General features: G+C 65.6%; 205 protein-coding genes, 6 tRNA genes and 2 pseudogenes (1 of these 213 running past the window's edge). 87 read left to right on the top strand and 126 right to left on the bottom strand.

Translation table 11 applies throughout. The features are described from left to right. On the top strand, positions 1-313 hold the 3' portion of the coding sequence (dnaE, locus tag B146_RS0104865; protein ID WP_026358334.1) for a DNA polymerase III subunit alpha. It extends 3,158 nt beyond the left edge of the window; 313 of the gene's 3,471 nt are visible here — the last part of the coding sequence; the start codon falls outside the window, past its left edge; the stop codon is at positions 311-313. A 42-nt stretch (positions 314-355) separates the two neighbouring features. On the opposite strand, the gene B146_RS0104860 is transcribed toward dnaE, so the two are convergent. Both B146_RS0104860 and B146_RS0104855 read right to left on the bottom strand, forming a co-directional pair. Further along, on the bottom strand, positions 356-1,015 hold the full coding sequence (locus B146_RS0104860; RefSeq protein WP_019995297.1) for an HAD family hydrolase: 660 nt from the start codon (positions 1,013-1,015) through the stop codon (positions 356-358). Beyond that, positions 1,015-1,341, bottom strand: a complete 327-nt coding sequence (locus B146_RS0104855) for a DUF3572 domain-containing protein (protein WP_244498161.1) — start codon at positions 1,339-1,341, stop codon at positions 1,015-1,017. The genes B146_RS0104860 and B146_RS0104855 overlap by 1 nt, the downstream gene beginning before the upstream one ends. A 103-nt stretch (positions 1,342-1,444) precedes the next feature. On the opposite strand from B146_RS0104855, the gene B146_RS0104850 reads away from it, so the two are divergent. Continuing rightward, positions 1,445-1,816, top strand: coding sequence for a response regulator (locus B146_RS0104850; RefSeq protein ID WP_019995295.1), 372 nt, complete (start codon positions 1,445-1,447; stop codon positions 1,814-1,816). Between the two features lie 3 nt (positions 1,817-1,819). Further along, on the top strand, positions 1,820-3,190 hold the full coding sequence (locus B146_RS0104845; RefSeq protein ID WP_019995294.1) for a PleD family two-component system response regulator: 1,371 nt from the start codon (positions 1,820-1,822) through the stop codon (positions 3,188-3,190). Positions 3,191-3,653: 463 nt separating this feature from the next. On the opposite strand, the gene rpmG is transcribed toward B146_RS0104845, so the two are convergent. The 8 genes from rpmG to B146_RS0104805 form a co-directional block, all read right to left on the bottom strand. After that, on the bottom strand, positions 3,654-3,821 hold the full coding sequence (gene rpmG / locus B146_RS0104840; protein WP_019995293.1) for a 50S ribosomal protein L33: 168 nt from the start codon (positions 3,819-3,821) through the stop codon (positions 3,654-3,656). 212 nt (positions 3,822-4,033) lie between these two features. Next, positions 4,034-4,477, bottom strand: coding sequence for a DUF983 domain-containing protein (locus B146_RS25055; RefSeq protein WP_081630912.1), 444 nt, complete (start codon positions 4,475-4,477; stop codon positions 4,034-4,036). After that, positions 4,477-6,771 carry a ribonuclease R gene (rnr, locus tag B146_RS25050; protein WP_019995291.1) on the bottom strand — a complete coding sequence of 765 codons (2,295 nt, stop codon included), beginning with the start codon at positions 6,769-6,771 and terminating at the stop codon, positions 4,477-4,479. The genes B146_RS25055 and rnr overlap by 1 nt, the downstream gene beginning before the upstream one ends. Before the next feature lie 8 nt (positions 6,772-6,779). Further along, complete coding sequence (gene topA / locus B146_RS0104825) at positions 6,780-9,521, bottom strand: type I DNA topoisomerase (protein ID WP_019995290.1); 2,742 nt, start codon at positions 9,519-9,521, stop codon at positions 6,780-6,782. A gap of 115 nt (positions 9,522-9,636) precedes the next feature. Then, a complete protein-coding gene (gene dprA / locus B146_RS0104820) occupies positions 9,637-10,767 on the bottom strand; it encodes a DNA-processing protein DprA (protein ID WP_019995289.1) in 1,131 nt (376 codons plus the stop codon). Beyond that, positions 10,764-11,369: a glycerol-3-phosphate 1-O-acyltransferase PlsY gene (gene plsY, locus B146_RS0104815; protein WP_019995288.1), complete on the bottom strand. Its 606-nt coding sequence runs from the start codon at positions 11,367-11,369 to the stop codon at positions 10,764-10,766. The genes dprA and plsY overlap by 4 nt, the downstream gene beginning before the upstream one ends. A gap of 9 nt (positions 11,370-11,378) precedes the next feature. Next, positions 11,379-12,692: a dihydroorotase gene (locus B146_RS0104810; protein ID WP_019995287.1), complete on the bottom strand. Its 1,314-nt coding sequence runs from the start codon at positions 12,690-12,692 to the stop codon at positions 11,379-11,381. Continuing rightward, positions 12,692-13,645 (bottom strand): aspartate carbamoyltransferase catalytic subunit, encoded by a 954-nt coding sequence (locus B146_RS0104805; RefSeq protein ID WP_019995286.1) that lies wholly within the window; start codon positions 13,643-13,645, stop codon positions 12,692-12,694. The genes B146_RS0104810 and B146_RS0104805 overlap by 1 nt, the downstream gene beginning before the upstream one ends. A gap of 153 nt (positions 13,646-13,798) precedes the next feature. Between B146_RS0104805 and B146_RS0104800 the strand changes: the two genes are divergently transcribed. Together B146_RS0104800 and B146_RS0104795 are read left to right on the top strand one after the other, a co-directional pair. Then, on the top strand, positions 13,799-14,326 hold the full coding sequence (locus tag B146_RS0104800) for a hypothetical protein (RefSeq protein WP_019995285.1): 528 nt from the start codon (positions 13,799-13,801) through the stop codon (positions 14,324-14,326). Then, positions 14,326-14,655 carry a DUF6105 family protein gene (locus B146_RS0104795; protein WP_019995284.1) on the top strand — a complete coding sequence of 110 codons (330 nt, stop codon included), beginning with the start codon at positions 14,326-14,328 and terminating at the stop codon, positions 14,653-14,655. Before B146_RS0104800 ends, B146_RS0104795 begins: the two co-directional genes overlap by 1 nt. On the opposite strand, the gene ruvX is transcribed toward B146_RS0104795, so the two are convergent. Then, entirely contained in the window at positions 14,595-15,086 is a 492-nt protein-coding gene (gene ruvX / locus B146_RS0104790; protein WP_026358333.1) for a Holliday junction resolvase RuvX, read from the bottom strand. The two genes, B146_RS0104795 and ruvX, sit on opposite strands and share 61 nt — an antisense overlap. A 99-nt stretch (positions 15,087-15,185) precedes the next feature. On the opposite strand from ruvX, the gene B146_RS0104785 reads away from it, so the two are divergent. The 7 genes from B146_RS0104785 to B146_RS0104755 all read left to right on the top strand — a co-directional run bounded on the left by B146_RS0104785 (position 15,186) and on the right by B146_RS0104755 (position 20,719). After that, a complete protein-coding gene (locus B146_RS0104785; RefSeq protein ID WP_019995282.1) occupies positions 15,186-15,887 on the top strand; it encodes a metal-dependent hydrolase in 702 nt (233 codons plus the stop codon). A gap of 83 nt (positions 15,888-15,970) precedes the next feature. Continuing rightward, a complete protein-coding gene (gatC, locus tag B146_RS0104780; protein ID WP_019995281.1) occupies positions 15,971-16,258 on the top strand; it encodes an Asp-tRNA(Asn)/Glu-tRNA(Gln) amidotransferase subunit GatC in 288 nt (95 codons plus the stop codon). Between the two features lies 1 nt (position 16,259). Then, a complete protein-coding gene (locus B146_RS0104775; protein WP_019995280.1) occupies positions 16,260-16,757 on the top strand; it encodes a GNAT family N-acetyltransferase in 498 nt (165 codons plus the stop codon). A 28-nt stretch (positions 16,758-16,785) separates the two neighbouring features. Further along, complete coding sequence (gene gatA, locus B146_RS0104770; protein WP_019995279.1) at positions 16,786-18,267, top strand: Asp-tRNA(Asn)/Glu-tRNA(Gln) amidotransferase subunit GatA; 1,482 nt, start codon at positions 16,786-16,788, stop codon at positions 18,265-18,267. Between the two features lie 67 nt (positions 18,268-18,334). Next, the gene (gatB, locus tag B146_RS0104765; RefSeq protein ID WP_019995278.1) at positions 18,335-19,834 is read left to right on the top strand and encodes an Asp-tRNA(Asn)/Glu-tRNA(Gln) amidotransferase subunit GatB; all 1,500 of its coding nucleotides are present in this window, start codon (positions 18,335-18,337) and stop codon (positions 19,832-19,834) included. A gap of 68 nt (positions 19,835-19,902) precedes the next feature. Continuing rightward, positions 19,903-20,292 (top strand): NADH:ubiquinone oxidoreductase subunit NDUFA12, encoded by a 390-nt coding sequence (locus B146_RS0104760; RefSeq protein ID WP_019995277.1) that lies wholly within the window; start codon positions 19,903-19,905, stop codon positions 20,290-20,292. Positions 20,293-20,308: 16 nt separating this feature from the next. Then, positions 20,309-20,719 (top strand): DUF2155 domain-containing protein, encoded by a 411-nt coding sequence (locus B146_RS0104755; RefSeq protein ID WP_026358332.1) that lies wholly within the window; start codon positions 20,309-20,311, stop codon positions 20,717-20,719. Here the strand turns inward: B146_RS0104755 and aat are convergent. From aat to B146_RS25045, 5 genes are all read right to left on the bottom strand, one after another. After that, a complete protein-coding gene (gene aat, locus B146_RS0104750) occupies positions 20,659-21,330 on the bottom strand; it encodes a leucyl/phenylalanyl-tRNA--protein transferase (RefSeq protein ID WP_019995275.1) in 672 nt (223 codons plus the stop codon). The two genes, B146_RS0104755 and aat, sit on opposite strands and share 61 nt — an antisense overlap. Positions 21,331-21,336: 6 nt before the next feature. Continuing rightward, entirely contained in the window at positions 21,337-22,689 is a 1,353-nt protein-coding gene (gene accC, locus B146_RS0104745) for an acetyl-CoA carboxylase biotin carboxylase subunit (protein ID WP_019995274.1), read from the bottom strand. A 52-nt stretch (positions 22,690-22,741) separates the two neighbouring features. After that, a complete protein-coding gene (gene accB / locus B146_RS0104740; RefSeq protein ID WP_019995273.1) occupies positions 22,742-23,227 on the bottom strand; it encodes an acetyl-CoA carboxylase biotin carboxyl carrier protein in 486 nt (161 codons plus the stop codon). Between the two features lie 237 nt (positions 23,228-23,464). Further along, positions 23,465-24,235: a DsbA family protein gene (locus B146_RS0104735; RefSeq protein ID WP_019995272.1), complete on the bottom strand. Its 771-nt coding sequence runs from the start codon at positions 24,233-24,235 to the stop codon at positions 23,465-23,467. Beyond that, positions 24,232-25,602: a M48 family metalloprotease gene (locus B146_RS25045; RefSeq protein ID WP_019995271.1), complete on the bottom strand. Its 1,371-nt coding sequence runs from the start codon at positions 25,600-25,602 to the stop codon at positions 24,232-24,234. The genes B146_RS0104735 and B146_RS25045 overlap by 4 nt, the downstream gene beginning before the upstream one ends. 130 nt (positions 25,603-25,732) lie before the next feature. Between B146_RS25045 and B146_RS0104725 the strand changes: the two genes are divergently transcribed. Beyond that, positions 25,733-26,902, top strand: a complete 1,170-nt coding sequence (locus tag B146_RS0104725) for a pyridoxal phosphate-dependent aminotransferase (RefSeq protein WP_019995270.1) — start codon at positions 25,733-25,735, stop codon at positions 26,900-26,902. A gap of 55 nt (positions 26,903-26,957) precedes the next feature. On the opposite strand, the gene B146_RS0104720 is transcribed toward B146_RS0104725, so the two are convergent. Continuing rightward, positions 26,958-29,864 (bottom strand): Rne/Rng family ribonuclease, encoded by a 2,907-nt coding sequence (locus tag B146_RS0104720; RefSeq protein ID WP_026358330.1) that lies wholly within the window; start codon positions 29,862-29,864, stop codon positions 26,958-26,960. Between the two features lie 547 nt (positions 29,865-30,411). Here B146_RS0104720 and B146_RS0104715 point away from each other — a divergent pair. From B146_RS0104715 to prfB, 3 genes are all read left to right on the top strand, one after another. Further along, positions 30,412-31,593 carry an N-acetylmuramoyl-L-alanine amidase gene (locus B146_RS0104715; protein ID WP_019995268.1) on the top strand — a complete coding sequence of 394 codons (1,182 nt, stop codon included), beginning with the start codon at positions 30,412-30,414 and terminating at the stop codon, positions 31,591-31,593. Positions 31,594-31,783: 190 nt separating this feature from the next. Beyond that, the gene (locus tag B146_RS0104710; protein ID WP_019995267.1) at positions 31,784-34,228 is read left to right on the top strand and encodes a penicillin-binding protein 1A; all 2,445 of its coding nucleotides are present in this window, start codon (positions 31,784-31,786) and stop codon (positions 34,226-34,228) included. Between the two features lie 84 nt (positions 34,229-34,312). Beyond that, positions 34,313-35,441, top strand: a protein-coding gene (gene prfB / locus B146_RS0104705) for a peptide chain release factor 2 (protein ID WP_155897365.1) whose coding sequence is annotated in 2 segments (ribosomal slippage) — positions 34,313-34,378 and positions 34,380-35,441 — 1,128 coding nt in all. Because the reading frame shifts where the segments join, the coding sequence is not laid out codon by codon here. 63 nt (positions 35,442-35,504) lie between these two features. Here the strand turns inward: prfB and B146_RS0104700 are convergent. From B146_RS0104700 to B146_RS0104690, 3 genes are all read right to left on the bottom strand, one after another. Then, positions 35,505-36,749 carry a M23 family metallopeptidase gene (locus B146_RS0104700; RefSeq protein ID WP_019995265.1) on the bottom strand — a complete coding sequence of 415 codons (1,245 nt, stop codon included), beginning with the start codon at positions 36,747-36,749 and terminating at the stop codon, positions 35,505-35,507. 91 nt (positions 36,750-36,840) lie between these two features. Beyond that, positions 36,841-37,662 carry a ferritin-like domain-containing protein gene (locus tag B146_RS0104695; protein WP_019995264.1) on the bottom strand — a complete coding sequence of 274 codons (822 nt, stop codon included), beginning with the start codon at positions 37,660-37,662 and terminating at the stop codon, positions 36,841-36,843. Next, the gene (locus B146_RS0104690) at positions 37,659-38,141 is read right to left on the bottom strand and encodes a peroxiredoxin (RefSeq protein WP_026358329.1); all 483 of its coding nucleotides are present in this window, start codon (positions 38,139-38,141) and stop codon (positions 37,659-37,661) included. Before B146_RS0104690 ends, B146_RS0104695 begins: the two co-directional genes overlap by 4 nt. Positions 38,142-38,386: 245 nt before the next feature. Between B146_RS0104690 and B146_RS0104685 the strand changes: the two genes are divergently transcribed. Then, positions 38,387-41,764: an AsmA-like C-terminal region-containing protein gene (locus B146_RS0104685; protein ID WP_019995262.1), complete on the top strand. Its 3,378-nt coding sequence runs from the start codon at positions 38,387-38,389 to the stop codon at positions 41,762-41,764. Between the two features lie 51 nt (positions 41,765-41,815). Here the strand turns inward: B146_RS0104685 and tyrS are convergent, their stop codons facing one another. Together tyrS and B146_RS0104675 are read right to left on the bottom strand one after the other, a co-directional pair. Next, on the bottom strand, positions 41,816-43,066 hold the full coding sequence (gene tyrS, locus B146_RS0104680; protein ID WP_019995261.1) for a tyrosine--tRNA ligase: 1,251 nt from the start codon (positions 43,064-43,066) through the stop codon (positions 41,816-41,818). Positions 43,067-43,119: 53 nt separating this feature from the next. Continuing rightward, on the bottom strand, positions 43,120-43,794 hold the full coding sequence (locus tag B146_RS0104675; RefSeq protein ID WP_019995260.1) for an alpha/beta hydrolase: 675 nt from the start codon (positions 43,792-43,794) through the stop codon (positions 43,120-43,122). 196 nt (positions 43,795-43,990) lie between these two features. Between B146_RS0104675 and B146_RS0104670 the strand changes: the two genes are divergently transcribed. The 7 genes from B146_RS0104670 to sufA all read left to right on the top strand — a co-directional run bounded on the left by B146_RS0104670 (position 43,991) and on the right by sufA (position 51,122). Further along, positions 43,991-45,163 (top strand): cysteine desulfurase family protein, encoded by a 1,173-nt coding sequence (locus B146_RS0104670; protein ID WP_019995259.1) that lies wholly within the window; start codon positions 43,991-43,993, stop codon positions 45,161-45,163. A 140-nt stretch (positions 45,164-45,303) separates the two neighbouring features. Continuing rightward, on the top strand, positions 45,304-46,842 hold the full coding sequence (gene sufB, locus B146_RS0104665) for a Fe-S cluster assembly protein SufB (protein ID WP_026358328.1): 1,539 nt from the start codon (positions 45,304-45,306) through the stop codon (positions 46,840-46,842). Between the two features lie 83 nt (positions 46,843-46,925). Further along, positions 46,926-47,681 (top strand): Fe-S cluster assembly ATPase SufC, encoded by a 756-nt coding sequence (sufC, locus tag B146_RS0104660; RefSeq protein WP_019995257.1) that lies wholly within the window; start codon positions 46,926-46,928, stop codon positions 47,679-47,681. Continuing rightward, positions 47,681-48,925, top strand: coding sequence for a Fe-S cluster assembly protein SufD (sufD, locus tag B146_RS0104655; RefSeq protein WP_019995256.1), 1,245 nt, complete (start codon positions 47,681-47,683; stop codon positions 48,923-48,925). The genes sufC and sufD overlap by 1 nt, the downstream gene beginning before the upstream one ends. A 56-nt stretch (positions 48,926-48,981) precedes the next feature. Then, the gene (locus tag B146_RS0104650; protein WP_040408290.1) at positions 48,982-50,235 is read left to right on the top strand and encodes a cysteine desulfurase; all 1,254 of its coding nucleotides are present in this window, start codon (positions 48,982-48,984) and stop codon (positions 50,233-50,235) included. Positions 50,236-50,246: 11 nt separating this feature from the next. Beyond that, positions 50,247-50,672 carry an SUF system Fe-S cluster assembly protein gene (locus tag B146_RS0104645; RefSeq protein ID WP_019995254.1) on the top strand — a complete coding sequence of 142 codons (426 nt, stop codon included), beginning with the start codon at positions 50,247-50,249 and terminating at the stop codon, positions 50,670-50,672. Positions 50,673-50,744: 72 nt separating this feature from the next. Continuing rightward, positions 50,745-51,122 (top strand): Fe-S cluster assembly scaffold SufA, encoded by a 378-nt coding sequence (sufA, locus tag B146_RS0104640; RefSeq protein ID WP_026358326.1) that lies wholly within the window; start codon positions 50,745-50,747, stop codon positions 51,120-51,122. A 141-nt stretch (positions 51,123-51,263) separates the two neighbouring features. Here sufA and B146_RS0104635 read toward each other — a convergent pair whose 3' ends face one another. From B146_RS0104635 to parE, 3 genes are all read right to left on the bottom strand, one after another. Next, positions 51,264-52,829: a DEAD/DEAH box helicase gene (locus B146_RS0104635; protein WP_026358325.1), complete on the bottom strand. Its 1,566-nt coding sequence runs from the start codon at positions 52,827-52,829 to the stop codon at positions 51,264-51,266. A gap of 164 nt (positions 52,830-52,993) precedes the next feature. Continuing rightward, a complete protein-coding gene (locus B146_RS29540; RefSeq protein WP_019995251.1) occupies positions 52,994-53,587 on the bottom strand; it encodes a hypothetical protein in 594 nt (197 codons plus the stop codon). 11 nt (positions 53,588-53,598) lie between these two features. Further along, on the bottom strand, positions 53,599-55,632 hold the full coding sequence (parE, locus tag B146_RS0104625) for a DNA topoisomerase IV subunit B (protein ID WP_019995250.1): 2,034 nt from the start codon (positions 55,630-55,632) through the stop codon (positions 53,599-53,601). Between the two features lie 184 nt (positions 55,633-55,816). Here parE and B146_RS0104620 point away from each other — a divergent pair, with 184 nt between their 5' ends. Beyond that, the gene (locus B146_RS0104620) at positions 55,817-56,725 is read left to right on the top strand and encodes an alpha/beta hydrolase (protein ID WP_155897364.1); all 909 of its coding nucleotides are present in this window, start codon (positions 55,817-55,819) and stop codon (positions 56,723-56,725) included. A gap of 53 nt (positions 56,726-56,778) precedes the next feature. Here B146_RS0104620 and glnA read toward each other — a convergent pair whose 3' ends face one another. Together glnA and B146_RS0104610 are read right to left on the bottom strand one after the other, a co-directional pair. Next, entirely contained in the window at positions 56,779-58,188 is a 1,410-nt protein-coding gene (gene glnA / locus B146_RS0104615; protein ID WP_019995248.1) for a type I glutamate--ammonia ligase, read from the bottom strand. Between the two features lie 56 nt (positions 58,189-58,244). Further along, a complete protein-coding gene (locus B146_RS0104610; RefSeq protein WP_019995247.1) occupies positions 58,245-58,583 on the bottom strand; it encodes a P-II family nitrogen regulator in 339 nt (112 codons plus the stop codon). Between the two features lie 324 nt (positions 58,584-58,907). On the opposite strand from B146_RS0104610, the gene B146_RS0104605 reads away from it, so the two are divergent. Beyond that, positions 58,908-60,308: an NAD(P)H-hydrate dehydratase gene (locus B146_RS0104605; protein ID WP_019995246.1), complete on the top strand. Its 1,401-nt coding sequence runs from the start codon at positions 58,908-58,910 to the stop codon at positions 60,306-60,308. Here the strand turns inward: B146_RS0104605 and uvrA are convergent. Next, complete coding sequence (gene uvrA, locus B146_RS0104600; protein ID WP_019995245.1) at positions 60,286-63,162, bottom strand: excinuclease ABC subunit UvrA; 2,877 nt, start codon at positions 63,160-63,162, stop codon at positions 60,286-60,288. The genes B146_RS0104605 and uvrA overlap by 23 nt on opposite strands. Positions 63,163-63,427: 265 nt before the next feature. Here uvrA and ssb point away from each other — a divergent pair, with 265 nt between their 5' ends. Beyond that, positions 63,428-63,997 carry a single-stranded DNA-binding protein gene (gene ssb, locus B146_RS0104595; protein ID WP_019995244.1) on the top strand — a complete coding sequence of 190 codons (570 nt, stop codon included), beginning with the start codon at positions 63,428-63,430 and terminating at the stop codon, positions 63,995-63,997. 16 nt (positions 63,998-64,013) lie between these two features. Here ssb and B146_RS0104590 read toward each other — a convergent pair whose 3' ends face one another. Further along, positions 64,014-64,652: a MarC family protein gene (locus tag B146_RS0104590; protein ID WP_019995243.1), complete on the bottom strand. Its 639-nt coding sequence runs from the start codon at positions 64,650-64,652 to the stop codon at positions 64,014-64,016. A 388-nt stretch (positions 64,653-65,040) separates the two neighbouring features. Between B146_RS0104590 and gyrA the strand changes: the two genes are divergently transcribed. Then, positions 65,041-67,743 (top strand): DNA gyrase subunit A, encoded by a 2,703-nt coding sequence (gyrA, locus tag B146_RS25035; protein ID WP_019995242.1) that lies wholly within the window; start codon positions 65,041-65,043, stop codon positions 67,741-67,743. A 33-nt stretch (positions 67,744-67,776) separates the two neighbouring features. Here gyrA and B146_RS28895 read toward each other — a convergent pair whose 3' ends face one another. Further along, positions 67,777-67,992, bottom strand: a complete 216-nt coding sequence (locus tag B146_RS28895) for a hypothetical protein (protein WP_155897362.1) — start codon at positions 67,990-67,992, stop codon at positions 67,777-67,779. Positions 67,993-68,106: 114 nt separating this feature from the next. On the opposite strand from B146_RS28895, the gene coaD reads away from it, so the two are divergent. The 13 genes from coaD (at position 68,107) to mazG (ending at position 80,786) form a co-directional block, all read left to right on the top strand. Next, the gene (gene coaD, locus B146_RS0104575; RefSeq protein WP_019995240.1) at positions 68,107-68,601 is read left to right on the top strand and encodes a pantetheine-phosphate adenylyltransferase; all 495 of its coding nucleotides are present in this window, start codon (positions 68,107-68,109) and stop codon (positions 68,599-68,601) included. Positions 68,602-68,620: 19 nt separating this feature from the next. After that, positions 68,621-69,163, top strand: coding sequence for a peptidylprolyl isomerase (locus tag B146_RS0104570; protein WP_019995239.1), 543 nt, complete (start codon positions 68,621-68,623; stop codon positions 69,161-69,163). A 100-nt stretch (positions 69,164-69,263) separates the two neighbouring features. Further along, positions 69,264-69,734 (top strand): peptidylprolyl isomerase, encoded by a 471-nt coding sequence (locus B146_RS0104565; RefSeq protein ID WP_019995238.1) that lies wholly within the window; start codon positions 69,264-69,266, stop codon positions 69,732-69,734. Positions 69,735-69,747: 13 nt separating this feature from the next. Next, positions 69,748-70,830 carry a tRNA preQ1(34) S-adenosylmethionine ribosyltransferase-isomerase QueA gene (gene queA, locus B146_RS0104560; RefSeq protein WP_019995237.1) on the top strand — a complete coding sequence of 361 codons (1,083 nt, stop codon included), beginning with the start codon at positions 69,748-69,750 and terminating at the stop codon, positions 70,828-70,830. Beyond that, complete coding sequence (tgt, locus tag B146_RS0104555; protein WP_019995236.1) at positions 70,827-71,966, top strand: tRNA guanosine(34) transglycosylase Tgt; 1,140 nt, start codon at positions 70,827-70,829, stop codon at positions 71,964-71,966. Before queA ends, tgt begins: the two co-directional genes overlap by 4 nt. Positions 71,967-72,183: 217 nt before the next feature. Continuing rightward, entirely contained in the window at positions 72,184-73,410 is a 1,227-nt protein-coding gene (locus B146_RS27555; RefSeq protein ID WP_019995235.1) for a septal ring lytic transglycosylase RlpA family protein, read from the top strand. A 70-nt stretch (positions 73,411-73,480) separates the two neighbouring features. After that, positions 73,481-74,650, top strand: a complete 1,170-nt coding sequence (locus tag B146_RS0104545) for a D-alanyl-D-alanine carboxypeptidase family protein (RefSeq protein ID WP_019995234.1) — start codon at positions 73,481-73,483, stop codon at positions 74,648-74,650. Beyond that, positions 74,647-75,348: a dTMP kinase gene (gene tmk, locus B146_RS0104540; RefSeq protein WP_019995233.1), complete on the top strand. Its 702-nt coding sequence runs from the start codon at positions 74,647-74,649 to the stop codon at positions 75,346-75,348. Before B146_RS0104545 ends, tmk begins: the two co-directional genes overlap by 4 nt. After that, entirely contained in the window at positions 75,345-76,394 is a 1,050-nt protein-coding gene (locus B146_RS0104535; protein WP_019995232.1) for a DNA polymerase III subunit delta', read from the top strand. Before tmk ends, B146_RS0104535 begins: the two co-directional genes overlap by 4 nt. Positions 76,395-76,480: 86 nt before the next feature. Continuing rightward, positions 76,481-78,028, top strand: coding sequence for a methionine--tRNA ligase (metG, locus tag B146_RS0104530; protein ID WP_019995231.1), 1,548 nt, complete (start codon positions 76,481-76,483; stop codon positions 78,026-78,028). Continuing rightward, positions 78,028-78,825: a TatD family hydrolase gene (locus B146_RS0104525; protein ID WP_019995230.1), complete on the top strand. Its 798-nt coding sequence runs from the start codon at positions 78,028-78,030 to the stop codon at positions 78,823-78,825. Before metG ends, B146_RS0104525 begins: the two co-directional genes overlap by 1 nt. Positions 78,826-78,835: 10 nt before the next feature. After that, positions 78,836-79,645: an MBL fold metallo-hydrolase gene (locus tag B146_RS0104520; RefSeq protein WP_019995229.1), complete on the top strand. Its 810-nt coding sequence runs from the start codon at positions 78,836-78,838 to the stop codon at positions 79,643-79,645. A gap of 271 nt (positions 79,646-79,916) precedes the next feature. Beyond that, positions 79,917-80,786, top strand: a complete 870-nt coding sequence (gene mazG / locus B146_RS0104515; protein WP_019995228.1) for a nucleoside triphosphate pyrophosphohydrolase — start codon at positions 79,917-79,919, stop codon at positions 80,784-80,786. 60 nt (positions 80,787-80,846) lie between these two features. On the opposite strand, the gene hflX is transcribed toward mazG, so the two are convergent. The 8 genes from hflX to B146_RS0104475 form a co-directional block, all read right to left on the bottom strand. Beyond that, positions 80,847-82,187 (bottom strand): GTPase HflX, encoded by a 1,341-nt coding sequence (hflX, locus tag B146_RS0104510; RefSeq protein WP_040408285.1) that lies wholly within the window; start codon positions 82,185-82,187, stop codon positions 80,847-80,849. Between the two features lie 39 nt (positions 82,188-82,226). Then, positions 82,227-82,472, bottom strand: a complete 246-nt coding sequence (hfq, locus tag B146_RS0104505) for an RNA chaperone Hfq (protein WP_019995226.1) — start codon at positions 82,470-82,472, stop codon at positions 82,227-82,229. A gap of 180 nt (positions 82,473-82,652) precedes the next feature. After that, complete coding sequence (trkA, locus tag B146_RS0104500) at positions 82,653-84,029, bottom strand: Trk system potassium transporter TrkA (protein ID WP_019995225.1); 1,377 nt, start codon at positions 84,027-84,029, stop codon at positions 82,653-82,655. A 21-nt stretch (positions 84,030-84,050) separates the two neighbouring features. Then, entirely contained in the window at positions 84,051-85,412 is a 1,362-nt protein-coding gene (gene ntrX / locus B146_RS0104495; protein WP_019995224.1) for a nitrogen assimilation response regulator NtrX, read from the bottom strand. Next, a complete protein-coding gene (locus B146_RS0104490; protein WP_019995223.1) occupies positions 85,412-87,664 on the bottom strand; it encodes a HAMP domain-containing histidine kinase in 2,253 nt (750 codons plus the stop codon). Before B146_RS0104490 ends, ntrX begins: the two co-directional genes overlap by 1 nt. 72 nt (positions 87,665-87,736) lie before the next feature. Continuing rightward, entirely contained in the window at positions 87,737-89,185 is a 1,449-nt protein-coding gene (ntrC, locus tag B146_RS0104485; RefSeq protein WP_019995222.1) for a nitrogen regulation protein NR(I), read from the bottom strand. Further along, entirely contained in the window at positions 89,185-90,330 is a 1,146-nt protein-coding gene (locus tag B146_RS0104480) for a two-component system sensor histidine kinase NtrB (RefSeq protein WP_019995221.1), read from the bottom strand. Before B146_RS0104480 ends, ntrC begins: the two co-directional genes overlap by 1 nt. Positions 90,331-90,333: 3 nt before the next feature. Further along, positions 90,334-91,401, bottom strand: coding sequence for a tRNA dihydrouridine synthase (locus B146_RS0104475; protein WP_019995220.1), 1,068 nt, complete (start codon positions 91,399-91,401; stop codon positions 90,334-90,336). A gap of 150 nt (positions 91,402-91,551) precedes the next feature. Here B146_RS0104475 and B146_RS0104470 point away from each other — a divergent pair, with 150 nt between their 5' ends. Together B146_RS0104470 and B146_RS0104465 are read left to right on the top strand one after the other, a co-directional pair. Then, the gene (locus B146_RS0104470; RefSeq protein WP_019995219.1) at positions 91,552-92,754 is read left to right on the top strand and encodes a bifunctional 2-C-methyl-D-erythritol 4-phosphate cytidylyltransferase/2-C-methyl-D-erythritol 2,4-cyclodiphosphate synthase; all 1,203 of its coding nucleotides are present in this window, start codon (positions 91,552-91,554) and stop codon (positions 92,752-92,754) included. Further along, a complete protein-coding gene (locus tag B146_RS0104465; RefSeq protein ID WP_019995218.1) occupies positions 92,751-93,254 on the top strand; it encodes a CinA family protein in 504 nt (167 codons plus the stop codon). Before B146_RS0104470 ends, B146_RS0104465 begins: the two co-directional genes overlap by 4 nt. Here the strand turns inward: B146_RS0104465 and B146_RS0104460 are convergent. The 14 genes and pseudogenes from B146_RS0104460 to tpiA form a co-directional block, all read right to left on the bottom strand. Beyond that, positions 93,251-93,721 carry a type II toxin-antitoxin system RatA family toxin gene (locus B146_RS0104460; protein ID WP_019995217.1) on the bottom strand — a complete coding sequence of 157 codons (471 nt, stop codon included), beginning with the start codon at positions 93,719-93,721 and terminating at the stop codon, positions 93,251-93,253. The genes B146_RS0104465 and B146_RS0104460 overlap by 4 nt on opposite strands. 4 nt (positions 93,722-93,725) lie before the next feature. After that, positions 93,726-94,697, bottom strand: a complete 972-nt coding sequence (gene lipA, locus B146_RS0104455; RefSeq protein ID WP_026358322.1) for a lipoyl synthase — start codon at positions 94,695-94,697, stop codon at positions 93,726-93,728. A 42-nt stretch (positions 94,698-94,739) separates the two neighbouring features. Next, complete coding sequence (locus B146_RS0104450) at positions 94,740-94,994, bottom strand: GlsB/YeaQ/YmgE family stress response membrane protein (protein WP_019995215.1); 255 nt, start codon at positions 94,992-94,994, stop codon at positions 94,740-94,742. Positions 94,995-95,113: 119 nt separating this feature from the next. After that, positions 95,114-96,565: a dihydrolipoyl dehydrogenase gene (gene lpdA / locus B146_RS0104445; protein WP_019995214.1), complete on the bottom strand. Its 1,452-nt coding sequence runs from the start codon at positions 96,563-96,565 to the stop codon at positions 95,114-95,116. A gap of 49 nt (positions 96,566-96,614) precedes the next feature. Next, positions 96,615-97,250 (bottom strand): SGNH/GDSL hydrolase family protein, encoded by a 636-nt coding sequence (locus B146_RS0104440; protein WP_019995213.1) that lies wholly within the window; start codon positions 97,248-97,250, stop codon positions 96,615-96,617. Positions 97,251-97,282: 32 nt separating this feature from the next. Continuing rightward, entirely contained in the window at positions 97,283-98,695 is a 1,413-nt protein-coding gene (locus tag B146_RS0104435) for a pyruvate dehydrogenase complex dihydrolipoamide acetyltransferase (RefSeq protein WP_019995212.1), read from the bottom strand. Positions 98,696-98,870: 175 nt separating this feature from the next. Beyond that, the gene (locus B146_RS0104430) at positions 98,871-100,292 is read right to left on the bottom strand and encodes a pyruvate dehydrogenase complex E1 component subunit beta (RefSeq protein WP_019995211.1); all 1,422 of its coding nucleotides are present in this window, start codon (positions 100,290-100,292) and stop codon (positions 98,871-98,873) included. A gap of 9 nt (positions 100,293-100,301) precedes the next feature. Continuing rightward, positions 100,302-101,396 (bottom strand): pyruvate dehydrogenase (acetyl-transferring) E1 component subunit alpha, encoded by a 1,095-nt coding sequence (gene pdhA / locus B146_RS0104425; protein WP_019995210.1) that lies wholly within the window; start codon positions 101,394-101,396, stop codon positions 100,302-100,304. A gap of 145 nt (positions 101,397-101,541) precedes the next feature. Beyond that, positions 101,542-101,862 (bottom strand): FtsB family cell division protein, encoded by a 321-nt coding sequence (locus B146_RS0104420; RefSeq protein WP_026358321.1) that lies wholly within the window; start codon positions 101,860-101,862, stop codon positions 101,542-101,544. Between the two features lie 141 nt (positions 101,863-102,003). After that, positions 102,004-103,284 (bottom strand): phosphopyruvate hydratase, encoded by a 1,281-nt coding sequence (eno, locus tag B146_RS0104415; protein ID WP_019995208.1) that lies wholly within the window; start codon positions 103,282-103,284, stop codon positions 102,004-102,006. 78 nt (positions 103,285-103,362) lie between these two features. Further along, complete coding sequence (gene kdsA / locus B146_RS0104410) at positions 103,363-104,196, bottom strand: 3-deoxy-8-phosphooctulonate synthase (RefSeq protein WP_019995207.1); 834 nt, start codon at positions 104,194-104,196, stop codon at positions 103,363-103,365. Between the two features lie 22 nt (positions 104,197-104,218). Continuing rightward, positions 104,219-105,847 carry a CTP synthase gene (locus tag B146_RS0104405; RefSeq protein WP_019995206.1) on the bottom strand — a complete coding sequence of 543 codons (1,629 nt, stop codon included), beginning with the start codon at positions 105,845-105,847 and terminating at the stop codon, positions 104,219-104,221. A gap of 222 nt (positions 105,848-106,069) precedes the next feature. Next, a pseudogene (secG, locus tag B146_RS0104400) lies at positions 106,070-106,555 on the bottom strand (preprotein translocase subunit SecG); the annotation flags it as partial. Between the two features lie 80 nt (positions 106,556-106,635). Next, positions 106,636-107,400 carry a triose-phosphate isomerase gene (tpiA, locus tag B146_RS0104395; RefSeq protein WP_019995204.1) on the bottom strand — a complete coding sequence of 255 codons (765 nt, stop codon included), beginning with the start codon at positions 107,398-107,400 and terminating at the stop codon, positions 106,636-106,638. 165 nt (positions 107,401-107,565) lie between these two features. Between tpiA and B146_RS0104390 the strand changes: the two genes are divergently transcribed. From B146_RS0104390 to lexA, 6 genes are all read left to right on the top strand, one after another. Continuing rightward, positions 107,566-109,452, top strand: coding sequence for a peptidylprolyl isomerase (locus B146_RS0104390; protein ID WP_019995203.1), 1,887 nt, complete (start codon positions 107,566-107,568; stop codon positions 109,450-109,452). A gap of 8 nt (positions 109,453-109,460) precedes the next feature. Next, complete coding sequence (trpD, locus tag B146_RS0104385; protein WP_019995202.1) at positions 109,461-110,480, top strand: anthranilate phosphoribosyltransferase; 1,020 nt, start codon at positions 109,461-109,463, stop codon at positions 110,478-110,480. Then, complete coding sequence (gene trpC / locus B146_RS0104380; RefSeq protein ID WP_019995201.1) at positions 110,477-111,286, top strand: indole-3-glycerol phosphate synthase TrpC; 810 nt, start codon at positions 110,477-110,479, stop codon at positions 111,284-111,286. The genes trpD and trpC overlap by 4 nt, the downstream gene beginning before the upstream one ends. Beyond that, a complete protein-coding gene (gene moaC, locus B146_RS0104375; RefSeq protein ID WP_019995200.1) occupies positions 111,283-111,765 on the top strand; it encodes a cyclic pyranopterin monophosphate synthase MoaC in 483 nt (160 codons plus the stop codon). Before trpC ends, moaC begins: the two co-directional genes overlap by 4 nt. After that, complete coding sequence (locus B146_RS0104370; protein ID WP_026358319.1) at positions 111,762-112,973, top strand: molybdopterin molybdotransferase MoeA; 1,212 nt, start codon at positions 111,762-111,764, stop codon at positions 112,971-112,973. The genes moaC and B146_RS0104370 overlap by 4 nt, the downstream gene beginning before the upstream one ends. Before the next feature lie 71 nt (positions 112,974-113,044). Next, a complete protein-coding gene (gene lexA / locus B146_RS0104365; protein ID WP_019995198.1) occupies positions 113,045-113,776 on the top strand; it encodes a transcriptional repressor LexA in 732 nt (243 codons plus the stop codon). On the opposite strand, the gene B146_RS25025 is transcribed toward lexA, so the two are convergent. Next, a complete protein-coding gene (locus B146_RS25025) occupies positions 113,730-116,012 on the bottom strand; it encodes a ComEC/Rec2 family competence protein (protein ID WP_081630909.1) in 2,283 nt (760 codons plus the stop codon). The two genes, lexA and B146_RS25025, sit on opposite strands and share 47 nt — an antisense overlap. A 135-nt stretch (positions 116,013-116,147) precedes the next feature. Here B146_RS25025 and gltX point away from each other — a divergent pair, with 135 nt between their 5' ends. Together gltX and gltA are read left to right on the top strand one after the other, a co-directional pair. Beyond that, positions 116,148-117,572, top strand: a complete 1,425-nt coding sequence (gltX, locus tag B146_RS0104355) for a glutamate--tRNA ligase (RefSeq protein WP_019995196.1) — start codon at positions 116,148-116,150, stop codon at positions 117,570-117,572. Between the two features lie 321 nt (positions 117,573-117,893). After that, the gene (gene gltA / locus B146_RS0104350) at positions 117,894-119,180 is read left to right on the top strand and encodes a citrate synthase (RefSeq protein WP_019995195.1); all 1,287 of its coding nucleotides are present in this window, start codon (positions 117,894-117,896) and stop codon (positions 119,178-119,180) included. A 26-nt stretch (positions 119,181-119,206) separates the two neighbouring features. On the opposite strand, the gene B146_RS0104345 is transcribed toward gltA, so the two are convergent. The 14 genes and pseudogenes from B146_RS0104345 to B146_RS0104280 all read right to left on the bottom strand — a co-directional run bounded on the left by B146_RS0104345 (position 119,207) and on the right by B146_RS0104280 (position 133,329). Continuing rightward, complete coding sequence (locus B146_RS0104345) at positions 119,207-120,382, bottom strand: lipid-A-disaccharide synthase (protein ID WP_019995194.1); 1,176 nt, start codon at positions 120,380-120,382, stop codon at positions 119,207-119,209. After that, positions 120,379-121,290 (bottom strand): LpxI family protein, encoded by a 912-nt coding sequence (locus B146_RS0104340; RefSeq protein ID WP_019995193.1) that lies wholly within the window; start codon positions 121,288-121,290, stop codon positions 120,379-120,381. Before B146_RS0104340 ends, B146_RS0104345 begins: the two co-directional genes overlap by 4 nt. Further along, the gene (gene lpxA, locus B146_RS0104335; RefSeq protein WP_019995192.1) at positions 121,260-122,069 is read right to left on the bottom strand and encodes an acyl-ACP--UDP-N-acetylglucosamine O-acyltransferase; all 810 of its coding nucleotides are present in this window, start codon (positions 122,067-122,069) and stop codon (positions 121,260-121,262) included. Before lpxA ends, B146_RS0104340 begins: the two co-directional genes overlap by 31 nt. Positions 122,070-122,072: 3 nt before the next feature. Next, entirely contained in the window at positions 122,073-122,546 is a 474-nt protein-coding gene (gene fabZ, locus B146_RS0104330; RefSeq protein WP_019995191.1) for a 3-hydroxyacyl-ACP dehydratase FabZ, read from the bottom strand. Next, the gene (lpxD, locus tag B146_RS0104325; protein WP_019995190.1) at positions 122,533-123,591 is read right to left on the bottom strand and encodes a UDP-3-O-(3-hydroxymyristoyl)glucosamine N-acyltransferase; all 1,059 of its coding nucleotides are present in this window, start codon (positions 123,589-123,591) and stop codon (positions 122,533-122,535) included. Before lpxD ends, fabZ begins: the two co-directional genes overlap by 14 nt. Positions 123,592-123,612: 21 nt before the next feature. Next, complete coding sequence (gene bamA, locus B146_RS0104320) at positions 123,613-126,030, bottom strand: outer membrane protein assembly factor BamA (RefSeq protein ID WP_026358317.1); 2,418 nt, start codon at positions 126,028-126,030, stop codon at positions 123,613-123,615. 199 nt (positions 126,031-126,229) lie between these two features. After that, the gene (gene rseP, locus B146_RS0104315; RefSeq protein WP_019995188.1) at positions 126,230-127,369 is read right to left on the bottom strand and encodes an RIP metalloprotease RseP; all 1,140 of its coding nucleotides are present in this window, start codon (positions 127,367-127,369) and stop codon (positions 126,230-126,232) included. An 84-nt stretch (positions 127,370-127,453) separates the two neighbouring features. Next, the gene (locus B146_RS0104310) at positions 127,454-128,305 is read right to left on the bottom strand and encodes a phosphatidate cytidylyltransferase (RefSeq protein ID WP_019995187.1); all 852 of its coding nucleotides are present in this window, start codon (positions 128,303-128,305) and stop codon (positions 127,454-127,456) included. Between the two features lie 3 nt (positions 128,306-128,308). Beyond that, positions 128,309-129,055, bottom strand: a pseudogene (locus B146_RS0104305) (isoprenyl transferase); the annotation flags it as partial. 24 nt (positions 129,056-129,079) lie between these two features. Next, positions 129,080-129,637, bottom strand: a complete 558-nt coding sequence (gene frr / locus B146_RS0104300; RefSeq protein ID WP_019995185.1) for a ribosome recycling factor — start codon at positions 129,635-129,637, stop codon at positions 129,080-129,082. Between the two features lie 39 nt (positions 129,638-129,676). Then, positions 129,677-130,390 (bottom strand): UMP kinase, encoded by a 714-nt coding sequence (gene pyrH, locus B146_RS0104295; RefSeq protein WP_019995184.1) that lies wholly within the window; start codon positions 130,388-130,390, stop codon positions 129,677-129,679. 105 nt (positions 130,391-130,495) lie between these two features. Beyond that, positions 130,496-131,422 carry a translation elongation factor Ts gene (gene tsf / locus B146_RS0104290; RefSeq protein ID WP_019995183.1) on the bottom strand — a complete coding sequence of 309 codons (927 nt, stop codon included), beginning with the start codon at positions 131,420-131,422 and terminating at the stop codon, positions 130,496-130,498. A 110-nt stretch (positions 131,423-131,532) separates the two neighbouring features. Continuing rightward, entirely contained in the window at positions 131,533-132,324 is a 792-nt protein-coding gene (gene rpsB, locus B146_RS0104285) for a 30S ribosomal protein S2 (protein ID WP_019995182.1), read from the bottom strand. 198 nt (positions 132,325-132,522) lie between these two features. Further along, positions 132,523-133,329 carry an EipB family protein gene (locus B146_RS0104280; RefSeq protein WP_019995181.1) on the bottom strand — a complete coding sequence of 269 codons (807 nt, stop codon included), beginning with the start codon at positions 133,327-133,329 and terminating at the stop codon, positions 132,523-132,525. Positions 133,330-133,427: 98 nt separating this feature from the next. On the opposite strand from B146_RS0104280, the gene B146_RS0104275 reads away from it, so the two are divergent. Genes B146_RS0104275 through B146_RS0104260 form a run of 4 tightly spaced genes read left to right on the top strand, consistent with a single transcriptional unit; the run spans position 133,428 to position 136,329 of the window. After that, a complete protein-coding gene (locus tag B146_RS0104275; protein WP_026358315.1) occupies positions 133,428-133,892 on the top strand; it encodes a RidA family protein in 465 nt (154 codons plus the stop codon). Between the two features lie 13 nt (positions 133,893-133,905). After that, on the top strand, positions 133,906-134,622 hold the full coding sequence (locus B146_RS0104270; protein WP_019995179.1) for a glycerophosphodiester phosphodiesterase family protein: 717 nt from the start codon (positions 133,906-133,908) through the stop codon (positions 134,620-134,622). 21 nt (positions 134,623-134,643) lie between these two features. Then, positions 134,644-135,846, top strand: a complete 1,203-nt coding sequence (locus B146_RS0104265; RefSeq protein WP_051091512.1) for a GNAT family N-acetyltransferase — start codon at positions 134,644-134,646, stop codon at positions 135,844-135,846. Positions 135,847-135,903: 57 nt separating this feature from the next. Continuing rightward, positions 135,904-136,329 carry an HIT family protein gene (locus B146_RS0104260; protein ID WP_019995177.1) on the top strand — a complete coding sequence of 142 codons (426 nt, stop codon included), beginning with the start codon at positions 135,904-135,906 and terminating at the stop codon, positions 136,327-136,329. Between the two features lie 54 nt (positions 136,330-136,383). On the opposite strand, the gene B146_RS0104255 is transcribed toward B146_RS0104260, so the two are convergent. The 5 genes from B146_RS0104255 to B146_RS0104235 form a co-directional block, all read right to left on the bottom strand. After that, positions 136,384-136,752 (bottom strand): AzlD domain-containing protein, encoded by a 369-nt coding sequence (locus B146_RS0104255; protein WP_019995176.1) that lies wholly within the window; start codon positions 136,750-136,752, stop codon positions 136,384-136,386. Continuing rightward, a complete protein-coding gene (locus B146_RS0104250) occupies positions 136,752-137,486 on the bottom strand; it encodes an AzlC family ABC transporter permease (protein WP_019995175.1) in 735 nt (244 codons plus the stop codon). Before B146_RS0104250 ends, B146_RS0104255 begins: the two co-directional genes overlap by 1 nt. A gap of 71 nt (positions 137,487-137,557) precedes the next feature. Beyond that, entirely contained in the window at positions 137,558-140,071 is a 2,514-nt protein-coding gene (gene clpA, locus B146_RS0104245; RefSeq protein ID WP_019995174.1) for an ATP-dependent Clp protease ATP-binding subunit ClpA, read from the bottom strand. A gap of 8 nt (positions 140,072-140,079) precedes the next feature. After that, complete coding sequence (clpS, locus tag B146_RS0104240) at positions 140,080-140,442, bottom strand: ATP-dependent Clp protease adapter ClpS (protein ID WP_040408281.1); 363 nt, start codon at positions 140,440-140,442, stop codon at positions 140,080-140,082. Between the two features lie 239 nt (positions 140,443-140,681). Continuing rightward, positions 140,682-141,041 (bottom strand): phasin family protein, encoded by a 360-nt coding sequence (locus tag B146_RS0104235; protein ID WP_019995172.1) that lies wholly within the window; start codon positions 141,039-141,041, stop codon positions 140,682-140,684. A 310-nt stretch (positions 141,042-141,351) separates the two neighbouring features. On the opposite strand from B146_RS0104235, the gene B146_RS0104230 reads away from it, so the two are divergent. Together B146_RS0104230 and B146_RS0104225 are read left to right on the top strand one after the other, a co-directional pair. Next, the gene (locus B146_RS0104230; RefSeq protein WP_019995171.1) at positions 141,352-142,797 is read left to right on the top strand and encodes a D-alanyl-D-alanine carboxypeptidase; all 1,446 of its coding nucleotides are present in this window, start codon (positions 141,352-141,354) and stop codon (positions 142,795-142,797) included. An 85-nt stretch (positions 142,798-142,882) separates the two neighbouring features. After that, a complete protein-coding gene (locus B146_RS0104225) occupies positions 142,883-143,167 on the top strand; it encodes a hypothetical protein (protein WP_026358311.1) in 285 nt (94 codons plus the stop codon). 4 nt (positions 143,168-143,171) lie between these two features. Here B146_RS0104225 and B146_RS0104220 read toward each other — a convergent pair whose 3' ends face one another. Further along, complete coding sequence (locus B146_RS0104220; protein WP_019995169.1) at positions 143,172-143,603, bottom strand: DUF1489 family protein; 432 nt, start codon at positions 143,601-143,603, stop codon at positions 143,172-143,174. 116 nt (positions 143,604-143,719) lie between these two features. Here B146_RS0104220 and B146_RS0104215 point away from each other — a divergent pair, with 116 nt between their 5' ends. Both B146_RS0104215 and B146_RS28225 read left to right on the top strand, forming a co-directional pair. Further along, the gene (locus B146_RS0104215) at positions 143,720-144,436 is read left to right on the top strand and encodes a DUF599 domain-containing protein (protein WP_019995168.1); all 717 of its coding nucleotides are present in this window, start codon (positions 143,720-143,722) and stop codon (positions 144,434-144,436) included. Next, a complete protein-coding gene (locus B146_RS28225; protein WP_060577658.1) occupies positions 144,433-144,738 on the top strand; it encodes a DUF3253 domain-containing protein in 306 nt (101 codons plus the stop codon). Before B146_RS0104215 ends, B146_RS28225 begins: the two co-directional genes overlap by 4 nt. Here B146_RS28225 and B146_RS0104210 read toward each other — a convergent pair. Then, complete coding sequence (locus B146_RS0104210; protein WP_019995167.1) at positions 144,666-145,484, bottom strand: YdcF family protein; 819 nt, start codon at positions 145,482-145,484, stop codon at positions 144,666-144,668. The two genes, B146_RS28225 and B146_RS0104210, sit on opposite strands and share 73 nt — an antisense overlap. 82 nt (positions 145,485-145,566) lie before the next feature. Then, positions 145,567-146,433 carry an aldo/keto reductase gene (locus B146_RS0104205; protein WP_019995166.1) on the bottom strand — a complete coding sequence of 289 codons (867 nt, stop codon included), beginning with the start codon at positions 146,431-146,433 and terminating at the stop codon, positions 145,567-145,569. A 67-nt stretch (positions 146,434-146,500) separates the two neighbouring features. Between B146_RS0104205 and B146_RS0104200 the strand changes: the two genes are divergently transcribed. After that, complete coding sequence (locus tag B146_RS0104200; RefSeq protein ID WP_019995165.1) at positions 146,501-147,460, top strand: DUF1624 domain-containing protein; 960 nt, start codon at positions 146,501-146,503, stop codon at positions 147,458-147,460. A 15-nt stretch (positions 147,461-147,475) separates the two neighbouring features. Here the strand turns inward: B146_RS0104200 and B146_RS0104195 are convergent, their stop codons facing one another. From B146_RS0104195 to pcsA, 14 genes are all read right to left on the bottom strand, one after another. Beyond that, on the bottom strand, positions 147,476-147,868 hold the full coding sequence (locus tag B146_RS0104195) for a MerR family transcriptional regulator (RefSeq protein WP_019995164.1): 393 nt from the start codon (positions 147,866-147,868) through the stop codon (positions 147,476-147,478). A gap of 108 nt (positions 147,869-147,976) precedes the next feature. Continuing rightward, positions 147,977-148,531, bottom strand: coding sequence for a Crp/Fnr family transcriptional regulator (locus B146_RS0104190; protein ID WP_155897360.1), 555 nt, complete (start codon positions 148,529-148,531; stop codon positions 147,977-147,979). Positions 148,532-148,972: 441 nt separating this feature from the next. After that, positions 148,973-149,062: transfer RNA gene (locus B146_RS0104185), tRNA-Ser, on the bottom strand. A 210-nt stretch (positions 149,063-149,272) separates the two neighbouring features. Continuing rightward, positions 149,273-150,217, bottom strand: coding sequence for an endo alpha-1,4 polygalactosaminidase (locus tag B146_RS0104180; RefSeq protein WP_019995162.1), 945 nt, complete (start codon positions 150,215-150,217; stop codon positions 149,273-149,275). Beyond that, positions 150,214-151,512 (bottom strand): polysaccharide biosynthesis/export family protein, encoded by a 1,299-nt coding sequence (locus B146_RS0104175; RefSeq protein WP_019995161.1) that lies wholly within the window; start codon positions 151,510-151,512, stop codon positions 150,214-150,216. Before B146_RS0104175 ends, B146_RS0104180 begins: the two co-directional genes overlap by 4 nt. After that, on the bottom strand, positions 151,509-153,008 hold the full coding sequence (gene pelG, locus B146_RS0104170) for an exopolysaccharide Pel transporter PelG (protein ID WP_019995160.1): 1,500 nt from the start codon (positions 153,006-153,008) through the stop codon (positions 151,509-151,511). The genes B146_RS0104175 and pelG overlap by 4 nt, the downstream gene beginning before the upstream one ends. Positions 153,009-153,011: 3 nt before the next feature. Next, positions 153,012-154,529, bottom strand: coding sequence for a GT4 family glycosyltransferase PelF (gene pelF / locus B146_RS25020; protein WP_019995159.1), 1,518 nt, complete (start codon positions 154,527-154,529; stop codon positions 153,012-153,014). Then, positions 154,526-155,134 carry a hypothetical protein gene (locus B146_RS0104160; RefSeq protein WP_019995158.1) on the bottom strand — a complete coding sequence of 203 codons (609 nt, stop codon included), beginning with the start codon at positions 155,132-155,134 and terminating at the stop codon, positions 154,526-154,528. The genes pelF and B146_RS0104160 overlap by 4 nt, the downstream gene beginning before the upstream one ends. Positions 155,135-155,178: 44 nt before the next feature. Further along, positions 155,179-155,766 carry a hypothetical protein gene (locus B146_RS0104155; protein WP_019995157.1) on the bottom strand — a complete coding sequence of 196 codons (588 nt, stop codon included), beginning with the start codon at positions 155,764-155,766 and terminating at the stop codon, positions 155,179-155,181. Further along, positions 155,763-157,136 carry a tetratricopeptide repeat protein gene (locus B146_RS0104150; protein WP_019995156.1) on the bottom strand — a complete coding sequence of 458 codons (1,374 nt, stop codon included), beginning with the start codon at positions 157,134-157,136 and terminating at the stop codon, positions 155,763-155,765. Before B146_RS0104150 ends, B146_RS0104155 begins: the two co-directional genes overlap by 4 nt. After that, the gene (locus tag B146_RS0104145) at positions 157,133-159,391 is read right to left on the bottom strand and encodes a polysaccharide deacetylase family protein (protein WP_019995155.1); all 2,259 of its coding nucleotides are present in this window, start codon (positions 159,389-159,391) and stop codon (positions 157,133-157,135) included. Before B146_RS0104145 ends, B146_RS0104150 begins: the two co-directional genes overlap by 4 nt. A gap of 270 nt (positions 159,392-159,661) precedes the next feature. Continuing rightward, the gene (locus B146_RS25015; protein ID WP_019995154.1) at positions 159,662-160,912 is read right to left on the bottom strand and encodes an acyltransferase family protein; all 1,251 of its coding nucleotides are present in this window, start codon (positions 160,910-160,912) and stop codon (positions 159,662-159,664) included. Positions 160,913-160,937: 25 nt separating this feature from the next. Further along, positions 160,938-161,912, bottom strand: a complete 975-nt coding sequence (locus B146_RS0104135) for a quinone oxidoreductase family protein (RefSeq protein ID WP_019995153.1) — start codon at positions 161,910-161,912, stop codon at positions 160,938-160,940. Beyond that, positions 161,912-162,661 carry a phosphatidylcholine synthase gene (pcsA, locus tag B146_RS0104130; protein ID WP_051091502.1) on the bottom strand — a complete coding sequence of 250 codons (750 nt, stop codon included), beginning with the start codon at positions 162,659-162,661 and terminating at the stop codon, positions 161,912-161,914. Before pcsA ends, B146_RS0104135 begins: the two co-directional genes overlap by 1 nt. A gap of 134 nt (positions 162,662-162,795) precedes the next feature. Here pcsA and B146_RS0104125 point away from each other — a divergent pair, with 134 nt between their 5' ends. Together B146_RS0104125 and hspQ are read left to right on the top strand one after the other, a co-directional pair. After that, a complete protein-coding gene (locus B146_RS0104125) occupies positions 162,796-164,013 on the top strand; it encodes a UbiH/UbiF family hydroxylase (protein WP_051091501.1) in 1,218 nt (405 codons plus the stop codon). Between the two features lie 60 nt (positions 164,014-164,073). After that, entirely contained in the window at positions 164,074-164,412 is a 339-nt protein-coding gene (gene hspQ, locus B146_RS0104120; RefSeq protein ID WP_019995150.1) for a heat shock protein HspQ, read from the top strand. 98 nt (positions 164,413-164,510) lie between these two features. Here the strand turns inward: hspQ and B146_RS0104115 are convergent, their stop codons facing one another. Next, on the bottom strand, positions 164,511-165,065 hold the full coding sequence (locus B146_RS0104115) for an invasion associated locus B family protein (RefSeq protein ID WP_407638543.1): 555 nt from the start codon (positions 165,063-165,065) through the stop codon (positions 164,511-164,513). 260 nt (positions 165,066-165,325) lie between these two features. Between B146_RS0104115 and B146_RS0104110 the strand changes: the two genes are divergently transcribed. Continuing rightward, positions 165,326-167,188, top strand: coding sequence for an extracellular solute-binding protein (locus tag B146_RS0104110; protein WP_051091500.1), 1,863 nt, complete (start codon positions 165,326-165,328; stop codon positions 167,186-167,188). Positions 167,189-167,203: 15 nt separating this feature from the next. On the opposite strand, the gene mfd is transcribed toward B146_RS0104110, so the two are convergent. After that, a complete protein-coding gene (mfd, locus tag B146_RS0104105; RefSeq protein ID WP_019995147.1) occupies positions 167,204-170,716 on the bottom strand; it encodes a transcription-repair coupling factor in 3,513 nt (1,170 codons plus the stop codon). Then, on the bottom strand, positions 170,713-171,009 hold the full coding sequence (locus B146_RS0104100; RefSeq protein WP_019995146.1) for an FAD assembly factor SdhE: 297 nt from the start codon (positions 171,007-171,009) through the stop codon (positions 170,713-170,715). Before B146_RS0104100 ends, mfd begins: the two co-directional genes overlap by 4 nt. A 153-nt stretch (positions 171,010-171,162) precedes the next feature. On the opposite strand from B146_RS0104100, the gene recG reads away from it, so the two are divergent. Continuing rightward, positions 171,163-173,271, top strand: a complete 2,109-nt coding sequence (recG, locus tag B146_RS0104095) for an ATP-dependent DNA helicase RecG (RefSeq protein WP_019995145.1) — start codon at positions 171,163-171,165, stop codon at positions 173,269-173,271. 3 nt (positions 173,272-173,274) lie between these two features. Here recG and glmS read toward each other — a convergent pair whose 3' ends face one another. From glmS to B146_RS0104080, 3 genes are all read right to left on the bottom strand, one after another. Continuing rightward, a complete protein-coding gene (gene glmS / locus B146_RS0104090) occupies positions 173,275-175,101 on the bottom strand; it encodes a glutamine--fructose-6-phosphate transaminase (isomerizing) (RefSeq protein WP_019995144.1) in 1,827 nt (608 codons plus the stop codon). Between the two features lie 117 nt (positions 175,102-175,218). Next, on the bottom strand, positions 175,219-176,571 hold the full coding sequence (gene glmU, locus B146_RS0104085) for a bifunctional UDP-N-acetylglucosamine diphosphorylase/glucosamine-1-phosphate N-acetyltransferase GlmU (protein ID WP_026358304.1): 1,353 nt from the start codon (positions 176,569-176,571) through the stop codon (positions 175,219-175,221). A gap of 59 nt (positions 176,572-176,630) precedes the next feature. Next, on the bottom strand, positions 176,631-177,371 hold the full coding sequence (locus B146_RS0104080) for a cytochrome c biogenesis CcdA family protein (RefSeq protein WP_019995142.1): 741 nt from the start codon (positions 177,369-177,371) through the stop codon (positions 176,631-176,633). 165 nt (positions 177,372-177,536) lie between these two features. Here B146_RS0104080 and B146_RS0104075 point away from each other — a divergent pair. Both B146_RS0104075 and B146_RS0104070 read left to right on the top strand, forming a co-directional pair. Then, positions 177,537-177,612, top strand: a tRNA-Lys gene (locus tag B146_RS0104075). A gap of 165 nt (positions 177,613-177,777) precedes the next feature. After that, positions 177,778-178,890 carry a GGDEF domain-containing protein gene (locus B146_RS0104070; RefSeq protein ID WP_040408277.1) on the top strand — a complete coding sequence of 371 codons (1,113 nt, stop codon included), beginning with the start codon at positions 177,778-177,780 and terminating at the stop codon, positions 178,888-178,890. A 36-nt stretch (positions 178,891-178,926) separates the two neighbouring features. On the opposite strand, the gene B146_RS0104065 is transcribed toward B146_RS0104070, so the two are convergent. Continuing rightward, complete coding sequence (locus B146_RS0104065) at positions 178,927-180,999, bottom strand: NAD(+) synthase (protein WP_019995140.1); 2,073 nt, start codon at positions 180,997-180,999, stop codon at positions 178,927-178,929. A gap of 188 nt (positions 181,000-181,187) precedes the next feature. On the opposite strand from B146_RS0104065, the gene B146_RS0104060 reads away from it, so the two are divergent. After that, a complete protein-coding gene (locus tag B146_RS0104060) occupies positions 181,188-181,799 on the top strand; it encodes a cysteine hydrolase family protein (protein WP_026358302.1) in 612 nt (203 codons plus the stop codon). Between the two features lie 242 nt (positions 181,800-182,041). Continuing rightward, complete coding sequence (locus B146_RS0104055; RefSeq protein WP_244498163.1) at positions 182,042-183,268, top strand: flavin monoamine oxidase family protein; 1,227 nt, start codon at positions 182,042-182,044, stop codon at positions 183,266-183,268. Positions 183,269-183,293: 25 nt separating this feature from the next. Here the strand turns inward: B146_RS0104055 and nagA are convergent, their stop codons facing one another. Then, entirely contained in the window at positions 183,294-184,478 is a 1,185-nt protein-coding gene (gene nagA / locus B146_RS0104050; protein WP_155897358.1) for an N-acetylglucosamine-6-phosphate deacetylase, read from the bottom strand. A 205-nt stretch (positions 184,479-184,683) separates the two neighbouring features. Here nagA and B146_RS0104045 point away from each other — a divergent pair, with 205 nt between their 5' ends. Next, positions 184,684-185,457 (top strand): NAD kinase, encoded by a 774-nt coding sequence (locus tag B146_RS0104045; RefSeq protein WP_019995136.1) that lies wholly within the window; start codon positions 184,684-184,686, stop codon positions 185,455-185,457. A 12-nt stretch (positions 185,458-185,469) separates the two neighbouring features. On the opposite strand, the gene B146_RS0104040 is transcribed toward B146_RS0104045, so the two are convergent. The 3 genes from B146_RS0104040 to B146_RS0104030 all read right to left on the bottom strand — a co-directional run bounded on the left by B146_RS0104040 (position 185,470) and on the right by B146_RS0104030 (position 187,916). Next, the gene (locus B146_RS0104040) at positions 185,470-186,543 is read right to left on the bottom strand and encodes a DUF2336 domain-containing protein (protein WP_026358300.1); all 1,074 of its coding nucleotides are present in this window, start codon (positions 186,541-186,543) and stop codon (positions 185,470-185,472) included. 150 nt (positions 186,544-186,693) lie between these two features. Continuing rightward, positions 186,694-187,332 carry a flavin reductase family protein gene (locus tag B146_RS0104035; RefSeq protein WP_019995134.1) on the bottom strand — a complete coding sequence of 213 codons (639 nt, stop codon included), beginning with the start codon at positions 187,330-187,332 and terminating at the stop codon, positions 186,694-186,696. Beyond that, positions 187,332-187,916 (bottom strand): nitroreductase family protein, encoded by a 585-nt coding sequence (locus tag B146_RS0104030; protein WP_019995133.1) that lies wholly within the window; start codon positions 187,914-187,916, stop codon positions 187,332-187,334. Before B146_RS0104030 ends, B146_RS0104035 begins: the two co-directional genes overlap by 1 nt. A 159-nt stretch (positions 187,917-188,075) precedes the next feature. Between B146_RS0104030 and B146_RS0104025 the strand changes: the two genes are divergently transcribed. Then, positions 188,076-189,188: a hypothetical protein gene (locus B146_RS0104025; protein WP_244498164.1), complete on the top strand. Its 1,113-nt coding sequence runs from the start codon at positions 188,076-188,078 to the stop codon at positions 189,186-189,188. A 37-nt stretch (positions 189,189-189,225) separates the two neighbouring features. Here the strand turns inward: B146_RS0104025 and thrS are convergent, their stop codons facing one another. From thrS to B146_RS29715, 3 genes are all read right to left on the bottom strand, one after another. Continuing rightward, positions 189,226-191,199, bottom strand: coding sequence for a threonine--tRNA ligase (thrS, locus tag B146_RS0104020; RefSeq protein WP_019995131.1), 1,974 nt, complete (start codon positions 191,197-191,199; stop codon positions 189,226-189,228). A 158-nt stretch (positions 191,200-191,357) separates the two neighbouring features. Then, positions 191,358-191,618 (bottom strand): membrane protein insertion efficiency factor YidD, encoded by a 261-nt coding sequence (gene yidD / locus B146_RS29720; RefSeq protein WP_019995130.1) that lies wholly within the window; start codon positions 191,616-191,618, stop codon positions 191,358-191,360. Beyond that, the gene (locus tag B146_RS29715; RefSeq protein WP_019995129.1) at positions 191,615-192,061 is read right to left on the bottom strand and encodes an iron-sulfur cluster assembly scaffold protein; all 447 of its coding nucleotides are present in this window, start codon (positions 192,059-192,061) and stop codon (positions 191,615-191,617) included. The genes yidD and B146_RS29715 overlap by 4 nt, the downstream gene beginning before the upstream one ends. Positions 192,062-192,289: 228 nt before the next feature. On the opposite strand from B146_RS29715, the gene folE reads away from it, so the two are divergent. The 3 genes from folE to B146_RS0103995 all read left to right on the top strand — a co-directional run bounded on the left by folE (position 192,290) and on the right by B146_RS0103995 (position 194,427). Continuing rightward, a complete protein-coding gene (gene folE / locus B146_RS0104005) occupies positions 192,290-192,913 on the top strand; it encodes a GTP cyclohydrolase I FolE (protein WP_019995128.1) in 624 nt (207 codons plus the stop codon). Beyond that, positions 192,910-193,347 (top strand): phosphoribosyl-AMP cyclohydrolase, encoded by a 438-nt coding sequence (hisI, locus tag B146_RS0104000; protein ID WP_019995127.1) that lies wholly within the window; start codon positions 192,910-192,912, stop codon positions 193,345-193,347. The genes folE and hisI overlap by 4 nt, the downstream gene beginning before the upstream one ends. A gap of 90 nt (positions 193,348-193,437) precedes the next feature. Continuing rightward, positions 193,438-194,427, top strand: a complete 990-nt coding sequence (locus B146_RS0103995) for a patatin-like phospholipase family protein (protein ID WP_019995126.1) — start codon at positions 193,438-193,440, stop codon at positions 194,425-194,427. Between the two features lie 12 nt (positions 194,428-194,439). Here the strand turns inward: B146_RS0103995 and B146_RS0103990 are convergent, their stop codons facing one another. Together B146_RS0103990 and B146_RS0103985 are read right to left on the bottom strand one after the other, a co-directional pair. Beyond that, entirely contained in the window at positions 194,440-194,874 is a 435-nt protein-coding gene (locus B146_RS0103990) for a CBS domain-containing protein (RefSeq protein ID WP_019995125.1), read from the bottom strand. A 75-nt stretch (positions 194,875-194,949) separates the two neighbouring features. Next, complete coding sequence (locus tag B146_RS0103985; protein WP_019995124.1) at positions 194,950-195,702, bottom strand: rhomboid family intramembrane serine protease; 753 nt, start codon at positions 195,700-195,702, stop codon at positions 194,950-194,952. A 179-nt stretch (positions 195,703-195,881) separates the two neighbouring features. Between B146_RS0103985 and B146_RS0103980 the strand changes: the two genes are divergently transcribed. Together B146_RS0103980 and B146_RS0103975 are read left to right on the top strand one after the other, a co-directional pair. Then, the gene (locus tag B146_RS0103980; RefSeq protein ID WP_019995123.1) at positions 195,882-196,487 is read left to right on the top strand and encodes a PilZ domain-containing protein; all 606 of its coding nucleotides are present in this window, start codon (positions 195,882-195,884) and stop codon (positions 196,485-196,487) included. Positions 196,488-196,948: 461 nt separating this feature from the next. Next, positions 196,949-197,545 (top strand): transglutaminase-like cysteine peptidase, encoded by a 597-nt coding sequence (locus tag B146_RS0103975; RefSeq protein ID WP_019995122.1) that lies wholly within the window; start codon positions 196,949-196,951, stop codon positions 197,543-197,545. Positions 197,546-197,583: 38 nt separating this feature from the next. On the opposite strand, the gene B146_RS0103970 is transcribed toward B146_RS0103975, so the two are convergent. The 3 genes from B146_RS0103970 to B146_RS0103960 form a co-directional block, all read right to left on the bottom strand. Beyond that, positions 197,584-197,793, bottom strand: coding sequence for a DUF3126 family protein (locus B146_RS0103970; RefSeq protein ID WP_019995121.1), 210 nt, complete (start codon positions 197,791-197,793; stop codon positions 197,584-197,586). A gap of 73 nt (positions 197,794-197,866) precedes the next feature. After that, a complete protein-coding gene (cysE, locus tag B146_RS0103965) occupies positions 197,867-198,688 on the bottom strand; it encodes a serine O-acetyltransferase (protein ID WP_019995120.1) in 822 nt (273 codons plus the stop codon). Between the two features lie 122 nt (positions 198,689-198,810). Further along, positions 198,811-199,584, bottom strand: a complete 774-nt coding sequence (locus tag B146_RS0103960; protein ID WP_019995119.1) for an alpha/beta fold hydrolase — start codon at positions 199,582-199,584, stop codon at positions 198,811-198,813. A gap of 128 nt (positions 199,585-199,712) precedes the next feature. Between B146_RS0103960 and B146_RS0103955 the strand changes: the two genes are divergently transcribed. The 3 genes from B146_RS0103955 to B146_RS30060 all read left to right on the top strand — a co-directional run bounded on the left by B146_RS0103955 (position 199,713) and on the right by B146_RS30060 (position 203,362). Beyond that, complete coding sequence (locus B146_RS0103955; protein WP_019995118.1) at positions 199,713-199,958, top strand: zinc-finger domain-containing protein; 246 nt, start codon at positions 199,713-199,715, stop codon at positions 199,956-199,958. Between the two features lie 10 nt (positions 199,959-199,968). Continuing rightward, a complete protein-coding gene (locus B146_RS25010) occupies positions 199,969-201,129 on the top strand; it encodes an FAD-dependent monooxygenase (RefSeq protein ID WP_019995117.1) in 1,161 nt (386 codons plus the stop codon). A gap of 187 nt (positions 201,130-201,316) precedes the next feature. Beyond that, the gene (locus tag B146_RS30060; protein WP_274532740.1) at positions 201,317-203,362 is read left to right on the top strand and encodes an OmpA family protein; all 2,046 of its coding nucleotides are present in this window, start codon (positions 201,317-201,319) and stop codon (positions 203,360-203,362) included. Between the two features lie 71 nt (positions 203,363-203,433). On the opposite strand, the gene B146_RS0103940 is transcribed toward B146_RS30060, so the two are convergent. The 5 genes from B146_RS0103940 to B146_RS0103920 all read right to left on the bottom strand — a co-directional run bounded on the left by B146_RS0103940 (position 203,434) and on the right by B146_RS0103920 (position 209,340). Continuing rightward, the gene (locus B146_RS0103940) at positions 203,434-204,600 is read right to left on the bottom strand and encodes an AI-2E family transporter (protein ID WP_019995115.1); all 1,167 of its coding nucleotides are present in this window, start codon (positions 204,598-204,600) and stop codon (positions 203,434-203,436) included. Positions 204,601-204,695: 95 nt separating this feature from the next. After that, positions 204,696-205,478, bottom strand: a complete 783-nt coding sequence (locus tag B146_RS0103935) for an amino acid ABC transporter ATP-binding protein (RefSeq protein WP_019995114.1) — start codon at positions 205,476-205,478, stop codon at positions 204,696-204,698. 76 nt (positions 205,479-205,554) lie between these two features. Next, positions 205,555-207,045, bottom strand: coding sequence for an amino acid ABC transporter permease (locus tag B146_RS0103930; RefSeq protein WP_019995113.1), 1,491 nt, complete (start codon positions 207,043-207,045; stop codon positions 205,555-205,557). 10 nt (positions 207,046-207,055) lie between these two features. Beyond that, on the bottom strand, positions 207,056-208,246 hold the full coding sequence (locus B146_RS0103925) for an amino acid ABC transporter permease (protein WP_019995112.1): 1,191 nt from the start codon (positions 208,244-208,246) through the stop codon (positions 207,056-207,058). 74 nt (positions 208,247-208,320) lie between these two features. Continuing rightward, positions 208,321-209,340 (bottom strand): amino acid ABC transporter substrate-binding protein, encoded by a 1,020-nt coding sequence (locus B146_RS0103920; protein WP_019995111.1) that lies wholly within the window; start codon positions 209,338-209,340, stop codon positions 208,321-208,323. A gap of 193 nt (positions 209,341-209,533) precedes the next feature. Here B146_RS0103920 and metC point away from each other — a divergent pair, with 193 nt between their 5' ends. Next, complete coding sequence (metC, locus tag B146_RS0103915; RefSeq protein WP_051091499.1) at positions 209,534-210,715, top strand: cystathionine beta-lyase; 1,182 nt, start codon at positions 209,534-209,536, stop codon at positions 210,713-210,715. 4 nt (positions 210,716-210,719) lie between these two features. Here the strand turns inward: metC and B146_RS24995 are convergent, their stop codons facing one another. Beyond that, entirely contained in the window at positions 210,720-211,304 is a 585-nt protein-coding gene (locus B146_RS24995) for a pyridoxamine 5'-phosphate oxidase family protein (RefSeq protein WP_162141926.1), read from the bottom strand. 119 nt (positions 211,305-211,423) lie between these two features. Here B146_RS24995 and B146_RS28890 point away from each other — a divergent pair, with 119 nt between their 5' ends. Continuing rightward, on the top strand, positions 211,424-211,579 hold the full coding sequence (locus tag B146_RS28890; protein ID WP_019995108.1) for a hypothetical protein: 156 nt from the start codon (positions 211,424-211,426) through the stop codon (positions 211,577-211,579). Positions 211,580-211,761: 182 nt separating this feature from the next. Here the strand turns inward: B146_RS28890 and B146_RS0103900 are convergent. The 5 genes from B146_RS0103900 to B146_RS0103880 form a co-directional block, all read right to left on the bottom strand. Next, positions 211,762-211,837: transfer RNA gene (locus tag B146_RS0103900), tRNA-Arg, on the bottom strand. Positions 211,838-211,870: 33 nt separating this feature from the next. Then, a complete protein-coding gene (locus B146_RS0103895; protein ID WP_026358297.1) occupies positions 211,871-212,176 on the bottom strand; it encodes an ETC complex I subunit in 306 nt (101 codons plus the stop codon). A 43-nt stretch (positions 212,177-212,219) separates the two neighbouring features. Then, positions 212,220-212,296, bottom strand: a tRNA-Pro gene (locus tag B146_RS0103890). A 118-nt stretch (positions 212,297-212,414) separates the two neighbouring features. After that, entirely contained in the window at positions 212,415-212,888 is a 474-nt protein-coding gene (locus B146_RS0103885; RefSeq protein WP_019995106.1) for a DUF192 domain-containing protein, read from the bottom strand. Further along, positions 212,888-213,463, bottom strand: coding sequence for a cold-shock protein (locus B146_RS0103880; protein ID WP_019995105.1), 576 nt, complete (start codon positions 213,461-213,463; stop codon positions 212,888-212,890). The genes B146_RS0103885 and B146_RS0103880 overlap by 1 nt, the downstream gene beginning before the upstream one ends. 307 nt (positions 213,464-213,770) lie before the next feature. Between B146_RS0103880 and B146_RS0103875 the strand changes: the two genes are divergently transcribed. The 4 genes from B146_RS0103875 to B146_RS0103860 all read left to right on the top strand — a co-directional run bounded on the left by B146_RS0103875 (position 213,771) and on the right by B146_RS0103860 (position 215,846). Further along, positions 213,771-214,211: a VOC family protein gene (locus tag B146_RS0103875; protein ID WP_019995104.1), complete on the top strand. Its 441-nt coding sequence runs from the start codon at positions 213,771-213,773 to the stop codon at positions 214,209-214,211. 186 nt (positions 214,212-214,397) lie between these two features. Then, a complete protein-coding gene (locus tag B146_RS24990; RefSeq protein ID WP_155897357.1) occupies positions 214,398-215,486 on the top strand; it encodes a D-Ala-D-Ala carboxypeptidase family metallohydrolase in 1,089 nt (362 codons plus the stop codon). 69 nt (positions 215,487-215,555) lie between these two features. Next, positions 215,556-215,630, top strand: a tRNA-Glu gene (locus B146_RS0103865). A 141-nt stretch (positions 215,631-215,771) separates the two neighbouring features. Beyond that, positions 215,772-215,846 (top strand) — tRNA-Glu (locus B146_RS0103860). A gap of 92 nt (positions 215,847-215,938) precedes the next feature. Here the strand turns inward: B146_RS0103860 and recJ are convergent. The 5 genes from recJ to B146_RS0103835 all read right to left on the bottom strand — a co-directional run bounded on the left by recJ (position 215,939) and on the right by B146_RS0103835 (position 221,997). Further along, on the bottom strand, positions 215,939-217,735 hold the full coding sequence (gene recJ, locus B146_RS0103855; protein WP_019995102.1) for a single-stranded-DNA-specific exonuclease RecJ: 1,797 nt from the start codon (positions 217,733-217,735) through the stop codon (positions 215,939-215,941). Positions 217,736-217,815: 80 nt separating this feature from the next. Continuing rightward, on the bottom strand, positions 217,816-218,808 hold the full coding sequence (gene glpX, locus B146_RS0103850) for a class II fructose-bisphosphatase (protein ID WP_019995101.1): 993 nt from the start codon (positions 218,806-218,808) through the stop codon (positions 217,816-217,818). 82 nt (positions 218,809-218,890) lie between these two features. Then, positions 218,891-220,195 (bottom strand): homoserine dehydrogenase, encoded by a 1,305-nt coding sequence (locus B146_RS0103845; RefSeq protein WP_019995100.1) that lies wholly within the window; start codon positions 220,193-220,195, stop codon positions 218,891-218,893. A gap of 46 nt (positions 220,196-220,241) precedes the next feature. After that, positions 220,242-221,459 carry an LL-diaminopimelate aminotransferase gene (locus B146_RS24985; RefSeq protein ID WP_019995099.1) on the bottom strand — a complete coding sequence of 406 codons (1,218 nt, stop codon included), beginning with the start codon at positions 221,457-221,459 and terminating at the stop codon, positions 220,242-220,244. Positions 221,460-221,589: 130 nt separating this feature from the next. Further along, the gene (locus B146_RS0103835; protein WP_155897356.1) at positions 221,590-221,997 is read right to left on the bottom strand and encodes a hypothetical protein; all 408 of its coding nucleotides are present in this window, start codon (positions 221,995-221,997) and stop codon (positions 221,590-221,592) included. Between the two features lie 171 nt (positions 221,998-222,168). On the opposite strand from B146_RS0103835, the gene phaC reads away from it, so the two are divergent. The 3 genes from phaC (at position 222,169) to radC (ending at position 225,729) form a co-directional block, all read left to right on the top strand. Beyond that, positions 222,169-223,977 carry a class I poly(R)-hydroxyalkanoic acid synthase gene (phaC, locus tag B146_RS0103830; RefSeq protein WP_019995097.1) on the top strand — a complete coding sequence of 603 codons (1,809 nt, stop codon included), beginning with the start codon at positions 222,169-222,171 and terminating at the stop codon, positions 223,975-223,977. A gap of 99 nt (positions 223,978-224,076) precedes the next feature. Further along, a complete protein-coding gene (map, locus tag B146_RS0103825) occupies positions 224,077-224,928 on the top strand; it encodes a type I methionyl aminopeptidase (RefSeq protein ID WP_019995096.1) in 852 nt (283 codons plus the stop codon). Between the two features lie 12 nt (positions 224,929-224,940). After that, positions 224,941-225,729, top strand: coding sequence for a RadC family protein (radC, locus tag B146_RS0103820; RefSeq protein ID WP_019995095.1), 789 nt, complete (start codon positions 224,941-224,943; stop codon positions 225,727-225,729). Here radC and B146_RS0103815 read toward each other — a convergent pair whose 3' ends face one another. Next, the gene (locus tag B146_RS0103815) at positions 225,730-226,014 is read right to left on the bottom strand and encodes an usg protein (protein WP_019995094.1); all 285 of its coding nucleotides are present in this window, start codon (positions 226,012-226,014) and stop codon (positions 225,730-225,732) included. A 145-nt stretch (positions 226,015-226,159) separates the two neighbouring features. Next, a partial coding sequence (locus B146_RS0103810) for a transposase (RefSeq protein WP_019995093.1) occupies positions 226,160-226,448 on the bottom strand: 289 nt, incomplete at its 5' end.

Raw genomic sequence — 226,448 nt, 5'->3', positions numbered from 1 at the left:
GGTGATCGTGACCGTCTCGGCCGAGGATCGCCCCGAGGGCATCTCGCTGCGCGCCTCCGGCGTGCAATCGCTGGAAAGCGAGGCGGAGAAGATGCAGAAGGCGCTGCGCATCATCCTGCGCGATGCCAAGCCCTTCTCGCTGTTCCAGAGCCAGTTGAGGGCCGGGGGGGACAGCGACATCTCCCTGATCCTTCGCCCGGCCGACGGCGAGCGGGAGGTGGAGATCGCGCTTCCCGGCAAGTTCCGGGTCTCGCCGCAGATCGCGAGCGCGATTAAGGCGGCGCCGGGCGTCGTGGACGTCGAACTCACCTGACGCCGAAAAGGCCGATCACCGGCCTTTCCGGATCGCGAACCGCTACGAAGCTGGCGCGGCTTCCGCAAGCACTCCCGCGATCTGCCGCGCGGCATCCGGCCAGTCTTCGGCGCGAATCGTGCCGCTCGGCATAGCGGGCAGATGGGCCCGGAATTCGCGATTGGCCATGAGATGGACAAGGCGGATATCCGGCACGCTGCGGCGTGCGCCCTCGAGATTGGGCGGCAGATCGTCCACGAAGACGATCGGGCCGCGCCAGCGCTCGCGCATTTCGGCGAGAACGCCGCCCTTGGAGCGCTCGGTCGCGATCAGCGGATCATGAAGACCGTGGAGGTCCAGAAGGGCTCGCCGTTCGGCATGGTAGCTCGGGGTCATGGCCGTGAGGAAAACCACGTCGGCCTTTTCGCGCAGCGCGGCCAGCGCCTCCCTCGCACCGTCGACGGGCTGTTGCAGGTCGATCTGCCGGGCATAGAGAAGCTCGGTGATGCGATCGAGCTCATGCCCGGATACGGCCGCGCCGGTCGAAAGGGACCGCACGTTCCCGGTCAGGCGAAAGCTCTCGAAATGCAGCCGGGCGCCATGCTCGGCCAGAAGATCGCAGAACGGGGCAATGAAGTGGAGAATCACCTCGTCCACATCGCATACGACGAGCGAATCGTGATGCTTCGGCAATTCGGAGATCGCCGGGCCGACGGTCGCCATCAGGAATAGGACTCCGCGTAAGGCCCCGCCATCACGCGCCGGGCGGCCGCGACTCGCTCCGGCGGCACGTCGATATGCGCCGCGAACTCGGTCAGCGTGCGGTCGTCCGACAGGAGAAAGTCGAGCACACCGGCCAGAAAAGCTGGTTCGTCGGCCGCTTGGCGCAGATTTTCGAGCTCGAGACCCGTCAGGCGGAGGAAGCGGCTGAACAAGGTTCCGTCGCTGGCGATGAAGGACAGCGCCTCGATCGCCAGACCCGTCGCGGTTTGTTGGGCGTCGTCATTTCCGCTGCGGAAGGTGTCGTTAATCATAACCGGATCCTTCAACCTCCCGAAGATGGGATTGCCGAATTGTTAAATCAAATTGCCCTAACTTTGCCTATTGAAGGTCGAAAAACCGGACGCGACCGCGTCTGGCAGAGGGATGCGTATGACCAAGACCGTCATGATCGTCGAGGACAACGAGCTGAATATGAAGCTCTTCCGCGATTTGATCGAGGCCCATGGCTATCGCACGGTTCAGACCCGGTCGGGTCTGACGGCGGTCGATCTCGCGCGTGAGCATCATCCGGACTTGATTCTCATGGATATCCAGCTCCCCGAGGTGTCCGGCCTCGACGTGACGCGCGACTTGAAGGCCGATCCCGAGCTGCGTTCGATTCCCGTGATCGCCGTCACCGCCTTCGCGATGAAGGGGGATGAGGAGCGAATCCGCAAGGGCGGCTGCGAAGCCTATATTTCCAAGCCGATTTCCGTCCTCAAGTTCATCGAGACCATCAAGTCCTTTCTCGGCGACGCCTGAGCCATGTCCGCTCGCGTCCTTGTCGTCGACGATATGCCGGTCAATCTGCGCCTGATGCAGGCGCTCTTGGCCGAGGAGTATTACGACGTACTGCTGGCGTCGTCCGGCCAGGAAGCGCTGGAGATCTGCCATCGCGAGATGGTGGACCTCGTTCTCCTCGACGTGATGATGCCGGGCCTAGACGGGTACGAGGTCTGCCGGCGGCTGAAGGCCGATCCGGCCACGCTCCACATTCCCGTGGTTCTCGTGACGGCGCTCGACCAGCAGGAGGACCGGGTGCGCGGTCTCGAATCGGGCGCCGATGATTTCCTCACCAAGCCCGTGCGCGCCCTGCCACTGTTTTCGCGCATCCGAAGCCTGACGCGGCTGAAGATCCTGACCGACGAACTGCGCGTGCGTGCCGAAACGACGGCGCGGGTCATGATCGAGCCCTGGCAGCAGGCGATGGAGGTCGCGGACCGAAAAGGGCGCATCTGCGCGGTTCTGGAAAGCCGGGAAGAGGCCGTCCGCCTCATCAGGTTGATCGGCTCGGATCACGACTTCTCGCCGACCAACGATCCCGACTCCGCGGTTCATGCGGCCGACCCGTTCGATCTCTATATCGTCGATCTTCAGGCCGCGAGCTTCGACCCGCTCCGCCTTTGCTCGCGTCTGCGCTCCAACGAGACGACGCGGCAGACGCCGATCCTCCTCATCGCGTCGCCCGAGGACGAGCCGCGCGTGGTTCGCGGACTGGAACTCGGCGCCAACGATTACTGCCAACGCCCGCTCGACAAGAACGAGCTGATGGCCCGCATCCGCACGCAGCTGAAGCGCAAGCGCTACGACGAGAGCTTGCGGCGCAGCCTGCTCTCGACGATCGAGCTCGCGACGATCGATCCGCTGACCGGCCTCTACAACCGGCGCTTTCTCGACGGGCATCTGACGCAGGCAATCGAACATGCGGAGCGTAACAATCGCTCGCTCTGCGTCCTGATGCTCGACATCGACCATTTCAAGCGGATCAACGACACCTACGGGCATGATGCGGGCGATGAGGTGCTACGCCAATTCGCCGAACATCTGAAGCGGGGTTTGCGCGCCAGCGACCTGGCCGCGCGAATCGGCGGCGAGGAGTTCGCGATCATCATGCCGGACGCGGAGATCGCCGCGGCGCTGAGCGCGGCGGAGCGTCTTCGTCGCGGTATCGAGGCCGAGCCCCTTCGCGTTCAGGACCATACGATCGCGCTGACCACCAGTATCGGCGTCGGCAGCCTGGCCGCCGACGGCCAGCGAGGCCTGATGAAGCGGGCCGACATGGCGCTCTACAAGGCCAAGCGGGACGGCCGGAACAAGGTCGAGGTCGCTGAGCTCGGGCCGACCGTGGGTGCTTAACCATTCCTGAAGGGAGTGGTGGCATTTTGCATTATCGGAATTGATTCCCCCTCGATTCTCGGCAAGTCTGAGGGGCAAGGGTTACGGTGTCGACAGGCAAGGGCCTGTCCCCCAGTTTCCCCATGGAATGCTCAGGTCCGCCGCATCTCCTGGGTCCCGTGGGGCGGTCGGCCGGCAGCTGGTCACAGGCGGTATCCTCGTACCGCGATCGGCACGCCGGCCGACCACTCAAACCAAACTCACCATTCGTCTTGACCTTGCTCGCTTCGCCCGGCCTCAGCTGCCGCGAAGGAGCGGGACTTCGGCTTGTCGGCATTCCATTCGCTCGCCGGCTTTCCCACGTGCCATCGGGGCGATCCTGCGCGCATGACGGCTCAAATCGGCGCGAGCGGCACACATCCCTGAAACGAAAAACGCCGCCCCCGAGGGAGCGGCGTTCGCATTCGTTCGAACGAAAACCAGATTACTTGATCTTGGTCTCGCGGAACTCGACGTGCTTGCGCGCGACCGGATCGTACTTTGTCTTGACCATCTTGTCGGTCATCGTGCGGCTGTTCTTGGTGGTGACGTAGAAGAAGCCCGTGTCAGCGGTGCTGAGCAGCTTGATCTTGATCGTGGTAGCCTTGGCCATTGCGTGCGTCCATCCTGGCGAAACATGGCCCTGCGTCTGACGGCGGGCCGGACAGGCGTCGCACGGGGAAGGCAGGACATTCTAGATTGGTTCGAGCCCGTTCCGCCGAGCGGCACAGGCCGAGAGGGCCCACGAAGCCGTTTGCCCTTATCGTCGCGGACACTACTCAAGGCCGCGCCGAAGTCAAGGTCCTGGCCCGAAGGGCCGAGGTGTCAGACGTCGCTTTCCTCCGCGCGACCGCCGAACCCGTGCATCCGCATCGCCCATTGCAGGCCGATCGTGGTGCCCTTGAGCGGGCGAAGAAGAGCGAGGGAAAGCAGGATCGTGACGGGAATCCAGATTGCCAGATGCGCCCAGAGCGGCAGGACCGTCACCTGTTCCACACCCATGAACAGCGCGACCACGAGATGGCCGACGATGAAGATCGTGAGATAGGGCGGCAGATCGTCGGCGCGGTGGTGGTGGAAGGTCTCGCCGCAGCTCTCGCACCGATCGACGCTGCGCAGATAGCCGGAGAACAGGCGCCCCCGGCCGCAATGCGGGCATTTCATCGCAAAGCCACGCGCCATGGCTCGCATTGTGTCGCGCGGCGCGGCGCTATCCCCGTCCTGCCACTCCGTCTCTGTCGCGTCGCGGGGGTGATCCAGGGCCCTCATCATTTTCTCCTGCCTCGGCCGACCGCCTTCGGACCCTTGCCGGAGCCCTTCGTCGGACGGCCCGGGCGATGCAGCCGATGGCTGCGCCGCGCCGCCTTGTGGAAGGACCCCGTCGTCGCGGGGAGGTCCCTCGGCTCCGACAGCATCTCGAAGCGCATGGAGCCGGCGAGCGGCACGGCCTCGACGAGCTTCACCTCGACCGTATCGCCCAGCCGGAAGCCCCGCTTGGAGCGTTCGCCGACGAGCGCATGGCCGACTTCGTCATAATGGTAATAGTCCGCCCCGAGTGTCGAGATCGGAATGAAGCCGTCGGCTCCGAATGTCGGCAGCTGGACGAACAAACCGGACTTCGTGACGCCCTGAATCTTGCCCTCGAACTCCTCGCCCAGCCGGTCCGCGAGGTGATGCGCGATCAGGCGGTCCACCGTGTCGCGCTCGGCCGCCATGGCGCGCCGTTCGGCCTGGCTGATGGCCTCAGCGATCTCTTCGAGATGCTCTTCTTCCTCGCGGACGAGACCGCCGGCGCCCAGACCCAGCGCCTTCACCAGCGCGCGATGAACGATGAGGTCGGCATAGCGGCGGATCGGCGAGGTGAAATGCGCATAGCGCATCAGGTTCAGGCCGAAATGCCCGATATTCTCGGGCGAATAGATCGCCTGACTTTGCGAGCGCAGCACCACCTCGTTGACGAGACTTTCGTGGTCGGTGTCCTTCACGGCCTGGAGAATGCCGTTGAAGTTCGCGGGGCGCAGCGCCCCGGTCTTGGCGAGCGGCAGGTCGAGCGTGCGCAGGAAGTCGCGCAGCGTTTCCAGACGCGCCAGCGAGGGCGCGTCATGGACGCGGTAGATCAGCGCCTGGCCCTTCTGTTCCAGCCCCTCGGCCGCCGCGACATTGGCCTGGATCATGAACTCTTCGATGAGCTTGTGCGCGTCCAGGCGGTCGGGGATGATCACCCGGTCCACCCGGCCGGCCGCATCGAGCACGATCTTGCGCTCAGGCAGATCGAGATCGAGCGGCGCGCGCCGGTCTCGCCCGCGCTTCAGCACGGCATAGGCGTCCCAGAGCGGGCGCAGGACGTCCGCGACGATCTTCGGATCGACCAGACCCTCCGCGCCGTCGATCGCGCCCTGCGCGTCCTGATAGGCGATCTTGGCGTGGCTGCGCATCATGATGCGATGGAAGCGATGCGAACGCTTGTCGCCGTCGCGGTCGAAGATCATGCGAACCGCGAGGGCCGGCCGGTCGACGCCGTCGCGCAGCGAGCAGAGATCGTTGGAGATCCGCTCCGGCAGCATCGGCACGACGCGGTCGGGGAAATAGACCGAATTGCCGCGCAGCCGGGCTTCGGCATCGAGCTTCGAACCCGGCCGGACATACCAGGAGACGTCGGCGATCGCGACGGTGACGACGAAGCCGCCGGGATTGGCCGGGTCGCCGTCCGGCGCGGCGTGAACCGCGTCGTCGTGGTCCTTGGCGTCGCGCGGGTCGATCGTCACCAGCGGCAGGTCGCGCCAGTCCTCGCGGTCCTGCATCGTGGCCGGGCCGGCGGCTTCTGCCTCGTCCAGCACCGATTTCGGGAAGACATGCGGAATCGAATGCGCGTGAAGCGCGATGGTGGAGATCGCCTTCTCGGTGTGAAGCGAGCCGATCACCTCGGCAATGGAGCCAAGCGGCAGGCCTGAGCGAACGCGGGAAGAGGGCTCGACTTCCACGAGGTCGCCGTCCTTGGCACCGCGCGTGTCGCCGGGGCCGACGACGAATTCGAGCTGCCGCCGCTCCACGGGCTCGACGCGGCCGCCGCCCCCTTGGGTCGCGCGGAAGACGCCGAGCGCGCGCGCCGTCTTGCGCTCGAGCACACGGATCACCTCGGCGACCGGGCCTTCCGGCGCGTCGTGGTCGAGCTGCGCGAGAATGCGGTCGCCAATGCCCGCGATCGCGGCCTGGTCCCGCTTCTGGCGAACCGCGAAGCGGGGCCGGGGGCCGAGATCGGTCTCGTCCCAGCCCACGGGATCGGCGAGAAGACCGCCTTCGTCGTCGCGGTCCCGAATCTCGAGAACCGTGATGGCGGGCGGTGCGCCGGGCCGCGTGTATTGCTTGCGACCGCCGCCGAGCAGCCCTTCGGACTGGAGGTCGGCGATGATGTCCTTCAGCGCGACGCGGGCCGCGCCCTTCACGCCGAAAGCCTTGGCGAGGTCGCGCTTGGTCGCCCGCTGCGGGTTGTCGGCAATGAACCGCAGAACCGCTTCCCGGCTCAGCGAGCGTTCGTCGGTGGTCGGGATCGCTCGCTTGGCCATGGAACTCCTTACTTCGCCTTCGCGGCCTTGATCAGTTCGGTCTTGGGCGCCGCAGGCTTCGGCGGGGCTTCGGCGGCCGCCGCACTCTTGCGCGCGGGGGCCTTGCGCGGTGCCGCCTTTTTCGGCTTCTCCGCGCCGTCGCCGGCCGCATCGTCCGTCTTCTTCTTGGCCGCCGTCTTCTTCGGCGCGGCCTTCTTGGGGGCCTTGCCGGACTTCTCGGCGCGCTCGTTCAGAAGCTGGATGGCTTCTTCCAGCGTCACCGAGGCCGGGTCCTTGGATTTCGGCAGCGTCGCGTTGATCTTGCCGACATTCACGTACGGACCGAAGCGCCCTTCGCGAACGGTGATCTCGCCGCCGAAATCGGGGTGCTCGCCGAGCGTCGCGAGCGCGGCGGGCGTCGAGCGGGCGCGCGGACCCTTTTCCTTCTTCTCCGCGATGACGGTCACGGCCCGGTTGAGGCCGATCTCGAACACGTCGTCGATCGTCTCCAGATTGGCGTAGCCGCCGTCATGCTGGAGGAAGGGGCCATAGCGGCCGAGGCCCGCCAGGATCGGCTTGCCGCTCTCGGGGTGAAGCCCCACTTCGCGCGGAAGGCCGAGCAGCTTTCGCGCCTTCTCGAAATCGATCTCTGCCACCTGCCAGCCCTTCGGCAGGGAGGAGCGCTTGGCTTCCTTGCCGTCGCCGCGCTGGACATAGGGGCCGAAGCGGCCCGAACGCAGCGTGATCGGCTCGCCCGTGTCGGGATCGCTGCCGAGATCCTTCGGCTCGTTCAAGCCGCCGTCGCCATCCACGGCCTCGGCCGAGAGATTGGAGCCGAGCTGGCGCGTGAAGCCGCAGTCCGGATAGTTCGAGCAGCCGACGAAGGCGCCGAACTTGCCGAGCTTGAGGCTGAGCTTGCCCTGGCCGCAGCGCGGGCAGGCGCGCGGATCGGTGCCGTCGCCGCGATCCGGGAAGACCAGCGGCGCCAATTCCTCGTTCAGCGCGTCGAGAACGTCGGTGACGCGCAGTTCCTTCGTGCCGTCAACCTGGGCGGAGAAGTCCTTCCAGAACTCCCGCAGCACGTCCTTCCAGGACAGCTCACCTGCCGAGATGCGGTCGAGCTGGCCTTCGAGATCGGCCGTGAAATCGTACTCGACATATTTCTCGAAGAAATTGTGCAGGAAGGCCGTGACGAGGCGACCCTTGGAGTCGGGTAGGAGCTTGCGCTTGTCCTGCACGATATATTCGCGGTCCTGCAGCGTCTGGAGCGTCGCGGCATAGGTCGACGGGCGACCGATGCCGAGCTCTTCCATGCGCTTGATCAGCGAGGCTTCCGAGAAGCGCGGCGGCGGTTCGGTGAAATGCTGGGTCGGATTGACAGCGAGCTTCTTCAGCCCGTCCTGCGCCTTGATCTCGGGCAGGCGGGCGGAATCGTCTTCCTCCGCCTCCTGCTCGGCCGGCGTCTTGGAATCGTCCCGGTGGTCCTGATAGGCGCCGATAAAGCCCTCGAAGCGGATCACCGAGCCCGTGGCACGAAGCTGCGCTTTCTGTGGCCCGTTTTCGGCTGATATCTCGACCGTCGTGCGCTCGATCTCGGCCGATGCCATCTGGCTGGCGATGGCGCGCTTCCAGATCAGATCGTAGAGCCGGGCCTGATCCTTGTCGAGAAAGCGCTCCATGTCCTTCGGATGGCGCATGAAGCTCGTCGGGCGGATGGCCTCGTGGGCTTCCTGCGCGTTCTTGGCCTTGGTGGAATAGACGCGGGGCTTCTCCGGCACGTAGCGCGCACCGAAGGTCTCGCCGATCGCGGCGCGCGCGGCGTCGATGGCTTCCGGGGCCATCTGAACGCCGTCGGTACGCATATAGGTGATGAGACCGACCGTCTCGCCGCCGATATCCATGCCCTCGTAGAGACGCTGCGCGATCTGCATCGTGCGCGAAGCGCCGAAGCCGAGCTTGGCGGACGCCGCCTGCTGCAGGCTGGAGGTCGTGAAGGGCGGCGAGGGATTGCGCTTGGTGGGCTTGGCCTCGACGCTGACGGCGCGGAACGAAGCGCCGTTCAGCATGTCGCGAATGGCGAAGGCGCGCGTCTCGTTGTTGATCGACAGGCGCTGGAGCCGCTCGCCTTCGAAGCTCGTCAGACGCGCCTCGAAATCCTCGCCGCGCGGCGTCGCAAGCTTGGCGGCGATCTGCCAATATTCCTCGGTCTTGAAGCGCTCGATCTCGCCTTCGCGATCACACACGAGGCGCAACGCGACGGACTGGACGCGACCGGCCGAGCGCGCGCCCGGCAGCTTGCGCCAGAGAACGGGGGAGAGCGTGAAGCCGACGAGATAGTCGAGCGCGCGGCGCGCCAGATAGGCGTCCACCAGCGGCACGTCGATCTCGCGCGGATTGGCCATCGCGTCGAGCACGGCCTTCTTGGTGATGGCGTTGAAGACGACGCGGCTGACGGGCTTGTCCTTCAGCACCTTCTTCTGCCTGAGAACCTCCAGAACATGCCAGGAAATCGCCTCGCCCTCGCGATCCGGGTCGGTCGCCAGGATCAGGGCGTCGGCGTTCTTCAGGGCGGCGGCGATGTCGCTGAGGCGCTTCTGGGACGGCTTGTCGACTTCCCAGTCCATGGAAAAGTCATCGTCGGGACGCACGGAGCCGTCCTTCGCCGGGAGATCCCGAACGTGACCGAAGGAGGCGAGCACCGTATAGTTGCTGCCGAGATACTTGTTGATCGTCTTCGCTTTGGCGGGCGATTCGACGATGACCACTTCCATTTGCACGTCCCGGAATAGGCGGTCGATCGCTGCCGACGCGCCGGAATATCGCTTCGTTCACATGGACAGCCGAGGCGCGTGGGTCAACCCGTCCCTTGCAACAGGGCGGAATCGATCAAGGCAGAAGCAAGACGCGCCCGCCGGGCTGGCGTTCCAAGCGGCCGGCCAATTCCAGTTCCAGAAGCGTCAGATGCACCGCCGAGGGCTCGACCCCGCTATGGGCCGCCACATCCTCGATCGAGACGGGCGCAACGCCGAGCGCGCGGATGATGCGCTCGCGCTCGCCCGCATCCGCCTCCCGATCCATCTCCAACACCGGCAGGTCGGCCGCCGATGCCGCAGCCGAGCGGGGGCGATGCGCCATCGGGTCGAGCGCCTGGATCAGATCGGCGGTTTCGGTGGCGAGATGCGCGCCGTCCTTCAGGAGGGCATTGGTGCCGGCAGAACGAGCTTCCAGCGGCGAGCCCGGCACCGCGAAGACGAGGCGCCCGAGTTCGCCTCCGAGCCGCGCGCTGATGAGCGAGCCCGAGCGCAAGGAAGCCTCGACCACGAGCACGGCGAGCGACAGGCCGACGACGATGCGGTTGCGGCGCGGGAAATCCACGGCGCGCGGCTCCCAGCCGAAGGGCATTTCGGTGACGAGGCATCCGCCCTCGTCGACGATCCGGCGCATCAGCGGCTTGTTCTGCGGCGGATAGGGCCGGTCGAGGCCGCCCGCGAAGACGCCGACCGTGCCGCTGCCGAGCGCTGCCTCGTGCGCCGCCGTGTCGATCCCGCGCGCGAGGCCCGACACCACGACATAGCCGGCGGCTCCGAGTTCGCCCGCGAACATGCGCGTGAGGCGATGGCCGGCGGCCGAGGCGTTGCGCGAGCCGACGATGGCGACGCCCGGCTTCGTCAGGCAAGCCGGCTCGCCCATGACGGAAAGGAGCGGCGGCGCGCCGTCTGCCGCGCGCAGCGCCTGCGGGTAGCCGGGCTCGTCGTGGCAGAGGAGCCGTGCGCCGAAGCGCTCGAGGCGCGTCAGTTCGGCTTCGGCCGCTTCGCTCGGGCAGATCGTGATGCGGCGGCGCGTTCCGCCCTTGGCAGCCAGATAGGGAAGATGGAGAAGTGCGTCGGACGCCGTTCCGAACCGCTTCAGCAGGGCATGGAAGGTCGCGGGCCCGACATTCTCGCTGCGGATCAGCCGGAGCCGCGCGAGGCGCTCGGCGCCGGAAAGCGGAATGCGCTCTCCCGGCGAGACGCTCACCCCTTGGACCCGATCCGGCCTTCCGTCCCGTTCAGGAGACGGCGGATGTTCGGGATGTGCTTGAGATAGACGAGCACGGTCAGCGCGGCGGTCAGCGCCGCGGCCATCTGGTTGCCCAGCAGAAGATAGGCGATCGGAACCACCAGAGTCGCGGTCAGCGCCGCGAGCGAGGAATAGCGGAAGAGCTTGGCCATGCCGAGCCAGACCGCCGCGAAGACGAGCACGCCGACCGGCGCGAAGCCCAGCAGCACGCCGATATAGGTCGCGACGCCCTTGCCGCCGCGAAAGCCGAGCCAGACCGGAAAGAGATGGCCGAGAAAGGCGCCGAAGCCTGCCGCCGCCGCCGCCGGCGCACCCCAGCGCCACGCGATCAGAATCGGGATCGTGGCCTTGAGGAGGTCGCCCGCCAGCGTCATCGCGGCGGCCTTCTTGTTGCCGGTGCGCAGGACGTTGGTCGCGCCGATATTGCCCGAGCCGATCGACCGCAAATCGCCGAGGCCGAACAGCTTCGTCAGGATCAGGCCGAAGGCGATCGTGCCGCAGAGATAGCCGAACGCGAGAAACACGAGAACGGCGGTCGGATCGCTATCGGTCCAGGTCATGGCAAGTCCTCAGAGCGTTCCGTTGGCATGATCGAACACGGTCCGCCCGGCGACCACCGTGCGCACGACTTCGCCCTGGAAGCGGGCATTCTCGAAGGCGGAGTTCTTGGAGCGGGAGCGGATGCGACTCTTGCCGAACACATAGGGCGCGTCGAGATCCACCAGCGCGAAATCGGCCGGCCGGCCGGGCTGCAACGTGCCCCGGTCGAGCTTCAGAAGCTTGGCCGGCGCGCTCGTCAGGCATTCGATCAGGCGCATCAGCGGCACGCGGTCGGAGTGATGGAGGCGCAGCGAGGCCGAGAGGAGGGTTTCGAGACCGATCGAGCCGGCTTCGGCCTCGGCGAAGGGACGACGCTTGCCGTCGGCATCCTGCGGATCGTGCGAGGACACGATGATGTCGAGCGTGCCGTCCGCGATGCCCTCTATCATCGCCTGCCGGTCGTCCTCGGAGCGCAGCGGCGGCGAAAGGCGGAAGAAGGTGCGATATTCACCGATGTCGTTCTCGTTCAGCGACAGATGGTTGATCGAGACGCCGGCGGAGATGGGCGCTCGCTCGCGCTTGGCGCGCCGCACGACATCCAGCGAGGCGGCGGTGGAGAGCTTGGCCGCATGATAGCGGCAGCGGGTGAGGGCGGCGAGCCGCAGATCGCGCTCCAGCGGAATGATCTCCGCCTCGCGCGGAATGCCGGGCAGGCCGAGCCAGGAGGCGAGGAGCCCTTCGTTCATGACGCCGGCGCCGACGAGCTCGGCATCCTGCGTCTCGTGCATGAAGAGCGCGTCGAAATCGCGCGCATAGGTCATGATGCGGCGGATCAGCGCCGGATCGCGCAGTGTGTGGCGCCCTTCCGTAAAGGCGGGAACGCCGGCCTGAGCGAGAAGGCCGATCTCGGTCATCTCCTTGCCCTTCAGACCCTTCGTCAGGGCCGCCGAAGGGAAGACGTTGACGATGGCCGTTTCGCGCGCCGTGCGCGTCACGAACTGCGCCAGCGCCACGTCGTCGATCACCGGATCGGTGTCGGGCATGGTAAGGATCGAGGTCACGCCGCCGGCCGCGGCGGCGCGTGACACGGAGCGGATCGTCTCGCGATGCTCGCCGCCGGGCTCGCCCATGAAGACCCGCGCGTCGACGAGCCCGGGAATCAGGAGAAGCCCGCGCGCGTCGATCACCTCCGCGCTTTCGGCCGCGCCCTGGTTCTGCGCGTCGGCTCCGGCGGCGGCGATGATCCCGTCCTGGACGACGAGAGTTCCGACCTCGTCCAGCCTGCGCGAGGGGTCGAGAATGCGGGCATTGGCGACGACGAGGGGGCGGGTGCTGCTGGTCATCACGCGTGCTCCCCGGAATGGTCGCCGACCAGCCATTCCATGACGGCCATGCGCACCGCGACGCCCATTTCCACCTGTTCCTCGATCACGCTCTGCGGCCCGTCCGCGATGTCGGAGGCGATCTCGACGCCGCGATTCATCGGGCCGGGATGCATCACCAAGGCGTCCGGCTTGGCGCGCGAGAGCTTCTGCCCGTCGAGGCCGAAGAAGCGGAAATATTCGCGCACCGAGGGGACGAAGGAGCCTTCCATGCGCTCGCGCTGGAGGCGCAGCATCATGACGACGTCGGCGTTGCGCAACCCGTCTTCCATGTTGCGATAGACCGTGACGCCCATGTCCTCGATGCCCGACGGCAGGAGCGTCGAGGGCGCGACGACCCGGACGTCGGCGCCGAGCGCGTTGAGAAGGAGAATGTTGGAGCGCGCCACGCGGCTGTGCAGGACGTCGCCGCAGATGGCGACGACGAGCCGGGCGACGCGGCCCTTGTGGCGGCGGATGGTGAGCGCGTCGAGCAGCGCCTGGGTCGGGTGTTCGTGCGCGCCGTCGCCGGCATTCACGACCGAACAGCCGACCTTCTGCGCCAGAAGCGCGACGGCGCCGGCGGCGTGATGGCGCACGACGAGAAGATCGGGGCGCATCGCGTTCAGCGTCATCGCCGTGTCGATCAGCGTTTCGCCCTTCTTCACCGACGAGTTCGCCACCGACATGTTCATCACGTCGGCGCCGAGCCGCTTGCCGGCGAGTTCGAAGGACGCCTGCGTGCGCGTCGAGGCTTCGAAGAAGAGGTTGATCTGCGTCCGCCCCCGAAGGGCGGACTTCTTCTTGTCCCGACCCAGACTCACCGCGATCTCGCTTTCCGCGAGGTCCATGAGCTGATGGATATCGGGCAGCGACAATCCGGCGATGCCGAGAAGGTGCCGACGGGCGAGCGGAGTGGGCGAGGGCGCTGACATGTCGAGGTCCGCCTATAGGAGAAACCCCCCTTCTTCACAAGCGGAAGCCGTCTTCCGGTCCGCGCGTTAACCCTAATCGGGTGTTTCGTTTGCGTCCCACAACGGAAGGGGTGAGTTTTGCGTTAAGAATTCATTAACGATGGAGGAAGCGCCATGACGAGAGTCGCCACAAGCTTCGCCTTGAGCCTTTGGCTCGGCTTTCATGCGGTTACGGGCCTGTCGGAACTCGCCCATCTCGCTGGCGTCACCGAGGTCGCCGGCCAGCCTCTTGAGCCGGCGGCGGGCACGACTGTCGCCGCGTCGATCTTCCTCGCGGTGCTGACGCTCGGTACGGCTGGCCTCATCGCGGTGGCGCTGCGCTCGCTCCACGGCGCGACGGACCGTCTGCGCCGCCATGGCGAGCATCTCGCTTTCGCGGGAATCGGCGTCTCCTCCGCCATGGTGCTGGCAGCCTTCCTGTTCGGGCCACCGCTCGCCCAGGTGTTCGACCGGGTGGACCTCGCCTTCTGGTCGATCGGCCTCAGCCTCGTCGCGCTGGCCTTCGACCACGCCGTGTTCACGGCCGACGACCCGGACGACGAGCTGACGTTCCGCAAGACGCTGGCGGCGATCGAGCGCTCGGTGCCGGACGCCTCGCGCCGACACGATCCGATGCGGGCGGGCGACGAGGAGCGTCGCTGATGCGCTGGCTTCTCGGTCTCTGGTTCGCCCCGATTTCGGTTCTGGTCGGCTGGCTCGGCTTCGCCTCGCACGACCTGAGCTTCGGGCTCTTCTTCCTGACGCGTGACTTCTACGATCAGGTCTTCGGCATCTATGCCCAAACGCTAGGGGTCGCCCCCGAGACGCTGCCGCCGCTCGTCTATCGCGCGCTCGTTCTCGACAGCGCGATCGTGCTCGGCCTGTTCGCCCTGCGTCGGCGCAAGAGCATCGTCGCCTTCGCGCGGCGCTGCTACAGGGGCATGATGTCGCCGCGTTCGGCCAGCGCCGAGAGCCTGTCCAGCGCGCCCTGAAGAATGAAGGACGCGGCGGCCGAGTCGATTCGCTCGGCCCGCTTGGCGCGGGAGACATCCATTTCCAGCATGCCCCTCTCGGCCGCGACGGTCGAGAGGCGCTCGTCCCAGAAGGTGATCGGGCGAGGATCGAGCCGGATATAATTGCGCACGAAGGCGCGGGTCGATTGCGCCCTCGGGCCTTCGCTGCCGTCCATGTTGAGCGGCAGGCCGATCACCACGCCGCCGCACCGGACGCCATCCAGAAACGCCTGGAGCGCGGCGGCGTCGATGCCGAACTTCACGCGGCGCAGAACAGGCCGGGGGGTGGCGAAGCGCCAGCCGAGATCGGAAACGGCGAGCCCGATCGTCTTGGTGCCCAGGTCGAGGCCGGCGAGGGTCTGGCCCTCGGGCACGAGAGCGCCCAGTTCTTCGATCGAAACCACTGCCACCCGCGTCTCCTTGACCCTTTCGGACGGGCGCTAGCTAATCGCGCGCAGTCCCGGCACTCTCGCCTCCAGCCCATCGGCGAGGCGACGGAGATCCTTAGCATGAAGATGACCTATTTCGGCCACTCGGCCTTTCGCCTCGAAACCAGCGAGTCCGTCATCCTGATCGACCCGTTCCTTTCGGGGAACCCGCATTTCAAGGGCGATCTGGCGGCGGCCACCGAAGGCGTGACTCATATCCTTCTGACGCACGGCCATTCCGACCATGTGGGCGACACGGTCGAGATCGCCAAGCGCACCGGTGCCAAGGTGGTCGGCACGTTCGAGCTCGTCCAATGGCTGAAGTCGAAGGGCGTCGAGTCGATCGAGCCGGCCAACACGGGCGGAACCGTGAAGTTCGGCGATTTCTCGGTCACGCTGACCCAGGCCTTCCATTCCTCCGCCTCGATCGAGGAGGGGGGCCGCATCACCTATCTGGGGATGCCGAACGGTCTCGTTCTGCATTTCGGCGATGGGATGAGCGTCTATCACATGGGCGACACCGACATTTTCGGCGACATGGCGCTGATCGAGGAACTGCATCATCCCCGGATCGGCCTCGTGCCGATTGGTGATCGCCTCACCATGGGCGCGGCCGTCGCGGCGCTCGCCTGCCGTCGCTACTTCAACTTCGAGACGATCATCCCGCTTCATTGGGGCACGATGCCGATTCTTGACGCCAATCCCGACAAGTTCATCGAGGCGATGGAGGACGAATCGAATCGCGTCCGCCTGCCGGCCATCGGCGAGGCCTTCGACATCTGAGCCATCGCGGGGCCGGTTCGCATTGCGTCATGCCGGCCCCATGGCTATAGCGTTGGCCGAGAGCTGTCCGCTTCCGAGGTCCAATGTCTGTCGATACCGCCACCGTTCGCCGTGTCGCGCGCCTTGCGCGCATCGCCGTCAGCGATGAAGAAGTCGCGACGATGGAAGGCGAGCTGAACGCCATTCTCGGCTTCGTCGAGCAGTTGGGCGAAGTGGACGTGACCGGCGTCGAGCCGATGACGTCCGTCATCCCCATGCAGATGAAGAAGCGTCAGGATGCCGTGACCGACGGCCACAAGGCCGCCGACATCGTCGCCAACGCTCCCGCCACGGAAGACAATTACTTCCTCGTGCCGAAGGTGGTGGAGTAAGGTGAGCGCGAGCGAGCACGCGATCGTAATCCGCGAGGAAACGCCGTTGCAGGACGACGTGCGCGCGCTGATCGCCGAGCTCAACGACGCCATCGCCGAGATGGAACCGGAAACGCCCGACGCCTTCAACTTCTGCCTGAGCGTGGAAGACATGGCGACGCCGGACACCACGCTCTGGGTCGCCCGGCGCGATGATGCGGCGGTCGGCTGCGGCGCGCTGTGCCGTCACGCCGACGGCACGGGCGAGGTGAAGCGCATGTATGTGCGCGCCGACCTGCGCGGCGCGGGTGTCGCGGCCCTGATCCTCCAGCGGATCGAGAGCCGCGCCCGCAAGGAGGGCCTCGGCCGCCTCGCGCTCGAAACCGGCCATCTCTACCAGGCCGCGCACCGTCTCTACGAGCGCGCCGGCTTCCAGCGCACCGGTGCGTTCGGGACCTATCCCGACAATCCCTATTCGATTTTCTACGCGAAGGCGCTCGGCGAACCCGCCCTGCTCTGACGCCGCCCGATCCGGACCCAGCGAACCCATGACCGATCTGACCGCCCTGACCATCGCCGAAGCCCGAGACGCGCTGAAGGCCAAGCAGTTCTCGGCCGTGGAACTGACCGACAGCTATCTCACCGCCATCGATCAGGCGAACGCCTCGCTCAACGCCTATGTCGCCGTGACGCCGGACAAGGCGCGCAAGATGGCGCAGGCCTCCGACGCGCGCCTCGGTGCGGGCGAGGGCGGTGCGCTGGAGGGCATTCCGCTCGGCGTGAAGGACCTGTTCGCGACCGAGGGCGTCCACACCCAGGCCTGCTCGCATATTCTCGACGGCTTCCGGCCGCGCTACGAATCCACCGTCACCAGCAATCTCTGGCGCGACGGCGCTGTCATGCTCGGCAAGCTGAACATGGACGAGTTCGCCATGGGCTCCTCCAACGAGAGCAGCCATTACGGCGCGGTGGTGAACCCCTGGCGCCGCACGGATTCCGACACGCCGCTCGTGCCGGGCGGCTCGTCCGGCGGTTCGTCGGCGGCGGTCGCGGCGCGGCTTTGCGCCGGCGCGACGGCGACGGACACGGGCGGCTCCATCCGCCAGCCGGCCGCCTTCACCGCGACGGTCGGCATCAAGCCGACCTATGGCCGCTGCTCGCGCTGGGGCGTCGTCGCCTATGCGTCCTCGCTCGATCAGGCCGGCCCCGTGGCGCGCGACGTGCGCGACGCGGCGATCCTTCTGCGCTCGATGGCCTCGGTCGATCCGAAGGACACGACCTCGGTCGATCTGCCCGTGCCGGACTACGAGGCGGCGGTCGGCGGCTCGCTGCGCGGCAAGCGCATCGGCATTCCGCGCGAATATCGCGTCGATGGAATGCCCGCCGAGATCGAGGCGCTCTGGAGCCAGGGCATCGAATGGGCCAAGGACGCGGGCGCCGAGATCGTGGAGGTCTCGCTGCCGCATACGAAATACGCGCTGCCGGCCTATTACATCGTGGCCATGGCCGAGGCCTCGTCCAATCTCGCGCGCTATGACGGCGTGCGCTACGGCCTGCGCGTGCCCGGCCGCGATATCGCCGACATGTACGAGCAGACCCGCGCGAGCGGTTTCGGCCGCGAGGTGAAGCGCCGCGTCATGATCGGCACCTATGTCCTGTCGGCCGGCTACTACGACGCCTATTACCTTCAGGCGCAGAAGGTCCGCACCCTCATCAAGCGCGACTTCGAGCAGGTGTTCGAGGCGGGCGTGGATGCGCTCCTGACGCCGGCGACGCCGTCCGCCGCCTTCGCGATCAACGATCAGACGCTCAAGGACGATCCGGTCGCCATGTATCTGAACGACGTCTTCACCGTGACGGTCAATCTCGCCGGCCTTCCGGCGATTTCCGTCCCGGCCGGCCTGTCCAGCGAGGGGACGCCGCTCGGCCTCCAACTGATCGGCCGCCCGTTCGGCGAGGAAACGCTGTTCACGGCGGCGTCCGCCATCGAGAAGGCGGCCGGCCGTTTCGCGCCGAAACGCTGGTGGTGAGCCTCCCCGCCTTCGCATCCCGTTCCATGGCCGCCGCCACCGACCCGATCCTGATCCGAGTTCGTCCATGACCCTCGTCGATACCCGCACACCCGATCCGCGCAAGTTCATCTCCGGCCTGACCGGGGACTGGGAAATCGTGATCGGCATGGAAGTTCACGCCCAGGTCCTGTCGGAGGCCAAGCTCTTCTCCGGCGCCTCGACCGAGTTCGGCTCGGAGCCGAACGACAACGTCTCCCTGGTGGACGCGGCCATGCCCGGCATGCTCCCGGTGATCAACGAGGAATGCGTGCGTCAGGCCGTGCGCACGGGCCTCGGGCTCAAGGCGGCGATCAACAATCGCTCGGTCTTCGACCGCAAGAACTATTTCTACCCGGATCTGCCCCAGGGCTATCAGATCTCGCAGTTCAAGGACCCGATCGTCGGCGAGGGCATCGTGCTCGTCTCGGTCGGCCCCGACTCCAAGGGCCAGTTCGACGAGATCGAAGTGGGCGTCGAGCGCCTGCATCTGGAGCAGGACGCCGGCAAGTCGCTGCACGACCAGCACCCGACCATGTCCTTCGTGGACCTGAACCGCTCGGGCGTGGCGCTGATGGAGATCGTCTCCAAGCCCGACATGCGCTCGGCGGACGAGGCCAAGGCCTATCTCACCAAGCTGCGCACCATCCTGCGCTATCTCGGCACCTGCGACGGCAACATGGACGAGGGTTCCATGCGCGCCGACGTCAACGTTTCCGTGCGTCGCCCGGGCGGCGCCTTCGGCACGCGCTGCGAGATCAAGAACGTCAATTCGATTCGCTTCGTGGGCCAAGCCATCGAGTCGGAAGCGCGCCGCCAGATCGCGCTGATCGAGGATGGCGGCACGGTCGATCAGGAAACGCGGCTCTTCGATCCGGTGAAGGGCGAGACCCGTGCCATGCGCTCCAAGGAAGACGCGCACGACTACCGCTACTTCCCGGACCCGGACCTTCTGCCGCTCGAGTTCGACGACGCCTTCGTCGATTCGCTGCGCTCCGCCCTGCCGGAACTCCCCGACGACAAGCGTCAGCGCCTGATGGAGACCGCCGGCCTTTCGGCCTATGACGCCTCGATCCTCGTTTCGGAAAAGGCGATCGCCGATTTCTTCGAGAAGACGGCGGCCGGTCGCGACGCCAAGCAGGCGGCGAACTGGGTGATCAACGATCTCCTCGGCGCGCTCAACAAGTCCGGCAAGTCGATCGAGGAGACGCCTGTTTCCGCCGATCAGCTCGGCGCGATCCTCGATCTCATCCGCGCGGAGACGATCTCCGGCAAGATCGCCAAGGATCTCTTCGAGATCGTCTGGAGCGAAGGCGGTGACCCGCGCGAGCTGGTCGAGACGCGCGGCATGAAGCAGGTGACCGACACCGGCGCGATCGAAAAGGCGGTGGACGAGATCATCGCGGCCAACCCCGACAAGGTCGCCCAGGCTCAGGCGAAGCCCACGCTGGCCGGCTGGTTCGTCGGACAGGTCATGCGCGCCATGGGCGGCAAGGCCAATCCGCAGGCGGTGAACGACATCGTCAAGGCCAAGCTCGGCCTCGAGTAAGGCCGGTTTGCGATGGACTTTCGCCCTGCACAAGACCATAACCCTTGCCGACGCGAGGAAAGAGCCCGATGAGCAAAGTGAGCCCTTGGCTTATTCAGATTTTCACTTGGTGGAACGGCCAGACGATCGGCACACGCTTCTACACGTGGCGCTTCGGCCAGCCCGTGGGCGAGGATGAGCGCGGCAACAAGTACTACCAGACCGCCGACGGCAAGCGCCGCTGGGTGATCTACAACGGTCCGGCCGAAGCGACCGCGATCGGACCCGGCTGGCACGGCTGGATGCATCACCGCGTCGACACGCCGCCGCCGAAGGAAGACTATCGCGCCCGCGAGTGGGAAAAGCCGCATCAGGTGAACCTGACCGGAACGGGGCAGGCCTATCGCCCGAAGGGCTCGCTGCTCAACACCGCCGAGCGCCCGCGCGTGTCCGGCGACTACGACGCGTGGCAGCCCTGATCGGGGCCCTCGGTCGATGACATCTTTCTCGCTTCGCCGGCTCCTGGGAGCCGGCTTGCTGGCGTTGGCGCTCTCGCCCGCGCCGGCCTCCGCCGAGCGCATCGCCAACAAGGTCGCGGTCTTCTCCGGTCTCGACAAGATCACCGGGCGGACCACCACGTTCGACGTGACGGTGGACGAGACGGTGCAGTTCGGCACGCTGCGGGTGACGCCGCGCGCCTGCTACACGCGCTCGCAGAGCGAAGCGCCCAAGACCGACAGTTTCGTGGAAGTGGACGAGATCACGCTGGACCGGCAGATCCGTCGCATCTTCTCGGGCTGGATGTTCGCCGATTCACCCGGCCTCAACGCCGTCGAGCACCCCGTCTACGACGTGTGGCTCAAGGACTGCAAAAGCGAGTCCAGCGATCCGGCGTCGGCCGGGTAGAAGGTCGCCGGCTCGGCCAGCGCCGCTTCCAGGCGCTGGCGATAGGTCTCGCGCGGAATCTCGATCGCGCCGAAGCGCGACAGGTGGCCCGTGATGAACTGCGTGTCGAGAAGCGTATAGCCGCCGCGCCGCAGCCGATCCCATAGATAGACGAGCGGGATTTTCGAGGCGTCCGTGCGCCGCGAGAACATGCTCTCGCCGAAAAACGCACCGCCCAGGCTCACGCCGTAAAGGCCGCCGACGAGCTGATCGCCGTCCCAGGCCTCGACGCAATGCGCGTATCCCATCGCGTGCAGCGAGAGGTAGAGGCTGCGGATCTGCTGATTGATCCAGGTGTGCTCGCGCCCGGGCGCGGGCTCGGCGCAGCCGTCGAGAACGGCGGAAAAGGCCGTATCGACACGGATCTCATAGGGCTGCCGCCGGATCGTCTTGACGAGACTGCGCGGAACGTGGAACGCATCCAGCGGGAGAATGCCGCGCAGGATCGGATCGACCCAATAGATCGAGTCGTCCTCGGCATCCTCCGCCATCGGAAAGATGCCCGCCGCGTAGGCTTTCAGCAGGAGCTCCGGCGTCAGCCGGAACTCCTCGTCGTTGCGCCTCGGGGCCATGGGCGCTCAGGCCGCCTTGGCCAACCCCGCCAGATATTGTTCCAGCCAGTGAATATCATACTGGCCGGCCTGGATATCCGGGTTGTCCACGAGGTCCTGGAACAGGGGGAGCGTCGTCTTCACGCCGTCCACCACGATCTCGTCCAGCGCGCGGCGGAGGCGCATCAGGCATTCGTTGCGCGTGCGGCCATGCACGATCAGCTTGCCGATCAGGCTGTCGTAGAAGGGCGGGATCGAATAGCCCTGATAGACGCCGGAATCGACACGAATACCGAGGCCGCCGGGAGCATGGTAGTAGGTGATCTGGCCGGGCGAGGGCGCGAAGGTGCGCGGGTCCTCGGCGTTGATGCGGCATTCGATGGCATGGCCGAGAAAGTTGATGTCGGACTGCTTCACCGACAGGCCGAGGCCCGCCGCCACGCGAATCTGCTCGTGGACGAGGTCGAGACCCGTGATCGCCTCCGTCACCGGATGCTCGACCTGCAGGCGCGTGTTCATCTCGATGAAATAGAACTCGCCGTCCTCGTAGAGGAACTCGATCGTGCCCGCGCCGCGATAGCGCAGCTCCGACATGGCGTTGGCGCAGATTTCGCCGATGCGCAGGCGCTGCGCGTCGTCGAGCGCGGGCGAGCGCGCCTCTTCCCATACCTTTTGGTGGCGGCGCTGGAGCGAGCAGTCGCGCTCGCCGAGATGGATCGCGTTGCCCATCCCGTCGCCGAAAACCTGCACCTCGATATGGCGCGGCTTGGCGAGATACTTCTCGATATAGACCGCGTCGTCACCGAAGGCCGCGCCGGCTTCCGAGCGGGCCGTCGCCAGAGCCACCGGCAGGTCGGCCGCGCTCTTGGCGACCTTCATGCCGCGTCCGCCACCGCCGGCCGAGGCCTTGATGATGACGGGAAAGCCGATCTCGGCCGCGATGCGCGCGGCCTCGCCATCGTCGGTGACGGCGCCGGCCGAGCCGGGAACCACGGGAATGCCCAGGCGCTTGGCCGTGCGCTTGGCTTCGATCTTGTCGCCCATCACCCGGATATGGTCGGCGGTCGGGCCGATGAAGGTGATGTTGTGGGCGTCGAGAATATCGGCGAAGCGCGCGTTCTCGGACAGGAAGCCGTAGCCCGGATGCACGGCATCGGCGCCGGAAATCTCGCAGGCGGCGAGAATCTGCGGAATGTTCAGGTAGCTGTCGCGGGCCGGGGGCGGGCCGATGCAGACGCTCTCGTCGGCGAGGCGAACATGCATCGCCGCGTTGTCGGCGGTAGAATGAACCGCCACGGTGGCGATTCCGAGTTCCTTGCACGCGCGCAGGACGCGGAGCGCGATCTCGCCGCGATTGGCGATCAGAACCTTGTTGAACATGACGGGCCTTTCATCGATCGACGGGGGCGCTGAAACGGGACGCGGGATCGGCTCAGCCGATCACCACCAGCGCTTCGCCGTATTCGACGGGCTGCCCGTTATCGACGCAGATCCGCTTGATCGTTCCCGAGCGCGGCGCGGGAATCTGGTTCATGGTCTTCATCGCTTCGATGATGAGAAGCGTGTCGCCTTCGTTGACCGACTGGCCGATCTCGATGAAGGCCTTGGCGCCGGGTGCCGGCGAGAGATAGGCCGTGCCGACCATGGGCGAGGGGACCGAACCGACTTCCGGACCGGCGGCCGCCGCAGGCGCCATGGGGGACGCGGGCATGGGCGCAGCCTGCGCGGGCGCCGGGGCCGGCGCGGCATAGGGCACGCTCGCGGCATAGCCGCCGGCCGCCACATATTCCTTCTTGCGCGAGACGCGGATGCGAAGCTCGCCCTGTTCGATCTCGATTTCCGTCAGGTCGGTGTCGTTCAGAATGTCCGCGAGCTCACGAACAAGAGAGCGATCGACTTTCGTTTCCGAGTTCTGCATGGGAATCCTTCGACATCAATTGGGTTGGGCCGCGCGCCGTTGCGACCGAGGGTTCGGTTTCGATCGCACCGCTCGCCTCGAAACGGCGAATGGGCTTCTGCGGGACACGAAAGTTCAGGTGACAAAACCTGTTCCCTCGCGTCTCGACGCCGGCCGGGTCACGATCCGTTTGGTGTGGCGTATAGACCGGCGCAAGGTTTGGGAAAAGCTCCCATTTTGCGCCGATGCCACGGAATCTCAGCAGGTGGCCTTCCCGCATTGGCGCACATTGCCGATTTTGGCGGCGAGGGCATCCGCGCCGACCGCGCCGGCCACCAGTTCGTCGCCCACGACATAACTCGGCGTGCCGTTGATACCGAGCGCCATGGCGAGCGCGCCGGTCTCCTGCAACTCGGACTGAACGGCCTGACCCTGCAGAAGCGGCTTCAGCACCTCCGGCTTGACGCCGAAGCTCTCGGCCACCTGAAGCGCACGGGCTTCGTCCACCTGCGTCTTGGAGGCGAGGAGCTTGCGCTGGAACGCGCCGTAGCTTTCGGGCTTCACGGAGCGGAACGCCAGGCTCACGCGGCTCGCCGCTTCCGAAGCGGGCCCGAGCACCGGGATTTCCTTGAGCACGACCCGCAGCTTCGGGTCGCTGTCCATGAGCACGTCCATGTCGCTGGCGGCACGTTTGCAGTAGCCGCAATTGTAGTCGAAGAACTCCACGAGCGTGACATCGCCGCTGGCGGCGCCGAGCGCCGTGCCCTCGGGCGTCGCGGTCAGGGTCTTGCGCGAGGACTCGATCGTCTCGCGGCGCGCGGCGTCCTCCTGCGCGGTGCGCTTGGATTCCAGCGCCTGCATCGCCTCTATCAGCACTTCGGGATGCGTGACGAGATAGTTGCGCACGATCCCCTCGATGTCGCGGGTCTGTGCGTCGTCGAAGGCGAGCGCCGGGCTGGCCGCGCCGATCGCGAGAGCGCCGGCCAAGGCGAGAAGACCGGAGCGGGCCGCCAGTCGGGAGAATGTCATGAACGCTTGACCTTGGTCACGAGGATATCCTGCGCTCGCCGCCATTGCGGCGAGTCGGGACGGAATTTCTGCTGCGCGCGCGCCGCGAAGATCTTGGCCTGGGTGAAGTTGCCGCCCTCCCAATAGCCCTCGGCGGTGGCGAGCTCGGCGTCACCGATCTGACCGAGATTGCCGTAGGCCATGGCGAGAAACCGGTAGGCCGAGGCATTGCCGGGATCGGCTTCCAGTCCGCGCTGGATCTGGGCGATCGCGTCCTTCATCTTCTCGCGCTTGCCGCCGGTGACGATCGCCTGACCGATCGACGCCTGGATGAGGCCGGACCGCGACTTGTCGAGTTTGGCGGCCTTGGCGAAGGCGAGTTCGGCGTCGCCCGCGCGGCCTGCCGTCATCAGGATTTCGCCCCGGAATTCCTGGAACCAGGGATTGTTCGGCTGCTTGGCGATCAGGGCGTCGATCTTGTCGAGCGCGGCTTTCGGCGAGCCGGCCAGATGCGTGGCGATGGCGTCGCCATAGAGGGCGGGGAGCGACAGGAGATCGCGGCCGAAGGTGCGACGAACCTGCGTCGCGCCGCCATTGTAGGCCGCGATCTTGGCACGGGCGAAGTCGTGCCGCATCTGCTGCTCGGGCGAATCCTTCTTGTCGAAGAACGGGCTCTCGCGGGCGGCGGTCTGGAGGAAGCCGATGCGGTCCTGCGGCGCGGGGTGGGACGAGAGATAGGTGGTGCGCGACACGCCCGCGAGCATGTTCTTGCGCATCAGCCCTTCGAAACTGTCGAGAAGGCCCTTGGGCGACTGGCCGGTCTTGCGCAGATAGGTGAGGGCGGAGCGATCGGCCGTGGTTTCCTCCGTCCGCTGATAGGCGAAGAGCCCCCGCTGCGCGATGCCGCCGCCGCTCGTCATCAGACCGCCGCCGAGCCCGGCGACCGAGCTGTTGCCCGAAGCCGCGCCCGCCGCCGCGACGCCCGCGCCGAGGAGGCCCGCGACCACGGCGATGGTCTGCGCCCTGGCAATCTGGTCGCGCAGCCGCTCCTGATGCCCGCCGGCGAGATGCCCGACCTCGTGCGCGATGACGCCGATCGTCTCGTTCGGCGTCTCGGAATCGAGAAGCGTGCCCGTGTTGATGAAGATGCGCCGGCCGGCGACGAAGGCGTTGAAGGCAAGGTCGTTGACGAGAACGATCTCGACCCGGCTCGGCGACAGGCCGGCGGCCTTCAGGATCGGGGCGGCGTAGTCCTTGACCAGACTTTCGATCTCGGCGTCGCGCACCACGGGAAGGCGCCGCTGCCCGGCCGATTGCGCGAACGAGGGCGTCGCGCTGGTGGCCACCGAAGCGAATGCGATCGCGACGGCCAGGCATCCCGTCGACAAACGTCGGCCCCAATCTTTCATGCCAACCCTTCCCATCGTCCCCGACCCACCCCTATGAACGGCGCGAGGCCCGAGCTTAACCAACCTGCCCGTTCGAGGGCATGTCTTTCCGGCGATTGTGAGACTCGACATGTATACCAGCCGTCCGATCAAAGCATCCCGACGCTCCGAAATCGATCCGTTCCGCGCGATGGACGTGCTGGCGGAAGCGAACCGGATGGCGGCGGCGGGCGCGCCGGTGATCTCGCTGGCCGTCGGTCAACCGTCCGCGCCCGTTCCCAAAGCCGCTGCCGATGCGGCGAGCACGTTCCTCCAGGCAGGACGGATCGGCTATACGGACGCGCTCGGACGCTCCAGCCTGCGCCGGCGCATCGCGCGCCATTATGCCGAGCGCTACGGCGTGGACGTTCCGGCCGAGCGGATCATGGTGACGACGGGCTCCTCCGCCGGCTTCAACCTCGCCTTTCTCGCCGCCTTCGATCCGGGCGATCGGATCGCCATCGCCAATCCCGGCTATCCGGCCTATCGCAACATCCTGAAGGCGCTCGGTCTCGTGCCCGTGGAAATTCCGGTCGGGGCCGACGAGAACTATATCCTGACCGCCGATCGGCTGCGCGAGGCGCACCGGGCGCAGCCGCTCCAGGGCGTTCTGATCGCGAGTCCGGCCAATCCGACCGGCACCGTAACGCCGCGCGAGGACCTGCGGGCGCTGGTGGAGTGCGCCGACGCGGAAGGGATCACCTTCATCTCGGACGAAATCTATCACGGCCTGTCCTATAGCGAGCCGGACGTCTCGGCGCTCGAGTTCTCGGATCGCGTGATCGTCGTGAACTCCTTCTCGAAATACTACTGCATGACGGGCTGGCGCGTCGGGTGGCTGGTGCTGCCGGCTTCGCTCGTGCGCGCCTCCGAGCGGATCGGGCAGAGCCTCTATATCTCGGCGCCCGAACTCAGCCAGGTCGCCGCCGAAGCGGTGTTCGACACGACCGACGAGCTGGAACGGATCAAGCAGGACTATGTGCGCAACCGCGCCGTTCTGGCGCAGCACCTGCCGTCTCTCGGGTTCACCGACATCGCGCCGATCGATGGCGCCTTCTATGCCTATGCCGGTTTGCCGGAGGGGTGGGACGACGCGAGCGCCTTCGCCAGGGATGCGCTGAAGTCCTGCCACGTCGCGTTCACGCCGGGCGTCGATTTCGACCCGGTGGCGGGCGAGCGCTTCGTGCGCCTGTCCTATGCCGGCTCGACCGCCGATATCGCGGAAGCCATGGATCGGCTCGGCACCCTCCTCGGGCGCTGAACGCCAAACGAAAAGGGCGGCCTTTCGGCCGCCCTTTTCTTCGAATTGTCAGGGCTCAAAGAAAGCCGCGACGCGACCACCAGCCGCTGCGCTTGGGACGGGTGTCCTCTTCGCTTTCCGGCAGATCGACGCCGTTGTTGGTGAGGCGGGGCGTACGGGGCTCGGCCGAGGTCTCGGCCGTTTCCTCGCTCGCCTCGGGAGCCGTTTCCGTCGCTGCCGGCGCGGCATCGTCGGACGGGAAGACTTCGTCGAGCGGCGGGTTCTCGTCGATCAGAGCGCCGGCCTCGGCCGTTGCCGCCATGACCTCGTTCTCGTCCGGCACGTCGCTGTTGCGATCGGCTTCGAGTTCGGCGAGCGGGCGGCCGTCGAGATCGACGCCTTCGATCGCATCCACCGCGTCCGTCATTTCGGGCTCGAAGGACCGCGCCGCGACGTCGCCGATCTCCACCGGAGCGTCGTCGGCCTCTTCACTCGTATCAACGGCGACGTCGTCCGACACCACAGTCGGCACGTCTTCATCGGAGCCAGCGCCGTCCGCGACGTCCATGACCGGCGCGTCCTGCGCGCCGTCCTCGCGGGTGCGGCGACCGCCCCGACGGCCACGGCGGCGGCGCTTGCGGTTCTTGCCGTTCTCGTCGTCGCCCGCGTCGTCCGAGCCATCCGACTCGTCGCCGGCGGCTTCGACGGTCTCGTCATCAGAAGAAGCGTCCTCGGCTTCCGAGGTCACGTCGGATTCGCCGCCCTCGGCCGCGTCGCCGTTCTGGTCGGACTTGCGACCGTTGCGCCGGCGACGGCGGCGACGGCGCGAACCATCGCGGCTCTCGTCCTCCGCGCCCTTGTCGTCCGCGACGTCCTCGACCTCGTCCTCGATCGGAACGGCCACCGCCTCTTCCTCTTCGAGCACGGCGTCGATCACGTCATCCGGCGCCAGCGTGACGGGGCGCACGGGCTCGGGGCGCGGCCGCTTCACGGCTTCGGCGCCATGCTCGATCGTGATGTGCTGGTGGCCGTGACCGTCCACCGCTTCCAGCGTGATGCGCAGGCCGTGATGGGCTTCCAGTTCGTCGATGGTCCGGCGCTTCTCGTTGAGGACGTAGAGCGCCGTCGCGGTCGGCACGCGCACGATGAGATCGTGCGTGCCGTGCTTCTGCAGATGCTCCTCGATCGTGCGCAGGACATGCAGCGCGAGCGACGAGGCGGAGCGGATGAAGCCGTTGCCGTTGCAGACCGGGCAGGTCTGCATCGTGGATTCGAGCACGCTGGCGCGGATACGCTGGCGGCTCATTTCCAACAGGCCGAAATGCGAGATGCGGCCGATCTGGATGCGGGCGCGATCGTCCTTCAGGCAGTCCTTCAGGCGCTTCTCGACGTTCCGGTTGTTGCGCTTCTCCTCCATGTCGATGAAGTCGATGACGATCAGGCCGGCGAGATCGCGCAGGCGAAGCTGACGTGCGATTTCCTCGGCCGCTTCCAGATTGGTCTGGTAGGCCGTGTCCTCGATCGAATGCTCGCGCGTGGAGCGCCCGGAGTTCACGTCGATCGCGACCAGCGCTTCCGTCTGGTTGATGATGATGTAACCACCCGACTTCAGCGTCACGTTCGGCTGCAGCATCTTGTCGAGCTGCGCCTCGATGCCCTGGCGCGCGAAGATCGGTGTCTGGTCCCGATAGGGCTGCACGACCTTCGCCTGGCTCGGCATCAGCATCCGCATGAAGTCCTTGGCTTCGCGGTAGCCGGCGTCGCCCGCAACGAGGACCTGATCGATGTCCTTGTTGTAGAGATCGCGGATGGAGCGCTTGATCAGGCTGCCTTCCTCATAGACGAGGGTCGGCGCCGTGGACTGCAGCGTCAGCGTGCGCACGGTTTCCCAGAGGCGCATCAGATATTCGTAGTCGCGCTTGACCTCGGCCTTGGTGCGGTTGGCGCCGGCCGTGCGCAGGATGATGCCCATGCCGCGCGGAACTTCGAGATCGCGCACGACCTCCTTGAGACGCTTGCGGTCGGCCGCATTGGTGATCTTGCGCGAGATGCCACCGCCGCGCGCCGTGTTCGGCATGAGAACCGAGTAGCGACCGGCCAGCGACAGATAGGTCGTGAGCGCCGCGCCCTTCGAGCCGCGCTCTTCCTTCACCACCTGCACGAGGAGGATCTGGCGACGCTTGATGACTTCCTGGATCTTGTACTGCTTGCGCGGCTGGCGCGAGCGGACGGGGACTTCCTCCATCGCGTCTTCGCTGCCGACTTCGTCGACCTGCTCGGCTTCCTCCTCGGACGACGCCGGCTCGGCATCGGACGAGCGGGTGCGGCGGCGCGAGCGGCGGCGCTTGCCGCCTTCGGCCTGCGCGTCGTCCTCGCCGGCGGTCGCGGCTTCGCTGTCGTCGGACGTGTCGGACGAGGTCTCGGCACCGGTCTCCGAAGCGTCGACCACGACGGCCTCATCGGAACCGGCCTCGCCGTAGTTCCCGACCTGGGCCGAACCGACCTCGGAGATTTCCTCCTCGGCGTCGTGGATCTCGTCCACGCCGGTTTCACCGTCGCTGTCGCTCACCTCTTCGGAGATGCTTTCGTCCGTCGCCTCGGCGGCCTTGGCGCCGCCGTCCCGGGAGCGGCGCGAGCGCGAACGGCTTTCGCGAGCGGGCTTGCGCTCCGGCTCGTCCTCGTCCTCGGCGGCGGCCCGCGCGAGTTCGTCCTCGATCAGCGCCTGACGGTCGGCGACCGGGATTTGGTAGTAGTCGGGATGGATTTCGCTGAAGGCGAGGAAACCGTGGCGGTTGCCACCATACTCGACGAACGCGGCCTGGAGCGAAGGCTCGACCCGCGTCACCTTCGCCAGATAGATATTGCCCTTGATCTGCTTCTTGTGTTCCGACTCGAAATCGAACTCTTCGATCCGGTTACCCTTGACGACGACGACCCGGGTTTCTTCCGGATGCGACGCATCGATCAGCATCTTGTTTGCCATGGAATCTCAACTCCGAGACCCTGACCCCGCCGGATGGTCCGGCGCGCCGCGCCGGTTGAAAGATCGGGAAGGGTGGGCCCTCAGGCGTCGTGCGGTTCGGAGCCAGCATCGTCCCGGCGAAGGAATGCCTCGCTCGCCCAATCTGGCGGCGGTCGATCCGGGATGAGAGATATGCTGACGACACGCGCACGCGACCTGCAACTAAGGGATGGCCGTTTCGTCGGCCGATGAAAAGACACACGTTCGACCATTGGGCCGTTCCGTGAGATGCGGTCCCGCCGAGAAATCTCGGACGGGAAAGAATTTGTCGAAGGCCCGTCGCACACGATCGCCGTTGCGGATCAGCGACGCGTCTCGAGGGGCGGGCGCGTTTCACCCGGGTCCTTCGGTCGCGAAGCTTCCTCCCGCGATCTGCGCGGTAGCCTCACTTCTGCTTTTATGGTGTGGAACGCGCCTAAACAAGGGCCAAGCCTCTCGAAGAGGCAGTTCCCCTCCAACTTGAGGGGTTAGAACCGGGCTCTCGATCTTCTCGAACCTGCCGATTCGAATGACCGTGTTCCGATTCCTCCGCTGCCTCGCTCCGCTCATTCTCGTCTTGGTTGTGTCCGGGGCGGCTTGGTCCGCCGATCCCTCGATCGTCACGTCGATTCGCCTGACGAGCGCGGCCGATGGCGACCGCGTCGTCATCGAGATGGACGGGGCCGCCGAGCCGAACATGCTGGTGCTGAAGAAGCCCTACCGCCTGGCGGTCGATCTCGACGACACGCTCTCGGCCGCCGCACTGCCGGCGGCGAAGGGCGCGCATTTCGTGCGCGCGATCAAGCAGGGGCTGGTGGGAACCGATCGCTACCGCCTGCTTCTGGAACTCAAAGGTCCGGTGCGGCCGGATGTCGAACTCAAGCGGGACGGCGGGCGCACGGTCCTGACCTTGAGTCTTGCCAAAGGCAAGGACGCCGACTTCAAGGTCGCCGCGAAGGCGCGGGACGTTTCTGCCGTGTCGCAGGCTAGAAGCGCATCGCAAGACCCTTTCGTCGTCGTGATTGATCCCGGCCATGGCGGCATCGACCGGGGCGCGACGGGAAAGAACGAAACGGAAGAGAAAGCGGTCAATCTCGCGATCGGCCTAAAGCTTCGCGACGCGCTCTCGGCCTATCCGAACCTCAAGGTCATCATGACGCGCGAAGACGACACGTTCATTCCGCTGAACGAGCGCGCGGCCATCGCGCGACGCGCCAAGGCGGGCCTGTTCGTCTCGCTCCATGCCGATTCGATCCGCTACAAGGATTTGCGAGGAGCGACCGTCTACACACTGTCGGAAAAGGCGTCGGACGGTCTCGCGCGCGAACTTGCCGAGAGCGAAAACTCGGCGGACCGCTTCGCCGGCGCCGAATGGGATCAGGACGCTCCCGAAATCCACGACATTCTGGTGGACCTCGTTCGGCAGGAGACCGAGGGGTTCTCGGAGCATTTCGCCCTCAGTCTCGTGGGCGAGTTGAAGAGCGGCGGTGTCAGCCTCATCAACAATCCGAAGCGCTCCGCCGGTTTCCGCGTCCTGCGCGCACCGGACGTGCCCTCGGTTCTCGTGGAGATGGGCTATCTGTCGAACGAGGAGGAGGAGAAACTGCTCACCTCGCCCGACTGGCAGAAGAAGGTCGCGACCATTCTCGCCCGCGCCATAGAGGCCTTCTCGCGCCATCGTTCGATCTTCGATCAGCGAAGCGCGAATTGACGCTTCGGCCCGGCGTGATGCATTTGCCACAACCAGCGCGCAATGGCGTCTCGCAACATCGGCGCGCCTCATTTATGAACGAAGTCCGAAACTTGGACCCGGCGGCGCGACGCGCCATCGCGGGTCTCATGCCGCGCGGTCGCGTCGCGCGCTGTTCGGGCGCATCCGGAATGCAGACGATAGGCTCACGATGATCAGACTGCTCGGCTATTTCTTCGGAATCGGATCGGTTCTGGCGCTGATCGGCGCGGGCGGCGTCGGCCTGTATGTCGCGAAGATGAGCGAGGACCTTCCCGACTACCAGGTTCTCGAGAAATACGAGCCGCCCGTGATGACGCGCATCCACGCGTCGGACGGCGGCCTCATGGCCGAATACGCCAAGCAGCGCCGGCTTTATCTGCCGATCCAGGCGATCCCCAATCTCCTGAAGAACGCGTTCCTCTCGGCCGAGGACAAGAATTTCTACGAGCATCACGGCGTCGATCCCGAAGGCATCGTGCGCGCGGCGCTCGTTTCCATCAAGGGCGGCCCGATGCAGGGCGGCTCGACCATCACGCAGCAGGTCGCCAAGAACTTCCTTCTCACCAACGAGCGCTCGATGGAGCGCAAGGTGAAGGAAGCCATTCTTTCGCTGCGCATCGAGCAGGCCTATTCGAAGGACCGCATTCTCGAGCTTTATCTCAACGAGATCTATCTCGGGCTTGGCGCCTATGGCGTCGCGGCCGCTTCGCTGTCCTATTTCGACAAGTCGGTGAACGAGCTGGAGATCCAGGAGGTCGCCTATCTCGCGGCCTTGCCCAAGGCGCCGGAGAACTACAACCCGTTCCGCAACCCGGACGAGGCGATCGCCCGGCGCAACTGGGTCATCCAGCGCATGGCCGAGAACGGCTTCATCACGCAGGATCAGGCCAACGAGGCCATCGCCAAGCCGCTCGGCATCAAGATCCGTCCCGCCAGCGCCTATGTCGCCGATGCCGACTATTTCACCGAGGAGGTCCGCCGCGAGATCATCGCGCGCTATGGCGTCAACTCGCTTTACGAGGGTGGCCTTTCGGTTCGCACGACGCTCGACCCCACCATGCAGGTGGAAGCGCGCCGCGCCCTTCAGCACGCGCTGGTGCAATACGATCAGACCAAGGGCTTCCGCGGCCCCGTAAAGACGGTGGAGCTCGGCAACGACTGGGGTCAGCCGCTCGGCGAGATCGAAGCTCTGTCGGACGTGCCCGAATGGCGGCTTGCCGTCGTCCTGACCGCCGACGCCAATTCGGTCGGCATCGGTCTTCAACCGGCGAAGCTGGCCTCGGGCCGGCGCGGGCCCGAGCGCGAGATCGGAACGATCGCGCTCGCCGACATGCGCTGGGCGCTCCAGACCGTGCAGGACGGGCGCCGCGCCTCCGTGAAGACCGCCGACCGCGTTCTGCAGCGCGGCGACGTCGTCTATGTCGAGAAGAAGGAAGACGGCAGCGGCTATCGCCTGCGCCAGCCGCCGAAGGTGCAGGGTGCGCTCGTCGCGATGGACCCGCATACGGGCCGCGTCCTCGCCATGGTCGGCGGCTTCTCCTACGCGCAGTCCGAGTTCAACCGGGCAACGCAGGCCTATCGCCAGCCGGGCTCCTCGTTCAAGCCGATCGTCTACGCGGCGGCGCTCGACAATGGCTACACGCCGGCCTCGGTGATCCTGGACGCGCCGATCTCGATCCCCGACGGTCGCGGTGGCGTCTGGGAGCCGAAGAACTACGGCGGCGAGTTCGCGGGTCCCTCGACGCTGCGCACCGGCATCGAGAAGAGCCGCAATCTGATGACCGTGCGGCTCGCGGACGACATGGGCATGAAGCTCGTCGCCGAATACGCCGAGCGCTTCGGCATCTACGACAAGATGATGCCCTACCTGCCGATGGCCCTCGGATCCGGCGAGACCACGGTCATGCGGATGGTCTCGGCCTATTCCGTGATGGCCAATGGCGGTCGCTCCATCGAGCCCTCGCTGATCGACCGCGTTCAGAACCGCTATGGGCAGACGGTCTACAAGCACGACAACCGCCAGTGTGATGGCTGCAACGAAGCTGGCTGGGCCGACCAGGCCGAGCCGGAACTCGTGGACGACCGCCAGCAGGTGCTCGACCCCATGACGGCGTACCAGATCACCTCCATGATGGAAGGTGTCGTGCAGCGCGGCACCGCAGCCGTCGTGAAGCAGCTCGGCGTGCCGGCGGCCGGCAAGACGGGCACGACGAACGACGAGAAGGACGCCTGGTTCGTCGGCTTCACGCCGGACCTCGTGACGGGTGTTTACCTCGGCTACGACAATCCGCAGCCGCTGGGTCATGGCGGAACGGGTGGCGGCTTCGCGGCGCCGGTCTTCGTGGACTTCATGAAGGACGCGATCAAGGGCAAGCCGGTCGCCGATTTCCGTATCCCCGAAGGCATGACGCAGATCGCCGTCGATCGGCGAACCGGAATGGCAGCCGAGTCCGGCTCGAAGGACGCGATCATCGAAGCCTTCAAGCCGGGCACCGGGCCGTCCAACGTCTACGAGGTCATCGGCGCGGGCAGTTCGGGGCCGAGTGCCTCGGCCGAGCCGCTGCCGGCGGAAGCCCAGCAGGCCATCGTGTCGGGAGCCGGCGGGCTCTTCTGAGCGGCGCCGCCCGAGCTTTACACGGCAAGGTGCGGTCCCTATGGTCCGCGCCATTCCAAACCTTTGCAGAGCGAGGGAAACGGCATGCGTGCCGAGATTCAATCCATTGTCGACGAAATCCAGCAGGCCGTAAGCCTGCTGAGGAGGCATCTTTGACTGGGATCAGTCCGTCCGTGAACTCGATCGGCTGAACGCGGCCGCCGAAGACCCGTCCATCTGGAACGATCCGCAGGAAGCGCAGCGCCTCATGAAGGAGCGCCAGCGTCTGGACAGCGGCATCAACGGCATCCTCGGTCTCGAACAGGCCTTACGCGACAACATCGAACTCATCGCCATGGGCGAGGAGGAAGGTGACGACGCGGTCGTGACAGAGGCCGAGAACGCCATCAAGGGCCTGCAGAAGGACGTCGCCGAGCGCCAGATCGAGGCGCTTCTGTCGGGCGAGGTCGATGCCAACGACACCTATGTCGAAATTCATTCCGGCGCCGGTGGCACGGAAAGCCAGGATTGGGCGTCGATGCTTCTGCGCATGTACATGCGCTGGGGCGAGCGTGCCCGGATGAAGGTCGAGGTGCTCGAGCAGAATTCGGGAGAAGAAGCGGGCATCAAGTCCGCGACGATCCTCCTGAAGGGCCACAATGCCTATGGCAAGATGAAGGTCGAGTCGGGCGTGCACCGTCTCGTGCGCATCTCGCCCTATGACAGCCAGGCGCGTCGGCACACTTCCTTCGCCTCGGTCTGGGTCTACCCGGTGGTGGACGATTCGATCGAGATCGACGTCAACGAAAGCGACGTGCGCATCGACACCTATCGCGCTTCGGGCGCGGGCGGTCAGCACGTCAACACGACCGACTCGGCCGTGCGTATCACGCATCTGGCGACCGGTATCGTGGTTCAGTGCCAGAGCGAGCGCTCGCAGCACAAGAACCGCGCGACGGCCTGGAACATGCTGCGCGCCCGCCTCTACGAAGAGGAACTGCGCAAGCAGGAGGAGAAGGCCAACGCCGCCGCCGCGTCCAAGACGGATATCGGCTGGGGCCACCAGATCCGGTCCTACGTTCTCCAGCCCTATCAGCTGGTGAAGGACCTGCGCACCGGCGTCGAAAGCACGAGCCCGCAGCAGGTGCTGGACGGCAGCCTCGACGATTTCATCGAGGCCGCGCTGGCGCAGCGCGTGTTCGGTGGCGAAGTCGACGTCGCCGATCTCGACTGACGAACGAAAGGCCTCGCTCGGGACATCCGAGCGGGGCCTTTCCTTATGAGCTGGGATGATCGTTCAGAGCTTGGCGAGTTTGCGTCCCACGCGGATATAGCGCTCGGGATCGACCGGCGCCTCGTTCGTGCGCACTTCGTAATGCAGATGCGAGCCCGTGCTGCGCCCGGTGCTGCCGACGCGGCCGATCGCCTGGCCAGCCTTGATGCGGTCTCCGACCGCCACGTCGATCTGCGAGAGATGCGCGTAGCGGGTGCTGAACCCGTTCGCGTGCTGGATCTCGATCATGTTGCCATAGCCGCCCGCTTCCCCGGCCGAGACGACCTTGCCCGCCGCCGTGGAGCGCACGAGCGTGCCCGTGGGCGCGGCGAGATCGACGCCGCTGTGAAGCGCCGGCCGCCGAAAGAACGGATCGGGGCGAACGCCGAAAACCGAGCTGACGGTCGCGCCCGGAAGCGGATCGGCCAGCGGGACGCCGGCCGATTTCGCCCGGAGCTGATCATAGGCCCGGAGCGCCTGATCGAGGAGATTCAGGCTTTCCTTGAAGGACAGGTCGCCATCGGCGGGAATGAACGGCCCGCCCATCGCCTTCGTCGCGTCTTCGGTGCGGATGCCGATCGAGCCGAGCACGTCGGCGAGCCGATCGACGCGCGCCTGCGCCGTGCGGGTCAGTTCGGCGACGGTCGAGCTCTGCTCGTCGCTGACCATGCTGACGGAGCGGCGGATCGTCGGCAGAACGAGGTCGGCGATTTCGGTGACGTCGGCGTGTCGCAGGGGCAGGGCGCTGATGTCGTCGAGCGCTGTCGCATCCGGCTTGGGCGAGGAGTGCGAAACGGGCGCAGGGGCGATGAAGGCCTTCAGCGCCGTGTCCGTCGCGGCCTTGTCGCCGGCCGACATGACGCCCATGGCCTGGGCCTTTTCGAGAAGCGGCTGAAGCTGTTCGAAGCGGCCGGTCAGTTCGGCCTGCTGCGAGAGGAGGTGTTGCACCTGCGCGGCGACCGTATCGCGGACCTTGGCCTGTCCGGTCTTCAGCCGATCGATCTCGTTGCGCAGGTTCGCCATGCGCTCTTCATAGGTGTTCGCCATGCGAACTTCGCGCGCCAGAAGCGCCGTGACGATGTTGTCGTTGAAAAGATAGGCGCCGGCGAGGCCGAGACTGCCGACGAGCGTCAGGCCGGCGAGCCCGAGGCTCGTCGCCAAGAGCCAGGGCCGCACCGTCCAATGCCTGATCTTGTCGCCGCGGGCGATGACGATCGTGTGCGAGGCCGACTTGCGGCCGAAAACGCTTCTTCGAGAACCGGAAGCCATCCGCAATCGACTCCAACTCAAACGATCGTGCAGGCGTGGCCGCCATTACACATCGTTAGGGTTAATGGAGCGTTACGGGATCGGCCGGCGATCAGCTCGAAAGGGGTGAAAGCGAGCGATAGAAGGTCGGCGTGAGGCCGGCTTCGGCTCTGGCGCGGTCGTTGAAGGGTGGCTTCACCTCGCCGCGGAAGCACTCGCGCACGATTTCCTGAAACCGGCGCGCGGGGTCGATCCGCTGGCGTGCACACAGGAAGCGAAACCATTTCGCGCCGATCGCGACATGCTTCTTCTCGTCATTGTAGATGATGTCGAGAATCGCGGCGGTCTCGTGATCTCCGACCTCGGCCAGCTTGGCGAGGAGCGACGGCGTCACGTCGAGGCCGCGCGCTTCGAGGATCAGCGGCACGATGGCAAGGCGCGAGGGCAGATCGTGCGACGTCACCTCCACCGCTTGCCACAGGCCGTCATGGGCGGGCAGCGCGCCGTAGCGCGAGCCGAGCGCGGCGAGCCGCGCCGACAGGAGGCCGAAATGCTTGGCCTCTTCCATCGCCACCGTCATCCAGCCATCGAAGAACGAGCGCGGGACGGGCTGGCCGCAGAAGCGGGCGACGATGTCGAGCGCGAGATCGATGGCGTTGAGCTCGATATGGGCGAGGGCATGGATCATCGCGATCCGGCCCTCCGGCGTGTGGACCGAGCGACGCGGCACCTCGCGCGGCGGCACGAGCCGGGGCTCGGATGGCCGGCCCGGCCGGGATGGCAAGGCCGGGTCGGTCGGCGCCGACAGGCCGAGCCTTCGTGCAAACCAGCGCTCGCCGGCCGCCGTCGTCAGCCGCGCCTTCTCGCCGAGATCGGCTTGGCTCAGGGCCGCGATCGCGGCGGCCCGCAAGGTGCCGGGAAGGCCTTCCGTCATGCCGCGCCGCCGGTCATGGCCTTCGCGGCCTCCAGAACCTCGCGCGCGTGACCGCCCGCTTTCACCTTTTCCCAGACCTTGGCGACCTTCCCGTCTCCATCGATCAGCGCCGTGGTGCGCTCGACACCCATATATTTGCGACCATACATGCTCTTTTCGGCCCAGACGCCGAAGGCCTGGAGGAGAGACTTCTCTTCGTCCGCCAGAAGACGAACTTTCAGCCCGTGCTTGTCGCGGAAGCGGCAGTGCTTGGCGGGCGAATCCGGCGAGACGCCGAGAACCTCGATGCCGAGCGCGGCGAACTCCTCGATCAAGGCCGTGAACTCGATCGCCTCGGTCGTGCAGCCGGACGTGTCATCCTTGGGGTAGAAATAGAGGACGAAAGACCGTGGCTTGAGCGTGGCTTTTGACACGAGCGCGCCGTCGCTATCGGGGAGTTCAAAATCGGGACAGTCCTGTCCTACACTCGGGATGGACATGAGAGCCTTCCTTTCGGCCAATTGAGACGGCATGAGAGCGGCAGCGGGAGGGTTCACCCGCCGGTTCGCTCGTCTATATCAGCGGACCGAGGCTCCTGCAGCCCGATCCCGAAAATTCGGAAGTTCGACACCGCCTGCGGGCTCCAGACCGAAGGAACGATGCAGTTCGACATGGCTTGCCGCGCCGACAGGCCCCGGCCGACACTTCGCTCCTCGCTCTCTGAGCCCCCAGTGGGGACGGCCCGATGACGAGGCTCGTCCGCTGGATCGGCGCGCTCGTGAGCCTCCTCGTGCTGGTTCTGCTCGTGGCCGCGCTCGGGCTTTTCGTGCTCTTGGGCACGCCGACCGGCGAAGCCTTCGTGCAGGGGCAGACCAAGGCGGCGCTCGGTCGGCTCTTCGGTCCGGCCTATGACGTCTCGCTCGGCGCGCAGCGTTTCGAAATCCGCAAGGACGGCATCCTCGCCCTGTCCTGGGACGATGTCGCGCTTCATCGCCGCGACCGGCCTGAGCTCAGTTCCGAAATCGGACGCGTGTCCGTGGCCGTCCGTCTCCTGCCGCTCGTCGGAGGGTCTCTCGAGTTCGGCCGGCTGGAAATCGAAAAGGCGCGGATCGATCTGGCGGCCTTCGGCGAAACGCCGAGCGAGCGCTACCAGAGGAACCAGGCGACGCCCGTATCGCAATCGCCCGCAACCGCGACGCCCGAACCGGCCGCGCCCATGCGATCGCGCATCTCGCGTACGGCGGAAAGCGCGATCCGTACGCTGGAACGTCAGCTCCAGGCTCTTCAAGCCTATCATTTCGATACGGTGGCGTTCGGGGACATCACCATCGAAGGCTTCACCGGCGCCTTCGCGCGCGTGCCGGACCTGCATATCGACCGGGCGGAGCTTCATCGGGGCCTCGACGGATCGCTCTCGCTCTATGCGAGATTCGATGTCGCCGGTCGTTCGCTGTCGCTCGGCGGCGCCGCCGATTTCGACCCGGACAGCGCCCGGCTCCAGTCTCTGTCGCTGCGCTCCGGCGAGATCGATCTCGCGCAGATCCTTCCGCCCGCGGCCGATGGCGACACGAAGGACGAGCGCCCCTTCGGCAGCGACGCCGCGATCTCGCTGGAGGCCGGAATGCATCGGCAGGCCCAAACGGGCATGGCGGTTCTCGGCCTCACGATCCGCTCCGGCGAGGGGCGTCTTCAACTCGGTCTGAACCACACCAAGATCGAACCCTCGACCTTGCGGGTCGAGTACCGCGAAGGCGAAGATCGCGTGCAGGTCCTATCCAGCCCTTTGCGGTTCGAGGATGTGGGTTTCGATCTCGAAGGAACGGTGGAGCCCGTCGTCACGGACGGCGCCACCGATCCGGACCGGCTGAAGTTTCGCATCGGCAGCAAGACGGTGCGATCGAAGGTCGGCCTGCCGGAAGGGAGCGATAAGCCCTTGGAGGCGAGCGTCTGGGTGGATGGTCTGATCGACCCCGTCGCCCAGTCCGCAGAGATTTCCAAGCTCGATCTTGAAACGCAGAAGGGACGGCTGACGGGGAACGCGATCTATCGCGGGCGCGCCGATACCGATCTCACCATGCTGCGCCTCAACGCCGACAACCTGTCCGCGCCCTCTGTCAAAGCCTTCTGGCCGTTCATCGTGTCGGGCAAGGCGCGGTCCTGGGTGCTCGGGCATGTCGGGAACGAGGGCCGCGTGCCGTCCGGTGCGATCCGCATCGACGTCGCCCGGTCGCGGCTCGGTGAAGCGTTCAAGCCGGGCGCTTCGCCTCGCGACGACGAGCTTCAGCTCGATCTCGAACTCCGGAACATGGATCTGTCGACGGTCGGAACGGTGCCCCGTCTCGAAAAGGCGGAAGGCCGGCTCGAAACGCGCGGCGGGACGACGACGATCTTCGTCGATCAGGCGGGCATGGCCGAGCACCCGGATCTGACGCTCGGCCCTGCCACGGTCTCGCTTCGCAAGCCCGACGAAGGCGACCAGAGAGACCTTCAGATCGACCTTGCCCTGGCTGCGAACGGCCCCTTGCGCGACGCGCTCGAGGTCGCCGACGCCGAGCCCATTCATGCGCTGCGCTCGCTCGATCTCGATCCCGACAAGGTGACAGGACAGGCTGCGGTGAAAGTCGAAGCGCGTCTGCGGCTGGGCGACGCGATCCCGGCGCACCGGCAGGTCGAGACCTGGAGCGTGGAAGCCGATCTCGACAAGGTCGATCCCAATCAGCCGATCCAGGGCCGGCGCGTTTCCAAACTCGATGGCGTCGTGCGCGTCATTCCGGGTCAGGCGAGCGGATCGCTCGATGGCGACATCGAAGGATTGCCGGGTCAGATCGCCTTCCTCCTGCCCTTTGGCGAGAAGCCGGTCGGCGAGCGGCGGATCGACGTGTCCGCCACCATTCCCGCCAAGAAGGCCGCGGAATTCGTGCCCGCCCTCAAGGGCGTGCTCGGCGGTTCGACCAAGGCCGAATTGACCCAGACCGCAGCGGGTCTCAACGGAGCGCTCGACCTGCGCGACGCGACGCTCGACCTGCCGTTCATCGCCTGGAAGAAGGGAGCGGGCGTGCCGGCGACGCTCTCCTTCCAGCTCGCCCAGAACGGGGGAGAGACCAGCCTTCGCGACGTGGCGTTGAAGGGCGAGGGCTTCTCGGCCAATGGAAGCGTGACCTTGGACAATCAGGGTCTTTCGACCGCCGACCTCTCGCGCGTGTCCCTGAACCCCGGCGACGAGGTCGCGGTGAAGGTGACGCGGCATCGCAACGGATACGGCATCGAGGTGAAGGGCAGCCAGTTCGACGCCCGGCCGATCCTCGCGGAACTGAGGGCAGGTGTCGGCAAGAAGGACCGGAAGGTCGGCGGCGGCACCTTCGACGTGAACGCCGATGTCGAGACGCTAAACGGCTTCAACGGACAGATCCTTCGCGACTTCGCGATGAACTATGCCAGCGTCCGAGGTCGCATGGCCGCGCTGAACCTGTCCGGTACGGCCGGCGGCGGCGCCGTGTCGGGCGATCTTTCGCCGCGCGGCGAGTTGCAGGCGATCCGGCTGCGCAGCGCCGATCTCGGCGCGCTTCTCGGCTTTACCGGCCTTTACCAGCATATGCAGGGCGGGCAGGCATCGCTCGATCTCCTGGGCACCGCCGACACGTCCTATGACGGTGCGCTCCAGATCAGGAACTTCACGCTCGTGGACGAGCCGCGCCTGTCGCGGATCGTCGGATCGTCGGGCGGGCAGGAAACCAAGAGCCTGTCGCAGGCCGTGGGGCAGAACCTTCAGACCGAGCGCGCCTTCTTCGATCAGGCCTCGGCGAAGCTCAGCTATGCCGGCTCGACGCTTCGGGTCGCCGACGGCATCGTGCGTGGCCCCGTCTTCGGGTCGAGCTTCAACGGCACGCTCTACGATGCCAAGGGGCAGATCGACATTTCCGGCTCCTTCATGCCCGCCTACGGTCTCAACCGCATGTTCGGCGCCATTCCGGTGCTCGGCCAGATCCTCGGCAATGGCAACGAGGGTGGGTTGATCGGCATCACCTATCGGCTCGACGGACCGTTCTCGGCGCCGACGCTCGTGGTCAACCCGATCTCGGTGATCGCGCCCGGCATCTTCCGGCAAATCTTCTCCTACCAATGAAAAAGGCGGCCGAAGAGGCCGCCTTTCGATCGTCAAACGAGCGAGGCTTCGTCAGTCCGCGATGCGGACGAGAACGTGGCGCTTCTTGCCGAGCGAGAGTTTGGCGACGCCGTCCTTGATCTCCTCCTCGCCGATCAGCTTGCGATCGTCGGTGATCGGCTGGTCGGCGAGACGGATGGCACCGCCCGCGACATGCCGGCGCGCTTCGCCGTTGGAGGCGGCAAGACCGGCCTTCACCAGGAGCGAGAGAATGCCGATGCCGCCAGCCAAGTCGGCTCGGGCGATCTCGACGGTCGGCAGATTGTCCGCGAGCGCGCCTTCCTCGAAGGTCGTGCGCGCGGTCTCGGCCGCCTGCTCGGCGGCGGCGCGACCGTGGACGATGGCGGTCGCCTCCGTCGCCAGGATCTTCTTGGCCTCGTTGATCTCCGACCCGCCGAGCGCGGCGAGCCGGGCGATCTCGTCGAGCGGAAGGCGCGTGAAGATCTTGAGGAAGCGACCGACATCGGCGTCCTCGGTGTTGCGCCAATATTGCCAGAAATCGTAGGGGCTGAAGAGGTCGCTGTTCAGCCAGACCGCGCCGGACGCGGACTTGCCCATCTTCTCGCCGGACGACTTCGTGAGCAGCGGCGTCGTCAGCGCGTAGAGCTGCGGGCCACCGAGGCGGTGGTTGAGGTCGACACCGTTGATGATGTTGCCCCACTGGTCCGACCCGCCCATCTGAAGCACGGTGCCGTAGCGCCGGTTCAGCTCGGTGAAGTCGTAGCCCTGCATGATCATGTAGTTGAATTCGAGGAAGCTCAGCGACTGCTCGCGGTCGAGACGCAGCTTCACCGAATCGAAGCTCAGCATCCGGTTGACCGAGAAGTGCCGGCCGACATCGCGCAGGAACTCGACATAGTTCAACCGCAGCAGCCAGTCGGCATTGTTCACCATGATCGCCGGGTTCGGGCCGTCATAGCGAAGGATGTTGCCGAAGACGCGCTGAATGCCCTCGATATTCGTTTGAATCTGCTCGGCCGTCAGAAGCCGGCGCTGGTCGTCGCGGAACGACGGATCGCCCACCATGGACGTGCCGCCGCCCATGAGGCTGATCGCCTTGTGGCCGGTTTCCTGCAGCCAGTAGAGCATGGTGACGGAGATGAGATTGCCGATATGGATCGACGTCGCCGTGGCGTCGTAGCCGACATAGCCGGTGATCGGGCCCTTGAGTGCGAGCGCGTCCAGGCCCTCGGGATCCGAGATCTGGTGAATGAAGCCGCGCTCGTCGAGGACGCGCAGGAAATCGGACTTGAACTTCGACATGGTGTTCTCTCTCGTCGCGGCGAGCGCTACTGGGCTGCGAGCGAAACGGGGCGTTACTTCAGGCGCTTGGGGCGCACGTCGGACAGTTCGCCGATGAGGCGGCGATCCAGATACTCGGCGCATTCGCCCATCAGCTCGGGCGTGTGGTCGGTGAAGAAGTGGTTGGCGCCCTCGATCGTCTTCTGCGTGATCAGGATGCCCTTCTGCGTCTTCAGCTTGTCCACCAGACCCTGAACGTCCTTCGGCGGCGCCACGCGGTCCTTGTCGCCATGGATGATGAGGCCGGACGAGGGGCAGGGGGCAAGGAACGAGAAGTCGTAGGAATTGGGCTGGGGCGCGATCGACATGAAGCCCTCGATCTCCGGCCGGCGCATCAGGAGCTGCATTCCGATCCAGGCGCCGAAGGAATAGCCGGCCACCCAGCAATTCTTGGAATCGGGGTGGATGGCCTGAATCCAGTCGAGGGCCGCCGCCGCGTCGGACAATTCGCCCGATCCATGGTCGAACTCGCCCTGGCTGCGCCCGATGCCCCGGAAGTTGAAGCGAAGGGTCGTGAAGCCGCGCTCCACGAACATGTAGAAGAGCTGGTAGACGATCTGGTTGTTCATCGTGCCGCCGAAGCGGGGATGGGGATGAAGGACGAGCGCGATCGGCGCGTTCTTTTCCTTCGCCGCCTGATAGCGGCCTTCCAGGCGTCCGGCCGGACCGTTGAAGATGACTTCGGGCATCGCTTGCAAACCTCAAGGAAGCGGCGCCGGAGAAGGCCGGCACCTTGACGGAGGATAGGCAGCCTCGTAGGTTCTAGGCTTAGAACGATTCAAAACTACACGCTTCCCTCAAGGGGGCTATGTAGTCCGTGGACCGGATCGAATACAACGATTTTCGCGTACCCATTTCGGTTCCGTCCGTCGGCGAAGGTTTGGGATGACGGCTTCCGGGCGACGCATCTATCTCGACTACAATGCCAGCGCGCCGCTTCTGCCCGAAGCGCGCGACGCTTTCGTGCGCGCTCTCGACATCACCGGCAATCCCTCTTCCGTCCATGCGGAAGGCCGCAGCGCGCGCGCCGCGCTCGAGAAGGCGCGAGCCTCGGTGGCCGCTCTCGTCGGCGCGTCGCCGGCGCAGGTCGTCTTCACCAGCGGCGCCAGCGAAGCCGCCGCGACCTGTCTGACGCCCGCGTGGCGGGATGCGGGACAGTCCATCACCCTGCCGCGTCTCGCCGTACTCGATACGGATCATCCCTGCCTTCGGGAAGGCGGTCGGTTCGCGGAAGGGGATGTGACACGCCTTCCCGTCGATCGCGATGGAATCATCGATCTCAGGACCCTTGGCGCCTGGGCGGAAGAAGGTCCCGGTCTGCTCGCGTTGACGCTCGCCAATAGCGAAACGGGCACTCTGCAGCCTGCCGAAGCGATCGCGTCGATCTGCCGCGAACACGGCATTCGGTTGGTTCTCGATGTCGTGCAGGCTGCGGGTCGCTTGCCGATCGACACGCTTCTGCCGCTTGCCGACGCGCTGATCCTCTCCGGGCACAAGATCGGGGCGCCAAAAGGCGTCGGCGCCTTCGTTCTGCGCAGCGAGGATGTGCGCCCCGAACCGCTCCTGACCGGCGGCGCGCAGGAAACGCGCCAACGAGCCGGCACCGAGGCGCTGCCCGCGATCGTCGCCTTCGGCGCGGCGGCGGATGCGGCCTTGCAGGGCCTCGAGCGCGCCGGGGAACTTGCGGGCGCTCGCCGTCATCTCGTGGACCGCTTGGCGCGGCTCGATCCCAAGCTCGTCATCGGCCGGCCCGAGACGACGCTGCCGCAGACCGTGGCCATCCATCATCCGAGCCTCAAGGCCGAGACGCTGCAGATCGCGCTCGATCTCCAGGGCATCGCCGTGTCGGCCGGGTCGGCCTGTTCGTCGGGCAAACTGGGACCCAGCCATGTTCTCGCGAGCCTCGAGGCGGCCGGCGCGCCGATCGACGCGAAGGCCGGCGCGATTCGTGTCAGCTTCGGCCTGGAAACGAGCTTGGACGAGTTGGACGCCTTCGCCACCGCCTTCGAGCGCATCTGGCGGCGGAGCGTCGGCGACGAGGACCCGAAAGCGGCCTGAAAAAGATGTCGGTGGCAATCTGGTCACGCATCTTCAACTTTTCGGGTCGGATCACCATTTCAACGGTCGCGCACAATCGATATATGCCGACCGACTAACCAACCACCGGACTTTGAATCCGGCGAGTAGGGAGAATGAACATGCCAGCAGTCCAGGAGACCATCGATCAGGTCCGCCGCATCGACGTCGATCAATATAAGTACGGCTTTGAAACGCAGATCGAGATGGACGTCGCTCCCAAGGGCCTGACCGAGGAGACCATCCGTCTCATCTCGGGCAAGAAGGGCGAGCCGGAATGGATGCTGGAATGGCGCCTTCAGGCTTTCGAGCGCTGGAAGACCATGGAGAATCCCTCCTGGGCGCGCCTCGACTATCCCGAGATCGACTTTCAGGACATCCACTACTACGCCGCGCCCAAATCCATGTCCGGGCCGGCCTCGCTCGCGGAGGTCGATCCCGAAATCCTGCGCACCTATGAGAAGCTCGGTATCCCGCTGAAGGAGCAGGAGATTCTCGCGGGCGTGCGTCGCGCCGACGAGCCTTCCGAGTTCGACAGCGAGGACGATTCGGGCGTTCCTCCGTCCGAGGGCAGCTATGGCGGCCGCGTCGCCGTCGATGCGGTGTTCGATTCCGTGTCCGTCGCCACGACCTTCAAGAAGGAGCTGTCGAAGGCCGGCGTGATCTTCATGCCGATCTCCGAAGCGATCCGCGAGCATCCCGATCTCGTGCGCAAATATCTCGGCACGGTCGTTCCGATGTCGGACAATTTCTTCGCGACCATGAACTCGGCGGTCTTCACCGACGGGTCCTTCGTCTACATTCCGCCGGGCGTTCGCTGCCCGATGGAGCTCTCGACCTATTTCCGCATCAACGAGCGCAACACCGGCCAGTTCGAGCGCACGCTGATCATCGCGGACAAGGGCTCCTACGTCTCCTATCTCGAAGGCTGCACCGCGCCGCAGCGCGACGAGAACCAGCTTCATGCGGCGGTGGTCGAACTCGTCGCGCTCGACGATGCCGAGATCAAGTACTCGACCGTCCAGAACTGGTATCCCGGCGACAAGGACGGCAAGGGCGGCATCTACAACTTCGTCACCAAGCGCGGCGACTGCCGGGGCGCGAATTCGCGCATCTCCTGGACGCAGGTGGAGACGGGTTCGGCCATCACCTGGAAGTACCCGTCCTGCATCCTGCGCGGCGACAATTCGCGCGGCGAGTTCTATTCGATCGCGGTGTCCAACGGGCGCCAGCAGATCGATAGCGGCACCAAGATGATCCATATCGGCAAGAACACGTCGAGCCGCATCATCTCGAAGGGCATTTCGGCCGGCCATTCCAACAACACCTATCGCGGCCAGGTGACGGCGATGAAGAAGGCGGCGAACGCCCGCAACTTCACGCAGTGCGACTCGCTTCTGATCGGTGAGGACTGCGGCGCGCACACGGTCCCCTATATCGAGGCCAAGAACGCGTCGGCGCAGTTCGAGCACGAAGCGACGACCTCGAAGATCTCCGAGGACCAGCTCTTCTACTGCATGCAGCGCGGCATCCCGGAAGAGGAAGCGGTGGCGCTCATCGTCAACGGCTTCGTCAAGGACGTGATCCAGCAGCTGCCGATGGAATTCGCGGTCGAAGCGCAGAAGCTGATCGGCATCTCGCTGGAAGGCAGCGTCGGCTAAGCGGAGCGCCACGCTCCACCAGGCTTTCAAGGAAGCCGCGCCCCGGGTGCGGCTCATCCCATCCACCCATCAGAAGAACGACGATGCTCGAAATCAAGAACCTTCACGCACGGGTCGCCGAGACCGGAACCGAAATCCTGCGCGGCCTGGACCTGACGGTCGAGTCCGGCGAAGTCGCGGCCATCATGGGTCCGAACGGCTCCGGCAAGTCCACGCTGTCCTACATCATCGCCGGCCGCGAGGACTACGAGGTCACCGAGGGCGACATTCTCTACAATGGCGAGTCGATTCTGGAGATGGACGCTGCCGAGCGCGCCGCCTCCGGCGTGTTCCTGGCCTTCCAGTATCCGCTGGAAATTCCCGGCGTCGCCACGATGACCTTCCTGAAGACGGCCCTCAACTCGCAGCGCAAGGCGCGCGGCGAAAGCGAGCTGACGACGCCGGACTTCATCCGCCGCGTCAAGGACTCGGCGGCCGATCTGAAGATCGACATGGACATGCTGAAGCGTCCGCTCAATGTCGGCTTCTCCGGCGGTGAGAAGAAGCGCGCCGAAATCCTGCAGATGGCGCTGCTCCAGCCGCATCTCTGCGTTCTCGACGAGACCGATTCCGGCCTCGACATCGACGCGCTGAAGATCGTGGCGGATGGCGTGAACGCGCTGCGCGGCGCCGATCGCTCCTTCCTCGTCATCACGCACTATCAGCGCCTGCTCGACTACATCGTGCCCGATAAGGTCCACGTCCTCTACAAGGGCCGGATCATCAAGTCGGGCGACAAGAACCTCGCGCTGCAGCTCGAAAACGAAGGCTACGCGCAGATCATCGGCGAGGCGGCCTGATGTCGCTAACGAAGACCCAGCCGCGCACCGCGGCCGAGCTGTCCCTCATCGATCGCGCCGAAGGGCGTGGTATCGATTCGACCGCGCGTGAGGCGTTGGACGTCCTGCGCGCGGAAGGCTTGCCCAGCCGCCGCGTCGAGGCGTGGCACTATACGGACCTGCGCGCGCTTCTAGGCCGCTTGAAGCAGGACGATGCGCCGGCAACGGCTAGCCAGCCGAGCTATCTCTCGCCGCTCCTGCCGCATTCCGTCGTGGTCGAACTCGACCGCGCGACGGCGGGCAACGACCTCGTCGCCGGCCTGACCCTTTCGGAAGGGCGGACGAAGGCGGGCTGGTCTCAGACGGTGAACCATCTCGACCGTGGCTTCGACACGATCCGGGTGCTGAACCAGGCCATGGGCGCGCGCGGTCTCGATATCGCCATCGCGCCGGACCTCGCGCTGTCCTCGCCGGTCGAGCTTCGCCCGGAGCCGAGCGCCGTCGGCGGTCAGAGCTTCGCCAATGTCTCGATCGGCGCCGGCTCCAAGGCGACGATCGTGGAGCGCGCACCGGCGGCCGGCGCGGGCGCGATCTCCACGGCGGTCTATACGCTGGATATCGCCGATGGCGCGGATCTTCTCTGGATCGTCGTGCAGGAAAAGGGCGCGGACGAGAGCCATCTCGGCCAGCTGAACGTGACGCTCCATGCCAATTCGCAGCTGCGCCTCTTCGTTCTGAACGCCGGCGGCGCCGTGGTTCGGCAGGAAGTTCACGCGGTCACGGAAGGCGAGGGCGCGGATATCAAGATCCGCGGCGTCAACCTTCTTCAGGATGGCCAGCATGTCGACGTTACCACGACACTGAACCACAATGTCGCGCACACGACCTCGACGGAAACCTTCCGGAATGTCGTGCTCGGCGGCCATGGCGTGTTCCAGGGCATGATCCGCGTTGCCAAGGGCGCGCAGAAGACCGACGCGCGTCTGGCGTGCAACACGCTGCTCCTGTCGGACGAGGGTGACTTCTCCGCCAAGCCGGAGCTGGAAATCTTCGCCGACGACGTGCAGTGCGGACACGGCGCGACGGCGGGCGAGATCAACGCCGATCACCTCTTCTACCTCATGAGCCGAGGCATTCCCGAGGCTCGCGCCCGTTCGCTTCTCGTGAAGGCCTTCGTCGGCGAAGTCGTCGAAGAGCTGGAGGAGGAGTCCGTGGTGGAAGCGCTGGAAGCGCGGATCGACGCCTGGCTCGACAGCAGGCACTGATGGACCCGGCGCTCGTTCGGCATCCGAGCGAGCGCCAAGCCGAAGGACCGGAAGCGATGAATGCCCCGTTCAGTTCTGCGACCCTGGATCGGCAGCCTTACGACGTCGAGCGCATTCGGCAGGATTTCCCGATCCTCTCGAAAACCGTGCACGGCAAGCCGCTCGTCTATCTGGACAATGGCGCCTCGGCCCAGAAGCCCAACGCCATGCTGGACGCGGTGCGCTACGCCTATGCCGAGGAATATGCCAATGTCCATCGCGGCCTGCATTTCCTCTCCAACGCCGCGACGGAATCCTTCGAAAAGGCCCGCGAAACGGTCCGCCGGTTCCTGAACGCGCCGGCGGCCGACGAGATCATCTTCACGCGTTCCGCGACCGAAGCCGTCAATCTCGTCTCCTACGGGTTCGAGCAGGAGATCGGCGAGGGCGACGAGATCGTGCTCACGATCATGGAGCACCATTCCAATCTGGTGCCCTGGCACTTCCTGCGCGAGCGACGTGGCGCCAAGCTCGTCTTCGTTCCGGTCGCCGACGATGGCTCGATCGCGCTCGAGGACTTCCAGAAGGCGATCGGACCGCGCACGAAACTCATCGCGATCACCCATATGTCGAACGTGCTCGGCACGGTGACGCCGGTCAAGGACGTTTGCGCGCTTGCGCGTGAGCGCGGCATCCCGGTGCTGGTGGATGGGAGCCAGGGCGCCGTTCACCTGACCGTCGACGTGCAGGACATCGGCTGCGACTTCTACATCTTCACCGGGCACAAAGTGTATGGGCCGACCGGGATCGGCGTTCTCTACGGCCGCCGCGAGCGGTTGGAGTCGATGCGTCCCTTCAATGGCGGCGGCGAGATGATCATCGAGGTGACCGAGGACAAGGTCACTTACAATGCGCCGCCCCATCGTTTCGAGGCCGGCACGCCGCCGATCGTTCAGGCGATCGGTCTCGGCGCCTCGCTCGATTACATGATGAATTTAGGGCGCGAGCGCATCGCGGCGCATGAGCACGATCTTCTCACCTATGCGACCGAACGGCTGTCGGCGATCAATTCGCTGCGGATCTACGGGACGGCGCCCGGCAAGGGCGCGATCCTGTCCTTCGACCTCGAAGGCATCCATTCGCACGATGTGGCCATGGTGATCGATCGCGAAGGCGTCGCCGTGCGCGCGGGCACGCATTGCGCGCAGCCGCTGCTCAAGCGCTTCGGCGCGACCTCGACCTGCAGGGCGTCCTTTGCGCTCTACAACACACGCGCGGAAGTCGATAGTCTGGCGGACGCCTTGGAAAAGGCCCGGCGCTTCTTCGCCTGAGGAATCAAACGATGGAAAACAACCCTCACGACGCCTCCGGGCGGCCCGAGGAGACGGCGGTGACGGATCGGGCGGAGGCCAACCAGGCACTCGCCCATCCCGCCGCGCAATCGGCCATCCCCGCCGAGGAACTGACGCGTCTCACCGACGACATCATCTCCGCGCTGAAGACGGTCTACGACCCCGAGATTCCGGCCGACATCTACGAACTCGGCTTGATCTACAAGATCGACATCGATGACGACCGGAACGTCGCGATCGACATGACGCTGACGGCGCCCGGATGCCCGGTGGCCGGCGAGATGCCGGGCTGGGTCGAGAATGCCGTCGGCAGCGTCGAAGGCATTCAGGTCGTCAAGGTCGAGCTGGTCTTCGATCCACCCTGGACGCCGGAGCGGATGAGCGAAGAGGCTCAGGTCGCCGTCGGCTGGTATTGAGAGCAGGGATCGGGATGGGTTGCGCCTCGCCGCAGCCCGTCCCACATTCTGCTGGACGAAAGGAAGAAGGCCATGGGACGCTTCGCTGTAATGACGATGACGGACGCCGCTGCGGAGCGCGTGCGCTCTATCGTGTCGACCTCCGGCGGCTCGGCGCAAGGCATCCGCGTCGGCGTCAAGAAGGGCGGCTGCGCGGGAATGGAATACACGATCGGTCTGGCGGATGCCGCTAAGCCGGGCGAGGATGTCGTCGAGCATGACGGCGCGCGCGTCTTCGTGGCGCCCGAGGCCGTTCTGTTTCTTCTGGGAACGCGCATGGACTACGAAGAAACCGTGCTGCGCTCGGGCTTCGTGTTCAACAACCCCAACCAGACCTCGGCTTGCGGCTGTGGCGAGTCGGTCGAGCTGAAGCCGGCGGACGCCCGGAAGCTCGAAACGGCGGACGCCTGAGCGCAGAAAGACGCGCGGCCGCCAGACCGCTGCGAGTTTCTTTGACGTCGGACGCCTCTCCCTTGGCTTTCCGCACATGAAAAAGGCCGGTTCTCCTGGAGAGCCGGCCTTTTTCGTTTCGACTGAATAGCTGCTGTCCGCTCAGCTGCTCGCGCTGGTGCGGATCAGCATGAAGGCGGGGATGTCGTCACCGAAGCCGACAGGAGTCGGTTCGTCCGACTGGGACGAGCGCCCACCACGACGATCGCTGTTGTAGGGCGACGGGCTGCCGCCGCGACGTCCGCTGTCGCGCGAGGGGCGATCCCGTTCGCGGTCACGACGCGGGAACGGGGTCTCTTCGGCCGAAATCGTCATGTCGCTTTCCAGATTGGCAAGGGAGCGCTCAGCGGCCTCGACGACGTCGATCTCCGCATCCACCGTCTGCGTGTCCACCGCGTCGGGCGATCGCTCGCCACGGCTGCGCGAGCGCGAACGGGGCGACTTGGAGCGACCGCCTTCGGAGCGCTCCGAGCGCTCGCTGCGGCGTCCACGACGCTCCTCGCGCTCGCCGCCGTCGTCGGCGGCTGCGGAGATCGTGGAAAGATCGCCGTCGAACCATTCGATTTCCTGGCCGGTCATTGACAGGATGGCATCGAGGAACTTCTGATCCGGCTTCGAGACGAGCGTGAAGGCCTTGCCCGATCGTCCCGCACGGCCCGTGCGGCCGATGCGGTGGACGTAATCCTCCGCATGGATCGGCACGTCGAAATTGAAGACGTGGCTCACCATCGGAATGTCGAGACCGCGCGCGGCGACGTCGGACGCCACAAGGAAGGTGATCTTGTCGTCACGGAAGGCCTGCAGCGTCATCGTGCGCGAGCGCTGGTCCATGTCGCCATGCAGCGCGCCGACCGAGAAGCCATGCTTCTCCATGGAGCGGAACAGGAGCGAGACGTCGCGCTTGCGATTGCAGAAGATGATCGCATTGGTGATCTCTTCGCCCTGGCTGCGGATGACGCGGCGAAGCGCATCGCGCTTGGCGTAGTCTTCCTTGCGCGTCGCGACCAGACGCTGCTCCACGGTCTTGGCCGTGGAGGAGGCCTTGGCGACTTCGACACGAACCGGGTTCTGCAGGAACTGATCGGCGAGGCGGGTGATCTCCGGCGGCATGGTTGCCGAGAAGAACAAGGTCTGCCGCGTGAAGGGGATCAGCTTGCAGATGCGCTCGATGTCCGGGATGAAGCCCATGTCGAGCATGCGATCGGCCTCGTCGATGACGAGAATTTCGACGCCGGTCATCAGGAGACGGCCGCGCTCGAAATGATCTAGCAGGCGACCCGGCGTCGCGATCAGAACATCGACGCCGCGTTCCAGCTTCTTGTTCTGCTCTTCGAACGACACGCCGCCGATGAGAAGCGCGACGTTCAGGCGCTGGTTGGCGCCGTATTTGACGAAGGACTCTTCGACCTGCGCCGCGAGCTCTCGCGTCGGCTCCATGATGACCGTGCGCGGCATGCGCGCGCGGGCGCGACCCTGCTCCAGCAGGGTCAGCATCGGGAGCACGAAGGACGCTGTCTTGCCCGTGCCGGTCTGGGCGATGCCCAGAACGTCCTTTCGCGCGAGCGCGTGCGGGATGGCCTGTTCCTGGATGGGGGTCGGTTGCGAGTAGCCTGCCGCCTCGACAGCGGAAAGAACCTTCGCGCTCAAGCCTAGTTCAGAGAAGTGCATGAGATCGCTATGTCTTTCGGTCGGAGAGGAGCTGTCTCGAGACAAGTCCCCACGCATAGGTTACGTGCGCCATAGTCTTGACAAGGCGAGTTGTCAAGCAATCGGGCCGTTTCGCTTGTGGATGGTCGCCGCGAACGGCCCGCGCAACCTGCGCTCTCCTTGGCTCAATTCGAGGCCGGGCCGAACCGGTAGGGTGTGTTCGGCGCGATGAAGAGTTCGTAGGTGTCGGTGACTTCGCCGTCGAGCGGCAGGATGTCGAAGAAGAGCGTCAGATTGCTTTCCTGCCCCTCGGCGGGCGCATCGGCGCGATAGCCGACCACGGCGCCCTTCACCTCCGCGATCTCGGTGATCTCGACAGACGAGGAAACGCGGGACGTGTCGCCGGACTGCTCGATCTGCTGAACGAAGAACCGGTTCCCCCCATTCTCGTGATCGGGCTGCGTCATCACCGTTCGCCAGACGCCATGCCGCTCGCCATCCGTCCAGGGGCCGACGAGCTGAACGTCGCCGATCAGCGGGTCGAGATTGGCGATGGCCGACAGCGTCTTGGCGTTGCGCGTCGCCTCGTCCTGCGGCTGGGCGGGGGCGGGTTCGGCAGGTGCCGGGGTGGGCGCTGCCGGAGCGGGGGCCGCCTCGCTCGATGCCGCAGGAGGCGTGGCGGGCGCCGGCTCGCCGTCGGCCTGCGCAAAGGCGAAGCCTGGCGCCAGCATGCCGGCCATGAGCGTGGAGGCGAGCAGGATCTCGGGGAAGCGGATCATGGCGAGGGTCCTCAGATGTCGAGATCGTTCACGAAGGCGGCGCGATCCTGAATGAAGCGGAAGCGGGCTTCGGGCTTGTTTCCCATAAGCGCGTCCACCACGCCAGCGGTTCCCGCTTCCGGCGCCGCGTCCACTTCGACCCGAAGCAGGGTCCGCTTCTTGGGGTCCATCGTGGTTTCCTTGAGCTGCGATGGCAGCATTTCGCCAAGGCCCTTGAAGCGGCTGATCTCGACGCGGCCCTTGCCCTTGAACTCGCGCGCGATCAACCGCTCGCGGTCGCGATCGTCGCGCGCATAGACGGTCTTGCCGCCCTGGCTGAGCTTGTAGAGCGGCGGCACGGCGAGGAAGAGATGCCCTTCGCGGATAAGCTCCGGCATTTCCTGGAAGAAGAAGGTGATGAGGAGCGAGGCGATATGCGCGCCGTCGACGTCAGCGTCCGTCATGATGATCACGCGCTCGTAGCGCAGATCGGTCTCGCGATATTTGGTGCGCGTGCCGCAGCCGAGCGCGAGGATCAGGTCGGCGAGCTGCTGGTTCGCGCCGAGCTTCTCGCGCCCGGCCGAGGCGACGTTCAGGATCTTCCCGCGCAGCGGCAGGATGGCTTGCCGGGCGCGGTCGCGCGCCTGCTTGGCGGAGCCGCCGGCCGAGTCGCCCTCGACGATGAAGAGCTCGGCCCCGGCCGCGCCGGTCTGCGAGCAATCCGCCAGCTTGCCGGGTAGGCGCAGCTTGCGCGTCGCGGTCTTGCGGCTGACTTCCTTTTCCTGCTTGCGCCGAAGCCGCTCGTCGGCCCGCTCCACGACCCATTCGATGAGGCGAGCCGCATCCTGGGGCGAGGAGGCCAGCCAGATGTCGAAGGAATCGCGCAAGGTCGTCTCGACGATGCGCTGGGCTTCCGCCGTCGCCAGGCGGTCCTTCGTCTGGCCGACGAATTCCGGCTCGCGAATGAAGACGGACAGCATGGCGGACGCCGTGATCATCACGTCTTCGGCGGTGATCGCGCTGGCGCGCTTGTTGCCGGAAAGCTCGGCAAAGGCCTTGAGGCCGCGCAGCAGAACGTTGCGCAAGCCCGCTTCATGCGTGCCGCCTTCGGGCGTCGGGATCGTGTTGCAATAGGAGCGCACGGTGCCGTCGCCGGCGGTCCAGCATACGGCCCATTCCACCGCGCCGTGCCCGGACGCGCGTTCGGTCCGCCCGGCGAAGATCTGCGAGGTGATCCGCTGTTCTCCCTCGAGGGAAGCGTCGAGATAGTCCTTCAGGCCGCCCGGGAAGTGGAAGGACGCCTTGGCGGGTGTCTTGGCGTTCTCGCCGAGAAGCGCGGGATCGCAGGACCAGCGGATTTCGACGCCGCCGAAAAGATAGGCCTTCGAGCGGGCCATGCCGAACAAACGCGCCGGATCGAAACGCGCGCCTTCGCCGAAGATCGCCGGGTCCGGATGGAAGCGAACCTTGGTGCCGCGCCGGTTCTGAATGTCGCCGACCTCGAGAAGCTTCGACGTCGCGAGCCCCCGCGAATAGGTCTGCCGATAGAGCTTGCGATTGCGCGCGATCTCGACTTCCAGCGAATCGGATAGCGCGTTGACGACGGACACGCCGACGCCATGCAGACCGCCGGAGGTCTCATAGACCTTGGAGTCGAACTTGCCGCCCGCATGGAGCGTCGTCATGATGACTTCCAGCGCCGACTTGTCGCGATATTTCGGGTGCGGGTCGACCGGGATGCCGCGCCCGTTGTCGGCGACGGTCAGGAAGCCTTCCGCATCCAGCGACACGTCGATGACCGTCGCGTGACCCGCGACCGCCTCGTCCATCGAATTGTCGATGACTTCGGCGAAGAGGTGGTGCAGCGCCTTCTCGTCCGTCCCGCCGATATACATGCCAGGCCGACGTCGAACGGGCTCCAGCCCCTCCAGAACCTCGATATCGGCGGCCGTGTAGTCCTGCGAAACGACGGGCTGCGGCGCTTCCGCAGGCTTGGCGGCTCGTGCGGACGCGCGCGGCTGCGGGCTGACCTTCGCGGCCGATCCGGCGAACAGATCATCGCTCATAGGCGGTCGGCCCCTTTCTGCATCAGGGTTCGGAAGTCTGGGCACTGCATGAATGGGACGTATCGATTTGCGCGATGTTCTTCAAGTGTTCTCACGGTGCGAGCTAGGCGCGCCGGTCGGGTCGTTTATGAACAAGGACGCCGCCGATGTCGAACGGGGCGATGCAATGAGCGGGGGAGAGCGTATGAATGCGAGGAGCCATATGGCGGCGAGGGGGCTCGGCCTCCTCATGGGCGGCTTTCTCGCGTTCGGGATGGGTCCGGCCTTCGCCCGCGCGCCGGTAACGCTGCCGCCGTTCAAGGACGCGCTCTTCTCCTATCCTGAACCGACTGCCGTCCTGGAAGGGGGCGCGTTGATGGATGTGCCCTATTCGGAAGCGCGCGACATCGACCAGCGAGACGAGATCGCAGAGCGCCGGGTGAAAGGCGCTTATGTGGAGCGTCTCTCCTCTGGGCTTGTGGTGGAGGAAACCCTGACGACGGCGGACGGACCGCTCGCGTGGACCCGCGTCGGCAATGTCCACACCGCCAAGGCGATCGTCCTCTTCGTTCACGGTCGCAACGGCGACCGTCGTCTCGGGATGAACGACTGGACCTTCGGCGGCAATTTCAACAGGCTGAAAAACCTCCTGACGCGCGCGGGCGGCGCCTATGTGACGGTCGATGGGGGGCGTCTGGGAGCCGAGGATGCAGGCCGCGTCGGCGCGCTCGTCCGCAGCTTGCGAGCGCAAAATGCAAGCGGACGTATCGTTCTCGCCTGCGGCTCCATGGGGGGCGAGCTGTGCTGGACGATGCTCGCGGATAAGCCCGTCGCGGGTGCCATCGACGGGCTCGTGCTCCTTGGCGCGAACACCGATCGGAGCCGGTTCGACGCGATGCGCAAGGCCAGCAGGCGCGATCTCCCGATCTTTCTGGCGCATGGAACGCGGGACAAGGTCTACGCTCTGGAGCGCCAGCGCGCGTTTTTCGAGAGCGTGCGCGCGCGCCAGCCCGTCTATCCGATCCGCATGGTCATCTTCGACGACGGCAATCACGGCACGCCGATCCGCATGATCGACTGGCGCGAGACGTTGAACTGGATGCTCGTGCGCTGAAACGAAAAAAGGCCCCGAACGGGGCCTTTCTCCTTGGAGTCCGATCCGAGGGATCAGATCGAGTAGTACATGTCGAACTCGACCGGGTGCGGCGTCATTTCGAAACGCAGAACTTCGGTCATCTTGAGCTCGATGAAGGCATCGATCTGGTCGTCGTCGAACACGCCGCCGGCCTTCAGGAAGTCGCGGTCCGCGTCCAGCGACTCGAGCGCTTCGCGCAAGCTGCGGCAGACGGTCGGGATTTCCTTCAGCTCTTCCGGCGGCAGGTCGTAGAGATCCTTGTCCATGGCGGCGCCCGGATGGATCTTGTTCTTGATGCCGTCGAGGCCGGCCATCAGCATGGCCGCGAAGGCGAGGTAGGGGTTCGCGGTCGGATCGGGGAAGCGAACCTCGACGCGCTTGGCCTTCGGCGACTGGCCGATCGGAATACGGCAGGAGGCCGAGCGGTTGCGCGCGGAATAGGCGAGCAGAACCGGAGCTTCGTAGCCGGGGACCAGGCGCTTGAAGGAGTTGGTCGAGGGGTTCGTGAAGGCGTTGATGGCCTTCGCGTGCTTGATGATGCCGCCGATGTAGAACAGCGCGTTCTCGGACAGGCCCGCATACTCGTTGCCGGCGAAGGTCGGCTTGCCGCCCTTCCAGATCGACTGGTGGACGTGCATGCCCGAACCGTTGTCGCCGAAGATCGGCTTCGGCATGAAGGTCGCCGTCTTGCCGTAGGCGTTCGCGACCTGATGGGTCACGTACTTGTAGATCTGCATGTTGTCGGCGTTCTTCACGAGCGTGTCGAACTTGACGCCGAGCTCGTGCTGCGCAGCCGCCACCTCATGGTGATGCTTCTCGACCTTCACGCCCATCTCGGCCATGACGGTCAGCATTTCGGAGCGCATGTCCTGGCAGCTGTCGATCGGCGGCACCGGGAAGTAGCCGCCCTTGACGCGCGGACGGTGGCCGAGATTGCCGGTCTCGTACTCGCTGTCGTCGTTCGACGGCAGTTCGGTCGAGTCGAGCTTGAAGCCCGTGTTGTACGGGTCGGCCTTGTAGCGGACGTCGTCGAAGATGAAGAACTCGGCTTCCGGACCGAAATAGGCGGTGTCGCCGATGCCGGACTGAGCGAGATAGGCTTCCGCCTTCTTGGCGATCGAGCGCGGATCGCGGTTGTAGCTCTCACCCGAGACCGGATCGAGAATGTCGCAGATGATGACCATGGTCGACTGCGCGAAGAACGGGTCCATATGCGCGGTGTCGGGGTCCGGCATCAGGATCATGTCGGACTCGTTGATGGCCTTCCAGCCACCGATCGAGGAGCCGTCGAACATCGTGCCTTCGGAGAAGATGTCTTCGTCGATCATCGACACGTCCATCGTGACGTGCTGCAGCTTGCCGCGCGGGTCGGTGAAGCGCAGGTCCACGAACTTGACGTCGTTGTCCTTGATCTGCTTCAGAATGTCGTTGGCCGAAGTCATACCGGTCCTTCCTGATTGAACGACTGAACTTGTGTGTCTCGAAAGCCTGACGGCTATCAGATGGCGTCCGTTCCGACTTCGCCGGTGCGGATGCGAACCGCTTCCTCGACGTTGGAAACGAAAATCTTGCCGTCGCCGATGCGACCGGTCTGCGCCGCCTTGCGGATCGCTTCCACCGCCGCGGCCACCGCATCGTCGGCGAGGACGATCTCGATCTTCACCTTGGGGAGGAAGTCCACCACATATTCGGCGCCGCGATAGAGCTCCGTGTGGCCCTTCTGGCGGCCGAAGCCCTTGGCCTCGATCACGGTGATGCCCTGAAGGCCGACGTCCTGAAGCGCCTCCTTGACCTCATCCAGCTTGAACGGCTTGATGATCGCCTCGACCTTTTTCAACGTCTCACCCCTCGCGCAAAGACCTCGCTTTCCCAGATCACCGGGAAGGAAGGCCGCTTTCGGCTGATCTTGGAGCGCTGGGCCCGGTGCCGATCGGTCACGACCGGACGAGCCACGCTTCATGCGTTGTCTACCGAATGAGCGAATTCGGCGCCACTGGCAAACGCCCCAAGACTGAAGTCCTTATGGGCAAACGACTGTGAAATTTTTATGCAGGACGCACAAAAAATGAACAAGCTTGCCTCGCATCGGGACCCTTGCCGCCTTTGGACGCCCCAGGAGATGAAGCGAGCGGACGAATCTGCCCTTCGAGGGGGCATTTCCATGGAGGTCCTGATCGCGGCGGCAGGTCGTGCCGTCGCAGACGCGATACTCGCGCGCTTCCCGAATTCGCGGCGCGTGGCGGTCCTGGTCGGCAAAGGGAACAACGGAAAAGACGCGCTCGCCGCCGTCGAACATCTGCGGGAGAGCGGTTGGGGCGCGAATGTGTTCGAGGGCGAATCCCTTGGCGCGTTCGATGCGACCGATTGCGATCTGATTCTCGACGGACTGCTCGGGGCAGGGCTCGACCGCGACGTCGAGGGAGTGGAGGCGCTGGCGATCGACAGGGCCACGGCGTCCGGCCTCCCGGTCGTGTCGATCGACGTGCCGAGTGGCGTCGACGGTCGAACGGGGCAGCTGCGGGGACAGGCCCTTCGCGCCGATCTGACCGTCACCTTCGTTCGGCGGAAGCCCGGTCATCTTCTCCTGCCCGGGCGCGATCTTTGCGGCGCGGTCATCGTCGCCGAGCTTCCGATGCCACCGGGCGCCATCGAGGCCGCGACCGAGGACGCGCCGCCGATCTTCGCCAACGAGCCCGCGCTTTGGCGGCGTTACGCCGCCGCGCCGCTGTCCGCTCACCACAAATACGATCGCGGGCACGCCGTCGTGTTTTCCGGCGGAATGGCGCAGACGGGCGCGGCGCGGCTTGCCGCCATGGCGGCGCTGCGAGGCGGAGCCGGACTGGTCAGTCTGTTCTCGCCGGCATCCGCGCTTCTGGTGAATGCGCATAATCTGACCGGCATCATGCTGAAACGCTGCGAGGGCGACGATCTCCCCGGCCTTCTCGAGGACAAGAGATTGAACGTCTTCGTCCTCGGGCCGGGCTTCGGCATCGGCGAGCGAGCGAGGAAGATGGTAGGCGAGGTGCTTTCGGCCGGACGTCGGCTGGTGCTCGACGCGGATGGGCTGACCTCGTTCAAGGACGAACCGGAGACGCTCTTTCAGGCAGCCGAAGCGGCGAGGGTGGAAGAGGTTGCGCTCGTGCTGACGCCGCATTTCGGAGAGTTTGCGCGCCTCTTCCCCGACCTGGCCTCGGACAAGGCGCTGTCCAAGGTCGATCAGGCCCGCCTTGCCAGCCGGCGCGCCAACGCGATCGTTGTACTGAAGGGGGCGGACACGGTGATCGCCGCGCCCGACGGGCGCGCGGCGATCAATGCGACGGGCACAGCCTGGCTTGCGACCGCCGGAACCGGCGACGTTCTGACCGGACTGATCGCGGCGCAACTGGCACAAGGCCTGCCGAGCTTCGAGGCGGCCTGTCTCGGCGTCTGGATGCACGGACGCGCGGCCGAGACGTTCGGGCCGGGCCTCATTTCCGAGGACCTCCCGAACTGCCTTCCCGCCGTCCACCGCGAACTCGAGGAGTTCGCGAAAGCCGATCCTACTCTGCCGCCTCGGCCTTGAAGGCGGGCTTGCGCTCCAGAAGCTCCTTCAGGAACCGCCCGGTCCAGGACCGTTCGACCTTCACGATGTCCTCCGGCGTCCCGGCGGCCACGATCTCGCCGCCGCCGCTGCCACCTTCGGGGCCGATATCGATGATCCAGTCGGCGGTCTTGATGACTTCCAGATTGTGCTCGATGATGACGACCGTGTTGCCCTGGTCCACGAGTTCGTGGAGCACTTCCAGAAGCTTGGCGACATCGTGGAAATGCAGGCCGGTGGTCGGCTCGTCCAGAATATAGAGCGTGCGTCCGGTCGCCTTGCGGGCCAGCTCCTTGGCCAGCTTCACGCGCTGCGCCTCGCCACCCGACAGGGTCGTCGCCTGCTGGCCGACCTTGATATAGCCGAGGCCGACCTCCTTCAGCGTCGCGAGCTTGTCGCGCACCGCCGGCACGGCCGAGAAGAACTCGACGCCTTCCTCCACCGTCATGTCCAGGACGTCGGCGATGGAACTGCCCTTGAACGTGACTTCCAGCGTTTCGCGGTTGTAGCGCTTGCCGTGGCAGACGTCGCAGGTGACGTAGACATCCGGCAGGAAGTGCATCTCGATCTTGATGACGCCGTCGCCCTGGCATGCCTCGCAGCGCCCGCCCTTCACGTTGAAGGAGAAGCGTCCCGGCTGGTAGCCGCGTGCCTTGGCTTCCGGCAGTCCGGCGAACCAGTCGCGGATCGGCGTGAAGGCGCCCGTATAGGTCGCCGGGTTGGAACGCGGCGTGCGGCCGATCGGTGATTGGTCGATGTCGATGACCTTGTCGAGCAGTTCCAAACCATCCACGCGGTCGTGATCGGCGGGCACGTCGCGCGCGCCGGCAATACGCCGCGCGGCCGCCTTGAACAGGGTCTCGATCAGGAAGGTGGACTTGCCGCCGCCCGACACGCCGGTGACGCAGGTCATGACGCCCATCGGCACCTCGGCCGTGACGTTCTTCAGATTGTTGCCGCGCGCGCCGACCACCTTGATGGCCTTGCCCTTCTGCGGCTTGCGGCGCTTGGCCGGCACGGGCACGCCCCTTGCGCCCGACAGATACTGCCCGGTCAGCGAGTTCGGATGCGCCATGATCTCGGCCGGGGTGCCGGAGGCGATGACCTGACCGCCATGCACACCGGCGGCCGGGCCGATATCGACCACATGGTCGGCAAGGCGGATCGCGTCCTCGTCGTGCTCGACGACGATCACCGTGTTGCCGATGTCGCGCAGATGGCGAAGCGTGCCGAGGAGCCGCTCGTTGTCGCGCTGGTGCAGGCCGATCGAAGGTTCATCGAGCACGTAGAGAACGCCGGTGAGCCCGGAGCCGATCTGCGAGGCCAGGCGGATGCGCTGCGATTCGCCGCCCGAGAGCGTACCGGACGAGCGCGACAGGCTGAGATATTCGAGCCCGACATCGTTCAGGAAGCGCAGGCGTTCGCGAATTTCCTTGAGGATGCGAACGGCGATCTCGTTCTGCTTCTGCGTCAAGTGTTCGGGCAGCGCCTCGAACCAGTCCCGCGCCTTGCGGATGGAGAGATCCGTGACTTCGGCGATATGGCAGCCGTTGATCTTCACGGCCAGGGCCTCGGGCTTCAGGCGCGTTCCGCCGCAAGCCGGGCAGGGCGTCGCCGACATGTAGCGCTCGATCTCCTCGCGCGACCAGGCCGAATCCGTTTCCTTCCAGCGGCGTTCGAGATTGGGAACGATGCCCTCGAAGGTCTTGGTCGTGGCGTAGGCGCGCAGGCCGTCATTATACTGGAACTCGATCTTGCGCGTGCCCGTGCCGTACAGGATCGCCTTGCGCGCTTCGGGCGACAGGGCAGACCAGCGGTCGCTCTGCTTGAAGTCATATTGCTTGCCGAGCGCGTCGAGCGTCTGCCCGTAATAGGGCGAGGTCGATTTGGCCCAAGGGGCGATAGCCCCGTTCTTCAGCGTGCGCGTCTCGTCGGGAACGATGAGTTTGGGGTCGATCTGCTGCTGCGCGCCCAGACCGTCGCAGCGCGGACAGGCGCCGAACGGGTTGTTGAAGGAAAAGAGGCGCGGCTCGATTTCCGAGATGGTAAAGCCCGACACGGGGCAGGCGAACTTCTCGGAAAACAGGAGCTGGCGCGGCTTGCCGTTCTCGTCGAGCCCGTCGGCGAACTCGGCCACCGCCAGGCCTTCCGCCAAACCGAGCGCGGTTTCGAGCGAGTCGGCCAGACGCGCCTTGATGTCGCCGCGCACCACGATGCGGTCCACCACGACGTCGATATCGTGCTTGAACTTCTTGTCGAGCGCCGGCGCATCGGCGATGTCGTGGAACTCGCCATTGACCCGAACGCGCTGGAAGCCCTTCTTCTGAAGCTCCGCCAGTTCCTTCTTGAACTCGCCCTTGCGGCCCCGGATCATCGGCGCGAGCAGATAAAGCCGCGTTCCTTCCTCCAGCGCCATGATGCGATCGACCATCTGACTGACGGTCTGGCTCTCGATCGGCAGGCCGGTCGCCGGCGAATAGGGCACGCCGATCCGCGCGAAGAGAAGGCGGAGATAGTCGTAGATCTCCGTGACCGTGCCGACCGTCGAGCGCGGATTCTTCGACGTCGTCTTCTGCTCGATGGAGATGGCGGGCGACAGGCCATCGATCTGATCGACATCCGGCTTCTGCATCATTTCGAGGAACTGACGCGCATAGGCCGAAAGGCTTTCGACATAGCGCCGCTGCCCTTCGGCATAGATCGTGTCGAAGGCGAGCGAGGATTTGCCCGACCCGGACAGTCCCGTCATCACGATGAGCTTGTCGCGGGGAATGTCGAGATCGACATTCTTGAGATTGTGCTCACGCGCACCGCGAATGGAAATGACGTTCTTCATGGGGTCGCCGCAGTCTGTCCGATCTTGGCCCCATATCGGGACATCTCGTCGGGAATCAAAGGTTTCGAACCGGGGTCTGGCGCAACTTGGCTAGTGTTCCTAATTTGTTCTATACGAACCCGTCCCTTACGGCAATCGAGCTCGCAAATCTCGCGGCGGCGGTCGGGTCGGGCATCGGAGTTGGGGATGGTCTCGGCGTGGCGCTTTCGCTCGCCGGCCCATCGCCCTAGTGTTCGCGCGACGAGCGTTCAAACGGAGAAGAAGAATGGCGGGAAGCGTCAACAAGGTCATCCTCGTCGGCAATCTGGGGGCCGACCCGGAAATCCGGCGGCTGAACTCCGGGGACGCCGTGGCCAATCTGCGCATCGCGACCTCCGAAACATGGCGGGACAAGGCCTCGGGCGAGCGCAAGGAGCGCACCGAGTGGCATAGCGTCGTGATCTTCAACGACGGTCTGGTGAAGGTCGCCGAGCAATATCTCAAGAAGGGCGCCAAGGTTTACATCGAGGGCCAGCTCCAGACGCGCGCCTGGGACGACCAGCAATCCGGCCAGAAACGCTACACGACCGAAATCGTTCTCCAGCGCTTCCGCGGCGAGCTTCAGATGCTCGACGGTCGCGGCGAAGGTGGTGGCGGCGGCGGTTTCTATGAAGGCGGCGGCGGCTACGATCGTGGCGGCGGCGGTGGCGGGGGTGGCGGTTACGACCGTGGCTCGGGCGGGCGCTCGGGCGGTGGCGGCGGTGGAAACCGCGGCGGCGGCGGCGGTTTCGGCGGCGGAGGTGGCGGTGGCGGCGGACGCCCGTCCAACGACATGGACGACGAAATCCCGTTCTGATCGGGCGCCTGAGCCCTCAGCTGGCGAGACGGCTGCCCGCGACGAGCGAGGCGATGCCGTCCGCCACGAACTGAACCGCCAGCGCCGCCAGAAGCACGCCGAGAAGGCGCGTGACGACGGCGCGGCCGGTCTGCCCCAGGAACCGATCCAAGCGGTTGGCGACGGCGAGGATCGCATAGGTGACGCCGATCACGCTGGCGATCACGAGAAGCAGGCTCGCCTGGCCCGTCGGGCCGGGCAGGGCGCCCGACAGAAGAATCACGGCCGAGATCGCGCCCGGACCCGCCATCAGCGGGATGGCCAGCGGCACCGCCGCGATCTCGAAGACATCGTGCTCCGTCATCGCCGCTTCGGCGTCCTTTTCCTTTCGGGTCTTGCGCTTCTCGAACACGAGTTCGAAGGCGATCCAGAACAGGAACAGGCCGCCGGCGACGCGGAACGCGCCGAGCGACACGCCGAGCGCCTGAAGAACGGAAATGCCAATAAGCGCGAAGACCGCCAGGATCGCGAAAGCGATCAGGCAGGCGCGAAAGGCGAGGCGGCGGCGGTCGGCGGTCGACAGTCCGGGTGTGAGGCCGAGAAACAGCGGCGCGAGACCCAACGGGTCCATGATCACGAACAGGGTCGCAAAGCCGTTCAGCAAGGTTTCGATCATGTCAGCCCTTCCGCATTCCGCTTCTCCCTAAGGGTCGTTGCACGGCAAGGGCAAGCCTTGAGGACGCTTGCAACGGCGACATGCGACGGGAACAGCGTGACAAGGGCTTCCTCGCAGACGGCCGGGCAAGGCGGTTTGCGAGTGTTCCGCCTCCCGTTTGAGCGCCTTGTCGGCCACTTCCCGGCGAGACGGAATGCGAAATGTGCGTCAGCCCGTACAAGCTATTGTTTTTGCTAGAATAATCGCGCGCGCGAGATTTGCCAATCCGGGCTGCGGCGCGCTATAAGTCGTTTACGTTGAGTTTGGGAACTTATCCTTGTCCGATACTAAGCAAGATCAGCCGCCAGAGCGGCCCAGCGGCATCGAGCCGGTTTCCATCGTCGAGGAAATGCAGCGGTCCTATCTCGATTACGCGATGAGCGTAATCGTCAGTCGCGCGCTGCCGGACGTGCGCGACGGTCTGAAGCCCGTGCATCGGCGCGTTCTCTACGCGATGCACGAGATGGGCCTCGTCCACAACAAGCCCTTCCGCAAGTCCGCCGGCGTCGTCGGCGAGGTGATGGGCAAGTACCATCCGCATGGCGACGCTTCGATCTACGACGCCTTGGTGCGCATGGCGCAGGATTTCGCCCTGCGCGCGCCGCTGATCGACGGGCAGGGCAATTTCGGCTCCGTGGACGGCGATCCCGCCGCCGCCATGCGCTATACCGAATGCCGCCTGGAAAAGGTGTCGGACGCCATCCTCACGGATATCGACAAGGAAACGGTCGACTTCCAGGAGAATTACGACGGGCGCGAGATGGAGCCGGTCGTGCTTCCGGCGCGCGTGCCCAATCTTCTCCTGAACGGCTCGGGCGGCATCGCCGTCGGCATGGCCACCAACATTCCGCCGCACAATCTCGGCGAGCTGATCGACGGCTGCGTGGCGCTGATCGACAATCCGTCGCTTCAGCTTCACGAGCTGATGGAATTCATTCCCGGGCCGGACTTCCCGACCGGCGCCCTCGTGATCGGGCGGGCGGGGATTCTTTCCGCCTATTCCACCGGGCGCGGCTCCATTCTCATGCGCGGCAAGGTGCATGTGGAGCAGATGCGCGGCGATCGCGAATCCATCGTCATCACCGAGATCCCGTATCAGGTGAACAAGGCGACGATGATCGAGAAGATGGCCGATCTGGTCCGCGAAAAGCGGGTCGAGGGCATTTCCGACATTCGTGACGAAAGCGATCGCGAGGGCTATCGCGTCGTGGTCGAGCTGAAGCGCGACGCATCCTCGGACGTCATCCTCAATCAGCTCTACCGTTTCACCCCGCTGCAGACGACCTTCGGCGCCAATATGGTGGCGCTGAACGGCGGCAAGCCGGAGCAGCTCAACCTTCTCGACATGCTGTCGGCCTTCGTCGCTTTCCGCGAGGAGGTGATCCATCGCCGCACCAAGTATCTCCTGCGCAAGGCGCGCGAACGGGCGCATGTCCTCGTCGGCCTCGCGATCGCGGTTGCCAATATCGACGAGATCATCAAGCTGATCCGCCACGCGCCCGATCCGACGACGGCGCGCGAACAGTTGATGGAGCGCGAATGGGAGGCGAAGGATGTTGCGCCGCTCATTCGCCTCATCGACGATCCGCGACATCGGATCAGCGATGCCGGCACCTATCGGCTGTCCGAAACCCAGGCCCGCGCGATTCTCGATCTGCGCCTCCAGCGCCTGACAGCGCTCGGGCGGGACGAGATCGGCGACGAGCTGAACGGCATCGGCAACGAGATCCGCGAATATCTGGAGATCCTGTCCTCGCGCGTTCGCGTGCGCGAGATCATCAAGGACGAACTGGCCGCCGTCAGGGCCGAGTTCGCGACGCCGCGCCGCACCGAGTTGCTGGAAGGCGCGGGCGATCTCGACGACGAAGACCTGATCCCGCGTGAGGACATGGTCGTGACCGTCAGCCATGGCGGCTACATCAAGCGCGTTCCGCTCGTGACCTACCGGGCGCAGCGGCGCGGCGGCAAGGGCCGGTCGGGCATGGCGCTGAAGGGTGACGAGGATTCCGTCACGCGCCTGTTCGTCGCCAACACGCACACGCCGGTTCTCTTCTTCTCCTCACGCGGCATCGTCTACAAGGAGAAGGTCTGGCGGCTTCCGCTGGCGACGCCGCAGTCGCGCGGCAAGGCTCTCGTGAACATGCTGCCGCTCGAAAAGGGCGAGCGCATCACCTCGATCCTGCCGTTGCCGAACGACGAGGAAACGGCGGCCGAGCTGAACGTGATGTTCGCGACGACCAAGGGCACGGTTCGCCGCAACAAGCTGGCCGACTTCCTTCAGGTCAATCGCAACGGCAAGATCGCGATGAAGCTGGAAGAGGCGGAGGACGAAATTCTCGCCGTCGCCACCTGTTCGGAGAATGACGACGTTCTTCTGACGGCCGCGAGCGGCCAGTGCATTCGCTTTTCGGTTCCGGAAGTGCGCGTCTTCGCCGGCCGCAATTCCATCGGCGTCAGGGGCATGAACCTGGCCGAGGGCGATCGTCTGATCTCGATGGCCATCCTGCGGCATGTCGACGCGACGGCGGCCGAGCGCGCGGCCTATCTGCGGATGCGCCGGGCCGTCGATGGCGAGTTGGCCGCGAGCGAAGCCAGCGTCGAGGAAGAAACCGTCGAGGAAGTGTCGCTCTCGTCGGAGCGCTACGCGTTCCTGAGCGCGGCCGAAGAGTTTGTGCTGACGCTCAGCGAGTTCGGCTTCGGAAAGCGCTCGTCGTCCTACGAGTTCCGCACCAGCGGGCGAGGCGGCAAGGGCATTCGCGCGACCGACATCTCGCGTCTGGGTGACATCGGACGGCTCGTCGCGGCCTTCCCGGTCGAGGCGGGCGACCAGATTCTCTTGATCTCGGATCGCGGCCAGATGATCCGCGTGCCGGTCGAGGGCATCCGCATCGCGGGCCGGGCGACGAAGGGCGTCACGATCTTCAACACGGCCGAGAACGAAAAGGTCGTGTCGGTCGAGCGTATTCCCGATCAGGGACCGGAAGAAGTCGCCGCAATCGAAGCCGATGGCGATGCGATCGACACGAACGGCGAAGAGGAGGGCGGCGCGTAAGCGCCGTCTTCGGCGTTTAAAGCCCGCCTCGACTTAGCGAAGAATACGACGCGAGCGCGCGGCGACTTTCACGCGCGACTTGTCGGCTTCGTTGTGGATCGCAACGGCGGTCGCGGTGACGAGAGAGGCAATCATCGCGAGAGACAGGGCAAAAACCAACATCATCGTATCTCCGAATTCATCGCCAAAACGTAAGAGTTTGTTAGTTCGTTCCCAAGAGCTGCGCGGCTTTTGTTGATCCGCCTTCACCACCCGTTCCCGACATGGTCATCCTGCGAGCGAATGGTTTGTGAAATGCGAAGTCGCGGGCTCGCCGGCCGGGTTCCATGCGGGGAGTTTGATGCAATGGTTAGCGAGCGGCGAATGGTGCGCACCGGCTTGTTCGTGGGGTCCTTCGACCCGCTGACGAACGGCCATCTCGATATCCTGTCGCAGGCCTGCCAGCTCTTCGACCGCGTGGTCGTCGCGATCGGGGTTCACCCCGGCAAGACGCCGCTTTTCACGGCCGAGGAGCGAGCGGGCCTCGTGCGGCACGTCGCGGATATGGCGCGGCTGGAGGCCGACATCACCGTGAGTTTCTTCGATGGTCTCGCCGTGGAGGAGGCGCGCCGACATAGCGCCACAGCCTTGATTCGAGGCGTTCGCGACTCGGGCGATGTGGATTACGAGATGCAGCTCAGCGGCATGAACGGCCGGCTGGCACCCGAGATCGCAACCGTGTTTCTGCCGGCCTCGGTCGAGACGCGGCCCATAACGGCCACATTGGTTCGTCAGATCGCCCGCCTCGGCGGCGACGTTTCCGGTTTCGTGCCGGCTCCGGTCGCCGAGGCGCTACGTGAGAAGTTCGTTCGGCATTGAGCCGAAGAGGGAGTTTGGTATGAAGTTGTTTGCCTCGATCGGCCTCGCCGCAATGGTTCTGGCCTCCTCCGCGCTTCCGAGCTTCGCTCAGAATGCCGAGACGATGGTGATCACCACGGATAAGGGCGAGATCGACATCAAGCTTCGGCCCGACCTAGCGCCCAAGCATGTCGAACAGATCAAGGCTCTCGCCAACGAAGGTTTCTACAACGGCGTGGTCTTCCACCGCGTGATCGACGGCTTCATGGCGCAGACCGGCGATCCGACCGGCACCGGCATGGGCGGCTCCAAGCGTCCCGACCTGAAGGCGGAGTTCTCCAAGGAGCCGTTCAAGCGCGGCACCATCGGCATGGCCCGCGCGCAGGACCCGAACTCGGCCAATTCCCAGTTCTTCATCATGCTCGGCGACGGCGACTTCCTCAACGGGCAGTACACCGTGGTCGGCGAAGTGACCAAGGGCATGGACGTCGTCGACAAGATCAAGAAGGGTGATGAAGCCCGCAATGGTCAGGTCACGAACCCCGACAAGATGGTGACCGTGAAGGTCGTCGACGGCCAGTAAAAGCCGGCTCCCCTTGCAAGCGCGAGGGGGATCGGCCAAGGAAGCGTATCGGAATGGCCTGGCCGGTCCAGGCCATTCGTCGTTTGACCAGGAGGAAGGCATGACCTTCGAAAACCCGGAAGATACCCTCGTCCTCGAAACCACCAAGGGCCGTGTGGTCATCAAGCTCCGGCCCGACCTGGCGCCGGGTCACGTGGCCCGCGTGAAGGAACTCGCTCGCGAGAAGTTCTACGACGGCGTGGTCTTCCACCGCGTGATCGACGGCTTCATGGCGCAGACCGGTGATCCGACGGGCACCGGCACGGGCGGCTCCGACAAGCCGGACCTCAAGGCCGAGTTCACGGCCGAGCCGCACAAGCGCGGAACGGTTTCGGCGGCCCGCACGGCCAACCCGAACTCCGCCAACTCGCAGTTCTTCATCTGCTTCGAGCGCGCGCCGTGGCTGGATCGCCAGTATTCGGTCTGGGGTGAGGTCATCGAGGGCATGGACGTCGTCGACCAGATCAAGCGTGGCGAGCCGGTGCGTGATCCCGACTCGATCACCACGATGCGCGTCGCCGCCGACCTCTAAGGTTCGCTGAAAGATGCGGGTCGATCTATTCGATTTCGACCTCCCGGAAGAGCGGATCGCCCTGCGACCCGCTCTTCCGCGTGAATCGGCACGTCTTCTCCACGTGCCGCCCGAGGGCGCGTTGGGAGACCGTCACGTCGGCGATCTTCCCTCGCTTTTGCGGGCGGGCGACGTTCTCGTGTTCAACGACACGAAGGTCATTCCGGCGCGGCTGAACGGCGAGCGGCGTCGTGAAGGCCTGCCGGACGGACAGGGCGTCGCGCAGATCGAGGCGACGCTGCATATGCGGCTCGACGCCGGGCGCTGGAAGGCCTTCCTGCGGCCCGCCAAGCGCGTTTCCGAAGGCGACCGGATCGTCTTTCGCGGCGAAGACGGCTCGACGCTCGCGGCCGATGTCGAGGAACGCGGCGAAGGCGGCGAAACGACGCTTCGTTTCGAATGCGCGGGGCCGGACCTCGACGCCGCTATCGCGCTTGTCGGCCATCTGCCGCTGCCCCCCTATATCGCCTCGAAGCGCCCGGAGGACGAGCAGGACCGTGCCGACTATCAGACGATCTATGCCCGGCACGAAGGCGCCGTGGCCGCGCCGACCGCAGGCCTGCATTTCACGCCAGCGCTTTTCGAGGCCATTCGCGCCGCCGGCGTCACGTTCGAATATGTGACCTTGCATGTCGGGGCGGGGACATTCCTGCCGGTGAAGGCTGACGATACCTCGGCGCACAAGATGCATCAGGAGTTCGGCACGATCGACCCGGATACCGCTGCCCGGCTGGCTGCCGCTCGCGACGAGGGACGGCGCATCGTTGCGGTCGGCACGACCTCGTTGCGCGTTCTCGAAAGCGCGGCGGCAAGTGGACGGATCGAGCCGTTTCACGCCGCGACGGATATCTTCATCACGCCGGGTTACCGCTTCCGCGCCGTCGATGCGCTTCTGACGAACTTCCATCTGCCGCGCTCGACGCTGTTCATGCTGGTCTCCGCGTTCAGCGGCTTGCAGCGGATGCAGGACGCTTACGCCCACGCGATCGAGACCGGTTATCGCTTCTATTCCTATGGGGACGCCTGCCTTCTGGAGCGTCCGAAGGCTGAGACATGACGTCACCCGAGTTCGGATTTCGGCTCCTCGCGACGGACGGCAAGGCGCGTCGCGGCGAGATCACGATGCCGCGCGGCACGATCCGCACGCCCGCCTTCATGCCGGTCGGCACGGCGGGAACCGTGAAGGCCATGTATCTCGATCAGGTGCGCGAGCTCGGCTCCGACATCATCCTGGGAAACACCTATCACCTGATGCTGCGGCCGGGCGCCGAGCGCGTCGCGCGTCTCGGCGGTCTGCACGAGTTCGCCCGCTGGCCCCATCCGATCCTCACCGATTCCGGCGGCTTCCAGATCATGTCGCTCGCCAGCCTTCGGAAGATGAGCGAAAAGGGCGTGACCTTCCGGTCGCATGTCGACGGGTCGGTTCACGAACTGAGCCCGGAGCGGTCGATCGAGATTCAGGGCCTCCTCGACGCGGACATCCAGATGCAGCTCGACGAGTGCATCCGTCTGCCCGCGGACCGGACCGAGATCGAGCGGGCGATGGAGTTGTCGCTTCGCTGGGCCGAACGCTCGGCGGTGGCCTTCGGCACGCAGCCCGGCAAGGCGATGTTCGGCATCGTTCAGGGCGGCGACCAGCCGGACTTGCGCATTCGCTCGGCCGAGCGTTTGGCGGCGATGAACCTGAAGGGCTATGCCGTCGGTGGTCTGGCCGTCGGCGAGCCACAGGAGGTCATGCTGGCGACGCTGGAAGAAACACTCCCTTCGCTCCCGACGGAAAAGCCGCGCTACCTGATGGGTGTCGGCACGCCCGACGACATCCTCCAGTCGGTCGCGCGCGGCATCGACATGTTCGACTGCGTCATGCCGACGCGGGCAGGGCGGCACGGCCTCGCCTTCACGCGCGATGGCCGCGTCAATCTGAAGAACGCTCGTCACGCGGAGGACCCGCGACCTTTGGACGAGACGTCGGACTGCCCGGCGACGCGCGATTACGCCCGCGCCTATCTCCATCATCTCGTGCGCGCGGACGAACCGCTCGCCGGTATGCTGCTGACCTGGAACAATCTGGCTTACTATCAGCAGCTTATGGCCGAGATGCGCCATGCGATCGAGACCCGCACCTTCGCCGACTTCGCCGCGACCACCACCGCGCGCTGGAAGCGGGGCGAGGACGCGCGCAAGGCGGCGTGAGCGCCACAGGAGCGGCGCAAACGCTCCGCGAGCGCGGGGCGTCCGCCTCTATCCTGGGGATAACCCGCGCTCGAACGCTTGGAATCGCAAGGCGCGGTTTGATTGCGAACGAGAGAACTTGATCCCGATCTTAAATTCTTCGTAAGTTTTTAGAGCGAGGGAATGAGGAAGTGTTCGGATGCGACGCGGCGCATCCTTTCGGGGGACGACAGTCTTGATGATCAAAACCGAAGCCACGTGTCGCGGCCGGAAGGTCCTGCTCGTCTCGGCGGTTTGCCTCGTCGGCTTGGCGCTGTCGGGCTGCCAATCGACTTCGTCCTCGACGCATGAGGAATTGGCGCCCGAGGACGATGCGCCGATCTTCAGCTCCAACGTTTTCGGCGTGAAGGCGAGCCCGCGCGTGACGCGCCTCAAGACCGTACCCAAGGGCGGTGGCCGCGATCAGACCGGCAAGCCCTACATGGTCAAGGGCAAGTGGTATTATCCCAAGGAGCAGCCCGGCTATTCGAAGGTGGGCACGGCGTCCTGGTATGGCGCGAACTTCCATGGTCGTCTGACGGCCAATGGCGAAGTCTACGACATGTACCATCTCTCGGCCGCGCATCCGACCTTTCCGCTTCCGTCCTATGCGCGCGTCACCAACCGCGAGAATGGCGCGTCGATCATGGTTCGCGTCAACGATCGCGGACCCTATGTGCACGAGCGCGTGATGGACGTCTCGTCCCGCGCCGCGCAGCTCCTCGGATTTCAGAACGACGGCATCGCCGACGTGAAGGTCGATTACGTCGGCCGCGCCCCGCTCGAAGGGGACGACACGCCGATGCTGATGGCCTCCTACCAGCCCGGCAGCGTGAAGCCGGAGGATGCCGGCCTCGCAACCGGCGTCATGGTCGCCTCCCGCGAGGAACCCTCGATCTGGCCGTCCTTCCTGACGGCCGCGTTCAGCCCTCGCAAGGTCGAACAGCCGGTGGCGGTCGCCGCGATCACGAAGCCCGTGGCCGTCGCCGCCATCACGAAGCCCGTCGAGAAACCGGCCGCCAAGCCGGCCGCGAAAGCGGTCGTCAAAGCCGCGCCGAAGCCAGCCTCGATCGAGGATCTCATCGACACCTATGACGGTTCGACGCCGCCCGGCGTCGTGCTGCCGAAGATCACGATGTCCTACGCCTCGGCCCCGGCTCTCTCGTCCGACGCGATGAAGGCCATCGCCTCGATCGCTCCGTCCAGTGCGGCTGGAAACCGAATCGAAATCGGCCGGATCGATGATGTCGCCCAACTCCTGACGCTCGAAAAGGCGGCATCCGGCTATGGCGATCTCGTCGAACAGAAAAGCACGGAGGGTTCGTCCTTCGCGTTGGTTGTCGCGGATGGGCGGAACGTCGATGTCAGTCTTCGCCAGCTCTGGGCGGCCGGGTTCCGGGACGCCTTCGCCCTGCGCGACGACTGAAGACCCCATTTCTTCGCTGCAATTCCTTTTTCGTCGGATGGATCGCGCGTCCGCTTCGCGCCGTCGTGTCATGGGTCTTCGCGCCTTCGCGGGGCTGGCCTTTGCGCTTCTGCCGTCCTCCGCGCTGGCACAGGGACAGGACGCGCCGTTCTTCACGGAGACGGCCGCTCGCAGCGCCTATGTGATGGATGTCGAGACGGGCAGCGTTCTTCTGGAAAAGAACGGCGATCAGACTTTCGCGCCAGCTTCGCTCGCCAAGCTGATGACCGCCGACATCGTGCTCGACGCGCTCGTAAAGGGCAGCCTGAGCCCGGAGCAGACCTTTCCGGTCAGTGACAATGCCTGGCGGACGGGCGGCGCGCCTTCGCGCACCGCCACGATGTTCGCGTCGGTGCGCTCGAGCGTGCCGGTCGATGCGCTCCTCAAGGGGTTGGTGATCCAGAACGCGAACGACGCCGCTATCATCCTCGCCGAGGGGATGGACGGCTCGGAGCGCGCCTTCGCCGAGCGCATGAACGAACGGGCGAGCGCGCTCGGGCTGACCCGCTCGCGCTTCGTCAACGCGACCGGCCTGCCGGAGGAGGGGCAGCGGACGAGCGCGCACGATATGGCCGTTCTCGGTCGCCACGTCGTCCGCGCCTATCCCGAACGCGTCGCGCTCTACGCCGAACCGGACTTCGAATGGAATCGCATCCTGCAACGCAATCGCAACCCGCTGCTTCGGCTGGGTATCGGCGCCGGCGGATTGGCGACGGGCTTCGCTGAGGGCGAGGGCTACTCGATCGTCGGCCTGATCGGAAAGGACGGACGGCAGACGATCCTGTCCTTGTTCGGCTTCGAGAGCGACGCCGCGCGGGTCAAGGAGACCGTGCGCCTGTTCGATTGGGCGAACGCCAATTTCGAGCGCCGCACGATCTTCGCCTCGGGACAGGCGGTCGGCCGCGCGCAGGTCTTCGGCGGAACGATCGGTGAGGTTTCGGCCGTTGTAGACGGGCCGGTCGATCTCTACGTTCCGCGCAAGCGCACCGATCTCGTGTCGGCGACGCTTCGGTATGACGGCCCCTTGCGGGCGCCGCTCACGAAGGGCACGCGCATCGGGACCATGGAGGTCACGATCGAGGGCAAGCCCGCCTTGCAGCGGGACGTTTTCGTGGGCGAAGACGTTCCCGAAGGCACGTTCGCGGCGCGGGCGCTAGGTGCGGTTCAGGAATTGGCGTTCGGATGGATACGCAACCTATGACATCGCCGTCGCGCTCGCGCGGGCTGAAACGCGGCTTCTTCGCCACGTTCGAAGGGGGCGAAGGCAGCGGCAAGACGACCCAGATCGCCAAGCTCGCCGCCACTCTGCGCGAGCGAGGCCACATGGTCTGCCTGACGCGCGAGCCCGGGGGAACGCCCGCTGCCGACGCGCTGCGCGAAATCCTTTTGTCCGGCCGCGCGAAGGATCTGGGCGCCGAGACCGAGGCCCTGCTGTTTGCGGCCGGTCGCCGGGACCATATCGAAGGCGTGATCCTGCCGGCGCTTCGGCGGGGTGAGGTCGTGCTGTGCGATCGCTTTCACGATTCGACGCGGGTCTATCAGGGCAGTGTCGGCGGCGTCGCGCCCGAGGCGCTGGCCGTGATGGAAGCCGCGACGCTGGAAGGCGTCGCGCCCGACCTGACCGTCATTCTCGACATACCAGCCGAAGTGGGCCTGCGACGCGCCAGTCTACGCCGAGGGGATGCACTGGCCGACCGTTTCGAAAGCGAGCCCAAGACGCTCCACGAGCAACGGCGTGCGGCCTTCCTGCAGATCGCGGCACGCGAACCCGAACGATGCGTGGTGATCGACGCCAACCGGGACGCGGAAACCGTGGAAGCCGACATTCGCGCGGCTGTCCTCGAACGGATCGCCAGTTCTTCGGAGGAGGACACCGAAGCCAAGGGCGACGTGGCATGACGGTGACGGTCGTCCCCGGCCACGACGACATCGAGGGGATTCCGACGCCGGCCGAACGGCTGGATCTGATCGGTCGTGGCTCCGAATGGGCGGAACTGACCGACGCGCTTCGCGCGGGGCGGCTCCATCATGCCTGGCTTTTTCAGGGGCCGGAGGGCGTCGGCAAGGCCACCACGGCCTTTGCCTTCGCGCGGCGGCTGATCGGCGGCGAAGAGGTGCTCGACGCGTCGAACGGAGGTGAGCCCGCGTTTCGCGCCGAGCACGCGGTGGTGCGTCAGATCGCGCAAGGGAGCCATCCGAACTTCCTGCATATAAGGCGCCCGCCGGCCGACCGTGGCGAGGGGTTTCGCACGCAGATCACAGTCGACGAAATCCGCCGTCTGAACCATTTCTTTCGAAGCACGGCGGCCGCAAACTGGCGCGTCGCCCTGATCGACCCGGCCGACGACATGAACCGCAACGCGGCCAATGCGCTTTTGAAGATTCTCGAAGAGCCGCCCGAGCGCTCGATCTTCCTGATCGTGAACCACATGCCTGGTCGGCTTCTGCCCACCATTCGCTCGCGCGCCCGCACGCTCCGCTTCGCGCCGCTTTCGGACGAAGACGTCGCGCGCGGGCTGGCCGGGAGCCTGCCTGGGGAAGACGCCGCTTCGGTCGTTGCGGCGGCGAAACTCTCCGGCGGCAGTTTGCGCACCGCCTTCCACCAGATGATTTCCGGCGGGCTGGAGATCGCGCAGGAAGTGGATCGGCTCTACGACGCCACGCGCACGGATTGGCGGCATGTCCATTCCGTCGCCGACGCCCTGTCCGTGAAGGGACGCGAGGAAGCCTGGGGGCTGGTGCGGGACGGGCTCTTCGATCGACTGTCGCGCGAGGCCAAGACGGCCTTGTCGGCGGGAAACCTCAAGCTCGCCAGCGCGCTCGCCGAATTCTGGCGCAGCGAGGCCGCGCGATGGGCGGAAGCGGCCGCCTTCAACCTCGATCGCAAGCAGACCCTTGTCACCTTCGCATCCGGCCTTGCGGATGTGCGGGCGAAGAACCGCTAAGGGATTGCGATCGCTTTGTTGAGGGTGGCCCCAGGATGAGCTATTCCGGCCTGAGTTGACCGATTCCCGTAGGCAGGACGATCGATATGGCTGAGACCTTCTATCTGACCACCGCGATCTCCTACCCCAACGGTCGCCCGCATATCGGGCACGCCTACGAGCTGATCGCGACCGACACGATCGCCCGTTTTAAGCGCCTCGATGGGTATGACGTCCTGTTCCTGACCGGAACCGACGAGCACGGCATCAAGATGCTCCAGACGGCCCGAAACCTCGGGATCGAACCGATCGAACTGGCCTCGCGTAATTCCGGCGAATTCCAGGAGATGGGCCGCCGCGTCGGAAGCTCCAACGACGACTTCATCCGCACCACGGAAGAGCGCCATCGCAAGGCGAGCCAGGCGATCTGGCAGCGGATGGTGGAGGCCGGCGACATCTACAAAAGCTCCTATGCCGGGTGGTACTCGGTGCGGGACGAGGCCTATTACGCCGAGGACGAGACGCGCCTCACCGACGACGGCAAGCGTTTGGGCCCGCAGGGCACGCCGGTCGAATGGGTCGAGGAGGAAAGCTATTTCTTCCGCCTCTCCAATTTCGGCGAGCGGCTGCTCGCGCATTACGACGCGAATCCGGACTTCATCGCGCCGACCGAACGCCGCAACGAGATCGTGTCCTTCGTGAAGTCGGGACTGCGCGATCTGTCGATCTCGCGAACGACGTTCGACTGGGGCATTCCGGTCCCAGGCGACGAGCGCCACGTCATGTATGTCTGGGTGGACGCGCTCACCAATTACCTGACCGCGACGGGCTATCCCGAAGCCGGCGAGCGAAGCCGCTTCTGGCCGGCCGATCTTCACGTGATCGGCAAGGACATCGTGCGCTTCCATGCGGTGTACTGGCCGGCCTTCCTGATGTCGGCCGGCATCGATCTCCCCAAGCGCATCTTCGTCCACGGGTTCCTGTTCAACCGTGGTGAGAAAATGTCGAAGTCGGTCGGCAACGTGATCGATCCGATCGCGCTCGTGGACACCTACGGCCTCGACCCGTTCCGCTACTTCCTCCTGCGCGAAGTGCCGTTCGGCCAGGACGGCAATTATTCGCACGAGGCGATCGTCGCTCGCATGAATTCCGAGCTCGCCAACGATCTCGGCAATCTGGCGCAGCGCTCGCTGTCGATGATCGCGAAGAACTGCGAGGGCAGGGTGCCCGAGCCGGGCGAGTTCACCGAGGCGGATCATGCGATTCTCGACCAGAGCGGCCAGCTTCTCCAGCAGTGCCGCGCGGCGATCGACCGCCAGGAGCTCCACGCGTTCCTCGCCACAGTGGTCGCGACGGTTTCGGAAACGAACCGCTATTTCGCGGCTCAGGAACCGTGGGTCCTGCGCAAGACCGATCCGGCTCGCATGGGCACCGTTCTCTATGTGACGGCGGAAGTCGTGCGCCGCGTCGCGATCCTCCTGCAACCGGTCATGCCGGACTCCTGCGGCAAGCTCCTCGACCTTCTCGGCGTCGGCGTGGAAGAGCGCAGTTTCTCCGCGCTCGATCAGGGTACGGTGCTTCTCGCGAACCACGTTCTCCCGGCACCCACTGGCGTCTTCCCGCGCTTCGTCGAGGCGGATTCGGGAGCGGCGTGATGGCACGGCCCTATCTGGTCGATAGCCATTGCCATCTCGACTTTGCCGAGTTCGAACCGGAGCGGGACGAAATCGTCGCGCGCGCCGGCGAGAACGGCGTCGGGTTGATGATGACGATCTCGACCTATGTGTCGCGGCTGCCGACGCTTCTGGCGCTGACCGAGCGTTATCAGCAGGTCTTCGCCTCCGTCGGCACGCATCCTCTCAGCGTGTCCGCCGAGCCAGACGTTCCGACCGAAGACCTCATCCGCCTCAGCCAGCATCCCAAGATCGTGGCGATCGGCGAGGCGGGGTTGGACTATTTCTACGACCGCGCGCCGCCAGAGATGCAGCGGGCGGTCTTCGTGCGCCATATCGAGGCGGCCCGCGAAACCGGCCTCCCGCTCGTGATCCATGCGCGAGACGCCGATGCGGACATGGAAGCGATCCTGACCGAGGAGACGAAGCGCGGCGCCTTTCCCTTCGTGCTCCATTGCTTCTCGTCCGGCCGACGCCTGGCGGAGGCCGGACTGGAGCTCGGCGGCTATGTCTCGTTCTCCGGCATTCTGACCTTCAACAAGTCGGAAGAGATCCGCGCGATCGCGCGCGACACGCCGATGGAGCGCCTGCTGGTCGAGACCGATGCGCCGTATCTCGCTCCGCCGCCGCATCGCGGCAAGCGGAACGAGCCGGCTTTCGTTCGTCACACGGCGGAGGTTCTCGCGAAGGTCAAGGACACCGATCTCGACACGATCGCAGCGGCCACCACCGAGAACTTCCTGAGGCTGTTCAACCGCGTTTCCGTCGAGCGCGGCTGATGGAGGCTCTGTGACCGATCGCCTGCGCCTGACGATTCTGGGATGCGGCAGTTCGCCAGGAACGCCGCGCATCACCGGAGATTGGGGCGCCTGCGATCCGAACGAGCCTCGAAATCGGCGCGGCCGCTGCGCCGCCATGGTCGAGCGGATCGGTCCGGAAGGCCGCACGGTCGTGGTGATCGACTGCGGGCCGGATTTCCGCGAGCAGATGCTGCGCGAGAAGGTCCGGCACCTCGACGCGGTTCTGGTCACGCATCCGCATGCCGATCATTTCCACGGGCTCGACGACATCCGCGGCTTCTTTCTAGAAAGCGGCCGGCAGATCGATCTCTACGCGGACGATCCGACCTTCGAGCGTCTCCGGGAGGCGTTCGGCTATTGCTTTCAGACACCCGCCGGCAGTTCCTATCCGCCCATCGTCCAGCGGCACCCCCTGACGCCGCTCCAGCCCATCCGGATCGAGGGCAAGGGGGGCGCGATCGACGTCACACCCTTCGAGCAGGAACACGGTTCGATCCTGTCGCTCGGGTTTCGGATCGGGCCGATCTCCTATTGCAGCGATGTGAGCGACTTTCCGTCGGCCGCGCAGGAGGCGATCGAGGGATCGACGCTTCTCGTCATCGACGCTCTGCAATATCGCCGCCATCCGAGCCATCTCTCGCTGGATCAGGCGCTGGCCTGGATCGAACGCCTGCGCGTGCCGACCGCGATCCTGACGCATATGCACACGCCGCTGGACTATCAGACGCTCCGCCAATCGCTGCCCGCGCATATTGCGCCGGCCTATGACGGGATGCGGATCGAGTTCGACCTCGACTGATCGTCCGACGTCGGCGTCCATCAACGCCATTCCCCCAATCAGCGTCAGTGCGTTAGCGTGAGCATATCCAGCGTCTCTAAGCATGTTCCATAATCCATATTATGAGTATTAGTTCGAGCAGGCACGGCGTACGAGGTTGATGCCTCTCGCCTACCGTTCGCGGACATCATCCTTTCAAGGCGCGGTCGAACGCCGGCACGGCGTCATCCCTTGACCGCTCCGACAGAGGCCGTCAGGAACCAGACGCTTGCCCTGCTGGACGGAGTTTGGAATGCAGCCCTCGCGAGACACCCAGCGCCTGGTCGAGATCATGCGCGCGCTTCGGGACCCGGCCACCGGCTGCCCTTGGGACATCGAGCAGAGCTTCGACACGATCGTGCCCTATACGATCGAAGAGACGTTCGAGGTCGTGGACGCAATCGAGCGGCGCGATCCCGACGACCTGAAGGAAGAGCTGGGCGACCTCCTGTTGCAGGTGGTCTATTTCAGCCAGCTGGCCGCCGAGGCCGGGCTTTTCACCTTCGAGGACGTCGTCGAAGGTATCACGCGCAAGATGATCCGGCGCCATCCGCATGTGTTCGGCGACGCGTCGGCGCGCAGCGCGCGCTCGGCCAAGGGACATTGGGAGCGCATCAAGGCCGACGAAAAGCGCGAGCGGGCCGAAGCGCGCCAGAAGCGGCTCGATACGCCCGTCGACGCTGGATCGGCGGCCGTCGAATGGGCGGTGCGCGCCGAGACCTCCGGCAGTCTTTTGGATACCGTGCCGGGTGCCTTGCCGTCGCTGACCCAGGCGCGAAAGCTGCAGGAGAAAGCGGCGGTGGTCGGATTCGACTGGACCGAGCCCGAACCCATCATCGAGAAGCTGAAGGAAGAGACGGCCGAGTTCGAAGCTGCGGCCACTGCAGAGGAACGGCGCGACGAATTGGGTGATCTCCTGTTCACCCTCGTCAATCTTGGTCGCCGCTTCGAGATTGATCCCGACACCGCCCTGCGCGGAACGATCGGCAAGTTCCGTGAGCGCTTCCGGCTGATGGAGGGCGAAGCGGAAAAGGACGGCCGCGAACTGGCCGGACGGTCACTGGACGAGCTTGAAGCGCTCTGGGTGCGCGCCAAGCTGTCCGGCCGATCTCAGCCAGAATAGACGAGAAACGAGATCCGGCCGCCGTCGATGCGGCGGCCGTTTCTGTCAGCACAAAACGATCTATTCGATCCGGAGGTTCGGATAGCGCGAGCCCAGGCGCTGAAGATCGGACCGCGCTTGCCGGGTCACGTCCAGAACCAGATGGACGCCGCCGTCCTCGAGGTCCTCGCGAGCCCGGACGATCGAGTTCTCGTAGACCCAGGGCAGCACGTTCATGCTGTCGGACGGAACGTCGAGTTCCAGGACTTCCGCCTTGCCGGCAATCCTGCGTTCGATCTCGGCGAGAAGCCCATCCACGCCTTCGCCTGTCAGGGCGGAGGCCAGATGGATCGAAGGCCCCTTCCCGTTCGACGCGGCCGTCTGTGCGAGATGCGCGCGCGCCGATTCGTCCAGACGATCGATCTTGTTCCAGACCTCGATCACATGGTCGGGGTCGTCCACGTCGACGTCGAGATCCTTCAGGATCTTGTTCACGTCGGCCGACTGGGCGAGGCTGTCGGGGTCGGACATGTCCCGCACATGCAGGATGATGTCGGCCTCGATCACCTCTTCCAGCGTCGCGCGGAACGCCGCCACGAGATGCGTCGGCAGGTCGGAGATGAAGCCGACCGTGTCGGACATGATCACTTCCGTTCCGTGCGGCAGCGTGATCCGGCGGAGCGTCGGGTCGAGCGTCGCAAACAGCAGGTCCTTGGCGAGGACGTCGGCGCCCGTGACCTTGTTGAACAGTGTCGACTTGCCGGCATTCGTGTAGCCGACGAGCGCGATCACCGGATGCGGAGTCTTCTTGCGCTTGGCGCGATGGAGCGTGCGGGTCTTGCGGACCTGCTCCAGCTCCTTTTCCAGACGCTTGATCTTGTCCTGAAGCTGACGACGATCCGCCTCGATCTGCGTTTCGCCCGGACCGCCGAGGAAGCCGGCGCCGCCGCGCTGGCGCTCCAGGTGCGTCCAGCTTCGAACGAGACGGCCGCGCTGGTAGTTCAAGTGCGCGAGCTCGACCTGAAGCCGCCCTTCCTTCGTGCGCGCGCGGCGTCCGAAGATTTCGAGGATCAGGCCGGTGCGGTCGAGAACCTTGGCGTTCAGCTCCTTTTCGAGGTTGCGCTGCTGAACGGGCGTCAGAGGATGGTCGATGATGACGAGACCGATCTCTTCCGCCGCGACGAGGCCCTTCAATTCCTCGACCTTGCCGGAGCCGATCAGGGTCGCCGGCTGCGGCTTGGAAACCGGAATGATGCCCTTGGCGACGACATGAAGGTCGATCGCCGCGCCCAGACCTTCGGCCTCGATCAGCCGATCCTCGTCGGCGCGGCGGATGAGGTCGCTTCCCTCGTCCGGGCGCGTGCGCTCGCGCAGCACTGGGACGAAGACCCCTGCCCTGGTCGCGACCTGTTTGTGTTCGATCGGCCCTTTCGAGCCGGACGCCTTGTCGTGTTCAGTCAATCAGACCTTCCCGCCTTCTTCGCCGTCGTTCATGTTGACCGGTTGCGACGGCATGATGGTGGATATGGCGTGCTTATAGACAAGTTGCGAGTGGCCATCGCGCCGAAGAAGCACGCAAAAATTGTCGAACGAGGTGACGACGCCCGTCAGCTTGACGCCGTTCACGAGAAAAATCGTCAGGGAAATCTTCTGCTTGCGGACCGTGTTGAGAAACAGGTCCTGCAGATTGGGAAGGCGGTCGGCCATGGGCGGTTCGTCACTCTTCTTGGCTTGCCCGAAGCGTTGATGCGCCGGGACGTGCTTGTTTTGGTTCGAAGGAGGCGTTCCGGTCTGCTCCCTCGGCCTATTTCGACCATTCCTTCGATTCGTTTCAAGCCGATGACGGGACCGGCCCAATCGAAATCGTCGCGATCGAGGATTAACCGGTCAAAAGAACTCCAGGCTGACCCGGAAGAACTGCTCGACCTGCCGCACGGCGCTCGAACGCACGAAGATGACGACATGATCCTTCGCCTGGATGCGGGTCTGCGCGTTCGGGCGAATGAAGATGCCGTTCCGGGAGATGGCGCCGATGCGCAGGCCGTCCGGCAGGTTCAATTCGTGCAAGGGACGGCCGACCAAGGGAGAGGTGTCCAACGCCTCCACCTCGATCACTTCCGCCACGCCGTTCTGAACCGAATGAACCGCGCGAATGCGCCCACGGCGCACGTGCTGGAGCACGCGAGAGATGGTGACGGATTTCGGATCGATCACCGAATCCACCCCGAAGCTGCGCGACAGCTCGTGATAGGTGCGCCCGTTCAGGAGAACGAGGTTCGATTTCGCGCCGAGGCGTTTTGCGAGCGCGCTCGACAGGATGTTGACCTGATCGTCGTTGGTCAGGGCAACCATCAGATCGGCGTCGCCGATATCGGCTTCCTTCAAGATCGACGGATCGAGCGCGCTGCCATTGATGACCGTCGTGCGCCGAAGCTCGTCGGCGAGCTTGTGCGCCTTCAGCCCGTCGGCCTCGATGACGCGGAGCCGCTTGGACGTCTTCTGCCGCTCCATGGAGCGCGCGACGGCGAGACCGACATTGCCGCCGCCGGCGATCACGATGCGCCCGGCCTCCGGCTCTTCGTGCCCGAAGAGAACCAGCGTCCGGCTGACATTCACCTGCTCCACGACGACATAGGCGAGGTCGTTCGCATAGAGCTGGTCGGCCGAATTGGGAATGAACAGGTCCTCGTCGCGGAAAATGCCGACGACCGTCGCGCCGAGGTCTGGGAACAGGGCGGAGAGCTGGCCGAGCGGCATGTTGAGGATCGGGCATTCCTCGCGGCACTCGATGGCGAGAAGCGCAATCGTGCCGCTGGAGAAGCGGACCGAATCCACCGCGCCGGGCAGCGCGATTCGGCGCATGACCATTTCCGCGACTTCGATCTCCGGCGAAATCACGACGTCGATCGGCAGTTGATCGGTCGAGAACAGCGTCTGCCAATGCGGCTGCAGATAGGATTGCGCGCGCACGCGAGCGATCTTCAGCGGCACGTTGAAGATCGAATGCGCGACCTGACAGGCCATCATGTTGACCTCGTCGTGCAAGGTCACGGCAATCAGCATGTCCGCCTCGGCGGCGCCCGCTTCGGCCAGCACCTCGGGATAGGCGCCGTGGCCGACGATGCCGCGCGCGTCGATGCGCTCGCGCAGCGCATTGACGAGCACGGGTGACGTGTCGATCACCGACACGTCGTTCTGTTCGGCCGCCAGGCGCTCGGCAATGCCGTAGCCGACCTGTCCGGCCCCGCAAATGACGATCCGCACGGTGCTCCTTTCGCTCGGCCGTCAGATGCCGAGAGACTTGAGCTTGCGATGCAAGGCGGAGCGCTCCATGCCGACGAACTCCGCCGTGCGCGAGATGTTGCCGCCGAAGCGGTTGATCTGCGCGACGAGATATTCCTTCTCGAACACCTCACGGGCATCGCGCAGCGGCAGCGCCAGAATGCGCCCGTCGGACTGGCTCGGCGTGCGCGGAAGCATGTCGCTGACCTCGCGCGGCAGCATGTCTGCCGAGATGTGCTCTGCGTCGTCCTGCCGCGACAGGATCATCAGGCGCTCGATATTGTTGCGCAGCTGACGGATGTTGCCGGGCCAGTCGCTCGACTGAAGCACGGCGAGCGCCTCGGGGCTGAGGGCTTTGGGCTTGATGCCGGTCTGCTCGCCGATCTGCTTCATGAAGGTTTCGATCAGGAGCGGAATGTCCGCCCGGCGGTCCGCCAGCGGCGGGACCATGATCGGCACCACGGCCAGACGATGGAACAGGTCCTCGCGGAACGAGCCTTCGGCGATGAGCGATTCGAGGTTCTGCGCGGTCGAGGAGATGATGCGGACGTCGACCTTCACCTTCTTCGTGCCGCCGACGCGCTCGAAGGTCTGGTCGGTCAGGACGCGCAGGATCTTGTTCTGCGTCTCGCGCGGCATGTCGCCGATCTCGTCGAGATAGAGAACGCCGCCATGGGCTTCCTCGAGCGCGCCGATCTTGCGCTCGACGCCCGGCGGCGTGTCCGTGCCGAACAGCTCGATCTCCATCCGCTCGGGCGTGATCGCCGCCGCGTTCAGGACGACGAACGGTCCCTTGGCGCGGGCGCTGGCGCCGTGGATGGCGCGCGCCACCATTTCCTTCCCCGAGCCCGAAGGACCGAGGATCATGATGCGGCTGTTGGTCGGCGCGACGCGCTCGATCGTCTGGCGCAGCTGGTTCATCGGCTGCGACTTGCCGATGAGCTCGGGCGAGTCCGACGAGCGGCGACGCAGCTCGATGATCTCGCGCTTCAGCTTCGAGGTTTCGAGCGCGCGCTCGGCGATCAGCACCAACCGGTCGGCCTTGAAGGGCTTCTCGATATAGTCGTAGGCGCCGCGCCGGATGGCCGAGACGGCGGTCTCGATATTGCCGTGGCCGGAGATCATGACCACCGGGATCTCCGGATGCTGGGCCTTGATCGCGTCCAGGAGGTCGAGCCCGTCCAGCCGGCTGCCCTGCAGCCAGATGTCCAGAAAGATCAGCCGGGGCGCGCGGTCGGCGATCGCCTGCAACGCCATGTCCGAATTGCTGGCCGTTCGCGTCTCGTGTCCCTCGTCTTCGAGGAGACCGGCCACGAGTTCCCGGATATCGGCCTCGTCATCGACGACCAGGATGTCCGATGCCATCAGTGTTCACCATTCGTCTGATTGGATAGATGACCAGCGTCGATGGACCGGTCGGTTTGATGCGGGTGGCTGGAGGCCGGAAGCCGGATGCGCACGAGCGCGCCGGCCTGTCCGTCCGGCCGATCGTCGAGTTCGATCGTGCCGCCGTGCTCCTCGATGATCTTGCGAACGATCGCCAGGCCGAGGCCCGTGCCCTTTTCGCGCGTCGTCATATAGGGCTCGAGCAGGCGATCGCGATTCTCCGTCGGGAAGCCTTTTCCGTTGTCTTCGATCTCGATGACATGCGTGTCGAGCCCCGGCTTGGCGCGAATCGCGATCCGGCCCTCGTGGTTCTCCAGCGTTTCCATCGCTTCCACGGCGTTCTTCACGAGATTGCCGAAGGCCTGCGACAGAAGTCGCACGTCGAAGGAGCCGAGAAGCGGCGCGTCGCCGAACTGCGTCTCGAACTGGATTCCGTGTTCACCCATCTCGCGCATGAAGACCGCCTCGCGAAGCGCTTCGCGCAGGTCCTTGTCCTCGAGCTTGGGTTTGGGCATGCGCGCGAAGGTGGAGAACTCGTCCACCATGCGGCCGATATCCGAGACCTGCCGGATGATCGTGTCGATGCAGCGATCGAAGACCTCGCGATCGCCCTCGATCGTCTTCCCGTAACGGCGGCGGATGCGCTCGGCCGACAGCTGGATCGGGGTCAGCGGGTTCTTGATCTCGTGTGCGATGCGGCGCGCGACATCGGCCCAGGCGGAGGAGCGCTGCGCATCCACGAGATCGGTGATGTCGTCGATCGTGATGACGCTGCGCTGGTGCCCTTCGCCGCTTTCCTCGGAGGTGACGCGAATGGTCAGCACCCTCTCGCGATCGCGCGCCCGCAGCTTGATCTGCTCCTGGTGCTCGCGATGGCGCGAGTGCTTGGCGGCCTCGTAGACCTCCCCGATCAGCGGGAAATGCGCGGCCAGCGGATCGCCGACGGCCTCGGCGGAGCTGGTTCCAAGAATGCGCTCGGCGGATGGGTTCAACATGCTGATCGAGCCGTCGACATCGACGCCCATGACGCCGGCGGTGACGCCCGAAAGCACCGCTTCGGTGAAGCGACGACGCTCGTCGATCACGTCCTTGGCGCTCACCAGCTCACGCCGCTGGCTGCGAAGCTGACGGATCATGTTGTTGAACGTGTTGGAGAGCGAGCCGACATCGCCGTCCGACGTGCGGACCGGAACCGAGACGTCGAGATTGCCTTCGCTGACCTCGTCCGCCGCCCCGATCAGGAGCCGGATCGGTCGCACGAGCCGATCCGCCACACCGATGCCGGTCCAGATCGCGGACAGGAGAACGATCAGCGTGATGCCGAGATAAAGAAGCGCAAAGGCGATCTGGAGATTGAAGCGGTTCTTCTCCAGGCCCGAATATTCCGCCGTGCGGTCTTCCATGAGGCGAAGCGCGGCGATGACGTCGGGGTCCACGACCCGGACCGTGTAGAGATAGACGTCGCCGAAGCCGCGGAGCTTCGTCACCGCGCCGACCAGATTGGTCACCCCCGGCGGAATGAAGACGAGATTGCCCTGTGCTGCCTGTTCCAGCGCGTCGGCGGGCGGCACCGGAAGCGGCCGCTCGACCGGGATGTCGGCGCGCAGGAACGGCGTGCCGTCGGCGCGCAGAAGCTGCGCCCCGAGAAGCGAACGCCCCCTCGCCTGTTCCGTCATCAGCGCGGCGAAACCCGATCGGTCGAGGTCGAAAAGCTGGCGCTGTGCCCCGAGATCATACGCCATGGACAGCGTCGAACCCTGCAGGTTGCGCGCGTTCTCGTTGACATAGGCCCGGGCGACGCTGGTGGAGGACTCGACGATCGTTCGCGTGCGAATCTCGAACCAGCGATCGAGCCCGAGATCGAGCGTGATGCCGGCGACGATGGCCACCAGAAGCGCCGGAATGGCAGCGACGATCGAAAACAGGATGACGATGCGCACATGAAGGCGCGAGGCGGCCTTGCCCGTTCGCCGGGCGCGCGTCATGCGCAGCACTTCGCGCCCGATCAGCCCGCAGAGCAGAAGAACGAAGACGCCGTTCACCAGCGACGCGATGCGCACGACCGTATCGGTGGGCGCGATCGAGGTCAGTCCCATCAGGACGACGAAGGAGATCGCGCCGGTGATCAGCGCCCCGGCGACCGCCAGAATGCCGGGAATCAGCATGAAGCGCCGTCGCTCGCCCAGCGCCGGCGCTTCTGCCTCATTCGGGATCGTGTAAGCCGCCATCATGCCACTACCCTATACGAAAGTGACACGATTGCAACACAATGTGGCGGAAATACAACGACTATTGTTCGAATCTTAACGGATGGACCGAACGATCGAAATGTCGAGATCGCGGATTTTCTTGCGAAGCGTGTTTCTGTTCACGCCAAGAAGATCGGCCGCTTTTACCTGATTGCCGCGCGTGGCGGCAAGCGCGGCCGCGATCAGGGGATATTCCACTTCCCGCAGGATGCGCCCATGAAGTCCCGGCGGTGGCAGGTCGTTGCCATAGGAGGAGAAGTAGTCGGCTAGGTACTTTTCCACGGCGGCCGAGAGATCGATCGGCTTGCCGGAGTCCCCGTCACCGCCCGGCGACTTGGCGTGATCGTTGGCGAGCTCGTGCTCGATCAACTCGGCCGTGATCTCGTCCTGCGGATAAAGTGCCGACAGACGCCGCACGAGGTTTTCGAGCTCGCGCACGTTGCCGGGCCAGGAATAGCGCCGCATCACGTCGAGCGCCCCCGGCGTCAGCGTCTTGCGCGACAGGCCCTCCTTCTGGACCATCGCGAAGAAATGCTGCGTCAGGTCGGCCAGATCCTCGATGCGCTCGCGCAGCGGCGGCAGGCGAAGCGGCACGACGTTCAGCCGGTAGAACAGGTCCTCGCGGAACAGTCCGCGCTGGATCAGCTGGCGCAGATCCTTGTTGGTCGCCGCGACGATGCGAACGTCCGTCGCGATCGCCGTGCGCCCGCCGACCACCGTGTATTCGCCCTGCTGAAGCACGCGCAGAAGGCGGGTCTGCGCTTCCATCGGCATGTCGCCGATCTCGTCCAGAAACAGCGTGCCGCCCTCGGCCTGTTCGAACCGCCCGCTCGTGCGCGTTTGCGCGCCCGTGAAAGCGCCCTTCTCATGGCCGAAGAGCTCGGATTCGATGAGATCACGCGGGATCGCCGCCATGTTGATGGCGACGAACGGGCCTTTGCGACGGCGGCCGTAATCGTGCAGCGCGCGGGCAACCAGCTCCTTGCCCGTGCCCGACTCGCCCGTGATCGTCACGGTGAGGTCGGTCTGCATCATGCGCGCCAGCGCGCGGTAGATTTCCTGCATGGCCGGCGAGCGACCGACGAGCGGAATGGTCTCGCCATTCTCGTCGGCCTTGGCGAGCCGCATCGCGTTCTTCGGCTCGGCCAGGGCGCGCCGCACGATCGAGATGAGTTCGGTCAGATCGAAGGGTTTGGGAATGTAGTCGTAGGCGCCCTTCTCCGACGCCTTGATCGCCGTCATGAACGTGTTCTGCGCGCTCATGACGATGATCGGCAGGTCGGGCCGCGTGTTCTTCATCTTGGGCAGCGTGTCGAAGACGCTGCCGTCCGGCATCAGGACGTCGGTGATGACGAGATCGCCGTCACCGGCGCTGACCCAGCGCCAGAGCGTCGCGATGTTCGAGGTCACGCGCACTTCGAAGCCCGCGCGCATCAGGGCCTGCGAGAGAACCGTCCGGATCGCGGCGTCGTCGTCGGCAACGAGGATTTGGGAAGATGCCATTATCGCGTCCGCTTTCCCGTATTCCGAGAGGTCGAGGTGTCAAAGCTGCCCGGGTCGGCCCAGGCGGGCATGAGGATTCGAAAGCTCGTGCGGCCCGGTTGGGATTCGCACTCGATGACTCCGCCGTGGTCGCCGACGATCTTGGCGACGAGCGCGAGCCCGAGGCCCGTGCCGCTCGGCTTGGTCGTCACGAACGGGTCGAAAATGTGCTCGCGGATGTCCTGCGGCACGCCGACGCCGTTGTCCTCCACGATGAATTCGAGCGGCAGCGTCACGCGCGACTTGGTGCCGGGCACCGACAGGCGAACACCCGGCCGGAACGCCGTCGAGAGATGGATCTCGGCGTTCTCCCGGCCCGCCAAGGCCTCGCTCGCGTTCTTCAGGAGATTGATGAAGACCTGGATGAGCTGATCCCGGTTCGCATAAACCGACGGAAGCGAGGGATCGTAGGTTTCCTGAATGCGGATGCCCCGCGCGAAGCCGCTCTTGGCCAGCGTCTTCACATGCTCCAGAACGGAGTGGATGTTGACCGCCGAGCGCTCGATCGGGCGCTGATCGGAGAAGACCTCCATCCGGTCCACCAGCTTGACGATCCGGTCGCTTTCTTCCTGGATCAGCCGGGTCAGAACGCGGTCATCGTCGTTCGCCGAGGCTTCCAGAAGCTGCGCGGCGCCCTTGATGCCCGACAGCGGGTTGCGGATTTCGTGCGCGAGCATCGCGGCAAGGCCCGTCACGGTCCGCGCCGCCGAGCGATGCGTCAGCTGCCGGTCCATCTTGTCGGCGATCGAGCGCAGCTGGACCATGACCACGACATGGCCGGGCGTTTCTCCCAGGCTCGACACATAGACATCCACCAGCCGCTCGCCGCCGAGCCGCGGCGACGACACGTCCACACGATACTCGCTGATCCGCGAATCGTGCCGGCGCACCTGCTCGATCAAGCCGAAGATCGGGCTGTCATGGGGAATGAAATGGCCGAGATTGCGTCGCGACAGGCTCGCCGCGCTGGCCGAGAAGAACTGTTCGGCATCGGAGTTCACCAACACGAATCCGTTCTCGGGACCCAGCACGAAGACCGGATGCGGAAGGGCGTTGAGGATGCCCATCTCGCTGCTCGAGATGGGGTGGTCGGCGCCGGAAGTCATGGGTCAGGCCGCTTTCCGCAAAGGCTGCAGTTCGGGATCGACATCACCGATCGTGATGCCGGAAAGAAGGGTTCGCAGGCCGGCTGCGACGCGCTCATGGCTGTTCTCGCGAAGGAGGTCCGCGCGCGCCTGCGGCGAAACCGACGCGCGTTCGAGATACCAGCCAAGATGCTTGCGCGCGTGACGAAGGCCGGGGCCGATGCCGTAATGCTTGAGCATCGCGTCGTAATGCGCCGACACGAGCGCTTCGAAGGAGCGTCGCGGAAGGTCGGCTGGCGCCGTCCCGGCCACGAGGGCGGGAAACCACGGCCGGCCACAGGCGCCGCGCCCGATCATCACCGCGTCCGCCCCGCTCTTTGCCAGAATGGCCGAATGCTGGTCGCGCGCGACGAGATCGCCATTGGCGACGACGGGCAGCGTCACGGCCTCCTTCACGGCGCGGATGGCCTGCCAGTCCGCCTCGCCCTCGTAGAACTGATCGCGGGTCCGTCCATGGACGGTGACCCAGACGATGCCGGCCCGCTCGGCTCGCCGAGCGAGCTCCGGGGCGTTCATCGTCGAGCGGTCCCATCCGAGCCGCATCTTCAAACTGACTGGGACGCCACCTGCCCCTTCGAGCGTCGCCTCGATCAGCCGTTCGGCATGGTCGAGGTCGCGCATCAGGGCGGAGCCGGACGCGCCGCCCACAACCTTCTTGGCGGGGCAGCCCATGTTGATGTCGATGAGATCGGCGCCGTCCTCGGCCACGACACGCGCGGCCTGTCGCATCGCCTCCGCTTCCCGGCCGGCGAGCTGCACGGCATGAACACCCGCCCCATCGGCTGCCGAGCGCAGGCGGCTTTCGCGATCACCCCTTACCAGTTCGCCGCTCGCCACCATTTCGGAGAACACGAGCCGCGTTCCGAAGGAGCGGACGAGGCTGCGGAACGGAACATCGGTGATGCCCGAAAGCGGAGCGAGCACGACGCGCAGGTCCGCAGACGCGCCTCCCGCCAAGTCCGCGAGCGGATGAGGCGGGATCGAATCGCCCGGAATATCGGCACGTGATGCGTTTGGCGCGTTTTCGACCATGATCGCTGTACCATATCCGGGCATGCACAAAAGACAAGCATATGGTGGGCGGATCGATCCGATAATGTTGCACTGCACGTATGCAGGATGGCTTAGGCCTTGCAACTCGACGGGGCTGCGATAATCCGACTGGGTGCGAGGGGGAAGCGAATGCACCAGAGTAAGACGGCCGTGGTGATCGTGGCCGCCGGGCGCGGTGAGCGCGCCGGTCAGTCGGTGGAGGGACCGAAGCAGTACCGTCGCATCGGAGGACGACCCGTTCTGCAATGGACGGTCGAGGCCTTTCTGCGGGACTTCGCCTTCTCATCCATCGTCGTTCTGGTCCACCCGGACGATATCGAGCGGGCACAGGCGGCTCTCTCGCCTTTCGGCGACCGCGTTCGTCTCGTGGTCGGCAGCGTCACCCGTCAGGCCTCCGTCCTGAAAGGGCTGGAAGCACTCCAGGCATCCAGGCCGGATTCGGTTCTGATTCATGACGGCGTGCGCCCCTTCGTCTCCCGTCAGGTGATCGCCTCGGTGATGGATGCGATCACGCCGGAGATCGGCGCCATTCCGAGCGTGCCCGTCAGCGACACGATCAAGCGCATGGCGGACGGCGGTTTCATTGCCGGGACCGTCGATCGCAAGTCGCTCTATGCCGCGCAGACCCCGCAAGGCTTTCCCTTCGATCTGATCTTGGAAGCCCATGAAGCGGCCGCACGGGAGACGAGCCTGTCCTTCACGGACGATGCTTCCCTCTTCGAATGGCGCAACCTGCCCGTCGCGCTCGTTCCCGGCGAGATCGGGAACGTCAAGCTTACCCTCGCCGACGATATCGTCGCCGCCGACACGAGACTGAGGAGTACATCCGGCATGATCGATGTGAGAACCGGAAACGGCTACGACGTTCACCAGCTCGTCGAGGGCGATCACGTCACGCTTTGCGGCGTGAAAATCGCGCATGATCAGGCCCTGCTCGGCCATTCCGATGCCGATGTCGGCCTTCATGCCCTCACCGACGCTCTCCTGGCCACCTGCGGCGCCGGCGATATCGGCACGCATTTCCCGCCGAGCGATCCGCAATGGAAGGGCATGGCCTCCAGCCTCTTCGTGCGCCGGGCGGTGGAGATCGTTCGGGAAAAGGGCGGGCGTATCTGCAATGTGGACGTGACGCTGATCGCCGAAGCGCCGAAGGTCGGTCCGCATCGCCCCGCCATGGTCGCGGCGATCGGCGAGATGACGGGCCTCGAGCCCGAGCGCATCTCCATCAAGGCGACGACCAACGAGATGCTCGGCTTCATCGGCCGGCGCGAGGGGATCGCGGCCATCGCGACGGCTAGCGTCGTCTATGGCGACCGCGACACGTCCCTATGATCGGCGCGGATGTTCTCGCCCTGGCGCACGGCATCGTCGGTCTCGCCACCGCGCGAAATCTGACGCTGGCGACCGCCGAGTCCTGCACCGGCGGTCTCGTCGCGGCCGCGCTCACGGCGATCGAGGGTTCGTCGGCTGCCTTCGATCGCGGCTTCGTCACCTATTCCAATCAGGCCAAGCAGGACCTCCTGGGCGTGTCCGCTCGCAGTCTGGACGAGCATGGCGCCGTGTCCGAAGTCGTGGCTCGGGAAATGGCCGAGGGCGCGCGCATGCGTGCTGGCGTCGATTTCGCGGTGTCGATTACGGGGATCGCGGGGCCGGGCGGCGGGTCCGAGACCAAGCCGGTTGGCCTCGTTCATTTCGCGTTGGCGGGGCCGAAGGGCGTCACCCATCGCGCCGAACGCTTCGGAGCCATCGGCCGGGACGCCGTTCGCGCCGCGTCCGTTCGAGTGGCGCTCGAACTGTTCGAGGCCGCGATCAAGGCGGAGCCCGGCCTCTAGCCAGGCTGCGTCGCGGCCAGCGAAGAAGAGTAGATCCGATCGGCCCGTTCTTCGAACGCGGTCGAGAAGCGTCGGAAGGCGAAGTCGAACATCGACCCCATCAGGAGCCCGAGCGTGCGGCTCTTGAACTCGTAGTCGATGAAGAACACGACTTCGCAACCGTCCGGATGCGGCTTGAAGAGCCAGCGATTTTCCAGATAGCGGAACGGTCCGTCGATATATTTCACGTCGATCTCGAGATCCGAGGGCTTCAGGAGAACTTGCGACGTGAAGGTTTCGCGGATCAGCTTGTAGGCCACCGTCATATCGGCGATGAGCAAGGTCTTGTCGTCGCGCTCCTTGCGAGAGCGGACGACGAGCCTCTGGCAGAGCGGCAGGAATTCGGGGTAGCGTTCGACATCCGCGACGAGATCGAACATCTCGCGCGGCGTGTGCTTGACGATCCGGCTGCTTTCGAACTTGGGCATCGTCTTAGGCTGCGGCTTGCTTGGCCAAGCGCGCGGCCTTCAGGCGCTCGAAATCCTCGCCCGCATGGTGCGAGGAGCGCGTCAGAGGGCTCGATGCGACGAGGAGGAAGCCCTTCGTCTTGCCGACCGTCTCGAAGGAGGTGAACTCCTCCGGCGTCACATAGCGGATCACCGGATGGTGTTTGCGCGTCGGCTGGAGATACTGGCCGATCGTCATGAAATCCACGTCGGCCGAGCGCAGGTCGTCCATCAGCTGCAGAATCTCGTTCCGCTCCTCGCCAAGGCCCACCATGATGCCGGACTTGGTGAAGATCGTCGGATCGAGCTCCTTCACGCGCTGCAGAAGGCGGATCGAATGGAAATAGCGCGCGCCGGGACGAACCGTCAGGTAGTTGCGCGGCACGGTTTCCAGATTGTGGTTGAAGACGTCGGGCTTGGCCTCGACGACACGCTCCAGAGCGCCCGGCTTGCGCAGGAAGTCCGGCGTCAGGATTTCGATCGTCGTGCCCGGCGCGGCGGCGCGGATGGCGCGGATGGTCTGCACGAAATGCTCGGCCCCGCCGTCCGGCAGGTCGTCGCGGTCCACCGACGTGATGACGACGTGCGACAGGCCCATCTTCGCGACGGCGCGCCCAACGCTCGCCGGCTCTTCGGGGTCCAGCGCATGCGGCAGGCCGGTCGCGACGTTGCAGAAGGAGCAGGCGCGGGTGCAGATCCCGCCCATGATCATGAAGGTCGCGTGCTTCTTGTCCCAGCAGCCGCCGATATTGGGGCAGCCGGCCTCCTCGCAGACCGTGACCAGCTTGTTCGACTTGACGATTTCGCGCGTCTCGAAATAGCCCGGTGTCACCGGCGCCTTGACGCGAATCCAGTCGGGCTTCGGCAGCACCTCCGTGTCAGGACGGTGAGCCTTTTCGGGATGGCGTGGCCGAGGCGATGCCTCAGCCACTTTGCGCGTGTCGAGAACGGTGACCATGAGCCCTATTTAGGATAGGCCACCTCGGGACGCAACGAGACCTTAGGCCCGGCCGCGGATCGCGCGCCAGAGGAAGATCAGGATGCAGGCGCCGATAATGGCGACGATGAACTGAACGAGGTAGGACGGAGTCGTGTAGACGCCGAGCAGGCCCAGAATGAAGTTGAGGAACAGGGCGCCGACGATGCCCAGGATGATGTTGGTCAGGAGGCCAACATTGGCCTTCATGATCTTTTCGGCGATCCATCCAGCCAAGCTGCCGAGGATGATCGACATGATGATTCCGACGCCGTTCATACAGAAACTCCTTATCACCTGCGGCCGTTTGGCTCGCCCTCAGGGTAGATGGGCGAAAATGTGGCCGGTCAAGGCAAGAAAGGGGCTGCGAACGGCGTCGGAACCGGGATTCTTCCGCCTTACATGTGAATGACGCGGCCGTAGGCGTCGAGAACGCTTTCGTGCATCATTTCGGACAGGGTCGGATGCGGGAAGACCGTGTGCATCAGGTCCTCTTCCGTGGTTTCCAGACCCATCGCGACCACAAAGCCCTGGATCAGTTCGGTGACTTCCGCACCGACCATGTGAGCGCCGAGGAGCTCGCCGGTCTTGGCGTCGAAGATCGTCTTCACGAGACCGTCGGGCTCGCCGAGCGCGATCGCCTTGCCGTTGGCGACGAAGCGGAAGCGGCCGACCTTGATCTCGCGTCCGCTCTCCTTGGCTTTCGCTTCCGTCAAGCCGACCGAGGCGACCTGCGGCTGGCAGTAGGTGCAGCCGGGGATCTGCTCGCGCTTCATCGGGTGAACATGGAGGCCCTTGATCGCCTCGACGCAGATCGTGCCTTCGTGCTCGGCCTTGTGCGCCAGCATCGGCGCCCCGGCGACATCGCCGATCGCATAGATGCCCTCGACATTGGTGCGGCCGACCGCGTCGATCTTGACGATGCCGCGCTCGATCGCGACGCCGACGCCTTCGAGATTGAGACCTTCGGTGTTGCCCTGCACGCCGACCGCCGAAATCAGACGCTCGGCCTTCAGCACTTCGGTCTTGCCGCCCTGCTCCACCGTCACCTCGACGCCCGCGCCGGTCTTGGCGACCTTGGCGACCTTGGCGTCCGACAAGATCTTCATGCCCTGCTTTTCGAACTGCTTGCGCGCGACGGCGGCGACTTCCGCATCCTCCACGGGCAGGATCTGCGGCAGGAGTTCGACCACCGTCACCTCGGCGCCCATCGTGCGGTAGAAGGACGCGAACTCGATGCCGATCGCGCCCGAGCCCATGACGATCAGCGACTTCGGCATGGAGGCCGGCTTCATCGCCTCGAAATAGGTCCAGATGCGGTCCCCATCCGGCTCGATGCCGGGCAGCACGCGCGGACGCGCGCCCGTGGCGACGATCACGTGCTTGGCCTTGTAGGTGCCGTGGCCGAGCGCGTTCTTGGGAACCGGGTTCTGCGGCTGAACGGCGGGCTTGGTCGACGGACCGACCTCGACTTCCACCGGAGCGCCCTTCCCGGCCTTGGTGATCTTGGCCTGGCCCCAGATGATGTCGATCTTGTTCTTCTTCATCAGCATCGCGACGCCGCCGTTCAGCTGCGCCGACACACCGCGCGAGCGCTTCACCACGGCGCCGATGTCGAAGCTCGGCTTCTCGATCTTCAGCCCGTAGCTCTCGCCATGTTCGGCATAGTGGAAGATTTCGGCCGAGCGCAGCAACGCCTTGGTCGGGATGCAGCCCCAGTTGAGGCAGATGCCGCCCATGTGCTCCCGCTCCACCACGGCGGTCTTGAAGCCGAGCTGCGCGGCGCGGATCGCCGCGACATAGCCGCCCGGACCGCCGCCGATGATGAGAATGTCGTAGCTGTCGGCCATAAGAGCGGCTCCCTGATGGAGAAAGAATGGGCGCAGGCGCGCCGATGGGTCAAAGGAGAGTGGTCAATCCAGCGGCGATGGCTTGGCCAAGCGCCCGTGTATTCGCTGCGTCGAGATGCACCCCATCGAGCGGGGTCGCCTCGCAATGATCGCTCGCCGCCACATGGGCGCACTGCGCGCGCTGCGCGAGCCTTTCATAGGCCGGCTTCAGCCTGTGCGATTCCTCGATCGCTCCGCCGAACATGTCGCGAAAATCCGCGTCGTCGGTCGGCACGAGCGCCGGCGGCGACACGATGAGGATCGAAGGCATCGCAAAACCGAAGCTCGAACGAAATCCGCTGACGATCGAGATCAGCCGCTCCATGCCGGCTGCGGCCTGATAGGCCGCGCCGCCGCCGGTATGGCGCTTCAAATCGTTCGTCCCGAGCGCCAGAACCACGAGATCGATCGGCTCGTGCGAGGCAAGAAGGCTCGGCAGAAGCCGCACGCCGTTCCGATCGGCCTGCGCCAGATGATCGTCATAGGCCGTGGTGCGACCATTCAGACCCTCGGCGATGATGCGAACGCCTGCGCCGAGCTGCGCACCGACGACCGAGGGCCAGCGGTCGTCATGGGCATGACGACCCGGCCCTTCGGCATTGTAACCCCAGGTCAGGGAGTCGCCGTAGCAGAGAATGGTCTTCATCGCCGGCTCCCTGTCCCTCGAGGTTCCGTGGCTCAGACCAGCATGCTCATCGGGTTTTCGATGAACTGCTTGAAGGCCGAGATCAGTTCGGCGCCGAGCGCACCATCGACCGCGCGGTGGTCGGTTGAGAGCGTGACTGTCATCACGTTGGCGATCGCCACGGCGCCGCTCTTCACGACGGCCCGCTCTTCGCCCGCGCCGACCGCCAGGATCGTCGCATGCGGCGGGTTGATCACGGCCGAGAAGTCCTTGATCCCGAACATGCCGAGATTGGAGACGGCCGTCGTTCCGCCCTGATATTCCTCGGGCTTCAGCTTGCGCGCGCGGGCGCGTTTGGCGAGGTCCTTCATCTCGTTGGAGATGGCCGAGAGCGTCTTCTCGTCGGCGCGGCGGATGATCGGGGTGATCAGGCCGCCTTCGATCGACACCGCGACGCCGACATCGGCGTGCTTGTGCTTCAGCATGGCGCTGTCGGTCCAGGACACGTTCGCATCCGGAACGGCCTTCAGCGCGCAGGCCATGGCCTTGATAACCATGTCGTTGACCGAAAGCTTGTAGGCCGGGCGCTCGCCCGCCTCGCCCTTGATCATGGGGGCGGCGGTGTTCAGCTGCTTGCGCAGGGCCAGCAGCGCGTCGAGTTCGCAATCCACCGAAAGGTAGAAATGCGGAACGGTCTGCTTGGATTCGACGAGACGCTTGGCGATCGTCTTGCGCATCCCGTCATGCGGGATCGACTCGTAGGAATCCTTGGGGAAGAGCTTGAGAATGGAGTCGTCGTTGGACGCCTTGGCGACCGGCGCGGCGGCCTGAGCGGGTGCGGCGGTGGCCTGCGACGCGGGCGCCGCGCTCTCGGCTTTCGCTGCTTTCGGCGCCTGCGCGGCGCGCTCGATATCGGCCTTCACGATGCGACCATGCGGCCCCGAGCCGGACACGCCTGACAGGTCGACGCCCTGTTCCTTGGCGATCCGACGCGCGAGCGGGGACGCGAACACGCGGCTCGAACCACTGCTGGCGCTTGCCTTCGAGGCACCGCCCTGGCCGCCCTCGCTGGCGGATGCGGTTTCGGCCGGACGCTCGTAGCCGCGCTGGTTGGCGTCCTTGGCCTCGGCCTGCGAGCCGACCACGGCGGCGTCGCTGGCGGCGGCCTGCGAGGCAGCGGGCTTGGCGCTGTCGCCACCTGCCGAAGCGGCCGAGGCGTCTTCGCCTTCAGCGGCGAGGATCGCGATCACGGCGTTGACCTTCACGCCTTCGGTGCCGGCGGGAACAAGGATCTTCGCGACCGTGCCCTCGTCCACGGCTTCGACTTCCATCGTCGCCTTGTCGGTCTCGATCTCGGCGATCACGTCGCCCGAGGAAACCTTGTCACCTTCCTTGACCAGCCACTTCGCGAGATTGCCTTCTTCCATGGTCGGCGAGAGCGCCGGCATCGTCACGTTGATCGGCATCGGCCCGGATCTCCTCAAGCGCCCTCGTGGCGGGGCATCGAATCCATAGAATTAGCAAAACCGGGCGGCGAAAGGCTTGGCTCCGCTCTGCCCGCACCGTTGCGCGGCGGGAGACGGCGCGCCGCGCCGCCTCCTTGAAGTTGCCGGGCGCGCTTCGTGCGGCGCGCCCCTGACCTTAACGGTAGCAGACCGCCTTGACCGCCTCGACCACGTCCTTGGCGGAGGGCAGCGCGAGCTTTTCGAGGTTCGCGGCATAGGGCATCGGAACGTCCTTGCCGCAGACCTTCAGCACCGGCGCATCGAGATAGTCGAAGGCGCGGACCATGAGCTCGGAGGCGATGTGACCGCCGACCGAACCCTGCGGCCAGCCTTCCTCCACCGTGACGCAGCGATTGGTCTTCTTCACGGACCGCACGACCGTCTCGATGTCGAGGGGACGAATGGTCCGCAGGTCGATGACCTCCGCGTCGATCCCTTCCTTGGCGAGCTGCTCGGCGGCGGCGATGGCATAGGTCATGCCGATGCCGAACGAGACGATCGTCACGTCCTTGCCCTTGCGGTGGATGCGCGCCTTGCCGATCGGAACGATCCAGTCGTCCGTGTCCGGCACCTCGAAGGAATGGCCGTAGAGAATCTCGTTCTCGAGGAAGACCACCGGGTTCGGGTCGCGGATCGCCGACTTCAGGAGGCCCTTGGCGTCGGCGGCCGTGAACGGCATGACGACCTTCAGGCCCGGGATCTGGCCGTACCAGGCCGCGTAGTCCTGGCTGTGCTGCGCGGCGACGCGCGCGGCGGCGCCGTTCGGCCCACGGAACACGATCGGGCATCCCATCTGGCCGCCGGCCATGTAGAGCGTCTTGGCGGCGGAGTTGATGATCTGGTCGATCGCCTGCATGGCGAAGTTGAAGGTCATGAACTCGACGATCGGCTTCAGGCCGGCGAAGGCCGCGCCGACGCCCATGCCGGCGAAGCCATGCTCGGTGATCGGCGTGTCCACGACGCGCCGCGCGCCGAATTCGTCCAGAAGGCCCTGGCTGATCTTGTAGGCGCCCTGATATTCGGCGACTTCCTCGCCCATCAGGAAGACGTTCTCGTCGCGACGCATTTCCTCGGCCATGGCCGAGCGAAGCGCCTCGCGCACCGTCATCGTGGCGAGCTTGGTACCGGCAGGGATTTCCTCGGCATAGTCGCCGTCGGCATCCTCGACGGCCGGGTGCGACAGGCTGCTGGCGGGAACCGGCGCCGGCTTCGACTTGTCGGCGTCGGACGAGTCCGGCTTCGATTCCTGCGGAACCGCGGCCGTTTCCGCCTTCGGTCCGCTGGCGGCCGGCTTGCCGAGGTCGTCGGCGCTCTCGCCCTCGGTAAGGAGGATCGCGATCGGAGCGTTGACCTTCACGCCTTCGGTGCCGGCTTCGATCAGGATCTTCCCGATCGTGCCTTCGTCCACGGCCTCGACTTCCATCGTGGCCTTGTCGGTTTCGATCTCGGCGATGACGTCACCGGGGGCGACGCTGTCGCCCTCCTTCTTGACCCACTTCGAGAGAGTGCCCTCTTCCATCGTCGGAGAAAGGGCGGGCATCAGGATTTCGATCGGCATGGTGCCCTCTTACTCCGCAGCCTGCGGGACTTCGTCGGCGTAGATGTCGGTCCACAGTTCCGACACGTCCGGCTCGGGATCGTTCTGCGCGAAATCGGCGGCGTCGGCGACGATGTCGCGCACCTCCTTGTCGATCGCCTTCAGATCCTCCTCGGAGGCATTGTGCGCTTCCATGAGACGGAGGCGAACCTGCTCGATCGGATCGCGCTCGGCGCGCATCTTCTGCACTTCGTCGCGGGTGCGGTACTTGGCGGGGTCCGACATGGAGTGGCCGCGATAGCGGTAGGTCATCATCTCCAGGATCATCGGCCCCTTGCCTTCGCGGCAATGCGCGACCGCGAGGTCGCCCGCCGCCTTCACGGCGCGGACGTCCATGCCGTCAACCTGGATGCCGGGAATCTTGAAGGAGATGCCGCGATGAGCGAAATTCGTCTCGGCCGAGGCGCGGTTGATCGCCGTGCCCATGGCGTAGCGATTGTTCTCGATGATGTAGATGACCGGGAGCTTCCACAGCGAGGCCATGTTGAAGCTCTCGTAGACCTGGCCCTGGTTGGCCGCGCCGTCGCCGAAATAGGTGATCGAGACCGAGTCGTTTCCGCGATAGCGGTTGGCGAAGGCGAGGCCCGTTCCAAGGGAAACCTGGGCGCCGACGATGCCGTGGCCGCCGTAGAAGTTCTTCTCCTTGGAGAACATGTGCATCGAGCCGCCCTTGCCCTTCGAGTAGCCGTTGCGGCGACCCGTGAGCTCGGCCATGACGCCGCGCGATTCCATGCCCGTGGCCAGCATGTGGCCATGGTCGCGATAGCCGGTGATGACCTGATCACCTTCCTTCATCGACATCTGCATGCCGACGACGACCGCTTCCTGGCCGATATAGAGATGGCAGAAGCCGCCGATCAGGCCCATGCCATAAAGCTGGCCGGCCTTTTCCTCGAAGCGACGGATCAGGAGCATGTCGCGATAGGCGCGCATGTCCTCGTCGCGGGAAAACTCCAGGGGAGCGGGTGGCTCGAAGCTTTCGAGCGTCTTGACGATCTCGGCAGAGGACTGCGCGTCCTGTTCGGCCACGTCGACTACGCCGGCCTTCTGCTTACCCGTTGCCATCAGTGATTCCTCGTCCTCGACGCCCGCGAAAGCGGACCGATCGGCGCGCAGTATAGCGACAGCGACCTGCAGGGCAAGGGATCGAGCGGGCTTAACTTGACTTCAGTTAATTGCTGCAATGCGGCAATATATAACCGAAATCCAGTTATCCTTTCCAGTTTCCTAGAATGGTGATCTCGGTCTCGTTGGACATGTTGAGAGCCCGACGAGCCCGCTCGTCGATCATATCACGCTCCAGCGTCCCATCACTGAGCAACTTGACGCGTTGTTCGAGCGCTTTACGCGTGAGAACGAGGTCGTTGTAGCTCTTCGTCTTTGCGGCGAGTTCGATCTTCATCTCTTCGCTCGCCTCGAGCCCATAGCGTCCGGTCTGCGACTGCGCCGCGAAATAGGCGAGGCAGGGAAGCGTGATCGCGGGAACGATCAAAGGCGTGAACCAGGATTTCCGTCGTTGTTTGGTGCGCATGTGACTCTCCGTCCCGCCACTCTCGCAAGACCCCGTTAAAACGCCGTTAAGCCTGACGAATCCTTGCCACAGCTTTCGCGAACGCAAAAAAAGGGCCGCCTTTCGGCGACCCCTTCGATCAGTTTTCAGCGTCGCGTCGGATCAGCGCCGACCGCGCAGGATGCTCGTGCCGGCATAGACGGCCTGGTCGCCCAGCTCTTCCTCGATGCGAAGAAGTTGGTTGTACTTGGCGAGCCGGTCCGAACGCGCGAGCGAGCCGGTCTTGATCTGACCGCAGTTCGTCGCGACCGCGAGATCGGCGATGGTGGAGTCTTCGGTCTCGCCGGAGCGATGCGACATGACGGCGGTGTAGCCGGCGCGATGCGCGACATTCACGGCGTCCAGCGTCTCGCTGAGCGTGCCGATCTGGTTGACCTTGACGAGGATGGAGTTCGCGACCTGCTTCTCGATGCCCTCGCGCAGGCGCGCCGAGTTGGTGACGAAGAGATCGTCGCCGACGAGCTGCACCTTGCCGCCGATCCGGTCGGTCAGCGACTTCCAGCCGGCCCAGTCGTCCTCGGCCATGCCGTCCTCGATCGAGATGATCGGATAGGCGCCGGCGAGCTCGGCGAGATAGGCCGCCATCTCGTCGCCGGACAGCTTGCGCTTCTCGCCTTCGAGATCGTAGACGCCGCCCTTGAAGAACTCGGTCGAGGCGCAGTCGAGCGCGAGGAAGATGTCCTCGCCCGGACGGTAGCCCGCCTTCTCGATCGAGCGCATCACGAAGTCGAGCCCGTCCTTCGCGGACGCGAGATTGGGGGCGAAGCCGCCCTCGTCGCCGACATTGGTGTTGTGCCCGGCGTCCTTCAGACCCTTCTTGAGGGTGTGGAAGATCTCCGCGCCCATGCGCAGCGCCTCGCGGAAGCTTTCCGCGCCGACCGGCATGATCATGAATTCCTGGAAGTCGATCGGATTGTCGGCATGCGCGCCGCCATTGATGATGTTCATCATCGGCACCGGCAGAACGCTGGCGCTCGCGCCGCCGACATAGCGGTAGAGCGGCAGACCGGCTGACTCAGCGGCGGCCTTGGCGACCGCGAGCGACACGCCGAGAATGGCGTTGGCGCCGAGACGGCTCTTGTTGGCCGTGCCGTCGAGCGAGCGCATCACCGAATCGATGCGGATCTGGTTCTCGGCCTCGAAGCCGACCAGCGCCTCGAGAATGTCGTTGTTGACGGCCTGCACCGCCTGCTGCACGCCCTTGCCGCCGTAGCGGTCGTCACCGTCGCGCAGTTCCACCGCCTCGTGCGCGCCCGTGGAGGCGCCGGAGGGAACGGCGGCGCGGCCCATCGAGCCGTCTTCGAGCACGACGTCGACCTCGACGGTCGGATTTCCGCGGCTGTCCAGAATTTCTCGCGCGATGATGTCGATGATCGCCGTCATGCTCGTTCCCTCGTTCGGCTTGGAGCTTGGATGCGCACCGACTCCGCCGAAACGGACCCGGCGCGAGTTGAGATTGTGTCAGAACGCCTTGGCGGCTGCGTCGAGCGCCTTCAGGCGGCGCAGAAGCTCGGGCATGTCGTCGAGCGCCACCATGTTCGGCCCGTCCGACGGCGCGGTGTCGGGGTTCTCGTGCGTCTCGATGAAGAGGCCGGCGACGCCGACCGCGACGGCCGCCTTCGCCAGTGTTTCCACGAAGCGCCGCTCGCCGCCCGAAGAGCCGCCCTGCCCGCCCGGCTGCTGGACGGAATGCGTCGCGTCGAACACGACCGGCGCACCGATCTCGGCCATGATCGGAAGCGAGCGGAAATCGGACACGAGCGTGTTGTAGCCGAAGGAGGCGCCGCGCTCGGTCAGGAGGATGTTGGGATTGCCGCTCTCGCTGACCTTGGCCGCGACATTGCGCATGTCCCAAGGGGCGAGGAACTGGCCCTTCTTGATGTTCACCACCCGGCCCGTGCGCGCGGCGGCGATCAGGAGATCGGTCTGGCGGCAGAGAAAGGCCGGGATCTGCAGGACGTCGCAGACTTCGCCGACCTCGGCGCACTGCTCTTCCGTATGGACGTCGGTCAGGACGGGAATGTCGAAAGTGCGCTGGATTTCGTCGAATACGGGAAGCGCGCCGCCAAGGCCGATGCCGCGACGGCCGGACAGGCTGGTCCGGTTCGCCTTGTCGAAGCTCGCCTTGAAGACATAGCCGATCCCGAGATCGGCCGTCAGACGCTTCATGCGCTCCGCGATCATCATCGCATGATCGCGGTTTTCCATCTGGCAGGGGCCGGCGATCAGCGCGAAGGGCCGATCCTGCGCGAAGGTGACGCCGCGAAGATTGACGGAGGCGTTGGGTCGGGTCATCGCGGCGTCTTTCGCAAGCATGTCAAACGAGGCGGGAGCGTTCCACGGCGGCGCCGATGAACGAGGCGAAGAGCGGATGCGGCTCGAAGGGCCGCGACTTCAGCTCGGGGTGATACTGGACGCCGATGAACCAGGGATGGTCGGGCAGTTCCACCGTCTCCGGCAGAAGCCCGTCCGGCGACATGCCGGCAAAGCGCAGACCCGCTTCCTCCAGCCGCGCGCGATAGGTGCGGTTGACCTCGTAACGGTGGCGGTGCCGCTCTTCCACTTTCGTGTCGCCATAGATCGCGGCGATGCGCGAGTCCGGCTGGAAGCAAGCGGTATAGGCGCCGAGACGCATCGTGCCGCCGAGATCGCCCTCGCTGGCGCGCTGCTCCAGCTCGTTGCCCTTCATCCATTCGGTCATGATGCCGACCACCGGCTCGTCGGTCGGACCGAACTCTGTGGACGCGGCGTTCTCGATGCCGGCCAGCGAACGCGCCGCCTCGATCACCGCCATCTGCATTCCGAAGCAGATGCCGAAATAGGGAACGTTGTGTTCGCGCGCGAATCGGGCGGCGGCGATCTTGCCTTCCGACCCGCGCTCGCCGAAGCCGCCGGGAACGAGAATGCCGCTGACGCGCTCGAGATAGGGCGTCGGGTCCTCCTTCTCGAAGACCTCCGACTCGATCCAGTCGAGCTTGACGCGAACGCGGTTGGCGATGCCACCGTGCTGCAGCGCCTCGATCAGCGACTTATAGGCGTCCTTCAGGCCGGTATATTTGCCGACGACGGCGATCGTGACTTCGCCTTCGGGATGGGCGATGCCCTCCACGACCTGATGCCAGCGATCGAGCTTGGGCTTGGGCGCCGGATCGATGCCGAAGGCCGCGAGCACTTCCGTGTCAAGCCCTTCATTGTGGTAGGCGATCGGCACGTCGTAGATCGTCGCGACGTCGAGCGCCTGAATGACCGCGCTTTCGCGGACATTGCAGAACAGGCTCATCTTGCGGCGTTCCTCGCGCGGGATCGGCCGATCGGCGCGCACGAGGAGAATGTCGGGCTGAATGCCGATGGAGCGAAGCTCCTTCACCGAATGCTGGGTCGGCTTGGTCTTCAGCTCGCCGGCGCTCGGAATATACGGCATGAGCGTCAGGTGGACATAGACGGCCCCGCCGCGCGGCAGATCGTTGCCGAGCTGACGGATGGCTTCCATGAAGGGCATGGCCTCGATGTCGCCGGCCGTGCCGCCGATTTCGCACAGGACGAAATCGTATTCCTCGTTGCCTTCGAGCACGAAGGCCTTGATGGCGTCCGTGACGTGCGGAATGACCTGCACCGTCGCGCCGAGGAAGTCGCCGCGCCGCTCCTTGGCGATCAGCTCCTGATAGATGCGCCCGGTAGTGACGTTGTCCATCCGGTTGGCCGAGCGGCCGGTGAAGCGCTCGTAGTGGCCGAGATCGAGATCGGTCTCCGCTCCGTCATCGGTGACGAAGACTTCGCCGTGCTGCGTCGGGCTCATCGTGCCGGGATCGACGTTCAGATACGGATCGAGCTTGCGGAGACGCACGCGGTATCCGCGTGCCTGAAGAAGAGCGCCGAGCGCCGCCGAGGCGATGCCCTTCCCCAAAGAGGAAACCACGCCGCCAGTGATGAAAATATATCGCGCCATGGGCCTTCCCGATACGCTTTCAGTGAGGATTCGGCCAGCCATAAAATCGGCCGTAAACGAAATGGGGCGCCGAAGCGCCCCACGATATCAGGTGAGAGCCCGAGCTTACTGCGCCGGCTGAGCGGGCGTCGTGCTCGCCGCGCCATTGGTCGCACCGGGCGCCGGCGCTTCCACCGGCGGAACGGTCGGCTGAGAGCCGGCATTCGGCGCCTGCGGAGCGGGATTGGCGGGAATCTGCTGAGCCGGAGCGGCATCGGCGCCGGTGGGCACCCCGCCCTGGTTCTGCGCCGGTGCGGGCGTCGTCGGTGCGGAAGCGGGTGCCGCTCCGTTGGCCGAAGTTCCGCCGGCGGGGACGCCGCCATTGGTCGAGGACTGATCGGGCAGGCCGCCGAGCTGGTCGAGCAGCGATCCGCCGGCTGCCGGTGCCGCACCCGGCGCGGTCTGGCCGGCGGGCACGCGGTTCAGGATGTCCAGCGGGTCCGATCCGTAGCGCGCCATGATGGCCAGCGCCATGGAGGTGATGAAGAACAGCGTCGCCAGGATCGCCGTCGTGCGGGTCAGCATGTTAGCCGCGCCGCGCGCCGTCATCAGGCCGCCGCCGCTGCCGCCTCCCATGCCGAGGCCACCGCCTTCGGAGCGTTGAATCAGAACGACCACCACCAGCGCGAGGACGATCAGAAGATGAATGACGATCAGGACAGTCTGCATGGGAGTTCGCGCACAATCGTTCGAGAGTTGCGCGCCTTCTATAGGAGGCCTCGCTTTATTCCAACCCTATTGTGCAACCGCTATCGGCAGTTACGGGCCGCCTCGCAGATGGCGAGGAAATCCTGGGCCTTCAAGCTCGCCCCGCCGACCAGCGCGCCGTCGACGTCGGCCACGGCCATGAGGGCCGCCGCGTTGCCCGGCTGAACCGACCCGCCATACAGAAGGCGGAAGCCCTGCCCGCGCTCCTCCCCGAACCGTTCGCCGAGACGCTGGCGCAGATGCTTGTGCACTTCGGCGACATCGTCGGGCGACGCGGTCTTGCCGGTTCCGATCGCCCAGACCGGCTCGTAGGCGATCACAGTATCGCTGGGGGAGACGTCGTCATGGAGCGAGCCGGCCAGCTGGTCGCCGAGGACCGTCAGCGTCTCGCCGGCCTCGCGCTGCGCCAGCGTCTCGCCGATGCAGACCACGGCGACCAACCCCGCGCGATGGGCGGCTGCGAGCTTGTCGCGCACGGTATCGTTGCCTTCGCCGTGATCGGCGCGGCGCTCCGAGTGGCCGAGAATGACATGGGTCGCGCCGGCATCGCGCAGCATCTCGGCCGACACTTCGCCCGTATGGGCGCCCTTTTCGGCCTTATGGCAGTTCTGCCCGCCGACCTGCACATGTCCGCCCTCGCTCAGCATGTCGCTGATCGGGCGGATGAGCGTCGCCGGCGGACACAGGAGAATGTCGATGTCGATCGCTCCATCGCGGCTCCCTTCGGAAATGGCCCGCACCTCGTCGAGGTGCCCCGTCAGGCCGTTCATCTTCCAGTTTCCCGCGATCAGCTTTCGGCGCGTCACGTCTCTCTCCCCGGTTTGGCGTGGCTCGTTCGGAGCCGCGCCGGACGATGAGCTAGCGAGCCGGATTGCCGAAATCAAACCCCTGCGAGCGAAGAGCTTCTTTCTTTCCGTGGCCGGAATGCCTATTCGACATCGCGAAGATGGATTGATCGGAGTTCGCAGCGAATGCTGAACCAGATGCGTCGCGGTGCCTCGGGCTGGGTTGCCAAATTTTTTCTGGGTGCATTGGCCCTCAGTTTCGTTGTTTGGGGCATCACGGACGTGTTGCATACGCGGGGGGCCGGCACGACCGTGCTCGAAGCCGGCGACGTGCGCGTGACGGTGGCCGAGTATCAACAGGCCTATCAGCAGGCCATGAACCGGTTGGGCCAGCAGTTGCAGCGGCGGCCGACGGCCGAGCAGGCGGCGATGTTCGGTGTCGACCAGACCGTTCTCGCACAGCTCCGCGCGGGCGCCGTGGTGGACCAGGCGGCCGAACGCGCCGGGCTTGGTGTTTCGGACGTCGGCATGATCTCCCTGATTCAGCAGCAGGAGGCCTTCCACGACGGGAGCGGACAGTTCTCCCGCGACGTGATGCGCGCGGTCCTCGCCAATGCCGGTCTGAACGAAGCCGCCTATCTGGCGGACCTCCGGCGAACCGCCGTTCGCAGCCAGCTGATCGGCTCCGTGACGGACGACGTGACGATTCCCGCCGCCTTCGTGGATGCGCTCGGCGCCTATAATGGCGAGCGGCGGACCATCCAGTATGTGGTTCTCCAGCCGCAGCCGGCCGACAGCATCGCCGATCCGAGCGAGGAGGAACTCGCCAGCTATTTCACCGAGCAGACGGACACCTACCGCGCGCCGGAATATCGCGCCTTCACCTATGTCGCGCTGACGCGCGCCACGATGGCCGAGACCGACAAGGTGACGGACGAGGAAATCACCCGCTACTACGAAGCGAACCGGGCCGAGTTCACGACGCCCGAGCGTCGCGCGGTGCAACAGGTCGTGTTCCCCGACCGTGCGGCGGCGGACGCGGCCGAGACCGCGATCCGAAACGGCGCGTCGCTCGCCGATGCCGCCATGGCGGCCGGTCGCCAGGTCGCGGATCTTGGCACGATCGGACGTGCCGAACTCGGCAATGGCGCGCTCGGAGACGCGGCCTTCTCGGCCCAGCCGAACGTTCCGACCGCCGTCGTGGATGGACCGTTCGGTCCCGTCATTCTCGAGGTGACCTCGGTCCAGCCCGAAGTGGTTCGCCCGCTCGACGCCGTGCGCACCGAGATCCGTGACACGCTCGCCAAGTCGGCGACGAATGCCAGGATCACCAACGCCTACAACACGCTGACCGAAGCTCTCCAGAGCGGTGCGCCGCTCGCCGAAGCCGCGCAGCAGGCCGGCGTGACGGTCGAGACCGTGCCGGCCGTGTCGCGCGAAGGTGTGACGCCCACGGGCGAGAGCATCGAGACGATCCCCGGCAAGGCGCAGGTTCTCGCCGCCGTGTTCGGCGCCGAGGAAGGCGGCGACATCGCCCCCGTGAATTTCGATGGGAACAGCTACGTCTTCCCTGTGCTCGGCGAGATCACGCCCGCGCGCGATCGCAAGCTGGAGGAGGTGCGCGATCGCGTTCTCGCCGACTGGAAGCAGGACGAAGCCGTGCAGATGGTGATCGACCGGGGTCGCGCGCTGGCCGACCGCGTGCAGAAGGGCCAGTCGTTCCAGGACATGGCCGAGGTCGAAGGTCTGACGCCGCAGACTGCGCCGGGCCTGACCCGCTCCACCGCCGTGCCGGTTCTCGGAGAAGCCGGAATGCGCGCGGCCTTCTCGGGGCCGCAGGGTCTCGTGGCCTCCACCCCCGCGCGCGAATCCGGCGAAGCGCTGGTGCTGCAGGTGTCCGAGGTCGCTCCGCTCGCCGACCCGGCCTCCGTCGTCGCGCAGACGACGAAGGACGGCCTGTCGCAGGCGCTGCGCGGCGATCTGGAGCAGAGCTTCATCACCGAGCTCCAGTCGGGCATCGATGTGTCCTACAACCAGGCCGCGATCCAGCAGGCAAAGGTGGGCGTGCGATGAGCGCAGGCATGAAGCCGCTTCTAAACAAGGTCGCGTCCGGCGGCGCGCTCGACCGCGAGGAAGCGCGTCGCGCCTTCTCCATTCTGATGTCGGGCGAGGCCACGCCTTCCCAGATCGGTGGCTTCCTGATGGCGCTGCGCGTGCGCGGTGAGACCGTGGAGGAGATCGCCGGCGCGGTCGACGTGATGCGCGCCAACATGGCGCCCGTCGCTGCTCCGTCCGATTCGATCGACATCGTCGGCACGGGCGGCGATCAGGCGGGGACGTTCAACGTTTCGACCTGCGCGGCCTTCGTGGTGGCCGGCTGCGGCGTGCCCGTCGCCAAGCATGGCAATCGCGCGCTTTCGTCCCGGTCGGGCTCTGCCGACGTTCTGGCGGCGCTCGGCGTCGATGTGGACCTGACGCCCGGCCAGATCGGCGAGGTCATCGCGGCGGCCCGAATGGGCTTCATGTTCGCACCGACGCATCACGCAGCCATGCGCTTCGTCGGTCCGAGCCGTGTCGAGCTCGGAACCCGGACGATCTTCAATCTGCTCGGTCCCCTCGCCAACCCGGCCGGCGTGAAGCGTTTTCTCCTTGGCGTCTATGCGCGCGAGTGGGTTCTGCCCGTCGCCGAAGCGCTCCGGGCGCTCGGAGTGGAAAAGGCCTGGGTCGTCCATGGCGACGGTCTCGACGAGATGACCGTGTGCGGTGAAACGCATGTCGCCATTCTGGAACAGGGCGAGGTTCGCGAGACCGTCATCCGGGCCGGCGACGCCGGCCTCGGCGAGCATCCGATCGGCGATCTTCTGGGCGGCGAAGCGGAGCACAACGCGGCTGCGCTGCGCCGCGTTCTCGCCAACGAGCCGAGCGCCTATCGCGACATCGTCCTGTTGAACGCGGCCGCCGCGCTGATCGTGGCCGACAAGGCTTCCTCGCTGGAGGAAGGCGTCGCGCTGGCGGAGATGTCGCTGGCTGGCGGTGCCGCGAACGAGGCGTTGTCGCGCCTCATTTCCGTGTCCCGTTCGGTTGGGGGAAAAAGCGCGTGACGGATATTCTCACGAAGATCGAGGCCTACAAGCGAGACGAGATCGCGCACGCCAAGCGCGAGACGCCTTTGTCGGCTCTGGAAGACGCCATCCGGACCGAAGCGCCGCCGCGCGGCTTCGCCGACGCGCTCCGCCGCAAGCACGCGGCGGGTCAGTTCGCACTGATCGCCGAGGTCAAGAAGGCCAGTCCCTCGAAAGGATTGATCCGGCCGGACTTCGCGCCGGTCGCGATCGCGCAAGCGTATGAGCGCGCCGGCGCCGCCTGCCTCAGCGTCCTGACCGACATTCCCTCCTTTCAGGGCTCGCCCGCTTATCTGACCGAGGCCCGCGCCGCGACCGCGCTCCCGGCGCTGCGGAAAGATTTCCTGTTCGACACCTATCAGGTCTCGGAGGCCCGCGCCTGGGGAGCGGATGCCATCCTGATCATCCTCGCCGCCGTGGACGATTTGCTGGCGCGAGACCTCGAAGACGCCGCCTTCGATCTCGGGATGGACGTGCTGCTCGAAGTTCACGACGAGGCGGAGGCCGAACGTGCGCTGAAGCTTCGCTCGCCGCTCTTCGGCGTCAACAACCGCAATCTGCGCACGTTCGAGACCAGTCTATCCACGAGCGAGCGCCTGGCAAAGCTCGTGCCTGATGACCGGATGCTCATCGGCGAAAGCGCCATCGAATCGCATGCGGATTGCCAGCGTCTGGCGCAATCGGGCGTGCGCACCTTCCTCGTCGGTGAAAGCCTGATGCGCAAAGCCGATGTCGAGGCGGCGGCGCGCCAGCTTCTGTTCGGCTCGGAAGGGGCGGCCGCATGAGCGGCGCCACGCTGACGCATCTTCAACCGGATGGCGCCGCGCATATGGTGGATGTCGGCGACAAGGCTGAGACGGTGCGCACGGCCCGCGCCGAGGGCCTCGTCCTGATGAAGGCGGAAACGCTCGAGCTCATCCGCGAAGGCAGCGCCAAGAAGGGTGACGTCGTCGCCATCGCGCGGATCGCCGGGATCATGGGCGCCAAGAAGACGCACGAGCTGATCCCGCTCTGCCATCCGCTCATGCTGGAGAAGGTGTCGCTGGACCTCGAATTCGAGCCCGCGCTTCCCGGCCTCCGCGTGACGGCGACGTGCCGCGTGTCCGGCAAGACGGGGATCGAGATGGAGGCGCTGACGGCCGTGTCCGTCGCCTGCCTCACGATCTACGACATGGCCAAGGCGGTGGATCGCGACATGGTGATCAGCAATATCCGACTTGTCGAGAAGACCGGCGGTCGATCGGGCAGTTGGAGCGCGGCGTGAGCCTCGTTCCGGTCGAGGACGCTCGGGCGCGACTCCTGTCGGATGTCGCGCCGGTGGCGCGGACCGAGCGGCTGCCTCTTGCGGCTCTGGCCGGTCGGCGCCTTGCGGCCGACCTTCGCGCCACCCTCACGCAGCCCTCCTTCGACGCCTCGGCGATGGATGGTTACGCTCTGATCGCGGCCGACCTGACGTCCGCTGAGACCCCGCTGTCCGTGATCGGCGAATCGGCGGCCGGCGTTCCCTTCGAGGGCTCGGTGCGCGCCGGACAGGCCGTGAGGATTTTCACGGGGGCGCCCGTCCCTGTCGGAGCCGACGCGGTGGTCATCCAGGAGAACACCGAACGGCTGGAGGCCGGGACCGTGCTCGTGCGCGAGCCCGTCGCTGTGGGGCGCCATATCCGGCCAGCGGGAAATGACTTTCGCGAAGGCGATGTGCTGTTGCCCGCAGGCGCGCTTTTCCGCCCGGCCGGCATCGCGCTTGCCGCGAGCGGAGGGCATGCGGACGTCGAGGTCTACCGGCGGCCACGCGTCGCGATCCTGATGACCGGTAGCGAACTCGTCATGCCGGGCACGCGCCCCGCTCCGTCCCAGATCGTCGCCTCCAACGGCTTCGGCATCGCCGCGATCGTCGAGGCGGCGGGCGGCGAGGTTCTTTCCTACGGGATCGTCGAGGACGACCGGGATTCGCTGGTGCGCGTGTTCGAGCGCGCGTTGGAAGACGAGGCCGATGTCTTCGTGACCATCGGCGGCGCCTCGGTCGGCGATCACGATCTCGTCGGGCCGGTTCTGCGGGAGCGCGGCGTGACGCTGGATTTCTGGAAGGTCGCGATGCGGCCGGGCAAGCCCTTGATGGCGGGCCGTCTCGGCCCGTTGCGCTTTCTCGGACTGCCCGGCAACCCCGCCTCCAGCCTCGTCACCGCCGAACTCTTTCTGCGTCCCCTGGTGGAAGCCCTGGCCGGGCGCCCTGCCCGCGCGCCCTATGAGCAGGGCGTGCTCGGCGCCGACGTTCCAGCGAACGACCACCGCGCGGAGTTCATGCGCAGCCGGATCGTTCCGGGGGATTCGAACCAGCCGGTGATCATGCCCGCACCCCGGCAGGATTCGTCGCTTCTCAGCGTTTTCGCGCAGGCCGACGTTCTCCTGGTGCGGCCACCCCACGCTCCGGCCGGGCAGCCGGGTGACCCCTGCGAGTTCGTGCGATTGAGTTGACGGGGTTCCTTGCAGAACACAAACAGAACATATAAGCTTTGTTCAGGTTTTGTTTTGGTTGGATACGATCGATGTTGACCCGCAAGCAGCATGAATTGCTCCTCTTCATTCATGATCGCCTGCAAACCGTCGGCGTCCCCCCGTCCTTCGACGAGATGAAGGAGGCGCTCGATCTCAAGAGCAAGTCGGGCATTCACCGCCTGATCACCGCTCTGGAAGAGCGCGGGTTCATTCGCCGTCTGCCCAACCGGGCGCGGGCGCTGGAAGTCGTACGACTGCCCGATTCGATGGGTGCGAAGGCCAAGGACGGAAACGCGGCGCAGGCGCGCGAGGCGGAGGTCGGGGAGTCGCAGGTGATCGCCTTCCCGCCCCGTGGGGCGGCGGCCTCGCGGACGGAAGCGCCGGATGCGGCAAACGATTCCATGCCGGTGCCCGTGATGGGCCGGATCGCCGCCGGTGTTCCGATATCAGCGATTCAGCAGACCAGCCGCTCCATCGCTTTGCCGATCGAGATGTTCGGCCAGGGCGAGCACTACGCTCTGGAGGTCAAAGGCGATTCGATGGAGGATGCCGGCATTCTCGACGGCGACACGGTTCTGATCCAACGCGCGGATACGGCGACGGCCGGCGAGATCGTCGTCGCGTTGATCGACGAGGAAGAGGCGACGCTGAAGCGGTTTCGTCGCCGTGGCGCGATGGTGGAACTGGAAGCCGCCAATCCGGCCTACGAGACGCGCGTTCTCGAAGCCGGCCGGGTCAAGGTTCAGGGTCGCCTTGTCGGACTGATTCGGCGCTATCACTGACGGAGGGATCGCCCGTCTTGGGGCGCACGCGGTCGGAGGTTTCTCGCGCCTGCCGTTCGGGCCAAGGCTCGGCTCGATGGCGATTCCATTCCTCGAAAGGAGATGGAACCGACGCGGCGAGACGCCATCCGGCATCGTTTCGCTCCAATGCCAGCGCACCCGTTTCACGAAGCGTTCGAAGGGTGACGAGCCGCGCGCCGGATCGACAGGCCCTCATGCGCGGCGCGCGCGCGACGATCGCGACATCAGCCGTGTCGCAGACCTCGCCGATTCGCTCCAGCTTATCCGTCCAGGCGACGCGCAGGCCCGACCGCGTTTGAGCGCGGCAGATATTATCAGCGCAGTCGAAACCCGACGTCCGCCCTTTCCCCCGGGCGACGTTCAGCTCGAAGGCGCGGTCCCATTGCTGCGAGATGAAACGGTTCGGCCGCTTGCGCAGATGGAGGACGCGACCGCCCTCTAAGATCACGGCGACATCCTTCGCGTCCTCGGACACGAGCAGTTCGGGCCGCACCGTCGGTGGGATGAGGGCAAGACCGAGCATTAGCGGCAGGAGCGCCGTCCATCGCAGCCGGCTCTGGCAAAAAGATAGAAGCAGCAAGGCGGCGGTGAAGCACAGAAGGCTTCGCGCGCCGATCTGACCGACCGCATAATCGGGCAGCGTGTTCGCGAAGCTCTTTGCCATCCAGAACACGAGATCGAGCCCCCAACCGATCGGGCGGAGTGCCAGATATTCGAGCCCGAAGGGCATCAGGCAGGCGCTCGCGAGCGCCAGCGGCATGATCCAGAACGAGAAGATCGGCGTCGCGAGGACGTTCGCGAGAAGCCCGAACGGGGCGGCGCGCTGGAAGTGATAAATGCCGTAGGGTGCCGTCGCCGCCCCTGCGATCAGCGACGAGACGAAGACGCCGACGATGACGAGAAGAAGCGTGCGGAACGACGAGCCCGCTGCCTCCGAGCCGCGCGACCAGCGCGCATAGGCGCCATAGGCCCCGATCAAGGCGGCCGTCGCGGCGAAGGACATCTGGAACGTCGCGGTCATGAGCGCATGAGGCGAAATCGCCATGACGAAAAGCGCGGCGATCGCGACGTTGCGAAGCGTCAGCGCGGGGCGGTCTACCAGGACCGCGCCGAGCATGATAGCGATCATGATGAAGGAGCGCTCTGTCGCCGCGTTGTCGCCCGCCAGAAGGAAGTAGAATCCCGTGACGAAGAGAGCCGCGAGCGCCGCGATCTTGCGGACCTGCCATCGAAGGGCGATCGCGGGAAAGGCGGCGAGGACGGAGCGCACGAGCACCATCACCATGCCGGCGACGAGCGCCATGTGGAAACCCGAGATGGACAGAACATGCGCGAGGCCCGTCGCGCGCAGGGCGTTTTCGATCTCGTCGGGAATGCCGGCTCGCTCGCCGTTGATGAGCGCGGCCGTCACCGCCCCGCGTTCGTCGGGCAGAACCGCGCGAATGCGCTCGCCCATGCCGAGACGAAGGTCGGCGATCCATTCCATGAAGGAAAGCTCGGCAGGTGCCTCCGAAGGCTTGGGCGGCCCGAGCGAATAGCCGAACGCCCCGGTGCCCTCGAAAAAGGGCATGAAGGCGAAGTCGTAAGCGCCCGGGAATGCGGGGCCGGCAGGCGGGCGCAGGCGCACGAGACCTTCATAGCGGGCGCCGATGCTCAAGGGAGCGTGGCGGCTGGACACGAGAACGCGGACCCGCTCCGGCGGGCGGCTCAGCGTCGGGCGCTCCGTGCGTTCGAGATCGATCGTGTAGCGATATCGGCCACGATCGTCCTGTTCGCGCAGCCCGACGCGGCCGACGATGCGAACCGTGGCATCGCCGGACAGGATCGTGGTGCGCGTTACCGTCAGTTCGACCCAACTGGCGAATAGGCCGAGAGCGAAGCCAAGCGGAACGAGAAGCACCGACCGCAGGAAGGGCCAACCAGCGCCTGCGATGCTGCCGCCTATGCACGCGACACCGATCGCGGGGCCGAGCCAGACGGCGGGCCGCCATCCGGTTCCAAAGACGAGGCCGATCGCGAGCATCATTCCGATGGGCAGGAGCGCAAACGCGGACCTGAGCGCCCGTTCCGTCTCGATCTCCTGCGCGAGCCATTTGCGCCAAGCGGTCGGGCCATGCGGGTGCGGTGCGGAGGCAGCGGACGGAACGGCAGAGGCGGACGAGCCGTCCTCGCGCTGCCCCGCCAGAGGTCTGGTTTCCGCCCCCGATGCCGGCACGTTCGCCCCGCCTTGAGTCCTCTTCGGCGTATGTTACACAGCCCGGGATGAAAGCGCAGCCCGAGGCGATCGGCGTTTGCGCAGGACCCGCAAGGGCTTGCGACCCCGTCGCGCCCGGCTTTCAAAGGCACAGAGATGACCGATCGCGTGGTGACACGTTTCGCCCCCTCGCCCACGGGCTTTCTCCATATCGGCGGTGCCCGCACCGCCCTGTTCAATTGGCTCTACGCCCGCCGAATGGGCGGGCAGATGCTCCTGCGCATCGAGGACACCGATCGCGAGCGCTCGACCGACGCCGCGGTGCAGGCGATCATCGAGGGGCTGGACTGGCTCGGTCTGAAGGCGGATGGCGAGCCGATCTCGCAGTTCGCCCGCGCCGCCCGCCACCGCGAAATCGCCGAGGAACTCGTCGCGGCCGGCAAGGCCTATTACTGCTATGCCACCCCGGCCGAGCTGGACGAAATGCGCGAAAAGGCGAAGGCCGAGAAGCGCCCGCCCCGCTATGACGGCCGCTGGCGCGACCGCGACCCGTCCGAAGCGCTGGCAGGCGTCAAGCCGGTCATTCGCATCAAGGCGCCGCTCGATGGCGAGACCGTCGTCCGCGACAAGGTGCAGGGCGACGTTCGCTTTCCGAACAAGGATCTCGACGACTTCATCCTGCTGCGCTCGGACGGCACGCCGACCTACATGCATGCCGTCGTGGTGGACGATCACGATATGGGCGTCACCCATATCATTCGCGGCGACGACCATCTGACGAACGCCGGACGCCAGACCCTGATCTATCAGGCGATGGGCTGGGACGTGCCAGTCATGGCGCATATCCCGCTGATCCATGGCGCGGACGGGGCCAAGCTCTCCAAGCGCCATGGCGCGCTCGGCGTCGATGCCTATCGCGGCATGGGCTACCTTCCGAAGGCGCTTCTGAACTATCTGGTGCGCCTCGGCTGGAGCCATGGCGACGACGAGGTGATGTCGATCGAAGACATGATCTCCTGGTTCGACATCGTCGATATCAACAAGGGCGCCGCGCGCTTCGACTTCGCCAAGCTGGACGCCATCAACGGGCACTGGATTCGCGGCTCCTCGGACGAGGAACTCGTGGAAACGCTGATGACCGAGCGCGCGTACCTGCCGAACGGCGACATTCTTCGCCAGATGGACGACGCGATGGTTCGCCATAGGCTCGGCGCCGCGATGGCCGGTCTGAAGGAACGGGCCAAGACCCTAGTCGAGTTGACCGAAAGCACGGCCTATCTCTTCGCCCAGCGCCCGCTTCCGCTCGATGAGAAGGCCGCCGAAATCCTCGCCAAGGATGGGCGTGACATCCTTCGCGGGCTTCTGCCCGCCCTGGAGGGTGTCGAAAGCTGGGACGTCGCGTCACTCGAAACGGTGATCAAGGCCCATGCCGAAGCGGCCGGCCTGAAGCTCGGCAAGGTCGCGCAGCCGCTTCGCGCGGCCCTGACGGGCAAGTCGACCTCGCCCGGCGTCTACGACGTGCTGGCCGTGCTCGGCCGCGACGAGTCGCTCGCCCGCTTGAAGGATCAGACGGCCGCCTGAGGCCGCTTTTGGCAACCAAGCGTTTTCCAAGTTCGGCATTCGCCGCGAACGGGTGGAGTCTCTTCTTCATCCGTTCGCCGCTCTCCCAATGGCGAAAACTTGCCTTTTGCCTCAGGCGGTTACGAAACGCGTCAGGTGCACCGCAAGACAGCGTGACGCAACCCGCCTACAGTCAAGACTGGATCGAGTGTTGCGGCGCAAGATTTGTTACGCGGCGGAAACTTGTTCATTAACCACCTTTCCGATACGCATTCGCACGAAACCGGCGTCCGGCGCATTGAGCGGCCGCACGCGTCCGGGCTCGCGCAGAAGGGGTAACGCATGAATCAATCGGCGAAACTGGCCCTTGGAGACAAGAGCGCGGAGCTGACGCTCCGATCAGGAACCATCGGGCCCGATGTGGTTGACATCGCGTCTCTCTACAAGAACACGGGTCTTTTCACCTACGACCCGGGCTTCACGTCGACCGCGTCCTGCGAATCGAAGATCACCTATATCGACGGTGACGAAGGCGTCCTGCTGCATCGCGGCTATCCGATCGACCAGCTCGCCGAACGGGGCGACTTCCTCGAGACCTGCTATCTCCTCCTCTACGGCGAATTGCCGACCGCGAGCGAAAAAGCGGATTTCGTCTACCACGTCACGCGCCACACGATGGTGCATGAGCAGATGTCCCGCTTCTACACGGGCTTCCGCCGCGACGCGCATCCGATGGCCGTGATGGTTGGTTCGGTCGGCGCCCTCTCCGCCTTCTATCATGACTCCACTGATATCACCGACCCACATCAGCGCATGGTGGCGTCCATCCGTATGATCGCCAAGACGCCGACGCTGGCGGCCATGGCCTACAAGTATCATATCGGACAGCCCTTCGTTTACCCGCGCAACGACCTGTCCTACGCGGAAAACTTCCTGCACATGTGCTTCGCGGTTCCCTGCGAGCCGTACCAGATCAATCCCGTTCTCGCCCGCGCGATGGACCGGATCTTCATCCTTCACGCCGATCACGAACAGAACGCCTCGACCTCGACGGTGCGTCTCGCCGGCTCGTCGGGTGCGAACCCCTTCGCCTGCATCGCGGCCGGCATCGCCTGCCTTTGGGGCCCTGCCCATGGCGGCGCGAACGAGGCGGCGCTCAACATGCTCGCCGAGATCGGCAGCAAGGATCGCATCCCCGAGTTCGTCGCCCGCGCGAAGGACAAGAACGATCCGTTCCGCCTCATGGGCTTCGGCCACCGGGTCTACAAGAACTACGATCCGCGCGCCAAGATCATGCAGCAGACCTGCCACGAGGTCCTGAACGAGCTCGGCATCAAGGACGATCCGCTGCTCGAAGTCGCGATGGAGCTCGAGCACATCGCGCTGAACGATGAGTATTTCATCGAGAAGAAGCTCTACCCGAACGTGGACTTCTATTCGGGCATCACGCTGAAGGCGCTCGGCTTCCCCACCACGATGTTCACCGTCCTCTTCGCGGTCGCCCGCACGGTCGGCTGGATCGCGCAGTGGAAGGAAATGATCGAGGACCCGCATCAGCGCATCGGTCGCCCGCGCCAGCTCTACACGGGCGCCGCGCAGCGCGACTACGTATCGATCGGCGAGCGCTGATCGCCCTTTGAACGAAAACAGGCGCCTCAGGCGCCTGTTTTTTTATCCGCTATCGGTCGCTCGATCTGATCGAGAACGAGATCGGCGATCGTCTCCCCCGGGGGACGCGGCACGTCCATCGCCTGCCGGATCTCCTGAAGGCCCGCGAGCTGTGCCGTGCGCTCGGGCGTGTTCCGCAACAGCCGTTCCAGCCGCCGCGCCAGCGTTTCCGGGCGGACGAACTCGTGGAAGTGCTCGGGAACCAGCGGGTGCCCGGCAATGAAGTTCGGCAGCGCCGCTGTCCAGCCGGTCATGAGATGGCGCAGGAGATAGGACACCGGGTCGAGCCGGTAGGCCAGGACCATGGGAACGCCTGCCAGCGCCAGCTCCAGCGAAACGGTACCGCTCGCGGCGAGCGCTGCATCCGCCGTGCCGAAGGCAGCCCATTTCGCATCGTCGCCTTCCAGGATGGTCGGCTGCACGGCCCAGGTCGAAAGCTTGCGATCGATGAGTGAGCGCACGCGCGGCACCGCTGGAAGGCTCGCCGTCAGCCCTGGAATGCGCTCGTGCAGCCGCGCGTAGATCTGGCCGAAATCGTCCATCAGCCGCTCGATCTCGCCGCGCCGCGACCCCGGCAGGATGAGGAGATGAGGCGGCTCGCCGGCTGGGCGCATGCCGGCCACGCCCTCCCGCTGCAGAATGGCCCGCAGTCGCGGGTCGCCCATCAGCGGATGACCGACATAGGTCGCGGGCGGCCCGCCATTGTCTTCGAGAAAACGCGGCTCGAAGGGAAACAGGCTGGCCGAATGGTCGACCGCTTGCCGGAGCGCCTCGGCGCGGCGGGGCTTGTAAGCCCAGATCGCGGGCGGCACGACATTGACGATCCGCGCCTCCTGCCATTTCCGACGAACCTTCAACGCCACGCGATTGGTGAACGTGAAACTGTCGATCGTGACGATCACGTCCGGCCGCTCGGCGAGGAGGAAATCGACGGTCTGTCGCAAACGAGCCAGAAGCATCGGCAGGCGCGACAGGATGGCGCCGACCCCGATGATCGACAGCTCCTCGATGTCGAAAAGACTGTCGAGTCCTTCGCGCTTCAGCGCGTCACCTCCCAGACCCACGAATTCGACGTCGCTTCCAAGGCGGTGGCGCAAGGCTCGTGCGATTTCGCCCGCGATCCGATCGGCCGATTCCTCTCCGAGGACGAAAGCGATCTTCACGCGGCATCTCCCGTTTCCTGGTCGAGGCCCAAGACGAACAGCCCCGCCCTTGCGGCCGCTTCCGCCACTTTCTGAGGCTCGATGACGAGGGAGCGCTCGGCGCTCATGGCGATGCCGACGAGTCCCGCCTCCTCCGCCTGCGCGATGGTCTCGACGCCGATGCTCGGCAGATCGAAACGGCTGTCCTGCTGCGGCTTGAACGCCTTGAAGAGAACGCAGGTCTCGGCCTTTCCGATCCGGCCGCGCTTTCGCAGTTCCGCGACCCGAAGCAGCGTTTCCCGCGTGCCTTCGATCCCTTCCATCGCGATTACCCGGTCAGCCGAAGCGACGACCGCCTGGCCGATATCGAGCAGTCCGAGCTGCATGGCCGCGCGCTCCGCCCTTTGGATCGCCTCGCGATGGCGAGGCCAGCGATCGCTGCCGGTCAGATCGCCGCGTGGAAGGAGAAGCGTCGGCGCGATGGCCTGAACGCCGACCACGGAAAATCCGCGTCGCTCGAAGGCGCCTGCGACGGCTCGAAGGAGACTGTCGTCCCCGCCCTGCGTCATCACGAAGAGCTCGGGAAGCATTCGCAGCGTCTGCCAGCTCGGCCAGATCGACCGATAGTCCGGACGCACCGAGATCGTGCCGGCGAAGATCAGCGTGCGAATGCCGCGCCGACGCAAATGGCCGAACACGTCGCCCGTCTGGCCCCAATGGAGCGAGATGCACTCCCAGTCACCCCAGGATGCCTGTCGACCGTCCGCGATCGCGACGATGAAGGGGCGCCAACCGAGGCGCTCGGCTTCGCGCGCCACAAGCGCGGGCAGTGTGCCGCCGCCCGCGACGATCCCGATGCGCTCGCCCGGCTCTGCGGGTCGAAGCGCTTCGCCGGTGCTCACACGGGCCGCGTGCTGCGCGGAAAGCATAGCGCGCGATCGCCGCCCGAGCGGATGAAACCGAGAAGGTCCTGCACCAGCGGGTCCTCCGGATACTCGGCTTCGACCTCTTCGAGATTCTCCCGGAAGGTCAGATCGTCCGAGAACAGCATTCGGTAGGCCTTGCGGACATTGCGGATCGCCTCGCGGCCGAAGCCCGCGCGCTTCATGCCGATCACGTTGAGGCCCGAAAGATAGGCGCGATTGCCGAGCACCATGCCGAACGGAATGACGTCGCCTTCGACCGCCGCGAGCCCGCCGACATAGGCATGGTGCCCGATGCGGGTGAATTGGTGAATGCCCGACCCGCCGGCGATGGTGGCGAAATCGCCGACCACGCAATGGCCGGCCAGCATGACATGGTTGATCAGCGTCACGTTGGAGCCGACGACGCAATCATGCGCGACATGCGAGCCGGTGAAGAAGGCGCAATTGTCGCCGACCGTGGTCTCGCTATGCCCCTGAACCGTCCCGGGGTTGAGCGTCACGTGCTCGCGGATCAGGCAATTGTCGCCGATCACGAGCCGTGTGTCTTCGCCCTTGTACTTCAGATGCTGCGGGTCATGACCGATCGAGGCGAACGGGTAGATGCGAGCGCCCGCACCGATCCGCGTATTGCCGGCGATCGAGACATGCGAGCGCAGCGTCGAGCCAGCCCCCAGAACGACACGGGGACCGATATGGCAGAACGGGCCGATCTCGCATCCATCCGCGATCTGAGCGCCGTCCTCGACAACGGATGTCGGGTGAATTCGCGTGCCCTGCTCCATGGATCAGCCGGCATCCTCGGGAACGAGCATCGCGCTGATGGTCGCCTCGGCCACCTTCTGATCGCTCACCGTCGCGACGCAGTCGAACTTCCAGATATTGCCGCGCTTCTTGGTCTGCGTGACATGGTACTGTAGCGTATCGCCGGGAACCACGGGCTTGCGGAACTTGGCGTTGTCGATGGTCATGAAATAGACGATCGAATTGGCGTTGCCGCCCGTCGCGAGCTGGCAGATCGCCCCGGCCGTCTGCGCCATTCCCTCGATGATGAGGACGCCCGGCATCACCGGGTAATGCGGGAAATGGCCCTGAAAATGGGGCTCGCTCGCCGTCACGTTCTTGATGCCGATCGCCTTGCGATCTCCGTCGATCTCGATGATCCGATCGACCAGCAAGAACGGATAACGATGCGGCAGGAGCTGCATGATCTTCAGGATATCGACGCTCTCCAGCGTCGTGGCGGCCTCACCCGTCGTCACGTTCGTTTCCTCGGCTTGAATGAGCAATTCGTTTGAGCGCGGTCATCTCGCGAATCCATTCGCGCACGGGGCGCGCCGGTGTCCCGCCCCAACGAGCCCCAGCTGGAACGTCGGCCGCCACGACGCTGACGGCGGCGATCTGCGCGCCGTTGCCGATCGTGACATGACCATTGACCCCGCTCTGGCCGCCGATCGCCACACCGTCGCCCATCGTCACGCTGCCGGCAATGCCGACCTGACCGACGATGACGCAATTGCGGCCGATCACGACGTTATGGGCGACTTGGACGAGATTATCGATCTTGGTGTTTTCGCCGATCACGGTATCCCGCACGGCACCGCGATCGACCGCCGAATTGGCGCCGATCTCGACCCGATCCTGAATGATGACGCGGCCGATCTGGACCATCTTTTCGAGGCCTGCGGGCCCCGGCACGTAACCGAACCCGTCCTGCCCGACGCGGACACCCGGATGGAGGATGACGTGATTGCCGATGAGCGCGTGCTGCACCGTCACGTTTTGGCCGATGAAGCTGCCGCGACCGATCTGGCATCCAGCGCCGATCGACGCACCTGCGGCAACGATCGTTCCCGAGCCGATGGCGACTCCGGGACCGATCGAAGCGAAGGGCTCGACGGTTACGTTGGACTCGAGAGAGGCGCTCGGATGCACGAAGGCTTGCGCCGAGATCGTCCCGGTCGCTTCGATCGAAGTCGGCCGCAGGGCGTCGGGATAGAGCGCGCGTCCGATCTGGCCGAAGGCGACCTGCGGGCTTCGCACGATCAGAACGGCCATGCGTTCGGGCACGAGCGATGCGTGCCGCTTGGACGTCACCACGAGTCCGGCATGCGAGGTTTCGAGATCGGCCGAATAGCTCGGGTTCTCGAACAGCGCGACGTCGCCGGAGCCGGCCTGTCGGAGGGCCGCAAGCCCATGGACGATGAGGTCGGCGCTCGCGACATCGCGAAGTTCGCCGCCGCAAAGAGACGCCAGCGCGGCAAGGGTCGAACCCTCACCGCGCTGGAAGAATGATGAAGCCGTCATGAGGCGAGCGGACCCTCGCCCTTAGAAGCGCGAGGAGAAGCCGAACGAGAACTGCTGCAACTTGTCGTAGTTCTCCTTGGCGAGCGGCGCTGCGTAGTTCACGCGCAGCGGGCCGAAGGGCGAGGCCCAGATCAGTCCGACACCTGCGGACGCGCGCAGCGAGAAGTCTTCGCCTTCGATGCCCAGCTGGTTCCCGACATTGTCGAGACCCCAAAGCGAACCGGCGTCGGCGAAAGCCGCGCCGCGGAAGCCGAGGTCACGCGAGATCAGCGGCAGCGGGAAAGTGACTTCCGCCGAAGCGTTGGCGTAGTTCGTGCCGCCGATGGCGACGCCGAACTGGCGCGGACCGATGCCCTGATACTTGAAGCCGCGAACGATGTCCTGGCCCTTGAAGAAGTTGTCGAAGACGCGGAGGTCGTCGCCCAGCGCCGTGACATTGCCCGCACCCGCGCTCAGCTGACCGATCACGTCGTATTCTTCGGACAGGAGGCTGAAGAACGAGCCGCGACCCGTCGTGCGCAGGAACTTGGCGTCGCCGCCGAGGCCCGCCACTTCCTGGCCGACCTGAACGAACAGGCCGTCGCGCGGATCGCGCTGGTTGTCCAGCGTGTTGTAGGTCAGCGCGTAGGAGATCGACGAGGTCGAGTACGGGCTGTCGCAGATCGCGCGATTGATGATCGGCGAGAGCGTGTAGAGCGGACCACTCGGCGTGTTGCCGCAGGTGCTGAAGAACGGCTGACCGTTCACGAAGACCGGCAGACCGTTCGGCCCGAAGACCTGAACGCCCCGGTCGTCGCCGAAGGTCTCTTCCTTGTAGTTATAGGCGACCTGCGCCGTGAGATCCTCGGTGATCGGCGCGGCGAGGCGGAGCGAACCACCCGTCCGCTTGATGTCATAGGCCGTCGAGGAGGAGTTCTCGGTGCGGTAGAGATCGAAACCGGCGGCCAGACGGCGACCGAGGAAATAGGGCTCGGTGAACGACAGGTTGTAGCTGCGCGTGTCCTCGCCGAAGCCCGCGGAGACCTTCACGAACTGGCCGCGACCGAGGAAGTTGCGCTCGGTGATGCCGACTTCAGCGACCGGACCGGAGTTTTCGCCGCCCGTCGTGTAGCCGCCACCGACCGAAAATTCGCCGGTGGACTGCTCGTCGACCTGCACCACGAGAACCACGCGGTCGGGCTGGGAGCCCGGCGCCGTGGAAACGTTGACGGTCTTGAAGAAGCGCAGGGCCTCGAGACGCTTCTTAGCGCGCTGCACGAGAACCTGATTGAAGGCGTCGCCTTCCGAAACGTCGAACTCGCGACGGATGACGTAGTCGCGCGTCTTCGTGTTGCCACGAATTTCGATACGCTCGACATAGGCGCGCGCGCCCTGGTCGATCACGTAGTCGATGGAGATCGTGTTGTTGGCGAAGTCGCGATTGCCGCGCGGCGTGACCTGAGCGAAGGCGTAGCCCTGGTTCGCGACGGCGTTGGTCAGGTTGACCAGCGTGTCCTCGACCTGCTCGGCGCTGTAGGTCTCGCCCGGGGTGGTCTTGAGCTGCGACTGGAGCGCCTGGGCGTCGATGCCCGGAACGGTCGAGTCGATGTTCACCGCGCCGTAGGTGTAGCGCTCGCCCTCGTCCACGGTGATCGTGACGAAGTAGCGGTTCTTGTTGGGATCGAGCTCGGCCACCGAGGACACGATCCGGAAGTCGGCGTAGCCACGGTTGAAGTAGAAGCGACGAAGCGCCTCTTCGTCCGCGCGCAGACGATCTTCGTCATAGATGTCGTTGCGCTGCAGGAAGCTGAAGAGACCCGATTCGCGCAGCGAGATGACCTGCTTCAGACGCGAGTCGCCGTAAGCGTTGTTGCCGACGAAGTTGATGCTCTCGATACCGGTGCGATCGCCTTCGTTGATGTCGAACACGACATTCACGCGATTGCCTTCGGCCGCGACCGTGCGAACCGAGACGGTCGCGTCGGAGCGACCGATGCGGACATAGGCCGCCTTGATGGCGTCGACGTCGGCCTGCGCGGTGGACGCGTTGTAAGGCGCGCGCGTCGCGGTCTGAACCGTCGCGGCGAGCTGCTCGTTCTTGATCTTGTTGTTGCCCTGGAAGATCACATCGCCGACGATCTGATTCTCGGACACGTCGACGATCAGCACACCGCCCTGCTGGCGTGCGCGAACGTCGGAGAAGAGACCCGTCGAGAACAGCTTCGTGACGGCGGCGTCGACATCGGCGTCGCTCGCGTTGCGACCCGGCTTGATCTCGATCAGATTGCGCACCGTATCGGCGTCGACGCGCTGATTTCCGCGCACTTCGACGCGGTTCACGACGGCCGCTTCAGCTTCGGACAGGGTCACGAGACCCATAGTAACGGTTGAAGCTGCGAGCACGGTAGACGAAAGAGCCGCTGCAGACATTGCGCTCAGAAGCTTCGAACCAGCCGACATGGCCACTCACCTTTTTTCATTTCGCCGACAGCGCCGAAAGCGAACGTCGGCAGGCCGTGCGTTTTGTATCGGCTTTGCGGACGCATTCAACCAAACTGAACCGAATCCCTTTAGGAAACGGAAAAGAGTTGCACGACCGCCACGCCGGCGGGCGAGTTGGTGAATGAATCGCTAACCCCCAAAAGTCCCCGTTCGATCTTCAAGACAGACTCGATAGATCGTTCCAGAATGCGAATACCATAAGCATGAGCACAAGAGCGAGGCCTATCCGAAAACCAACTTCCTGAACGCGCTCGCTCAAGGGTTTTCCCCTGACAGCTTCGAAGGCGTAGAACAGAAGATGTCCGCCATCGAGCATGGGAATGGGCAGTAGGTTCAGAAGGCCGATCGAGATCGACAGAAGCGCCGCGAGGTTCAGAAGCGGCGCGAATCCAAGGGTCGCGACCTGGCTGGAGACCTGGGCGATCTTGATCGGCCCGCCGATCTGATCGGACCCCTCGCGTCCCCCGAAGATGCCGCCGATGAAAGCCACGGTTCGCTCGGTCACGAACCATGTCTGCGACACACCATATTTGAGCGCATCGACCACGCCGAGATTCTCGATTCGGAAGTCTGCCTGCTGGCTGTTGGCGACGATCCCGATGACCGGAACCTGGAAGCTGTTGCCGAATCCGTCGGTCTGCGTCTGGAGTTCCGGCGTCACGCTGACGGCGCGCGACTGCCCGTCCCGCTGGAGTTCGACCTGGATCGGCGTATCCGCGCGGGTCGATACATAACGCTGAAGATCGCTGAAATAGCGGATGCGGGTTCCGTCGGCCGCCACGATGCGATCGCCCGGCAGGATGCCCGCCTGCGACGCCGGAGATCCTTCGCGGACTTCCGATACGATCGGGTCCCCGACCATGATGCCGGTCGCATAGGCGGTCCCGGCGAAGATGGCGATCGCGAGAATGAAGTTGGCGATCGGCCCCGCCGCGACGGTCGCTGCCCGCTTGCCGACGCTGGCGCTCTGAAACGCCCGCGCACGGTCTTCAGGCCTGGCGTCGCGAAGCGCCGCCTCACTCGGAACGCTGGCTGCGTTCTCGTCGCCGAAGAATTTCACATAGCCGCCGAGCGGGATGGCACAGAGCTTCCATCGGGTCCCGTGACGGTCGGTAAACCCGAGAAGCTCCGGGCCGAAGCCGACCGAGAAGGCCAGGATCTTGATGCCCGACCAGCGCCCCACGAGGTAGTGGCCGAGTTCGTGAAAGAACACGATCACGGTCAGGACGAAAAGGAACGGCACGATCTTGATCAGAGCGGAGTTCCAGATCGCGTCCGGCAGGCTCGCGAAATCCATGGGAAGCGCCTTTATCGCGGAGGAGACGCGAGGGCTCTAGCACCGCGTCCGTTTCTCCGGGGAGAGAATGCCATCATATTTGCGTCAGAAGTCGAAGATCGCGCGCGCCGGATGCTCGATGCCGGAGCCGAGGAGGCCGGCCATCAGCATGACGCCGGTCGATATGATGAGCGCGTCGATCCGGTCCATCAAACCGCCATGTCCGGGAATGAGGCGTCCCGAATCCTTCACGCCGAACCGACGCTTGACCCAGGATTCGAAGAGATCCCCCGCCTGACCGACGACGGACAGAATGCCTGACAGGACGAGAACCAGAGGGGTCACGTCGCCCGTCAGCCAATACTCGAATCCGACCCCGAAGAGCACGCCGGCCAGAAGACCGCCCAGCGCGCCGGAGATGGTCTTCTTGGGTGAGACCATGGGCAGGAGCTTCGGACCACCGAAGGTCCGGCCGAAAAAATAGGCGAAGATGTCGGTGGCCCAAACGATGCAGATGACGAGGCCGAGGGCCGCCAGGCCTTCGGTGCCGCTGTCCCGGAGGATGCCGGGCGCCATGCCGGCGGTCGCCGCATAGACGAGCCCGCCGAGCACCCAGTTCGCCTTCTGCTCGCCCCGATCCACGATGGCGATGAAGGCCGCGGACGCCCCGACGATCGTCAGCGCCCAGCCATGAAATCCGAAGAAGAAGGCGGCCAGCGCGACATAGAGCGCGCGCCGGGCGAAGATGTAGATGTCGCCCGCCCGCTTGGCGCGGGTCATGCGCGACCATTCGTCGAAGACGATCACGCAGGCTGCGCAGCACAGGAGCCGGAACGCAACGCCGCCCAGGAACGTGAGCACCAGAACGGCGATGCCGAGGATGATTGCGGAGATGAGTCGCGAGCGCAGATCCGTCCAGGATTGCGTGGCGGCGAGGCGTCCGAGACCGAGCCCCATGCGTCAGGAAGCGATTTCGCGCGACAGACCGCCGAACCGGCGGTCCCTCATCGCGAAGTCCTGCACGGCGGCCGTGAAGGCGGCGCGATCGAAATCCGGCCAAAGGCAAGGCAGGAAGGCGAATTCGGAATAAGCGGCCTGCCAGAGCAGGAAGTTGCTGAGGCGCAGCTCGCCGCTCGTGCGGATGATGAGATCGGGATCGGGAATGCCGGCCGTATCGAGATGCTGATCCACGAGATCGGGCGAGATCAGGTCGGCCGTGAGTTCCCCGGTGCCGAGCTTGGCGGCGATCCGGCGCATGGCGCGGGCCATCTCGTCCCGCGCGCCGTAGTTGAAGGCGATGACGAGAATGTTGCGGTCGTTCCCGACTGTCAGCGTCTCGGCCTCTTCCAGAAGGCCACGCACATCGCGCGGCAGGTTCTCCCGCTCGCCGATGACCCGAACGCGCACGCCCTCGCGATGAAGCTCGGCAAGGTCGCGGCGAATGAAGACCTTCAGGAGGCGCAGGAGCTCGCCGACTTCCTCGGCGGGCCGCCGCCAGTTCTCGGAGGAGAAGGCGAAGAGCGTGAGATAGCGGATGCCGAGCTCGCGCGCCGTGCGCACCGCCTCACGGACAGCCTCCACGCCGCGCCGATGCCCCAGCGTGCGCGGCAGCCCGCGAGCCTTCGCCCAGCGCCCATTGCCATCCATGATGATGGCGACGTGTTCGGGCTGACGCACCTGTTCCACCGCGTTCTCCGCCTTGCCGCTCGTGACTTGTCGTCCGCTTCGAAACTAGACCTGCATGATTTCCGCTTCCTTGACGGAAAGCGACTTATCAATTTCGGTGATCGTTTCGTCGGTCATCTTCTGGATGCGATCGGCCGTCACGCGGCTGTCATCCTGGCTTACGTCACCGTCTTTTTCGGCCTTTTTCAAGGTCTCCATGCCGTCGCGACGCACATGGCGAGCTGCCACGCGTGCGCTTTCGGCGTAGGTGTGGGCGACCTTCACCAGTTCCTTGCGGCGCTGCTCGTTCAGTTCCGGCAGCGGAATGCGCAAGGTGGAACCGTCGGTGATCGGGTTGAGGCCGAGATTGCTCTCGCGGATCGCGCGCTCCACGGCACCGACCATGCCCTTGTCCCAGACCGAAACGGCCACCATGCGCGGCTCGGGAACCGTCACGTTGGCGACCTGATTGAGCGGCATCTGCGAGCCATAGGCCGAGACGACGATCGGATCGAGAAGGTTGGCGGACGCACGCCCCGTCCGAAGGCCCGCGAGATCGCCCTTGAAGGAGGTCACGGCGCCGTCCATGCGACGCTTCAGTTCGTTCAGATCCGGACCGGCCATAGGAATACCCCTCAGAAGTTCGTGTAGCTTGGTTTGCGTTCAGTCAGACACGATCGTCGAACGGCCACCGCCCGACAGGATTCGACCGAACTCGCCTTGCTCGTGGATCGAAAACACCACGATCGGAATATGGTTCTCGCGGGCGAGCGCGACGGCGGTGACGTCCATCACCGCGAGTCCCTTGCTCAGCACCTCGTCATGCGTCAGCTGCTCGAAGCGCGTCGCGTCGGGAACGAGCTTGGGATCGGCCGAATAGATGCCGTCGACCTGCGTTCCCTTGAAGAGCGCGTGCGCGCCCATTTCGGCTGCGCGAAGTGCGGCGGCGGAATCGGTGGTGAAGAACGGATTGCCCGTTCCGCCCGCGAAGATCACGACGCGGCCGCGATCGGCATGGGCGAGCGCCGCGCGCTGCGAGAAGCTCTCGCAGATTTCGGGCATCGCGATCGCCGACAGGACGATGGCGTCGATGCCGAGCTTGGTCAGCGACGTGCGCAGCGCCAAGGCGTTGATGACGGTGGCGAGCATGCCCATGTGGTCGCCGGTCACGCGGTCGCCGCCCTTGGACGCCACGGCGACGCCCCGGAAGATGTTGCCGCCGCCGATCACCACGGAAATCTCGACACCCAGTTCGCGCGCGTCGCGAATGTCGCCGGCGATGCGATCGGCCACGGCGACGTCGATGCCGAAGCCCTGCCTACCCATCAGCGCTTCGCCCGAAACCTTCAGAAGAACGCGCTTGAAACGGACGGTCATGCAAGTTTCCCGAATTTGATGCCGGCTTGCGATACAGGAAGGGCGCCCGCTTCTCAAGCGGACGCCCCCCATAAGGAACAAGAAGCGGGGAAAGCCGCTTCGAGCTTACTTCTTGCCGGCTGCCGCCGCGACTTCCGCCGCGAAGTCGCTCTGCTCGCGCTCGATGCCCTCGCCGAGAGCGAAGCGCACGAAGCCGGTGATCTTGGCCGGAGCGCCCGCGTCCTTGGCGGCTGCTTCCAGCGCCTTCTCGACGGTAAGGTCGGGGTTGATGACGAAGGCCTGCTTCGTCAGAACCACTTCCTCGTAGAACTTGCGCATGCGGCCTTCCACCATCTTCTCGATGATGCTGTCCGGCTTGCCCGACTGACGAGCCTGCTCGGAGAACACGGCCTTCTCGCGCTCGACGGTCGCCGAGTCGATCTCGGTCTCGCTGAGAGCGAGCGGGCTGGTGGCGGCGACATGCATCGCGACCTGACGGCCGAAGGCAGCCAGAACCGCCTTGTCGCCCTCGGACTCGATCGCCACGAGGACGCCCATCTTGCCGAGGCCGTCCGCCACCTGGTTGTGGATATACGTCGCGACGACGCCGTTCGAGACCGTGAGCTGAGCCGAGCGGCGCAGGTTCATGTTCTCGCCGATCGTGCCGACCGCGTCCTTGATCGTGTCGGCGACGTTCTTCTCGCCGGCCGGATAGGTGGCGGCGGCGACCGCGTCGGTCGAACCGTCGGTCGTCAGCGCGACGCTGGCGACGTTGCGCACGAGCGTCTGGAAGGCGTCGTTGCGCGCAACGAAGTCGGTCTCGGAGTTGACCTCGACGACCACGGCCTTGTTCTCGCCGGCGGCGACGCCCACGAGACCTTCGGCGGCAGTGCGGCCCGACTTCTTGTCAGCCTTGGCGATGCCCTTGGCGCGCAGCCAGTCGATCGCGGCTTCCATGTCGCCATTGGTCTCGGCCAACGCGGTCTTGCAGTCCATCATACCTGCGCCGGTCTTCTCGCGCAGGTCCTTCACCATCGAAGCGGAGATCGTCATGAATTGGCCTCTGTCTTAAAAAATTGGCGCACCGAACCTCGTGGGAAGGGTGCGCCGTGAGGGTCGGCGACGCTGCGGCGCCGCCGGCATTACTGGTGGCTCGCGAGCGATCAGGCCGCTGCGGACGCTTCGGTCTCTTCCGAGGTCTCGCCTTCGAGCGCGGGCTCGACCGGGGCCTCTTCCATCGCGCCGATGTCCACGCCCATCGAGCCCTGCTGACGCGCGATGCCGTCGACGGCGGCGCGGGCGATCAGGTCGCAGTAGAGCGAGATGGCGCGGGCGGCGTCGTCATTGCCCGGGATCGGGTAGTCGATGCGGGAAGGATCGCAGTTCGAATCGACCACGGCGACGACCGGAATGCCGAGACGCTTGGCCTCGTCGATCGCGATCGACTCCTTGTTGGTGTCGATGATGAAGATCATGTCCGGCACGCCGCCCATGTCCTTGATGCCACCCAGCGCGCGGTCGAGCTTGTCGCGCTCGCGCTGCAGGTTGAGGCGCTCCTTCTTGGTGAAGCCCTGGGCTTCGCCGGAGAGGAGTTCGTCGAGCTTGCGCAGACGCTGGATCGAGTTCGAGATCGTCTTCCAGTTCGTCAGCATGCCGCCGAGCCAGCGGGCGTTGACGTAGTACTGGGCCGAACGGTTCGCCGCATCGGCGATGATCTCGGACGCCTGGCGCTTGGTGCCGACGAAGAGCACGCGGCCGCCGCGCGAGACCGTGTCGGACACGGACTGCAGCGCCTTGTGCAGCAGCGGAACCGTCTGCGCGAGGTCGATGATGTGGATGTTGTTGCGCGCGCCGAAGATGTAGGGCGCCATCTTCGGGTTCCAGCGATGGGTCTGGTGTCCGAAGTGGACGCCAGCCTCGAGGAGCTGACGCATGGAATAATCAGGCAGAGCCATGGAATTGTCCTTTAACCGGTTGAACCTCCACGGACAGAAGCAGATTGGATAACCTGCCACCGGCGAGAACCTTTGGGCTCAGCGAGCCCGATCCTCGTAAATCCGTGTGTGGAATAGGCGGGCGCTTACACCATCCCGCCGACCTCGGCAAGATAGGAAGGTTTCGCGCTCCTTACCAGGGTGGCCTCATGGGTCGCCTCAGGGCGTCGGTTTGCAGGCGTTTTCGAGGAGTTCGAGACGCGACAACCGCCCCTTCAACGCATAGGCGCCGAAATCCATAGTCAGATCGTCCGAAACTCCGTTTTCATAGAGCCTGTAGCGAGTCTCGAAGATCGGCATCCCGTCCCGGTCGCTGTCCTTGTTGTAGTAGGATTCGACGATCATCCAGGAGCGAAGGCCCGCCAGCGAAGCGTCGATCGCCGGCTGAGCGGGGTCGGCGGGTTTGCCGTTGCCCGGGGTGATGATCGCCGTCGTGGTCAGTCCCTTCTCGGCCTCGTTGTCGCCGTCGAACAGGCGCGTCTCGAAGATTCGCTGGCCCGCCTTGGCCTTTTCGATGATCTGCGCGGTGTGTCCGAGCGGGAACGCCGCCTTCGCGATCTCGGTCTGCCGGTTCACCGGCAATTCGTAGTCGATGCGGGTCTTGTCGCCCTCGATCACGGCCCTGCCCTTCACCGTTTCCTGCGGCGCGCCGTCGATCGAGGTCCTGGTTTCGAATTCGAACCGATCGCCCGACCGCGATTCCTTCGACAGTGTGTGCTGGTCGGTGACGGTCAGCTCCGTGTCCTCCTGAAACCGGACGACGAAACGGTAGTCGAGATCCATGCCCTCGCAGGTGTCGTTCTTGAGCTGGAGGGCAATGCGACCCTCCGCGCCGTTGATGCCGGAGCCGGGCTGATCGAGCGTCAGTTCGTAGACCGCCTCGTGCGGGGCCAGCGTGTTGGCGGGAGCCGCCAGCGCGCCGGGAACGGGAAGCACGGCCATGAAGGCCAGATGACGAAGCCGCATGAGGGTCGAACTTTCCTTGTGATGGCGCTCGGCGCTCTCGAAGGCCCGGGCAAAACCTGCTAGCCCTCGCGCGAGGCTCAAACCTGATGAGGATTCGCATGAGCAGCACGATCAGCAGCCGTCTGGCCGATGCCGGCGTCCAGTTGCCCAATGCGGCGGCTCCGGCGGCCAATTATGTGCCCTGGGTCCGCTTTGGCAACCTGCTCCAGACCTCCGGTCAATTGCCGCTCGCCGATGGCAAGATCGCCGTCGCCGGCAAGCTCGGCGCCAATGTCTCGCTGGAAGACGGCCAGATCGCGGCGCGCCATTGCGCGATCAACATCCTGGCGCAGGCGCAGGCCGCGCTCGGCGATCTGGAAGCGATCGGCCGCCTTCTGAAGCTGACGGTCTTCGTGGCGAGCGAGGCGAGCTTCACCGAGCAGCACAAGGTGGCGAACGGCGCTTCGGACTTCCTGGTCGAAATCCTCGGCGATCGCGGCCGTCACGCGCGTTCGGCCGTAGGCGTCCCGGCGCTGCCGCTGGATGCCGCGGTGGAAATCGAAGCCCTGTTCGAAATCGCCTGAGCTTCGCACTCCCATGAAGGCCGGTTGGCTCAAGGATCGCCCGATCGCCCATCGCGGGCTCCATGACGGCAACAAGACCGTCTTCGAGAATTCGATCTCGGCTTTTCGAGCCGCGATCGCAGGCGGATACGCGATCGAATGCGATGTGCACCTGTCCTCCGACGGCGTGCCCGTGGTCTTCCATGACGACGACCTGAAGCGCCTGACCGGGCGCGAGGGTCGGGTTCGCCAGACATCCGCTGTCGAACTCGGAGGGCTGCGTCTCGGGGGCACCGGTGACACGATCCCGACCCTTGCCGCGCTTCTCCAACTCGTCGCCGGCCAGGTGCCGCTGGTGGTGGAACTGAAAGGCGCGAGCGAGGCGGAGGATGCGGGCTTCGTGGATGCCGTGGCCGCCGTGGTCGAAGGGTATGCGGGGCCGCTCGCCCTCATGTCCTTCGATAGCTGGCTGCTCGAGCAGACGGAGCAGGTTCGGGAGACCTATCCGATCGGCCTCACCGCCGAGGGCACCCGGCCGGAGCTTCTCGCCGAACACCGCGCGATTTTCGCGCGACGCTGCGACTTCACGTCCTATAACATTCACCATCTTCCGAACGATTTCGTGGATTGGGTTCGGAACGAGCAAGGCGCGCCGGCGATCAGCTGGACGGTTCGGACGCCGGCCGAGGCCGAGAAGAGCGCGCGCCTCGTGGACCAGATGACGTTCGAGGGGTTCACGCCGCCGCGCTGACCCTTCTTGGCGGGGATCGAGATGACGGATGACGCGGACACTTCCATCGACGCCCGGGGCGAACTGACGCTCCGGGTGGTCGAAAGCCTGTCGGATATCGACGCCGCGCTCTGGGATGTCCTCGCCGCCGACGATCCGGGCCGCTCGCTCAATCCTTTCGTCCGCCACGCCTTCCTGAAGTGCCTGGAGGATTCGCATTGCACCGGCCGGGCGGCGGGCTGGCTGCCGCAGCATCTCGTCCTGTCGGACGAGGACGATCAGATCATCGCGGTCGCTCCCGCCTATCTGAAGAGCCACAGCCAGGGAGAATATGTCTTCGACCACGGCTGGGCCGATGCGTTCGAGCGGGCCGGCGGGCGCTACTATCCCAAGCTTCAGCTCTCGGTGCCCTTCACACCGGCCACCGGCCCCCGCCTCCTCGTCGGGTCGAGCGCCGACGCCGACTGGCGTCGCCATGCCCTCGCGCAGGCCATCAAGGGCTATGTCGAGGCGTCTGGCGCCTCGTCGGCCCATGCCACCTTTCTGACGGAGCGCGATCGCGCGGCCCTGTCGGACGACGCGTTTCTCCAGCGCACGGATCAGCAGTTCCATTTCGTCAATCGCGGCTATGAGAGCTACGACGCGTTTCTGGAAACGCTAGCGTCCCGCAAGCGCAAGGCGCTGCGAAAGGAGCGGCGCGATGCGCTTTCGAACGGCATCACGATCGAGCGGCTGACCGGCTCGTCTTTAAGCGAAGCGGCCTGGGACGCTTTCTTCTCCTTCTACCAGGACACGGGCGCCCGCAAATGGGGGCGGCCCTATCTCAACCGCGCCTTCTTCTCGCTGCTCGGCGAGCGGATGGGCGATCATGTCGTTCTGGTGATGGCCAAGCGCGACGGGCGTTATATCGCCGGCGCGCTCAATCTCGTCGGGGCCGGTCGGATCTACGGGCGCTATTGGGGTTGCGTCGAGGACCACCCGTTCCTGCATTTCGAGGTCTGCTACCATCAGGCGATCGACTATGCGATCGAGCATGGACTGGAGGTCGTGGAAGCGGGCGCGCAGGGCGAACACAAGCTTGCGCGCGGCTACGAGCCGGTGACCACCCATTCGGCGCATTACATCGCGCATCCCGGCCTGCGCTCGGCCGTCAGCGCCTATCTCGACCGCGAGCGGCGCGACGTGGAGCGGATGCACGATCTTCTCGCCGACCACACGCCCTTCCGCAAAGGCGATTGCAGCTAGACCTGCCTCGGCGCGCCCTTATGATCGGCTCATCGCACCCAAAGATTCGGGCTTTCCATGACGCCGTATGACGACACCAACATCTTCGCAAGAATCCTGCGCGGCGAGCTTCCGAGCGCGAAGATTTTCGAGACGGACGAGGTCGTGGCGATCATGGACGTCATGCCCCAATCCAAGGGGCACTGCCTCGTGATCCCGAAGGCGCCCTCGCGCAATCTCCTCGACGCCGACGACACGACGCTGCAGGCCGTGATCGTGCAGGCCGCGCGGCTGGCGCGCGCCGCAAAGGCGGCCTTCGCCGCCGACGGCGTTTCGGTGATGCAGTTCAACGAGGCTCCGGCCGGACAGACGGTCTTTCACCTGCATGTCCACGTCATCCCCCGCTTCGAGGGCGTGCCGCTTCAGGGCCATGGTTCGGGCGGCATGGCAGACCCCGCGCTTCTCGCCGAACAGGCGGAGGCGATCCGCCGCCATCTCGCCTGAGGTCCGGGTTCGGAACTTAGCGCCCCGAGCGAGGCCTTTCCGCGCCGCTCGGGGTCAAAGAATTCCCAGCATCCAGGGCACGCCCAGAAGGATGATCTCGGCGACCACGATAGCGATCAGCGTCTGGCGGCCGAGCCAGAGATAGGCGAGGAAGCCGCCGGCGAGCGCCGCGATGCGAATCCAGTCGGGAATCCCCGCGAGCGATCCGCCGGGATAAAGCACGAGGCGAGCGATAACGGCCGCGACGAGACCCGTCGCGATGGCGCGCGCTGCGACGATGAAAGGGGACGTCTCGTCGATCCGCCCGGACGACAGAACGCCCAGCCAACGCCAGACATCGGTCGGAAGCCAGCCGGCCAGGAGAATGAAGACGAAGGGCCACCAGGGCGCGCTCAAGGCGGTGTAGCTGAGATCGCTCGACATCAACCTTTGCGCCTTTCCAGGATGCGCCCGGCGAACAGCGAGGCGATGCCAGCTGCGATGCCCGCGACGAGAATGTCGAAGTCGGGCGTCATTCGATTGGCCGGGATGATCGCCAGCATCCCCAGAAACAAGGCCAGCCGTCCGGTGATGTCGCGCGACGAGCCATAGAGCGACGTCAGGAAATAGACCGGGGTCAGGAACGCCAGCGCGCCGGTCACGAGAGCCGGCAATTGGCCCATCAGGTTGAAGGCCAGTGCGACGATGATCGTGTTGACGAGCGTCAGCGTGACGCCGAAGCCCGCGAAGAACGTGGTTCGGTAGCGTCGGGGAATGTCGGGAAACCGCTCGCGGGACACGACCCAGGCCGTCACCGCGATGAAATGCGAGAGGAACAGGAGCGTGCGCTTCCGCGTCCCCTCCGCCCTTAGTTCCGGCATCAGCGAGATCACCATGGGCATGAGCCGCAGCGACGACAGGCCGACCGCCACCGCCGTCGCCGCCAGCGACAATCCGGCGGTGATCGCGCCGAGCATGATGAGATTGGCCGGCAGCGCCCAGATGGTGAAGACCATGAAGGAGGCTTCGAACCATGTGACGCCTGCGTCGCGGGCCAGACCCGCAAAGCCGAGATGCGCCGTCACGAGAATCAGGGCCGGCGCCGAAATCACCTGCCGCATGCCTCGGCCGAGCCAATAGCGGGTCTGGTCGGGCGGCAAGGCGTCGGGAATGTCCATGGCAGGCCCCAAGGTTCTGTCCGGGGGCCGCAATGGAAAAGGCCGCCCGGAGGCGGCCTTCTCTTAACCCATCAATTCAGCTTGCGGGGAACTTTCGGCACCGTCCCCGACCGCTTGCCGGGCCGCGTTCCCGGCTCGTCCGCCGGGCGCTCGGCTTCCGCGTCGGCCGCCGCGAGTTCGGCCTCGTCATCGCCGAAATCCTCGTCGTCCTCGTCGATGACGTCCTCGCCGTTCGGGCCGACCTTGGCGCGCTTCACGCGCCCCTCGCCCGGCTTGCGCGCCTTGCCGAAGTTCTCGTCGGCGATGGCCTCGAGATGCAGCGTCTTGACGCCGGCCTCGTCGGTGACGACCGTGACCTTCACCGTGCCGCCGCGCTTCAGCTTGCCGAACAGAACCTCGTCCGCCAGCGGCTTCTTGACGTATTCCTGGATCACGCGGCCGAGCGGACGCGCGCCCATGTACTCGTCGTAGCCCTTGTCCGCGAGCCAGGCGATCGCCTCGGGCGCGAGTTCGAAGGTCACGCCGCGCTCGGAGAGCTGGGCTTCGAGCTGCATGACGAACTTCTGCACGACCTCGTGGATGACCGGGGTCGGCAGCGCGCCGAACGGAATGATCGCGTCGAGGCGGTTACGGAATTCCGGCGTGAACAGGCGGTTGATCGCCTCCACGTCGTCGCCCGTCCGCCGGGACGAGCCGAAGCCGATCGCCGCCTTCTGCGCTTCAGACGCGCCGGCATTGGTCGTCATGATCAGGATCACGTTCCGGAAGTCGATCTTCTTGCCGTTGTGATCCGTCAGCTTCCCATGGTCCATGACCTGCAGGAGGATGTTGAACAGGTCCGGATGGGCCTTCTCGATCTCGTCGAGCAGCAGCACGCAATGCGGATGCTGGTCGACGCCATCGGTCAGGAGACCGCCCTGGTCGAAGCCGACATAACCCGGAGGTGCGCCGATCAGCCGCGAGACCGTGTGGCGTTCCATGTATTCCGACATGTCGAAACGCAGAAGCTCGATGCCGAGCGCCGAGGCGAGCTGCTTGGCCACTTCCGTCTTGCCGACGCCGGTCGGGCCGGAGAACAGGTAGGAGCCGATCGGCTTCTCCGGCTCACGCAGGCCGGCGCGCGCCAGCTTGATGGCAGTCGTCAGGCTCTCGATCGCCGCGTCCTGACCGTAGACGACGCGCTTGAGCTGCTCGTTGAGGTTCGACAGAACCTCCTCGTCGTCCTTCGACACGGATTTCGGCGGAATGCGCGCCATCGTGGCGACGGTCGCCTCGATCTCCTTCACGCCGATGCTCTTCTTGCGCTTGGGCTCGGGGAGCAGCATCTGCGACGCGCCGGTCTCGTCGATCACGTCGATCGCCTTGTCCGGCAGCTTGCGGTCGTTGATGTAGCGCGCCGATAGCTCGACGGCCGAGCGAATGGCGTCGTTCGAGAATTTGACGTGATGGAATTCCTCGAAATAGGGCTTGAGGCCCTTGAGGATCGAGATCGCGTCCTCGACGGACGGCTCGGCCACGTCGATCTTCTGGAAGCGGCGCACGAGCGCGCGGTCCTTCTCGAAGAACTGGCGATATTCCTTGTAGGTCGTGGAGCCGATGCAGCGGATCGCGCCGGACGACAGCGCCGGCTTCAGGAGGTTGGACGCATCCATCGCGCCGCCCGAGGTCGCCCCCGCGCCGATCACCGTGTGGATCTCGTCGATGAAGAGAACCGCGCCGGGATATTCCTCGAGTTCCTTGACGACCTGCTTCAGCCGCTCCTCGAAATCGCCGCGGTAGCGCGTACCGGCGAGCAGCGTGCCCATATCGAGCGAGAAGATCGTGGCATCCGCCAGAACTTCCGGCACGTCGCCCTCGACGATGCGCTTGGCGAGGCCTTCGGCGATCGCCGTCTTGCCCACGCCAGGGTCGCCGACATAGAGCGGATTGTTCTTGGAGCGACGGCACAGGACCTGGATGGTCCGGTTGATCTCGCTCGCGCGGCCGATCAGCGGGTCGATCCGACCCGTCTTGGCCTTCTCGTTCAGATTGACGCAGTAGGCCGTCAGGGCATCCTGCGCGGTCTTGCGACGCCCTTCGTCCTCGTTCCCCATGACCGACTGCTCGTCCTCCGTTCCGCGAACGGTTCGTCCCTCGGACGCGCCCGGACGCTTGGAAATTCCATGCGAAATGAAATTCACGGCATCGTATCGCGTCATCTCCTGCTCCTGCAGGAAGAAGGCGGCGTGGCTCTCGCGCTCGGCGAAGATCGCGACGAGGACGTTCGCCCCCGTCACCTCGTCCCGGCCGGACGACTGGACGTGAATGACGGCGCGCTGGATCACGCGGTGGAACCCGGCGGTCGGCTTGGAATCCTCGTCGCTGCCGCTGACGAGATTGGCGAGTTCCGTGTCGATATATTCGACGAGCGAACCGCGCAGCGCGTCGAGATCGACGCTGCAGCCGCGCATGACGTTGGCCGCGTCCTTGTCGTCAAGCAGCGCCAGAAGGAGGTGTTCGAGCGTGGCGAATTCCTGATGGCGTTCGTTGGCGTAGGTCAGCGCCTGATGCAGCGACTTTTCGAGGCTTTGAGAAAATGTCGGCAAGCTTCACCTCAATTCTTTTCCATCACGCATTGAAGCGGATGTTGATGCTGGCGGGCGAAATCCATGACCTGCGTGACCTTCGTCTCGGCGACCTCGTAGGTGTAGACCCCGCACTCGCCGACGCCATGCTTGTGGACATGCAGCATGATGCGGGTCGCGGCTTCCCGGTCCTTCTGGAAGAACCGTTCGAGAACGTGAATGACGAACTCCATCGGAGTGTAATCGTCATTCAGAAGAAGCACTCTGTAAAGATTCGGCCGTTTGGTTTTCGGCTTGGTGCGCGTGATGACGGATGTGCCGCGGTCGTTGCCGACGCCCTCGTCGTCGCCCGCCTGGGAGCGAACCTTCGATGCTGGAGCCTCAATGCCCATGACCATGTCGTTCAATGCCGTCACCTTCGCCTTCGGCTGATATGTATGTGTGGGATCGTCCATTTTAAGACGCCATCCCGCCGCAGCCGAATTTCATTCCGTTGAGCGTTCGAGCACCGGACTCGACAGGATTCGCGAAGGCCGCGCAAGGGCGCGACGGGCCGTGTTTCCGGCCCAAACGAAAAAAGCCCGGCGGAGCGCCGGGCTTTCGGAAAACGTCAGACTGAAGACGTCGTGGTTCAGGCGGCCTGCTGCATCGCGTCCTGCGCGTAGGACGTCGCCTTGTTCACGCTGGTCTCGAAGGGCTTGAACGTCTCGCGCGCGATGTTCGCGTAGAGCTCGTTCATCTTGGTGGCCTGCGCCATCCACGCGTCGTAGGACGACTTGAAATACGCGGTCTGGATCTCGATCGCCTTGTCGGGCGTCCGGGTCTGGGCGAGCTCTTCGAGCATCTTGGCCGAAGTCTCGTAGCTGCGCTTCGTGAAGTCGCCGGTCTCGGCGGCAATCTGCTGGAAGCCCTTCGTCACGGTCGAAACCGACTTGATGAAGGTGTCCATGGCTTCCTTGCTGGCCTGCCCAGCGTCCGCATACATGTTCATTGCACTGCTCCCGTATCCCACCAGAACTGCAATCCATCTGCAGCGCACATACGCATATTGCACTGCACAAAAAACTTCAAGCCACAATCGAGGGTTTCGAGGAAAAAGCGCATGCGACCCGTGCGTTGTCGAAAACTTGAGGCGAATGCCACCTTCTGATCACAAGGTTCCGGCAACCATAAACGGATTGGTAAGGCCCTCGGGCGTATCTTTCCCACAAGATGAGAACGCCAGGCCACGCAGTTGGTTAAGGATCGGCCTTGCGGCCGGGACGCGGCGTCTCGCAATGCCAGAGACGAGAGAGCTGCCTATGCTCAAGGCCCCTTCCCGGATCGATCTTCTCACCAAGCGTGCATCCATGACGGTGGGAACGCTCCTGGTCGGCGCCAGTCTGCTGGCAACGGCGCCTGGCGCTCACGCGCAGGCCAAGGACGAACGCTATTCCGCGATCGTCATGGACGCCAACAATGGCAAGGTGCTCTTCTCCAGGAACGGCGACGATCGTCGCTATCCCGCCTCGCTGACCAAGATGATGACGCTCTATCTGCTGTTCGACGCGCTCGAAAGCGGACGAGTGACCCTCTCGACTCCGATGAAGGTGTCCGCCTACGCCGCCGCGCGCCCGCCCTCCAAGCTCGGCTTGAAGGCGGGCTCCACGATCTCGGTGGAAGAAGGCATTCTCGGGCTCGTGACGCGTTCGGCCAACGACGCCTCGGTGGTGATCGGCGAGTTCCTCGGCGGCACGGAAAGTCAGTTCGCGGAGATGATGACGAGCAAGGCGCACCGGCTCGGCATGACGCGCACGACGTTCCGCAACGCCAACGGCCTGCCCAATCCCGGCCAGATGACCACGGCGCGGGACATGGCGACGCTCGGCATCGCGCTTCGCGAGCATTTCCCGCAATATTACAGCTATTTCAGCCGCCGCTCGTTCAATTTCCGCGGTCAGGTGATCGGCAACCACAACCGTCTTCTCGGGCGAATCCAGGGCGTCGACGGCATCAAGACGGGCTATATCAACGCCTCCGGCTTCAATCTCGTCACCTCGGTTCTGCGCGGCAACAAGAAGCTCGTCGCGGTGGTGATGGGCGGTCGCACGGCGCGCTCGCGCGACGATCACATGGCCGAGCTGGTCACCAAGTATCTCCCCGAGGTCAGCACCCGCAGCGGTGACCCGGTTGTGGCCTCCTACGCGCCGTCCACGCGCGGCCCGTCCGTCGCCGCGCATGTCGCCGAACTGCCGACCAGCGTTCCGCTTCCGACCCGTCGCGCGTCCTCCATCAACGAGCGCGTCGCGCAGGCCTATGGCTCGAACGCCGCCGGCGCCATGAACGCGATCACGGCGCCCGAGCGGTCCGTGATCGGTCGCGATGCGCTGAAGGCCGCGCTTGGACGGCGCGAAGCCATGGAGATCCCGACCTCGAACGCGCTGGCGGCTCCCCGTCCCCGCGTCGGCATTCCCAACGCGCCGGTCGCGGCGGCGCCCGTCACGGCCTCGCTCGCCGCCTCGGGCTGGGTGGTTCAGATCGCTGCGACCCCCGCCGAGGAAACCGCCCGCGAGATGCTGGCGGAAGCGAAGGTCCGTGGCGGCTCCGCGCTGTCGCGCGCCACCCCGTTCACCGAGTCCGTGGCGAACGGCTCGCAGACCCTTTACCGCGCGCGTTTCGCCGGCTTCGGCTCCAAGGCCGACGCGAACGCCGCCTGCGAGGTTCTGAAGGCCCGGTCCTACGCCTGCTACGCGATCGCCGCGAACTGACCGTCGCACCGTCCCTTGGGACGCTATGACGCCAGCCGCCGAAGTTTTCGACACAACCCGTTGTATGAGTCAGTTCGAGGTTCCCATGTCCGTTGAGCAGGAAATCCTGGGTTTTGCGTCCGCTGGGGATAAGCCGTCGAACGTTTCCTCGATCGGCCTTCATCCGCTCCAGCAGGCGGCCTCGCGTCTCGGCGATTATCGCGACGGCAAGTCCCGCGTTCGCGCCAAGGACCTCGTGGGTCTCCTTCTGTGCCACGGCGCGCGGGCGTGGCGCGCGGCGCAGCCGGAAGGCATGATCTATCTGAAGGTCAACACGCCGACGGGCACGCCGGCCGTGCGCATCTGCTACGGCCGTCCGGGTCGCTTCTGAGCTCCTACAGGAGCCCCAGTTCGGCGAGCTCGCGTTCCAGCTGCGGCGGCAGGGGCTCGCCATCCGCCGCGCTGCGATCGGGCGGCGCATCCTCCACCGTCAGGTAGCGCCAGCCCTGAAAGGCCCGGCGTGGCTGCCAGCGCGTGGCAATGAACTCCGGGGCGAGAACGATGCGGCAGCGCTCGATCCCGTCCTCCGAGGTGAAGGCGTCGAAGCGCAGGAGCGGCTGGCGAACCTGCACCTGCCCCTTGATCACCCAATAGAGCGAGCCGCCCTCCAGCATCTCGGCGGCGCGTTTGGGCATGACGCGGGTGACATGGGTTTGCTCGGGCCTCTGCCCGGCCCGCCGCTGCGTCTCCAGGCGAAGGGCGACATGCGTCTGCAGGTCCTCGATGGATTCGACACCGACGCAGAGTTTGATCATATGGAGCGACATCAGCGCTCCATCCGTCTCTATCGCGGCAAGGTCAAGGCCGGCGGAACCGCGCTCCCCGATTTGCCGGGCTGCGGGCATTTGGCCGCGGCGGCCCTTTGCCGAAAGAGCGGCCAACCATGTCGTTCCAGGAGATCCTCGATCTCGAAAACCTGCTCGCCCTCCTGACCTTCAGCGTCGGTTGGACGATCTATGCCTTCGCCGTCGATGGCACCGCCCTGTCCAAGCGAGGCCTCAGCCGGCGCATGAACCGCCAGCGTGAAGCCTGGATGCGGACCATGCTCAACCGCGATCTGCGGATGATCGACACGGCGATCATGACGGGCCTCCAACAGGGCACCGGCTTCTTCGCCTCGGCCTGCATCTTCGCGATCGGCGGCTGTTTCGCCTTGATGGGATCGATCGACCATATCGCGAGCGTCGTGACCGACCTGCCGCTCAGCGGAAATTTCGACCGGGCGCTTCTGGAGATCAAGCTTTTCGGGCTGGTGACGATTTTCGTCTTCGCCTTCTTCAAGTTCGGCTGGGCCTATCGCCTCTTCAACTATTGCACGATCCTGATCGGGGCCGTGCCGATGGTGCGGGAGGCCGAAGCCGATCCGGCGATGGCCGAACTGGCCTTGAAGCGCGCGTTGCGCATGAACCAGATCGCCGCCCGCCACTTCAATTCGGGCCTGCGCGCCATTTTCTTCGGCATGGCCTATCTCGGCTGGTTCATCGGCCCGTTCGTGCTGATCGCGACAACGCTGACGGTCATCCTGATTCTGGCGCGCCGCCAGTTCTTTTCCGAGGCCAATGCGTGCCTCGATCCGATCCATGAGGACGCAACGCTTTGACGAAACCCCGGGACATCCGCGCCGCCATTCTGTCAGCCGTCACCGAGCGCGGAGAAGGCAAGACCGTCTGCCCGTCCGAGATCGCGAGGCAGCTCGGCGGATCGGACGAGAAGGTCTGGCGCCTGCTCATGGCGCCGATCCGGCAGGTGGCAGTCGATCTCGCCCTGTCCGGTGAGGTCCGCATCCTGCGCAAGGGCCGTGCCGTGGACCCGCGCGACTTCAAGGGGATCTACCGATTGGCGCCGGCGTCCGAAGAGGCCGGCGCGGGAAACAGCGCGTCGGTCTTGCCCGTCAGCCAGTAGGCGAGCAGTCCCAGATATTCCCGGATCGCGAAGTGGACCTTTTCGAGGTTCCGCACCGTCGCGGTCGAGGGCTGGTAGATGAGATTGCCGCCCGGCGTCTGATAGTCGGTCGGATAGGGCAGAACGTCGAAACCTGCCACACGGAAGCAGCCGACGGCGCGCGGCATATGGGCCGCCGAGGTCACGAGAAGCCAGGTTTCGCCGGGCTTGGGCGCGGCGATCTCCTTGGAGAAGCGCGCGTTCTCCACCGTGTTGCGCGAGCGGTCCTCCAGAACGAGCCGGTCGGCGGGAAGGCCGAGCTCTCCGAAGAGTCGCTCAGCGACCGACGATTCGGTGACGTCCTCTTCGAACATCGCCGCAGCGCCGCCGCTGAAGATCACCTTGGCCTCGGGAAACCGGAGAGCCAGCGCCAGCGCCGTGGTGATGCGGTCCGCCGCGTCGTTCAGTTCCGGCTCGCCGCGCGTGCGCGCCACGCGGGTGTCGAACGAGCCGCCCAGCACGACGATGCCCGCCACGCGTTCGGGCAGCGCCGGCTTGGGGAAGCGATTCTCGAGCGGCGCGAGCATCATCAGGCCGAGCGGCGAGAGGCTGACGACGGCAAGAACGAGGAAGGCGACGGCAAGCAGGCCGAAGCCGGTTTTCGGCAGCTTCAGAAGGAGACAGACGAGGCCGGCCGCGAAGAGAAGGAGAATGCCGACGAGGGGTTGAACGAGATACCAGCCGATCTTCGAGAGCGCGAAAAACATCGACCGATCACCATTCTCTGCTGCATCTGCGGAGGCGACCGTGCCGCCCCCGCCTTCCTCTGACCAAGCCGAGGGGCTTGTGTCAAACCCTATCCCAGGACGGAGCGAAGCTCGGATCGACCAGACGCTTGCGCTGGCGGGTCATGTCGTTCAGCGCCGTCCGGTCGGTGTCCGACAGCTCGAACGAGAAGACGTCCAAATTCTCAGACAGGCGATCGGGGTTGGACGTGCGCGGAATGGCGCCGACGCGCGGCTGTTCGATCTCCCAGCGCAGGATGACCTGAGCGGGCGTGCGCCCAAGGCGTTGGGCGATGCCGGTCACGGTCGGGTGCTGGAGCAATTCGCCGCCCTGCCCGATGGGCGAATAGGCGATCAGCGCCATGTCGTGCCGCTCGCAGGCGGCCAGCACGGCTTCCTGCGACAGAAGCGGATGATACTCGACCTGATTGCAGACGAGCGGCGCGGCGCTCATCGCGGCCGCGTCGTCCATCAACGTGCTCGGGAAGTTCGCCACGCCGATATGGCGCGTCAGTCCCTTTTCGCGCGCCGCGTTCAGGGCCGAGATCGAATCCTCCAGGGGAATGCGGGCGTTCGGCCAGTGGATCAGAAGAAGATCGACCGCGCCGGTGCCCAGCGCTTCGACTGCGGCTTCGGCGGTCGAGACCAGCCGGTCGGCTCCGATATCCTCATACCAGATCTTGGTGGTCACGAAGAGGTCCGAGCGATCGACGCCGCTCGCCCGAATGCCTTCGCCCACCTCCCGCTCGTTGCCGTACATGCGCGCCGTGTCGATATGGCGATAGCCGCCCTCGATGGCCTTGGCGACCATGCCGACGCAGGTTTCGCCGGTCAGCTTGTAGGTGCCGAGCCCAAGGGCGGGAATGCGCGCGCCCGACGCTTCGATCATTTTCATGCGGATGTCCTCGATCGGCTTGAAGGCGACGGCCATGAACTTCCGTTCGCCTTCCTTCCGCAATTGAGATAGGCGGAACGGCGATCGAACCAGTGGACGCGCGATGACGGTACCTGAGAAAACCCAGCGTGGGCGCATCGAACTGCTCGATGTCGCCCGTGGCGTCGCGCTTCTGGCGATGCTCGTCTACCACTTCACCTGGGATCTCGAATTTTTCGGCTACCTCCCGGCCGGCTTCGCGCAGGTCGGCGGCTGGAAGCTGTTTGCGCGCTGCATCGCTTCGAGCTTCCTGATCCTCGTCGGCGTCAGCCTCGTTCTGGCCCATGCTCGCGCGATCCGCTGGCCATCCTTTCGCAAGCGCTTCCTGCAGATTGGCGCCGGTGCCCTCGCCATCTCGATCGCCACCTTCTGGCTGACGCCGCAGGGCTTCGTTTTCTTCGGCATCCTGCATCTGATCGCGCTTGGCAGCCTGCTCGGCCTTGCGTTCCTCACGCTGCCCTTCTGGGCGACGGCCACAAGCGCCGCGGTTGTGATTGGGCTGCCATCCCTCTTCACGACTGCGCTGACTGACAGTCGCTGGCTCGCCTGGATCGGCTTTTCCGAACACCCGCCCCTGTCGAACGACTTCGTGCCGCTGTTTCCGTGGTTCGGTGCCATTCTGATCGGCATCGCCCTGGCGCAGCTCTTCGATCGCATCGGCGCTTGGCCGCGCCTCGCGCGTCTCAACGACCCGTTGAAGGCGCTCTGGCCGCTTTCGACGCTCGGCCGACATTCGCTGCTCTTCTACCTCCTGCACCAGCCGATCTCGTTCGGCCTCGTCGCTCTGGCCGCCACGATCTCGCCCCCGGATCAGACGGAGGCGTTTCGGGCAAGTTGCCAGCAGACCTGCGAGAAGGACCGGGATACGGCCTTCTGCGTGTCCTATTGCGGCTGTGTCGAAACGCGCTTGAAGGCGGACGACCTTCTCGAAAAGCTGCTTCGGGGGCAGCTCTCGGAAAGCGGAAGCGCGAAGGTCCGCGACACCGTAAACGCATGTTCCTTCGAACCGAGCGCCCAGCCCTGATGGCCGGCGGCAGCGTTACGTCGTCGGCGAGATTCCAAGTTCGGCCATTCGCGTGAGGCAAGCCTCTTCGGCCTGATCGAGCTCGGCGAGGAGGTCTTCGATATCGCGCCGCTTTTGTTCGAGTTCGCTGCGCTTCTCGCTGACCCGGCGCACGATCGCCCGCAACTGCCCCGCTTCACCGGGCGGCGTGCGATACATTCCCATGATTTCGCGAATTTCCGCGATCGAGAAGCCGAGACGCTTGCCGCGCAGGATCATGCGGAGAAGATGGCGGTCCGAATGGCGGAACAAGCGCGTGCGCCCCCGCCGGATCGGCGAGATCAGCCCCTCGTCCTCGTAGAAACGGATCGTCCGCGTCGAGATATCGAACTCGCGGGTGAGTTCCGTAATCGTGTAGTAATCGCGCATCGACACCGTCCGAATGAGCGTTTGGTGTGCCGCGACGAGTTCGGCAAGTCAATCCGTCGGCCGCCGGCGGGACCTTCCCCGCTCGCGCAACCTTCGAAGCTTGGCCCGTTATTCGTTCAAATGCAGGAAAGTCGGGTCGAATTGAGCGATCTCGGCGAGCTGCGTCCAGTCGAGAATGTCGATCCGCCCCCGGTCCCAGACGACGAGCCGGTCGGATCGCAGAATCTGCATCGAACGGTTGACGCTGACGATGCTGAGCCCGAGCACCTGCCCCACCATTTCCTGTGTCATCGGGAATGCGAAACCGTTGCGATCCGTCAGACCCACCGCATCGAAACGGCACCACATCTCGCAGATGAAATGTGCCAACCGTTCCGTCGAGCCGAGCCGCGCATTGCGCACGATGATGGCGCGATAGAGCGCGGCGTCGATCAGCGTCTCGCGCCACAGGATCGCCGTGAGATGGGGAGAGTCCCGCAGCACCCGCAGCATCTGATCATGCGCCACGAACGCGACGCGGCATTGGGAGACGCTTCCGATATAGTGGTCCATCCGCCTCAGATGCAAGCTCTGCAGATCCGGAACGTCGCCGGGAATATGGACGGACTGGATCTGCCGCTCGCCCGAACGGGTGAAGTTCGAGCGGATGACGACACCATCCATCAGAAGGCAGCATTTCGTTTGCCGATCGCCTTCCCGAACGAAATCTGTTCGGGGGGGAATGTCGACGACGTCGAAACGCAAGGACGAAATCAGATGTCGGTCCTGCGCAGTGAGGTTGTCGATCGCCTGTAGGCGGCGGATCAGAATGTCCTGGGCGTCTTCGTCGCGGTCGGAAACAGCGCTCAAACCCGTCACTCCAATGTCAATACCGTACAGATGGGACGGGTTCGGGCATTGTCGAGAGTTCGAGGCGCTTCGAGAAGGTCGTTGCTCGACCGACTTTCTGGTTCAGCCGATCCGATGCCTGATGAACGGCGACAGGACGTCATTGGACTCAGACGACAGCTTATGGGTCTTCAGCGTCTTGCAAGAGACCAAATCGCTGCGACCGGAAAGCGCTTCAAGCTCGCGGTCCGGTGTCCGACACTCGGTCGGCTGTTGTGGCGGATGGGGTGAGATTCGAACTCACGGTACGGTTCCCCGCACGGCGGTTTTCAAGACCGCTGCCTTAAACCACTCGGCCACCCATCCAAGCCTTGGGAGGGCTAGATGCTCTCGGCTTTACCGCCTTGCGCCGTGCGGCGTCAACACGCCACGGGGTGGCGACTGACCCCTCGAACCGGCACCAAGTCGAGAGCGTTGAAACGCTTGCTTCCGCCGATGGCACGGCAAGCTCGCTCCTTGAGCGCAGATCGACGACATTAACCGAAAGCTTTGACACCCTCCTTCTGCCATAGACGGCTAGTCCGGCAACACGTCCAGTTCCCGAACGCCGAAGAAGGGTTTGAAGGCGTAGGTTTCGAGGCGGTCGGACAGCCGCCGCTGGCTTGCTGGGTCACTGACATACTCGGTGGCGAAAATAGCGACGCCATCGGATTGCGCTTTTTTCAGCCGCTTGAGGCTCCAGTCCACGTCGTCCTCGGAATTCGGAACGCCGGGGCCGGATAAGCCGGTCAGGAGGCTTTCCTTGTTGAGCCCGTCGATCAATCGGCGATAGCGGGCCGACAGGAGCAGGTCTTCGGCATTCTGAGGAACGAGGAGGAAATCGGGGTTCCGCTCCGAGGCGATATCGCGGATCGTTGCGACGAGATCGATCATGTCGTTCTGGCCACTTGGCCGCTCCTCGCGCCAGTCGCCATAGGCATCGACGCGGTCGAGGAGAGCTCCGTCGAAGCCAACGGCGAGGATGCGCCGAAGCAGAGAATCGTCGCCTGTCGCCATCAGTGCGCGCCAGCTCGGGTCCCAGTAGCGCGCATGGCGCGAGCCCGGCCAGTTGGGGTTTTCGGGCCCTAGCCAGGCCGGCGGCTCCGCCCGCATGTCGTCCGTGTAGTACCAGCGCTTGATGTCGGCTTCGCCGACCGGGAGATAGCCGAGAACCAGGCGACGCGAGCCGTCCGGCTTGCGCTTCAGGCGCTCCATGTCGGCTGGCGTGATGAAGCGCATCGACCAGTCGTCCAGGCTCGGCTCGAGCGCGATGAGATCGAGATCGGACTCTGCGACCGCGTCGAGATCGATATCCTGATACTGGCAACCCCAACGCCGTGCCGCTCGCAGGAGACGGCGGGCCTCGCTGTCGGGCCGTGGAGTTGCTGCTGCCTGCGCTCGTTCGCCCGGCAGGAGGGCAGCCAACGCTCCGGCAAGGATCAAGCGACGCATCGGATCGGGGCTCGCCTGTCGCTCGCTCATCGCACCGCCGCCTCGCTCGTCCCGACGACCGCGCCGCCGCGCGTCACCCGCACGACATCGCCCGGCATCAGCCGCGTCGTTGGCGTCGCCGCGAGCGTTTCGACACCGTCCGCCGCCGTTCGGATGATCGAGATGTCGAACTCGCCCGAGCCGGACGAACTCGCGGCATCTCCGAGGGAACCGGCGATTTCGGACGCGCTGGAGGCCATCTGGCGCAGGCGAACGATGTCGTTGGTCAGCGTCACCAGCTCCTGCGCGATGGTCCGGTCGAACTCCAGCGAAACACGCGCGCGGGCTGCCTCGGTTTCCGACAATTGCTGCTCGATGCGATGGATCGAGGCCTGCACTTCGCGCCGACGTCGTTCGAGTTCGACGAGCTCGGTGCGCTGCGTAGTGATGACGCTGGCGCGGCTGAGGCGCGGATCGGGCTCGGTCGCCTGGCGTATCCGTGCGCCGCGCTCGGTGATTTCGCGTTCGATTTCACCCAGCGAGCGGTTGAGGACCGTCATCTCCTCGCGCCAAGCCCGCGCACGCTGGCGGAAATTGGCGATCTCGCTTTCGCGCGCCGAAGCGGCCGCGCGACCTGCCGCGACGTCGGCGGCGACCATCTCGCCGGCATTCGTCCGCCCGACGAGGCGCACCAGCTCGTCCGGCACGACAGGGGGCGTTCCATCCCGCACGGATTCCAGCCAGGCGCGCCGCGACAGAAGAAGGGTCAGGCGCGTGCGCGCGTCCTCCGAGCGTTCCGTCTCGCGCCCGGCCTCGACCACCGGAGCGAGGCGATCCTGCAACCGCTCCGGCCCGCCGGCCAGCGCGATGGCCTGGATGGCGACCATCCCGCTGGCATAGGCAAAGGCTCCCGGCGAGCGCACCGGACCAAGCACATAGACAGGCTGGCGCTCCAGGATCGCGACGTGAACGTCGCCCGGCCGGCCCATCGCGTCGAGATAAGCCGACTGGATGTCGGCGCTCACGCTGTCGGCATCGCGCCCTGCCACCTTGATCGCGCCCAAACGCGGCAGACTAATCCGCCCGTCGGCGCCGACCACGTAGTCCGACGTCAGGTCGATGCGCTGGTAGAAGGTGGTGGCCGGCGCAGCTCCGCCCTGCCCGCCTGGCATGTCCATCTGCTCGAAGAACGTCACGCGCAGCTTGTCGCCGATGGTGAAACCCGCTCCGTCGGGCGCCGAGGACGCGCCGGAAGGCGCGGGTTGGGCCAGAGCGCCTGTCGCTGTGCCCAAGCCGCCGGAAAGCGTGAGGACCGATGCGAGAAGCAGAGACGTGATCCGGATCATCGTTCGGTTTCCTGGGACTGAGATGGACGCGTCGTCGCTCGAAGGGCGATGCGGCGTAGGTGGGAAAGAAGGAGGATCGGAATGGCCTGGAGCGGCAAAGGGGGCCGGTTGCGGCTTTGCTCGAGCGCGGCGGAGAAGGTGAGATAGACGAACGCATCCTGCGACCGTTTGAGAAGCCAGATCGCCAGAAGTGCAGAAAGGGCTGTCGCAGCCAGATAGCCGAAGCCATAGGCGTCGCGGCCGATCGCCAGGGTCGCGCCGGTCAGCGCGGCATTGGAAGCGAGGAACGCGAGCTGCGCCAGGAGAAAGCGCCGCTCCTGCCCGAGCAGCAGAAGGAGCGTCGTCGCCGCGAAGAAGATTGTATGGAAGAGCGCCGCCAGAAGGCCCAGCCGCAGGATTCCGAGCTGCTGGTAGAGAAGCCCGGCCGGCTCTACGAACGCAGGCGCGAGCGCCAGGGCAACCGTGCTGAAGGTCGCCTGAACGAGGATCATTCGCACGAGAAGCTGATCGATCTCGCGGCTCATGCCGACCGAAAGCGTCTCGATCCGGGACAGGCTGGCGTGCCCCTCGACCGCGCCGAGGAAGCGGCGTACCGCCTGGAACACGCCGGTGTCCACGGAACCGAGAAAAAGGACGAGGCCGGGCAACATGCTCAGGCGTGCCACGAACATGGCGCTGTCGTAGAAGGGCGCCGTGGGCAATCCGCTGGCGACGGCCAGCCCGGCGGGCCCGAACCAGAGAATCCAGGAGTCCACCCAGATCGCCAGGGTGGCGACGAGGGCGCCGAGCACGACGGCCGAATGGCGTCGCGTCGTCTCCAGGATGCGCCAGAGCGCGGCGCCGATGTTCCGCACGTCGGCGGGAAAGGTCGACAGGACCCGGCCAGTCAACCAGACCGCCGTGAACCAGAGGCCGGCCGCGAAGAGCAGCGCCTGGATGGGTGGCGTAAGGCCTGCGGAGGCGCCGTGGAGCGTTGCACCGACGGCGAGGATCAGACCGAGCACGAAGCCCCGCGTGATGGAGCCGAAGTCGTGTGTGGCGGCGCAAAACGCCGTCGCCGGCCAGATCGCCGCCGTCGCGCCCGATGCGGCGGAGGCTGCGAGAAGCGGCTCGCCGCGCCATCCGAAGCCGAAGCGGAAGAGAAACAGGGCCACAAGAGCCGTTGCGACGATCGAGGCGGCGAGGCTGACGAGATAGGTCGCGCGGATTCGATCGGGCTTGCGCAGGTGAAGATCGTCGGCGGCGAGCCGCAACGCGCCCGCGACAAGGGGCGCCGTCACCACCAGCGACAGGCAGAAGACATAGATGACCAGTGCCTGAAGGTCGTACGCGGCCTGCGTGGAGCGCGGCAGGCGATGCTGGATGATGCTGAGCGCCAGAACCGTAAGCAGCCAAGGACCCGCCGCCACCACCGCGCCATGGCCGGCCGAGGCGACGGGCCGGATCACCCCGCCTTCGCGCGCCAGACGTCTGAGTTCGAAGCCGATCCCCGCCATGGTTCAAGCCGCCTTGGTGGCAGGCGCGCGGTCGTAGAGCGCGCGGTATCGATCGGCGGAAAGGTCCGACGCATAGCTTCGCGCGACGCGTCGGCGCAGGTTCTCACCCATCGTGCGGCGCAGGTCCGCGTCGGCGAGGAGGCGTGAGACCGCTTCGGCGATGGCTTCGGCGTCGAGAATGTCGGTAACGACGCCGCCCGGTCCCTCGAAGGCCGGATCGTTGCCCGCACCTTCGATCATTTCGCGACAGGCCCCGACATTCGTGGTGACGCAGGGTCGGCCAGCGGCGCCGGCTTCGAGAACGGTCAGCGGCTGCGCTTCGCTGAGGCTCGTCAGTACCACGACATGACTGACGGCGAGAAGCTCCCGCACATCCACGCGGCCAAGAAAGGATACGGTTTCCTCCAGCCCCCGCCGCGCCACCATCTCGCGGCACTCGGCTGCATAGGCCGGGTCCTCGTCCACCGGACCGGCGATCACCGCATGGACGTCGGGAATCGTCCGGCGCATCCGATCGGCCGCCTCGATGAAGGTCTTGATGTCCTTGATCGGGACGACGCGACCGATCAGCGCCGCAGTTGGTCGCGCTTGCGACGGCACCGGCCCGATGCTGGAAAAGCGCTCGACCGGTATGCCGTTCGGAATGACCCGGAGACGCTCGGGATCGGCGCCCAGCGCCTTCTGCATCGGCTGATTGTCGCCGAAGAGGGTGGTGATCGCGTCGCAGGCTTCGTAGCAGCAGCGCGCATAGCTCTCGAAAGCCATGATCCAGAGATCGCGCAGGTCGGTGCGCTGATCGCGGATCGACAGGCCCTTGTCGACCGTGTCCACCACCCAGTCGGCCATGAGGATCTCGATCCGCCGCTCGTTCGTGTAGATGCCATGCTCGGTGATGAAGACCCGGCTCGCGCCTTCGATAGCCGCGCGCGCGGCGAGCAAGCCGGCATAGCCTGTCGAGATCGTGTGAACGACGCGCGTGGCCGGCAGAGGCGCCTTGAGAACGGCGAAGAGACCGCCCATCAGCGAGGACCAGGCCCAGAAGAAATCCCGGAACGAGCCGTGCGGCATGAGCTGCAGATAGGAGATGCGGCAGAGCTCGAAGGCATAAGGCCCCTGCTCGAGCGCCCAGAGCGGCACGGGCCGCTTCGGATCGTTCACGAGGGCGACGATCTCGCGAAGGGTCGTGAGGCGTCCTTCTTTCAGGAACGCCACGAGCGCTCCGGCGAGCCGTTCGGCGGACGGCGCAAGGCTTTGGCTCCAGCCGCGTCGCGGCGCCGGATGGTCGCCCATGACGACTTCCTGAAACTGCAGGAGATTGTCCGGGAAGGGATAGCGGGCCGTGCGGTCTCCGACCGGGGCGACCAGCGAGACGGCGCCGAACCGCACCTCCGGCAGGGAGCGGATCAGCCAGTCCACCCAAGTGGACACACCGCCCGCGATATGGGGATAACAGCCCTCCACCACGAGACAGACGTCGAGAGGCTGGCCGAGCGTCCGATCGAAGGGGGAAACGCCGGTCATCGCACCGCCTCTCGGGTCGGCACGGTCCTGGCGGCGGTCTCCCGCATGCGCGCCACGGCGGCGGCCGCCGAGGCACGAACGGCGACGTCGGGGCTGCGAAGCGCGGTCGTCATCAGGTCGAGCGAGCCTTGCTCGTCATGCTGCACCAGCAATCCCAGAACCGCCTGCCGTTCGGACACGGTCCCATGCGCGAGAATTCTGCTGAAATTGTCGGCGCCGACGCGCGATGGTCGGTAGGCGCGCCCTTCCAGAATATCGGCCTGCATGATTTCGGAGGCGTTGCGCTCCGCTTCGCCCGACAGGCGGCGATACCAGTCCTCCAGTTCGGGATGGCCCGCGGCCGAACTCCGGTCTGCGAGCGCGACAACGAGGGCGCCTGCCGCTCCGAACGGCCCCATCACCGCCAGCCCGCAACCGAGCAGCACGGCATGGGTCTGGTCCGCCAGAAGACGGCTCGTCGCCGAACCCACGGCTACCGCGAGCACGAGATGCAGAAGAACGAGGACGATCGTCCGAATGTAGTCGAAGTAAGTCGCCCAGATCAGGAGCGTGTCCAGCGAGGCCGCCAGGAGCGTCGCGACCGAAAGCAGGCCGAAACGCTTCACCCAGCCAAGCTTCTCCCGCGGAGCGACAGCCCCTACCGAGGCGGTCATTGTGCCCCCTCCGACATGGGATGATCGTTATGGAGTGTCGGATCGGCGGGTTTGGAGGCGGCCAGGGCGACGTCGCGTTCCAAGCGACCGATCTGCGAGCGCAGCGTCGTGGCGTAGGCCGCGATGGTCTCGCTGCGAGCCTCCGCCTCCGCCGCCCTCGCTTCCAGCTCCAACCGTTGCGCGGCTTCGCGGTCGCAATGCAGGCCGAGTGCGAGAGCGGCCAGAAGCCACAGAACGGGATCCTTCCAGAACTGCATCCATTGCAGGAAATGGTCGGCCATCGCCGGCGAGAGCGCCGGGGCCGTCCACGCCAGGAGAAGCGTGGCCGTGGCGGCGGTCGTCAGACCCGCCATCAGGCCGTAGAGAGCGGCCATGGCGATGACGGGCGCCCAGAACGGATGAGGAGCGACGTCCAGCAGCGCGAAGCTCGGCCGCATCGCCTGATCGAGAACCAGCAGGAGAGCGAAGAGGATCGCCATTTCGACGATCCAGGCGCTTTGAGCCTTCCGGCTGCGGCGGAGCGCGAAGACGTTCGCGGTCCGCGCGGCCTTCGCCGGTTCGGGGGACGGACGTTCCGCTCTCATGCGCCGGGCCTTGCATGGGACGGCCGAGCGACCACGGCCCAGGCGGGATCGAAGCGATGGTTGCGGCGGGCGACGCCCTGCATCTCGGCCAGCATCGCGGGCGACAGGGCATCGGCACGCCATGCGGTCCGCAAGATGTCGAGCGTCTCGCCGGCCCCGAGAAGTTCCTCGGCCATGGCTGTCCACAGGCGGGCGCCCGCCTCGTCGAGTTCGCCCAGGCTCGCGCTGCGCAGGAAGTAGCGTGCCGCCATGACGTTTCGCTCGGCCTGAGACAGCGCGGCGCCGAACAGGGGTTCCCGGGCCAGGACCTCCCCGGTCAGGAGCGGGCGCAGGGACGCGATCGAAGCGTAGCCCGCGCGATCGAAAAGCGTCGCCGCGAGCCTTGCGCCTTGAGTCCGGAGCGCGGGATCGTCCGAGCGCAGCTTCCCGCTCGTCCGCGCCAAGACCCGTCCGACCGAGCCGGTGGACAGAGCCAGATCGACATAGAGCGTCGTCGCACGCCCTAGCAGACGCTGGTTGCCGCCGGCCATCCAACGATCGATCAAGTCTTCCGCGAGATCGAAATGACCGCGCGTTCCGAGCGACCAGGCAAGCGACGCTCGATCGGTCACCTGCCGCCCGTCCCGCAAGGCGAGAGCGAGCGCCGCATCCCCGGCTCCGGCTGTCGCGAGGTTGAGGACGTAGAGCGCCTGCTCGTCCGCCAGCATGCCCGTCTTGAGCCAGCCTTCGGCGCGCCGACCGGCTTCGGCCGGAGCGCCCGCGCGCATCAGGATCTCGAAGGCGAGCGGCCGCTGCTCGGCCCCTGTCGCGCCCGGCTCGTCGTCGAGCATGCGAACGAGAGCGGCCGCGCCCGGCAAGTCGCCGATACGGACCCGCAAACCGGCTGTTCGCCAGCGCATGGGCACGGACAGCTTGCCCGGATCGGTGGCGAGCAGAAGGTCCTGCTCTTCCGCGAAGCGCCCGTGAAGGCGGTAGAGGCTCGCAAGTTGATCGATGGCGTTCGGAGCGCCGGTGCGATCGATCAGTCTGGCGAGAACGGCCATGTGGCCTTCGACGTCGCCCTGTTCCTCCAGAAATTCCGCGGCGCGCCAGAGCATCGACGAGTCGTTCGGCTTCTGATCGAGATAGGCGAAGATCGCTCGCCGTGCCGTTTCCGGGTCGCCTTCGAGGCTGTTGATGTGAAAGAGGCGGGCGAGCGTTCTCGGATCGTGCTTTCCCGAACGGATCGCCCGGTCACCCTCGCGAAGCGCCGCGCTGAACTGGCCGTCGCGCGCCAGCATGGCGAGACGCTCGGATGTGCTGGGAATCAGAAATCCGGCCGCCACCGCGGCAGCGATCCCGAGGCCGAGGGTCAGACGAAGCGGCGTCATCGATGACGCTCCGCATGGCGCGACGTCGCGCAGGCGATCGAGACGTCGATGGGTCTCGGCGTTCCTGCCGGCAGGGAGAAGGAGACCGGCTGCGCGGGTTTGGGAGCGATTTCGATCTCCGCGATCAGCGTCTTGCCGTCGCGCGCCGTCACGATCATGGGCTCCGCGGGCAGGTTTTCGAATGTGAAATCGCCCGGGCCGAAACCTTCCGCGCGGAAGGTAACACGGCCGGGCTCGCGTTTGAGAGTTTCCACCAGCCAACGGCTGTCGACCATCGACGCATGGAGGGCGTCCGTCGCCTCCACCGGATCGCGGCGCGGTTCGAGTGCGACGACGGCATCTGCCACGCTGGGATCGAGCGAGACGTAGAGCGAGCCTTGGCTCCTCGTCGAACCGAGGACCCCCATGCTCGCCGCCATGTCCACCTGACGCTCATCGGCTCGGTCGAAGCGCACCGTGTCCAAACCGTCGCGCTTCGACACGGTCCATCGCTCCAGAGAAAGCTGCGTGATCTCGGTCGAGAAGAAACCGTCCGCCGCCGCAGCGTAGCGGGATGCGCGGATTGGCGTGAGACGCGCTGTGCGTGCCCAGTCGAGATGGTAGCGCACGGCGTCGAGCGCGGCCGGGCGCTCGGCGGAATAGCTGTGGTAGTAGACGTTGACGCCTTTGAGCCTGCGCGGCGCACCGGTGCGATCGAAGGTTTCGCGCACATTGCGGAAGCCGTAGAAATGGTTCGTCCACAGCTCGGTGTAGTTGTTCTCGTTGCTGTTGACCGAATAGATCTGCCGCTCGCGGCCGACCGTGCGCGACAGCGGCGCCACATAGCCGATCGAAGGGCGGTGCGTGTCGAAACGCACGTCGCCACCATTCATGTTGCGCACGCCCGCTTCACGTGTGGCGCGTATGGCGGTCTCGGTCGGATGCGTATCGCCGCTCCAAAGATAGAGCGCAGCCTTCTTGCCCGCGGGCGCCAGACCTTCGGCAAGCTTCAACGCACCGCCGATCTCCGTCTCGAAGCTGAAGGGATCGCGCAGATAGGCGCGCGGCAGGTCGTTGGAACCGGCGACGAAACGGTTGTGTGTCGAAGCGCCCGATGGCGTCAGCTTCAGGGCGGAGGTCAGGGTCTCGACCAAGCCGTTTGCGCGGGGCGACACTTCCTCGATCAGTTTCAGCTCACGTTCGCGATCGTAAGGATCGAAGAACTCCCAGAAAAAGGGATGCGTCATCGTGTGGCTCGCCACTTCCACCTGCGGCAGCGCGTAGATCGCCTTGGCGACCTTCGCCGCCGCCTCACCGCCGCCCATCTCGGGATCGATGTCGCCGCCCACGATTCCGACGCTCACCGGCAGATCGGGATAGGGTCGGATCAGGCGCTCCAGCATGACCTCGCTGGAGGGCTGAGGCTTCGACATGTCGATCGAAGCGTAGGACAGATTGTTCCAGGCATCGCCATCGACATGGCTGAAATAGATGCGACGACCGGAGAGGGTCGTCGTATCGGGCACCGGAAAATCCGGTCCGCCAAGCGCGCGCTGGAGGAACTCGAACGGATCGATGATCCAGCGCTTGAGATTGAGCGCCTCGTCGAAGGATTGCGCGAAGCCGCCCGCGACATAGCCGCCGCCCGGCCCCGTCGCCACGACAATGCTGCGCAAGGCTCCGCCGGGACGATCCGTCTCGTATTCCAGCGCGACATTGGCGCCCTCACCCGCCCGCACCACAACGGGGTGTCCCGGCGGGAGGGGGTCGACCTGGCTTTCGAAGCCGATGAGGCTTCGATCCAACGTGACGACGTTGGCTGCGATGAAGTTCGGGACGTAGTCCGACACGATACGCAGGCCGAGCCGCTCGAACACGCGGTTCGCGCGCAGGATATTGGCTTCCGTCAGGTTCGCGCCGATCTGTCCCATCGAGATGAAACGAGGCACGATGTCGGCTGATTGTTCCAGCCATGTCAGAAAGGCGCGGGGATCGCCGACCTCGTAGGTGAACATGGTGACGACAGCCACCGCGCGCTCGGCGAGTTCCCTCGGCGGCGGGCCCTGACGCAGATCGTGGTAGCGCAGGATATAGCCGAGATGGTTGAGCGGCATCTCCACGTTCGTGTGGAGCATCGTGTCGGTGGGCGTCTCTTCGAAAGCGCTGTCGTAGAGACCCAGGACTTCGCGTTTGACGGAATCGCCCTTTGGCCCGGCAGCGAAGGCTGCCATGGGGACGAGCAGGAAAACAGCCATGGCCAGCGCGAAAAGGCGCATGGTTCGCGATCTCTCAAGAGCAGTTTGCTGAACAAACTCTTAATGGATCAATCGGTCCCCGCAAAGAGGGCGAGCATCAAATCGAATTGCTTAAACTTCTCAGTTTGATACCCAGTTTCGACCAATATCCGGAAGCCCGCGCGCCTCAGTCGAAAAGGAGTGCCATCATGAAACGGTGCCCGTGGGACATGTCTATGTTCGGAGCCTGTCGGCGCAGCGCCTGAAATTGGATCCGCCGCTACGTCACCTCGGTAGAGAGGACATCGCGCCCTAAGGACGTGTCGTTTCCGGCGTGGGCGGTTGCGGCGTCGCGGGCTCGGGTATGAGCGTCGGCACGGCGGTTTCCGCTGGTGGCGGGACGGGCTTGGCCACCGGCTGGCGCGTCAGGATCGGCGTCGGGCCGGTGCCGACGAGCGACGCTGTCGCGGCGACGGCGATGAAGAAGGCCGTGTAAGCGCATGCCATTAGCGTGCAGGTGGTCTGGCTGCTTCGATCCACCCAGCCCTTGAGACGCCGGTACAGCGCGAGATCCAAGAGGCCGTATGGCACGGCGACGGCGAGCGGAACGAGGACGGCGAGCGTCCACAGGCCCCAGCTCGGCAGCGGGGGATGCTTCAGGTAGATCGCGACAACGAGCGGTGCATGGCAGAGATAAAGGGCGTAGCTCCAATCGCCGTATCGGTCCGCCAGGCGCGAGACGAGGCCGGGGCGCCCATCCTGGCGAGGACGGTGCGAGGCGACGAGCCCGACCAGGAGCACCGCCGCGAAGGAGGCCAGCCAGCGATCGTAGCCGAACGGGAAAATGCTGAGGAGCAGGATGAAGCCAACCGCCAGGGTCGCGGCGGCGGGCTGAAAGAGGCCGCGGTCCCGCAGATGCGGAATAAGAAGGCCGAGCGCGAAGGCCGAGTTGACCGCCATCAGCGGCAGGAACTCGATCTTCGGCGTGAGGGTCGGTTGCAGGCTGCTGAAAAGCACCGTTCCGATGGCGATCACGACCAGCCACAAACCGGCGATCCACGGAAGCTTATGACGCAACCCGGCCAGACTGCACAGAAACAGGAACACGTAGAAGGTCGTCTCGAACAGGAGCGTCCATTCCACGCCGAGATAGTAGATGCGCCCCTCGCCCACCGGCACGAGCGTAACTGCCCACAGGTCCACCTCGCCGAGCCGCCGCCGTACCAGGAGCAGCGACAGGAGCACCACGAAGAAGATCGGGTAGATGCGCACGACCCGGTGCAGGAGGAAACGCCAGGGATCGGCTTTGGGCAGGATCTCGGCCATGAGATAGCCGGAGGTCGCGAAGAAGATCGCAACCCCGATCAGCCCGAACCGCCCGTCGAAGACGCGCAGGAAAGACGCGTCCCCGACGACTTGGCCGAGATAGACGCTCGCATGGTAGAGAAGCACGAAGAGCGCGGCGAGCGCGCGCATCCATTGCAGATTCCGGTTCCGAACGCGCGGATCCTGATAGGCGGGAAGCGCTTCCGCGCGCGCCGTGTCGGTCGGAATGGAGGGCACGAAGTGGCTTCTCTCTGGCGGCGAGCTAGACGGTCAGGATCGACGCGCCGGTGGTGCCTCGCGCTTCCAGAGTCTCGTGGGCCTTGGCCGCCTCGCGGAGCGGGAAGGTCTGATTGATGCGGATCTTCACCGCGCCGCTGCGAACCACGTCGAACAGGGCACCGGCGCAGGCCTGGAGCTCCTCGCGCGTTGCCGTGTAGCCGAATAGGCTCGGCCGCGTCATGAAGAGCGAACCCTTCTGGTTGAGAATGCCGATGTCGAAGGGCGCGATCTTGCCGGACGACTGCCCGAAGCTGACGAACATCCCGCGACGGCGCAGGCAGTCGAGGCTTTGCGGGAACGTATCGCGGCCGACCGAATCGTAGACCACGTCGCATTTGCGCCCATCCGTCAGATCGGCCACCGCCGCCACGAAGTCGGCGCTGCGGTAGTTGATGACGTGGTCGTAGCCATGCTCCAGCGCGAGCGCGCATTTCTCGTCCGACCCCGCCGTGCCGATGACGCGCGCGCCGAGATGCTTGGCCCACTGGCCCGCGATCAGGCCGACGCCGCCGGCCGCCGCATGGATCAGAACCGTGTGGCCCGGGCGGACGGGAAAGGTCTGGCGCAGCAGATACTCGGCCGTCATGCCCTTCAGCATCATGGCGGCCGCCGTTCGCGTGTCCACGCCCTCCGGCAGGACGAGAGCCTGCGCGGCCGGCAGCACCACCTCTTCGGCATAGGCGCCGTCGATGCCGCAATAGGCGACCTGGTCACCCAGCGCGATGCCCGACACGTCCGGCCCCAGCTCGATGACCTCGCCGGCGCCTTCCTTTCCCGGGACGAATGGGAACTTCGGCGCCTTGTAGGTGCCATCGCGGAAGTAGACGTCGATGAAGTTGAGGCCGATGGCCTCCTGCCGGACGCGGATTTCGCCGGTGCCGAGCGGGCGGCTTTCGACCGACCGCCACTTCAGGACCTCGGGTCCGCCGATTTCATCGACAACGATCGCATGGGTCATCAGACGTGCTCCTCTTTCGCGGCGACTTCGGGCCGGCCCGTCAGCTTGTCGATCAGCTGCAGGATGCCGCCGATCGCAAACAGGTAGAGACCCGTGACGAGAACGCCCGTGCGAACCCACATCGGCGCCTCGAACGCATAGCCGATCGCGATGAGGCCCAGCACCGACCAGGCCGCGAAGACGATGAGATTGAAGGTGCGGAAGCGCGCCACGCGGACGGGATGGAGAAACTTGATCGGCAGGAAGGTCGCGACCGAGCAGAAGACGACGAAGGCGAAGGCCGCCCAATCATCCGGCTGCACCACGAAGAAAGTGAAGACGACCATGTTCCACGTGACCGGAAAACCCCGGAAATGGTTGTCCTTCGTCTTCATGCGCATGTCGGCGTAATAGACGGCGCTCGTCACGACGATGAGCCCGGCCGCCACGAAGGACCAGGGCCGGCCGATGATGCCCGACTGGTAGAGCCCGAACGCCGGGATCAGCACATAGGTCGAATAGTCGATGATCGCGTCGAGCATGTCGCCCGACCAATTGGGAAGGACGTTCTTGATATCGATGCGGCGCGCGATCGGCCCGTCGATCCCGTCCACGAACAAGGCGAGGCCGAGCCACGCGAACATGTGGACCCAGTTCTGTTCCGCCGCCGCGATGATGGACAGAAACGCCCAGAATGCGCCGCTCGCCGTCAAAAGGTGAACGGAGAACGCGCGCCAATGTCCAAAACCCGATGTCACGTCGTCCGCCACGCTCTGAATTCCATTTCCGCTGCCTAACGCAGGCGACATAGGATTGTCATCCGTCCGAAAGGCCGTATCTCGTTAAAACACTGAAAAGAGATACAGTGCGTTGCGTGCCTGACCATCGGAAAGACGAGGAATCCATGTCGACACTCCGTCGTGAAGTGGCCGTGATCGGAGGCGGATTGGCCGGCACCAGCGCGGCGATCGGTCTGGCGAAGGCCGGGTTCGACACGGTTCTGATCGCACCGCCCGCCCCGCAGGACCGCCGGTCCACGGCCTTGATCGGCTCTTCGCTCGACTTCCTCGGCCGGTGCGGGCTTTCCGAAGCGATCGAAGCCGCCGGCGAGCCGTTGCGCGTCATGCGGATCGTGGACGATACGATGCGCCTTTTTCGCGCACCCAATGCCGAGTTTCACGCCAGCGAGATCGATCGGGATGGGTTCGGCATCAATATCCTGAACGCCGACCTAATGGCCATTCTGCGCGAAGCGACCGAGAATCTCGGCGACCGGCTGACCATTCTGCCGGACGCGCTGGAGAGCATCGAGACCTCGGCGGACCATGCCCATCTTTCGCTGAGCTCGGGCGCGAGCGTGCGCGCAAGCCTCGTCGTCGGGGCGGACGGGCGGCGTTCGCGCGTTCGCGAAGCGGCCGGCATCGCGCTGCGAAGCTGGTCCTATCCGCAGAGCGCCATCGTCCTGAACTTCCGCCACCAGCGCGATCACGACGGCGTTTCCACCGAGTTCCACACACGGACCGGCCCGTTCACGCAGGTGCCGCTCCCCGGCCGTCGTTCCTCGCTTGTCTGGGTCGAGCGACCCGAGACCGCCGAACTCATCACCGCTGCCCGACCCGAGCGTCTGTCGCGGATGATCGAGGAGAAGATGCACTCGATCCTCGGCGCGGTCGAGGTCGATGGCGACGTGCAGTCCTTTCCCCTGTCGGGCGCGAGCGCCACGCGCTTCGGCGCCGAGCGGAGCGTGCTGATCGGCGAGGCGGCGCATGTCTTCCCGCCCATCGGGGCGCAGGGCCTCAATCTCGGCCTGCGCGACGTCGCCGACCTGATCGAGGTCGCCACCCGCCATCGCGACGATCTGGGCGGGCAGGCCTTGATCACGGCCTATGGGCGCGCGCGCAGCGGCGATGTCGCGACGCGCACCGCCGCCGTCGATCTTCTCAACCGCTCGCTTCTATCGAGTTTCCTGCCCGTGCAGATCGCGCGCAGCCTCGGCGTCGGTCTCCTCTCGCGGGTTCCGGTTCTTCGACGCAGCGTCATGCGCGAGGGGATCGAGCCCGGCTCGTCGCTTCGCCTGCGTGGCCCGTTTCGCGCCCGTGGCTCGAGCGACGCGCGGGTTTGAGGAACGAGATGAAGTTCTTGTCGCTTGCGAAGGAAATGGCTGAAAGCTAGACCGCGACCGATGACCGTAAGCTCCACGCAGACCGCCCGCTTCTTTATCGGACAGATCGTCCGGCACCGGATCTTCCCGTTCCGGGGCGTGATCTTCGACGTCGATCCCGAGTTCGACAACACCGAAGAATGGTACCAGTCGATCCCGGCTGAGGTGCGTCCGCGCAAGGACCAGCCCTTCTACCACCTCTTCGCCGAAAACGCGGAAAGCGAATATGTCGCCTATGTCTCGGAACAGAACCTCGTTCCGGACGAGAGCGGCCTTGCGGTTCGCCATCCGCAGGTGGCGGACATGTTCGATGGGCCGATCGACGGCGCCTATCGCCTGAAGGAATTGCACCGCAACTGAGCGGTTCGGCGCCTTGAGGCGTTTCTCGCCTTCGAAGGCGAAAATGCAAAACGGCGGCCCAAGGGCCGCCGTTTGTGTGTCGGGCCGTCGCGGACAGCTTACTGCTGGTCGGACTTGGCCTTGTTCTGCGCATCCTCGAAACGCTGGCGGCGGGCTTCGGCCTGACCCTGAAGGGCCTTGTCGAGCTCCTGCTGGCGCTGCGCGAGTTCCGGCTGGGCCTTGGCCGGGCCGTCATAGGCCTGCGTGAAGCCCGAGAGCGTCACGGAGATCGGGTTCGGCTGGCGCTGGAAGTTGATCGAGGTGACCTTGAGCACCTTGCCCTTCTTCATCGAAGCGATGAGCGCGTCGGACAGCTCGGCCTCGGCGATGCAGCGATCCGGGAAGCAGACCGAATAGTTCAGGGTCTGCGGCTTGTTCTCGTCGATCTGCATCTGGACGCCGGCGGGAATGACGCGGCCGGTCGGCACCACGGCCTGGAGAACCTTCTGATTCACCTTGCCGGTCACGTTGATGAGGTTCACCGCCGTGATCAGCTGACGGGTGTCGGCGATCAGAGTGTACTGCGTGTTGCAGATGTTGTTCTCGCCCTGCGGCGAGCAGACCTTGAACCACTCGGCCGGGACCTGCTGGGCGGAGGCGTTCGCAACCGGCATCGCCAGTCCGGCGACAGCGGCCAGACCAGCCAGAGCCAGCGCCTGCTGAATGTTCTTGGTAGGGGTTCTCACGGTCTGATCTTCCTTCTTTGGCGTGAGCCTCGATCCGGGTCGCGGACTGCAATAAACGCCTCTGCGGTCTTCTGCAAATGAGGCCGTTTGAAGACCTGCCCGAACCTGTCGGAGAGCTGGCAGGGTGTAGGCAAGGCGCTGCAAAACCGATAGTTTCCGCCGCGAAATGCCGAGGAGTTTGCCGTCGAATGCCATTGCGAAGCCTTGTCCGAATCTTGCCTCGCCTTGCCGCTCCGGTTCTCGTTTCGCTGCTGGCGCTGCCGCTCGGGCCGGGCGGCGCGTGGGCGCAAGCGTCCCACGGCATCGCGATGCAGGGCGAGCCGAAGCTCGGCTCCGGGTTCGATCACTTCCCCTACGCCAACCCGGATGCGCCCAAGGGCGGACGGATGGTCTACGGCGTGTTCGGCGATTTCGACAATCTGAACCCGGTCAGCGTGCGCGGCGCGCTCACCACCGCACGCGGCATCTTCGCCGATTCCGAATTCGGCAATCTCGTTTTCGAGCCGTTGATGCAGCGCTCGGCCGACGAGCCCTTCACCTTCTATGGCCTGATCGCGAAGACGGTCGAGACCGACCCGGATCGAACCTTCGTGGAATTCCAGCTCGATCCGTCCGCGCGCTTCTCCGACGGACGCCCGATCCGGCCGGAGGACGTTCTGGCGACGGTCGATCTCCTGCGCACGCAAGGGTCGGTGCGGCCGCAATATTCCAACTGGCTGTCCAAGGTCGCGAGCGTCGAAAAGCGCGGTGAGCATGGCGTGCGCTTCACCTTCAACGAGAAGGCCGACCGCGAACTGCCGCTTCTTCTCGCCGGCCTGCCGGTCCTGCCGGAAGGCGAGTTCGACGCCAAGACCATCGCGGACACGACGCTGAAGCCGCTCGTCGGCTCGGGTCCCTATCTGATCGACCGGGTGGAGCCCGGCCAGCGCATCACCTATCGGCGCAATCCGAACTACTGGGCCAAGGATCTGCCGACCAAGCGCGGCATGGACAATTACGACGAGATCACCGTCGAATATTACCGCGATCATAACGCCCAGTTCGAGGCCTTCAAGAAGGGCCTGTCCTATCTCTACATCTACCAGCAGCCGAACCCCCGGCATTGGCTGACCGCCTACGACTTCCCGGCCGCCAAGGATGGGCGGATCGTCAAGGAGGTGTTCAAGACCGGCCGCCCGGCCAATCTCAACGCCTTCTTCTTCAACACCCGCCGTGCGCCCTTCGAGGACGCGAAGGTGCGCGAGGCGCTGGCGCTCCTGTTCGATTTCGAGTGGGTGAACGAGAACCTGTTCTACGGGTCCTACACGCGCCTTTCGAGCTTCTTCGACAATTCGGACCTCTCGAGCGTCGGCCGCCCGGCCGACGAGACGGAGCGCCGGCTGCTCGCGCCCTATCTCGCCGACGTGACGCCGGGCGCTCTGGAGGGAACCGAGAAGCCGCCGGTGAGCGACGGATCGGGCAGCGACCGCGCGCTCATGCGCAAGGCGATCGATCTCCTCCAGGCGGATGGCTATCGTATCGAGGACGGGCGCATGGTCGGCCCGAACGGCCGGCCGCTGCGCTTCGAAATTCTCGTCCAGTATAGCGACCAGCAGAAGATCGCCCTCGCCTATGCCCGAACGCTGGCGCGCGTCGGCATTCAGGCGGATGTGCGACAGGTGGACGACGCGCAATATCAGAAGCGCAAGCAGAGCTTCGACTACGACATCATCGTCTCGGCCTTTTCCGGCACGCTCTCGCCGGGCGCCGAGCAGGTGAACCGCTGGGGTTCTGCTGCGCGAGATCGGCCGGGCTCGTTCAACTATGCGGGCGTCGCGAACCCCGCCGTGGACGCGATGATCCGCGCCATGGTGACGGCCCATTCCCGCGAGGATTTCGTGTCGGCCGTTCGCGCCTATGACCGCCTGTTGATCAGCGGACATTACGTCGTGCCGCTCTACTATATCGGCGATCAATGGCTGGCGCGCTGGCGTTTCATCCAGCACCCCAGCGTGACGCCCCTCACCGGCTTCTATCTGCCGAGCTTCTGGCGCGATCCGAAAAGCGAGTGAGAGGGCGAAGGCGGCTCAAGCCGCCTTCTTCTGCCCTTCTTCGGCAAAACGCGCGAGCTGCGTCGCGATGCCGGCTGCCCCGTTGAGACGCTGCTCCGGCTTCTCCCAGACGCGCGCGAGCACGATGGACTGGTCGGGCCGGATCTTCGCCGCCGGACCCTGCTCCCCGATATAGCGCACGAGCGCCGCCGGGTTGGCGAAGGTCTTGTCGCGGAACTGGATCACGAGGCCCTTCGGCCCGGCGTCTAGCTTCTCGATATTGGCCTTGCGGCAGAGCGCCTTGATGAACACGACCTTCAGGAGATGCTCGACCTCGACCGGCAGCTTGCCGAAACGGTCGATCAGCTCCGCGCCGAACGCGTCGATCTCGCGGGCATCCTCCAGCTCCGCCAGACGCCGGTAGAGCGTCATGCGCAATTGCAGATCAGGCACGTAGCTCTCGGGGATCATCACGGCCGTGCCGAGCGAGATCTGCGGCGACCACGAGCCGTCCGTCTCGATCTCGACGCCCTTCATCTCGGCCACCGCCTCTTCCAGCATCTGCTGGTAGAGCTCGAAGCCGACCTCCTTGATATGGCCGCTCTGCTCGTCGCCGAGGAGATTGCCCGCGCCACGCTGGTCGAGATCGTGGCTGGCGAGCTGGAAACCCGCGCCGAGCGTGTCGAGCGACTGCAGCACCTTGAGCCGGCGATCGGCGCCCGCCGTTGGCGTTTTGTTGGCCGGGATCGTCAGAAGCGCATAGGCGCGCTGCTTCGACCGGCCGACGCGGCCGCGCAGCTGGTAGAGCTGTGCCAGACCGAACATGTCGGCGCGGTGCACGATCATCGTGTTGGCGGACGGGATATCGAGGCCCGATTCCACGATCGTCGTGGAGAGGAGCACGTCGTACTGGCCCTCGTAGAACGCATTCATGATGTCGTCGAGTTCGCCCGCCGGCATCTGACCGTGCGCGACGGCCACCTTCAGTTCGGGCACCTGCTCGTCCAGGAACTCCTTGATCCCGGCGAGATCCGCGAGGCGCGGCGCGACGTAGAAGCTCTGACCACCGCGATAGCGCTCGCGCAGAAGCGTTTCGCGCACCACGAGCGGGTCGAAGGGGGTGACGAAGGTGCGGACCGCCATGCGGTCCACCGGGGGCGTGGTGATGAGCGAAAGCTCGCGCACGCCCGTCAGCGCCAGTTGCAGCGTGCGCGGAATGGGCGTCGCCGACAGCGTCAGGACGTGAATGTCCGACTTCAGCTCCTTCAGCCGTTCCTTGTGCTTCACGCCGAAATGCTGCTCCTCGTCGATGATGAGAAGGCCGAGATTCTTGAAGGTGATGCCCTTGCCGAGCAGCGCGTGGGTGCCGACCACGATGTCCACCGTGCCGGCCGCGACGCCCTTCTTGACCTCGTTCAGCTCCTTCGTCGTCACGAGGCGCGAGGCCTGCGCGACATTCAGCGGCAGGCCGCGGAAGCGCTCGGAGAAGGTCTTGAAATGCTGGCGGGCGAGAAGCGTCGTCGGCACGACGACCGCCACCTGAAGGCCGTTCATGGCCGCGAGGAAGGCGCCACGCAGCGCGACCTCGGTCTTGCCGAAGCCGACATCGCCGCACACGAGCCGGTCCATCGGGCGGCCCTGCGCCAGATCGTCGGCCACCGCGTCGATGGCGTTAAGCTGATCCTCGGTTTCCTCGTAGGGAAAGCGCGCCTGGAACTCGGCCCAGAGCCCTTCAGGCGGCAGAAGCCGGGGCGCGCCGCGCATTTCTCGCTCCGCCGCGATGCGGATGAGGCCGCCCGCCATGTCGAGAAGGCGCTTCTTGAGCTTGGCCTTGCGGGCCTGCCACGCGCCGCCGCCGAGCTTGTCGAGCGTCGCTTCCATGCCCTCGCCGCCATAGCGGGACAGAAGCTCGATATTCTCGACCGGCAGGAAGAGCCGGTCGTCATTGGCGTAGCGCAGTTCCAGACAGTCGTGCGGCGCGCCCATCGCCTCGATCGTGCGCAGGCCCACGAACTTGCCGATGCCGTGGTCCACATGGACCACGATATCGCCTTCGTTGAGGCCCGTGACTTCGGAAATGAAGTCCGACCCGCGCTTCTTGCGCCGTCCGCGTCGAACAAGGCGGTCGCCGAGAATGTCCTGCTCGCCGACCACGACGAAGCGATCCGTTTCGAAGCCGGCCTCGATGCCGAGGATCGCGGTCGCCACCATATGCCGGCCGGCATCCAGCGCCTGCTTCAGGGTGTCGACCGGCTTGATGTTGCCGAGCCCATGCTCCTCGACGACCTGCGTCAGGCGCTCGCGCGACCCTTCCGACCAGGCGGCGAGGATGACCTGCTTGCCGTCCGCGCGAAGGCGCGAAATGTGATCAACGGCGGCCGTGAAGACGTTCACGTCGCCGGTCTGGCGCTCGGCGGCGAAGTCGCGCCCGCGATGAATGTCGAGATTGACGACGTCGGTCTGGAAGCCGGCATCCGTCACGGCATAGGACGAAAGGCGAACCGGATCGGCGCTGGCGAGCCCACCCGCGAGCTCGTCTTCCGTGAGATACAGTTCCTGCGGTCCGAGCGGATTGTAGGGAACCGCCTCCGCGCTGTTCTCTGCGACGCCGCGTCGGCGCGCATCGTAATAATCGTGCACCAGCTTGCGCCGCTCGCCGATCGCCTCGGAGACGAGGTGATCGAGGACGAGGGGGAAGCCATGCGTGTAGTCGAACAGCGTCTCGACGCTCTCGTAGAAGAGCGGCAGCCAATGCTCCATGCCGGAGAAACGCCGCCCCTCGCTGACGGATGTATAGAGCGCGTCGTTGCGAGCCGGGGCGCCGAAGCGCTTCACGTAGTTCGAGCGGAACCGCGAGATCGTCTCGTCCTTCAACGAGACTTCCGACACCGGCGCGAGCTCGAAGCTCTTGCGCTGGCCGGTCGTGCGCTGCGTCGCCGGATCGAAGGAGCGGATGGATTCCAGCGTGTCGCCGAAGAAGTCGAGCCGCACCGGCTCGTCGTCGCCCGGCGCGAAGAGATCGAGAATGCCGCCGCGCACCGCGAATTCGCCGCGCTCGCGCACCGTCGTCACGCGCTCGAAGCCGCCTCGCCCGAGCACTTGGACGATCTGCTCCATGGCGATGCGGCCACTGGCGCGCGCCGAGATCGTCTCTTCCGACAGAACCTTGCGCGGCGGCATCTTCTGCAGGAGCGCGTTGGCGCTGGTCAGGATCAACGCGCGATGCGGATCGCGCTGGAGCGCCACGATGGACGACATGGCCGAAAGGCGGCGCGCCGCCGCTTCCGACGAAGGGCCGACGCGGTCGTAGGGAAGGCAGTCCCAGGCGGGCAGCGAGAGAACCGGAAGCTCGGGCGCGACGAAGCGCAGCGCGTCCTCGATCTCGCCCATGCGATTGCCGTCGCGCATGACGAAGACGATCGGCTTGTCCTTGCCGCGCGCGCGCGCGATCTCGGCCAGGAGAAAGGGCTCGTAGCCGTCGAGGACATTGCCGATGCGAAGGCCGACGCCCTTTTCGAGCGCCTTCTTCAGAACCGCCGGGCTGCTCACGAGGCGTCCATCTGCGTCAGGGCGTAGAAGGTGCGGATGCGCTGGAAGACCGGCGTGTCGTAATTGGCCGGCGTCGCCTCCGTGCCGGTCAGCCAAGAGAAGAGATCGCGGTCCGGCGCTTCCATCAGATGCTCGTAGACGGTCAGATCCTCGTCGCTGAGCGAGCCGATCTCGGCATCGGCGAAGCGGCCGAGAACCAGATCCATCTCCCGCGTTCCGCGGTGCCAGGACCGGAACAGGGCCTTGCGCCGACGCGGGTCGAGATCGCTGGAGGAGCGTGTGGTTCCGGTCATCGCGATCGTCCGCTTGTTTCGAATTCACAAATGGGTTCGGCCGAACGACGATCCTTTTGGCCAAGGTTCGTTTCGGCTTGCGTCCCTATATAGTTGCCGCGTCCCGGCCTGTCAGCCTATGCGCAAAAGAGAACAGACGATAAACATCCGCTCATGCGCCCATCGATTCTCGACCCGCTCTTCGCCTCCGTCTCGACGCTGAACGGCGTCGGGCCGAAGGTGTCCGTTCTGATCGGCGGGCTCGTCGCGCCGCCGGGCGCCGCCGGCGTCGCCAAGGTGCGCGACCTCCTCTTCCACCTGCCGAGCGGCGCGATCGACCGCCGTCGCCGCGAGCAGATCGCCTCCGCGCCGGACGGCGTCATCGTGACGCTCGAAGTGCGGATCGACCACTACCAGTTCCCCTCGCGCGAAGCGCGCAACCAGCCGACCCGCGTCATCGCGCACGACGCCTCGGGCGAGATTGCCCTCACCTATTTCCGCGCGCAGTCGCAATGGCTGGAAAAGCTGTTCCCGCTCGGCGAAACGCTGCTCGTCTCCGGCAAGGTAGATCGGTTCAACGGTCGCGCGTCGATGATCCATCCGGATTTCGTCGGCAGCGCCGAGGATGCCGAGAGCCTGCCGCTGGTCGAGCCGGTCTATCCGATGACGGCGGGCCTTTCGCCCAAGGTCCTGCGGCGCGGCGTCGCCAATGCGCTGGAAAAGCTGCCCGATCTCGAGGAATGGATCGAGCCCAGCATTCTGAAGCGCGAGGCGTTCCCGCCGTTCCGTGCGTCGCTGGAGAGCCTGCACAAGTTGCAGGACCCCAAGGAACTCGATCCGGCCAATCCGGCGCGGCGGCGGCTTGCCTATGACGAATTCCTGGCCAGTCAGCTCGCGCTCGCCCTGTCGCGCCGTCGCATGAAGCAGGAGGCCGGGCGCTCGCTTGGCACCGACGGTGCGATTCGTGCCCGCGCCGAACGCTCGTTGCCGTTTCAACTCACGCCTGGGCAGAGCCAGGCCCTTGCGGAAATCTACGCGGACATGGCGAGCCCCGATCGCATGGTGCGGCTTCTTCAGGGCGATGTCGGCGCGGGCAAAACCGTCGTCGCGCTGCTCGCCATGGCGGCCGCCAAGGAATCGGGCGCGCAGTCGGCCCTTCTGGCGCCGACCGAAATCCTCGCCCGCCAGCACTTCGCCGGCCTGTCGCGCTTCTGCGACGCGGCCGGCCTCTCGATCGCGCTTCTCACGGGTCGCGACAACGGCCGAACGCGCGAGGGCAAGCTTGCCGCGATCGCTTCGGGCGAAATCGACATCATCGTCGGCACCCATGCGCTCTTTCAGGACGATGTCGTTTATCGCGATCTCGGCCTCGTCGTGGTGGATGAGCAGCATCGGTTCGGCGTCGAGCAGCGCCTCAGCCTGACGCGCAAGGGCAAGTCGCCCGATCTCCTCGTGATGACGGCGACGCCGATCCCGCGCACGCTCGTGCTCGCCGCGTTCGGCGACATGGACGTCTCGCGTCTTTACGGCAAGCCGGCGGGTCGCAAGCCGATCACCACCGTCGCCGTGTCCTTCGACCGGCTGGAAGAGATCGTCGCGCGCGCGGGCAAAGCCATCGACGACGGGGAGAAGCTCTATTGGGTCTGCCCCCTCGTGGAGGAGACCGAGACGAGCGACCTGACGGCGGCCGAGGAGCGGGCCGAGGTTCTGCGCCAGTTCTTCGGCGATCATGTCGGGCTCGTTCACGGGCGCATGAGCGGCCCGGAAAAGGACGCCGCCATGGCCGACTTCAAGTCCGGCAAGACACGCATCGTTGTGGCGACGACGGTGATCGAAGTCGGCGTCGACGTGCCGGATGCGTCGATCATCGTCATCGAACATGCCGAGCGCTTCGGCCTGTCGCAGCTTCACCAGCTGCGCGGGCGCGTCGGGCGGGCCGAAAAACCTTCGTCCTGCGTGCTTCTCTACCGCGCGCCGCTCGGCGAAACCGCCAAGGCGCGGCTTGCCGTCATGCGCGAGACCGAGGACGGGTTCCGGATCGCCGAGGAAGACCTGAAGCTGCGTGGCGAGGGCGATCTTCTGGGCACAAGGCAATCCGGTATGCAGAGCTTCCGCATCGCCGATCTCGAAGCCCATGCCGATCTTATGGAATCCGCGCGCGACGACGCGCGGCTCCTGATCGCGACGGACCCGGACCTGACCAGCCGGCGCGGCGAGGCCGTGCGCGCCCTCCTCTACCTCTTCGGCAAGGACGACGCGATCAAGCTCCTGCGCGCCGGCTGAGCCTCACTCCACCGTCACGGATTTGGCGAGATTGCGGGGCTGGTCGACATCCGTGCCCATCTGCACGGCCGTATGGTAGGCCAGAAGCTGCAGCGGAACGGCGAAAACCATCGGGATCAGGATATCCGGCATATCCGGCAGGACCAGCGTGCTCGCCGCCTGAACCGCGCCGGATGCCGCGCCCGACTCGTCGGTCAGGAGGATGATCCGCCCGCCGCGCGCCGCGACTTCCTGCATGTTCGACACGGTCTTCTCGAACACCCGGTCATGCGGCGCGACGACGACCACCGGCATGGTCTCGTCGATGAGAGCGATCGGCCCGTGCTTCAGCTCGCCCGCCGCATAGCCTTCGGCGTGGATGTAGCTGATTTCCTTCAGCTTCAGCGCACCTTCGAGGGCCAGCGGGAAGGAGAAGCCCCGGCCAAGAAAGAGTGCATGGCGATGCGTCGCCATCTCGCGGGACAGCGTCTCGACCTGATCCTCGAGATGCAGCGCGGCGTTGACGAGACGCGGGGCTTCCGCGAGCGCACGGGTCAGTTCCAGCTCGCCATCGCCCGAAATCACGCCCCGATCGACGCCGGCGCGGATCGCGAGGGCTGCGAGCGCCATGAGCTGGCAGGTGAAGGCCTTGGTGGAGGCGACGCCGATTTCGGGCCCCGCGAGCGTCGGGAAGACCAGATCGGCCTCGCGTGCCATGGTGGATTCCTGCACGTTGACGACCACCGCCGTCGTGAGCCCGGATTCCTTGGCATAGCGCAGCGACGCCAGCGTATCGGCCGTCTCGCCCGACTGCGAGACGAAGAGCGCGAGATCGACATCGCCGAGCGGGCTTTCACGATAGCGGAACTCGGAGGCGACATCGAGATCGCAGGCGATGCCCGCGAAGCGCTCGAAATAATAGCGGCCGACGAGGGCGGCGTAATAGCCTGTGCCGCAGGCCGACATGGCGATGCGGCGGACCTTGGTGAAGTCGAAGGCCTGGCCTTGCGGCAGGCGCGTGCGCCCGCTCGTCATGTCCACGAAGGCGCCGAGCGTATGCGAGAGCACTTCGGGCTGCTCGTACATTTCCTTCTGCATGAAATGGCGATGATTGCCCTTGTCGACATAGAAGGCCTTGCCGACCGAACGCCGGACGGGCCGCATGACCGGCGCGCCGGTCGCGTCGAAGATCGAGGCGCCCTCGTGCGTCAGGACGGCCCAGTCGCCATCCTCCAGGTAGCGGACGGCATCGGTGAAGGGCGACAGCGCGATCGCGTCGGAGCCGAGGAACATCTCGCCCTCACCCTCGCCGATCGCCAGCGGGCTGCCGCGCCGCGCGCCGATCAGGAGCTTGTCGTCGCCGTCGAACAGGAAGGCCAGCGAGAAGGCGCCTTCGAGGATCGCGAGCGTCGAGGCCACCGCCTCGCTCGCCGACATGCCACGCTCCATCTGGCGCGTGACATAGACGGCGACCACCTCGGAATCGGTCTCGCTCTCGAACGTGTAGCCGTCAGCCGCCAACTCGCTCTTCAGCTCGCGGAAATTCTCGATGATGCCGTTGTGGACGACCGACAGGCGGCGCGTCGCGTGCGGATGGGCGTTCGTCTCGTTGGGAACGCCGTGGGTCGCCCAGCGCGTGTGGCCGATGCCGATCGTGCCGTGGAGCGGCTGCTCCGCAAGGACGGCTTCCAGGTTGCGCAGCTTGCCGGCGGCCCGGCGCCGTTGCAGCGCGCCGTCTTCCAGCGTCGCGATGCCGGCGGAATCATAGCCGCGATATTCCAGCCGCTTGAGCGAATCCACCAGCCGCGAGGCGACGGGGGTCTGGCTGATGATCCCGATAATACCACACATGAACAAAGATCCTTTCGGGCGGACGCCGGCGCGCCCCTTGCGTTCAGCCAGATAGCGCGACGGCGCGAAACCATCGCTCAATTTTCATTGCGAACCTGTCGCGAACGGCGCGTCTGGTTAAGACCGGCCAGCCTTGCGGGCGGCGTTGCGCTCGTTGATCTCGCGCCCGCGACCTTCCTTCACCACCTGCCGGGCCCGGCCGATGGCCAGCGCGTCGGCCGGCACGTCCTCGGTGATGATGCTGCCCGAGCCGACATAGGCGCCGTCGCCGATCAGCACCGGCGCCACCAGCGCGGAGTTGGAACCGATGAAGGCGCCGGCCCCGATCGCCGTGCGGTATTTGTTGAACCCATCGTAATTGCAGGTGATCGTGCCCGCGCCGATATTGGCCTCGGCACCGACGCTGGCGTCGCCGAGATAGGTCAGATGGCTGACCTTGGCGCCCTCGCCGACCGTCGTGCTCTTGATCTCCACGAAGTTGCCGACCTTGGCGCGGGCGTGAAGATCGGCCCCCGGCCGCAGCCGCGCGAAAGGCCCGACGCTCGCCTGCGGGCCGACGCGGGCGCCTTCCAGATGGTTGAAGGCATGGACCACGGCGCCGCTCGCAATGTGAACGCCGGGTCCGAACACGACGTTCGGCTCGATCACGACATCGGGCTCGATCACGGTGTCGGCGGCAAAGAACACCGTGTCCGGCGCCTGGAGCGTGACACCGGCCAGCATCATCTCGTCGCGGCGGCGGGCCTGCCAGATCGATTCGACCCGCGCGAGTTCGAGCCGCGTGTTGACGCCGAGGACGTCTTCTTCGTCCGCGACGACCATGCGCACGGGCAGCCCGTCGCCATGCGCCAGCGACACGATGTCGGTGAGGTAATATTCGCCCTTGGCGTTCTCGTTGCCGATCCGCGACAGGAGATCGAGCGCCCGGCGTCCGTCGATCGCCATCACGCCGCCATTGCAAAGTTCGATCCGGCGTTCCTCTTCCGAGGCGTCCTTGTGTTCGCGGATCGCGACGAGATCGCGTCCGTTGAGGATCAGGCGCCCATATCCGGTCGGCCGTGGCGTCCGGAAGCCGACGACGCAGACCGCCGCGCCCGCCGCGATCTCGGCGCGGGCGGCCAGGAGCGTTTCGGGCCGCACAAGCGGCGTGTCGCCGAACAGGATCAGAACGTCGTCGAACCCCTCCGTCAGCGCCTCGCGCGCCGCTAGGGCGGCATGGGCCGTGCCGAGGCGTTCGAGCTGTGAGAAGGCGCGAAGCGGAGGCTCGAACGTCCTGACGAGGCCGACCACGCTTTCCGCGTCGCGCCCGACCACGAGGACGGTTTCGGTCGAACCGGCGCTGATCGCGGCATCGACGGCGTGGAGCACGAGCGGGCGATGGGCCACCTCGTGCAGGACCTTCGCGCGCGACGATTTCATCCGGGTTCCCTCGCCTGCGGCCAGAACGAGGGAAAGGCAGGTGCGGGTCATCGGCGGCTGGTCCTTGGGATGAAGCGGCAGGGTCGATCGATCGCCCAGCGATAAGGGGATCAACCGATCTTTTGAAGGGCCGGGAAGGTTTCGAGAAGCCAAAACGACAGGGCCTGCATGCCGCCGGTCAGAAACAGGACGCCGGTGGCGACCAACATCACGCCCATGGCCTTCTCGATCAGGCCGAAATGCGCGCGAATGCGGCCCATGGCGCGCAGGAACGCGGCAGAAAAGGCAGCGCTCAGAATGAACGGAATGCCGAGCCCCGCCGAATAGAAGCCGAGCATCAGCATGCCCTCCGAGACGGACTGCCGCGCGCCCGCGAGCCCCAGGATCAGCCCGAGAACCGGCCCGATGCAGGGCGTCCAGCCGAAAGCGAAGGCGAGGCCCATGAGATAGGCACCCCCGAGCGAGCGGCGCGGCGCTTCTGGCTGAAAGCGTGCCTCGCGCGACAGGATGTCGAGCCGCAGAAGCCCAAGGAACTTCAGCCCCATCAGGATGATCGCGACACCCGCCAGGATGGCCAGCCAGTCCATGTTGCGCCGGAGCAGCTGTCCTAGGGTGCTCGCCCCCGCCCCCAGGAGAACGAAGACGGTGGAGAAGCCGAGAACGAAAAGCACCGCCGTCAGGACGAGGCGCCCATAGCCCGGCGTGGAGGTCGGGCCGCCCCGACGCAGATCGTCGGCGGAAACGCCCGCCATGTAGCAGAGATAGGGAGGCACGAGCGGCAGGACGCAGGGCGAGAGAAACGACAGAGCCCCGGCGAGAATCGCCGTCGGATACGAAAGGTCCGAAATCAACGCACCCGCCCTTCCCTTTGAACCGCCGCGCACGGCCCCATGCGGCGGGTCATACGACGAAGCGCCGTGGGGTTCAAACGCTGTGGACCGCCAGCGAAAGCGGTTGACCCCAGCGCGCGACCTTTCTATGGTCCGCGCATTCCAAACATGAGTTCATGTTGGTTCGAGCGCGTAGCTCAGTTGGTAGAGCACGTGACTTTTAATCATGTGGTCGTGGGTTCGAGTCCCACCGCGCTCACCATTCTCAAAACCCCATTTCTCATTCCCGTTCGCTCTGCGGTGCCTTGCTGCGGGTTGCTCATATGATTCAAATCGAAATCATATCGGAAAGCCGCGACAAACCATCCGCGCGGCTTCTTCCCAGCGGTTAAGGAACCTTACCTCGCGAAGGGGTATGGATCGGTCCATGAGACATGGGTTGACCGTCATGGACCCTTCGATATCCACCCTTCAGCTGACCGATTCCATCGTCTTCGCGACGTGTGGAGCGGTCTTCACGACGTGCTGGTTGCTGCGTCGAAGCAAGACCTCCTTCCTGCTGTTCGGTGCGAGCTTCCTGCTCTGCGCCGTGATGGCGATCGGCTTCGTGGATTTCGGCTACTACGGCAGCGAATGGGCTCTCCTCGGCTGGTCGATGGCCGGCTCGCTGTTCTGGAGCGGGTTCCGCCGGTTCGACGGGCGCTCGGCGATGACGAGGCGGATGGTCGGGCTGCTCGTTCTGCCGACCGCCGTTCACCTTCTCCTGTCCGCTCTGAATGTCGATGCGGACGTGACCAATGCCGCCAGCACGCTCGCCTATGCGCTGCACGAGGCGGCGATCGCCCATTATGTGCTGACCTCTCGCGGACCGCGTTCTCCGATCCGGCTTATGGCCGGCATCGCGCTCGTGGTGGTGGCGGTGTCGATCTGCTTCCCGCTCCTTCCCGTTCATCCAACCTATCCCTCGATGCTGGTGGTCGGCATCTTCGTCAGCGATCATGTGACATCGATCGTGCTGACGACCTGCATCCTCGCCCTGGACGCCGAGAAGGCCTATGCCGCGATCGAAAGGCTGGCGCGGACCGATTCGCTGACGCAGCTTCTCAATCGCGAGGGGCTGGCCTCGGCCCTCGCCAACCAGTCCAGGGAAAGCTGCGTTCTCTTCGCCGATCTCGATCACTTCAAGGCGGTAAACGACCGCTTCGGCCATGCGGCGGGGGATGAAGTGCTCAAGGAATTCGCCAAGCGCGCGACGGCCGTTCTTCCCGATGGAGGACATCTCGCGCGGCTCGGCGGCGAGGAGTTCGTACTGGTCTTTCCCGGACACGATCGGCAAGTGGCGCTGAGCCTCGCCGAACGCCTGCGCTCCGCCATGGCGAGCCGACCCGTGCCCTGGAACGATGATCTGATCCAGGTCACCGTCAGCGTCGGCGTGGCACTCGCCGGTGCCAAGCTCGGCCTGCGATCTGCGATCGAACGGGCGGACGCCGCTCTCTACGAGGCGAAACTCGCCGGCCGCGACTGCGTCAAGGCCGCCTGACCGAAGCGTGACGACGCCGCGTTCGCGCCCGTCCGATCAGGCTTTGGGAACGCGCTCCAGATCCCGCAGCCAGGCGTCCGCGCGACCATCGGACGGCGCGCGCCAGTCGCCGCGCGGCGACAGGCTTCCGCCGGCCGAGACCTTCGGCCCGTTCGGCATGGCCGTGCGCTTGAACTGGCTCGTCTGGAAGAACCGCACGAGGAAGCGCTCCAGCCAATGCCGGATCGTGGCGAGTTCGTAGGCGTTCTTCTTGGCATCCGGGAAATGCGCCGGCCAGCCGGCGGTGGCCGTGTCCTTCCACGCGTGAAGCGCCATGAAGGCCACCTTCGCGGGTGGCTGGCCGTAGCGCATGACGTGGAACAGGAAGAAGTCGTTCAGTTCATAGGGGCCGATCTTCGACTCGGTGCTTTGCAGCGCGCCGCTGGCGTCGGCCGGCACGAGTTCGGGCGAGATTTCCGTGTCGAGGATCGCCGTCAGAACCCGGTTCGTCTCGGCGTCGAACTGGCCGGTCGTGACGGTCCAGCGAATGAGATACTGGATCAGCGTCTTCGGGATGCCGGCATTGACGCCGTAATGGCTCATCTGGTCGCCCACGCCATAGGTGCACCAGCCGAGTGCCAGTTCCGACAGGTCGCCGGTGCCGATGACGAAGCCGTTGCGCTGGTTGGCGAGGCGGAAGAGATAGTCGGTCCGCAGCCCCGCCTGCACGTTTTCGAACGTGATGTCGTAGACCGGCTCGCCCGCCGAGAAGGCGTGGCCCATGTCGCTCAGCATCTGCCTGGCGGCCGGGCGGATATCGATCTCGTCGGCCTCCACGCCGAGCGCGCGCATCAGCGCCCAGGCATTGCCCTTGGTGGCGTCGCCCGTGGCGAAGCCCGGCATGGTGAAGCCGAGGATCGTCGAGCGCGGCAGGCCGAGAATGTCGCAGGCCTTGGCGGCGACGATCAGCGCATGCGTCGAATCGAGCCCGCCGGACACGCCGATCACCATCCGATCGCCCGGCGTCGATTCGAAACGCTTGATCAGCGCATGAACCTGGATGTTGAACGCCTCGTAGCAATCCTGATCGAGGCGCGAGGCCGTGTCGGGCACATAGGGAAAGCGGCGAAGGCGACGCTCCAGCCCGACATTCGCGAAGGATGGCTGATGCAGGAACTCGATGCGCCGGAAGCGCCGTTCAGGATGGCCGGCCTGCGCCGCGGCGTCGTTGAAGGTCGGCACCCGCATGCGCTCGAGGCGCAGGCGCTGGAGATCGACATCGGCCAGCGTCAGCTGCGGCTCGCGGGCGAAGCGCTCGGACTCGGCGAGGAGATCGCCGAACTCGTAGATCATCGCCTGCCCGTCCCAGGACAGATCGTTCGTGCTCTCGCCCTGCCCGGCCGCCGAATAGACGTAAGCTGCCATGCAGCGCATCGCATGGGCGGAGGTCAGAAGGTGGCGGTCGGCCGACTTGCCGACCACGATATTGGAGGCAGACAGGTTGCACAGGAGCAGCGCCCCGGCGAGCGCGCCTTCGATCGAAGGCGGCGTCGGCGACCAGAAATCCTCGCAGACTTCCATATGGAAGATGAAGTCGGGCAGGTCCGCCGCGGCGAACAGGAGATCTGTGCCGAAAGGCACCGTCTGGCCCGCGACGTCCATCTCGACGCCGGTGATGCCCGCTCCCGAAGCGAACCAGCGCTTCTCGTAATACTCGCGATAGTTCGGCAGGAAGACCTTGGGCACGACGCCGAGGATCGCGCCCCGCGCGATCGCGATCCCGCAATTGTAGAGCCGGCCGTTCCGGCGAAGCGGTGCGCCGACCAGAAGCACCGAGGGAAGGTCGGCGGACGCCGCCGCGATGCGAGCGATCGCGCGCTCGACATCGTCGAGCAGCGCCTCCTGCAGGTGCAGATCGTCGATCGCGTAGGCGGACAGACCGAGTTCCGGGAAGACGACGAGGTCGACATGCCGTTCGGCCGCCCGGCCCGCCTCGCGCAGCACCTCCTCGGCATTGGCTTGCGGATCGGCGACGAAGACGCGCGGCGTCGCGACGGCGACGCGCACGAACCCGTGTTCGTGGATCGAATGGAAACGGTCGGCACGACGCGGTGCGCTTTCGGAGAACATGGTGCCGGGCCTCGCTTACAGATCGAACGAACCTGAGCTGGATGACGCGGCTCCAGAATCAACCGGTCCGCGCCCTTTCCAGTCTAGGGGAAGGCGAGGATTTTGGCATCCATCTACGCAAGTTCCGCTTCCGCCTTCGGAACGCCGGATCGCGGGCCGCTCTTCCCACGCGAAAGGAGACGGCCACGATGAGCGAAGAAGGCGACCTACGCTTTGGACCGATCGGCGGAAAAGCGCTTCATGTCTGCGTCGATCTTCAGCGCCTGTTTGCGGAAGAGACCGATTGGAAGACCCCCTGGGCGGAGCGCGTCTTGCCGAACGCGCGCCGCATCGTCGAAGCGCATCCCGAACGCACCCTGTTCACGCGCTTCGTGCCGGCGCGCCACCCCGGCGAAGGCCAGGGCACTTGGCGGCGCTATTATGAGCGCTGGTCGTCCATGACGCTGGACGAGCTGGGCGAGGACATGGTCGAGCTGGTGCCGAGCCTCGCCGCCTTCGTGCCGCCCGCCCTCGTCTTCGATAAGGCGGTTTACTCGCCCTGGATGGAGCCGGCCTTCGACGAGATGCTGCGCTCGCAGGGGACGGACACGCTGATCGTCACGGGCGGGGAAACCGATGTCTGCGTTCTCGGCACCGTGCTCGGCGGGGTCGACCGCGGCTATCGCATGATCCTTGTGACGGACGCGCTCTGTTCCTCCAGCGACGATGCGCATGATGCACAGATCGAGGTCTATCGCCGTCGCTACGGCCAGCAGGTCGAGACCATCGCGACGGAAAACCTGTTGAAACAGTGGACCTGACGAGGAGGCCGGCCGCGCCTCACCCGTCGCCCGCAGCGATCGCCGCAAATTTGTCGCAGGGCCTTCACGGAGTTGCAATCCGCCTACGTTAGAACTCTCCACAGCATCCGGTTTGGGCGGCTTTCGGCGTCCCACCCGCCTCTTGCCGCGCCAACCGGATGCTTTCCACTCGATCTGGACATTGCCGGCGAGCGCACTCATTTGGACGGCGGTCCACTTCTTTTCCAAACACGATGGTCCTCATGAATTCCTGCGATGTCGCCGTCATCGGCGCAGGCGCGGCGGGGCTCGCCGCAGCGTCTCGCCTCGCCGCCGCCGGTCGCTCGGTGCTGCTTCTGGAAGCGCGGGACCGCGTGGGCGGGCGTGCTCACACCGTTCAGGCGCGAGGCGGCGAGCCGATCGATCTCGGCTGCGAATGGCTGCATTCGGCCGATCGCAACCCGCTCGTTCCCCTGTTCGAAGCCGCAGGCGTTGCGATCGACCGCACCCGGCCGAGATGGGACGAGCAGGAAGGCGATCGCGGCTTTCCGCCCCTCGATCAGAAGGCCTTCGCCGCCGCCTTCGATGCGTTCGAGGAACGTCTCGACGAGGCGGCACGCGACGGGCGCGAGGGCGCTGCCGCCGATCATTTCGACCCGGCCTGCCGTTGGAACGCGCTCATGGACGCGGTCAGCAGCTACTACAATGGCACGGAGTTCGACCGCGTGTCGGTTCTCGACTACGCGGCCTATGTCGATACGGGGGTGAACTGGCGCCTGACGATGGGCTACGGCACCGCCCTCGCCGCGCTGGCCGGCTCGCTGCCATGCCAGCTCAATGTGATCGTCGAAGCGATCGAGGACCGGGCAGACGGCTCTCTGCTGCGCACGAACCGGGGCGATCTCGCGGCCCGCCATGTGGTGGTCGCCGTGCCGACGCCCGCGATCGCGAAGGGCTCGCTGCGTCTTCCCCGGCGCTACGACGCAAAGGTTGAGGCCGCCGCCGGACTCCCGCTCGGGTTGGCGAACAAGGTGTTTCTGCGCCTACGCGAACCCGAGCGGTTTTCCGTCGAGGGTCATCTTTTCGGCCAGATCGATCGCGCGGCAACGGGCAGCTACAATCTTCGGCCGTTCGGCCGTCCGCTGATCGAAGGCTTCTTCGGCGGTCGCCATGCGGCGGCGCTGGAGGCCGAGGGACCGGGCGCGGCGACGCGGTTCGCGCTCGAAGAGCTGCGCGCGCTCTACGGCTCCGACATCGTGAAGGCGATCGAGCCGGACTGCGAGACCGCCTGGGGCCTCGATCCGTTCGCCCAAGGCTCCTACTCCCACGCCCTGCCCGGCCACGCCGGAGCGAGACAGGTCCTCGCCGAGCGCATCGACGATCGGATCGTGTGGGCGGGCGAGGCTACTCATGCCCAAGCCTTCTCCACCGCCCACGGCGCCTTCGAAACCGGGCTCCGCGCCGCCGACGAGCTTCTCGCGCTCGGGTAGCAAGCAGCACCGTCGCTTGTGCCGCTCAAGGGCGAGCGGTTTGACCGCCGCGCCCGCCCTTCTCGTTCCGCCGCTCGCGACCGTTCATCCAGACGCGACCGAGCGAGAGGTCGTCGCGCAGCCACACGAAATCGGCCGCCGCGCCGTTGCGCAGAAATCCGCGCTCCGTTTCGCGACGGAGGAAGCGCGCCGGATTGGCCGTGGCCATGCGCAGCGCTTCTTCCAGCGGGAGGCGGATCTCACCGGCAAGGTAGCGAACCGCGTCGTGGAGGGAAATGTCGCAGCCCGCCAGCGTGCCGTCGTCCAGCGTCAGGCGGCCGTTTTCCCGCGTGGCGCGCCGCCCGCCGAGCTCGAAGACGTCGCCCGCGCTGCCGACCGTCGGCATGGCGTCGGAAATCGCGATCATGCGATTCTCGCCCTTCTTGGCGCGGAGCGCGAGGTCGACCATGGCGGGGTGAACGTGGTGCCCGTCAGCGATGATGCTGGCCCAGACATCGGCTGAATCGAGCGCCGCGCCGACGACGCCGGGCGTGCGATGGCCGAGCTGGCTCATGGCGTTGAAGAGATGCGTGACGCAGCGCGCGCCGGCCTTGATCGCGGCGGAGACGTCCTCGTAGCTTCCGTCGCAATGGCCGATCGAGACGAGAATGCCGGCGCGCGTGAGCGTCGCGATCTGCTCGGGTGTCACGGATTCGGTCGCGACGGTAATCAGAAACGGACGCAGATCCACCGCGCAAAGCTTTGCGACGTCCTCGTCCGTCATCGCGCGAACGCAGGCCGCGTCATGCGCGCCTTTGCGCTTCAGCGCGATGAACGGACCTTCGACATGGATGCCGCCGCAGCCCGGCACGTGCCGCGCCAGCGCCGTCTTCACGGCATCGATCGCCGCGAAGGTGACCTCCTCGCGATCGGTGATGACGGTCGGCAGAAGCGAGGTCGTGCCGAAAGCCGCATGGGCCTCGCAGATGGCGCGCACCCCGTCCACATCGGGCCGGTCGTTGAGAAGAACGCCGCCGCCGCCATTCACCTGAATGTCCACGAAGCCGGGCGCCAGCGTGCCGCCGTTCAGTCGTTCGACGGGCAGGTCCGGGTCGAGGTCGAGCGCTTCCCGCACCTCTTCGATCCGTCCGTCCGCGACGATGAGCGCCGCGTTGCGACGGGTGCGGACGCCGTCGAAGATGTCGGCTCCGGAGATCGCGAATCGTGTCATGCCAATGGCCTCGATCGGGAAGAACGTGACGGCGGACATAGCAGTCCGCAGCGTCCGCGAAAACGAACCAGCGGTCCCGTGTCCCGACGGAGGTTTCGTCCCGAAGAAAGGCGCGAGAATGACTTGCGTCCTGATCCGGAGGAATTAGGTTCGCTTGCGCAGGCGGACGGACCGGCCGCGCTCAATCTCTCGAACGTGGGTGCTCATGCGACAAACGATCCGGCCGATCGCGCTCGTCGCGAGCGAAAGCCCCGAAGCGCAGGAAGCGCTGGTGCGGCTCCAGTCCCTCTACCGAACAGTCGATCCGGAGGACGCCGAAATCGTCGTCGCGCTCGGCGGCGACGGGTTCATGCTGCATGTGCTCCATCGATTCATGGACACGGGCAAGCCGATCTACGGCATGAACAAGGGAACGGTCGGGTTCCTGATGAACGAGTATCGCGAACTCGATCTCGCCGACCGGCTTGAAAAGGCCGTGCAGAGCGAAATTCGGCCACTGCAGATGACCGCGATCGACGATGTCGGGATGCGTCACACAGCGCTGGCGATCAATGAAGTGGCGCTGTTCCGCCAGTCCTATCAGGCGGCGCGGCTGAAGATTTCAATCGACGGCCGCACGCGGCTCGACGAACTCGTCTGCGACGGCGTTCTCGTCGCGACGCCCACGGGCTCGACGGCCTATAACCTATCCGCCCAAGGCCCGATCATCCCGATCGAGGCGCCGCTCCTGGCGCTGACGCCGGTCAGCGCCTTCCGGCCTCGCCGCTGGCGCGGGGCGCTGCTCGCCAACCGGCAGGTTGTCGATATCGAGGTGCTGGAATCGGAGAAGCGGCCGGTCAACGCTGTGGCCGACCATCGCGAGGTGAAGTCGGTGCAGCATATCGAGATCCGCGAGGTGCGCGATCTCGGTAGCCTGATCCTGTTCGATCCCGAACATTCCTGGGACGAACGGATTCTCGCCGAGCAGTTCCGCTACTGAAGCGGAGGCGGCTTACGCGGCGAGATAGCGTTCCATGCGCAGGCGCGCCGTCGAGCGCTGCGCGTCGCTCGACATGCGCTCCAGAATTTCGGCGAGTTCCTTCTGCGAGGCCGGCGCTTCGCGGCGCTGGTGGCCGAGCAGCCGCTGCATGACGGAAGCCGTCACATCGGCCGAATCGATGTCCTCCACCATCGACACGTCCTTCCAGACGCGCGTCGCCGCCAGGAGAAGCGGCGTGACGACCGGCGAGAGACCCGCCGAGGCCATGAGCGCCGAGAACGAGGGGTGACGCGCTTCGGCGATGATGGCGCGGACCCGCCCTTCCGAGTAGCCCGTCAGTCGGGCGACGGCGGCGGCGAAGAGGTCGATGCGACCCGAACACACGGCCCTCAGAAGCACCGCCGTGTTCAAGGCGCCTTCCGCGCGAAGATGCTCGATAAAGGCGACGAGCTCGTCGGAGGAAACATCCTCCATGATGGCGGCGAGCGCCCGCTCCTGCAGTTCCTCGCGCAGCCGCTCGCTGCGGCTGGCACCCAGAACGGCGGTGACGAAGGCGGACTGGCCGAGTTGCGCTGCGACCGTATGAACGAGCCGATGCCGCGTTTCCGCCGGCAGATCGCTCCGCCCGAGCAGCGCGTCGCGAACGCGACCATTGCCTTCGAACGCGGCGGCCAGCGCTCGCAGCGTTGCGGACGGCAGCTCCGCATGAGCGTTGGACGCGAGTTCGAATGCGGCCTCGGCATCGCCCGCTTCGGCGATCGCCTCGCAGGCTTCCGCCGGAAGCGCGGCGCGGCGGGCGATGGCCCAGCGAACCTGATCGCTTCCCGAGCGGGCGAGATCGGCGAGGTCCTTGCCCGTCAGGAGCGGCGAGCGGCTGACGACCGGCAAGGCGATGTCGTCGGCATCGCGCGCAAGGCCGAGGACGATCTGACGGGACACGCGATCGGAGGGCGCGACGCGCAGGGCGATCGTGCGCCGGACGAGCGGCGACGCATCGTCGAGGGCGAAGAGCAAGGCGGCTTCCGCCTCGCGCGTTTCCTTGGGCAGGAACTTCCGCTCGACCACCGCCTCGGCCAAGAGTGCCACACCCGCACAACGCTCCGCCGTGCCGGCTGTTTCGCACCATTTGACGAAGTGGTGTGCAAGCATATCGAATCGACCCTCGGAACGAGACGTTTGTCTCATTCCTGCGCGCCAATCCTTTAAGAAGCGTTTACCATGCTCTTGAACGTGCCGTTAAGGAACGTCGGCCGGTGCGATATCGCTGGCGTCCGGGCGCTTGGGGCGGCGCATGGTGAAGACCTCCCGCGTCACGGCATAGTCGAGATAGCCGAGCCGCGTGAGCGGTTCCGCGAGATTGGTGGCAAACAGCCCGTCGCGCAGGACGCGCTCGTCGATATGAACGCCGACGACCTGCCCGATCACGATGAAGGCGGATGGGGACGGCCCATCGAGCCCCATCGGCCGGAACGACTGCGTCACCTTGCATTCGAGCGCCGCAGGCGATTCCGCGACCCTCGGTGCGCGCACGAGATGACAAGGCGCTTCCGTCAGCCCGGCGATCTCGAATTCGCTGACGCCGCGTGGCGCGGCGGCCGACGATCGGTTCATCGCGTCCCGCAACGGGTAGGTCGCGAGATTGAAGACGAACTCGCCGGTTTCCACCGCGAAGGTCGCGCTGTCCTTGATCCCTGAGGACGAGAACATGACGAGCTTGGGATCGTCGGCGATGAGATTGAAGAAGCTGTAGGGCGCGAGATTGGCGGCGCCCTCCTTCGAGCGCGTCGAGATCCAGCCGATCGGGCGCGGCGCGACGATCGCCTTCAGCGGGTCGTGCGGCAGGCCGTGTTCGTTGCGGTCGGTTTCGTAGAACATCAGGAGGCTGCCGGCATGGGGGCTTCGGACACGACGGCGGCAAGCTCCGGCCGGGGGCGATCGCTGGGCTTCTCCGTGGGCGTCCCGATATAGACGAAGCCGACGACCTTCTCCTCGGGCGCGATGCCCATCAGGGCCTTGGCGTCCTCGTCATAGGCCACCCACTCGGTGATCCAGTTCGCGCCGTAGCCGCGCGCATGGGCGGCGTGGATCAGGTTCATGGTCGCGGCGCCTGCGGACAGGACCTGCTCCCATTCCGGGATCTTGAAATGCGGCTTGGCGGTCGAGACGACACCGACCACGAGTGGCGCGCGGGTGAAGCGGGCTTCCTCGTAGGCGCGGCGTCCCTCGCTCAAGGGCTGGCCTTCGCGCCGTTGGGCGAGCGCTGCCATGGCCGCGCCGAGGGCCGGCGCCGCTTCGCCGCGAAACAGGATGAAGCGCCAGGGCGCAAGCTTCCCGTGGTCCGGAACCCGCGTCGCCTCCGTCAGCATCTGCGTCAGTTCCTCGCCTGCCGGCCCCGGCGCGACCAGAGCGGGAATGGGAACGGAACGGCGGGTGGCGAGCAGGGTCTGGGCTTCGATCACGGATTTTCGTCCTCAAGTTTGCCGGCCCCAGAGCTAGGGAAAAACCGGCGCTTTGCAAACCAGTTTGATGCGCCTCGCGGGGAAGTCGCCAATTCGCCTTGAAATCGGCTATGGGTTGCCGTCCAAGAAGGAGGATGAATGCGGAAGGAGAGATGGCTCATGCGCCCGAATTGGGGACTCGTCTCGGCCGCCATGTCCGTCTTCATGGCCCTGCCGGCCCTGGCGCAGCAGGGCGGCCCGCCGGCTGGAGGGCATGACGAGCCCGACGCGCCCGGCGCCTATGCCTCGCCATCCGCCATCCCGAAGGACCCGGCGACGGTCGATCTCGGAATCCCTGCCCCGCAGCGTTTGAAGCGGCTCGAACCGATCGAGCTGCCCGAGCCGCTCCCCAAGATCCAGGGCAAGGACCTCAATCTTCCCGCGATCCCCGCCTTCGCGCCGCAACCGCAGCCCCATCTCGAGATCGCGCGTCCGCAGAACGCGCTGACCCTGCGCGCGACGCTCGGCAAGGACGGACCGGAGATTCCCGCCGATCTCGTCTGGCGCCTGTTCTCGCCCCATGCCGGCGGCGACGGAAAGCTTCCGGTGATCGCGGTGGCGAAGGGTGGCGAAGCGGTGTTCGACGTTCCGCCCGGCGCCTATCTCCTGCATGTCGGCTATGGGCGAGCCGGCGTCACGAAGCGAATCGACTTCAACGGCCGGGAGACGCGGGAAACGGTGGCGATCGACGCAGGCGGTCTGCGGCTGAAGGCGAAGGCCTCCGAGACGTCCGATCTGACCAGCGACAAGGTCCAGTTCGACATCTACAGCGAAGCCACCGAGGACCGCGACCGGCGGCTCGTGGCCTCCGACATCCCGCCAGGCGTGGTGATTCGCCTCAACTCGGGCAATTATCAGGTCGTCTCACGCTATGGGGACGTGAACGCCGTATCGCGCGCCGAGGTGCGCGTCGAAGCCGGACGTATCACGGACGCGGTGATGAAGCAGCGCGGCGCGCAGCTGACCATGAAGCTCGTTCGCGAGCATGGCGGCGAAGCGCTGGCCGACACGGCCTGGTCGATCACCTCGACGCAGGGCGATCTCATTCAGGAGAGCGTCGGCGCTTTCCCCTCGATGGTTCTGGCGGAGGGCGACTACGTGATCGTCGCGCGCAACAAGGACCGGATCTTCCAGCGCCAGTTCCATGTGGAAAGCGGCAAGGACGCCGATGTCGAGGTGCTGACGAGCGATCTCGTCGATCCCAACAGTCCGGAAATCGGCACCGGCGACTAAAAAAAGGGGCGGTCCATCGGACCGCCCCTTTTTCGTATCAGGCCGCCTCGGCGGCGGATTTGGCCTTCAGGTCGGGCGCGACGGCCTCGTCCAGAAGCAGCGCCTTGGCCGCGTCGAGGCTCATCGCTTCCTGATCGCGCGAGCCGAGACGGCGTAGATTCACCGACCGTTCCTCCGCCTCGCGCTTGCCGCAGACGAGGATGACCGGAACCTTGGCGAGGCTGTGCTCGCGCACCTTGTAGTTGATCTTCTCGTTGCGAAGATCGCTCTCGACGCGAAGGCCAGCCGCACGCAGCTCTTCGACGACGGAGGCGGCATAGGCGTCCGCCTCGGAGGTGATCGTCGCGACGACGACCTGCGTCGGCGCCATCCAGAGCGGGAAATGCCCGGCGAAATTCTCGATCAGAATGCCGAGGAAGCGCTCCAGCGAGCCGCAGATGGCGCGGTGGATCATCACCGGCGGCACCTTGTCGGAGTTCGAATCGATATAGAAGGCGCCGAACCGCTCGGGCAGGTTGAAGTCCACCTGCGTCGTGCCGCATTGCCATTCGCGGCCGATCGCGTCCTTCAACGTGTACTCGAACTTCGGGCCGTAAAACGCGCCCTCGCCTTCGTTAATGCCGGTCTTGATGCGACCGCCTGACTGCGCCTCGATCGTCTTGAGAACGTCGCGCATCACGCTTTCGGCGCGATCCCACATCTCGTCCGTGCCGACGCGCTTCTCGGGGCGCGTCGAGAGCTTCACCATGATCTCCTCGAACCCGAAGTCGCGATAGACCGAGAGGATCAGATCGTTGATCTTCAGGCACTCGGCTTCCATCTGCTCGTCGGTGCAGAAGATATGCGCGTCGTCCTGCGTGAAGCCGCGAACGCGCATGAGCCCGTGCATGGCACCGGACGGCTCATAGCGATGCACCGTGCCGAATTCCGCATAGCGGATGGGCAGTTCGCGGTAGGACTTCAAGCCGTGCTTGAAGATCATGACATGGCCCGGGCAGTTCATCGGCTTCAAGGCGAAGACGCGCTTGTCCTCCGCCTCGTCGCCGGCCGACTGCACCTGGAACATGTTCTCTCGATACCAGCCCCAATGGCCGGACGTTTCCCAGAGCGACTTGTCGAGAACCTGGGGCGCGTTGACCTCGCTGTAGTCGGCGCGAAGCCGGCGGCGCATATAGGCGATGAGGTCCTGGAAGAGCGACCAGCCCTTGGGATGCCAGAACACGACGCCCGGCCCTTCTTCCTGGAAGTGGAAGAGGTCCATCTCGCGGCCGAGGCGACGATGGTCGCGCTTCTCGGCCTCCTCGAGCATCGTCGTATAGGCCTTCAGCTCGTCGGGCGTGCGCCAGGCCGTGCCGTAGATGCGCGTCAGCATTGGATTGTTGGAATCGCCGCGCCAATAGGCGCCGGCCACCTTCATCAGCTTGAAGGCTTCGCCGATCTGGCCCGTCGAGGCCATGTGCGGCCCGCGGCAGAGATCGAACCATTCGCCCTGGCGGTAGATCTTGACGTCCTGATCCTCGGGGATCGCGTCGATGAGCTGGACCTTGTAGGTCTCGCCCTTCTCGCCGAACACGCGGCGCGCCTCGTCGCGCGTCCAGACCTCGCGCGTGAAGGGCGCGTTGCGGCGGATGATCTCCAGCATCTTCTTCTCGATGACCGGAAGGTCGTCGGGCGTGAAGGGCGTGTCGCGCGCGAAGTCGTAGTAGAAGCCGTTCTCGATGACCGGGCCGATCGTGACCTGCGTTCCCGGCCAGAGTTCCTGCACGGCTTCGGCCAGAACGTGCGCCGTGTCGTGACGGATCATTTCCAGCGCGCGATCATCCTCGCGCGTCAGGATTTCAAGGCGCCCCGCCCGGCCGACCGGCTCGGACAGGTCGCGCACTTCGCCGTCGATAGCGTAGGCGATGGCCTTCTTGGCGAGGGATTTCGAGATGCCGGCGGCGATTTCCGCGCCAGTCGTCTGGGGCTCGTAGGAGCGCACCGAATTGTCGGGAAACGTGACGTCGATCATGTCGGTCCTTTCCGCTCACTCCCGCCTACCACGCGGGGAAGCTGTTCGATCGATGAGCGCAGCACCACCAAACCGGGCTGCGAAGCCCGGCTTCTAGGCGCAGGGCTGCGGACGCGCAAGCGCGACGCCTGCCTCCAGCTTGCGTCCAGCGCGAGCGATCAGTCGGGAACCGGGTCGTGCCCCGCATGGCCGAACGGCCCGCAGCGCGCAACGCGGCGCGCGGTCAGCCAGCCGCCGCGCCAAAGCCCATGGCGCGCGATGGCCTCGTATCCGTATTCGGAACAGGTGGGCACATGGCGGCAATGGCCGCCGACAAGCGGCGAGAAGACGATCTGATAAAGGCGCACCAGACCCGTGCCGAGAAGACGACCGGGCGTCCGGCGCCAGGGGCCGGTGTAGTTGCGCCCGATCCGTTTCACGCGGCCTCGCCCGGACGCGCGGCTTCGGCGCGGTCGAGCGCTTCGGCCACGGCGTCGAAGGTCAGGAGCGTCGAGGCGTGCCGGGCCTTGTGCTCGCGCACGGGCTCCAGATAGCGCATGTCGGCAAAGCGGCCTTCGGGCGGCGGCCCGCCTTCCTTCAGCATCGCCACCATCTGGCGACGGAGAGCCCGGAGTTCCTCGGCCGAGGCGCCGACGATGTGGCGCGCCATCATCGAGGACGAGGCCTGACCGAGGGCGCAGGCGCGAACCTCCTGCGCGAAATCCGACACGACGCCCCCCTCGAGCTTCAGATCGACCGTGACGGTGGAGCCGCAGAGCTTGGAATGCGCGGTCGCCGTCCCGTCCGGCGCGTCGAGGCGGCCGAGATGGGAAATATTGCCCGCGAATTCGAGAATCCGCTCGTTGTAAAGATCGTCGATCATCGCCGCTCCGTGGAAGGACCGTTCCGGTTCGCGCTCTTTCAACAGGAGCGAACAGCCAACATATAGGATCGCGACAGGGCGTTCGGAAGCCGCGCCCGGCCCTCGCGATCGCCGTCTTTGCTTGACGCATCCGAAGGTTTGCAACATCAAGCGGTTCGACGTCGGCCGGGATCGGGGAGTTCGCCTCGACCCTTGCCGCACCCGAGACCCGAACTTCGGGAACAGATGATGGACGCGAGCGTCAGAATGACCGGTCAGACCATGCAGGCGGACGAGACCAACCGCCCTTCGCGGCAAGAGGCCGAGGCCGCCGTCGAGACGCTTCTGCGTTGGATCGGCGAGGACCCTTCGCGCGAGGGCCTGCTCGACACGCCGCGCCGGGTCGTCAAAGCCTATGAGGAACTCTTCGCGGGCTACACGCAGGAGCCCGCCGCGATCCTCAACCGCACCTTCGACGAGGTCGCGGGCTACGACGACATGGTGCTCCTGAAGAATATCGACTTCACCTCGCATTGCGAGCACCACATGGTGCCGATCATCGGCAAGGCGCATGTCGCCTATCTGCCGAATGGCGGGCGTGTCGTCGGCCTGTCGAAGATCCCGCGCATCGTGGACGTCTATGCCCGCCGGCTCCAGACGCAGGAAGCGCTGACCGAGCAGATCGCCGGCGTCATCGACGGCGCGCTCGGCGCGCGCGGCGTCGCCGTGATGCTGGAGGCCGAGCATATGTGCATGTCCATGCGCGGCATCCGCACCAAGGGCTCGACCACGATCACCACCTCCTTCTACGGCGCCTTCCGCGAGGACAAGGCCGAGCAGACGCGCTTCCTCGCCATGGTGGGCGGGAAGTGACAGACGCCCCTCGTTTTCCGCAGGCGGCCAGCAAGCCCGAACTCGAGGAAGGCGATGTCCTCGCTCCGCGCTTCGACGCGACCGGGCTCGTCACCGCCGTCGTGACGGACGCCGAGTCGGGCGAGCTTCTGATGGTGGCCCATATGAACGCCGAGGCGCTCGACCTTACCCTGCAGACGGGCATCGCGCATTATTTCAGCCGCTCGCGGAAGGGCCTCTGGAAGAAGGGCGAGACGTCGGGCGCGCTTCAGACGGTCCGCGAAGTCCGGGTCGACTGCGATCAGGACGCCGTCTGGCTGAAGGTCGATGTCGCCAAGCCCGAGGACACCTGCCACACGGGACGCACGACCTGCTTCTATCGCCGCGTCGTTTCGTCAAACGGCCATGCGACGCTGGTACAGATCGAAGCGCGCGCTGCATCGCAGCATAGCTAACCATGCGTTAACCGCGCCGGTGAGCGAACCGGAAAGCGGTCGTCGCGTAGGCTGACGATCCGAGCCGAACGACGATGGGAGTGCCGGCGGATGCTCGATCTGGTTTTCAGGCGCAATGCCCACCACGGCGGAACAGGCCGCGACGAGGCGGATCAGCGCGACAACAAGCCCAAGCCCGCCGCCAAACGCGGCGTGGCGCTCGCCCTGGGGGGCGGAGCGGCACGCGGCTGGGCGCATATCGGCGTCATCCGAGCGCTCGTTGAGGCGGACATTCCCATCACCATGATCGCTGGCACCTCGATCGGCGCCCTGGTCGGCGGGTGCTATCTCGCCGACAAGCTGGACGAGCTGGAACAGTTCGCCCTGTCGTTGACGCGGCGGGGCATGATGCGCTTCTTCGACATCCGCTGGGGCGGCGGCGGCCTCATCGGCGGCGCGCGTCTCCACCGTCGTCTTGCCGGCGAACTGGCCGATCTTCGAATCGAGGATCTCGGCCGCCCGCTCGTCTGCGTCGCGACGGAAGCGCGAAGCGGGCACGAGGTCTGGCTGGATTCCGGCTCGCTCGTTCTGGCGATGCGAGCGTCCTACGCTCTGCCCGGCGTGTTTCCACCGGTCGAATGCAATGGCCGTCGGCTGCTGGATGGGGCGCTCGTCAATCCGGTTCCGGTCTCGGTCTGCCGCGCCATGGAAGAGCCCCTGGTGATCGCCGTGAACCTTCATTACGACCTGTTCGGCCGGGCCGCCGTCCTGCGCATGAGCGCGCAGGCCACGGCCTCCGAGCGCACCGCAGAGGCCAACCGGAGCGATCCGCTGATCGGGACCGAGCCCAAACCCGTGCGCGAGCCGGACCGGATCGGGATCGGCCGCTCCGTCGTGGACGCGTTCAACATCATTCAGGATCGTATCTCGCGCTCTCGCCTCGCGGGCGATCCGCCGGATTACACGGTGCATCCGCGCGTTCGCGACATCGGGCTTTCGGAGTTCTTCCGGGCGCGTGAATGCATCGCCTATGGATACGAGGAAACGATGCGGGGAATGGCCGAGATCGAACGCCTCTGCCATTCCCTTCCGAACCGATAGAGCGCGGCGGCGTCAGCCGCCGGCGTGGATATAGGTCTTGAGGTCTTCCGCCTCGCGCTCGGCATCCTCGATCCGCCGCTTCACCACGTCACCGATCGAGATGATCCCGACGCATCGCTCGTCGCGCACCACGGGCAAGTGGCGGAAGCGCCCGCGCGTCATCAGGTTCATCGCTTCGTCGATCGTCGCGCTTTCGGCGATCGTCACGAGGCTGCGCGTCATCACCTCGCCAACGGCTCGGCTGAGGGCCGCCGACCCCTGCTCCGCCAAAAGCCGAACCACGTCGCGCTCAGACACGATACCGAGCAGACGATTGTCGGCATCGAGCGCCACGAGCGCGCCGATCCGGCGAGCGTGAAGCGTTTCGATCACTTCGCCCAAGAGTTGCGTCGGATCGACCGTTGCCACGTCGCGGCCCTTGGCCTCGAGTATGAGTTGCACCGTCATCAGGACCTCCCTTCCTCAGACGGACCATGGTGACGCCAGACGAGCCCGGGCGCAACCTCCCCTCGCCGCGCTCGGCTAGACCGAGCGAATCGGGCGTTGTCTCCGCGGGTCGAACAGACCAAAGCTCAGGAAGCCGAAAAGGAAGCCGCCGACATGCGCTTCCCAGGCGATCGCCCCCGGCTCGCCGAACATGGCGCCGCCGCCCGATCCGAGCGCGAGATTCGTGACGAAGAAGATCACGATGAAGAAAAGGATGGTTCGATCCATCAGGCTGGCGCGCAGACTGAGAAGCGGCGCATAGGCGACGTCGCGCGAGCTGGACCGCCCGGTGGACCCGAGCGCGAATCGCGCCGCGCCGCCCATCAAAGCCGAGACGACGCCGGACGCGCCGATCATCGGCTGCACGAGCGCCGGGTTCAACACATAGAAGAGCGCCGCGCCGGCCAGCGCGCCGACCGCCGAAAACACGAGAAACCGCGCGGCCCCCAAGCGGCGCGCCACCGGCGTGCCGAAGGCGAGCAGCCAGATGGCGTTGGTGCCGAAATGCATCCAGTCCCCGTGCAGGAAAGCATGGCTGAGCGGAGACGCCCAGTTGGCCCACGGTTCGCGCAGCGCGCAGACCTGATCGAGATCGGCATAGCAGCCCGGAATCAGCGCGAAGTTGAGGAGCGTCCAGATGTCGTCGGCCTGCGACAGGACGCTCGTGCGCAACCAGTGGATCGCACCGAGAATCGCGAGCACCGCCAGAACGACGGCGGGGACGTTGATCGGCGCGACCGACCGTGGCGGGCGGCTCTCGCCGTGCAGGGATGCGGGATCGAGAGACACGCGACACTCCTTCTGATCGAGCGCAGTTCTAACGCGGCGCGGCGAGGAGGCAAACGATCGCGGGACAGGATCGGGTGAAACGCCTCGTCCTGTCGGATCAGCCTCGGTTGGGCCGGAACTGTTAACCCTTCTTGGATAGGCTTCCTTCACCTTGACGAACGAGACGGCATCGACCACCCATGCTGACGCCTTCCCTCACGACCCGACCCGTTGCCGAAGACCGCCGCCATTTCAAGCGCGTGAAGGTCGATCTTCTGGGCCGCTTCATGCGGGAGAGCCAGGACGAGTATCCTTGCCGGATCGACAATGTGAGCCCCGGCGGCATTGCCGTGATCTCGGCCGTGGAGCCCCGGGCCGACGAGCGCATCATTCTCTATGCCGATCATATCGGCCGGATCGAAGGGAACGTCGTCCGGCTTTTCGCCGGCGGATTCGCGCTCCACATCCAGGCGACGGACCGCAAGCGCGAGAAGCTCGCGGCGCAGCTCACCTGGCTTGCGAACCGGCATGAACTGTCGCTGCCCGAAGATCGCCGCCACGAGCGCATTCAGCCGCGCAATCCGATCATCGAGATGGTTCTGGACGACGGACGCCGCTATCAGGTCCGCATCATCGACTTGTCCTTGTCGGGCGCTGCCGTGGCCTGCGCCGTGCGTCCCGCCAACGGTTCGAAGGTCACGCTCGGGACCATGCAGGGCCGCGTCGTACGCCAGCTCGAGGACGGTCTCGCGATCGAGTTCACGACGCTCCAGACGGCGGAAACGCTGAACGAATCCTTCCGCTGAGACGGGACCGGCAACTCGCCAGCGGTCGGCGCGGCACCTGACCCAAGCCGGCTGTGGAAAACTCGAAAAAAGATTCGAGGCGCTAGCGGGCGGCGCATCGCCGTCCGATCCGCTTCTTCGACGCCCCTCTGCCCCTTCTGGGGAATGCCTGGAGCGGACCTGCGCACGCCGTCTCCGCGTCCGGCGTTAACGGTTTCGGGTGTCAAACCTTAACGCCGCCCCTTGCGCGCCCCGGCCCGTCCGTCGTGCTGCGTCAGCCGCTCTTCATCTTCATGACCGAGCGGGCTTATGCTGATCGAAGTATGAAGCGGGGCAACAAAGTCTTCAGAGACATCTCTATTGCCGTAACGCCTGAAGAACGCGCCGCGCTTTGGGTGAATTGAATAAAATTCGCCGATTTCACTTCGGTCTTCGATCAATCCGAATTGCGAAGGTCTCCCTAAGTTTTCGGGAGATCCGTCGTGTTCACCTTGTTCCACCGCTTCCTGGCCGCGCCCTGTGCCGTCGCCGCCCTTCTCGCTTCCCTTTCAGCCGCCGAGGCCGCCATGGTCACGCGCGGTCCGACCTCGCAGCCGGTCGGGCATTTCGACTTCTGCAAGAGCTACCCGGCGGAATGCAGCCGCAACGACGAGGTGCGGACCGTCAAGATGACGGATCGCGTCTGGTCCACCATCGTCGAGATCAACGCCGTGGTGAACAACGGGATCACGGCCCGCACCGATCAGGAAATCTACGGCGTGCCCGAGAAATGGGCCTATCCGACAACGGAAGGCGATTGCGAGGATTTCGCTCTGCTCAAGCAGTACATGCTGGAGCGGGAAGGCTTCCCGCGCTCGGCCCTGCTCCTCACCGTCGTGCGGCAGCGCAATGGCGAGGGTCACGCGGTGCTGACGGTTCGCACGGACCGGGGCGACATGGTGCTCGACAATCTCGACCAGCGCGTTCTCGACTGGACGCTGACGCCCTACCAATACTTGAAGCGCCAGTCCGACCAGGATTCGTCCAAGTGGGTGTCGATCGACGACGGCCGCGAAATGCTGGTCGGCAGCGTGCGATAGCCCCAAACGAAAAGGCCGGCTTGAAGCCGGCCTTTTCCTCAGTCGAGGTCGATGTCGAGGATCGACATCGTGAAATGGTAGGACAGTTCGCCCTCGTCCGTGTCCTTGCCGATCGTTCCAACGAACTCGTCGTCGATATAGACTTCGGCCGTGTCGGTCTGCTTGGGCATCGGCTTGACCTTCAGATCGACGCCCTTGAAGGTGCGCTTGAAGAAGGCTTCGAGCTTGCGGATTTCGTCTGGTTTCAAATCCAGGACTCCTTGAAGGAACCTCGCCTGCGGCGTCGGCTGATTGGCCCGGAGGCCGTAACGGATCGCGGGATCAATCCTCGCGGCTGAAATTCTGGTCCATGGCGCTGGCCGGTTCCGCGCAGCCCGACGTTCCGATCAGCTTGGCCGGGATGCCCGCGACGGTGGAATTCGGCGGCACGTCCTTCAAGACGACGGAGCCGGAGGCGATCTTGGAGCAGGCGCCGACATGGATATTGCCGAGGACCTTCGCGCCGGCGCCGATCAGGACGCCCGAGCCGATCTTGGGGTGCCGGTCGCCGAACTCCTTGCCGGTTCCGCCGAGCGTCACCTCCTGCAGGATCGAGACATTGTCGCCGATGGCGGCGGTCATCCCGACCACGATGCCGGTCGCATGGTCGAAGAAGATGCCCTTCCCCATGCGAGCCGCCGGGTGAATGTCCGTCTGGAAGACCGAGGAGGACTGCGACTGGAGATAGAGCGCGAAATCCACGCGCCCCGTGTTCCACAGCCAATGCGCGAGGCGATGGGTCTGGATCGCCTGGAAGCCCTTGAAGAACAGAAGCGGCTCGATGAAGCGGCTGCAGGCCGGGTCCCGGTCGAACACGGCGCGGATGTCCATGCGAAGCTGATCGGCCCATTCCGGCGTCGCGACGGCCATGTCGGCGAAGCCCTGCTCGATATGCGAGGCCGGCACGGTCGGGTGATCGAGCCGCTGTGCGACGCGATGCGCGACGGCGGTCTCCAAGGAGCGCTGGTTGAGGATCGACGCGTAGAGGAAGCCGCTCAGCGCGGGCTCGCGCTCGGCCGCGCGGTGCGCTTCCTCGCGCATGCGGGACCAGATCGGATCGACCGAGGGAAGACGATCCGCGAAGGATGCGGGAATCACAGTCATCGTCCTGACGCTTTCGTCTCGTGTTCGACGCGGCTCGTCTGAGCCTCAAAGGTAAGTCGGCGCCACGCGGTTGCCAGCGCGGGGCTTAGCCTAAAAAGTCAGCCAGTTCCAACGCCGCTCGTTCAGCGCGCGATGAGCGCCCGGTGCTCGGCCAGGAATTCCAGCACCTTCGCCTTGAAGAGCCGGTCGCCGACCGCCAGCATATGATCGCGATTGGAGATGGAAAAGGCCTCTCCATGGGGCATCAGGTCCGCCAGGTCTTGCGCCGGGCCCGCGATATCGTCCTTAGTGCCGACGCCGATCAGCGTCGGCTGGCGAAGGCGGGAGACCTCGTCTTCCGTCAGTTCCTTGCGCGAGGTCTGGATGCAGGCGGCGAGCGCCAGCCGGTCGCTGCGGGTCCGGTCGGCAAAGGCGCGGAACATGCGGCCGCGCTCGTGCGAGACATCGTCCAGCGACGGCGCGAGAAGCGCGTCCGCGATCGGGTCCCAGTCGCCGACGCCGTTCACGAGGCCGATACCGAGCCCGCCGAAGACGAGCAGCGGAAAACGCTCGGGATGCGCGAGGCCCGTGAAGGCGGATACGCGCGCGCCCATGGAATAGCCGAACAAGGCGGCCTTCGGCAGATCGAGATGATCGGCGAGAGCGAGGACGTCGCTCGCCATGGCCTCCGGCGTATAGGCCTCGCCGATTCGCGGCTTGTCGCTGAGACCGTGGCCGCGATGATCGAAGGCGACGGCCCGGTAGCCCGCGTCGGTGAGAACCTGCACCCAGCCGGGATCGACCCAGTTCACGCGCAGGCTGGAGGCAAAGCCATGGACAAGCAGCACGGCGGGCGCCGAAGGGTCTCCCTCGTCGATGAAATGAAGGCGATAGCCGCCATTCTCGAACTCAGCCATGTCCAGCCTCCGTGTCCCGTTCGGCGCGCCCGGATAACGCGAACCGGCGTGCGCCACCACCCTGTTCTTTTGATGCGGAGGGGATTAAGGTGGGCGCGAATTCAGACAAGGGTCGGACGGAGAGCTTCATGGCCGGTTATGGCACGCCCCATTTCCAGAACAGCGCCGGATATGACGTGATCGAAATCGGCGTCGCGGAGTTCATGTGCGTGGGCGCCAACGCGCCGTTCGATCACCCGCATGTCTATCTCGACATGGGCGACGAGGGCGAGAAGGTCTGCCCCTATTGCTCGACGCTCTATCGCTACAATCCCGCGCTGAAGCGCGAGGAGACCCGCCCCGCCGGCTGCGCCTATCACGACAAGGCCGCCTGACCGCACCTCCATGCCCGGAGACCAAGGGATCGACACGCCCGTCCTGATCGTCGGGGCGGGCACGGCTGGCCTTGCCTGCGCCCTCGCCCTCTCGCGCGCCGGCTTCCGGTCGATCGTCTGCGAAAAGGCGCCGCGTCTCGAGCCGGTCGGCGCGGGCCTGCAACTGTCGGCCAATGCGCTCAGCGTTCTCGATCGCCTGGGGGTTCTGCCCGCGATCCGGCAGACGGCGTTCGCGGCGAAGACCGTCGCCCTGCGAGATGGGGCGACCGATCGGCTGCTCGCCCGCGTTCCCGTGGAATCGGGCGCGGATGGATATCTCGCCGTTCACCGCGCCGATCTTCAGTGTGCCTTAGTCGATGCCGTCGAGGCCGATCCCCGCATCGACCTGCGTCTCGGCCGGACACTGGTCGGCGTGGACTGGACGAGCGAGTGCGTGAAAGCGCGCTTTGCCGGCGCTGACGGAGCCGACGCGCCTGTCGACGCGCCCCTCCTGATCGCCGCCGATGGCGTGCATTCCGCCTTCGCCGGCCAGATCGGCTGCAAGCCTGCTTGGGATCACGGCCTCGTCGCGCATCGCTTCACACTCTCCGACACGCCCGGTTCCGAGATCGAGGCCTGGTTGTCGCCTTCGTCTCACGCCGTGTCCTATCCGATGCGGCAAGGAGGCGAGCGCAATGTGGTTCTCGTGGAAACGGGGACGGGCGAGACCCGGCCGCGCACGGAGCGTTGGAACGACCGCGTTGCCGGTTTCATCGAACGCGGACGCTATCTCGGAAGCTGGCCGCTCCTGACCGTCGATGCGGGTGAACGCCTCCAGCCGAGGGATCGCCTCGTCTTCATCGGCGATGCGGCGCACGCGATGTTTCCTTTCGCGGCGCAGGGCGCGGCGATGGCGCTGGAAGATGCCTGGGTTCTCGCCGGCGCACTGGCCGCTCATTCCGATACGAACGCGGCCATCGCGGCCTATGCAGCGGCCAGGGCGCCCCGCATCGAGAAGGTGTTGAAGCGCGTGCGCTTCCATCGCTTCGTGTATCACCTCCCCTGGCCAGCCACCCTCGCCCGCAACGCCGCGATGGCCCTGCGTCCCGAACGCGAGATGCGGCGGGATCTCGCCTGGCTCTACGACTGGCGTGCCGATCCTCTTCCAGAAAATCGGCAGGGTCTGCGCTGATCCGCGCGGCGATCACGCTCTTGCGAGGTCGCGCTTTCGCATTCGGCGTACATTTCCTTCGACCCGACCCGACCTAGCTGTTTCGTCCTGTGTCTCGTTGCTCGCGCAACGAAACGGCGGTGGCGGATGCTCCAGGTTGACGCCGCTGCTGCCGGACTTCTGCAAGGGACAGACGGAAAGGTTTCATATGCCGAATTTCGAACGTGCCGGACGGCTTCTGGTGGTCACGGCCCTTGCTGCCTCCACGGCGCTGACGGGGCCGCTCGCGGCCTTCGCCCAGCAGCCGCCTCCGATCGACGGTGCCCCGCCCGAGATCCCACCCCCGGCCGAGCGCGCGCCGCCGGAGGCTCCGGCCGAGCGCGAAGCACCTGCACCCGAAGCGCCCGAGCCGGCCCCGGCGCCCGAACAGGAACCCGAGCGGGCTGCTCCGCCTCCGGCCGAAGTCGCGCCGCCAGAGCCCGCGCGCCCAGAGCCCGCACCGGCCGAGCCGGCGCCTGCCGACGAACCGCCGGCCCCCGCGACGCCCAGCGCACCGCAGCCGGGCGGTCCGTCGACGCCGGCAGCGCCCGCCGCGCCTGATTCCGGCCCGCCCGCGAACGCCCCCGAGGGCGATCGGCGCGACCTGCCGGCGGACGAAGGCACGATGAACGACGCCGGCACCGCACCGAACCCAGCGGCATCCGAGCCCGCGCCTGCGCCAGAAGCGCCGCCCGCGCCCGCCGCATCGGAACCCGCCCCGGCCGCGCCCGAGACGGCACCTGCTGCCCCGACGCAGGCCGCGCCTCCGGCCCCCGCTGAGAGCGCCGCACCGCCAGCCGCTGCCCCGTCTGTTCCGCCCGCACCGGCCGAGGGTGCCGTTCCCCCCGCGCCCCCGCAGCCCGGTAGCGAGCCGAGCACGCCGGCCGCACAGGACCCGGCTGCCCGCGCGGCGCCGGACGCGCCGGCAACCGCCCCGACGAACCCAACCGCGCCGCCGGTGGCGCCGAACGCCGCGCCGGTCGAACCCGGCACGCCGCCGGCCCCGCCCGTTCCGGCGCCCGGCAGCGAGGCACCGCTTGCCCCGGGTGCTCAGCCGCCTGCGGCCGCACCGCCCGCCGGCGCGCCGCCGGCTCCAGGCGCTGCTCCGGCTGCATCGCCGGAAGCCGCCGCACAGCCACCGGCCGAGCCGCCGCGCCCGGTTCCGGCGGATGTTCAGACCGCGCCCGTCCCGCAGGGCGGCGTCGAGCAAAGCGACGCGCGCGTTCAGCAGCTGGCGCAGCCGGTCGAGGTGCCGCCCGTCCGGCAGGTCGAGGGTCAGCCGCTCCAGGCGCCGCCCGCACCCACCCTCCCGCCGAATGTCGAGGTCGTCCAACGCGTCGGAAATCGCGACATTCTCTCGCTCGTCGGTGCGGGCGTCGCAGGCGCGGCGGCCGGTGGTCTTGCCGCCTATTTCATCCGCTCGGACGACAATCAGCGTCTGTCGGAAGGATCGTCGGACGTTCGGTTCGAGCAGCTGCCGCGTGGCCTGACGCGCCAGACGATCCGTCGCCCGAACGGCGTCGAGGTGGTGACGATCGAGAACGAGTATGGCGACGTCGTGCAACGCTCGCGCATCACGCCGGACGGGCGCGAGGTCGTTCTGTTCTACGATCCGTATGCGGAGGATGCCGACCGGCCGTCCTACTACAGCGACGCCGGCGCGGACTTGCCGCCGCTGGAGCTCACGATCCCGCGTGATCGCTATATCGTCGATGTGGCCCGGCCCGACGAGGATCTCTACTACCAGACCATCGTCGCGCCGCCCGTGGAAACGGTGGAGCGCATCTACTCGGTGGACGAAGTGCGCCGTTCGACACGTATTCGCGACAAGGTGCGGCGCATCGATCTCAGCACGATCAATTTCGGCTTCGGTTCGGCCGAGATCGAGCAGAAGGAAGTCCGCAATCTTCAGGCGCTCGCGGATGCCGTGAAGCGGGTGATCGACGAGAATCCGGGCGAGGTCTTCCTTCTGGAAGGACACACGGACGCGGTCGGCAGCAATGTCGCCAATCTCGCTCTTTCCGATCGCCGCGCCGAGGCGGTTGCGACCGCGCTAACCACCTATTTCGAGATCCCGCCGGAAAACCTGGTCACGCAGGGCTATGGCGAGGAGAACCTAAAGGTGGCGACGCAGGAACCCAGCCGCGAGAACCGTCGCGTCACGCTGCGCCGGATCACCTCCCTGGTGAAACCCGTCGAGTCCGCGCGTCGCTGACGGCGAAGTTCAGACCGGAATGAAAAAGGCCGCTCGCATGGCGAGCGGCCTTTTTCGCGTGAACTGCGGCGTCAGTTCTCGCTGTCCCCAGGCGGGGTGTCCTCGGTCTCGTCGGCCGCGAGAAAGCCGACGAAGGGATGGAGACCGTCGAAATAGCTCGCGATGATCTTGATGCAGACCATGAGCGGCACGGCGAGGAACATGCCGACAATGCCCCAGATCCAGCCCCAGAAGGCGACCGACAGGAAGACGGCGGCCGAATTCATCCGCAGCCTGCGTCCCACCAGGATCGGCGTGATGAACTGGCCCTCCAGCGAGGTGATGGCGAGATAGATCAAAGGCGGGATCAGGGCGCTTGAGAGCGATCCGAACTCGGTCAACCCGACAAGACCCACGAGCCCGATCCCGAAGACGGCGCCGAGATAGGGAATGAAGTTGAAGACGAAGGCCAGCGCCCCGAACACGCCCGGCATGGGCATGCCGATCAGCGCCATGGCGCTGCCGATCGCGATTCCGAGGGCCATGTTGATTGCGGTGATCGTGAAGAGATAGCGCGAGAGTTCGGTTTCGATCTCGAAGGCGATCGACAGGGCGCGTTTCTTGTCGGACAGGCTCGGAAGCGTCTCCACAGTCTTGCGGTAGAAAAGATTTCCCGACGAGAGAAGAAAGAACAGGAAGATCAGGGCGAAGCCGATGCTGGCTCCAATGCGCGGCACGACCGCCGCCATGTTGCCGAGCAAGGACGGGCCGCTGATGATGACGTCCTCGGGGCGGCTGACGGTGCCTTCCCCGTTCGTCGCCTCGCGGGCCTGCTGCCGCGCCTCGCGAACCGTCATGAAGCGCTCGCGCAATACGGCGACTTCCTTGTTCACCGCTTCGACATAGCGCGGCGTGTTCTCCGCGATCTGCGCGATCGGACCGCTGAAGGCGTAGAACGATCCGAGCACCAGAAGGCTCGTGCCGAACACGAGCGCTGCGGCCGTCAGGGGCTCCCAAAGCCCCAGGCGTCGCTTCGCGATTCTCACGATCGGGCTGAGGACCAGCATGAACAGGATCGCGAAAACGACCGGGAGGATGAAATCGCGCGCGAGATAAAGCGCGCCGAAAAAGAGGATCAGGAAGATCCCGATCACCGCCCAGCGCGGCCCGATCTGGATCGTCTGCCGGTTGACCAGTCCGATATTGGGCGAGACGACGGTCGTCGCCTCGCGCTTGGAGGTCAGGTCTCCATCCGACATGCTGCATTCCCTCTATCGGAAGGAAATGCGGCATTTTGCTCCCGCGTTCCACGCGGTGCGTGGATCGGGCGCAATGCGGCGTTGGGCGCGGTTCCTCAGTGCAGGATCTGGCTGAGGAAGAGCTTGGTGCGCTCGTGCTGCGGGTTGTTGAAGAAGGCGTTCGGCTCGTTCTCTTCGACGATCTGGCCGGCATCCATGAAGATGACCCGGTCGGCGACCTGACGGGCGAAGCCCATTTCGTGCGTCACACAGATCATGGTCATGCCTTCTTCCGCCAGACCCACCATCGTGTCGAGCACTTCCTTGACCATTTCCGGGTCGAGCGCCGAGGTCGGCTCGTCGAACAGCATGACCTTGGGCTTCATGCAGAGCGCGCGCGCGATGGCGACGCGCTGCTGCTGGCCGCCCGAGAGCTGGCCAGGATATTTGTTCGCCTGCTCGGGGATGCGCACCCGCTTCAGGAAGTGCATCGCGATCTCTTCAGCCTGCTTCTTCGGCATCTTGCGCACCCAGATCGGCGCGAGCGTGCAGTTCTCGAGAATGGTCAGATGCGGGAAGAGATTGAAGTGCTGGAACACCATGCCGACCTCCTGGCGCACCAGGTCGATCTTCTTCAGATCGTTGGTGAGCTCGACGCCGTCGACGACGATCTTGCCCTTCTGGTGCTCTTCCAGCCGGTTGATGCAGCGGATCATGGTGGATTTGCCCGAGCCTGACGGGCCGCACACGACGATGCGCTCGCCGCGCTGAACGCGGAGGTTCACGTCTCGCAGGACGTGGAACTCGCCGTACCACTTGTTGACATGGTCGAGTTCGATCGCGACCGGCCCGAGCTGGCCGGGGCGAACGGAGGCGTTGGAAGCGGTCGATGCGGTCATGAGACTATCCGAAACTTGCGATCCGAAGGGGACCGGCCCTGGCCGATCCGGCAATATGAAAGGCGGGCGAGCCGTATCAATGCTTGTGCCCGCGCGACAGGCGGCGCTCCATGAAGATGGAGTAGCGCGACATGCCGAAGCAGAAGAGCCAGAACGAGAAGGCCGCGAACACGAGACCGGTTGCCGGCGTCGTCGGCGTGATCCAGGCCGGATCGCTGAAGCCGCGACGCACCGCGCCGAGGAGATCCGCCAGACCGATGATCGACACGAGGCTCGTATCCTTGAACAGGCCGATGAACGTGTTGACGATGCCGGGGATCACGAGCGTCAGGGCCTGCGGAAGGATGATCATTCGCATCTTCTGCCAGTAGGTCAACGCCATGGCGTCGGCGCCTTCGTACTGGCCCTTCGGGATCGCCTGAAGGCCGCCGCGAATGACCTCTGCCATATAGGCCGCCGCGAAGAGCGACACGCCGACGAGAACGCGCAGGAGCTGGTTCAGGCTGACGCCGCTCGGAAGGAAGAGCGGCAGCATGAAGGTTGCCATGAACAGAACGGTGATCAGCGGCACGCCGCGCCAGAACTCGATGAAGATCACCGAAAGAAGCCGCACCGCAGGCATCTTGGACTGACGCCCGAGCGCCAGGAGAATGCCGAGCGGAAACGACAGAGCGATGCCGGTCAGGGCGACGACGAGCGTGACGAGAAGGCCACCCCAGAGATTGGTGGGAACGAAGGCGAGCCCGAAATCGCCCGTCAGCATCGACACGAAGAAAAGAGCGGCGAGCAACGGATAGATGAGCCCGAGCGCCGGCGCCTTTTCGTCGAGGGTCGAGAGCGCCGTCGCGATCGCAAGACCGATGGCCAGGAGAGCCGCGAGCAGCGCGACGAAGCTCAGCGTGTCCCAGCGGAAGGTGAGGACGCTGAAGCGGTTCAGCGCGAGATAGGGCGACGCCAGGGCGGCCACCAAGGCGAAGGCCGCCAAGCCGTAGCCGACCTTCATCAACAGGCTGGAACTCGCCCGGCTGCTGATGCCGACACACAGGACGAGCGTGACGACGGCGGCGAGAGCGAAGACCAGCGCGATCGAGGCGCCGGACATGCTGAACCGGCCGCCCGTCAGAAGCACGGCCGTCACGAGCGGGAAGACGAAGAAGAGAAGAACCGCGTTGAGCCGCTTGTAGGGCACGCGCGGAATGGCGATCGGCACGAGGAGGACCACCAGAAGCGCGAAGACCAGGAGAACCCGCCAGCGCTCCTCCACCGGATAGAGGCCGAAGATGAACTGCTGGAACCGCGCGCCGATGAAGGCCCAGCACGCGCCGACGCCGGGCCCGAGGCAGGCCGCTCGGTCATCGCCCGTGAAGATCGCTGTCGTGACGCCCCAGTGGAACAGACCCGACGCCACATAGGCGATCAGGAGAAGCGACAGGAGAGTCAGGACCGCGTCGATCGGCGTCGCGAAGAAGCTGCGGCGCAGACGACCGGACATTCCGGTCATGTCTTTGGGTGGAGGAAGCGGCTGGAGATAGCTGCCGGCGACGAAGCGCGAAACCTGTTCTTCCATCGTGGGACCCTCAGCGCTCGACCAGTTTCATGCGACGATTGAACAGGTTCATCAGGATCGAGATCGTGATGCTGATGCCCAGGTAGACGGTCATCCAGATCACGACGACTTCGATCGACTGACCGGACTGGTTGAGCACCGTCGAGCCGACGGCGACGAGATCGGGATAGCCGATCGCAAGGCCGAGCGACGAATTCTTGATGAGGTTCAGATATTGAGAGGTCAGCGGCGGGATGATGACCCGGAAGGCCTGCGGCACGATCACGAGGCGCAGCGCGTGATTTCGGCGCAGCCCGAGGGCCGATGCGGCTTCCGTCTGCCCCTTCGAGACGGACAGAATGCCGGCGCGCACGATCTCCGCGATGAAGGCGCCCGTGTAGACCGAGAGCGCCAGGAAGATCGCCAGGAATTCCGGCTTGATCTGGAAACCGCCCGTGAGATTGAACGTGCCGCGCTGCGGGATTTCGAGCGTCGCGGGGAAGCCGGTCAGCGCGAAGACCACGATCGGCAGACCGATGATGAGGCCGAGCGCTGGCCAGAGGAGGCTCGGTCGTTGCCCCGTCGCCCGTTGGCGGGCGGAAAAGACGCGCGACAGGATGATGGTCGCGACGATGCCGACGAGGAGGGCGACGCCCGTCGTCCAGGCTTCGGCCCCGAACAGAACGCGCGGGGTCTGCAGGCCACGGTTCGAGAGGAAGGAATCGAAGGGGAATTCCAGGGCCTGTCGCGGCTGCGGGAGCAGCGCCAGAACGCCGAAATACCAGAAGAGGATGACGAGAAGCGGCGGAATGTTGCGGAACGTCTCGACATAGACGGTGGCGATGCCGCGCACCAAGGCGTTATGCGACAAACGCCCGATACCCACGACGAAGCCGAGGATCGTGGCGAAGACGATGCCCGTTCCGGCGACGATCAGCGTGTTCGTCAGGCCGACGAGGATCGCCCGGCCATAGGTCGCATTGTTGGTATAGGCGATCGGCACCTGCGCAATGTCGAAGCCCGATCGCGTGCCGAGGAAGCCGAAACCGGACGCGATATTGGCGTTTCGCAGATTCTCGGCCGTGTTCTGGTAGACCCACCACCCGAATGCCGCCAGGCCGACGACCAGAACGACCTGAATGACGATGCTGCGCACCAGCGGATTGGTGAAGATCGAATCACGGCCTCGATCGTCGGGCATCGTTCCGGTATCGGTCGTCATGGGGTTCCTTCGGCTCGGTAAAGGACGCCCGCCGCCGAAGGATCGGCGACGGGCAACGTGCGATATCGTTCAGATCAACGGACCGGCGGGCCGTACTGCAGGCCGCCCTTGGTCCAGAGAGCGTTCTGGCCGCGCGCGATGCCGAGCGGCGAGTCCTTACCGACATTGCGCTCGAAGATCTCGCCGTAGTTGCCCACGGCCTTCACGATGCGAACAACGAAGTCGTTGGTGAGGCCGGCATCGCTGCCGAACGTGCCCTCGACGCCGAGAAGACGGCGGATCTCGGGGTTGGTCGAGTTCTTCATCTCGTCGACATTGGCCTGCGTGACGCCGAGTTCTTCGGCGTTGAGCAGCGCGAAATGCGTCCACTTCACCACGTTAAACCACTGGTCGTCGCCCTGGCGCACGGCCGGGCCGAGCGGCTCCTTGGAGATGATCTCCGGCAGAACCATGTTGTCGTCGGGATTGCCGAGTTCCAGACGCGAGGCGTAGAGGCCGGACTGGTCGGTCGTCAGAACGTCGCAACGGCCGCTGTCATAGGCCGAGTTCACGTCCGACTGCGCCTCGATGACGACCGGGTTGTACTGCATGTTGTTGGCGGCGAAATAATCCGCCAGATTCAGTTCGGTGGTCGTGCCGCTCTGCACGCAGACCGTCGCGCCCGAGAGCTGCAGCGCCGACGTGACGCCAAGCGCCTTGCGGACCATGAAGCCCTGGCCGTCGTAGAAGTTGACGCCCGCGAAGGTCAGGCCGAGCGCGGTGTCGCGGCTCATCGTCCAGGTCGTGTTGCGCGCGAGAACGTCGATCTCGTTGTTCTGGAGCGCGGGGAAGCGTTGAACGGCCGAGAGCGGCGAATACACGACCTTCGACGCGTCGCCGAAGACCGCGGCCGCGATCGCCTTGCAGTAGTCGACGTCGAGACCCGCCCACTCGCCCTTGTCGTTCTGATAGCCGAACCCGGGAAGGCCGGTATTGACGCCGCAACGAACGGTCCCGCGCGCCTTGGTGTCATCCAAGGTCCCGGCGGAAGCGCCAGTCGACGCGATGCCCACGACGGAAACGCAGAGCGCGGCGGCCAGAAGCTTCAGTTTCATCCCAATACCTTCTTGCAATGCGGGTTGGAAGTTCGTTCGCCGCGTGCCTGCTCTGAACGGGCAATCGGTCGAGTTGCGGGTTAAAGGATCATGCCATAAAACTGCGCAGGTCAAGCATCTGGCCACATTTTTTCCAAAGCTTTGAGCCTGTGCCTGATTCCGTTGTTCAAATTGTTTTCAGAAAGCCCAGCGCGTGAGCACTGAAACGGACGATAAGCATCAGTTCCGAACCGCCACCCGTCTTGTTCATGCGGGTTACGACCCTCATGAGTACCACGGGTTTGTGAACGCCCCTGTGGTTCATGCCTCGACGGTCTTGTTTCCCGACGCCGCCACGATGCGTCGGCGCGACCATACCTATCTGTACGGCCTGCGCGGCACGCCGACGACGGACGCTCTTGAAGGAGCGCTCAACGATCTCGAAGGCGCAGCCGGCACGATCCTCGTGCCATCGGGTCTGGCGGCGATCAGCGTGCCGCTTCTGGCGTTTCTGAGCCATGGTGATCACTGTCTCGTCGTGGACAGCGTCTATGGCCCGACGCGCCTTTTCTGCGACACGCTTCTGACGCGCATGGGCGTCGAGACCGAGTATTTCGACCCGGCGATCGGCGAGGGCCTGCGAGGCCTGATGCGCGAGAACACGCGCGTCGTGTTTCTGGAAGCGCCCGGCTCCAACACGTTCGAGATGATCGATATCCGCCTCATGGCGGGAATCGCGCGCGAGGGCGGCGCCGTCTCGATGATCGACAACACATGGGCGACCCCGCTCTTCCTGCGCCCCCTCGATTTCGGCGTCGATCTTTCGATCCATGCGCTGACGAAATATCCTGGCGGTCATTCCGACCTGATGCTGGGCAGCGTTTCCGCAAATGCCGCCACCTACAAGCCGCTGCGCGATGCGCAGATGCAGATCGGCGTGAACGCCGCGCCTGATGACGCCTATCTGACGCTGCGGGGGCTGAAGACGATGGAGGTGCGCCTGCGCGCCCACGAGCGCGCGGCGCTCGATCTGGCCCGCTGGCTGGAAACGCGGCCGGAGGTCGCGCGGGTCCTGCATCCCGCCCTTCCCTCCTTCCCCGGGCACGATCTCTGGAAGGCGCAGTTCACGGGCGCGAGCGGCTTGTTCTCCTTCGTCCTGAAGGGCGGCGGGCGCGAACAGGCCGACGCCTTCCTCGACGCCCTGCGCATTTTCGGCCTCGGCTACTCCTGGGGTGGTTTCGAGAGCCTTGCGTTGCAGGTCGATCTGTCGGACCGGCGCTTCGCCAAGGCTCCGCCCGAAGGTCCGGTCATCCGGCTTCAGATCGGCCTCGAGGACACCGACGATCTGCGCGAAGATATCGAACGCGGCTTCTCCGCCATCGCAGCGCTTGGCTGAAACCTCACGGCGCGATCCAACGCTGGGTCGCGCTCCCTTCCCGATAGACGATCTCCGCGCGGCGCTGGCCTTCGTCCGAGAGCTGAAGCCAGTCGATCCGCTCGACGGTGAGACGGGCCACGACAAACGACGTGCTGGCCGGGTCGTCCCCGCTCGAAAGGGTGAAGCGCAAGGCCTCGGGCCGTTCCAGCGGCGCGCCGGCGGGCTGTTCCGTTCGATAGGTCCGTCTTGCGCCGCTCCCCAGCTTTGCGAAGCGCTCGGCCGCTTCTCGCGTGTCCGCTCCGTACAGCGCCACCCTGCCCTCGGCACGAAGCTGCAATTGTGCGGCCGGGTCCCAGAACAGGAGCGTTGCGCGCGGATCGTCGGAGAGATCGGCGATTTTTCCGGATCGCGCATCGGTGTGAAACTCGAGCCAGCGCTCGCTCGGCTCGACCGCCCGCAAGACCACCATCCGCGCGCTCGCCCCATGCTCGGGGCTGGACGTCGCCAAGGCGACGGTGCGGAACGGATCGCCCTTGCGATCGACCGCCTGCGTCCAACGCTCCCAGATGCGGGGGGCGAGAGCGCTCAGTTCCCTGTCTTCGACCATCATCGATTGCGCAGCAGAGCGGGCCAGCCTTCCGCTCGCCGGTGATAAAATGGGCGTTGCCTTGATCTTGTTACAGACATGCTCTATTTCGCGCGCCTCTGACTGAAAGGAGGTGAGTGATGAGCCACAATCCCATGCTCATGACCCGCAACGACATCGTGAAGCGTGAAGGCGAAGAAGCCAAGGCGCGCCAACGGTCCCGCAAGGACAATCCCTACCGCCCCGGTAGCGCCGACTGGCGCGCCTGGACCGAAGGCTTCGGCGGCCTCTTCTGAGGCCGAGCCGAGAGCCCTGAAAAGGCAAGTCCGGTGATCGCGTCGCGAATCGACATTCAAGCGTCGCCGGACGCCTTCCTTGGTGGAAGCTTCTCTAGGGTAGATGCTCGACATCCGCGCCGGCGCGACGGGACGCCCAGCTTTGCACGAACAGATCTAACGCTCTGAGACGACTAAGAAAATGGCGATCCCGGCAGGATTCGAACCTGCGACCATCGGCTTAGAAGGCCGGTGCTCTATCCACTGAGCTACGGGACCGAACAACGCCGCCTCAGGGGCGGCGTCGGATGGTCAATGCGTCCAGGGCTGGATGCGATCGTACCGGAAATTGTCGGAATACGAGACTTTCGGGCGAACCGAGACCTGCTCTTCCTCGACCCGGTAGGGAATGCCGTAGCGATCGGCATAGGCGATGGCCTGTTCCTTCGTTTCGAAGGACAGGCGAACCTGCGACAGCATGTCGGACGACGACGTGTAGCCCATCAAAGGCTCGACGACCTTCGGCGCGGCAGGCTCGTACTGGAGCAGCCATTCCTTGGTCTTCGCCTTGCCGGACTGCATCGCCGTACGGGCGGGACGATAAATCCGGGCTACCATACACCGATCTCCAATCAATCAAGCCAACCAGTCCCTCGAGACATGGTCGGAGCGGCAGGATTCGAACCTGCGACCCTCTGGTCCCAAACCAGATGCGCTACCAGACTGCGCTACGCTCCGAACGGCCCCGATCGACTGGAACAAGGTGGGATATGCCCTGCTCGCCTGTCCCGGTCAAGGGAAGCCTCGGCCCGAAGGCCGGGTTTCACCAATCGCGTTCAACAAGGTCTTGCCGCGGTCACTGGCGCGGGGGGATCAGCGAGTGCTCCAGCCGATCTCCGGGGGCCGCACCGTAGCGGGCCGCAGCCCCGCCGTTGATCTCCAGCACGTAGCGCACTGGCTGGCCGGACGAGATAAGCTCGAGCGACAAGGGCTGCGCGTTCGCGCCGATGCGAACCACGCGGCCGGTTTCGTCCAGAAACAGCATGTCGAGCGGAATCAGCGTGTTCTTCATCCACATGTCGACAGCGCGTGTCGTGCCGAAGTCGAACAGCATGCCGCTGTCCTTGCCGAGCGTCTCGCGGTTCATCAGGCCGACCTCGCGCGAATCCGGCGTGTCGGCGACCTCGACCTCGATCGGGAACGACCCTTTCTTGGTCACGAGCGTCGCGGTCGAGCCCGACGATTGCGAGGTCCAGGCCAGAACGCCGACGGCCGCGATCGCGGCAAAGCCCAGCGCCATGCCGGTCTTGCGGAAGGAAGACGGCGTCATCAGTGACTCCCGTTGGGGGATGGCCCGTCGGCCGGATGGATTTCGGCGGCCATCAGGCCCTTGGACCCGTTTCCGAAGCGCACGAGCACGATCTGGCCGGGCCGCAGCTCCGTCATGCCGCAGCGGCGCAACGTTTCCATATGGACGAAGATGTCCTCCGTCCCCTCGCCGCGCGAGATGAAGCCGTAGCCCTTGGTTCGGTTGAACCACTTCACCACCGCGCTTTCGAGATCGCTGGTCGGCTCGACCTGCACATGCGTGCGCGTTGGTCCGCTCTGCGAGAATGGCTGGATCGCGGTGGAAGCGTCCATGGAAAGGATGCGGTAGGCCTGAAGCCCCTTGTCCCCGCGCTGGATCTCACAGGTGACGCGTGCGCCCTCCAGAACGGTGGAATAGCCGTCCCGGCGCAGGCAGGTGACATGAAGGAGAATGTCGCCGCTTCCGTCATCCGGCACGATGAAGCCGAACCCTTTGGCGACGTCGAACCACTTGATCCGCCCCTCGACCACCGGAAGCGGAGCGAGGCCGGCGTCCGTCTGGTGATCGGCCGGGTGCGGTGAACCGTGTTCGGTCATGCGTTCCGCCGCTCCGCTCGCCGATACCCAACGCGCATTCCCACCCCCGTCCAAACGATATGCGCCCGGCGGCCTCACATCGATTCGCGGCAAACCGTCGTCCGAACTCACATTTGATATCAGAATAGATGGCTCGGTGAGTTTGGGAATCCTCGTAAGAGCTTTTTATGAATTTTCAAAACGATTGGATGGCCACGGATCGAGTTTCGGCGCGTGGCGCTGGGTGAGGAACCAGCCTCGACCCGACGTTACTCTCGACATCGCTGGCATCCGTCCTACGTAGCCCCAGCAAACAGAGGGGAACCGGATGCGCTATCTTCACACCATGGTCCGCGTCACCGATATCGATCGGTCCTTGGAATTTTACTGTCAGCATATGGGCATGACGGAAGTTCGCCGCATCGAGAACGAAGGCGGCCGCTTCACGCTGATCTTTCTTGCAGCATCCGACGATGTGGAAGCGGGACGCACGCAAAGCGCGCCCCTGATCGAGCTCACCTACAATTGGGACCCGGAGACGTATAGCGGCGGGCGCAATTTCGGCCATCTGGCCTACGAGGTGGACGACATCTACGAAACCTGCCAGCGCCTGATGGATGCCGGTATCACCATCAACCGCCCACCCCGCGATGGCCGCATGGCCTTCGTGAAGTCGCCCGACAATATTTCCTTCGAATTGCTGCAAAAGGGCGGGAGCAAGGCTCCGGCCGAACCTTGGGCGAGCATGGAGAACACTGGTACTTGGTGATCTGAATCCGCTGTAGCCCCACTTGCGCCGCAGTGTTAAGCATTCTGTAATGTGAGGGGGCATGCCTATTCAGGCGCTCGCTTGGGGACTTGAGAAGCCTGCACGGTTCGAGGCACCGATTCCTTCGGGATCGGTGCCGGTTTTTATCGCGTCAGCCGTGCGGCGCGTCAGAGGGTGGACTCGCGATTGACGACCGAGGGGTATTGGCGCCGAACGCGCTGCGTGTGGGTTGCTGCAAGCCTTGCCAGCGTTGCGCCGTTGATGACGGGCTGCGTTTCGGCGGTGGACGAAAGCACCGCGTTTGGATTTTCGAACCAGCCAAAGGCCGGTTTGGGCAAGACCGAGACGACGATCGCCGAGGTGATCGCAAGCGATGGCGAGGTGAGCGAGCCCGCCAAGGCCGGCGACGGCAAGCCTGATAACGCGCAGGGCGCGCCCGCAGTTGCGTCGAAGGCCGGCGATCTGAGGCAGGTGGCCTCAGGAGAGGCCGCGCGAGAGATCGCCGAGGGCTCGGCCAAGCCAGCTTCCGCGGATGCGAAAGTCGCCGCGCTGGATGAGGACGCTGCGCCAGCCAAGGCGAAGAGCCTTTTGACGCCGACGTCCGCTCCGCCGATCACCGCCTTCACCGAGGCGCGCAAGAGCGGGCGTGAGGCGGACCAGTCGCTCTATGCGTCGCTTTATACGCAGGCCGAGGCCAAGGTTCCGATCCGCAATACGGAATCCAGCAAGAGCAAGCGCGTCATCGTCCACCAGACCGGGGTCGAAGGCGCCAAATCCGGCGACAACGGACTGCCCGGCGTCAACCCGAAGTCGCTCTTCGAGATCGGGCAGCGCGCATCGGTGGATTCCGAGCTCCTCGACGATCTCGGCGACAGCTACCAACTGGCTTCGCTCAGCGGCATCGCGCGTCTGGCGCCGAGCGGTCTGATGATCCAGCGGCAGGATGTCGTCACCAACTGCTTCGACTCGAATCTGATGGGCCTGATCTCGCAGATCGAACGGCGATTCCAGAAAAAGGTGGTCATCACCTCCGGCTATCGCTCCCCGTCTCACAATCGCAGCGTCAACGGCGCCAAGGCGTCCATGCACATGCAGTGCAAGGCGGCCGATCTGCATGTTCCCGGCGTCAACGGCCAGGAAGTGGCGCGCTTCGTGCGCGCCCTGCCCACGCGCGGCGGCGTCGGCACCTATTGCCACACGGCAGCCATCCATATCGACGTCGGCGCTAAGCGCGACTGGAACTGGCCCTGCCGCAGCATGCGGCGGACGGGCTGATCGAATTTTCTCGCAAGCCCGTTTTGGGCTTGCGAATCCCGCGGGGGCCTTTTATAGACCCGCTTGTCCGCGCCCGTCGTCTATCGGTTAGGACGCCACCCTTTCACGGTGGAGAGATGGGTTCGATTCCCCTCGGGCGTACCACTTCCTTTTCCTTCCCATACCTGTTTCCGTGCTCTTCAGGGCGGCTTTTCGTGCTGCCTGCATGGTCTTCAAGTGATGGTTTCGATCGGTTCGATAAGGGCTTGTCACGCCGACCGAATCGTCTTATAGACGCACTTGTCCGCGCCCGTCGTCTATCGGTTAGGACGCCACCCTTTCACGGTGGAGAGAGGGGTTCGATTCCCCTCGGGCGTACCACACACTTCCCCACCCAATCGATCCTGACGTTTCGCTCCTGGCATGCCCGCTTAAGCGATGTCGCTGGTTCATTCGCGTTAGAAGTGCCGCCGTCAGTCCTTCGGCGTGGCGATGTCGATCACGCGCAGCGTCACCTTCTCGCGGCCGCCATAGCGATCCATCGACAGCGTTCCCGCCGCGTGTATGGCGCGGTCGCGTGAGGCCAGAAGAGCGTCGCCGAGCGGCGTGCCCTCGGCTCGAAAGGCGATGGCCGAAACCTGCGCCCCATCCGCCGATTTGAGCATCAGCCGAATGTGACCTCCGGTCGGTAGCGGTGTCGCCTGAACGAGGCGATGACGCGGCAGGGCGAAGATCGGCGCGGCATGGCCCGAGCCGTAGGGCCCGGCCTTCTCGACCAGCGCGTAGGTTTCCGGCGTGAAGGCCGAGGCGGACATGGCGGCGTCGATCGCGACGCTCTCGCTGGCCATCAGGTCCGCCACGATGCGCCGCGCCTGCTCTTCGGCCAGCGCGCGGAAATCGCCGAGACGGTCCCGCTCGATCGTCAGGCCCGCGGCCATGGCATGACCGCCGCCTTTGACGAGAATACCGGTTTTGACGGCTCGGCGAACGAAGCGGCCGATGTCGAAGCCCGGAATCGAGCGCCCCGATCCCGTCCCGCGCCCGGTCGCGTCGAAGGAGATCGCGAAGGCCGGACGCGAGAAGCGCTCCTTCAGGCGAGCGGCCAGGAGGCCGACGATGCCCGGATGCCAGTTGGCGCGGGCGGCGACGAGAACCGACGGTCCCTCGCCGCTGCCGATCTCCGCGCGGACTTCGGCTTCCGCCTCGTCCAGCATCACGCGCTCCATGGCCTGACGCTCGGAGTTCAGGAGGTCGAGCTGTTCGGCGAGTGCCCTCGCCTCCAGATCGTCCTCCGTCATCAGGAGCCGAGTGCCCAAATTGGCTTCGCCGATCCGCCCGCCGGCATTGATGCGGGGGCCGAGCAGGAAACCGAGGTGGAACGTGTCGATCGGCCCGGACAGGCGCGCCACTTCCGCCAGCGCCCGAAGGCCCGGCTTGCGCAGATGCCGCATGGTCGCGAGACCCTTGACCACGAGCGCGCGGTTGAACCCCTGCAGGGGCACGACGTCGCAGACCGTCGCGAGCGCCACGAGATCGAGATCGTCCATGAGCGGCGGAAGCTTGGCATTGTCGTGCCCGCGTCGGCGCAGCTCGCGCGAGACGGCCGCCAGCGTCAGGAAGACGACCCCGGCGGCGCAGAGATGCCCCTGCCCCGACAGATCGTCCTGCCGGTTCGGATTGACGATGGAATGCGCGGGCGGAAGAAGACTGCCGGTCTGGTGATGATCGAGCACGACGAGATCCACCCTGCGCGCCGCGACCGTCTCCAGCGCCTCGAAGCTGCCGGTGCCGCAATCCACGGTGACGATCAGGCTCGCCCCGCCTTCGATCAGGTCGCCCATCGCGCGGGGGTTGGGGCCATAGCCCTCCGTCATGCGATCGGGAATGCGGATCGCCGGGCGCAGGCCGAAATAGGCGAGATAGCGCGCGAGCAGCGCCGAGGAGGCCGCGCCATCGACATCGTAATCGCCGAAGATCGCGACCTGCTCCTTCCGTTCGATCGCGTCCGCGAGCCGCGCCGCCGCCTGATCCATATGGGTCAGCGTGGACGGGTCGGGCATCAGTCCGCGCAGGGTCGGATCGAGAAAGGCGCCGGCGCTGTCTGGATCGACGCCGCGTGCCGCCAGAACCCGCGCGACCATGTCGGGAATGGAATGAAGCTGTGCGATCCGCGAGGCCGCCGCTTCGGCCCTGATGTCGAGCGCATGAACCCAGCGACGGCGCGAGGCCGATTGCTCGACATGGAGAAAGGTCCGGGATTGCGCGGTCATCTGTCCTGAGGCGGGGAACGGCTCTGCATCTTCGCTCGCGCGACGGCCGTTCGACGCCTGACGAGCGGTTCGACCGCGCTCTAGACGAGGCCGAACTTCTCGAATTCGTAGTGCCGGGCGCGGATGTCGCGGATCGTGCGGCTCTGCATCCGCATCACCAGCGTATGGGTCTCGATGCGGCCCTTGTGGAAGCGCACGCCGTCGAGAAGATTGCCGTCGGTGACACCCGTCGCGGCGAAGACCACGTCGCCCCGCACCATGTCGGCCAGCCGATAGATGCGGTCCGGGTCTCCGAGGCCAAGCTTTTCGGCGCGGGTGCGCTTTTCGCCCGTGTTCAGCTGAAGCCGCCCTTCCATCTGGCCGCCCCGGCAGCGCAGCGCGGCCGCCGCCAGAACGCCTTCCGGCGCGCCGCCGATGCCCATATAGATGTCGATGCCGGTTTCCTTCGGGTCGGTCGTCTGGATGACGCCCGTGATGTCGCCGTCGCCGATCAGGCGGATGGCGGCTCCCGTTTCGCGGATGGCCTCGATGAGCTTGGCGTGGCGCGGCCGGTCGAGAATGCAGGCCGTGATCTGATTGACCGGCACGCCCTTGGCCTCGGCCAGCGCATTCAGATTGTCCACCGGGCTGCGATCGAGGCTGACGACGCCTTCGGGATAGCCGGGGCCGATCGCGATCTTTTCCATGTAGACGTCGGGCGCATGCATCAGGCTGCCCTTGGTCGCGATGGCGAGGATCGTCAGCGCGCCCGGCAGGTTCTTGGCGCAAATCGTCGTGCCTTCGAGCGGATCGAGTGCGACGTCGAGAGCTGGCCCGCCGGCGCCGATCGTCTCGCCGATATAGAGCGAGGGAACCTGATCCTTTTCTCCCTCTCCGACGACGATCGTGCCATGGATTGCGAGCGCCGAGAGTTCGCGGCGCATGGCCTCGACGGCGGCGCGATCGGCGGCCCGCTCGTCGCCTCGCCCTCGCAGCATCGCGGCCGCGACGGCGGCGCGTTCGGTGACGCGCGCGATCTCGATCGACAGGACGCGGTCCAGCAACTTGGCGCCTTCGTCCACCCGTTCCGACATCGCGCTCACCCTCCCGCTTCGGGACTGCGTGCCTGCGCGCGGAGAGTTTCTCGGCGCGCGCAGGCGGCTGGTCCCGGTCTCTCTAGTCCAGAGCCTCGATGCGCACCATGCGCGGCTCGCTCTTCAGATGCCCATCGCGCGACACGGCGTCGAGCGCCTTGCGCACCGCCGCTTCCGTGGTCTCGTGCGTGATGAGGATGACCGGCGCGGCATCCCTCGCCTCGTCGTCCTCGCGCTTGCGCTGGACGATCGATTCCAGGGAAATGTCGTTTTCGGCCATGCGGCGCGCGATGGACGCGAAGGCGCCCACGCGATCGAGCACGCTGAGACGGATATAGTAGCCGCCCTCATGCGCGCGCATCCGGGCGCGCTTGTAGGGCGCGAGCTGCGCCGGCTCGACGCCGAAGGTCGGCATCGAAAGACCACGCGCGGCGTCGAGAACGTCGGACAGGACGGCCGAGGCGGTCGCGTTGCCGCCAGCACCCGGGCCGACCAGAAGGATCGAGCCGAGAAGATCGGTGTCCACGGCCACCGCGTTGGTCACGCCATCCACCTGCGCCAGCGCCGAATGGGCCGGAATCATCGTCGGGTGAACCCGCTGCTCGATGCCCGATTCGGTGCGCTGGGCAACGGCGAGGAGCTTGATGCGATAGCCGAGATCGGCCGCCGCCTCGATATCCTCGGTCGTCACCGCCTCGATGCCCTCGATGAAGATCGAATCGAGATCGATCTCGCAGCCGAAGGCGAGCGAGGTGAGAAGCGCGAGCTTGTGCGCGGCGTCGAATCCGCCGATGTCGAAGGTCGGATCGGCCTCAGCATAGCCGAGCCGCTGCGCGTCCTTCAGGCAGTCGTCGAAGGCGATGCCTTCGCGCTCCATGCGCGTCAGCATGTAATTGCAGGTGCCGTTGAGGATGCCGTAGACGCGGCTGACCTTGTTGCCGCGCAGGCCCTCGCGCATGGTCTTGATGATCGGGATGCCGCCGGCGGCGGCCGCCTCGAAGAAGATCGTCGTGCCCTTGCGCTGCGCCAGCTTGGCGAGCTGCACGCCGTGATGGGCGAGCAGCGCCTTGTTGGCGGTGACGACCGGAAGGCCGCGATTGAGCGCGGCCTTCACGCTGTCGAGCGCCGCCCCTTCCGCGCCGCCCACGAGTTCCACGAACAGGTCGATCTCCGCGTTGGCGGCGAGCGCCACCGGATCGTCGAACCATTCGATATCAGTCAGATCGACGCCGCGATCCTTCGTGCGATCGCGCGCGCTGACGGCGGCGGTCTCCACCGGGCGCCCGGCGCGCAGGGTGTAGGCATCCTTGTTCGTGGCGATCAGCCGGGCGAGCGAGGCGCCGACCGTACCGAGCCCGGCAATGCCGAGCCGCATCGGGCGATCCATGGTGTGGTCCTTGGGTCTATACGCTGCGAAAGGGGTTCTTCGGCCGTTACCTCGCGGCGTCGGCTGTCGCCTTTTGGCCTTGATCCTGCTCCGTTGCAAGGAAGCGTCGCAGATTGCGAGCCGCCTGGCGGATGCGGTGTTCGTTCTCCACCAGCGCGATACGGACGAAATCGTCGCCATATTCGCCAAAGCCGACACCCGGCGCGACGGCGACGTCGGCCTTTTCGATCAGCATCTTGGAGAATTCCACCGACCCCATGTGACGATAGGGCTCGGGGATCTGCGCCCAGGCGAACATGGTGGAGGACGGCGGCGGCACATGGAAGCCGGCGCGGCCGAACGATTCGACGAGAACGTTGCGCCGGTGGCGATACACCGAGCGCACTTCCTCGATGGCCGCGTCGCCCGCGTTGAGCGCGGCCGTGGCGGCGACCTGGATCGGCGTGAAGGCGCCGTAGTCGAGATAGGACTTCACGCGGGCGAGCGCCGCGATCAGCCGCTCGTTGCCGACCGCGAAGCCGACGCGCCAGCCGGGCATGGAGAAGGTCTTCGACATGGAGGTGAACTCCACGGTCACGTCCATCGCGCCCGGCACTTCCAGAACGGACGGGGGCGGCGCGCCGTCGAAGAAGATTTCCGCATAGGCGAGATCGGAGAGAATGATGATCTCGTGCTGTTTGGCGAATTTCACGACCTCGGCATAGAAGTCGAGCGTCGCCTCGTAGGCCGTCGGATTGGACGGGTAGTTCAGGATGATGGCGATGGGCTTCGGGATCGAATGCCGCACGGCCCGGTCGATCGCGCGCAGGAAATCCTCGTCCGGCTGAGCCGGAATGGAGCGGATCGTGCCGCCCGTCATCAGGAAGCCGAAAGCGTGGATCGGATAGGTCGGGTTCGGGCAGAGAACCACGTCTCCGGGCGCCGTGATGGCCTGCGCCATATTGGCGAAGCCTTCCTTGGAGCCGAGCGTCGCCACGATCTGCGTGTCCGGGTTCAGCTTCACGTTGAAGCGGCGGGCGTAGTAGGCGGCCTGCGCGCGACGCAGACCCGCGATGCCCTTCGACGCGGAATAGCGATGCGTGCGCGGATCGCGGATCGCCTCGCACAGCTTGTCGACGACGAATTTGGGCGTCGGCAGGTCCGGATTGCCCATGCCGAGGTCGATGATATCGACGCCCCGGGCGCGGGCTGCGGCCTTTTTCTTGTTCACCTCCTCGAAGACGTAAGGCGGCAAACGGCGGACTTTGTGGAATTCTTCGGTCATGGGATCAGCTTTCGAATCGAAACGGACTGCCGGATCGGCGGCGCCGGACAGGGGCGCGCTCCGGAATTCACTCTCGCTTTGAGCGTCCGCTGAGGCCGGGCACATCGACCCTGTTCGGGTCGGCGGCGCTCTACTGCGCCCGGCTGCTGGCGGCGTCCGCCGCCGCGTCGCCCGTGCTCGCGGCGCGCAGCCGCGCGTCGGCCTCCGCCTGCTGCGTGGCGGCGATCGACTGCAACTCGCCCACGCGCTGGCGATAGGCGGCGTCGGACGGCGGCGTGGCCCGCGCGGCGACATTCGCAAAACGGTCGCGCGTCGCCTGTACCTCTTCGTTCGAGACCTGCGTCGTGGCCGCCTTGGGAAAAGCACCGATCAATGGATAACCGTTCGCATCCAGGCGCTGGGACGAGGAGCCGGTCGGCGGAGCCGTGGCGAGTGTCGGCAGGATGGTCGGCGTGTCGTCGCGCGGAAGAAGCGCCTGACATGCCGAGAGAGGCGCGCCGATAAGGGCGAGCGTCGCCATCAATCTCAACCGTGCCATTGCCATGCGTCGCTTCCCGCTCGGGTTCGAGTTCTCTTTACCTAAACCCGCACGCCTTGGGAATGGCTGGATTTTCCTCCTTGCCATGCTGCGACGCCGCGACGAATTCGGGGCGTCGCGGCGCTGAAACCGGCGGCGAAACGTGCTTATGTCGCCCCTGAAGGAGACCTCATGAACGATCAGCGCCCCTCGCCCGCCCAGCCTGATTCCGACCCTTTCCTGGGTTACGCCGTGCGCGACCCGGAAGCCTTCGCGCGCAACGTGGCCCATATGTTGGAGCACCTTGGCAAGGCGGCGGCGGCCTGGGTGGAGCCGCGCGAACGGGGCGAAGTGCGCGACGGGCCGATCAGCTACCCGGACGTCGTGTCGACGCTGTCGGAGGTCGGCGACTATTGGCTGAGCGACAGCCAGCGGGCCTTTCAGGCGCAGACGAAGCTCATGGCGGGCTTCATGGGCGTTTGGGCCAATTCGTTTGCGCGGGCCTCTGGCCAGTCCGTTGCCGCGCCCAGGCCCGACAAGCGCTTTGCCGACGAAGACTGGAATCGCCATCCCTTCTTCGCCTTCCTGCGCGAGGGATACGGCGTCCTGAACGACTGGACGAGCGCGCTCGTGCGCGATGCCGACGGGCTCGATCCGCACACCAAGCACAAGGCGATCTTCTACACGCGCGTCATTCTCAACGCGATCTCGCCCGCCAATTTCGTCGCCACCAATCCCGAGCTCTACCGCGAGACCATGGCGGAAAACGGCGAGAATCTCGTGCGCGGCATGCGCATGTTCGCCGAGGACATGGCGCGCGGCGAAGGCTTCCTGAAGCTGCGCCAGTCCTGCGAGCAGACGTTCCGCGTCGGCGAGAATGTCGCGACGACGCCGGGCAAGATCGTGGCGGAAAACGAGCTCTGCCAGATCATCCAGTACGCGCCCTCGACGGACACCGTCTTCAAGCGCCCGATCCTGATCTCGCCGCCCTGGATCAACCGCTTCTACATTCTGGACCTCAGCGCCGAGAAATCCCTCATCCGCTGGATGGTCGAGCAGGGGCATACGGTCTTCGTCATCTCCTGGGTGAACCCCGATGCACGCCATGCCGAGAAGGACTGGGGCGACTATATCGAGGAAGGGCTCGTCTTCGGCCTCGACACGGTCCGGCAGGCGACCGGCGAAACCGACGTCAACGCCATCGGCTATTGCGTCGGCGGAACGCTTCTCAGCGCGGCGCTGCCCTATCTCAAGGCGCGCGGCGACGAGCGCATCCGCTCCGCGACGCTGCTGACGACACAGGTCGATTTTCGCCACTCGGGCGATCTCAAGGTGTTCGTGGACGAACATCAGCTCGCCGAACTCGAGAAGATGATGGTGCGCGGCTATCTCGAAGGCACGCAGATGGCCACGACCTTCAACCTCCTGCGCTCGGGCGAGCTGATCTGGCCCTATGTCGTCAGCAACTACCTGAAGGGCAAGGAACCCGCGCCCTTCGACCTCCTCTTCTGGAACGCCGACGCCACACGCATGGCGAAGACCAACCACCTCTTCTACCTGCGCAACTGCTATTTCGAGAATCGTCTGGCGCGGGGCGAGATGGAGATCAAGGGCACGCGCCTCGACCTCTCCACGATCGACATTCCCCTCTACAATCTCGCGACCCGCGAGGACCATATTGCGCCGGCGATCAGCGTCTACGAAGGGAGCCTGGCCTTCGGAAAGCCGCCGACCCTCGTGGTCGCCGCCTCCGGCCATATCGCGGGCGTGGTGAACCCGCCGGCGCGCCAGAAGTACAAGTTCTGGACGGGTGCCGCGCCCTCGCGCGATGTCGCCTTCGAGGACTGGTGGCACACGGCCGAGGAAACGCCAGGCTCCTGGTGGCCGCATTGGCAGAGCTGGATCGAGCCGCAGGCCGGCGAGCGAGTGCCGGCGCGCGAGCCCGGCGGCAGCGTACTCACGCCGATCGAGGACGCGCCGGGCCGCTATGTCCGCAGCTGATCCGGGCCGGAACGGCGCCGGGGTTGAAGCTTGCCGCCATCGGTGCGACATCTCCCGTCAAACGCCGCGTGCGCGGCTCTTGGAATCCGTTGTGTCCCGATGACCATCTATCTCGAAGCCGAGGCCCAGCCCCTTCGCAACACCGGCTCGATCCGGCTCTACGACGCCGAGGCGTTCGAGGGCATGCGCCGCGCCTGCCAGCTGACCGCGACATGCCTCGACAAGCTGGCCGATCTCGTGAAGCCCGGCGTGACCACGCAGGCGATCGACGATTTCGTCTTCCAGTTCGCGATGGATGCCGGCGCCCTGCCCGCGACGCTGAATTATCGCGGCTACATGAAGAGCGTCTGCACCTCGATCAACCATGTGGTCTGTCACGGAATCCCGAACGACAAGCCGCTGCGGGACGGCGATATCGTCAATATCGACGTGACGCTGATCGTGGATGGGTTCTACGGCGATTCCTCGCGCATGTATCTCGTCGGTAAGGTGAAGCGCGCGGCCGAGCGCCTGTGCGAGATCACCTACCGCTCGCTCGTGCTCGGCATTCGCGAAGTGAAGCCGGGCGGCCATATCGGGGATATCGGCGCGGCGATCCAGGACTATGCCGAAGGCGAGCGCTGCTCGGTCGTGCGCGACTTCTGTGGCCATGGCGTCGGCAAGCTGTTCCACGACTCGCCCAACATCCTGCATTACGGCCGGCGCGGCGAAGGCCCCGAAATGCGCCCTGGCATGATCTTCACGATCGAGCCGATGATCAATCTCGGCCGCCCGCACGTGAAGGTGCTGCCCGACGGCTGGACGGCGGTGACGCGCGACCGCAGCCTGACGGCGCAATACGAGCACACGGTGGGCGTCACCGACGGCGGCTGTGAGGTCTTCACCTATTCGCCCGGCGGGCTCGACATGCCGGGCTTCTCGGCGGACCGTCTGGCCGAACTGACGGCCTGAGGCGTTCCCTCCATGCCGCCGCGCAAGGACCGCAAGGGGTTGAACGAGGCCGGCGGGTTCCTGCCGGCGGAAAGCCTTCTCGGCGCGGACCCCGTTCCGGCGCCTATCGCGCTCAAGCCGGCGCCCGAGCCCAAGCATCACGACGGCCATCGCGACCGGCTGCGCGATCGCTTCGCCGAAGCTGGCGCGGTGGCGCTCGCCGATTACGAGCTTCTCGAACTCGTTCTGTTTCGCTCCATCCCTCGGCGCGACGTCAAGCCGATCGCCAAGGCGCTTCTCCAGCGGTTCGGGTCGCTGGAAGATGTGCTCAACGCGCCGCCACAGCTCCTTCAGGAGGTCGAAGGCATGGGCCGCTCGTCGGCCCTCGACCTCCGCATCATCGCCGCCCTGCTCCAGCGCACGATCCGGTCGGGTCTGCGATCGCGGGAGATCCTGGCGTCCTGGTCGGCGGTCATCGACTATTGCTACGCCGCCATGGCGCACGAAACGCGGGAGCAGTTTCGCGTCCTCTTTCTGGACAAGAAGAACACACTCATCGCCGACGAAGTGCAGCAGACGGGCACGGTGGATCACACGCCGGTCTATCCGCGCGAGGTCATCCGCCGCGCGCTCGAACTCTCGGCCTCGGCCCTGGTTCTCGTCCACAACCATCCGTCCGGCGACCCGGCCCCCTCGAATGCCGATATCGAGATGACGAAGGTGATCGTGGACACTTGCCGTCCGCTCGGCATCGTGGTCCACGATCATCTCATCATCGGGCGCAACGGCCATACGAGCTTCAAGAGCCTTCGCCTGATGTGATCAGTGCAGCTGGCCAAGGTCTTTGACGAAGCGGACCTCCTGCGGGCCGATCAGGCTGCGATGCGTCACGCGGACGGAGTGAATCCGAGCCTCGATCTCGCGCTCCCAATGATCGAGAAACCGGCGCAGGCGCGGATAGTCGGGGGCCACGTCCTCGAACTGCCAGGCGAAGGTCTGGAGAAATGTCGGGTGATCCGGCAGGCGATAGAGAACCTCGGCGAAGGTCATCCCGTAGCCCGAAAGCATCTTGCAGAATTGCGGGTCGGGAACGCGTGCAGTCGGCATGTCGCATCCTTTCTCGTCGGGCGCGGAACGGCGCCAGAGGAAAAGGCTGCGCTTCCAAGCTTAACGAAGGCTTGCTTTCGGCGCAGCCTGCGACCCAGCTTAAAAATGATGCACGGACGCGGCAAGCGCGATCGTCTAGAGCGTTTCAGGTTTTGACGGAAGCATAGCCTGCGTTTTCGAAGTAGTTTGCGCATTCGTCGGACGGGATGGTGGTGACGAGGTGGCCGACGTGTCGCCACGTTTCCTCGATGGTCCGCTTCTGGGCCATGCGCATCCAATGCTTGATCTTGGCGAAGGCCTGTTCGATCGGATTGAGGTCGGGCGAGTAGGGCGGCAGGTACCAGAGCCGTGCCCCGGCCGCCTGGATCATCCGGCGGATCTCGGCCGACTTGTGCGAGCCGAGGTTATCCATGACGACGATGTCGCCCGGTTTG

The organism is Aureimonas ureilytica DSM 18598 = NBRC 106430, from assembly GCF_000382705.1.
GTDB lineage: Bacteria > Pseudomonadota > Alphaproteobacteria > Rhizobiales > Rhizobiaceae > Aureimonas > Aureimonas ureilytica.
The sequence above is the reverse complement of the archived record's forward strand: the minus strand, read 5'-3'. Positions and strand labels throughout refer to the sequence as shown.

What these genes read in the sequence shown, in the direction of transcription:
- B146_RS0104860 (WP_019995297.1), bottom strand. Translation starts at nt 1,015, where the DNA reads ATGGCGACCGTCGGCCCGGCGATCTCCGAATTGCCGAAGCATCACGAT.
- B146_RS0104850 (WP_019995295.1), top strand. Translation starts at nt 1,445, where the DNA reads ATGACCAAGACCGTCATGATCGTCGAGGACAACGAGCTGAATATGAAG.
- B146_RS0104845 (WP_019995294.1), top strand. Translation starts at nt 1,820, where the DNA reads ATGTCCGCTCGCGTCCTTGTCGTCGACGATATGCCGGTCAATCTGCGC.
- rpmG (WP_019995293.1), bottom strand. Translation starts at nt 3,821, where the DNA reads ATGGCCAAGGCTACCACGATCAAGATCAAGCTGCTCAGCACCGCTGAC.
- B146_RS25055 (WP_081630912.1), bottom strand. Translation starts at nt 4,477, where the DNA reads ATGAGGGCCCTGGATCACCCCCGCGACGCGACAGAGACGGAGTGGCAG.
- rnr (WP_019995291.1), bottom strand. Translation starts at nt 6,771, where the DNA reads ATGGCCAAGCGAGCGATCCCGACCACCGACGAACGCTCGCTGAGCCGG.
- topA (WP_019995290.1), bottom strand. Translation starts at nt 9,521, where the DNA reads ATGGAAGTGGTCATCGTCGAATCGCCCGCCAAAGCGAAGACGATCAAC.
- plsY (WP_019995288.1), bottom strand. Translation starts at nt 11,369, where the DNA reads ATGACCTGGACCGATAGCGATCCGACCGCCGTTCTCGTGTTTCTCGCG.
- B146_RS0104810 (WP_019995287.1), bottom strand. Translation starts at nt 12,692, where the DNA reads ATGACCAGCAGCACCCGCCCCCTCGTCGTCGCCAATGCCCGCATTCTC.
- B146_RS0104805 (WP_019995286.1), bottom strand. Translation starts at nt 13,645, where the DNA reads ATGTCAGCGCCCTCGCCCACTCCGCTCGCCCGTCGGCACCTTCTCGGC.
- B146_RS0104800 (WP_019995285.1), top strand. Translation starts at nt 13,799, where the DNA reads ATGACGAGAGTCGCCACAAGCTTCGCCTTGAGCCTTTGGCTCGGCTTT.
- B146_RS0104795 (WP_019995284.1), top strand. Translation starts at nt 14,326, where the DNA reads ATGCGCTGGCTTCTCGGTCTCTGGTTCGCCCCGATTTCGGTTCTGGTC.
- B146_RS0104785 (WP_019995282.1), top strand. Translation starts at nt 15,186, where the DNA reads ATGAAGATGACCTATTTCGGCCACTCGGCCTTTCGCCTCGAAACCAGC.
- gatC (WP_019995281.1), top strand. Translation starts at nt 15,971, where the DNA reads ATGTCTGTCGATACCGCCACCGTTCGCCGTGTCGCGCGCCTTGCGCGC.
- gatA (WP_019995279.1), top strand. Translation starts at nt 16,786, where the DNA reads ATGACCGATCTGACCGCCCTGACCATCGCCGAAGCCCGAGACGCGCTG.
- gatB (WP_019995278.1), top strand. Translation starts at nt 18,335, where the DNA reads ATGACCCTCGTCGATACCCGCACACCCGATCCGCGCAAGTTCATCTCC.
- B146_RS0104760 (WP_019995277.1), top strand. Translation starts at nt 19,903, where the DNA reads ATGAGCAAAGTGAGCCCTTGGCTTATTCAGATTTTCACTTGGTGGAAC.
- B146_RS0104755 (WP_026358332.1), top strand. Translation starts at nt 20,309, where the DNA reads ATGACATCTTTCTCGCTTCGCCGGCTCCTGGGAGCCGGCTTGCTGGCG.
- aat (WP_019995275.1), bottom strand. Translation starts at nt 21,330, where the DNA reads ATGGCCCCGAGGCGCAACGACGAGGAGTTCCGGCTGACGCCGGAGCTC.
- accC (WP_019995274.1), bottom strand. Translation starts at nt 22,689, where the DNA reads ATGTTCAACAAGGTTCTGATCGCCAATCGCGGCGAGATCGCGCTCCGC.
- accB (WP_019995273.1), bottom strand. Translation starts at nt 23,227, where the DNA reads ATGCAGAACTCGGAAACGAAAGTCGATCGCTCTCTTGTTCGTGAGCTC.
- B146_RS0104735 (WP_019995272.1), bottom strand. Translation starts at nt 24,235, where the DNA reads ATGACATTCTCCCGACTGGCGGCCCGCTCCGGTCTTCTCGCCTTGGCC.
- B146_RS0104725 (WP_019995270.1), top strand. Translation starts at nt 25,733, where the DNA reads ATGTATACCAGCCGTCCGATCAAAGCATCCCGACGCTCCGAAATCGAT.
- B146_RS0104720 (WP_026358330.1), bottom strand. Translation starts at nt 29,864, where the DNA reads ATGGCAAACAAGATGCTGATCGATGCGTCGCATCCGGAAGAAACCCGG.
- B146_RS0104715 (WP_019995268.1), top strand. Translation starts at nt 30,412, where the DNA reads ATGACCGTGTTCCGATTCCTCCGCTGCCTCGCTCCGCTCATTCTCGTC.
- B146_RS0104710 (WP_019995267.1), top strand. Translation starts at nt 31,784, where the DNA reads ATGATCAGACTGCTCGGCTATTTCTTCGGAATCGGATCGGTTCTGGCG.
- B146_RS0104700 (WP_019995265.1), bottom strand. Translation starts at nt 36,749, where the DNA reads ATGGCTTCCGGTTCTCGAAGAAGCGTTTTCGGCCGCAAGTCGGCCTCG.
- B146_RS0104695 (WP_019995264.1), bottom strand. Translation starts at nt 37,662, where the DNA reads ATGACGGAAGGCCTTCCCGGCACCTTGCGGGCCGCCGCGATCGCGGCC.
- B146_RS0104690 (WP_026358329.1), bottom strand. Translation starts at nt 38,141, where the DNA reads ATGTCCATCCCGAGTGTAGGACAGGACTGTCCCGATTTTGAACTCCCC.
- B146_RS0104685 (WP_019995262.1), top strand. Translation starts at nt 38,387, where the DNA reads ATGACGAGGCTCGTCCGCTGGATCGGCGCGCTCGTGAGCCTCCTCGTG.
- tyrS (WP_019995261.1), bottom strand. Translation starts at nt 43,066, where the DNA reads ATGTCGAAGTTCAAGTCCGATTTCCTGCGCGTCCTCGACGAGCGCGGC.
- B146_RS0104675 (WP_019995260.1), bottom strand. Translation starts at nt 43,794, where the DNA reads ATGCCCGAAGTCATCTTCAACGGTCCGGCCGGACGCCTGGAAGGCCGC.
- B146_RS0104670 (WP_019995259.1), top strand. Translation starts at nt 43,991, where the DNA reads ATGACGGCTTCCGGGCGACGCATCTATCTCGACTACAATGCCAGCGCG.
- sufB (WP_026358328.1), top strand. Translation starts at nt 45,304, where the DNA reads ATGCCAGCAGTCCAGGAGACCATCGATCAGGTCCGCCGCATCGACGTC.
- sufC (WP_019995257.1), top strand. Translation starts at nt 46,926, where the DNA reads ATGCTCGAAATCAAGAACCTTCACGCACGGGTCGCCGAGACCGGAACC.
- sufD (WP_019995256.1), top strand. Translation starts at nt 47,681, where the DNA reads ATGTCGCTAACGAAGACCCAGCCGCGCACCGCGGCCGAGCTGTCCCTC.
- B146_RS0104650 (WP_040408290.1), top strand. Translation starts at nt 48,982, where the DNA reads ATGAATGCCCCGTTCAGTTCTGCGACCCTGGATCGGCAGCCTTACGAC.
- B146_RS0104645 (WP_019995254.1), top strand. Translation starts at nt 50,247, where the DNA reads ATGGAAAACAACCCTCACGACGCCTCCGGGCGGCCCGAGGAGACGGCG.
- sufA (WP_026358326.1), top strand. Translation starts at nt 50,745, where the DNA reads ATGGGACGCTTCGCTGTAATGACGATGACGGACGCCGCTGCGGAGCGC.
- B146_RS0104635 (WP_026358325.1), bottom strand. Translation starts at nt 52,829, where the DNA reads ATGCACTTCTCTGAACTAGGCTTGAGCGCGAAGGTTCTTTCCGCTGTC.
- B146_RS29540 (WP_019995251.1), bottom strand. Translation starts at nt 53,587, where the DNA reads ATGATCCGCTTCCCCGAGATCCTGCTCGCCTCCACGCTCATGGCCGGC.
- parE (WP_019995250.1), bottom strand. Translation starts at nt 55,632, where the DNA reads ATGAGCGATGATCTGTTCGCCGGATCGGCCGCGAAGGTCAGCCCGCAG.
- B146_RS0104620 (WP_155897364.1), top strand. Translation starts at nt 55,817, where the DNA reads ATGAATGCGAGGAGCCATATGGCGGCGAGGGGGCTCGGCCTCCTCATG.
- glnA (WP_019995248.1), bottom strand. Translation starts at nt 58,188, where the DNA reads ATGACTTCGGCCAACGACATTCTGAAGCAGATCAAGGACAACGACGTC.
- B146_RS0104605 (WP_019995246.1), top strand. Translation starts at nt 58,908, where the DNA reads ATGGAGGTCCTGATCGCGGCGGCAGGTCGTGCCGTCGCAGACGCGATA.
- uvrA (WP_019995245.1), bottom strand. Translation starts at nt 63,162, where the DNA reads ATGAAGAACGTCATTTCCATTCGCGGTGCGCGTGAGCACAATCTCAAG.
- ssb (WP_019995244.1), top strand. Translation starts at nt 63,428, where the DNA reads ATGGCGGGAAGCGTCAACAAGGTCATCCTCGTCGGCAATCTGGGGGCC.
- B146_RS0104590 (WP_019995243.1), bottom strand. Translation starts at nt 64,652, where the DNA reads ATGATCGAAACCTTGCTGAACGGCTTTGCGACCCTGTTCGTGATCATG.
- gyrA (WP_019995242.1), top strand. Translation starts at nt 65,041, where the DNA reads ATGCAGCGGTCCTATCTCGATTACGCGATGAGCGTAATCGTCAGTCGC.
- coaD (WP_019995240.1), top strand. Translation starts at nt 68,107, where the DNA reads ATGGTGCGCACCGGCTTGTTCGTGGGGTCCTTCGACCCGCTGACGAAC.
- B146_RS0104570 (WP_019995239.1), top strand. Translation starts at nt 68,621, where the DNA reads ATGAAGTTGTTTGCCTCGATCGGCCTCGCCGCAATGGTTCTGGCCTCC.
- B146_RS0104565 (WP_019995238.1), top strand. Translation starts at nt 69,264, where the DNA reads ATGACCTTCGAAAACCCGGAAGATACCCTCGTCCTCGAAACCACCAAG.
- queA (WP_019995237.1), top strand. Translation starts at nt 69,748, where the DNA reads ATGCGGGTCGATCTATTCGATTTCGACCTCCCGGAAGAGCGGATCGCC.
- tgt (WP_019995236.1), top strand. Translation starts at nt 70,827, where the DNA reads ATGACGTCACCCGAGTTCGGATTTCGGCTCCTCGCGACGGACGGCAAG.
- B146_RS27555 (WP_019995235.1), top strand. Translation starts at nt 72,184, where the DNA reads ATGATCAAAACCGAAGCCACGTGTCGCGGCCGGAAGGTCCTGCTCGTC.
- B146_RS0104545 (WP_019995234.1), top strand. Translation starts at nt 73,481, where the DNA reads ATGGGTCTTCGCGCCTTCGCGGGGCTGGCCTTTGCGCTTCTGCCGTCC.
- tmk (WP_019995233.1), top strand. Translation starts at nt 74,647, where the DNA reads ATGACATCGCCGTCGCGCTCGCGCGGGCTGAAACGCGGCTTCTTCGCC.
- B146_RS0104535 (WP_019995232.1), top strand. Translation starts at nt 75,345, where the DNA reads ATGACGGTGACGGTCGTCCCCGGCCACGACGACATCGAGGGGATTCCG.
- metG (WP_019995231.1), top strand. Translation starts at nt 76,481, where the DNA reads ATGGCTGAGACCTTCTATCTGACCACCGCGATCTCCTACCCCAACGGT.
- B146_RS0104525 (WP_019995230.1), top strand. Translation starts at nt 78,028, where the DNA reads ATGGCACGGCCCTATCTGGTCGATAGCCATTGCCATCTCGACTTTGCC.
- mazG (WP_019995228.1), top strand. Translation starts at nt 79,917, where the DNA reads ATGCAGCCCTCGCGAGACACCCAGCGCCTGGTCGAGATCATGCGCGCG.
- hfq (WP_019995226.1), bottom strand. Translation starts at nt 82,472, where the DNA reads ATGGCCGACCGCCTTCCCAATCTGCAGGACCTGTTTCTCAACACGGTC.
- ntrX (WP_019995224.1), bottom strand. Translation starts at nt 85,412, where the DNA reads ATGGCATCGGACATCCTGGTCGTCGATGACGAGGCCGATATCCGGGAA.
- B146_RS0104490 (WP_019995223.1), bottom strand. Translation starts at nt 87,664, where the DNA reads ATGATGGCGGCTTACACGATCCCGAATGAGGCAGAAGCGCCGGCGCTG.
- ntrC (WP_019995222.1), bottom strand. Translation starts at nt 89,185, where the DNA reads ATGGCATCTTCCCAAATCCTCGTTGCCGACGACGACGCCGCGATCCGG.
- B146_RS0104480 (WP_019995221.1), bottom strand. Translation starts at nt 90,330, where the DNA reads ATGACTTCCGGCGCCGACCACCCCATCTCGAGCAGCGAGATGGGCATC.
- B146_RS0104475 (WP_019995220.1), bottom strand. Translation starts at nt 91,401, where the DNA reads ATGGTCGAAAACGCGCCAAACGCATCACGTGCCGATATTCCGGGCGAT.
- B146_RS0104470 (WP_019995219.1), top strand. Translation starts at nt 91,552, where the DNA reads ATGCACCAGAGTAAGACGGCCGTGGTGATCGTGGCCGCCGGGCGCGGT.
- B146_RS0104465 (WP_019995218.1), top strand. Translation starts at nt 92,751, where the DNA reads ATGATCGGCGCGGATGTTCTCGCCCTGGCGCACGGCATCGTCGGTCTC.
- B146_RS0104460 (WP_019995217.1), bottom strand. Translation starts at nt 93,721, where the DNA reads ATGCCCAAGTTCGAAAGCAGCCGGATCGTCAAGCACACGCCGCGCGAG.
- lipA (WP_026358322.1), bottom strand. Translation starts at nt 94,697, where the DNA reads ATGGTCACCGTTCTCGACACGCGCAAAGTGGCTGAGGCATCGCCTCGG.
- B146_RS0104450 (WP_019995215.1), bottom strand. Translation starts at nt 94,994, where the DNA reads ATGAACGGCGTCGGAATCATCATGTCGATCATCCTCGGCAGCTTGGCT.
- lpdA (WP_019995214.1), bottom strand. Translation starts at nt 96,565, where the DNA reads ATGGCCGACAGCTACGACATTCTCATCATCGGCGGCGGTCCGGGCGGC.
- B146_RS0104440 (WP_019995213.1), bottom strand. Translation starts at nt 97,250, where the DNA reads ATGAAGACCATTCTCTGCTACGGCGACTCCCTGACCTGGGGTTACAAT.
- B146_RS0104435 (WP_019995212.1), bottom strand. Translation starts at nt 98,695, where the DNA reads ATGCCGATCAACGTGACGATGCCGGCGCTCTCGCCGACCATGGAAGAA.
- B146_RS0104430 (WP_019995211.1), bottom strand. Translation starts at nt 100,292, where the DNA reads ATGCCGATCGAAATCCTGATGCCCGCCCTTTCTCCGACGATGGAAGAG.
- pdhA (WP_019995210.1), bottom strand. Translation starts at nt 101,396, where the DNA reads ATGGCAACGGGTAAGCAGAAGGCCGGCGTAGTCGACGTGGCCGAACAG.
- B146_RS0104420 (WP_026358321.1), bottom strand. Translation starts at nt 101,862, where the DNA reads ATGCGCACCAAACAACGACGGAAATCCTGGTTCACGCCTTTGATCGTT.
- eno (WP_019995208.1), bottom strand. Translation starts at nt 103,284, where the DNA reads ATGACGGCGATCATCGACATCATCGCGCGAGAAATTCTGGACAGCCGC.
- kdsA (WP_019995207.1), bottom strand. Translation starts at nt 104,196, where the DNA reads ATGACCCGACCCAACGCCTCCGTCAATCTTCGCGGCGTCACCTTCGCG.
- B146_RS0104405 (WP_019995206.1), bottom strand. Translation starts at nt 105,847, where the DNA reads ATGGCGCGATATATTTTCATCACTGGCGGCGTGGTTTCCTCTTTGGGG.
- B146_RS0104390 (WP_019995203.1), top strand. Translation starts at nt 107,566, where the DNA reads ATGCTGAACCAGATGCGTCGCGGTGCCTCGGGCTGGGTTGCCAAATTT.
- trpD (WP_019995202.1), top strand. Translation starts at nt 109,461, where the DNA reads ATGAAGCCGCTTCTAAACAAGGTCGCGTCCGGCGGCGCGCTCGACCGC.
- moaC (WP_019995200.1), top strand. Translation starts at nt 111,283, where the DNA reads ATGAGCGGCGCCACGCTGACGCATCTTCAACCGGATGGCGCCGCGCAT.
- lexA (WP_019995198.1), top strand. Translation starts at nt 113,045, where the DNA reads ATGTTGACCCGCAAGCAGCATGAATTGCTCCTCTTCATTCATGATCGC.
- gltX (WP_019995196.1), top strand. Translation starts at nt 116,148, where the DNA reads ATGACCGATCGCGTGGTGACACGTTTCGCCCCCTCGCCCACGGGCTTT.
- gltA (WP_019995195.1), top strand. Translation starts at nt 117,894, where the DNA reads ATGAATCAATCGGCGAAACTGGCCCTTGGAGACAAGAGCGCGGAGCTG.
- B146_RS0104340 (WP_019995193.1), bottom strand. Translation starts at nt 121,290, where the DNA reads ATGCTTTCCGCGCAGCACGCGGCCCGTGTGAGCACCGGCGAAGCGCTT.
- lpxA (WP_019995192.1), bottom strand. Translation starts at nt 122,069, where the DNA reads ATGGAGCAGGGCACGCGAATTCACCCGACATCCGTTGTCGAGGACGGC.
- lpxD (WP_019995190.1), bottom strand. Translation starts at nt 123,591, where the DNA reads ATGACGGCTTCATCATTCTTCCAGCGCGGTGAGGGTTCGACCCTTGCC.
- bamA (WP_026358317.1), bottom strand. Translation starts at nt 126,030, where the DNA reads ATGTCGGCTGGTTCGAAGCTTCTGAGCGCAATGTCTGCAGCGGCTCTT.
- rseP (WP_019995188.1), bottom strand. Translation starts at nt 127,369, where the DNA reads ATGGATTTCGCGAGCCTGCCGGACGCGATCTGGAACTCCGCTCTGATC.
- B146_RS0104310 (WP_019995187.1), bottom strand. Translation starts at nt 128,305, where the DNA reads ATGGGGCTCGGTCTCGGACGCCTCGCCGCCACGCAATCCTGGACGGAT.
- frr (WP_019995185.1), bottom strand. Translation starts at nt 129,637, where the DNA reads ATGGCCGGTCCGGATCTGAACGAACTGAAGCGTCGCATGGACGGCGCC.
- pyrH (WP_019995184.1), bottom strand. Translation starts at nt 130,390, where the DNA reads ATGACCGTCCGTTTCAAGCGCGTTCTTCTGAAGGTTTCGGGCGAAGCG.
- tsf (WP_019995183.1), bottom strand. Translation starts at nt 131,422, where the DNA reads ATGACGATCTCCGCTTCGATGGTGAAGGACCTGCGCGAGAAGACCGGC.
- rpsB (WP_019995182.1), bottom strand. Translation starts at nt 132,324, where the DNA reads ATGGCTCTGCCTGATTATTCCATGCGTCAGCTCCTCGAGGCTGGCGTC.
- B146_RS0104280 (WP_019995181.1), bottom strand. Translation starts at nt 133,329, where the DNA reads ATGCGGCTTCGTCATCTGGCCTTCATGGCCGTGCTTCCCGTTCCCGGC.
- B146_RS0104275 (WP_026358315.1), top strand. Translation starts at nt 133,428, where the DNA reads ATGAGCAGCACGATCAGCAGCCGTCTGGCCGATGCCGGCGTCCAGTTG.
- B146_RS0104270 (WP_019995179.1), top strand. Translation starts at nt 133,906, where the DNA reads ATGAAGGCCGGTTGGCTCAAGGATCGCCCGATCGCCCATCGCGGGCTC.
- B146_RS0104265 (WP_051091512.1), top strand. Translation starts at nt 134,644, where the DNA reads ATGACGGATGACGCGGACACTTCCATCGACGCCCGGGGCGAACTGACG.
- B146_RS0104260 (WP_019995177.1), top strand. Translation starts at nt 135,904, where the DNA reads ATGACGCCGTATGACGACACCAACATCTTCGCAAGAATCCTGCGCGGC.
- B146_RS0104255 (WP_019995176.1), bottom strand. Translation starts at nt 136,752, where the DNA reads ATGTCGAGCGATCTCAGCTACACCGCCTTGAGCGCGCCCTGGTGGCCC.
- B146_RS0104250 (WP_019995175.1), bottom strand. Translation starts at nt 137,486, where the DNA reads ATGGACATTCCCGACGCCTTGCCGCCCGACCAGACCCGCTATTGGCTC.
- clpS (WP_040408281.1), bottom strand. Translation starts at nt 140,442, where the DNA reads ATGGGCATTGAGGCTCCAGCATCGAAGGTTCGCTCCCAGGCGGGCGAC.
- B146_RS0104235 (WP_019995172.1), bottom strand. Translation starts at nt 141,041, where the DNA reads ATGAACATGTATGCGGACGCTGGGCAGGCCAGCAAGGAAGCCATGGAC.
- B146_RS0104230 (WP_019995171.1), top strand. Translation starts at nt 141,352, where the DNA reads ATGCTCAAGGCCCCTTCCCGGATCGATCTTCTCACCAAGCGTGCATCC.
- B146_RS0104225 (WP_026358311.1), top strand. Translation starts at nt 142,883, where the DNA reads ATGTCCGTTGAGCAGGAAATCCTGGGTTTTGCGTCCGCTGGGGATAAG.
- B146_RS0104220 (WP_019995169.1), bottom strand. Translation starts at nt 143,603, where the DNA reads ATGTCGCTCCATATGATCAAACTCTGCGTCGGTGTCGAATCCATCGAG.
- B146_RS0104215 (WP_019995168.1), top strand. Translation starts at nt 143,720, where the DNA reads ATGTCGTTCCAGGAGATCCTCGATCTCGAAAACCTGCTCGCCCTCCTG.
- B146_RS0104210 (WP_019995167.1), bottom strand. Translation starts at nt 145,484, where the DNA reads ATGTTTTTCGCGCTCTCGAAGATCGGCTGGTATCTCGTTCAACCCCTC.
- B146_RS0104205 (WP_019995166.1), bottom strand. Translation starts at nt 146,433, where the DNA reads ATGGCCGTCGCCTTCAAGCCGATCGAGGACATCCGCATGAAAATGATC.
- B146_RS0104200 (WP_019995165.1), top strand. Translation starts at nt 146,501, where the DNA reads ATGACGGTACCTGAGAAAACCCAGCGTGGGCGCATCGAACTGCTCGAT.
- B146_RS0104195 (WP_019995164.1), bottom strand. Translation starts at nt 147,868, where the DNA reads ATGCGCGATTACTACACGATTACGGAACTCACCCGCGAGTTCGATATC.
- B146_RS0104190 (WP_155897360.1), bottom strand. Translation starts at nt 148,531, where the DNA reads ATGGATGGTGTCGTCATCCGCTCGAACTTCACCCGTTCGGGCGAGCGG.
- B146_RS0104180 (WP_019995162.1), bottom strand. Translation starts at nt 150,217, where the DNA reads ATGAGCGAGCGACAGGCGAGCCCCGATCCGATGCGTCGCTTGATCCTT.
- B146_RS0104175 (WP_019995161.1), bottom strand. Translation starts at nt 151,512, where the DNA reads ATGATCCGGATCACGTCTCTGCTTCTCGCATCGGTCCTCACGCTTTCC.
- pelG (WP_019995160.1), bottom strand. Translation starts at nt 153,008, where the DNA reads ATGGCGGGGATCGGCTTCGAACTCAGACGTCTGGCGCGCGAAGGCGGG.
- pelF (WP_019995159.1), bottom strand. Translation starts at nt 154,529, where the DNA reads ATGACCGGCGTTTCCCCCTTCGATCGGACGCTCGGCCAGCCTCTCGAC.
- B146_RS0104155 (WP_019995157.1), bottom strand. Translation starts at nt 155,766, where the DNA reads ATGAGAGCGGAACGTCCGTCCCCCGAACCGGCGAAGGCCGCGCGGACC.
- B146_RS0104150 (WP_019995156.1), bottom strand. Translation starts at nt 157,136, where the DNA reads ATGACGCCGCTTCGTCTGACCCTCGGCCTCGGGATCGCTGCCGCGGTG.
- B146_RS0104145 (WP_019995155.1), bottom strand. Translation starts at nt 159,391, where the DNA reads ATGCGCCTTTTCGCGCTGGCCATGGCTGTTTTCCTGCTCGTCCCCATG.
- B146_RS0104135 (WP_019995153.1), bottom strand. Translation starts at nt 161,912, where the DNA reads ATGACCCATGCGATCGTTGTCGATGAAATCGGCGGACCCGAGGTCCTG.
- B146_RS0104125 (WP_051091501.1), top strand. Translation starts at nt 162,796, where the DNA reads ATGTCGACACTCCGTCGTGAAGTGGCCGTGATCGGAGGCGGATTGGCC.
- hspQ (WP_019995150.1), top strand. Translation starts at nt 164,074, where the DNA reads ATGACCGTAAGCTCCACGCAGACCGCCCGCTTCTTTATCGGACAGATC.
- B146_RS0104115 (WP_407638543.1), bottom strand. Translation starts at nt 165,065, where the DNA reads ATGCCGGTTGCGAACGCCTCCGCCCAGCAGGTCCCGGCCGAGTGGTTC.
- B146_RS0104110 (WP_051091500.1), top strand. Translation starts at nt 165,326, where the DNA reads ATGCCATTGCGAAGCCTTGTCCGAATCTTGCCTCGCCTTGCCGCTCCG.
- B146_RS0104100 (WP_019995146.1), bottom strand. Translation starts at nt 171,009, where the DNA reads ATGACCGGAACCACACGCTCCTCCAGCGATCTCGACCCGCGTCGGCGC.
- recG (WP_019995145.1), top strand. Translation starts at nt 171,163, where the DNA reads ATGCGCCCATCGATTCTCGACCCGCTCTTCGCCTCCGTCTCGACGCTG.
- glmS (WP_019995144.1), bottom strand. Translation starts at nt 175,101, where the DNA reads ATGTGTGGTATTATCGGGATCATCAGCCAGACCCCCGTCGCCTCGCGG.
- glmU (WP_026358304.1), bottom strand. Translation starts at nt 176,571, where the DNA reads ATGACCCGCACCTGCCTTTCCCTCGTTCTGGCCGCAGGCGAGGGAACC.
- B146_RS0104070 (WP_040408277.1), top strand. Translation starts at nt 177,778, where the DNA reads ATGAGACATGGGTTGACCGTCATGGACCCTTCGATATCCACCCTTCAG.
- B146_RS0104065 (WP_019995140.1), bottom strand. Translation starts at nt 180,999, where the DNA reads ATGTTCTCCGAAAGCGCACCGCGTCGTGCCGACCGTTTCCATTCGATC.
- B146_RS0104060 (WP_026358302.1), top strand. Translation starts at nt 181,188, where the DNA reads ATGAGCGAAGAAGGCGACCTACGCTTTGGACCGATCGGCGGAAAAGCG.
- B146_RS0104055 (WP_244498163.1), top strand. Translation starts at nt 182,042, where the DNA reads ATGAATTCCTGCGATGTCGCCGTCATCGGCGCAGGCGCGGCGGGGCTC.
- nagA (WP_155897358.1), bottom strand. Translation starts at nt 184,478, where the DNA reads ATGACACGATTCGCGATCTCCGGAGCCGACATCTTCGACGGCGTCCGC.
- B146_RS0104045 (WP_019995136.1), top strand. Translation starts at nt 184,684, where the DNA reads ATGCGACAAACGATCCGGCCGATCGCGCTCGTCGCGAGCGAAAGCCCC.
- B146_RS0104035 (WP_019995134.1), bottom strand. Translation starts at nt 187,332, where the DNA reads ATGTTCTACGAAACCGACCGCAACGAACACGGCCTGCCGCACGACCCG.
- B146_RS0104025 (WP_244498164.1), top strand. Translation starts at nt 188,076, where the DNA reads ATGCGCCCGAATTGGGGACTCGTCTCGGCCGCCATGTCCGTCTTCATG.
- thrS (WP_019995131.1), bottom strand. Translation starts at nt 191,199, where the DNA reads ATGATCGACGTCACGTTTCCCGACAATTCGGTGCGCTCCTACGAGCCC.
- B146_RS29715 (WP_019995129.1), bottom strand. Translation starts at nt 192,061, where the DNA reads ATGATCGACGATCTTTACAACGAGCGGATTCTCGAATTCGCGGGCAAT.
- folE (WP_019995128.1), top strand. Translation starts at nt 192,290, where the DNA reads ATGGACGCGAGCGTCAGAATGACCGGTCAGACCATGCAGGCGGACGAG.
- B146_RS0103995 (WP_019995126.1), top strand. Translation starts at nt 193,438, where the DNA reads ATGCTCGATCTGGTTTTCAGGCGCAATGCCCACCACGGCGGAACAGGC.
- B146_RS0103990 (WP_019995125.1), bottom strand. Translation starts at nt 194,874, where the DNA reads ATGACGGTGCAACTCATACTCGAGGCCAAGGGCCGCGACGTGGCAACG.
- B146_RS0103980 (WP_019995123.1), top strand. Translation starts at nt 195,882, where the DNA reads ATGCTGACGCCTTCCCTCACGACCCGACCCGTTGCCGAAGACCGCCGC.
- cysE (WP_019995120.1), bottom strand. Translation starts at nt 198,688, where the DNA reads ATGACTGTGATTCCCGCATCCTTCGCGGATCGTCTTCCCTCGGTCGAT.
- B146_RS0103960 (WP_019995119.1), bottom strand. Translation starts at nt 199,584, where the DNA reads ATGGCTGAGTTCGAGAATGGCGGCTATCGCCTTCATTTCATCGACGAG.
- B146_RS0103955 (WP_019995118.1), top strand. Translation starts at nt 199,713, where the DNA reads ATGGCCGGTTATGGCACGCCCCATTTCCAGAACAGCGCCGGATATGAC.
- B146_RS25010 (WP_019995117.1), top strand. Translation starts at nt 199,969, where the DNA reads ATGCCCGGAGACCAAGGGATCGACACGCCCGTCCTGATCGTCGGGGCG.
- B146_RS30060 (WP_274532740.1), top strand. Translation starts at nt 201,317, where the DNA reads ATGCCGAATTTCGAACGTGCCGGACGGCTTCTGGTGGTCACGGCCCTT.
- B146_RS0103940 (WP_019995115.1), bottom strand. Translation starts at nt 204,600, where the DNA reads ATGTCGGATGGAGACCTGACCTCCAAGCGCGAGGCGACGACCGTCGTC.
- B146_RS0103935 (WP_019995114.1), bottom strand. Translation starts at nt 205,478, where the DNA reads ATGACCGCATCGACCGCTTCCAACGCCTCCGTTCGCCCCGGCCAGCTC.
- B146_RS0103930 (WP_019995113.1), bottom strand. Translation starts at nt 207,045, where the DNA reads ATGGAAGAACAGGTTTCGCGCTTCGTCGCCGGCAGCTATCTCCAGCCG.
- B146_RS0103925 (WP_019995112.1), bottom strand. Translation starts at nt 208,246, where the DNA reads ATGACGACCGATACCGGAACGATGCCCGACGATCGAGGCCGTGATTCG.
- B146_RS0103920 (WP_019995111.1), bottom strand. Translation starts at nt 209,340, where the DNA reads ATGAAACTGAAGCTTCTGGCCGCCGCGCTCTGCGTTTCCGTCGTGGGC.
- B146_RS24995 (WP_162141926.1), bottom strand. Translation starts at nt 211,304, where the DNA reads ATGGTCGAAGACAGGGAACTGAGCGCTCTCGCCCCCCGCATCTGGGAG.
- B146_RS28890 (WP_019995108.1), top strand. Translation starts at nt 211,424, where the DNA reads ATGAGCCACAATCCCATGCTCATGACCCGCAACGACATCGTGAAGCGT.
- B146_RS0103895 (WP_026358297.1), bottom strand. Translation starts at nt 212,176, where the DNA reads ATGGTAGCCCGGATTTATCGTCCCGCCCGTACGGCGATGCAGTCCGGC.
- B146_RS0103885 (WP_019995106.1), bottom strand. Translation starts at nt 212,888, where the DNA reads ATGACGCCGTCTTCCTTCCGCAAGACCGGCATGGCGCTGGGCTTTGCC.
- B146_RS0103880 (WP_019995105.1), bottom strand. Translation starts at nt 213,463, where the DNA reads ATGACCGAACACGGTTCACCGCACCCGGCCGATCACCAGACGGACGCC.
- B146_RS0103875 (WP_019995104.1), top strand. Translation starts at nt 213,771, where the DNA reads ATGCGCTATCTTCACACCATGGTCCGCGTCACCGATATCGATCGGTCC.
- recJ (WP_019995102.1), bottom strand. Translation starts at nt 217,735, where the DNA reads ATGACCGCGCAATCCCGGACCTTTCTCCATGTCGAGCAATCGGCCTCG.
- glpX (WP_019995101.1), bottom strand. Translation starts at nt 218,808, where the DNA reads ATGTCGGAACGGGTGGACGAAGGCGCCAAGTTGCTGGACCGCGTCCTG.
- B146_RS0103845 (WP_019995100.1), bottom strand. Translation starts at nt 220,195, where the DNA reads ATGGATCGCCCGATGCGGCTCGGCATTGCCGGGCTCGGTACGGTCGGC.
- B146_RS24985 (WP_019995099.1), bottom strand. Translation starts at nt 221,459, where the DNA reads ATGACCGAAGAATTCCACAAAGTCCGCCGTTTGCCGCCTTACGTCTTC.
- B146_RS0103835 (WP_155897356.1), bottom strand. Translation starts at nt 221,997, where the DNA reads ATGGCACGGTTGAGATTGATGGCGACGCTCGCCCTTATCGGCGCGCCT.
- phaC (WP_019995097.1), top strand. Translation starts at nt 222,169, where the DNA reads ATGAACGATCAGCGCCCCTCGCCCGCCCAGCCTGATTCCGACCCTTTC.
- map (WP_019995096.1), top strand. Translation starts at nt 224,077, where the DNA reads ATGACCATCTATCTCGAAGCCGAGGCCCAGCCCCTTCGCAACACCGGC.
- radC (WP_019995095.1), top strand. Translation starts at nt 224,941, where the DNA reads ATGCCGCCGCGCAAGGACCGCAAGGGGTTGAACGAGGCCGGCGGGTTC.
- B146_RS0103815 (WP_019995094.1), bottom strand. Translation starts at nt 226,014, where the DNA reads ATGCCGACTGCACGCGTTCCCGACCCGCAATTCTGCAAGATGCTTTCG.